Origin of the sequence: Pseudonocardia hydrocarbonoxydans (assembly GCF_006539565.1) — a bacterium.
In the GTDB taxonomy this organism is placed as follows: domain Bacteria; phylum Actinomycetota; class Actinomycetes; order Mycobacteriales; family Pseudonocardiaceae; genus Pseudonocardia; species Pseudonocardia hydrocarbonoxydans.
The window spans coordinates 1-222,363 of record NZ_BJNG01000005.1; the positions used below are offsets into that span (position 1 = coordinate 1).

Annotated in this window: 230 protein-coding genes, 1 tRNA gene, 1 other RNA gene and 7 pseudogenes; 96 read left to right on the forward strand and 143 right to left on the reverse strand. The window is 74.9% G+C overall.

The annotated features are described in order from the left end of the window. Positions 1-448, forward strand: a 448-nt coding sequence (locus PHY01_RS02695) for a class I SAM-dependent methyltransferase (protein ID WP_141276678.1), incomplete at its 5' end; no start/stop codon positions are given. 164 nt (positions 449-612) lie between these two features. On the opposite strand, the gene PHY01_RS02700 is transcribed toward PHY01_RS02695, so the two are convergent. Further along, positions 613-1,926 (reverse strand): BtrH N-terminal domain-containing protein, encoded by a 1,314-nt coding sequence (locus PHY01_RS02700; RefSeq protein WP_246085652.1) that lies wholly within the window; start codon positions 1,924-1,926, stop codon positions 613-615. Between the two features lie 240 nt (positions 1,927-2,166). On the opposite strand from PHY01_RS02700, the gene PHY01_RS02705 reads away from it, so the two are divergent. Beyond that, complete coding sequence (locus PHY01_RS02705; protein ID WP_141277083.1) at positions 2,167-2,547, forward strand: hotdog fold thioesterase; 381 nt, start codon at positions 2,167-2,169, stop codon at positions 2,545-2,547. Between the two features lie 12 nt (positions 2,548-2,559). Here the strand turns inward: PHY01_RS02705 and PHY01_RS02710 are convergent, their stop codons facing one another. From PHY01_RS02710 to PHY01_RS02735, 6 genes are all read right to left on the reverse strand, one after another. After that, positions 2,560-3,282 (reverse strand): ABC transporter ATP-binding protein, encoded by a 723-nt coding sequence (locus PHY01_RS02710; RefSeq protein ID WP_141276680.1) that lies wholly within the window; start codon positions 3,280-3,282, stop codon positions 2,560-2,562. Next, a complete protein-coding gene (locus tag PHY01_RS02715; RefSeq protein WP_246085653.1) occupies positions 3,279-4,085 on the reverse strand; it encodes an ABC transporter ATP-binding protein in 807 nt (268 codons plus the stop codon). The genes PHY01_RS02710 and PHY01_RS02715 overlap by 4 nt, the downstream gene beginning before the upstream one ends. After that, positions 4,082-5,833: a branched-chain amino acid ABC transporter permease gene (locus PHY01_RS02720; protein ID WP_141276682.1), complete on the reverse strand. Its 1,752-nt coding sequence runs from the start codon at positions 5,831-5,833 to the stop codon at positions 4,082-4,084. Before PHY01_RS02720 ends, PHY01_RS02715 begins: the two co-directional genes overlap by 4 nt. Continuing rightward, positions 5,830-6,762 carry a branched-chain amino acid ABC transporter permease gene (locus tag PHY01_RS02725; RefSeq protein WP_246085654.1) on the reverse strand — a complete coding sequence of 311 codons (933 nt, stop codon included), beginning with the start codon at positions 6,760-6,762 and terminating at the stop codon, positions 5,830-5,832. The genes PHY01_RS02720 and PHY01_RS02725 overlap by 4 nt, the downstream gene beginning before the upstream one ends. 108 nt (positions 6,763-6,870) lie before the next feature. Then, positions 6,871-8,100, reverse strand: a complete 1,230-nt coding sequence (locus PHY01_RS02730) for a branched-chain amino acid ABC transporter substrate-binding protein (RefSeq protein ID WP_141276683.1) — start codon at positions 8,098-8,100, stop codon at positions 6,871-6,873. A 192-nt stretch (positions 8,101-8,292) separates the two neighbouring features. Next, positions 8,293-8,928 carry an ANTAR domain-containing response regulator gene (locus PHY01_RS02735; RefSeq protein WP_370467377.1) on the reverse strand — a complete coding sequence of 212 codons (636 nt, stop codon included), beginning with the start codon at positions 8,926-8,928 and terminating at the stop codon, positions 8,293-8,295. A gap of 118 nt (positions 8,929-9,046) precedes the next feature. Here PHY01_RS02735 and PHY01_RS02740 point away from each other — a divergent pair. The 3 genes from PHY01_RS02740 to PHY01_RS02750 all read left to right on the forward strand — a co-directional run bounded on the left by PHY01_RS02740 (position 9,047) and on the right by PHY01_RS02750 (position 10,324). Further along, a tRNA-Leu gene (locus tag PHY01_RS02740) sits at positions 9,047-9,120 on the forward strand. A gap of 74 nt (positions 9,121-9,194) precedes the next feature. Further along, entirely contained in the window at positions 9,195-9,668 is a 474-nt protein-coding gene (locus PHY01_RS02745; RefSeq protein WP_141276685.1) for a DUF309 domain-containing protein, read from the forward strand. Between the two features lie 41 nt (positions 9,669-9,709). Beyond that, positions 9,710-10,324: a methyltransferase domain-containing protein gene (locus PHY01_RS02750; protein WP_141276687.1), complete on the forward strand. Its 615-nt coding sequence runs from the start codon at positions 9,710-9,712 to the stop codon at positions 10,322-10,324. Here PHY01_RS02750 and dprE2 read toward each other — a convergent pair. Further along, positions 10,321-11,055 carry a decaprenylphospho-beta-D-erythro-pentofuranosid-2-ulose 2-reductase gene (gene dprE2 / locus PHY01_RS02755; RefSeq protein WP_141276689.1) on the reverse strand — a complete coding sequence of 245 codons (735 nt, stop codon included), beginning with the start codon at positions 11,053-11,055 and terminating at the stop codon, positions 10,321-10,323. The genes PHY01_RS02750 and dprE2 overlap by 4 nt on opposite strands. Before the next feature lie 36 nt (positions 11,056-11,091). Here dprE2 and PHY01_RS02760 point away from each other — a divergent pair, with 36 nt between their 5' ends. Together PHY01_RS02760 and PHY01_RS02765 are read left to right on the forward strand one after the other, a co-directional pair. Further along, entirely contained in the window at positions 11,092-11,913 is an 822-nt protein-coding gene (locus tag PHY01_RS02760; protein WP_141277087.1) for a shikimate dehydrogenase, read from the forward strand. After that, positions 11,903-12,268: a DUF3253 domain-containing protein gene (locus PHY01_RS02765; protein ID WP_141276691.1), complete on the forward strand. Its 366-nt coding sequence runs from the start codon at positions 11,903-11,905 to the stop codon at positions 12,266-12,268. The genes PHY01_RS02760 and PHY01_RS02765 overlap by 11 nt, the downstream gene beginning before the upstream one ends. Here PHY01_RS02765 and PHY01_RS02770 read toward each other — a convergent pair. After that, a complete protein-coding gene (locus tag PHY01_RS02770) occupies positions 12,195-12,833 on the reverse strand; it encodes a class I SAM-dependent methyltransferase (RefSeq protein WP_246085655.1) in 639 nt (212 codons plus the stop codon). The genes PHY01_RS02765 and PHY01_RS02770 overlap by 74 nt on opposite strands. Before the next feature lie 599 nt (positions 12,834-13,432). After that, positions 13,433-14,158 (reverse strand): annotated as a pseudogene (locus PHY01_RS02775) (maleate cis-trans isomerase family protein); the annotation flags it as partial. Positions 14,159-14,262: 104 nt separating this feature from the next. Between PHY01_RS02775 and PHY01_RS02780 the strand changes: the two are divergent. After that, positions 14,263-14,958, forward strand: a complete 696-nt coding sequence (locus tag PHY01_RS02780) for a DsbA family oxidoreductase (RefSeq protein ID WP_141276694.1) — start codon at positions 14,263-14,265, stop codon at positions 14,956-14,958. 7 nt (positions 14,959-14,965) lie between these two features. Here PHY01_RS02780 and PHY01_RS02785 read toward each other — a convergent pair whose 3' ends face one another. Then, a complete protein-coding gene (locus PHY01_RS02785; protein ID WP_170183610.1) occupies positions 14,966-16,438 on the reverse strand; it encodes an ABC transporter transmembrane domain-containing protein in 1,473 nt (490 codons plus the stop codon). A gap of 37 nt (positions 16,439-16,475) precedes the next feature. Next, positions 16,476-17,594: a hypothetical protein gene (locus PHY01_RS26155; RefSeq protein ID WP_170183611.1), complete on the reverse strand. Its 1,119-nt coding sequence runs from the start codon at positions 17,592-17,594 to the stop codon at positions 16,476-16,478. A gap of 393 nt (positions 17,595-17,987) precedes the next feature. Between PHY01_RS26155 and PHY01_RS02795 the strand changes: the two genes are divergently transcribed. The 6 genes from PHY01_RS02795 (at position 17,988) to PHY01_RS02820 (ending at position 24,955) form a co-directional block, all read left to right on the forward strand. Next, entirely contained in the window at positions 17,988-19,358 is a 1,371-nt protein-coding gene (locus PHY01_RS02795) for a sensor histidine kinase (protein ID WP_141276705.1), read from the forward strand. Then, a complete protein-coding gene (locus PHY01_RS02800; RefSeq protein ID WP_141276708.1) occupies positions 19,355-19,975 on the forward strand; it encodes a response regulator in 621 nt (206 codons plus the stop codon). Before PHY01_RS02795 ends, PHY01_RS02800 begins: the two co-directional genes overlap by 4 nt. A 139-nt stretch (positions 19,976-20,114) precedes the next feature. Next, positions 20,115-21,689, forward strand: a complete 1,575-nt coding sequence (locus PHY01_RS02805; protein ID WP_141276711.1) for an ABC transporter substrate-binding protein — start codon at positions 20,115-20,117, stop codon at positions 21,687-21,689. 1 nt (position 21,690) lies between these two features. Beyond that, entirely contained in the window at positions 21,691-22,620 is a 930-nt protein-coding gene (locus PHY01_RS02810; RefSeq protein WP_218029980.1) for an ABC transporter permease, read from the forward strand. After that, positions 22,617-23,504 carry an ABC transporter permease gene (locus PHY01_RS02815; RefSeq protein WP_246085656.1) on the forward strand — a complete coding sequence of 296 codons (888 nt, stop codon included), beginning with the start codon at positions 22,617-22,619 and terminating at the stop codon, positions 23,502-23,504. Before PHY01_RS02810 ends, PHY01_RS02815 begins: the two co-directional genes overlap by 4 nt. Then, positions 23,501-24,955 (forward strand): ABC transporter ATP-binding protein, encoded by a 1,455-nt coding sequence (locus PHY01_RS02820; RefSeq protein ID WP_141276712.1) that lies wholly within the window; start codon positions 23,501-23,503, stop codon positions 24,953-24,955. Before PHY01_RS02815 ends, PHY01_RS02820 begins: the two co-directional genes overlap by 4 nt. Positions 24,956-24,995: 40 nt before the next feature. Here PHY01_RS02820 and PHY01_RS02825 read toward each other — a convergent pair whose 3' ends face one another. Then, positions 24,996-25,916: an alpha/beta hydrolase gene (locus PHY01_RS02825; protein ID WP_141276715.1), complete on the reverse strand. Its 921-nt coding sequence runs from the start codon at positions 25,914-25,916 to the stop codon at positions 24,996-24,998. 104 nt (positions 25,917-26,020) lie between these two features. Between PHY01_RS02825 and PHY01_RS02830 the strand changes: the two genes are divergently transcribed. Next, positions 26,021-26,338, forward strand: coding sequence for a putative quinol monooxygenase (locus PHY01_RS02830; RefSeq protein ID WP_141276717.1), 318 nt, complete (start codon positions 26,021-26,023; stop codon positions 26,336-26,338). Between the two features lie 19 nt (positions 26,339-26,357). Here PHY01_RS02830 and PHY01_RS02835 read toward each other — a convergent pair whose 3' ends face one another. The 5 genes and pseudogenes from PHY01_RS02835 to PHY01_RS02855 form a co-directional block, all read right to left on the reverse strand. Continuing rightward, complete coding sequence (locus PHY01_RS02835) at positions 26,358-26,876, reverse strand: hypothetical protein (RefSeq protein ID WP_141276720.1); 519 nt, start codon at positions 26,874-26,876, stop codon at positions 26,358-26,360. A gap of 54 nt (positions 26,877-26,930) precedes the next feature. Beyond that, positions 26,931-28,604 (reverse strand): dihydroxy-acid dehydratase, encoded by a 1,674-nt coding sequence (gene ilvD, locus PHY01_RS02840; RefSeq protein WP_141276723.1) that lies wholly within the window; start codon positions 28,602-28,604, stop codon positions 26,931-26,933. 333 nt (positions 28,605-28,937) lie between these two features. Continuing rightward, positions 28,938-29,864: pseudogene (locus PHY01_RS02845) on the reverse strand (MFS transporter); the annotation flags it as partial. 36 nt (positions 29,865-29,900) lie between these two features. Next, complete coding sequence (locus PHY01_RS02850; RefSeq protein WP_141276726.1) at positions 29,901-31,319, reverse strand: hypothetical protein; 1,419 nt, start codon at positions 31,317-31,319, stop codon at positions 29,901-29,903. A gap of 46 nt (positions 31,320-31,365) precedes the next feature. Further along, a complete protein-coding gene (locus tag PHY01_RS02855; protein ID WP_246085657.1) occupies positions 31,366-33,102 on the reverse strand; it encodes a DEAD/DEAH box helicase in 1,737 nt (578 codons plus the stop codon). A 242-nt stretch (positions 33,103-33,344) separates the two neighbouring features. On the opposite strand from PHY01_RS02855, the gene PHY01_RS02860 reads away from it, so the two are divergent. Both PHY01_RS02860 and PHY01_RS02865 read left to right on the forward strand, forming a co-directional pair. Continuing rightward, positions 33,345-34,064 carry a tyrosine-protein phosphatase gene (locus PHY01_RS02860; RefSeq protein ID WP_218029981.1) on the forward strand — a complete coding sequence of 240 codons (720 nt, stop codon included), beginning with the start codon at positions 33,345-33,347 and terminating at the stop codon, positions 34,062-34,064. Between the two features lie 35 nt (positions 34,065-34,099). Beyond that, positions 34,100-34,783 (forward strand): HAD family hydrolase, encoded by a 684-nt coding sequence (locus tag PHY01_RS02865; protein WP_141276731.1) that lies wholly within the window; start codon positions 34,100-34,102, stop codon positions 34,781-34,783. A 4-nt stretch (positions 34,784-34,787) separates the two neighbouring features. On the opposite strand, the gene PHY01_RS02870 is transcribed toward PHY01_RS02865, so the two are convergent. Further along, on the reverse strand, positions 34,788-37,304 hold the full coding sequence (locus PHY01_RS02870) for a Tex family protein (RefSeq protein WP_141276734.1): 2,517 nt from the start codon (positions 37,302-37,304) through the stop codon (positions 34,788-34,790). Positions 37,305-37,382: 78 nt separating this feature from the next. Then, positions 37,383-38,213, reverse strand: coding sequence for an HTD2 family dehydratase (locus PHY01_RS02875; protein ID WP_141276736.1), 831 nt, complete (start codon positions 38,211-38,213; stop codon positions 37,383-37,385). Positions 38,214-38,339: 126 nt separating this feature from the next. Here PHY01_RS02875 and PHY01_RS02880 point away from each other — a divergent pair, with 126 nt between their 5' ends. After that, positions 38,340-38,936: a hypothetical protein gene (locus tag PHY01_RS02880; RefSeq protein WP_141276739.1), complete on the forward strand. Its 597-nt coding sequence runs from the start codon at positions 38,340-38,342 to the stop codon at positions 38,934-38,936. Between the two features lie 70 nt (positions 38,937-39,006). Here PHY01_RS02880 and PHY01_RS02885 read toward each other — a convergent pair whose 3' ends face one another. Beyond that, on the reverse strand, positions 39,007-40,161 hold the full coding sequence (locus PHY01_RS02885; protein WP_141276741.1) for a class I SAM-dependent RNA methyltransferase: 1,155 nt from the start codon (positions 40,159-40,161) through the stop codon (positions 39,007-39,009). Continuing rightward, the gene (locus PHY01_RS02890; RefSeq protein WP_141276744.1) at positions 40,158-42,182 is read right to left on the reverse strand and encodes an APC family permease; all 2,025 of its coding nucleotides are present in this window, start codon (positions 42,180-42,182) and stop codon (positions 40,158-40,160) included. The genes PHY01_RS02885 and PHY01_RS02890 overlap by 4 nt, the downstream gene beginning before the upstream one ends. 60 nt (positions 42,183-42,242) lie before the next feature. Here PHY01_RS02890 and PHY01_RS02895 point away from each other — a divergent pair, with 60 nt between their 5' ends. Beyond that, on the forward strand, positions 42,243-42,905 hold the full coding sequence (locus PHY01_RS02895) for a potassium channel family protein (RefSeq protein ID WP_141276747.1): 663 nt from the start codon (positions 42,243-42,245) through the stop codon (positions 42,903-42,905). 4 nt (positions 42,906-42,909) lie between these two features. Continuing rightward, positions 42,910-43,566, forward strand: coding sequence for a potassium channel family protein (locus PHY01_RS02900; protein WP_141276750.1), 657 nt, complete (start codon positions 42,910-42,912; stop codon positions 43,564-43,566). A 21-nt stretch (positions 43,567-43,587) separates the two neighbouring features. On the opposite strand, the gene PHY01_RS02905 is transcribed toward PHY01_RS02900, so the two are convergent. After that, complete coding sequence (locus PHY01_RS02905; RefSeq protein WP_141276753.1) at positions 43,588-44,631, reverse strand: cation diffusion facilitator family transporter; 1,044 nt, start codon at positions 44,629-44,631, stop codon at positions 43,588-43,590. Positions 44,632-44,668: 37 nt separating this feature from the next. Here PHY01_RS02905 and PHY01_RS02910 point away from each other — a divergent pair, with 37 nt between their 5' ends. Further along, on the forward strand, positions 44,669-45,040 hold the full coding sequence (locus tag PHY01_RS02910) for an ArsR/SmtB family transcription factor (protein WP_141276756.1): 372 nt from the start codon (positions 44,669-44,671) through the stop codon (positions 45,038-45,040). A gap of 78 nt (positions 45,041-45,118) precedes the next feature. Here PHY01_RS02910 and PHY01_RS02915 read toward each other — a convergent pair whose 3' ends face one another. Continuing rightward, positions 45,119-45,757 carry a DUF3159 domain-containing protein gene (locus PHY01_RS02915; RefSeq protein ID WP_246085658.1) on the reverse strand — a complete coding sequence of 213 codons (639 nt, stop codon included), beginning with the start codon at positions 45,755-45,757 and terminating at the stop codon, positions 45,119-45,121. Further along, the gene (locus PHY01_RS02920; RefSeq protein ID WP_141276758.1) at positions 45,754-46,131 is read right to left on the reverse strand and encodes an OB-fold nucleic acid binding domain-containing protein; all 378 of its coding nucleotides are present in this window, start codon (positions 46,129-46,131) and stop codon (positions 45,754-45,756) included. The genes PHY01_RS02915 and PHY01_RS02920 overlap by 4 nt, the downstream gene beginning before the upstream one ends. Before the next feature lie 187 nt (positions 46,132-46,318). Between PHY01_RS02920 and PHY01_RS02925 the strand changes: the two genes are divergently transcribed. Continuing rightward, a complete protein-coding gene (locus PHY01_RS02925; protein ID WP_141276761.1) occupies positions 46,319-47,011 on the forward strand; it encodes an alpha/beta hydrolase in 693 nt (230 codons plus the stop codon). A 9-nt stretch (positions 47,012-47,020) separates the two neighbouring features. Here PHY01_RS02925 and PHY01_RS02930 read toward each other — a convergent pair whose 3' ends face one another. Both PHY01_RS02930 and dut read right to left on the reverse strand, forming a co-directional pair. Beyond that, positions 47,021-49,183, reverse strand: coding sequence for a DUF3710 domain-containing protein (locus PHY01_RS02930; protein ID WP_141276764.1), 2,163 nt, complete (start codon positions 49,181-49,183; stop codon positions 47,021-47,023). After that, positions 49,180-49,743 carry a dUTP diphosphatase gene (dut, locus tag PHY01_RS02935; RefSeq protein ID WP_141277093.1) on the reverse strand — a complete coding sequence of 188 codons (564 nt, stop codon included), beginning with the start codon at positions 49,741-49,743 and terminating at the stop codon, positions 49,180-49,182. Before dut ends, PHY01_RS02930 begins: the two co-directional genes overlap by 4 nt. Positions 49,744-49,835: 92 nt before the next feature. Between dut and PHY01_RS02940 the strand changes: the two genes are divergently transcribed. Further along, positions 49,836-50,318: a DUF3093 domain-containing protein gene (locus PHY01_RS02940; RefSeq protein WP_141276767.1), complete on the forward strand. Its 483-nt coding sequence runs from the start codon at positions 49,836-49,838 to the stop codon at positions 50,316-50,318. 113 nt (positions 50,319-50,431) lie between these two features. Here the strand turns inward: PHY01_RS02940 and PHY01_RS02945 are convergent, their stop codons facing one another. Next, a complete protein-coding gene (locus tag PHY01_RS02945) occupies positions 50,432-50,731 on the reverse strand; it encodes a DUF4193 domain-containing protein (RefSeq protein WP_141276770.1) in 300 nt (99 codons plus the stop codon). A gap of 230 nt (positions 50,732-50,961) precedes the next feature. On the opposite strand from PHY01_RS02945, the gene PHY01_RS02950 reads away from it, so the two are divergent. Then, complete coding sequence (locus PHY01_RS02950; protein WP_246085659.1) at positions 50,962-52,074, forward strand: phosphotransferase family protein; 1,113 nt, start codon at positions 50,962-50,964, stop codon at positions 52,072-52,074. Beyond that, on the forward strand, positions 52,071-52,703 hold the full coding sequence (gene cei, locus PHY01_RS02955; RefSeq protein WP_141276773.1) for an envelope integrity protein Cei: 633 nt from the start codon (positions 52,071-52,073) through the stop codon (positions 52,701-52,703). The genes PHY01_RS02950 and cei overlap by 4 nt, the downstream gene beginning before the upstream one ends. Before the next feature lie 12 nt (positions 52,704-52,715). Here cei and PHY01_RS02960 read toward each other — a convergent pair whose 3' ends face one another. After that, positions 52,716-53,582, reverse strand: coding sequence for an inositol monophosphatase family protein (locus tag PHY01_RS02960; RefSeq protein WP_141276775.1), 867 nt, complete (start codon positions 53,580-53,582; stop codon positions 52,716-52,718). A gap of 229 nt (positions 53,583-53,811) precedes the next feature. Here PHY01_RS02960 and PHY01_RS02965 point away from each other — a divergent pair, with 229 nt between their 5' ends. Beyond that, on the forward strand, positions 53,812-55,227 hold the full coding sequence (locus PHY01_RS02965; RefSeq protein ID WP_141276777.1) for an RNA polymerase sigma factor: 1,416 nt from the start codon (positions 53,812-53,814) through the stop codon (positions 55,225-55,227). An 81-nt stretch (positions 55,228-55,308) separates the two neighbouring features. Here the strand turns inward: PHY01_RS02965 and PHY01_RS02970 are convergent, their stop codons facing one another. Continuing rightward, positions 55,309-56,271, reverse strand: a complete 963-nt coding sequence (locus tag PHY01_RS02970; protein WP_141276780.1) for a cation diffusion facilitator family transporter — start codon at positions 56,269-56,271, stop codon at positions 55,309-55,311. A gap of 273 nt (positions 56,272-56,544) precedes the next feature. On the opposite strand from PHY01_RS02970, the gene PHY01_RS27875 reads away from it, so the two are divergent. Then, positions 56,545-57,546 (forward strand): sensor domain-containing diguanylate cyclase, encoded by a 1,002-nt coding sequence (locus PHY01_RS27875; RefSeq protein ID WP_141276781.1) that lies wholly within the window; start codon positions 56,545-56,547, stop codon positions 57,544-57,546. Between the two features lie 38 nt (positions 57,547-57,584). Here the strand turns inward: PHY01_RS27875 and PHY01_RS02980 are convergent, their stop codons facing one another. The 6 genes from PHY01_RS02980 to PHY01_RS03005 all read right to left on the reverse strand — a co-directional run bounded on the left by PHY01_RS02980 (position 57,585) and on the right by PHY01_RS03005 (position 63,636). Then, a complete protein-coding gene (locus PHY01_RS02980; protein ID WP_370467385.1) occupies positions 57,585-59,234 on the reverse strand; it encodes a monocarboxylic acid transporter in 1,650 nt (549 codons plus the stop codon). Further along, positions 59,231-59,572, reverse strand: coding sequence for a DUF485 domain-containing protein (locus PHY01_RS02985; RefSeq protein WP_141276784.1), 342 nt, complete (start codon positions 59,570-59,572; stop codon positions 59,231-59,233). The genes PHY01_RS02980 and PHY01_RS02985 overlap by 4 nt, the downstream gene beginning before the upstream one ends. 162 nt (positions 59,573-59,734) lie before the next feature. Beyond that, positions 59,735-61,411, reverse strand: coding sequence for a sodium/solute symporter (locus PHY01_RS02990; RefSeq protein WP_246085660.1), 1,677 nt, complete (start codon positions 61,409-61,411; stop codon positions 59,735-59,737). Between the two features lie 10 nt (positions 61,412-61,421). Then, positions 61,422-61,766 carry a hypothetical protein gene (locus tag PHY01_RS02995; protein ID WP_141277096.1) on the reverse strand — a complete coding sequence of 115 codons (345 nt, stop codon included), beginning with the start codon at positions 61,764-61,766 and terminating at the stop codon, positions 61,422-61,424. A 2-nt stretch (positions 61,767-61,768) separates the two neighbouring features. Further along, on the reverse strand, positions 61,769-62,536 hold the full coding sequence (locus PHY01_RS03000; RefSeq protein WP_141277097.1) for a LytR/AlgR family response regulator transcription factor: 768 nt from the start codon (positions 62,534-62,536) through the stop codon (positions 61,769-61,771). A gap of 11 nt (positions 62,537-62,547) precedes the next feature. Continuing rightward, positions 62,548-63,636: a sensor histidine kinase gene (locus tag PHY01_RS03005; RefSeq protein ID WP_141276787.1), complete on the reverse strand. Its 1,089-nt coding sequence runs from the start codon at positions 63,634-63,636 to the stop codon at positions 62,548-62,550. 56 nt (positions 63,637-63,692) lie between these two features. Here PHY01_RS03005 and PHY01_RS03010 point away from each other — a divergent pair, with 56 nt between their 5' ends. Beyond that, positions 63,693-64,847, forward strand: coding sequence for an acyl-CoA dehydrogenase family protein (locus PHY01_RS03010; RefSeq protein WP_141276790.1), 1,155 nt, complete (start codon positions 63,693-63,695; stop codon positions 64,845-64,847). A 7-nt stretch (positions 64,848-64,854) separates the two neighbouring features. Here PHY01_RS03010 and PHY01_RS03015 read toward each other — a convergent pair whose 3' ends face one another. The 9 genes and pseudogenes from PHY01_RS03015 to PHY01_RS03060 form a co-directional block, all read right to left on the reverse strand. Continuing rightward, a complete protein-coding gene (locus tag PHY01_RS03015) occupies positions 64,855-65,055 on the reverse strand; it encodes a hypothetical protein (protein WP_141276793.1) in 201 nt (66 codons plus the stop codon). 80 nt (positions 65,056-65,135) lie between these two features. Continuing rightward, positions 65,136-65,864 (reverse strand): alpha/beta fold hydrolase, encoded by a 729-nt coding sequence (locus PHY01_RS03020; RefSeq protein ID WP_246085661.1) that lies wholly within the window; start codon positions 65,862-65,864, stop codon positions 65,136-65,138. A gap of 51 nt (positions 65,865-65,915) precedes the next feature. Continuing rightward, positions 65,916-66,595 (reverse strand): annotated as a pseudogene (locus tag PHY01_RS03025) (response regulator). Next, the gene (locus tag PHY01_RS03030) at positions 66,592-69,093 is read right to left on the reverse strand and encodes a sensor histidine kinase (protein WP_246085662.1); all 2,502 of its coding nucleotides are present in this window, start codon (positions 69,091-69,093) and stop codon (positions 66,592-66,594) included. The pseudogene PHY01_RS03025 and the gene PHY01_RS03030 overlap by 4 nt, the downstream one beginning before the upstream one ends. Before the next feature lie 5 nt (positions 69,094-69,098). Beyond that, positions 69,099-69,734 (reverse strand): potassium-transporting ATPase subunit C, encoded by a 636-nt coding sequence (locus tag PHY01_RS03035; RefSeq protein WP_141276797.1) that lies wholly within the window; start codon positions 69,732-69,734, stop codon positions 69,099-69,101. After that, on the reverse strand, positions 69,734-71,776 hold the full coding sequence (kdpB, locus tag PHY01_RS03040; RefSeq protein WP_141276800.1) for a potassium-transporting ATPase subunit KdpB: 2,043 nt from the start codon (positions 71,774-71,776) through the stop codon (positions 69,734-69,736). The genes PHY01_RS03035 and kdpB overlap by 1 nt, the downstream gene beginning before the upstream one ends. Continuing rightward, positions 71,773-72,756 (reverse strand): annotated as a pseudogene (locus PHY01_RS03045) (potassium-transporting ATPase subunit KdpA); the annotation flags it as partial. The gene kdpB and the pseudogene PHY01_RS03045, both read right to left, overlap by 4 nt. Before the next feature lie 108 nt (positions 72,757-72,864). Then, positions 72,865-72,954 carry a K(+)-transporting ATPase subunit F gene (gene kdpF / locus PHY01_RS28060; protein WP_141276806.1) on the reverse strand — a complete coding sequence of 30 codons (90 nt, stop codon included), beginning with the start codon at positions 72,952-72,954 and terminating at the stop codon, positions 72,865-72,867. 562 nt (positions 72,955-73,516) lie between these two features. After that, positions 73,517-74,392, reverse strand: coding sequence for an ABC transporter substrate-binding protein (locus PHY01_RS03060; RefSeq protein WP_141276810.1), 876 nt, complete (start codon positions 74,390-74,392; stop codon positions 73,517-73,519). Positions 74,393-74,484: 92 nt separating this feature from the next. On the opposite strand from PHY01_RS03060, the gene PHY01_RS03065 reads away from it, so the two are divergent. Continuing rightward, a complete protein-coding gene (locus PHY01_RS03065) occupies positions 74,485-75,009 on the forward strand; it encodes a hypothetical protein (RefSeq protein ID WP_141276813.1) in 525 nt (174 codons plus the stop codon). A 4-nt stretch (positions 75,010-75,013) separates the two neighbouring features. Here PHY01_RS03065 and PHY01_RS03070 read toward each other — a convergent pair whose 3' ends face one another. After that, complete coding sequence (locus PHY01_RS03070) at positions 75,014-76,426, reverse strand: DUF2252 domain-containing protein (protein WP_246085663.1); 1,413 nt, start codon at positions 76,424-76,426, stop codon at positions 75,014-75,016. Positions 76,427-76,460: 34 nt separating this feature from the next. After that, positions 76,461-76,601: a hypothetical protein gene (locus PHY01_RS26160; RefSeq protein ID WP_170183612.1), complete on the reverse strand. Its 141-nt coding sequence runs from the start codon at positions 76,599-76,601 to the stop codon at positions 76,461-76,463. 135 nt (positions 76,602-76,736) lie between these two features. On the opposite strand from PHY01_RS26160, the gene PHY01_RS03075 reads away from it, so the two are divergent. Next, the gene (locus tag PHY01_RS03075; RefSeq protein ID WP_141276816.1) at positions 76,737-78,356 is read left to right on the forward strand and encodes a CocE/NonD family hydrolase; all 1,620 of its coding nucleotides are present in this window, start codon (positions 76,737-76,739) and stop codon (positions 78,354-78,356) included. Here PHY01_RS03075 and PHY01_RS03080 read toward each other — a convergent pair. Continuing rightward, positions 78,316-78,582 carry a hypothetical protein gene (locus PHY01_RS03080; protein WP_141276819.1) on the reverse strand — a complete coding sequence of 89 codons (267 nt, stop codon included), beginning with the start codon at positions 78,580-78,582 and terminating at the stop codon, positions 78,316-78,318. The two genes, PHY01_RS03075 and PHY01_RS03080, sit on opposite strands and share 41 nt — an antisense overlap. A 157-nt stretch (positions 78,583-78,739) precedes the next feature. On the opposite strand from PHY01_RS03080, the gene PHY01_RS03085 reads away from it, so the two are divergent. Further along, positions 78,740-79,498: a tetratricopeptide repeat protein gene (locus PHY01_RS03085; protein ID WP_141276822.1), complete on the forward strand. Its 759-nt coding sequence runs from the start codon at positions 78,740-78,742 to the stop codon at positions 79,496-79,498. Between the two features lie 3 nt (positions 79,499-79,501). On the opposite strand, the gene PHY01_RS03090 is transcribed toward PHY01_RS03085, so the two are convergent. The 3 genes from PHY01_RS03090 to PHY01_RS03100 form a co-directional block, all read right to left on the reverse strand. Next, on the reverse strand, positions 79,502-80,245 hold the full coding sequence (locus tag PHY01_RS03090; protein WP_141276825.1) for an ABC transporter ATP-binding protein: 744 nt from the start codon (positions 80,243-80,245) through the stop codon (positions 79,502-79,504). Continuing rightward, complete coding sequence (locus tag PHY01_RS03095; RefSeq protein ID WP_246085664.1) at positions 80,238-80,972, reverse strand: ABC transporter permease; 735 nt, start codon at positions 80,970-80,972, stop codon at positions 80,238-80,240. Before PHY01_RS03095 ends, PHY01_RS03090 begins: the two co-directional genes overlap by 8 nt. 140 nt (positions 80,973-81,112) lie before the next feature. Continuing rightward, on the reverse strand, positions 81,113-82,111 hold the full coding sequence (locus PHY01_RS03100; RefSeq protein WP_141276828.1) for an ABC transporter substrate-binding protein: 999 nt from the start codon (positions 82,109-82,111) through the stop codon (positions 81,113-81,115). A gap of 245 nt (positions 82,112-82,356) precedes the next feature. Between PHY01_RS03100 and PHY01_RS03105 the strand changes: the two genes are divergently transcribed. Beyond that, positions 82,357-82,668, forward strand: a complete 312-nt coding sequence (locus PHY01_RS03105) for a hypothetical protein (protein WP_141276831.1) — start codon at positions 82,357-82,359, stop codon at positions 82,666-82,668. On the opposite strand, the gene PHY01_RS03110 is transcribed toward PHY01_RS03105, so the two are convergent. The 4 genes from PHY01_RS03110 to PHY01_RS03125 all read right to left on the reverse strand — a co-directional run bounded on the left by PHY01_RS03110 (position 82,665) and on the right by PHY01_RS03125 (position 87,331). Beyond that, a complete protein-coding gene (locus PHY01_RS03110) occupies positions 82,665-83,855 on the reverse strand; it encodes an ROK family protein (RefSeq protein WP_370467384.1) in 1,191 nt (396 codons plus the stop codon). The genes PHY01_RS03105 and PHY01_RS03110 overlap by 4 nt on opposite strands. 61 nt (positions 83,856-83,916) lie before the next feature. Further along, positions 83,917-85,371: a sugar ABC transporter permease gene (locus PHY01_RS03115; RefSeq protein WP_141276834.1), complete on the reverse strand. Its 1,455-nt coding sequence runs from the start codon at positions 85,369-85,371 to the stop codon at positions 83,917-83,919. Further along, positions 85,371-86,144: an ATP-binding cassette domain-containing protein gene (locus tag PHY01_RS03120; protein ID WP_141276836.1), complete on the reverse strand. Its 774-nt coding sequence runs from the start codon at positions 86,142-86,144 to the stop codon at positions 85,371-85,373. The genes PHY01_RS03115 and PHY01_RS03120 overlap by 1 nt, the downstream gene beginning before the upstream one ends. 71 nt (positions 86,145-86,215) lie before the next feature. Beyond that, entirely contained in the window at positions 86,216-87,331 is a 1,116-nt protein-coding gene (locus tag PHY01_RS03125) for a sugar ABC transporter substrate-binding protein (protein WP_141276838.1), read from the reverse strand. A 354-nt stretch (positions 87,332-87,685) separates the two neighbouring features. Between PHY01_RS03125 and ppk2 the strand changes: the two genes are divergently transcribed. Continuing rightward, a complete protein-coding gene (gene ppk2, locus PHY01_RS03130; RefSeq protein WP_141276841.1) occupies positions 87,686-88,630 on the forward strand; it encodes a polyphosphate kinase 2 in 945 nt (314 codons plus the stop codon). 96 nt (positions 88,631-88,726) lie between these two features. Here ppk2 and PHY01_RS03135 read toward each other — a convergent pair whose 3' ends face one another. Next, the gene (locus PHY01_RS03135) at positions 88,727-89,599 is read right to left on the reverse strand and encodes an EamA family transporter (RefSeq protein ID WP_246085665.1); all 873 of its coding nucleotides are present in this window, start codon (positions 89,597-89,599) and stop codon (positions 88,727-88,729) included. A gap of 279 nt (positions 89,600-89,878) precedes the next feature. Between PHY01_RS03135 and PHY01_RS27350 the strand changes: the two genes are divergently transcribed. Next, positions 89,879-90,064: a DUF7455 domain-containing protein gene (locus tag PHY01_RS27350; protein WP_141276843.1), complete on the forward strand. Its 186-nt coding sequence runs from the start codon at positions 89,879-89,881 to the stop codon at positions 90,062-90,064. A gap of 208 nt (positions 90,065-90,272) precedes the next feature. Here PHY01_RS27350 and PHY01_RS03145 read toward each other — a convergent pair whose 3' ends face one another. Next, positions 90,273-91,937, reverse strand: a complete 1,665-nt coding sequence (locus PHY01_RS03145; RefSeq protein WP_141277103.1) for a DEAD/DEAH box helicase — start codon at positions 91,935-91,937, stop codon at positions 90,273-90,275. A 204-nt stretch (positions 91,938-92,141) separates the two neighbouring features. On the opposite strand from PHY01_RS03145, the gene PHY01_RS03150 reads away from it, so the two are divergent. From PHY01_RS03150 to phaZ, 3 genes are read left to right on the forward strand one after another with little or no spacing between them, the layout of a single operon-like run. Continuing rightward, complete coding sequence (locus tag PHY01_RS03150; protein ID WP_141276846.1) at positions 92,142-93,167, forward strand: YihY/virulence factor BrkB family protein; 1,026 nt, start codon at positions 92,142-92,144, stop codon at positions 93,165-93,167. Continuing rightward, positions 93,164-94,867, forward strand: a complete 1,704-nt coding sequence (locus tag PHY01_RS03155; RefSeq protein ID WP_141276849.1) for a PHA/PHB synthase family protein — start codon at positions 93,164-93,166, stop codon at positions 94,865-94,867. The genes PHY01_RS03150 and PHY01_RS03155 overlap by 4 nt, the downstream gene beginning before the upstream one ends. Positions 94,868-94,875: 8 nt before the next feature. Next, on the forward strand, positions 94,876-95,685 hold the full coding sequence (phaZ, locus tag PHY01_RS03160) for a poly(3-hydroxyalkanoate) depolymerase (protein ID WP_141276852.1): 810 nt from the start codon (positions 94,876-94,878) through the stop codon (positions 95,683-95,685). A 5-nt stretch (positions 95,686-95,690) separates the two neighbouring features. Here phaZ and PHY01_RS03165 read toward each other — a convergent pair whose 3' ends face one another. Next, positions 95,691-96,335, reverse strand: a complete 645-nt coding sequence (locus PHY01_RS03165) for a class I SAM-dependent methyltransferase (RefSeq protein ID WP_141276855.1) — start codon at positions 96,333-96,335, stop codon at positions 95,691-95,693. Positions 96,336-96,342: 7 nt separating this feature from the next. Beyond that, positions 96,343-96,591, reverse strand: coding sequence for a DUF3039 domain-containing protein (locus PHY01_RS03170; protein ID WP_141276858.1), 249 nt, complete (start codon positions 96,589-96,591; stop codon positions 96,343-96,345). Positions 96,592-96,619: 28 nt separating this feature from the next. Between PHY01_RS03170 and PHY01_RS03175 the strand changes: the two genes are divergently transcribed. Continuing rightward, complete coding sequence (locus PHY01_RS03175; RefSeq protein ID WP_246085684.1) at positions 96,620-97,543, forward strand: pseudouridine-5'-phosphate glycosidase; 924 nt, start codon at positions 96,620-96,622, stop codon at positions 97,541-97,543. Continuing rightward, entirely contained in the window at positions 97,540-98,379 is an 840-nt protein-coding gene (locus PHY01_RS03180; RefSeq protein ID WP_141276861.1) for a carbohydrate kinase family protein, read from the forward strand. The genes PHY01_RS03175 and PHY01_RS03180 overlap by 4 nt, the downstream gene beginning before the upstream one ends. A 6-nt stretch (positions 98,380-98,385) precedes the next feature. Here PHY01_RS03180 and PHY01_RS03185 read toward each other — a convergent pair whose 3' ends face one another. From PHY01_RS03185 to PHY01_RS03225, 9 genes are all read right to left on the reverse strand, one after another. Beyond that, positions 98,386-98,709, reverse strand: coding sequence for a hypothetical protein (locus tag PHY01_RS03185; protein ID WP_141276864.1), 324 nt, complete (start codon positions 98,707-98,709; stop codon positions 98,386-98,388). Continuing rightward, positions 98,706-99,005 (reverse strand): hypothetical protein, encoded by a 300-nt coding sequence (locus tag PHY01_RS03190; protein ID WP_141276865.1) that lies wholly within the window; start codon positions 99,003-99,005, stop codon positions 98,706-98,708. The genes PHY01_RS03185 and PHY01_RS03190 overlap by 4 nt, the downstream gene beginning before the upstream one ends. A 2-nt stretch (positions 99,006-99,007) precedes the next feature. Then, on the reverse strand, positions 99,008-99,559 hold the full coding sequence (locus tag PHY01_RS03195) for a hypothetical protein (RefSeq protein WP_141276868.1): 552 nt from the start codon (positions 99,557-99,559) through the stop codon (positions 99,008-99,010). A 58-nt stretch (positions 99,560-99,617) separates the two neighbouring features. Then, complete coding sequence (locus PHY01_RS03200; protein WP_141276870.1) at positions 99,618-101,273, reverse strand: tubulin-like doman-containing protein; 1,656 nt, start codon at positions 101,271-101,273, stop codon at positions 99,618-99,620. 76 nt (positions 101,274-101,349) lie between these two features. Next, positions 101,350-101,649, reverse strand: a complete 300-nt coding sequence (locus PHY01_RS03205) for a hypothetical protein (protein WP_141276873.1) — start codon at positions 101,647-101,649, stop codon at positions 101,350-101,352. Between the two features lies 1 nt (position 101,650). Next, positions 101,651-103,111 carry a hypothetical protein gene (locus PHY01_RS03210; RefSeq protein WP_141276876.1) on the reverse strand — a complete coding sequence of 487 codons (1,461 nt, stop codon included), beginning with the start codon at positions 103,109-103,111 and terminating at the stop codon, positions 101,651-101,653. A 45-nt stretch (positions 103,112-103,156) separates the two neighbouring features. Further along, positions 103,157-103,936 carry a nitrilase-related carbon-nitrogen hydrolase gene (locus tag PHY01_RS03215; RefSeq protein ID WP_141276879.1) on the reverse strand — a complete coding sequence of 260 codons (780 nt, stop codon included), beginning with the start codon at positions 103,934-103,936 and terminating at the stop codon, positions 103,157-103,159. Continuing rightward, positions 103,933-105,186 (reverse strand): formamidase, encoded by a 1,254-nt coding sequence (gene fmdA / locus PHY01_RS03220; RefSeq protein WP_141276882.1) that lies wholly within the window; start codon positions 105,184-105,186, stop codon positions 103,933-103,935. The genes PHY01_RS03215 and fmdA overlap by 4 nt, the downstream gene beginning before the upstream one ends. A 56-nt stretch (positions 105,187-105,242) precedes the next feature. Further along, positions 105,243-105,527, reverse strand: coding sequence for an FmdB family zinc ribbon protein (locus PHY01_RS03225; RefSeq protein ID WP_141276885.1), 285 nt, complete (start codon positions 105,525-105,527; stop codon positions 105,243-105,245). 171 nt (positions 105,528-105,698) lie between these two features. Here PHY01_RS03225 and PHY01_RS03230 point away from each other — a divergent pair, with 171 nt between their 5' ends. Next, positions 105,699-106,133, forward strand: coding sequence for a MarR family winged helix-turn-helix transcriptional regulator (locus tag PHY01_RS03230; RefSeq protein WP_246085666.1), 435 nt, complete (start codon positions 105,699-105,701; stop codon positions 106,131-106,133). A 199-nt stretch (positions 106,134-106,332) separates the two neighbouring features. On the opposite strand, the gene PHY01_RS03235 is transcribed toward PHY01_RS03230, so the two are convergent. Continuing rightward, positions 106,333-106,983 (reverse strand): hypothetical protein, encoded by a 651-nt coding sequence (locus tag PHY01_RS03235; RefSeq protein ID WP_141276887.1) that lies wholly within the window; start codon positions 106,981-106,983, stop codon positions 106,333-106,335. A gap of 108 nt (positions 106,984-107,091) precedes the next feature. On the opposite strand from PHY01_RS03235, the gene PHY01_RS03240 reads away from it, so the two are divergent. Then, positions 107,092-107,526, forward strand: coding sequence for a MarR family winged helix-turn-helix transcriptional regulator (locus tag PHY01_RS03240; protein WP_246085667.1), 435 nt, complete (start codon positions 107,092-107,094; stop codon positions 107,524-107,526). A 21-nt stretch (positions 107,527-107,547) separates the two neighbouring features. Here the strand turns inward: PHY01_RS03240 and PHY01_RS03245 are convergent, their stop codons facing one another. Further along, positions 107,548-108,612, reverse strand: coding sequence for a substrate-binding domain-containing protein (locus PHY01_RS03245; protein WP_141276889.1), 1,065 nt, complete (start codon positions 108,610-108,612; stop codon positions 107,548-107,550). Positions 108,613-108,794: 182 nt separating this feature from the next. Between PHY01_RS03245 and PHY01_RS03250 the strand changes: the two genes are divergently transcribed. Together PHY01_RS03250 and PHY01_RS03255 are read left to right on the forward strand one after the other, a co-directional pair. Then, positions 108,795-109,151, forward strand: a complete 357-nt coding sequence (locus tag PHY01_RS03250; RefSeq protein WP_246085668.1) for a hypothetical protein — start codon at positions 108,795-108,797, stop codon at positions 109,149-109,151. Positions 109,152-109,188: 37 nt separating this feature from the next. Continuing rightward, entirely contained in the window at positions 109,189-109,596 is a 408-nt protein-coding gene (locus PHY01_RS03255) for a hypothetical protein (RefSeq protein ID WP_141276893.1), read from the forward strand. A 7-nt stretch (positions 109,597-109,603) separates the two neighbouring features. Here the strand turns inward: PHY01_RS03255 and PHY01_RS03260 are convergent, their stop codons facing one another. The 8 genes from PHY01_RS03260 to PHY01_RS03295 form a co-directional block, all read right to left on the reverse strand. After that, entirely contained in the window at positions 109,604-110,377 is a 774-nt protein-coding gene (locus PHY01_RS03260; protein WP_141276895.1) for a ferric iron reductase, read from the reverse strand. 40 nt (positions 110,378-110,417) lie between these two features. Beyond that, a complete protein-coding gene (locus PHY01_RS03265) occupies positions 110,418-110,732 on the reverse strand; it encodes a DUF3099 domain-containing protein (protein ID WP_246085669.1) in 315 nt (104 codons plus the stop codon). A gap of 62 nt (positions 110,733-110,794) precedes the next feature. Continuing rightward, on the reverse strand, positions 110,795-111,691 hold the full coding sequence (locus PHY01_RS03270; RefSeq protein WP_141276898.1) for an energy-coupling factor ABC transporter ATP-binding protein: 897 nt from the start codon (positions 111,689-111,691) through the stop codon (positions 110,795-110,797). Then, complete coding sequence (cbiQ, locus tag PHY01_RS03275) at positions 111,688-112,422, reverse strand: cobalt ECF transporter T component CbiQ (protein WP_141276899.1); 735 nt, start codon at positions 112,420-112,422, stop codon at positions 111,688-111,690. The genes PHY01_RS03270 and cbiQ overlap by 4 nt, the downstream gene beginning before the upstream one ends. Further along, positions 112,422-112,736, reverse strand: coding sequence for an energy-coupling factor ABC transporter substrate-binding protein (locus PHY01_RS03280; RefSeq protein WP_141276900.1), 315 nt, complete (start codon positions 112,734-112,736; stop codon positions 112,422-112,424). Before PHY01_RS03280 ends, cbiQ begins: the two co-directional genes overlap by 1 nt. Position 112,737: 1 nt before the next feature. After that, complete coding sequence (locus tag PHY01_RS03285; RefSeq protein ID WP_141276901.1) at positions 112,738-113,430, reverse strand: energy-coupling factor ABC transporter permease; 693 nt, start codon at positions 113,428-113,430, stop codon at positions 112,738-112,740. A gap of 95 nt (positions 113,431-113,525) precedes the next feature. After that, entirely contained in the window at positions 113,526-113,927 is a 402-nt protein-coding gene (locus tag PHY01_RS03290; protein WP_141276902.1) for an ArsR/SmtB family transcription factor, read from the reverse strand. 4 nt (positions 113,928-113,931) lie between these two features. Then, the gene (locus tag PHY01_RS03295; protein WP_141276903.1) at positions 113,932-114,516 is read right to left on the reverse strand and encodes an HhH-GPD-type base excision DNA repair protein; all 585 of its coding nucleotides are present in this window, start codon (positions 114,514-114,516) and stop codon (positions 113,932-113,934) included. Between the two features lie 87 nt (positions 114,517-114,603). Here PHY01_RS03295 and PHY01_RS03300 point away from each other — a divergent pair, with 87 nt between their 5' ends. The 8 genes from PHY01_RS03300 (at position 114,604) to PHY01_RS03335 (ending at position 121,743) form a co-directional block, all read left to right on the forward strand. Further along, the gene (locus PHY01_RS03300; RefSeq protein WP_141276905.1) at positions 114,604-115,419 is read left to right on the forward strand and encodes a DUF4397 domain-containing protein; all 816 of its coding nucleotides are present in this window, start codon (positions 114,604-114,606) and stop codon (positions 115,417-115,419) included. A gap of 191 nt (positions 115,420-115,610) precedes the next feature. Further along, the gene (locus PHY01_RS03305) at positions 115,611-116,033 is read left to right on the forward strand and encodes a class F sortase (RefSeq protein ID WP_141276907.1); all 423 of its coding nucleotides are present in this window, start codon (positions 115,611-115,613) and stop codon (positions 116,031-116,033) included. After that, entirely contained in the window at positions 116,030-116,590 is a 561-nt protein-coding gene (locus PHY01_RS03310) for an RNA polymerase sigma factor (protein ID WP_141276909.1), read from the forward strand. Before PHY01_RS03305 ends, PHY01_RS03310 begins: the two co-directional genes overlap by 4 nt. Further along, positions 116,571-117,239: an anti-sigma factor gene (locus tag PHY01_RS03315; RefSeq protein WP_170183613.1), complete on the forward strand. Its 669-nt coding sequence runs from the start codon at positions 116,571-116,573 to the stop codon at positions 117,237-117,239. Before PHY01_RS03310 ends, PHY01_RS03315 begins: the two co-directional genes overlap by 20 nt. Positions 117,240-117,257: 18 nt before the next feature. Then, positions 117,258-118,736, forward strand: coding sequence for a DUF7782 domain-containing protein (locus PHY01_RS03320; RefSeq protein WP_141276913.1), 1,479 nt, complete (start codon positions 117,258-117,260; stop codon positions 118,734-118,736). Beyond that, positions 118,733-119,155 (forward strand): D-aminoacyl-tRNA deacylase, encoded by a 423-nt coding sequence (dtd, locus tag PHY01_RS03325; protein ID WP_141276915.1) that lies wholly within the window; start codon positions 118,733-118,735, stop codon positions 119,153-119,155. Before PHY01_RS03320 ends, dtd begins: the two co-directional genes overlap by 4 nt. A 435-nt stretch (positions 119,156-119,590) precedes the next feature. Continuing rightward, complete coding sequence (locus tag PHY01_RS03330) at positions 119,591-120,874, forward strand: HNH endonuclease signature motif containing protein (RefSeq protein WP_141276917.1); 1,284 nt, start codon at positions 119,591-119,593, stop codon at positions 120,872-120,874. 188 nt (positions 120,875-121,062) lie between these two features. Beyond that, positions 121,063-121,743, forward strand: coding sequence for a GIN domain-containing protein (locus PHY01_RS03335; protein ID WP_141276919.1), 681 nt, complete (start codon positions 121,063-121,065; stop codon positions 121,741-121,743). Position 121,744: 1 nt separating this feature from the next. Here PHY01_RS03335 and PHY01_RS03340 read toward each other — a convergent pair whose 3' ends face one another. Together PHY01_RS03340 and PHY01_RS03345 are read right to left on the reverse strand one after the other, a co-directional pair. Beyond that, on the reverse strand, positions 121,745-122,122 hold the full coding sequence (locus tag PHY01_RS03340; protein ID WP_141276921.1) for a helix-turn-helix domain-containing protein: 378 nt from the start codon (positions 122,120-122,122) through the stop codon (positions 121,745-121,747). Positions 122,123-122,147: 25 nt separating this feature from the next. Continuing rightward, complete coding sequence (locus tag PHY01_RS03345; RefSeq protein WP_141276923.1) at positions 122,148-123,890, reverse strand: PHA/PHB synthase family protein; 1,743 nt, start codon at positions 123,888-123,890, stop codon at positions 122,148-122,150. A 226-nt stretch (positions 123,891-124,116) separates the two neighbouring features. Here PHY01_RS03345 and PHY01_RS03350 point away from each other — a divergent pair, with 226 nt between their 5' ends. Further along, a complete protein-coding gene (locus PHY01_RS03350) occupies positions 124,117-125,370 on the forward strand; it encodes a DUF3141 domain-containing protein (protein ID WP_141276925.1) in 1,254 nt (417 codons plus the stop codon). A 312-nt stretch (positions 125,371-125,682) separates the two neighbouring features. Further along, complete coding sequence (locus tag PHY01_RS03355) at positions 125,683-126,633, forward strand: sigma-70 family RNA polymerase sigma factor (protein WP_141277107.1); 951 nt, start codon at positions 125,683-125,685, stop codon at positions 126,631-126,633. 138 nt (positions 126,634-126,771) lie between these two features. Here the strand turns inward: PHY01_RS03355 and PHY01_RS03360 are convergent, their stop codons facing one another. Next, the gene (locus PHY01_RS03360) at positions 126,772-127,311 is read right to left on the reverse strand and encodes an NAD(P)H-dependent oxidoreductase (protein ID WP_141276927.1); all 540 of its coding nucleotides are present in this window, start codon (positions 127,309-127,311) and stop codon (positions 126,772-126,774) included. After that, positions 127,308-127,808 (reverse strand): flavin reductase family protein, encoded by a 501-nt coding sequence (locus PHY01_RS03365; protein ID WP_218029983.1) that lies wholly within the window; start codon positions 127,806-127,808, stop codon positions 127,308-127,310. The genes PHY01_RS03360 and PHY01_RS03365 overlap by 4 nt, the downstream gene beginning before the upstream one ends. 90 nt (positions 127,809-127,898) lie before the next feature. Between PHY01_RS03365 and PHY01_RS03370 the strand changes: the two genes are divergently transcribed. The 5 genes from PHY01_RS03370 (at position 127,899) to PHY01_RS03390 (ending at position 133,566) form a co-directional block, all read left to right on the forward strand. Continuing rightward, complete coding sequence (locus tag PHY01_RS03370) at positions 127,899-130,478, forward strand: PEP/pyruvate-binding domain-containing protein (RefSeq protein ID WP_141276929.1); 2,580 nt, start codon at positions 127,899-127,901, stop codon at positions 130,476-130,478. A gap of 588 nt (positions 130,479-131,066) precedes the next feature. Then, entirely contained in the window at positions 131,067-131,459 is a 393-nt protein-coding gene (locus PHY01_RS03375) for a PRC-barrel domain containing protein (protein ID WP_246085670.1), read from the forward strand. Positions 131,460-131,474: 15 nt separating this feature from the next. Next, positions 131,475-132,242 carry a DUF2267 domain-containing protein gene (locus PHY01_RS03380; protein ID WP_141276931.1) on the forward strand — a complete coding sequence of 256 codons (768 nt, stop codon included), beginning with the start codon at positions 131,475-131,477 and terminating at the stop codon, positions 132,240-132,242. Between the two features lie 13 nt (positions 132,243-132,255). Next, on the forward strand, positions 132,256-132,885 hold the full coding sequence (locus PHY01_RS03385) for an MBL fold metallo-hydrolase (protein ID WP_141276932.1): 630 nt from the start codon (positions 132,256-132,258) through the stop codon (positions 132,883-132,885). A gap of 99 nt (positions 132,886-132,984) precedes the next feature. Beyond that, a complete protein-coding gene (locus tag PHY01_RS03390; RefSeq protein ID WP_141276934.1) occupies positions 132,985-133,566 on the forward strand; it encodes a DsbA family protein in 582 nt (193 codons plus the stop codon). Positions 133,567-133,573: 7 nt separating this feature from the next. Here the strand turns inward: PHY01_RS03390 and PHY01_RS03395 are convergent. From PHY01_RS03395 to PHY01_RS03415, 5 genes and pseudogenes are all read right to left on the reverse strand, one after another. Next, positions 133,574-134,051 (reverse strand): annotated as a pseudogene (locus PHY01_RS03395) (hypothetical protein). Between the two features lie 103 nt (positions 134,052-134,154). Continuing rightward, the gene (locus PHY01_RS03400) at positions 134,155-135,072 is read right to left on the reverse strand and encodes an XdhC family protein (protein WP_141276936.1); all 918 of its coding nucleotides are present in this window, start codon (positions 135,070-135,072) and stop codon (positions 134,155-134,157) included. Between the two features lie 2 nt (positions 135,073-135,074). Next, a pseudogene (locus tag PHY01_RS28065) lies at positions 135,075-137,392 on the reverse strand (aerobic carbon-monoxide dehydrogenase large subunit). A gap of 41 nt (positions 137,393-137,433) precedes the next feature. Next, on the reverse strand, positions 137,434-137,898 hold the full coding sequence (locus tag PHY01_RS03410; RefSeq protein ID WP_141276938.1) for a (2Fe-2S)-binding protein: 465 nt from the start codon (positions 137,896-137,898) through the stop codon (positions 137,434-137,436). 7 nt (positions 137,899-137,905) lie between these two features. Then, on the reverse strand, positions 137,906-138,784 hold the full coding sequence (locus PHY01_RS03415; RefSeq protein ID WP_141276940.1) for an FAD binding domain-containing protein: 879 nt from the start codon (positions 138,782-138,784) through the stop codon (positions 137,906-137,908). A 162-nt stretch (positions 138,785-138,946) separates the two neighbouring features. On the opposite strand from PHY01_RS03415, the gene PHY01_RS03420 reads away from it, so the two are divergent. The 10 genes from PHY01_RS03420 to PHY01_RS03465 are packed head-to-tail and all read left to right on the forward strand — an operon-like array spanning position 138,947 to position 144,922. Beyond that, positions 138,947-139,174 carry a hypothetical protein gene (locus PHY01_RS03420; protein WP_141276941.1) on the forward strand — a complete coding sequence of 76 codons (228 nt, stop codon included), beginning with the start codon at positions 138,947-138,949 and terminating at the stop codon, positions 139,172-139,174. Between the two features lie 9 nt (positions 139,175-139,183). After that, complete coding sequence (locus PHY01_RS03425) at positions 139,184-140,047, forward strand: FAD binding domain-containing protein (protein ID WP_141276943.1); 864 nt, start codon at positions 139,184-139,186, stop codon at positions 140,045-140,047. Further along, entirely contained in the window at positions 140,044-140,565 is a 522-nt protein-coding gene (locus PHY01_RS03430) for a (2Fe-2S)-binding protein (RefSeq protein WP_141276945.1), read from the forward strand. The genes PHY01_RS03425 and PHY01_RS03430 overlap by 4 nt, the downstream gene beginning before the upstream one ends. Further along, the gene (locus PHY01_RS03435) at positions 140,562-142,943 is read left to right on the forward strand and encodes an aerobic carbon-monoxide dehydrogenase large subunit (RefSeq protein WP_170183614.1); all 2,382 of its coding nucleotides are present in this window, start codon (positions 140,562-140,564) and stop codon (positions 142,941-142,943) included. The genes PHY01_RS03430 and PHY01_RS03435 overlap by 4 nt, the downstream gene beginning before the upstream one ends. 1 nt (position 142,944) lies before the next feature. After that, positions 142,945-143,520 (forward strand): SRPBCC family protein, encoded by a 576-nt coding sequence (locus PHY01_RS03440; RefSeq protein WP_141276948.1) that lies wholly within the window; start codon positions 142,945-142,947, stop codon positions 143,518-143,520. Between the two features lie 6 nt (positions 143,521-143,526). Beyond that, positions 143,527-143,790 carry a hypothetical protein gene (locus tag PHY01_RS03445; RefSeq protein WP_141276950.1) on the forward strand — a complete coding sequence of 88 codons (264 nt, stop codon included), beginning with the start codon at positions 143,527-143,529 and terminating at the stop codon, positions 143,788-143,790. Between the two features lies 1 nt (position 143,791). Next, positions 143,792-144,019: a hypothetical protein gene (locus tag PHY01_RS03450; RefSeq protein ID WP_141276952.1), complete on the forward strand. Its 228-nt coding sequence runs from the start codon at positions 143,792-143,794 to the stop codon at positions 144,017-144,019. Beyond that, positions 144,019-144,264 carry a hypothetical protein gene (locus tag PHY01_RS03455; protein WP_141276954.1) on the forward strand — a complete coding sequence of 82 codons (246 nt, stop codon included), beginning with the start codon at positions 144,019-144,021 and terminating at the stop codon, positions 144,262-144,264. Before PHY01_RS03450 ends, PHY01_RS03455 begins: the two co-directional genes overlap by 1 nt. A gap of 1 nt (position 144,265) precedes the next feature. Beyond that, positions 144,266-144,562: a hypothetical protein gene (locus tag PHY01_RS03460; RefSeq protein WP_141276956.1), complete on the forward strand. Its 297-nt coding sequence runs from the start codon at positions 144,266-144,268 to the stop codon at positions 144,560-144,562. A gap of 3 nt (positions 144,563-144,565) precedes the next feature. Beyond that, positions 144,566-144,922: a hypothetical protein gene (locus PHY01_RS03465; protein WP_246085671.1), complete on the forward strand. Its 357-nt coding sequence runs from the start codon at positions 144,566-144,568 to the stop codon at positions 144,920-144,922. Between the two features lie 138 nt (positions 144,923-145,060). On the opposite strand, the gene PHY01_RS03470 is transcribed toward PHY01_RS03465, so the two are convergent. The 5 genes from PHY01_RS03470 to PHY01_RS03490 are packed head-to-tail and all read right to left on the reverse strand — an operon-like array spanning position 145,061 to position 148,076. After that, positions 145,061-145,474 carry a hypothetical protein gene (locus tag PHY01_RS03470; RefSeq protein ID WP_141276958.1) on the reverse strand — a complete coding sequence of 138 codons (414 nt, stop codon included), beginning with the start codon at positions 145,472-145,474 and terminating at the stop codon, positions 145,061-145,063. Further along, positions 145,471-145,788 carry a hypothetical protein gene (locus tag PHY01_RS03475; RefSeq protein ID WP_141276960.1) on the reverse strand — a complete coding sequence of 106 codons (318 nt, stop codon included), beginning with the start codon at positions 145,786-145,788 and terminating at the stop codon, positions 145,471-145,473. The genes PHY01_RS03470 and PHY01_RS03475 overlap by 4 nt, the downstream gene beginning before the upstream one ends. 11 nt (positions 145,789-145,799) lie before the next feature. Further along, entirely contained in the window at positions 145,800-146,918 is a 1,119-nt protein-coding gene (locus tag PHY01_RS03480; RefSeq protein WP_246085672.1) for a vWA domain-containing protein, read from the reverse strand. Next, entirely contained in the window at positions 146,915-147,781 is an 867-nt protein-coding gene (locus PHY01_RS03485; RefSeq protein ID WP_141276962.1) for an AAA family ATPase, read from the reverse strand. Before PHY01_RS03485 ends, PHY01_RS03480 begins: the two co-directional genes overlap by 4 nt. A 4-nt stretch (positions 147,782-147,785) precedes the next feature. Beyond that, on the reverse strand, positions 147,786-148,076 hold the full coding sequence (locus PHY01_RS03490; protein ID WP_141276964.1) for a hypothetical protein: 291 nt from the start codon (positions 148,074-148,076) through the stop codon (positions 147,786-147,788). A 118-nt stretch (positions 148,077-148,194) separates the two neighbouring features. Here PHY01_RS03490 and PHY01_RS03495 point away from each other — a divergent pair, with 118 nt between their 5' ends. The 5 genes from PHY01_RS03495 to PHY01_RS03515 all read left to right on the forward strand — a co-directional run bounded on the left by PHY01_RS03495 (position 148,195) and on the right by PHY01_RS03515 (position 152,365). Beyond that, complete coding sequence (locus tag PHY01_RS03495) at positions 148,195-149,142, forward strand: LysR family transcriptional regulator (protein ID WP_141276965.1); 948 nt, start codon at positions 148,195-148,197, stop codon at positions 149,140-149,142. 137 nt (positions 149,143-149,279) lie between these two features. Continuing rightward, positions 149,280-151,055 (forward strand): sensor histidine kinase, encoded by a 1,776-nt coding sequence (locus tag PHY01_RS27880; protein ID WP_141276967.1) that lies wholly within the window; start codon positions 149,280-149,282, stop codon positions 151,053-151,055. After that, entirely contained in the window at positions 151,052-151,447 is a 396-nt protein-coding gene (locus tag PHY01_RS03505) for a roadblock/LC7 domain-containing protein (RefSeq protein WP_141276968.1), read from the forward strand. The genes PHY01_RS27880 and PHY01_RS03505 overlap by 4 nt, the downstream gene beginning before the upstream one ends. 38 nt (positions 151,448-151,485) lie before the next feature. Next, on the forward strand, positions 151,486-151,809 hold the full coding sequence (locus PHY01_RS03510) for a DUF742 domain-containing protein (protein ID WP_170183615.1): 324 nt from the start codon (positions 151,486-151,488) through the stop codon (positions 151,807-151,809). Beyond that, positions 151,799-152,365 carry a GTP-binding protein gene (locus tag PHY01_RS03515; protein ID WP_141276970.1) on the forward strand — a complete coding sequence of 189 codons (567 nt, stop codon included), beginning with the start codon at positions 151,799-151,801 and terminating at the stop codon, positions 152,363-152,365. The genes PHY01_RS03510 and PHY01_RS03515 overlap by 11 nt, the downstream gene beginning before the upstream one ends. 110 nt (positions 152,366-152,475) lie before the next feature. On the opposite strand, the gene PHY01_RS03520 is transcribed toward PHY01_RS03515, so the two are convergent. From PHY01_RS03520 to PHY01_RS03535, 4 genes are all read right to left on the reverse strand, one after another. Further along, positions 152,476-152,784: a hypothetical protein gene (locus PHY01_RS03520; protein ID WP_246085673.1), complete on the reverse strand. Its 309-nt coding sequence runs from the start codon at positions 152,782-152,784 to the stop codon at positions 152,476-152,478. Between the two features lie 432 nt (positions 152,785-153,216). After that, positions 153,217-154,146, reverse strand: coding sequence for a hypothetical protein (locus PHY01_RS03525; RefSeq protein WP_141276974.1), 930 nt, complete (start codon positions 154,144-154,146; stop codon positions 153,217-153,219). A gap of 301 nt (positions 154,147-154,447) precedes the next feature. Next, on the reverse strand, positions 154,448-154,990 hold the full coding sequence (idi, locus tag PHY01_RS03530; protein ID WP_141276976.1) for an isopentenyl-diphosphate Delta-isomerase: 543 nt from the start codon (positions 154,988-154,990) through the stop codon (positions 154,448-154,450). 168 nt (positions 154,991-155,158) lie between these two features. Then, on the reverse strand, positions 155,159-157,537 hold the full coding sequence (locus PHY01_RS03535; protein ID WP_141276978.1) for an FdhF/YdeP family oxidoreductase: 2,379 nt from the start codon (positions 157,535-157,537) through the stop codon (positions 155,159-155,161). A 112-nt stretch (positions 157,538-157,649) separates the two neighbouring features. Here PHY01_RS03535 and PHY01_RS03540 point away from each other — a divergent pair, with 112 nt between their 5' ends. After that, positions 157,650-158,180: a hypothetical protein gene (locus PHY01_RS03540; protein ID WP_141276979.1), complete on the forward strand. Its 531-nt coding sequence runs from the start codon at positions 157,650-157,652 to the stop codon at positions 158,178-158,180. On the opposite strand, the gene PHY01_RS03545 is transcribed toward PHY01_RS03540, so the two are convergent. Continuing rightward, on the reverse strand, positions 158,165-158,497 hold the full coding sequence (locus PHY01_RS03545; RefSeq protein WP_141276981.1) for a DUF6191 domain-containing protein: 333 nt from the start codon (positions 158,495-158,497) through the stop codon (positions 158,165-158,167). The genes PHY01_RS03540 and PHY01_RS03545 overlap by 16 nt on opposite strands. A 168-nt stretch (positions 158,498-158,665) precedes the next feature. Here PHY01_RS03545 and PHY01_RS03550 point away from each other — a divergent pair, with 168 nt between their 5' ends. Continuing rightward, positions 158,666-158,959, forward strand: a complete 294-nt coding sequence (locus tag PHY01_RS03550) for a BMC domain-containing protein (RefSeq protein WP_141276983.1) — start codon at positions 158,666-158,668, stop codon at positions 158,957-158,959. Here PHY01_RS03550 and PHY01_RS03555 read toward each other — a convergent pair. Genes PHY01_RS03555 through PHY01_RS03590 form a run of 8 tightly spaced genes read right to left on the reverse strand, consistent with a single transcriptional unit; the run spans position 158,940 to position 166,396 of the window. After that, positions 158,940-161,036: a helix-turn-helix domain-containing protein gene (locus PHY01_RS03555; protein WP_141276985.1), complete on the reverse strand. Its 2,097-nt coding sequence runs from the start codon at positions 161,034-161,036 to the stop codon at positions 158,940-158,942. The genes PHY01_RS03550 and PHY01_RS03555 overlap by 20 nt on opposite strands. Continuing rightward, positions 161,033-162,079 (reverse strand): alcohol dehydrogenase catalytic domain-containing protein, encoded by a 1,047-nt coding sequence (locus tag PHY01_RS03560; RefSeq protein ID WP_141276987.1) that lies wholly within the window; start codon positions 162,077-162,079, stop codon positions 161,033-161,035. Before PHY01_RS03560 ends, PHY01_RS03555 begins: the two co-directional genes overlap by 4 nt. After that, complete coding sequence (locus tag PHY01_RS03565; RefSeq protein ID WP_218029984.1) at positions 162,076-162,948, reverse strand: lactate/malate family dehydrogenase; 873 nt, start codon at positions 162,946-162,948, stop codon at positions 162,076-162,078. The genes PHY01_RS03560 and PHY01_RS03565 overlap by 4 nt, the downstream gene beginning before the upstream one ends. Next, positions 162,945-163,571 carry a hypothetical protein gene (locus PHY01_RS03570; RefSeq protein WP_246085674.1) on the reverse strand — a complete coding sequence of 209 codons (627 nt, stop codon included), beginning with the start codon at positions 163,569-163,571 and terminating at the stop codon, positions 162,945-162,947. The genes PHY01_RS03565 and PHY01_RS03570 overlap by 4 nt, the downstream gene beginning before the upstream one ends. Further along, the gene (eutJ, locus tag PHY01_RS03575; RefSeq protein WP_141276988.1) at positions 163,568-164,383 is read right to left on the reverse strand and encodes an ethanolamine utilization protein EutJ; all 816 of its coding nucleotides are present in this window, start codon (positions 164,381-164,383) and stop codon (positions 163,568-163,570) included. The genes PHY01_RS03570 and eutJ overlap by 4 nt, the downstream gene beginning before the upstream one ends. Beyond that, entirely contained in the window at positions 164,380-165,759 is a 1,380-nt protein-coding gene (locus PHY01_RS03580; protein WP_141276990.1) for an aldehyde dehydrogenase family protein, read from the reverse strand. Before PHY01_RS03580 ends, eutJ begins: the two co-directional genes overlap by 4 nt. 3 nt (positions 165,760-165,762) lie before the next feature. Then, the gene (locus PHY01_RS03585) at positions 165,763-166,083 is read right to left on the reverse strand and encodes a BMC domain-containing protein (RefSeq protein WP_141276992.1); all 321 of its coding nucleotides are present in this window, start codon (positions 166,081-166,083) and stop codon (positions 165,763-165,765) included. Between the two features lie 19 nt (positions 166,084-166,102). Next, positions 166,103-166,396: a EutN/CcmL family microcompartment protein gene (locus tag PHY01_RS03590; protein WP_141276994.1), complete on the reverse strand. Its 294-nt coding sequence runs from the start codon at positions 166,394-166,396 to the stop codon at positions 166,103-166,105. Between the two features lie 193 nt (positions 166,397-166,589). Here PHY01_RS03590 and PHY01_RS03595 point away from each other — a divergent pair, with 193 nt between their 5' ends. After that, positions 166,590-167,591 (forward strand): DUF7064 domain-containing protein, encoded by a 1,002-nt coding sequence (locus tag PHY01_RS03595; protein WP_141276996.1) that lies wholly within the window; start codon positions 166,590-166,592, stop codon positions 167,589-167,591. 1 nt (position 167,592) lies between these two features. After that, a complete protein-coding gene (locus PHY01_RS03600; RefSeq protein ID WP_141276998.1) occupies positions 167,593-168,573 on the forward strand; it encodes an HAD family hydrolase in 981 nt (326 codons plus the stop codon). 101 nt (positions 168,574-168,674) lie between these two features. Here the strand turns inward: PHY01_RS03600 and PHY01_RS03605 are convergent, their stop codons facing one another. From PHY01_RS03605 to PHY01_RS03630, 6 genes are all read right to left on the reverse strand, one after another. Continuing rightward, the gene (locus PHY01_RS03605) at positions 168,675-171,131 is read right to left on the reverse strand and encodes a pyruvate, phosphate dikinase (protein WP_141277000.1); all 2,457 of its coding nucleotides are present in this window, start codon (positions 171,129-171,131) and stop codon (positions 168,675-168,677) included. After that, entirely contained in the window at positions 171,128-171,742 is a 615-nt protein-coding gene (locus PHY01_RS03610) for a hypothetical protein (protein WP_141277002.1), read from the reverse strand. Before PHY01_RS03610 ends, PHY01_RS03605 begins: the two co-directional genes overlap by 4 nt. A gap of 65 nt (positions 171,743-171,807) precedes the next feature. Beyond that, entirely contained in the window at positions 171,808-173,241 is a 1,434-nt protein-coding gene (locus tag PHY01_RS03615; protein WP_141277004.1) for a hypothetical protein, read from the reverse strand. Positions 173,242-173,252: 11 nt separating this feature from the next. Continuing rightward, positions 173,253-173,672 (reverse strand): PEP-utilizing enzyme, encoded by a 420-nt coding sequence (locus PHY01_RS03620; protein WP_141277005.1) that lies wholly within the window; start codon positions 173,670-173,672, stop codon positions 173,253-173,255. Between the two features lie 194 nt (positions 173,673-173,866). Further along, the gene (locus tag PHY01_RS03625; RefSeq protein ID WP_141277007.1) at positions 173,867-174,745 is read right to left on the reverse strand and encodes a ketopantoate reductase family protein; all 879 of its coding nucleotides are present in this window, start codon (positions 174,743-174,745) and stop codon (positions 173,867-173,869) included. A gap of 41 nt (positions 174,746-174,786) precedes the next feature. Then, complete coding sequence (locus tag PHY01_RS03630; protein WP_141277009.1) at positions 174,787-176,508, reverse strand: acyclic terpene utilization AtuA family protein; 1,722 nt, start codon at positions 176,506-176,508, stop codon at positions 174,787-174,789. 310 nt (positions 176,509-176,818) lie between these two features. On the opposite strand from PHY01_RS03630, the gene PHY01_RS03635 reads away from it, so the two are divergent. Together PHY01_RS03635 and PHY01_RS03645 are read left to right on the forward strand one after the other, a co-directional pair. Beyond that, positions 176,819-177,019, forward strand: coding sequence for a hypothetical protein (locus PHY01_RS03635; protein ID WP_141277011.1), 201 nt, complete (start codon positions 176,819-176,821; stop codon positions 177,017-177,019). A gap of 588 nt (positions 177,020-177,607) precedes the next feature. Continuing rightward, positions 177,608-178,516, forward strand: a complete 909-nt coding sequence (locus PHY01_RS03645; RefSeq protein ID WP_141277013.1) for a hypothetical protein — start codon at positions 177,608-177,610, stop codon at positions 178,514-178,516. 110 nt (positions 178,517-178,626) lie between these two features. On the opposite strand, the gene rnpB is transcribed toward PHY01_RS03645, so the two are convergent. The 3 genes from rnpB to PHY01_RS03655 all read right to left on the reverse strand — a co-directional run bounded on the left by rnpB (position 178,627) and on the right by PHY01_RS03655 (position 179,862). Further along, positions 178,627-179,024: RNase P RNA component class A (rnpB, locus tag PHY01_RS03650), an RNA gene on the reverse strand. A 14-nt stretch (positions 179,025-179,038) separates the two neighbouring features. Continuing rightward, the gene (locus PHY01_RS26165) at positions 179,039-179,191 is read right to left on the reverse strand and encodes a hypothetical protein (RefSeq protein ID WP_170183616.1); all 153 of its coding nucleotides are present in this window, start codon (positions 179,189-179,191) and stop codon (positions 179,039-179,041) included. Beyond that, the gene (locus tag PHY01_RS03655; RefSeq protein ID WP_218029985.1) at positions 179,191-179,862 is read right to left on the reverse strand and encodes an HAD family hydrolase; all 672 of its coding nucleotides are present in this window, start codon (positions 179,860-179,862) and stop codon (positions 179,191-179,193) included. The genes PHY01_RS26165 and PHY01_RS03655 overlap by 1 nt, the downstream gene beginning before the upstream one ends. A gap of 27 nt (positions 179,863-179,889) precedes the next feature. On the opposite strand from PHY01_RS03655, the gene PHY01_RS03660 reads away from it, so the two are divergent. Further along, a complete protein-coding gene (locus PHY01_RS03660) occupies positions 179,890-180,651 on the forward strand; it encodes a sulfite exporter TauE/SafE family protein (RefSeq protein WP_141277015.1) in 762 nt (253 codons plus the stop codon). Here the strand turns inward: PHY01_RS03660 and PHY01_RS03665 are convergent. From PHY01_RS03665 to cobC, 6 genes are all read right to left on the reverse strand, one after another. Further along, positions 180,644-181,891, reverse strand: a complete 1,248-nt coding sequence (locus PHY01_RS03665) for an ArsB/NhaD family transporter (protein ID WP_141277017.1) — start codon at positions 181,889-181,891, stop codon at positions 180,644-180,646. The two genes, PHY01_RS03660 and PHY01_RS03665, sit on opposite strands and share 8 nt — an antisense overlap. A 6-nt stretch (positions 181,892-181,897) precedes the next feature. After that, positions 181,898-182,401, reverse strand: a complete 504-nt coding sequence (locus PHY01_RS03670; protein WP_141277019.1) for a beta-class carbonic anhydrase — start codon at positions 182,399-182,401, stop codon at positions 181,898-181,900. 85 nt (positions 182,402-182,486) lie between these two features. Further along, positions 182,487-183,149: a histidine phosphatase family protein gene (locus PHY01_RS03675; protein ID WP_170183617.1), complete on the reverse strand. Its 663-nt coding sequence runs from the start codon at positions 183,147-183,149 to the stop codon at positions 182,487-182,489. Then, positions 183,146-183,883 (reverse strand): zinc ribbon domain-containing protein, encoded by a 738-nt coding sequence (locus tag PHY01_RS03680; RefSeq protein WP_141277023.1) that lies wholly within the window; start codon positions 183,881-183,883, stop codon positions 183,146-183,148. The genes PHY01_RS03675 and PHY01_RS03680 overlap by 4 nt, the downstream gene beginning before the upstream one ends. Then, complete coding sequence (locus PHY01_RS03685) at positions 183,880-185,067, reverse strand: Nif3-like dinuclear metal center hexameric protein (RefSeq protein WP_141277025.1); 1,188 nt, start codon at positions 185,065-185,067, stop codon at positions 183,880-183,882. Before PHY01_RS03685 ends, PHY01_RS03680 begins: the two co-directional genes overlap by 4 nt. Further along, a complete protein-coding gene (gene cobC, locus PHY01_RS03690; protein WP_141277027.1) occupies positions 185,064-186,176 on the reverse strand; it encodes an Rv2231c family histidinol phosphate aminotransferase CobC in 1,113 nt (370 codons plus the stop codon). Before cobC ends, PHY01_RS03685 begins: the two co-directional genes overlap by 4 nt. 23 nt (positions 186,177-186,199) lie before the next feature. Here cobC and PHY01_RS03695 point away from each other — a divergent pair, with 23 nt between their 5' ends. Further along, positions 186,200-186,658 carry a low molecular weight protein-tyrosine-phosphatase gene (locus PHY01_RS03695; protein ID WP_141277029.1) on the forward strand — a complete coding sequence of 153 codons (459 nt, stop codon included), beginning with the start codon at positions 186,200-186,202 and terminating at the stop codon, positions 186,656-186,658. A 6-nt stretch (positions 186,659-186,664) separates the two neighbouring features. Here PHY01_RS03695 and PHY01_RS03700 read toward each other — a convergent pair whose 3' ends face one another. The 5 genes from PHY01_RS03700 to PHY01_RS03720 form a co-directional block, all read right to left on the reverse strand. After that, positions 186,665-188,050 carry a WS/DGAT/MGAT family O-acyltransferase gene (locus PHY01_RS03700; protein WP_141277031.1) on the reverse strand — a complete coding sequence of 462 codons (1,386 nt, stop codon included), beginning with the start codon at positions 188,048-188,050 and terminating at the stop codon, positions 186,665-186,667. A gap of 9 nt (positions 188,051-188,059) precedes the next feature. Then, positions 188,060-189,286, reverse strand: a complete 1,227-nt coding sequence (locus PHY01_RS03705; RefSeq protein ID WP_141277116.1) for an SAM-dependent methyltransferase — start codon at positions 189,284-189,286, stop codon at positions 188,060-188,062. After that, complete coding sequence (locus PHY01_RS03710; RefSeq protein WP_141277032.1) at positions 189,286-190,665, reverse strand: FAD-binding oxidoreductase; 1,380 nt, start codon at positions 190,663-190,665, stop codon at positions 189,286-189,288. The genes PHY01_RS03705 and PHY01_RS03710 overlap by 1 nt, the downstream gene beginning before the upstream one ends. Before the next feature lie 74 nt (positions 190,666-190,739). Next, the gene (locus PHY01_RS03715; RefSeq protein ID WP_141277034.1) at positions 190,740-191,714 is read right to left on the reverse strand and encodes an aldo/keto reductase; all 975 of its coding nucleotides are present in this window, start codon (positions 191,712-191,714) and stop codon (positions 190,740-190,742) included. Between the two features lie 86 nt (positions 191,715-191,800). After that, positions 191,801-192,856, reverse strand: coding sequence for a polyhydroxyalkanoate synthase family protein (locus PHY01_RS03720; RefSeq protein ID WP_246085675.1), 1,056 nt, complete (start codon positions 192,854-192,856; stop codon positions 191,801-191,803). Positions 192,857-193,046: 190 nt separating this feature from the next. Here PHY01_RS03720 and PHY01_RS03725 point away from each other — a divergent pair, with 190 nt between their 5' ends. Further along, positions 193,047-194,192: an acyl-CoA dehydrogenase family protein gene (locus PHY01_RS03725; protein WP_141277036.1), complete on the forward strand. Its 1,146-nt coding sequence runs from the start codon at positions 193,047-193,049 to the stop codon at positions 194,190-194,192. A gap of 6 nt (positions 194,193-194,198) precedes the next feature. Here the strand turns inward: PHY01_RS03725 and PHY01_RS26170 are convergent, their stop codons facing one another. The 6 genes from PHY01_RS26170 to PHY01_RS03760 form a co-directional block, all read right to left on the reverse strand. After that, a complete protein-coding gene (locus tag PHY01_RS26170) occupies positions 194,199-194,660 on the reverse strand; it encodes a hypothetical protein (protein ID WP_170183618.1) in 462 nt (153 codons plus the stop codon). Further along, positions 194,657-195,502 (reverse strand): PPK2 family polyphosphate kinase, encoded by an 846-nt coding sequence (locus PHY01_RS03740; RefSeq protein ID WP_141277040.1) that lies wholly within the window; start codon positions 195,500-195,502, stop codon positions 194,657-194,659. The genes PHY01_RS26170 and PHY01_RS03740 overlap by 4 nt, the downstream gene beginning before the upstream one ends. Positions 195,503-195,603: 101 nt before the next feature. Continuing rightward, entirely contained in the window at positions 195,604-196,269 is a 666-nt protein-coding gene (locus PHY01_RS03745; RefSeq protein ID WP_170183619.1) for a Uma2 family endonuclease, read from the reverse strand. A gap of 121 nt (positions 196,270-196,390) precedes the next feature. Beyond that, positions 196,391-197,212, reverse strand: a complete 822-nt coding sequence (locus PHY01_RS03750) for an ABC transporter ATP-binding protein (protein ID WP_141277044.1) — start codon at positions 197,210-197,212, stop codon at positions 196,391-196,393. Beyond that, positions 197,209-198,303 carry a FecCD family ABC transporter permease gene (locus tag PHY01_RS03755; RefSeq protein ID WP_141277046.1) on the reverse strand — a complete coding sequence of 365 codons (1,095 nt, stop codon included), beginning with the start codon at positions 198,301-198,303 and terminating at the stop codon, positions 197,209-197,211. Before PHY01_RS03755 ends, PHY01_RS03750 begins: the two co-directional genes overlap by 4 nt. Continuing rightward, complete coding sequence (locus PHY01_RS03760; RefSeq protein ID WP_141277118.1) at positions 198,303-199,352, reverse strand: FecCD family ABC transporter permease; 1,050 nt, start codon at positions 199,350-199,352, stop codon at positions 198,303-198,305. The genes PHY01_RS03755 and PHY01_RS03760 overlap by 1 nt, the downstream gene beginning before the upstream one ends. A gap of 145 nt (positions 199,353-199,497) precedes the next feature. On the opposite strand from PHY01_RS03760, the gene PHY01_RS03765 reads away from it, so the two are divergent. The 9 genes from PHY01_RS03765 (at position 199,498) to PHY01_RS03805 (ending at position 204,861) form a co-directional block, all read left to right on the forward strand. Further along, positions 199,498-200,235, forward strand: coding sequence for a pyrimidine reductase family protein (locus PHY01_RS03765; protein WP_141277048.1), 738 nt, complete (start codon positions 199,498-199,500; stop codon positions 200,233-200,235). A gap of 89 nt (positions 200,236-200,324) precedes the next feature. After that, entirely contained in the window at positions 200,325-200,795 is a 471-nt protein-coding gene (locus tag PHY01_RS03770; RefSeq protein WP_141277050.1) for an Asp23/Gls24 family envelope stress response protein, read from the forward strand. A 14-nt stretch (positions 200,796-200,809) separates the two neighbouring features. Then, the gene (locus PHY01_RS03775; protein WP_141277051.1) at positions 200,810-201,154 is read left to right on the forward strand and encodes a hypothetical protein; all 345 of its coding nucleotides are present in this window, start codon (positions 200,810-200,812) and stop codon (positions 201,152-201,154) included. A 13-nt stretch (positions 201,155-201,167) separates the two neighbouring features. Then, positions 201,168-201,443, forward strand: a complete 276-nt coding sequence (locus PHY01_RS03780) for a hypothetical protein (RefSeq protein ID WP_246085676.1) — start codon at positions 201,168-201,170, stop codon at positions 201,441-201,443. Positions 201,444-201,471: 28 nt separating this feature from the next. Next, entirely contained in the window at positions 201,472-201,651 is a 180-nt protein-coding gene (locus PHY01_RS03785; RefSeq protein WP_141277053.1) for a hypothetical protein, read from the forward strand. Beyond that, positions 201,648-202,031, forward strand: a complete 384-nt coding sequence (locus tag PHY01_RS03790) for an Asp23/Gls24 family envelope stress response protein (protein WP_141277055.1) — start codon at positions 201,648-201,650, stop codon at positions 202,029-202,031. The genes PHY01_RS03785 and PHY01_RS03790 overlap by 4 nt, the downstream gene beginning before the upstream one ends. Before the next feature lie 9 nt (positions 202,032-202,040). Beyond that, positions 202,041-202,580, forward strand: a complete 540-nt coding sequence (locus tag PHY01_RS03795; protein ID WP_141277057.1) for a DUF6286 domain-containing protein — start codon at positions 202,041-202,043, stop codon at positions 202,578-202,580. Continuing rightward, positions 202,577-203,245 (forward strand): alkaline shock response membrane anchor protein AmaP, encoded by a 669-nt coding sequence (locus tag PHY01_RS03800; RefSeq protein ID WP_246085677.1) that lies wholly within the window; start codon positions 202,577-202,579, stop codon positions 203,243-203,245. The genes PHY01_RS03795 and PHY01_RS03800 overlap by 4 nt, the downstream gene beginning before the upstream one ends. A gap of 44 nt (positions 203,246-203,289) precedes the next feature. Continuing rightward, positions 203,290-204,861 (forward strand): alpha/beta hydrolase, encoded by a 1,572-nt coding sequence (locus PHY01_RS03805; protein WP_141277059.1) that lies wholly within the window; start codon positions 203,290-203,292, stop codon positions 204,859-204,861. Positions 204,862-204,867: 6 nt separating this feature from the next. Here the strand turns inward: PHY01_RS03805 and PHY01_RS03810 are convergent, their stop codons facing one another. Both PHY01_RS03810 and ligD read right to left on the reverse strand, forming a co-directional pair. Beyond that, complete coding sequence (locus PHY01_RS03810) at positions 204,868-206,211, reverse strand: DUF732 domain-containing protein (protein ID WP_141277061.1); 1,344 nt, start codon at positions 206,209-206,211, stop codon at positions 204,868-204,870. 203 nt (positions 206,212-206,414) lie between these two features. Continuing rightward, entirely contained in the window at positions 206,415-207,440 is a 1,026-nt protein-coding gene (gene ligD, locus PHY01_RS03815) for a non-homologous end-joining DNA ligase (RefSeq protein ID WP_141277063.1), read from the reverse strand. Positions 207,441-207,472: 32 nt separating this feature from the next. Here ligD and PHY01_RS03820 point away from each other — a divergent pair, with 32 nt between their 5' ends. Together PHY01_RS03820 and msrB are read left to right on the forward strand one after the other, a co-directional pair. Continuing rightward, positions 207,473-207,766, forward strand: a complete 294-nt coding sequence (locus PHY01_RS03820) for a hypothetical protein (RefSeq protein WP_141277065.1) — start codon at positions 207,473-207,475, stop codon at positions 207,764-207,766. A gap of 59 nt (positions 207,767-207,825) precedes the next feature. Beyond that, positions 207,826-208,251, forward strand: coding sequence for a peptide-methionine (R)-S-oxide reductase MsrB (msrB, locus tag PHY01_RS03825; protein WP_141277067.1), 426 nt, complete (start codon positions 207,826-207,828; stop codon positions 208,249-208,251). Between the two features lie 47 nt (positions 208,252-208,298). On the opposite strand, the gene PHY01_RS26955 is transcribed toward msrB, so the two are convergent. The 4 genes from PHY01_RS26955 to hemE form a co-directional block, all read right to left on the reverse strand. Then, positions 208,299-208,706, reverse strand: coding sequence for a PASTA domain-containing protein (locus tag PHY01_RS26955; protein ID WP_218029987.1), 408 nt, complete (start codon positions 208,704-208,706; stop codon positions 208,299-208,301). A gap of 107 nt (positions 208,707-208,813) precedes the next feature. Continuing rightward, positions 208,814-209,509 carry a hydrogen peroxide-dependent heme synthase gene (gene hemQ, locus PHY01_RS03835; protein WP_141277069.1) on the reverse strand — a complete coding sequence of 232 codons (696 nt, stop codon included), beginning with the start codon at positions 209,507-209,509 and terminating at the stop codon, positions 208,814-208,816. A gap of 46 nt (positions 209,510-209,555) precedes the next feature. After that, the gene (gene hemG / locus PHY01_RS03840) at positions 209,556-211,001 is read right to left on the reverse strand and encodes a protoporphyrinogen oxidase (RefSeq protein ID WP_141277071.1); all 1,446 of its coding nucleotides are present in this window, start codon (positions 210,999-211,001) and stop codon (positions 209,556-209,558) included. Then, positions 210,998-212,071 carry a uroporphyrinogen decarboxylase gene (gene hemE, locus PHY01_RS03845; RefSeq protein WP_141277073.1) on the reverse strand — a complete coding sequence of 358 codons (1,074 nt, stop codon included), beginning with the start codon at positions 212,069-212,071 and terminating at the stop codon, positions 210,998-211,000. Before hemE ends, hemG begins: the two co-directional genes overlap by 4 nt. A 118-nt stretch (positions 212,072-212,189) precedes the next feature. Here hemE and PHY01_RS03850 point away from each other — a divergent pair, with 118 nt between their 5' ends. From PHY01_RS03850 to PHY01_RS03860, 3 genes are all read left to right on the forward strand, one after another. Further along, positions 212,190-212,786: a DUF3000 domain-containing protein gene (locus PHY01_RS03850; protein ID WP_246085678.1), complete on the forward strand. Its 597-nt coding sequence runs from the start codon at positions 212,190-212,192 to the stop codon at positions 212,784-212,786. A gap of 295 nt (positions 212,787-213,081) precedes the next feature. After that, a complete protein-coding gene (locus tag PHY01_RS03855; RefSeq protein WP_075949948.1) occupies positions 213,082-213,735 on the forward strand; it encodes a LuxR C-terminal-related transcriptional regulator in 654 nt (217 codons plus the stop codon). Further along, positions 213,732-214,979, forward strand: a complete 1,248-nt coding sequence (locus PHY01_RS03860; RefSeq protein WP_141277122.1) for an HRDC domain-containing protein — start codon at positions 213,732-213,734, stop codon at positions 214,977-214,979. Before PHY01_RS03855 ends, PHY01_RS03860 begins: the two co-directional genes overlap by 4 nt. A 7-nt stretch (positions 214,980-214,986) precedes the next feature. Here the strand turns inward: PHY01_RS03860 and PHY01_RS03865 are convergent, their stop codons facing one another. The 6 genes and pseudogenes from PHY01_RS03865 to PHY01_RS26175 form a co-directional block, all read right to left on the reverse strand. Further along, entirely contained in the window at positions 214,987-216,090 is a 1,104-nt protein-coding gene (locus PHY01_RS03865) for a sensor histidine kinase (protein ID WP_141277077.1), read from the reverse strand. 13 nt (positions 216,091-216,103) lie between these two features. Next, positions 216,104-216,769 carry a response regulator transcription factor gene (locus PHY01_RS03870; protein ID WP_141277078.1) on the reverse strand — a complete coding sequence of 222 codons (666 nt, stop codon included), beginning with the start codon at positions 216,767-216,769 and terminating at the stop codon, positions 216,104-216,106. Continuing rightward, positions 216,769-218,688 carry a 1-deoxy-D-xylulose-5-phosphate synthase gene (dxs, locus tag PHY01_RS03875; RefSeq protein WP_141277079.1) on the reverse strand — a complete coding sequence of 640 codons (1,920 nt, stop codon included), beginning with the start codon at positions 218,686-218,688 and terminating at the stop codon, positions 216,769-216,771. The genes PHY01_RS03870 and dxs overlap by 1 nt, the downstream gene beginning before the upstream one ends. A gap of 36 nt (positions 218,689-218,724) precedes the next feature. Beyond that, positions 218,725-220,026 carry a GGDEF domain-containing protein gene (locus PHY01_RS03880; RefSeq protein ID WP_141277080.1) on the reverse strand — a complete coding sequence of 434 codons (1,302 nt, stop codon included), beginning with the start codon at positions 220,024-220,026 and terminating at the stop codon, positions 218,725-218,727. Between the two features lie 81 nt (positions 220,027-220,107). After that, positions 220,108-221,457 carry a GGDEF domain-containing protein gene (locus tag PHY01_RS03885; RefSeq protein WP_141277081.1) on the reverse strand — a complete coding sequence of 450 codons (1,350 nt, stop codon included), beginning with the start codon at positions 221,455-221,457 and terminating at the stop codon, positions 220,108-220,110. 541 nt (positions 221,458-221,998) lie between these two features. After that, a pseudogene (locus PHY01_RS26175) lies at positions 221,999-222,363 on the reverse strand (MFS transporter); the annotation flags it as partial.

Consider the following 222,363-nt stretch of genomic DNA (forward strand, 5'->3'; position numbering starts at 1 on the left):
GGGCGCCGAGCGGCTGCCGTTCGCCGACGCCTCGTTCGACGTCGCCTGCTCGGCGTTCGGCGGCGTCCCCTTCGTCGCCGAGCCCGAGCGCGTCATGCGGGAGGTCGCCAGGGTCCTGCGGCCGGGCGGGCGCTGGGTCTTCGCCGTGAACCACCCGATGCGCTGGATGTTCTCCGACGACCCGGGCCCGGACGGCCTCACCGTCGTCCAGTCCTACTTCGACCGCACGCCCTACGTGGAGGTCGACGACGACGGCGCGGCCACCTACGTCGAGCACCACCGCACGATCGGCGACCGCGTGCGCGACGTCGTCGCCGCCGGGCTCGTGCTCGACGACGTCGTGGAACCGGAGTGGCCGGAGGGCCGCGACCGGGTGTGGGGGCAGTGGAGCCCGCTGCGCGGCGCGCTGTTCCCCGGCACCGCGATCTTCGTGTGCCACCGGCCGTGACGTCCGCCTGAGCCCCGGTCGACTCCGGGGACCCGGAGCATGATCGTCGGTTCGGCGCGTTTCCGGCGGCGATCCGCCGGAAACGCGCCCATGTGGTGATCATGCCCGGCCCGGCCGTCGAGGCGGCCCCGTACCGACAGGGCTCCCGCCGGCCGCCCGACGGATCAGCCGGCCCGCTCCAGCACCGCGGCCGTCTCCGCCACCGCCACCTGCTCGGCGGCATGGGCGGCCGAGACCGCGGCACCGAGACCGGCGAACAGCGCGGCGCGGTCGTCGGGCGGCAGCGGGGGCTCGCCGTCCATCCCCGCCCGCAGCTCCCAGAGCTCGGCCGCCGCGGCGGCGGCCGTGGCGCGCCCGGCGTCGCCCTCGCCCAGCACCGCCTGCTCGACGGCCGCGGTCAGCTCCCGCAGCCGGGCGAACTCGGGGACGTCGACGGGCAGCGCCGCCTCGCCGACCGCCACCCAGGCCGCGCCCGCGGCCCGCCACGCCCCGGCGGCGTCCGCGGTGGGGACCCCGAGGAGGGCGGTGGCGTCGTCGAGGCAGTCGGCGGTGAGGTCGCGCCGGTGCCCACCGGTCATCCCGACGGGCGACACTCCCTCCCAGACCGACGCCAGTGCCCCGGCCAGCCCGCGGCCGTCGGCGAACACCCGCGGCCAGCCCTTCGCCGCCGTCGCGTCGGTCACCAGCCGCGCCCACTTGCGCCAGGCCGGCAGGGCGAAGGAGGTGGACGTGCGGCGCAGCTGCGTCACGCCGTGGGTGAGCCCGGTGAGCAGCGCGGACCGCAGCGTCTCCGGCGCGAGGTCCCCGGTGGGCTCGGGCACGACGAGCAGGTTCTTGTACGACCCGACCCGGGCCCGGGCGGCGTCGAGCACCGTGACCGGGAGGGTCAACGGGGCGTGCGACCGGTCGTCGACGAGGTAGCGCTCCCCCGCCCGGCCGTGGACGACGACCACGTGCCCGCCCATCCCGTCGAACGTCGGGGGCAGGTGCCGGTGCCCCAGGATCTGCCGGTCCGGCCAGACCAGCGCGGGCCGCCCCGCGTCGACGGCGGCGGCGAGGGCACGGGCGGCGCCGACCGCTCCGCCGGTGCGCTGCACGGTCGCCGCGACGCCGAGCCGGTCGAGCGCGGCGAGGGGGGCGCGGTCGGCGTACTGCCAGTCGGCGGAGAACGCGAGCACGACGGGGCGGGAGTCGTCGTGGGCGAACTCCCACAGGATGTAGCCGGCCCCGGGCCCGCCCGCGATCCCGGACATCAGTGCCTCGGACACCTCCGTGCCCGCGCACCGCACCCCGTGGTGGGCCAGGACGTGCGCGAGCGCGGCCGCGACCGGGTCGCGTCCGCCCGACAGCCGGTAGCCCGCGGCGGAGACCGGGGCCGGGGCGGTGCCCGCCACGTGCCGGCGGGCGGTGGTGTAGCTCTCCCCGGTGCGCGCCATCCGGGCACGGATGCGGGCCTTGAGCTGCTTCTGACTCGTCATGACGCTCCACGGCCATGTCGGCGGCGCCCGGCCCACGCCCCGCGCACCGCCCGGCCGGGGTCGCGGCGGTCAGCCAGGATCACGGGTGGGCGATCCACCGAGGCTCACGAGGTCCCCTGCGCCTCCGCGCGGCCGGGCCGCGTGGGTGGCCCGATCAGGAGGTCCGGCGTGGTGGTCGCCGTGTCGGGAGTCTGCCATAGGGTGCCGTCCGTGCCCATCGATCCCGCGGATCTCCCCGCGATGCAGACCACCGAACAGCTCGCCGACCGTATGGGCATCGAGTTCGTGACGCTCACCCTGGACGAGGTCGTCGGCCGCATGCCGGTCGCGGGCAACCGGCAGCCCTTCGGCCTGCTGCACGGCGGCGCGAGCGCGGTGCTGGCCGAGACGCTGGGCTCCACGCTGTCGGCACTGCACGCGCTGCCGGAGCGCTTCCCCGTCGGCCTGGAGCTGGCCTGCACCCACCACCGGTCCGCGACGAGCGGCTACGTCACCGGGGTGGCCCGCCCGATCCACGTGGGCCGCACGACCTCGACGAGCGAGATCGTGATCACCGACGAGCAGGGCCGGCGCACCTGCACCGCGAAGCTGACCTGCCTGCACCGCGACACCCGGCCCTGAACGGCGGTCGTCTCAGTTCGCGACCCCTTCACCCAGGTAGGCCTCCTGCACGCGCGGGTCGGCGAGCAGCTCGTGCCCGGTGCCCGAGAGCGTCGTGCGGCCCAGGTCGATGACGTAGGCGTGGTCCGACAGCGCCAGCGCCGCCAGCGCGTTCTGCTCCACCAGCAGCACGGTGGTGCCCTCGGACCGGAGCTCGCGCACCGTCGAGAAGATCTTCTGCGTCATGATCGGCGAAAGCCCCATCGACGGCTCGTCGAGCATGAGCAGCTTGGGCCGCGACATCAGCGCCCGCCCGATGGCGAGCATCTGCTGCTCGCCACCGGAGAACAGGCCCGCCTTGTTGCGGCGGCGCTCACCGAGCACCGGGAACAGGTCGTAGACGCGGTCGAGATCGGCGAGGATGCCGGGCTCGTCGGAGCGGGTGTAGGCGCCCAGGCGCAGGTTCTCCTCCACCGTCATCCGCGCGAACAGCCGCCTGCCCTCGGGGCTGTGCGCCACACCGAGCCCGAGGATCTCGTGCGCGGGCAGGGCGTGGATCGGCTTCCCGTCGAGCAGGACGGTGCCGGCGACCGGCCGCAGCAGACCCGAGATCGTCCGCAGGGTCGTGGTCTTCCCGGCGCCGTTGCTCCCGATCAGGCTGACGATCTGGCCCCGCTCCACCGAGAACGTGACGCCCCGGACGGCCTGGATCGCGCCGTAGGCGACCGTCAGGTCGGTGACCTGGAGAAAACTCACGGTGTCTGCTCCCCCGCATGGATCTGCGCTTCGACTTCCTCCGGCGGCGCCCCGAGGTAGGCCTCCACGACGCGCGGGTCGCCCCGCACCTCGTCCGGCGTGCCCTCTACGAGCAGCTCGCCCTGCACCAGCACCAGCACCCGGTCGCACAGCGTGAAGATGAACTTGGTGTCGTGCTCGATGACCACGACCGAGACGCCCAGCTCGCGGATCGAGAGGATCAGCCGCCGGGTGGCCTCGGTCTCCTGCGCGTTCATGCCGGCCGTGGGCTCGTCGAGCAGCAGCACCGACGGGTCGGTGGCGAGCGCGCGGGCGATCTCGAGCCGGCGCTGGTCGCCGTAGGGCAGGTTGCGTGCGAGCTCGTCGGAGAACCTCGTCAGCCCGACGAACTCCAGCAGCTCGGCCGACCGGGTCAGCGCCTCGGCCTCGCTGCGCCGGAAGCCCGGCCCGTGCAGCAGCGAGGAGAACGGGCTCTGCTTCATCCGGCAGTGCCGACCGACCAGCACGTTCTCCTCGGCCGTCATCGACGGGAAGAGCCGGATGTTCTGGAACGTCCGGGCGACGCCCAGCTCGGTGACCTTCGCCGGGTCCTCCGGCAGCTGCTTGCCGCGCAGCGCGACCTCACCCGCGGTGGGCGAGTACAGGCCGGTCAGGCAGTTGAACAGCGTGGTCTTGCCCGCGCCGTTCGGCCCGATCAGGCCGATGACCTCGCCCTCGGTGAGGCTGAAGGAGACGTCGTTCAGCGCCGTGAGCCCACCGAAGCGCATGGTGACGCCGGTGGCGTTCAGGATCGCGTCGGTCACGACTTCTCCCCCTTCGCCTCGGCGGCGACCTTCTCCTCGGCCGCCACGATCGCCGGGTCCGTCTCCGGGGCCAGCTCGGCACGGCGGTGCGCGTCGGGGACGATGCCCTGCGGACGGAACCGCATGATGAGCACCAGCGCGATGCCGAACAGCAACAGCCGGTACTCGGAGAACTCGCGCAGCTTCTCCGGGAGCACGAACAGCACCGACGCCCCGAGCACCGCGCCGGGGATGGTGCCCATGCCGCCGAGGATGACCGCGGCGAGCAGCGTCACCGACTCCAGGAACCGGAAGCTCTCGTAGGACACCGTGCCGAGCTTGTGGGCGTAGAACGCCCCGGCCAGACCGGCGAGCATGGCCCCGATGAGGAACGCCAGGATCTTGATCGGGCCGGTGCGGATGCCCATGGCGCGCGCCGCGTCCTCGTCCTCGCGGATGGCGATCCACGCCCGGCCCAGCCGGGAGAACTTCAGGTTCGCGAACACCACCATGACCGCGGAGATGATCAGCACGATCAGCACGTAGTAGAGGAAGCCCGGGGGCAGTTCCAGCGCGCCGATCTCGACGCCCTCGTTGAAGTCGGTGCCGAACAGCGACACCGGCGGGATGTTCGGGATGGCGTTCGAGCCGCCGGTCAGCCCGCCGATGTTGTTCTGCGCGCTGCGGACGAAGATCTCGCCGAAGGCCAGCGTGACGATGGCCAGGTAGTCACCGCGCACGCGCAACGTCGGTGAGCCGACGATCGCCCCGAAGATCCCGGCGATGATCGCCGCGATGACCATGACCAGCGGGAACGGCAGGGTGATCCCGATCGTCGACGCCGCCGCCCCGGACAGGTTCGCCGCGACGAAGGCGCCGATGCCGAGGAACGCCACGTAGCCGAGGTCGAGCAGGCCCGCGAGCCCGACGACGATGTTCAGCCCGATCGCGGTGGCCGCGTACACGCCGATGGTGGCCGCGACCGTCATCCAGTACTCGGTGCCGGCCGAGGTCAGCGGCAGCAGCAGCGCCGCGGCCAGCAGCAGCGCGACGCTGTAGAGGCGGTGCCGCTCGGTGAGCGCGGTGACCCAGGCCAGCAGCCCGGACGCCGACAGGGCGGCGATCGCCGCGCCGACGGCGGCGAGGAAGGACAGGAAGACCCCGCCCGCGTACCCGCTGCCGCCCTGCCCGCCGCTGGTCAGCACGGCCGCGACGAGCAGCAGCAGCACCACCACGACGACGACCAGCAGGGCCCGTTCGACCCAGGGGTTGAGCCGCCAGTTCCACACCGGCTGCGGCTCGATCCCGCCGGCGTTCGCGCCGACGACGAGCAGCACGCCGCCGATCAGGGCGACGATCGCGCCGAACGCGACCCCGTCGGCGACGGTGATCGCTCCCAGCCCGCCACCCTCGCCGACGATGTAGAGCCCGTTGACGACGCTGATCGCGATGACGCCGACGCCCAGTGCCCGGATCATCCGGCCCTTGGCGGGTACCGCGGCCAGCGCGAGCACGATCGCGGCGATCCCGAACAGCAGTAGGTGCAGTCGGAACCCGGTGACCCCGTAGGGCACCGTGAAGAACTCCAGCGTGGACTGCTCGGGGTAGGGACCGTCGTTGAGGACGAACGTGGCCCACGGCAGGTAGGTGCCGACGACGGTCAGCACGCCGCCCAGCACCCGCAGCGTTCTGGCGTGCGGGGCGAGCCCGGCGAGGCGACCGGTCGGCTCGGGAACCGCGGCCGGTCTCGGCTTCTCGATGGTCGTCATGCCCGCACCCGCTCCGTCTCTCCGAAGAAGCCCTGCGGCCGGAAGACCAGCACGGCGATCAGGACCACGAAGATCCAGACGTAGTCGTAGGGGGTGCCGCCGGGCAGGTACTGCCCGCCGAGCGTCTTGACCAGGCCGATCACCAGACCACCCGCGACCGCGCCCTTGATGTTGCCGATGCCACCCAGCACCGCCGCGGTGAACGCGAACAGGCCGTTCTGCAGACCGATGTTGATGTTGATGAGGCCCAGGTCGGCGCCGTAGAGGATGCCGGCGACGCCGGCCAGCGCCGCGCCGAGGACGAAGGTCAGCACGATGACGCGGTCCGGGTTGATGCCCATCAGACGGGCGACGTCGCGGTCCTGCGAGGTGGCCCGCATGGCCCGGCCCATTCGCGAGTTGTTGACGAAGGTGTTGAGCGCGAACGCGAGCAACAGCGACACCACGATGATCAGCATCCCGGTGTAGCGGATCGGCACGATGCCGTCGCCGATCGGGATGGCCAGCGTGCCCTCGACGAACACCTTGGGGAACGGCACGGCCGCGGTCGCGTTCGGGTAGAACACCCGCACGGCCTCCTGCAGTGCCACCGAGACGCCGAGTGCGGTGATGAGCGGGGCCAGCCGGGGGGCGTTGCGCAGCGGACGGTAGGCGAAGCGCTCCATCAGCACCGCCACCACGACGGCGATGGCGGCGCCGGCGATCAGCAGCAGCGGCAGCGCGAACCACCACTGGTTCTGGATCGCGGTGGGCAGCAGGTAGGTGAACATGGCCAGGCCCCCGTAGGAGCCCACCATGAAGATCTCTCCGTGGGCGAAGTTGATCAGCTGGATGATCCCGTAGACCATCGTGTAGCCCAGGGCGATCAGACCGATCAACGATCCCAGGATCAGGCCGTTGACGACCTGGGACAGGAACGTGGACAGCAAGAGGGGTCCCTCCTACGCCGCGATGGGGGTGGGCTCTTGGCCCACCCCCATCGCCCGGCTCAGACGCATCGGCCCCGGTCGGGGCCGAGTTTCAACTCGACTGAACGATCAACCCGCCTCGTAGGTACCGGTCTCCAGCGGGACGAAGGCGTCGCCCTCGACGGTGTAGACCGTCAGGAGCTTGTTGGTCGTGTCACCGAACTCGTCGAAGGTGACCGGGCCGGCCGCCCCCTCGTAGTCGGTGGCCTGGACCGCCTCGACGACGGCCGCGCGGGTGTCCTCGGACCAGTCGCCCCCGTTGAGCGCGGTGACCAGCGAGTTGATGATGATGTTGGTGGCGTCGTAGGTGAGGGCGCCGTAGGTCTCGTAGTCCTCGACGTAGTTCGCCGCCTCGTAGTCGGAGATGAACTGCTGCGCGCTCTCCAGGTCCTCGGCCGGGGCGCCGACGCTGGTGCCCAGGTCACCGGGCCGACCACCGAGCGGGACGTACTCGGCGTTGATCAGGGCGTCGCCGCCCATGACCGGGATGTTCAGGCCGCCGGCGGCGATCTGCGCCGACAGCGGGCCCGCCGCCGGGTACTCGCCGCCGTAGTAGACCGCGTCCGGGTTGACTGCGCGGATGTTGGTGACGACTCCGGAGAAGTCGGTGTCGTTCTCGCCGACCTTCTCGCGCGCGACGATGGTGGCGCCCAGGCGCTCGGCCTCGGCCGCGAACGCGGCCGCGAGCCCCGCGCCGTAGGTCTTGCCGTCGTCGATCACCGCGATGGCCCGCTTGCCGGCGGTGTTGACGAGGTACTGGGCGCCGAACGGGCCCTGCACGGCGTCGGTGGTGGCCACGCGGAAGTAGTTGTCGAAGGGCCGCTCGGGCGCGGTCTCGTAGGCCTCGCCCTGGGTCAGCGTCGGGTTGGTGTTGGCCGGCGAGATCTGGACGATGCCGCGCTGCTGCAGGATCGGCTGGACCGTCTGGGCGGTGGAGGAGTTCAGCGTGCCGACGACGCCGACGACGTTGGCGTCCGACGCGAGGCGCGTGGCCGCGTTGGCCGCGATGGGCGGCAGGGACTGGTCGTCCTCGGCCTGCAGCCGCAGCGCGTAGCCGGGGACGGTGCAGTTCTGGTTGGCCTGGTCGATCGCCAGGTCGGCCGAGTTCTGCATGCCGAGCCCGAGGGCCGACAGGTTGCCGGACAGGGGTGCGACGAGCCCGACGACCAGGGTGCCCTTGCTGGTGTCGCAAGCGCCGGCGGCGGCCCCGCCACCCTCTTCCCGGTTGGTGCCGCACGCCGAGAGCGCGAGCGCCCCGGCGAGGATCGCGGCGGTGACGACAGCGCGCCTCCGGCTCATACTGATGTCCTTCCGTACTGCAGCGTCTTCGTGGTGCGGCGCCCGATCGCCGCGATGCTCCCACCTGTTGAGAGCCCCGGGGACGTTAGACGTGCGGCCGTCTCCACGTCACCATCCCGAAGCCGTCCTTTACCGGACCGCAACTCGGACACAGCGCACGGTGACCGCCCGTGTCGCCGTGCGTGAGCAAGATCAGGCTCGGGGCGGGTTCAGCCCGTCGACGACGGCCTCGGCGACGGCCTTCATCGTCGTGCGGCGGTCCATCGCGGTGCGCTGGATCCAGCGGAAGGCGTCGGGCTCCGACATCGACTGCCGGCTCATCAGCAGTCCCTTGGCCCGGTCGACGAGCTTGCGGGTCTCCAACCGGTCGGTCAGCGTGGCGACCTCGTCCTCCAGGGCCTTCTTCTCCGCGAACCGCGACACCGCCAGCTCGATCGCGGGCACCAGCTCGTGGCGTGCGAACGGCTTCACCAGGTACGCCATCGCACCGGCGTCGCGCGCCTGCTCGATGAGCTCGCGCTGGCTGAACGCCGTCAGCATCACGACCGGGGCGATGCGCTCCCCCACGATCTCGCCCGCGGCCGCGATCCCGTCGACCTTCGGCATCTTGACGTCCATGATCACGAGGTCGGGGGACAGCTCGCGGGCCAGCCGGACGGCCTGCTCGCCGTCACCGGCCTCGCCCGCCACGACGTAGCCCTCCTCGCGCAGCATCTCGGTGAGGTCCAGGCGGATCAGCGCCTCGTCCTCGACCACCAGCACGCGCCAGCCGTCGGCCGGTCGGGCCTCGTCCGCGGGGCCGCTCTCCTGGGAAACCGACTGGGTCACCGGGGCATCTCCTTCACCGGGGTGGGGTGGTACCGGAAAGGATTCAGAATAGCCGGACCTGCGGAGGAGCCGCGCTGTGATCTCCGGGGCAACGGCACCGGGTATCGTGACCTCCGCCGCCCCCGTAGGCCAACCGGCAGAGCCAATGGATTCAAAACCCATTCAGTGTGCGTTCGAATCGCACCGGGGGCACTCGATCTCTCCGCCGCCCGACGCGCCGGAGCGTTGCCGGGGCCGAACCCGCATCCGGATGGCACCGTGGGCCCATGGACCGCGATCGTGACGACGCCGGGCGCGCCCGCAACGCCCGGCCCCGCGACGCCTCGGGCAGGCCGCTCCCCCGCGGGGCCACCGGGGTCGACCGGGTGCCGGAGGATCTCGTGCTCCCGGCCGCCGAGGCCGTCGCGGAGGCGCAGCGGCTGCTCGACGCGGGCAACCCGTTCGGCGCCCACGAGGTGCTGGAGGGCTCGTGGAAGGCCGCGCCGGAGGCGGAGCGCGGGTTGTGGCGGGCACTGGCCCAGGTCGCCGTGGGCCTCACGCACGCCCAGCGCGGGAACGCCCGTGGCGCCGTCGCGTTGCTGGACCGCGGCGCCGACGGGCTGCGGCGCTGGGTGGGCACCCCGCCGGCCGGTGTCGACGCCGCAGGCGTCGCCGACCACGCCGACGCGCTCGCCCGCCGGATCCGGGGCGGAGCCGTCGCCGCGGACGAGGACCTGCGCCCCCCGCTCAGCCGGTCCTGACCCACGCGCGGCCGCGGGTGCGCGGCCCTACGGTCGGACACGTGACCGATGACGTGTTCCCGCCGGGCTTCTTCGACCGCGCCGACCCCTCCCCCGACGCGGACTTCTACGGCCCCCCGCGGCTGGTCACCCACATCGACGACCGGGCGATCGCCGCGGTCGGGGCGCTGTACGCGGACCTGGGCCTGGACGGCGAGGTGCTCGACCTGTGCTCGTCGTGGGTCTCGCACTTCTCCACCCCGCCGCGCCGGCTGGTCGGGCTGGGGATGAACGCCGCGGAGCTGGCGGCCAACCCGATGCTGGCCGGGCACGTGGTGCACGACCTCAACACCGACCCGGTGCTCCCCTTCCCCGACGCCTCCTTCGACGACGCCACCTGCTGCGTCTCGGTCGACTACCTCGTCGAGCCGGTCACGGTGTTCCGCGAGGTCGCGCGGGTGCTGCGGCCCGGCGGGCGGTTCGTCGTCACCTTCTCGAACCGCTGCTTCCCGACCAAGGCGATCCGTGGCTGGCTGCACACCGACGACGAGGCGCACCTGCAGATCGTCAACGCGTTCTTCGTGCTGTCGGAGGGCTTCGGGGAGGTCCGCGGGGGCCTGCGCACGCCGCCGGGGCCGGGCGACCCGCTCTACGCCGTGTGGGCCGGTCGCCGCTAACGCGGCATGCGGCGCCACAGCGCGCGCGGGGCGTGCCGCAGCACCCCGAACAGCGGCCGCAGCACCCCGGGCACCCACACCTCCCCGCGCCCCGCCCGCAGCGCGCGGACGGTGGCCTCGGCGACCTGCGCGGGCGTCGAGGAGAACGGGGCGGGTGCCATCCCCTCGGTCATCCGCCCGACCACGAACCCGGGCCGCACGAGCAGCAGCCGCACCCCGGTGCCGTGCAGGGCGTCGGCGAGGCCGGAGGCGAACCCGTCGAGGCCCGCCTTCGCCGAGCCGTAGACGTAGTTGGCGCGCCGGACCCGGGCCCCGGCGACGGAGGAGAACACCACCAGGTCGCCGCTCCCCTGCGCGCGCAGCACCTGCGCGAGGTGGGTCAGCACGGCGACGTGGGCGACGTAGTCGGTGTGCACGACGGCCAGCGCGTGCTCGACCTCGCGCTCGGCGCGGGCCTGCTCGCCGAGGATCCCGAAGGCGACGACGACGGTGTCGAGCCGGCCGTGCGCGGCCACCACCGAGTCGAGGACGGCGCGGTGGCGGGCGAGGTCGTCGGCGTCGAACTCCACCCGGTCGACGGCGGCGGCGCCCGCGTCGAGCAGGGCCTTCTCCTCGTCGTCCAGATCGGTGTGGCGCCGGGCCGCCAGCACCACGGTGGACCCGGGGGCGAGCCGCCGCGCCACCTCCAGCCCGATCTCGCTGCGTCCGCCGAGCACCAGCACCGTTCCCATGCGGCGAGCATGCCCTAGCGTGGTGGGGTGTCCGACATGCCGCTCGACGGACGACGCGCCGCGGTGCTCGGCTCGCCGGTCGCCCACTCCCTGTCCCCCGTCCTGCACACCGCGGCGTACGCGGCACTCGGCCTGCACTCCTGGCGCTACGACCGCCACGAGTGCGCCGAGGACGCCCTGGCCGGGTTCGTCGACGGGCTGGGACCCGAGTGGGCCGGGCTGTCGCTGACGATGCCGCTCAAGCGGGTGGCCCTCGACGTCGCCGACGCCGTCTCCCCGCTCGCGGCGGCCACCGGCGCGGCCAACACGCTGGTGTTCCGCGACGGCGGCCGGTTCGCCGACAACACCGACGTCGCCGGGATCGTCGCCGCACTGGGCCCCGTGACGGGCCGCGCGGTCGTCCTCGGCGCGGGCGGCACCGCCCAGGCCGCGCTGGCGGCGCTGCGGGAGGCCGGGATCGGCGAGGTCACCGTGCTCGTGCGGTCCGCCGCCCGCGCCGGGGAGCTGCGGGCGGCCGCGCGCCGCCTCGGTGTCGACCCGGTCGTCGACGAGGCACTGGCCGACCCCGCACGCGCGGCCGCGGTGCTGGAGCGGGCCGACGTGGTCGTCTCGACGCTGCCCGGGGGTGCCGCCGACGACCTGCGCGGCGCGGCCGGCACGGTGCTCGACGTCGTCTACGCGCCCTGGCCCACCGCCTTCGCCGCGGCGGCCGCGGCAGCGGGGGCGCGGGTCGTCAGCGGGCTGGAGATGCTGCTGCACCAGGCCGTCGCGCAGGTGGAGCTGATGACCGGGCGACCCGGCCCCGTCGACGCCATGCGCGCGGCCCTGGACGACGCGGTGGCCGCCCGTGCCTCCTGAGCCCCGCACCTGCGTGGCCTGCGGGCGGCGCATCGAGTGGCGCAAGAAGTGGGAGCGCGACTGGGAGAACGTGCGCTACTGCTCGGCCGGGTGCCGCCGCCGCGGGGTCCGCGACGTCGACCGCGAGCTCGAGACGGCCATCACCGACCTGCTCGCGTCCCGGGCGGGCACGATCTGCCCGTCCGAGGCCGCCCGCCGCGTCGACGCCGAGGGCTGGCGGGAGCTGATGGAGCCCGCGCGCCGCGCCGCGCGCCGGCTCGTGGAGGCGGGCGGGGTGGAGATCACCCAGGGCGGCCGGGTGGTGGACCCGTCGACGGCGAAGGGGCCGATCCGGATCCGGCGGCGGGCCCGATGAGCGTGTGCACCGCCACGAGGTAGTCGCCGCCCTCGTAGGGCAGCCGGTCCCACGTGGCGTAGCGGGCGTGCGGGCTCAGCCCCGCGTCGGCGCACCAGGCGTCGTAATCGGCGGACGTCGGCCAGCCGTCCTGGAGCGCGAAGCCCGCGACCACCCGTCCCCCGGCGACGAGGTGCCGGGCGCACGCGGCCACCAGCTCGGCCCGGCGCCCGGCGTAGGGGATCACGTTGCCGGCCAGCACGACCACGTCGAACCGCTCGGGGCGCTCCAGGTCGGCGAGGTCGAGCTGCAGCCACTCGACGTCGGGCGCCTTGGCCCGGGCCGCGGCGATCATGTCCGGGTCCGGGTCGACGCCGAGCACCGCGATGCCGTGGCGGGCCAGCTCGATCCCGACGCGGCCCGTGCCGCACCCGCCGTCGAGCACGCTGCGCGGCCCCATCGACCGCACCAGGTCGGCCTCGCCGTGCGGGTTGCCGCCCTCGGCCGCCATCCGGGCCCAGCGCGCGTCGTAGCCGTCGAGATCGACCTGGTCGCGCCACTGCGACCAGTCCGGTGGCAGCGTCACGGGGTCGCCACCAGCGCCGCGAGTGCGCGGACGAACGCCTCGGCCCGGGCCGACTCGGTGACGGTGAACGGGGCCCACGACCGGCGTGCCACCAGCCAGCCGTCGCCGGGGGCGGGCACGGCGAGGACGTGGTCGTCGTCGGCGGCCGGCTCCTCGTCGGCGACGTCCACGGCGTCGGCGTGCAGCAGCGCGCCCAGCGCCGACGCCGGGTCACCGGTCTGCACGGCCTGCGCGGCGAGGTCCAGCGCGCGGGTCTGACCGTCGACGAGGTCGTGCGGGTCGGCCTCGGTGACCAGCACCGCGCCCGCCGCCCGTCCGACGGCCGCGCGGACCGCACCGGCGAGGAGGTCGCGGTCGGTGGCGCCGCCGACCACCAGCTCGTCGACGACGGACTCCGAGTCCTGCCCGTGCACCGAGAGCCCCAGGATGTTGCCCCCGGCGGACGCGACGGCCTCGGCGAGGCGCGCGAGCGCACCGGACTCGTCGGGCAGCCGGACCCGGACGCGGTGCAGCGTGGCCGAGCCGCCGGAGCGGCGCAGCAGCGGTGCCGGGTCCGGGACGGCGCGCAGGTGCGGCCCGTCGGCCGCGGAGCGGGCGATCAGGCGCTGGCCGGGCCCGTACGCGGGCACGCCCATCGCCTGCAGCGCGGCCCACATCGTCACCTGGTTCGCCGTGAGCACCGGCTTGCCGAGCTCGCGCTCCAGGGGGGCGATGACGTCGTAGGTGGCGAGGTTGGTGCAGGAGATGAACACGGCCTCGGCGTCGGGACGGTCGGCCGCACGGGCCGCGGCGACCACCTCGTCGTAGGAGACGCGCCAGATCTGGCCGAGCAGGCCGAGCCCGACCGCCGACGTCGAGGAGATGCCGTGCGCGGCGAGGAACGCGCCGAGCAGCTCGGTGAGCGAGTCGACGTAGGGCGTCACGATCGCCACCCGGCCCGCCCCCAGCGCGCCGAGCGCGGAGACCAGCGCGCCCGCGGTGGTCAGCGCGTGCCGCGCGCCGGCCTCGTGCATGACGTCGAGCAGCGCCCGCTCCCCCGCGACGCCGTCGACGAAGCTGCCCGAGGTGCAGGCGTAGGCGACGACCCCGGTGCCCGGATGGAGCAGGTCGCGGGTGGCGCTGCGGACCGGCTCGGGATCGCTGATCGCCCGCGCCATCTCCGCCGTGACCGGCGACGGGACGAACGGCGTGCGCGTCAGGTGCAGCTCCACCGGCTCCGGCACCCAGCGCCACAGCTCCCGGTCGAGCGCGAAGTCGAAGGGGACGATCACGCCGATCCCCCCGGCCGGGTCGGGGGGCGGGAACGCGCCGGTCTCCTGCTGCATGCGCACACGGTAGAGCCCACTCCATTTCGGCTGTGTATCGGATGGGTGACACACCACCCGGCCGGGGAGGAACACGATCGCCCCGCGGATGGTTGACCTCGCACATGCAGGTGGAGATCTGGTCCGACGTCGTCTGCCCGTGGTGCGCGATCGGCAAACGCCGGTTCGAGGCCGCGCTGGAGCGGTTCGCGCACCGCGACGAGGTGACGGTCCGCTGGCGCAGCTTCGAGCTCGACCCCGGCGCACCGCAGGAACGCGGCGGCACCCTCGTCGAGCACCTCGCCGCGAAGTACGGCACCGCACCCGAGCAGGCGCTGGGCATGATCCGGCAGATGTCGGACACCGCCGCCGCCGACGGGTGGGAGTTCGACCTCGAGCACGCCCGCGGCGGCAACACCGTCGACGCGCACCGGCTCATCCACCTCGGCGCGGAGCACGGGATCCAGGACGCGGTGAAGGAGCGGCTGCTGCGCGCGTACGTCGCCGAGCGGGAGCCGATCGGCGACCACGCCGCGCTGACCCGCCTCGCCGTCGAGGCCGGGCTGGACGAAGCCGAGGTCCGCGACGTGCTCGCCGGCGACCGGTTCCTCGACGAGGTTCGCGCCGACGAGCGGCAGGCGCACGCCTACGGGATCAGCGGGGTGCCGTTCTTCGTGGTCGACGCGAAGTACGGGGTGTCCGGCGCCCAGCCCGCCGACGCCCTGCTCCAGGTGTTGGAGACGGCCTGGGCCGAGGCCCACCCGCTCCAGGTGCTCACCCCGGCCGGGGAGAGCTGCGCGGACGGGAGCTGCGCCGTCTGAGCCCGGTCTAGCCGCCCGCCGGGCGCCGCGGTCGGCACACCAGGACCGGGCAGGGCGCGGAGTGCTGCACGCGGGAGGCGGTGCTGCCCAGCAGGATGGTCGAGGTCAGGCCGCGCCCGCCGGCCGCGAGCGACACGAGCTCGGCCGAGACCTCCTCGGCGGCCCGCACGATCTCGGTGGCGGGTGAGCCGCTGCGCACCTGCCGGTGGACCGTCGGCCCCCAGCCGTCGAACACGGCGGCCACCAGCGCGACGGCGGCCTCGGCCTCGGCCTGGAAGCTGAGCTCGGTCGGGTCGGTGTGGCGCCCGGGGGTCAGCTCGTTGGCGAAGGGCACCGCCGCGTGCGGGCTGACCACGGCCACGACGGTGACCTCGGTGACCTCGCGGGAGTCGGCGATCCGCCGGAACTGCTCGTCGAGAACCGGTTCCCGGCCGTAGCTGAAGGAGACCGACCGCAGCTCGATCCGGCCCCGGACCGGGCGGACCGTGGACCCCGGCCGGTCGGTGACCTCGACCGGGGTGTCCAGGACGTCCCGGATCCGCTCGGCCGCGGCCATCCCCTTGGTCAGCACCGTGGACAGCTTCGACAGCGACCGGACCGGCTTGTACAGCGACGCGAGGTAGCTGAGGAAGACCAGCAGCACGCCGAGGGTCAGCCGGCCGTCGATGACCCGCCACGCCCCGAACCACAGGACGGTCGCGGTGGAGACGACGGCGGCGACCTCGACCATCGGGGCGAGGCCGGACTGCAGCCGCACCGCGTCCAGGCCGGCGCGCAGGCTGGTGCGCGAGAGCCCGGTGAACCGGGCGAGCCGGTCGTCCTCCATGGTGAAGGCCTGCACCAGGTGCACCGCGGCGAGGTCCTCGCTTGCCGCGGAGGCCAGCGCGCCGTCGGCCTTGCGCACCCTGCGCGCGGCGAGCCGCAGGCGTTGCCGGGACCGGTGGGTGACCAGCACCAGCAGCGGCAGGGCGAGCACCGCCAGCGCGGTGAACACCGGGTCGAGCACGACCATCACGGCGAACATGCCCACGACGAGCAGCAGGTTGGGGGCCAGCCCGGACAGCAGCTGGACCAGCATGTCCTGGGTGTAGCCGACGTCGCTGGTCACCCGGGCGGACAGGTCACCGACCCGGTGCGACCCGTGGTAGGCCAGCGACAGCCGGTGCAGGTGCGCGAGGACGGCCAGCCGGATGTCGTTGGCGACGTGCAGGCCCGCCGCCGCGAGCAGCCGGGCACCCCAGTAGGTGACCCCGGCCGACGCCACGACCAGCACGACCAGCGCGGCCACCGCCAGTGCCAGGCCACGGGCGGCCTCCGCACCCGTCCGCCCGGGCACCAGCACGCCGTCGACGACCGCCCGCAGCGGCCACGGCTGCGCGAGGCCGAGCCCGACCCCGGCGAGGGTGAGCAGCGAGCCGATGACCAGCGACCTGCGGTAGGGGCGCAGGTAGCCGCGGAACCCCGCGACGACGCCGGTCACGACCGCGCCCCGGTGGGGAGGAGCATCTCGGGAGCCCTCACGCCGGCACCGGTACCAGCGCCGTGAGGACCGTCGCGGCGCGGGCGGCCCCGTCCAGGGTGATCCCCGCCACGGCCACGGCCCCCGGGGCCAGCAGCCGGGGCCCGCGCAGCAGCCGGGCGACCTCCTCGACGGCCGCGTGCTCGTCGACGACGTCGGCGAGCCCGAGCCCGGCGAGCCGGGCCGCCCGGACCGCCTGCCCGCGGCGGGGGCCGCGGCGCGGCACGAGCACCGGGCGCAGACCGGCGGCCAGTGCCTCGGCCGTCGCGTCGTACCCGGCCGTCTGCAGCACCGACCCGGCGGCCGCGAACGTCTCCGCGCAACCCGGTGCGTTCCGGACCAGGCGCAGCCGGCCCGCGACCGACGGGTCCACGGTCGGCCCGCCCGGCCCGGTCCGGGTGGCGTACGGGCCGGCGACGAGCACCGCGCGCAGCCCGGGGGTCCGGGCGACCAGGGCGGCCCCGAGGCGGAACACCGCCCCGCCGTCCCCTCCCCCACCCGCCGCCACCGCCAGCAGCCGGGGGTCGCGGCGGCGCGGGGCCGCCACCTCGGTGACCCAGCCGCAGTACCGGGGAACGACCGGCAGGCCGTACTCCCCCTCGTGGTCGCATAGCACCCGGTCGCCGTGGACGAGCACCTCGTCGAACCGCCGCGCCACGCCGGACCAGCCCCCGCCCGCCGGCTCGGCCCGCACCGTCGCCTGCTCGTCGAGCACGTCGCGCAGGCCGAGTACCAGCGCCGCTCCACCGGCGGCCGCCGCGTCGAGGCCGGGCAGCAGCTCGCCCGCCACTCCGAAGGGGTGGCGGTCCACCACCACCACGTGCGGACGGGCGGACCGCACGGTCTCCAGGACGGTGTCCGCACGGCGCGCCAGCGTCTGCTCCAACCCCGTGTCCGGGGTGCGGTGGCCGCCCTCGGGGTCCGCGATCAGCGCCGGCACGCGCACCACCCGCAACCGGGGGTCGTCGCCCAGCCAGTTCGGGTGCAGCGGCAGCCCGGTGACGATCGTGACCTGGGCGGCCGGGTCGCGGGCGAGGACGGCCCTGGCGACCAGCGCGTTGCGGCGGGTGTGTCCCGGCCCGACACCGTCGTGCGCGCAGAACAGGTAGCGAGCCATGGCCGCCAGCGTCGTCGCGACGTGGTCGCGGCCACCACTGCTCGATCGTCGTAGCACCGGCGGGCCGCCCCCGGCCCGCGGTCTAGGACCGACGTCCGATTGAGACCTCAACCCGGCGTACGGGACGGTGGCCCGGTCCGTCCGTACCGGCCGAGGAGTCCCATGCGTGCAGTCGTCAGCGGCCACCGGGCCGGGGCGCGGGCCTGGGCCAGCACGGGCCGGCGGTACGGGGAGGTGGCGCAGCGGGCACCGGGGCCGACGACCCCACGGCCGGCCCGTCCTGACGGCTCGGCGGTTCCGCAGGTGACCCGGGACACGGCATACTCCGCTGCCGCGGGGCCGACCGGGCCGGGCCGTCCCGTCCGGTCCCCACACGATTGGTCAGGAGCGGTCGTGGCACCCACCCCCACCCTGCCTGCGGCGCACGCCCGCACCGCCTCCCGTGCGGTGCCGGGGCGCGCTCCGCACCGCCGCGAACCCCGGCACCCGCTGCTGACGTTCGTGCTGGCGGGGCTGACCACCGGGCTGCTGCTCGTCGTGGGCGGGGCGCTGGTGGGCCGGGCCGCCGCGCGCGCCGAGGCCGTCCGCGACGCCAGGGCGGTGGCCACCGCGGTGGCCCGCACCACCGTGGAGCCCCAGCTGCGCGACGAGCTGCTGACCGGTGACCCCGCCGCCCGGGAGGTGCTCCGGTCGCTGTCGCAGCACCTCACGACCGACCTGTTCACGCGGGTCAAGCTGTGGACCCCGCAGGGGCGCATCGTGTTCTCCGACGACCCGCGGCTGACCGGCCGGGCCTTCGCGCTGGGCGAGGACGCCCGGGAGGCGCTGGCCTCCGGCGAGGCCGTGGCCGAGATCAGCGACCTGTCGAAGGAGGAGAACGGACTCGAACGCGAGCTGGGTGTCCTCCTCGAGGCGTACGTGCCGGTCCGCACCCCCGGCGGTCAGGTCCTGCTCTTCGAGGCCTACACGCCGCTGAGCTCGGTGTCCGAGCGGGCCGCGGAGGTCTGGGCGACGTTCCTGCCGATCACCGTGGGCGGGCTGGTCCTGCTCCAGCTCGTCCAGCTCCCGCTGGCCGCCCGGCTGTCCCGCCAGGCCCGGTGGGCCCGCGAGGAACGCGAGCGCATGTTCGACCACGCCCTGGCCGCCTCGGACACCGAGCGCCGCCGGATCGCCGCCGACCTGCACGACGGTGTGGTCCAGGACCTCGCCGCCACCGCGGTGTCGCTGTCCGGCACGGCGGTGCTCGCCGGTCGGAAGGGGTGCGCCGACGAGGCCCGCAACCTCGCCGGTGCCGCGGACGCCGTGCGGGCCGCGATCCGCGCCCTGCGTTCGCTGGTCGTCGACATCTACCCGCCCAACCTGCGGCGGGCCGGCCTCGCGGCCGCGTTGCCCGACCTCGCGGCGGGTCTGGGCGGCCGGCGGGTCGCGGCCACGGTCGACGTCGCCACCGGCGCCACGGCGGGCGCGGCGGCGGAACGGTTCCTCTACCGGGTGGCGCAGGAGGCGCTGCGCAACGTCGTCACGCACGCCGGTGCCGCCGCGGTCGACGTGCGGCTCGAACGGTCCGGGAACCGGCTGGTGCTCACCGTCACCGACGACGGGGCCGGGTTCGACCCGGCCGGGCTGGACGCCCCGGGTGACGGCCGCCCACGCCTCGGGCTGCGCCTGCTCGGCGACCTCGCCCTCGAGGTCGACGGCGACGTCGAGGTCGAGTCCGGTCCCGGTGCGGGCACCCGGGTGCGGGCCACGGTGCCGGCGTCGTGATCCGGGTCCTGCTGGTCGACGACCACCACGCGCTGCGCCTGGGCATGGAGCAGCTGCTCACCACCGCGGACGACATCGAGATCGTCGGCGGCGCCGCGGGCGGCGAGCAGGCGCTGGAGCTCGCCGTCCCCCTCGCACCGCAGGTGGTGCTGATGGACCTGTCGATGCCCGGCATGTCCGGCATCGAGGCGACGCGCCGGATCCTGGACCTGCTCCCCGACGTCGCGGTGGTCGTCCTCACCTCGTTCGCGGACGAGGACATGGTGGTCGACGCGATCGAGGCCGGGGCGATCGGCTACCTGCTCAAGGACGCCGAACCCGACGAGCTGATCCGGGCGGTCCGGGCGGCGGCGCGGGGCGAGTCGCCCATGGACCCCCGTGCCGCCCGGACCATCCTCACCCGCCGTTCCGTGGCGGTCGAGCTGTCCGCCCGGGAGCGGGAGGTGCTGACGCTGGTGGCCCGCGGTCTGGCCAACAAGCAGATCGGGCGGGCACTGGGCATCACCGAGCACACCGTCAAGGCGCACCTGACCAGCATCTTCGCGCAGCTGGGCGTGAACGACCGGACGAGTGCGGCCATGTGGGCCCAGCGCCACGGCCTGACCGGCAGGTCCTGAGCGCGCCCGGCCGGCCGGCGCCGTCACCCGTGGCCTCCGCTCCGGGGCGACCGCCCTTACACATGAACATCTGAACAAGTATTCTGATGTTGTGGCGCACCCGGCATCACACGACACCCCTGACCCCGATGGAGTGCCCGTGCAGCTGACCCGTCTCCCGCTCCGGCGAGCCGTCCTCGCAGCTGCTCTGCCGTTGTTGCTCGCCGGCTGCGCCACCACCGGTGGTGCAGCGCCGCCCGGGGAAGCCGCACCGGCGACGCTGACGCTGGCCACCGGGTTCGCCATCGACGACCTCGACCCGCTGGAGAACGGCTACTGGGGCCCGGAGTTCGGCTACGTCGAGCTGCTCATGCGGCCCGAACGGGGCGGCGAGCCGAGCCCGTGGGTGCTGTCCGGGCTCGAGAACCCCGGGCCGCTCACCTGGGTGCTCACCCTCAACGAGGGCATCTCGTTCCAGAACGGCACGGTGCTCGACGGGGAGGCGCTCGCCGCACTGCTGACCTACCAGCTAACCGGGAGCCCCGACTTCGCCGCGGCGCTGCCCGGCGCCACCGTGGCCGCCACCGGCCCGCTCGAGGCCACGCTGACCACCACGCGGCCGGCCCCGAACGTGCCCGCACTGCTCGCCGACGAGTCGATGGTGCCGGTCTACGACGTCGCGGCGTACCAGGCGCACGTCGCGTCCGGTGCGCCCGCTGCGGACCTGGTGGGGGCGGGACTGTTCACCGCGCCGTACGTCGTCGACAGCCTCGACGGGGAGTCGATGCAGCTCTCGCCGAACCCGGCCTACTGGGACGGCGCCCCCGCGCTGGAGGACCTGACCGTCCGGTTCGTGCCCGAGGTCTCCGCGCGCATCCAGGCCGTGCAGGCCGGCGAGGCCGACATCGCGCTGTACCCGCCGACGGCCTCGGCACAGACGCTGAACGGTCGCAGCGACTCGTACTTCGTCACCGGCGAGCCGACCGGGCCGACGTTCGTGCTGGAGTTCAACCAGCGCGCGGCCCCGTTCGACGACCCGCTGGTGCGCCGCGCGGTGTACGCGGCCGTCGACTACGACCAGCTGGCCGACGAGGTGATGAACGGGCTGTACTCGCCCGCCATCGGCCTCTACGACGACGCACGACCGTGGGCGGAGAAGACCCAGGTCACCGACGCCGCGCAGGCCGGCGCCCTGCTCGACCAGGCGGGCTGGACCCGCGAGGGCGACGGCCCCCGCACCCGTGACGGCGCACCGCTGACGTTCACGATGCTCACCTACCCGCAGCAGCCCGACTCCGACACCCTCGCGCTCGCCGTGCAGAGCCAGCTCGCCACGCAGGGCGTGGCCGTCGACATCACCCAGGTCCCGGACATCACCTCGGTCGTCGAGCAGCCCACCGGCTGGCAGGCCTCGGTGCGGGGCAACGGGTTCATCTCCTTCGGCGGCGACTACGTCACGCCGCTGGTCAACTCGCTGCGCACCGGCGGGCCGAGCAACTACACCGGCGTGGCCGACCCGGAGCTCGACGCGCTGATCGATCAGCTCGGCGTCGAGCTGGACACCACCGCCCGCGACGACCTGCTGCGCCGGATCCAGCAGCGGGTGGCCGAGAACGGCTACCTGGGCTACCTCGGCATCCGGCTGCCCGCCGTGGTCGCCGGACCGGCGTGGCAGGGGTATCCGGTGCCGATCTCCAACCTCTGGGTGGACGCCACCACCGCGCCGAGCGGCTGACGTGCGGGCGGTTCTCCGGCGGTTCGGCCAGGCCCTGGTGACGCTCGGCGGGGCGAGCGTCCTGATCTTCGGGATGCTGGCGGTCACACCGGGCGACCCGGCGCGGCGGGTGCTGGAGGCCCGCGGCGTGCGCGAGCCGACCCCGCCGATGGTCGCGGCGGTCCGGGCGGAGCTGCGCCTGGACGACCCGCTCGTGGAGCGCTTCGCGCGCTGGGCGGGCGGGGCGCTCACCGGCGACCTCGGTATCTCCTGGCGCACCGGGCGGCCCGTGGTGGAGGAGTTCGCCACCCGGCTCCCGGCCACGCTGCGCCTCACCGCGGCGGCGCTGCTGATCGCCGTCGTCCTCGCGCTGCTGCTCGGGGCCGCGGCCGCGGCTGCGCCGGGGCGCTGGCCTGACCTGACCTCCCGCGGGGTGGCGCTGGGGATGCTGGTGGTGCCCGGTTTCGTGCTGGGCGTGCTGGCCCTCGACGTGCTCGTGGTGCGCGCCGGGCTCGGGCGGGTGATCGCCGACGGAACCTGGGCCACGGTGTTCCTGCCGGCCGTGACGCTCGCGCTCGCCTCGGCCGCCTACTGGTCCCGGGTGCTGCGCACCAGCCTGCTGGAGGCGCAGTCGGCGTCGCACCTGAGGGTCAGCGCGGCCCGCGGGTCGAGCCGGTGGCGACGGCTGCGGGTGCACGAGCTGCCCAACGCCGTTCCGCCGTTCCTCACCGTGATCGGTCTGGGCACGGCGGGCCTGATCGGCGGAGCGCCGGTCGTGGAGAGCGTGTTCACCTGGCCCGGCATCGGGCGGCACACCGTGGAGGCGATCAACGCCCGGGACATGCCGGTCGTCGTCGGGTTCACGCTGGTGGCGGTGCTCGCCTACGTCGTCACCAGCCTGCTCGTCGACCTGGTGTGCGCGACGATCGACCCACGGCTGCGCACACGATGACGGCGCTGGGGATACTCACCCCGGCCACGGTGCGCGAGGTGGCGCCGCAGGCCGTGCCGCGCGCGGTGTGGCGGGCGCTGCTGCGCCGCCCGGCCGCCCGGATCGGCCTCGCGCTGGCCCTGCTGCTCGCGCTCGTCACGCTGCTCGGCCCGCTGTTCACGGCCGACCCCGACCTGCCCGACTACGCCGACCAGCTCGCCCCGCCCGGCCCGGTGCACTGGCTGGGTACCGACCAGGCCGGACGCGACCTGCTCGCCCGCAGCATCGCGGCCGCCCGCACGTCGGTGGGCGCCGCACTGCTGGTGATGACGCTCTGCGCGGTGGTCGGGGTGGTCGTCGGCACGGTCAGTGGGGCGGTGGGCGGCCGGCTCGACACCGTCCTCACCCGGTTCACCGACATCCTGCTCGGGCTGCCCACGGTCGTGCTGACGCTCGCCGTGATCGGGGTGCTCGGGCCCGGGTTCTGGAACCTGGTGCTGGCGATGTCGGCGACGACCTGGGCCCCGCTCGCCCGGCTCGCCCGCAGCGTCGCGCGCGGCAGCGCGCAGCGGCCCGACGTCATCGCCGCCCGGATGGCCGGGGTCCGGCCGCTGCGGCTCGCACTCGGACACGTCCTGCCCGCGACGGCGTCGCAGGTGCTGGTCGCGGCCACGCTCGGGCTCGCCGAGATCGTCCTGCTGCTCGGCAGCCTGTCGTTCCTCGGGCTCGGGGCGCAGCCGCCCACCGCGGAGTGGGGCAACATGCTCTCCACCGGCCGCGAGACGTTCGCGTACGCGCCGTGGCAGCTGGTCGGGCCCGGGCTCGGACTGATCCTGTCGATCACCGCGGCCACCCTCGTCAGCGACGCGCTGCGCGACGTCACCGACCCGGGGCGGCGCACGTGACGGACCCGCTCGTCGTCGACGCGCTCACGGTGACCTACCCGGACGGCCACCGCGCGCTCGACGCCGTGAGCCTGACGGTCGGCGCCGGCGAGCGCTGGGCCGTCGTCGGCCGGTCCGGCAGCGGCAAGACCACGCTGGTTCGCGCGGTGCTAGGGCTGCTCCCGCCGCGGACCCGGGTCACCGGGAGCATCCGGGTCGGCGGACAGGAGGTACTGGGCGCGCCGGAGGCCGTGCTGCGGGCGGTGCGCGGACTCGTCGCCGGGTACGTGCCGCAGGACCCCTACGCCGCGTGCGACCCGCTGCGCACCGTCGGCCACCACGTCACCGAGGCGTGGGCCGTGCACCGCAGGCGCCCACCCGACGGGGCCGTCTCCGCCGCGCTGGACGGCGTCGGCATCCCGGACGGCGGTCGGCGCGCCCTGCAGCACCCGCACCAGTGGTCGGGCGGCATGCTGCAGCGGGCGACGCTGGTGGCCGCCACCGCGCACGCTCCGCTGCTCACCCTCGCCGACGAGCCCACCAGCGCGCTGGACGCCGAGCTCGCCGACGACGTCCTCGACCTCGTGCGGCGCACCTGCGGCGCGCTGCTGCTGATCAGCCACGACCTCGCGCTCGTCGCCCGGCACACCGACTCGACGCTGGTGCTCGCCGACGGCGCGGCCGTCGAGACGGGGCCGGCCGCGAGGGTGCTGCGCTCCCCCACCGCGCCCGAGACCCGCGAGCTCGTGGCCGCGGCGACGGTGGTGCCGCGGGCCGCCCCGGCCGCGGCGCCCGGTGCGCCGGTGGCGCGGGCCGACGGCGTCTCACGGCGCTACGGCGACGTCACCGCCGTCGAGGACGCGACGCTCACCGTGGCCGCGGGCGAGATCGTCGGCATCGTGGGGCGGTCCGGGTCCGGGAAGTCGACGCTCGCGCGGCTGATCGGCGGCATGGAACGACCGGACACCGGCACGGTGCGCCTCGGCGCGGGCGACGGCCGGCTGCGCCCCGGCTTCGTCATGCCGATCTTCCAGGACCCGGTTGCGAGCCTGGACCGGCGCTGGGCGCTGTGGCGCACGCTCACCGAACCTGCTCTGGCGCGCGGCGAGCGGCACTCACGCCGGGCCCGCCGCGCGCTCGCGACGGAGGCGCTGGAACGCGTCGGGCTCGGCGACATCGACGTCGACCGGCTGCCCGGATCACTGTCGGTCGGGCAGGCCCAGCGTGTCGCCGTGGCCCGCGCCCTCGCCGCCCGCCCCGCCCTGCTGATCGCCGACGAGCCCACCGCGAGCCTCGACGTGGCGAGCGCCGCCGCGATCACCGCCCTGCTGCGCGAGATCGCCGACGCCGGGGCAGCGCTGCTCGTCGTCAGCCACGACGCGCCGCGCCTGGGCGGGTACGCCGACCGCGTCGTCACCATGGACGCCGGCCACCTCACCGAGGACGGAGCCCTCCGCGATGCCCCCGTCTGAGCGCGTGCTGCTGCTCGTCGCCCGCCCGACGGTGCCCTGATCAGCCCGCTGCCGCCCCGACCCGGAGCGTGCGCTGCAGGAACGCGACCTGCGCGGCGGCGGAGCGCTCGAACATCTCCCCGGAGTAGATGTCGAAGTGCCCCGACGGGAGCTCCAGGATCTCCGAGCCCGCCCCCGCCTTCGCCGCCACCGCGCGGACGGCGGCGGGCGGGGCGATGTTGTCGTCGGCCGCCACCACCAGGAAGATCGGCGCCCGCAGCCGCGACGCCGCCGTCACCGGCCGGTTGAGCGGGATGAGCAGCGCGCCGCGGGCGCACATCTCGTTGCGGAAGGTCGGGCCCATGATCGAGCGGTAGCCGGTCTCGGCCCCCTCGGCGGTGATCGCGGCCAGCGAGCCGGGCGGGCCCACCACCGGGATGAGGTGCGGCTCGCGGCCCAGCAGCGCACCGGCGATGTCGCGCAGCGCGTGTCCGGTCAGCTTCAGCAGCTGCCCGATCCCGGCGTAGCGGCCGATCTCCAGCAGCGCCGCGAGGCCGTCCATCGCCGCGCCCTGGGAGATCACCGCGGCGACCTGCCCGTCCTTCGCCGCCACCGGCACCACGTGGCCGCCGGAGTAGGAGCTTCCCCAGAGCACGATGCGGTCGGCGTCGACGCCGTCGAGGCCGCGGGCGTGCGCGATCGCCGCGTGGTAGTCCTCGCGGTGCCGGGCGTGCCACACGTTCTGGCGCGGGGTGCCGTCGGAGGTGCCGTAGCCGCGGTAGTCGAACACCAGCACGTCGGCACCCGCCTCGGCGAACCGCTCCGCGAACGGCAGCAGCCCCGCGTCCCGCGTGGCCCCGAACCCGTGGCCCATCACCACGCACGGGCGGCCGCGGGGGCCGGTGAGCGCGTCGGACCCGGCCCGCAGGTACCAGGCCGCGCACCGCGTGCCGTGACTGTCGAACCCGGTCTCGGTGACCATCCGCGCTCCTCCGTGCTGTGCGACACATCCTGTCGCCGGGACGCTACCGGCCGCACCCGTCGCTACGGTGATCAGCGTCCTGTGCCGAACCCGAAGGAGTACCCGTGTCGATCCCCACCGACGAGAACCGCAGCCTGCTCACCGTCGTCGCCACCATGCGCGCGAAGGCGGGCCGGGAGCAGGAGCTCCAGGAGGTGCTGGAGGGCCTGATCGCCCCCACCCGCGCCGAGGCCGACTGCGTCACCTACGCCCTGCACCGCGGCACGCAGGACCCGTCGGTGTTCGTCTTCGTCGAGCACTGGACGGACCAGGCCTCGCTCGACGCCCACCTGGCCACCCCGCACCTGCAGGCCGCGCTGCCCCTGATCCCGGAGCTGCTCGACGGCGACCTGGTGATCACCCCGCTGGACCGCATCGCCTGAGACGTCCCCCGGCAGGCGGTCAGCTCCCGGTGAGGAAGCTGGCCGTCGTCGGGGTGCCCGCCTCCAGCTCGCGCAGCCAGCCGGCGTCACCGGTGCCCAGTACGGCGACCGACCCGGCCAGCAGCCACACCAGCGACGGCACGAACTCCGTCATCAGCACCTGCCGCACGCCCGGCACGTCGGCCGTCGCGGCCTCGCTCTCCAATACCCCGGCGACGTAGCGCGCCCGCGCCGCGTACCGCTTGCCCATCGCGGTGCCGATCCAGCCGAGCACCTCCTCGACCCGCTCCGGACGGTCGGGGGTCGCCTCGCGGACCAGGCTCAGCAGCCGCACCAGCGTGAGGGTGGCCATCAGCTGTGCGGGCCCGTTGTCGCTCTCGGGCACGGCGCGGGAGTCGACGTCGTAGAGCTGCGCCGCGGCTTGGCGCGCCGGCTCGGGGGCCGGCTCCTCCAGCGTGGCCTCGACCGCGCGCTGGAGCAGGTCGCCGATCGCCTCGGCGGCCTGCGCGATCTCCCGGGCCCCACGCTCGTCCGTCATGCCGCCACCCTAGGCAGCCCCCGCCCGGCGGTGCACATCCACCGGCCGCGGCTCCTACGAGCAGACCGCACCCTGCGCCGCGGACCCGACGAGCTTCGCGTACTTGCCCAGCACCCCGCGGCGCAGCTCGGGGGTGGGGGCGGGCGGCGACCAGCCCTCGCGGCGCCGGGCCAGCTCCGCGTCGTCGACGAGCAGGTCGAGCGTGCGCGAGGCCATGTCCAGCACCACCCCGTCGCCGTCGCGGACGAGCGCGATCGGCCCGCCGTCGACGGCCTCGGGAGCGACGTGCCCCACGCACAGCCCCGTGGTGGCCCCGGAGAACCGGCCGTCGGTGAGCAGCAGCACATCCTTGCCCAGGCCCGCACCCTTGATCGCGCCGGTCACGGCGAGCATCTCGCGCATCCCGGGACCGCCGCGCGGCCCCTCGTACCGGATGACGACGACGTCCCCGGGCTGCAGGTGGGGCACGGCGTCCATCGCGCCCTGCTCGCCGTCGAAGACCCGCGCGGTGCCCTCGAAGCGCGACGAGTCGAAACCCGCGCTCTTGACGACGGCGCCGTCGGGGGCGAGCGAACCGTGCAGGATCGTGATGCCCCCGGTGGGGTGGATCGGGTCCGACAGCGCGCGCAGGATCTCCCCGTCGAGGTCGGGCGGGTCGATCACGGCGAGGTTCTCGGCCACGGTGGATCCGGTGCAGGTGAGCACGTCGCCGTGCAGCAGCCCCGCGTCGAGCAACGCCTTCATGACGACGGGCACGCCGCCGACCCGGTCGACGGTGGACATCACGTGGGCCCCGAACGGCTTGACGTCGGCCAGGTGCGGCACCCGGTCGCCGATCCGGGTGAAGTCGGCCAGCTCCAGCGGCACCCCGGCCTCCGCGGCGATGGCCAGCAGGTGCAGCACCGCGTTGGTGGACCCGCCGAACGCCATGACGACGGCGATCGCGTTCTCGAACGCCGGCTTGGTGAGGATCTGCCGGGCGGTGATGCCCTTCTCGATCATCCCGACGACCGCCTCGCCGGACGCGCGGGCGATGCCGTCACGGCGCCGGTCGACCGCGGGCGGGCTGGCCGAGCCGGGCAGTGCCATCCCCAGCGCCTCGGCGGCGGAGGCCATCGTGTTGGCGGTGTACATGCCCCCGCACGCGCCCTCGCCGGGGCAGATCGCGCGCTCGATGGCGTCGACCTCCTCGCGGGTGATCAGCCCGCGCGCGCACGCCCCGACGGCCTCGAACGCGTCGGCGATCGTCACCTCCCGCTCCCCCACGTACCCGGGCATGATCGACCCGGCGTAGAGGAAGACCGCGGCGAGGTCGAGCCGCGCGGCCGCCATGAGCATCCCGGGCAGGCTCTTGTCGCAGCCTGCGAGCAGCACCGTGCCGTCGAGCCGCTCGGCCTGCACCACGGTCTCCACGGAGTCGGCGATGACCTCGCGCGACACCAGCGACCAGTGCATCCCGACGTGGCCCATCGAGATCCCGTCGGAGACCGAGATCGTGCCGAACTCCATCGGGAACCCGCCCGCCCGGTGCACGCCCTCCTTCGCGGCGAGGCCCAGGCGCTGCAACGACAGGTTGCACGGGGTGATCTCGTTCCAGCTCGACGCGATGCCGATCTGGGGCTTGCCGAAGTCCTCGTCGCGCATCCCGACCGCGCGGAGCATGCCCCGGGCGGCGGTGCGCTCGATGCCGTCGGTGACCTCGCGGGAACGGGGCTTGATGTCGGTCATGCACGGGCTCCAGACGTCGTGGGACCTACAGCTTTCCTGGCGACGACGAGCACCACCACACCGGACAGCACCATGAACCCGGCGACGACCAACATGCCCGCCCGGAAGTCGCCCGTGATCCCCTGGAGCCACCCCGTCAGGTACGGCCCGACGAACCCGGACAGGTTGCCGAAGGAGTTGATCAGCGCGATGCCCGCGGCCGCGCCGACGCCGGTCAGGAACGCCGGCGGGATCTGCCAGATCACCGGGATCGCCGCGAACACCCCGCACGGCCACCCCCGCCGCCCCGACGAACGCCGGCCCGGCGACGTGCCACGCCCGCTCCCCCGTGGCGTCGGAGTGCCGGGCGTTGAGCACCATCACCACCGACGCCACCACGTACGGCACCGCGGTGATCAGCCCGATCTGGACCAGCGAGAACCGCACGCCGAACTGCTCCTGCAGGTCCGACACCACCTGCGGCAGGAAGAACGCCAGCACGTAGAGCCCGAACACCACCCCGAAGTAGACGACCGACAGCGCCATCACCCGGCCGTCGCGCAGCGCGTCGCGCAGGCCGGTGGTCTCCGGCACCTGCGCGGTGTCCTCGGCGGCGATCACCGCCTCCAGGGCGCGGGCCTGGTCGCGGGTGAGCCAGCGGGCCCGCGTCGGGCGGTCGGGCAGCAGCACCAGCACCAGGAACCCGGCCAGTACCGCGGGGATCCCCTCGGCGAAGAACATGAACCGCCAGCCCTGCTCGAACCCGAGCACGCCGTCGCCGTTCTCGATGAGCAACGTCGAGATCGGGGCGCCGAGCACCGTCGACAGGGGTACGGCGAGGAAGAACAGCGCCACGACCCGCGCGCGCTGTGCGCGGGGGAACCAGTACGTCAGGTACAGGATGATCCCGGGGAAGAACCCGGCCTCGGCCACGCCGAGCAGGAACCGCACGGCGTAGAAGCCGATCTCGTCGGTGACGAACGCGGTGGCGGAGGCGATGATCCCCCAGGTCACCATGATCCGCGCGATCCACAGCCGGGCCCCGACCCGGTGCAGGATCACGTTGCTCGGCACCTCGAAGAAGAAGTAGCCGACGAAGAACAGCCCGGCACCCAGCCCGTAGGCCGCGGCGGAGAGCCCGAGGTCGGGGTTCATCCGCAGCGCCGCGAACCCGACGTTGACGCGGTCGAGGTAGTTCAGCAGGTAGCAGAACCCGAGGAACGGCAGCAACCGCCACATCGCGCGCCGCACCGCCGAGGACAGCAGGGCATCGTCGGCCATCCGCACTGCCTACCCCCGGCGGTGGGCGCCGACAACTCAGGACACCAGTGGCGCCAGCGTCTCCAGTACGCCGCGGTTGACCGCGCACAGGTCGGCCGTGGTCTCCCTGGCGAGGGTGACGACCCCGGCGATGCCGTTGCCGACCTGCATCGTCGACAGGCACAGCGGCGCCTGCCCCGCCGCGGGCTCGGCCCGGTGCTCCAACCCCGGCCGCCCGGCGAACTGGGTGGCGACGCCCGGCCGCGCCGCCGGGTCCGTGCTGTAGGTGCCCACGGCGGGGCCCCAGCTCAGGACGGCGGTCAGGGCGTCGGAGGAGTAGTCGCAGCCGACCCGGTAGAGCGTGCCGGTGTCGACCGGTGACGGGAACGGGCGCGGATCGATCCCCGGCGGCCGCACCCCGGCGGGGAAGGCCGACCAGCCGACCGTCGAGCACGGGTCGAACGGGGCGCCCACGTCCTCCGCCGTGGGGAAGCCCTCCAGCGAGCCCAGCGTGAGCGCGCCCGGCGCCGGGACGGCCGGACCGGGCAGCACCGCCGAGTCGACCCCGGCGCGGGCGGTGGCGCAGTCCGCGGCGGTGACGGCGAGGGTCTCGCGGAACAGGTAGGGCAGCGACGGGGCGAGCAGCGTGGTGTCGCCGGCCTGCCGGGTCACCGTGCAGCCGTCCGGGGCGTCGTCGACGACCTCGACGCGGCCGTCGGGCCGCATCGAGGCCACGCCCTCGACGTCCACCTCGACCTGGGCCAGCCCGAACGCCACCTCGACGCCCGGGACCGCGCAGGCCCGGGGGCCCTCGACGGTGGCGTCCCCGGCGTCCGGGGCGAGGGCGGCGAGCACGGCGCACGGGTCCTGCCCGCCGAGCGCGAACGCCGGGTCGGTGCCGGCCGCGGACCGCAGCGGGGGGTCCTCGATGCGGGCGGCGACGTCGGCGAGGTACCCACCGGCCAGCACGCAGGACGCGGCGGCGTCGTCGGCGACCTCACCGCGCACCACGACACCCCAGCCGAGCGCGACCTCGCGCCCGTACCCGCACTCCGGACGGCCCTGGGCCGCCGCGGCGGGGGCGACCGGCACGTACCTGCCCCCCTCGGCCTTCGGCGGGGTGCCTGGGCCGGGCACGATCTCCGTCACCTCGACGGTGACGTAGGACAGGGCACCGTCGTCGGCCGTCTCCAGCGCGATCTCGCAACCGTCGTAGCCCCGCACCGGTCGCACCGCGAAGGCGACGGCGCCGGTGCGCCGCTCGGCCGCGGCGACGTCGTGCACGGCGCACACGTCCCAGGTGCGGAAGATCGCCATCTGCTCGGCGAGCATCCGCTGCCCGTCGCCGAAGGCCAGGCCGGCCACGGGCACGTCGCGGGCCGGTGACCCGGTGCCCGGCACGACGGCCGAGCACCCGGCCGCGGTGGCCCAGGTCGTGAGCGCGGCCAGCGCCGCCACCGCCGTCCGCGCCCGCATCGGGCGAAACTAGCAGAGCGGCACTGGTCCGTTCGTCGTAGTGCGGTTAGTCCCGATGCCCCGCACCGGCGCCCGCGAAGCCGCGGTCGCGGCGCACGTTGGCCCGGCGTCCCTTGAGGGTGGTGGTGCCGCGCAGGCTGCGCAGGACGTCGTCGGCCGCGTGCTCCGGGATCTCGACGAGGGCGTGCCGCTCGTGGATCTGGATGGCCCCGATGTCGCGCCCGGTCAGGTTCGACTCGTTGGCCAGCGCGCCCACGATGTCCTGCGGGCGCACGCCGCTGGCGCGGCCCGCGTTGACGAACAGCCGGGTGGTGCCGGCCTTCGGGGCGCGCGTGCCGGCCGCCCCGCCCCGCCCGCGGGTCTCCCGCGGTCCGCGCGCGTCACGGGCGCCCGAGCGGGGGGCGCTCACGACGGGGATGTCCTCGCCGTCGTCGGGCGAGCCCGCCGCGGCGGTCATCAGCCGGATCGCCGCGGCCGCCACGTGGGCCGGGTCGAAGTCCTCGGCCAGCCCGGCGATCATCGCGTCGACGCCGTCGGTCGCGTCGGGGGTGCCGGTCTCCAGCTCCGCACGCAGCGCCTCGCGGGTGCGCTCCAGCCGGGCCGCACGCAGGTCGGCCGCGGTGGGCACCGGCGCCATCTCGATGGTCTGGCCGGTGAGCCGCTCGACGTTGCGCAGCGCGTACACCTTCGACGGCGGCGCCAGCGTGATCGCGACGCCCTCGCGCCCCGCCCGGCCCACGCGGCCGATGCGGTGCACGTAGGCCTCGGAGCTCTGCGGCACGTCGTGGTTGACGACGTGGGTGAGCAGGTCGATGTCCAGGCCGCGGGCCGCGACGTCGGTGGCGACGAGCAGCTCGGTGCGCCCGCTGCGCAGCCGCTCCACCACGCGGGTGCGGTGCTCCTGGTCCATGCCCCCGTGCAGCGCCTCGGCGCGCAGGCCGCGGCCGGTCAGGGTCTCGGTGACGGCGTCGACGTCGAGGCGGGTGCGGCAGAAGACGATGGCCGCCTTGGGCCGCTCGGCCTCCAGCACGCGCCCGAGCGCGGCGGTGGTGTGCGTGCGCGGCACCAGGTACGCGGTCTGGCGCACCTGCGGCGCCTCGCCCTCGACGGCCTCCTCGCGGGCGATCCGCACGGTGACCGGCTCGCGCAGGTACTTCTGCGCGAGGGTCTCGATGCGGCGCGGCATGGTGGCGCTGAAAAGCACCACCTGGCGGGTGTCGGGGGTGGCGTCGAGCAGCGTCTCGATCTCCTCGACGAAGCCCATGTCGAGCATCTCGTCGGCCTCGTCGAGGACGACCATCTCCAGGTCCTGGAGCTTGAGCGCGCCGCGGTTCATCAGGTCGATCGCGCGGCCCGGGGTGGCCACGACGACGTCGACGCCCTGGTGCAGGCCCTTGAGCTGGGGGCCGACGGGCGCGCCGCCGTAGACGGTGAGCACGCGGGTGTGCAGCCGTGCCCCGTAGCGGGTGACGGCCTCGGACACCTGCAGCGCGAGCTCGCGGGTGGGGGCCAGGATCAGGCCGAACGGGGCCGCGCCGCGCTCACGCGCCGGGCGCAGGTCGGTGAGGCGCTCCAGCATCGGCAGCGCGAACGCCGCGGTCTTGCCGGTGCCGGTGGCGGCCTGGCCGAGCAGGTCGCGGCCCTCCACCAGCGGGGTGATGGCCTCGGCCTGGATCGGGCTCGGCCGGGTGTAGCCGAGCTCGTCGACGACGGCCAGCAGTTCCGCGCGCAGCGGGAGGTCGGAGAACAGGGGCAGGTCGAGCGCGTGCTCGTTCAGAGACAAGGATCAGCTTTCGTCGCAGTCGGCGGGCACACGTCGGAGCACCCGCGGGCGAGCCCGCGGGCCCTCTGCACATGATCTGCCTGGCCGTTGCGGTCTCTGATGGCTCTCAACGCACCATCGACCACGAATACTCCCAGGTGACGCCGCTCACGGCGCGACCGGGGTCGGGTGCCGCGGAGATCACATGCGCCACCGCTCACGAAGTCACCCGGCGTTCACCTCGCGCCGGGACCCTCGGTCACGTGACGACCTCCCCCGCCCCCGCCAACCTCCGCGACCTGCGCGGCCTGCGCACCGACGACGGCCGGATCGTCCGCCGGGGGGCCCTCTACCGCAGCGAGGTGCCGCTGTCGGGCACCGCCGCGTCCGCCGCGGTGGCGATCTGGCCGCCCACCGACGTCATCGACCTGCGCGTCCCCGGCGAGGACCCCGCCCCGCACCGGCTCGACCGCCCCGGCACCACCGTGCACTCCGTGCCGATGGGCGCCGACCTCGCCCCGGCGCTGGCCGCGGAGCGGTCCACCGGCCACGACCTGGCCGAGGCCTACCGGCTCCTCGCCCGCGACGCCGCGGGCTCCATCGCCCACATCGCCCGGCTCGTCGCCTCCTCCCCCGGCCCGGTGCTCGTGCACTGCACCGCGGGCAAGGACCGCACCGGGGTCGTCGTCGCGGTGCTGCTCCGCGCGGTCGGGGTGCGCCGGGCCGACGTCCTGGAGGACTACCTGCGCACCGAGGCCAACCTCCCGCAGCTGTGGGCCACGCTGCGGGCCGCGGGGATCCACGAGCCGCGCAACCGGGCACTGATGGGCGTGCAGGCCGCGGCGCTGGAGGCGGTGCTCGACGACGTCGACGCCCACGAGGGCGGCGTGGCGGGCTGGCTCGCCGCGCACGGCGTCGAGGACGCCGTGCTGGCCCGCCTGTCGGACCGGCTGCTCGGGGCGGTGCAGGGCGCAGCCGCCTGATCGCGCAGGGCCGCCTGATCACGCAGGATCGGCGCATGAGGCTGATCCAGTGGGACGTCGACCGCACGCTGCTCGTCGGGGGCGGGGTGGGCGTCGAGGCGTACGCGGCGGCGTTCACCGCCGTCACCGGCATCCCGTGGCGCGGCGCGCTGGTGGCCGCGGGCCGGACCGACCTGTCGATCACCCCCGAGCTGTTCGCCCAGCACGGCATCGACGACGCCGGCCCGCACCTGGCCCCGTTCTTCGCCCGCTACGCCGAGGAGTTCGCCGGCCGCGCCGCCCGGATGACCACCGAGGGCCGGCTGCTGCCCGGGGCCGCCCAGGTGCTGGCCGCGCTCGCCGGCCGGCCGGACGTCGTGCAGACGCTGGTGACCGGCAACATCGCTCCCGTCGGGATCGGGAAGGTCGCGGCGTTCGGCCTCGACCCGCACCTCGACACCGCGGTCGGCGGCTACGGCGACGACCATCCCGTGCGCGCCGAGCTGGTGCGTCGCAGCCGCGACCGCGCGGAGGCGGCCCACGGCCGGTTCGCCGACGCCGACGTGCTCGTCGTCGGCGACACGGTGCACGACGTGGGCGCCGCGCTGGCCGCCGGTGTCGTGGCCGTCGGCGTCGCCACCGGCCCGGCCTCGGCCGCGGAGCTGACCGACGCGGGTGCCCACCACGTGCTCGACGACCTCTCCGACGTCGCGCACGTGGTGGCGGTGCTGGCGGGCTGAGCCGCTACTTCTTCCCGCCGTCGGCGAGGCCGGCGCGGCGCAGGGCGTCGGCCATGGCGCTGTTGCCGAGGCCCCCGCCACCGGAGCCGCCGCGGGACCCACCGCGTCCGCCACCGCCCTGGCCGCCGCGCCCGGCGTCGGCGCGCGTGCCCTCGCCGCGCCGTCCGCCGCCGTCCTTGCCGCCGCCCGACCCGCGGGGCCCCCCGCGGGGACCGCCGCCGCGGCGGTCCCCGTCGGGCCGCCCGCCTCCGGGACGGTCGCCGCCGGAGCGCCGCTCGCGCTGCGACACCGGCTTCCCGTCGGCGCCGACCTCGTCGTCGAGGCGCAGGCTCAGCGAGATGCGCTTGCGCGCCTCGTCGACCTCCATCACCTTGACGCGCACGACGTCCCCGTTCCTGACGACCTCGCGCGGGTCGGACACGAAGTCCTTCGACATCGCCGAGACGTGCACCAGGCCGTCCTGGTGCACCCCCACGTCGACGAACGCCCCGAACGCCGCGACGTTGGTGACCTGGCCCTCCAGCAGCATCCCCGGGCGCAGGTCGGAGATCCTGTGGACGCCGTCGGCGAACGTGGCCGTGCGGAACGCCGGCCGCGGGTCGCGGCCGGGCTTCTCCAGCTCACCGAGGATGTCGGAGACCGTCGGCAGCCCGAACGTCTCGTCGACGAAGTCCTTGGCCCGCAACGTCCTGATCTTCGACGCGTTGCCGATCAGCGCGGCGGCGTCGACCTTCGCGGCGGCCACGATGCGGCGCACCACGGGGTAGGCCTCGGGGTGCACGCCGGACACGTCGAGCGGGTCGTCGCCGCCGCGGATGCGCAGGAAGCCCGCGCACTGCTCGAAGGCCTTCGGGCCCAGCCGCGGGACGTCCGCCAGCGCCGTGCGGGTGCGGAAGGGGCCGTTCGCGTCGCGGTGCGCGACGATCTGCACGGCGAGGCCCTCGGTGATCCCCGAGACGCGGCGCAGCAGCGGCACCGAGGCGGTGTTGACGTCGACGCCGACGGCGTTCACGCAGTCCTCGACCACCGCGTCGAGCGAGCGCGACAGCGCCGACTCGGCGAGGTCGTGCTGGTACTGGCCCACCCCGATGGACTTCGGGTCGATCTTGACGAGCTCGGCCAGCGGGTCCTGCAGGCGGCGCGCGATGGACACCGCGCCGCGCAGCGAGACGTCGAGGTCGGGCAGCTCGGCCGAGGCGAACGCCGACGCCGAGTACACCGACGCCCCGGCCTCGCTCACCATCACCGGCGTCAGCTTCAGGGCGGGGTTGGTGGCGGCGAGCTCGCGCGCGAGCTGGTCGGTCTCCCGCGACGCGGTGCCGTTGCCGACCGCCACCAGCTCGACGTCGTGCGCGGCCGCCAGCCGGGTGAGCGTGGCGAGCGAGCCCTTCCAGTCCTTGCGGGGCTCGTGCGGGTAGACCGTGTCGGTGGCGACGACCTTGCCCGTCGCGTCGACGACGGCGACCTTCACCCCGGTGCGCAGCCCCGGGTCCAGGCCCATCGTCGCCCGGCTGCCGGCGGGCGCGGCGAGCAGCAGGTCGCGCAGGTTCGTCGCGAAGACGCCGATCGCCCCCTCCTCCGCGACGGTGCGCAGCCGCACGCGGATGTCGATGCCCAGGTGCAGCAGGATCCGGGTGCGCCAGGCCCACCGCACGACCTCGCCCAGCCACTTGTCGGCGGGGCGGCCCTCGTCGGTGATGCCGAACGCCGCCGCGATCGTGGCCTCGTAGTCCGTGCGCACGCCGGGCTCGGCGGGCTCCGCCGACGGTTCGAGGGAGAGCTCGAGGATCTCCTCCTTCTCCCCGCGCAGCGCGGCGAGGATCCGGTGGGAGGGGAGCTTGGTGAACGGCTCGGAGAAGTCGAAGTAGTCGGAGAACTTGGCGCCCTCCGCCTCCTTGCCCGGCCGGACCTTCGCGACGAGCACCCCGCGCGTCCACATCCGCTCGCGCAGCCCGCCGATGAGGTCGGCGTCCTCGGAGAAGCGCTCGACGAGGATCGCGCGCGCACCCTCCAGGGCCGCCGCGGCGTCGGCGACCGTGTCGTTCACGTACCCGGCCGCGGTCTCCTGCGGGTCGAGCGACGGGTCGCCGAGCAGGGCGTCGGCCAGCGGCTCCAGGCCCGCCTCCCGGGCGGCCATCGCCTTGGTGCGGCGCTTCGGCTTGAACGGGAGGTAGATGTCCTCCAGCCGCGCCTTCGACTCCGCGGCGCGGATCCGGCCCTCCAGCTCGGGTTCGAGCCTGCCCTGCCTGCGGATCTCCTCCAGCACGGCGGTGCGCCGGTCCTCCAGCTCCCGCAGGTAGCCCAGGCGCTCCTCGAGGGTGCGCAGCTGCGCGTCGTCGAGGGTGCCGGTGGCCTCCTTGCGGTACCGGGCGATGAACGGGACCGTGGCGCCGCCGTCGAGGAGCTCGACGGCCGCGGCCACCTGGTTCCGCCGGACGCCGAGCTCGTCGGCGATGCGCTGCTCGACGGTGTGCGGGCCGTGCGGGACGGTGTTGCGCGGGACGGGGGCGGTACTGGTCACCCGTCCATCGTCCCGGGTGCCGGTCCGCGCGCGTCGGGCAGGGGCACCGTGCCGGGCCACGTCCGCGCGGGGCGGCGGTCAGCTCAGCGTGACCCGGCCGGTCACCGCCGGGGCCGCTCCCGGCACCCCGGCCCACAGCGCGTCGGGGCCGCCGCGGGCCAGCACCGGGCTCCCGGCCGTCACCGGCTGCCGCAGCCGGTAGGAGAACCCGGTGACGCGGCGGTCCGGGGCGAACCGGCGGGGCAGCTCGAGCAGCAGCAGGGCCAGCAGCGGCCCGTGCACGACCAGCCCCGGATAGCCCTCGACGCCGGTGACGTACGGGTGGTCGTAGTGGATCCGGTGGGTGTTGTAGGTCAGAGCGCTGAACCGGAACAGCATCGCCGCGTCCGGCTCCACCGCCAGCCGCCACTCCCCCGGCGGCTCCTGCGCCGCCCCGGCCGCCGCGAGCCCGCGGGCCGTCCCGGCGGGCTGGCTGCGGTAGGCGAAGTCCTGCTCCTCGACGACGGCGACCGCCCCGTCGACGGCGAGCTCGTGGCGCACCGTCACCAGCACCATCGCCCCGCTGCGCCCGGACTTCACCTCGGCCGACACCAGCGAGGAGCGCCGGGTGACCGCGTCGCCGACGCGCAGCGGGGTGCGCACCTCCAACCGGCCCCCGGCGAACATCCGCCGCCGGTCGGGCAGCGGCGGCAGGAACCGCCCGTGCGCCGGGTGCCCGTCGTCGCCGAGCTCGGCCTGCGCGGGATGGTCGAGCAGGTGGAACCCGTGCCACATCGGGGGCAGCTCCGGCCCGGGCGCGGGCTGGTCGAGCAGCGCCGCGAACGCCTCGACGGGCCAGGGGTCGAGGCGGCCGGTGGTCGTCGACGGGCCGGGCGCCCAGCCGTGCAGGAAGCGGGCGAGATCGTCCATACCGCGATCCTGCCCTCTCACCACGGAATCGGTAAGAACCGGGTAATCGTCGGGTAAGGAAATGTCGGCGTCGACGCCCATACGGTTACCGGGTCGATCTGATTCACCCGTTCGAGGAGACCCGAGATGCGCACCATCCGCCGTATCGCCACCATCGCCGCCACTGCCGCAGCACTCGCCATCGGGCCGGTGGCCACCGCCCAGGCCGCGAGCCCGGAGATCGTCGACCCGGCCGGCGACGCCCGCAACTCGTTCAACGTCAACATCGACGAGGTCGACATCCGCGCGGTCGACGTCGCCTCGAACGGCACGACCCTCACCTACACGATCCAGGTCGGCGACTTCCCGGCCCTGCAGAACCGCACCTACGTCTACGACGTGGCGCTGACCCTGCCCGGCGGGGTGGTGCTGCACGCGGCCGCGACCAACGCGAACCCGCCGCTGTCCCGCCTGGAGTTCCGCGACGCCCTGCTCAGCGTGGGTGGGTTCGGGGAGGACGACTTCCAGTACGCGGTGCCCGGCACGTCGAGCGTGGACCGCACCACGGACACCGTGACGCTGAGCTTCCCGGTGGCCGCCGTGGAGGCCGAGTCGGCCGCGCGGGGCATCGAGGTGATCGGTGCCGCCGTCAGCGCCTCGCGGGCCGACAGCAGCAGTTCCACGAACTTCCGGGTCGTGGCCACCGACACGGCGTCCGGCGGGGCCTTCACCCTCGGCGGCTGATCGGTGCGGGAAAGCGCCCCGGAACGGTTCCGGGGCGCTTTCCGATGCCGCGCTGTTCCCGGACCAGCAGCTATTCCCGGACCAGCAGGGCGACGCACTCGAAATGGTGCGTCATCGGGAAGGCGTCGAATGCGCGCAGCCGCTCCAGTCGGTATCCCCCGGCGGCGAACAGGGCGACGTCGCGGGCCAGCGCGGCCGGGTCGCACGCCACGTGCACGATCCGCCGCGGCGCCCGGGCGCACAGCGTCTCGACCAGCGCGCGCCCGAGCCCCTTGCGCGGCGGGTCGGCGACGACGACGTCGGGCCGCCCGTCCAGGGTCTGCGCGAGCTTCTCCACCCGACCCACCCGCCACCCGATCTGCGGGAGGTCGGCGAGCGCGGCGCGGCCGTCGGCCACGGCGTCGCGGGAGGACTCGACGACGGTGACGCCGCCCGTGGGCCCGACCTGCCCGGCCAGCACGGCCGCGAACAGCCCGACGCCGCCGTAGAGGTCCCAGGCCACGCCGCCCTCGGGCGCGTCGGCCCACTCCGCGACGACGGCGGCGAGGGTGTCGGGCAGGGCCGGGTGCACCTGCCAGAACACCCCGGGCGAGAGCCGCCACTCGCGGCCGACCGCCCGCTGGACGACCGGCCCGGCACCGCCGACGTGGACGAGCCCGTCGGCATCGGAGGCCACCTCGACCTCCCCGCCCGGCTCGAACCCGTGGTCGAGCACCGGGGGCAGGGTGCCGGCGGGCGCGAGCGGGCAGTCGGCGATGGGCAGGACGTCGTGGCTGCGGTGCGCCCGCAGCCCGGCCCGCCCCGCCCCGTCGACGGCCAGCCGCACCCGGTGCCGCCAGCCCAGCGGCCCGCCGGGGAGCTCCTCGACCTCCACGCGCATCGTCAGACCGGCGAGGCGCTGCAGCTGCTCGGCCAGCACGTCGGCCTTGAGCGCGCGCTGGGCGGCGGGGTCGGCGTGCTGCAGGTCGCAGCCGCCGCAGCCCCCGGCGCGGGCCCAGTCGCACGGCGCGGGCACCCGCGCGGGCGAGGCCTGCAGGACGCGCACGGCGTCGGCCCGGCAGAACGACCCGCCGCCGTCCTCGGTGACGACGGCGCGCACCCGCTCGCCCGGCAGCGCGTGGCGCACGAACACCACGCGGCCCTCGGAGCGCGCGACGCAGTGCCCGCCGTGGGCGACGGCACCGACGTCGAGGTCGAGGATGCGGTCGGTCCAGTCGGCCGTCACCGGCGCACCTTCGCCGGGGGCGTCTCCGCACGCGGCGGGGTCTCGTAGCCGCGCCGGGCCGAGCCGGGCGGGGTCTCCGGACGGCGGGTGACGACCCGCTCGGACGACACGAGCTGCCACGGCACCGAGGTGACCATCACCCCGGGCTGGAACAGCAGCCTGCCCTTGAGGCGCAGCGCGCTCTGGTTGTGCAGGACCTGCTCCCACCAGTGCCCCACGACGTACTCGGGGATGAACACGGTGACGACGTCGCGCGGGTTGTCCGACCGGATCCGCTTGACGTAGTCGAGCACCGGCTTGGTGATCTCCCGGTAGGGCGACTCCACGACCTTGAGCGCCACCGGGATCTTGCGCTTGTCCCAGTCGCGCATGAGCCGCTTGGTGTCCGCCTCGTCGACGTTGACGGTGACCGCCTCCAGGACGTCGGGTCGCGTCGCGCGGGCGTAGGCGACCGCGCGCAGGGTGGGTTTGTGCAGGGTGGAGACCAGCACGATCGCGTGGTTGCGCGAGGGCAGCACGCCGTCGCCGTCGCCCGCGACCAGCTCGGCCGACACCCGGTCGTAGTGCTTCTGGATCGCGAGCATCAGGCCGTAGAACACCGCCATCGCCGCGATCGCGATCCACGCGCCGCGGGTGAACTTGGTGATCAGCACGATCACCAGCACGAGCCCGGTCATCCCCGCCCCGAACCCGTTGACGACCCGCGCGCGTCGCATCCGGGCGCGCTCGGCCGGGTCGGTCTCGGTGGCCAGGTGCCGGTTCCAGTGCCGCAGCATGCCGAACTGGCTCAGGGTGAAGGAGGTGAACACCCCGACGGTGTAGAGCGCGATCAGCCGCGTGACCTCGGCCTGGAAGCCCACGACCAGCAGGATCGCGACGCCGGCGAGGACCACGATGCCGTTGGAGAACGCCAGGCGGTCGCCGCGGGTGTGCAGCTGCCGCGGCAGGTAGCGGTCCTGGCTCAGGATCGAGCCGAGCACCGGGAAGCCGTTGTAGGCGGTGTTGGCGGCCAGCACGAGGATCAGCGCGGTGACCACCACGACGAAGAAGAACCCGGGCCGGAAGTCGGCGAACACGGCGTCGGCGAGCTGGGCCACGAGCGTCTGCTGGACGTAGCCCTCCGGGGCGGAGGGGAACTGCAGCTCCGGGTCCTCCGCGATCCGGGCCCCGGTGAGCTGGGCCAGCCAGATCAGGCCCATGAACATCGTCACCGAGATCCCGCCCAGCAGCAGCAGCGTGGTGGCGGCGTTGCGCGACTTGGGCTTGCGGAACGCGGGCACGCCGTTGCTGATCGCCTCCACCCCGGTGAGCGCCGCGCAGCCCTGGGTGAACGAGCGCAGCACCAGCAGCGCCAGCGCGAGCCCGGTGAGCGCGTCGCCCTCGGCCACGAGCTCCAGGTCGGCGCTGGGCGCACGGACGTCGTCGCCGAGCAGCAGGATCCGGGTCAGGCCCCAGACGATCAGGGTGCCGATGCCGAGCATGAACGCGTAGGTGGGGATCGCGAACGCGACGCCGGACTCCCGCACCCCCCGCAGGTTCACCGCCGTCAGCACGACGATCGCCGCCACCGCGAACTGCACCTTGTGCTCGGCGACGTAGGGCACCAGCGCCCCGACGTTCGCCGCCGCGGCGGAGATGGAGACCGCCACGGTCAGCGTGTAGTCGACGAGCAGCGCACTGGCGACCGTCAGGCCGGCCTTCTTGCCCAGGTTGACCGTGGCGACCTCGTAGTCGCCGCCGCCCGAGGGGTACGCCCGCACGTTCTGCCGGTAGCTGGTGACCACCGTGAGCAGCACCACCACCACCGCGAGCCCGATCCACGGCGAGAACGCGTACGACGCGACGCCGGCGATCGACAGCGTCAGGAAGATCTCCTCGGGCGCGTAGGCGACCGAGGACATGGCATCGGAGGCGAAGACCGGCAGCGCGATCCGTTTGGGCAGGAGCTGGTGGCTGAGCCGATCGCTCCGCTGCGGCCGCCCGACCAGGATGCGCTTCACCGCGGTGGCGAGCGTGGACACGCGCGCAGCCTATGCCCGGACACTGACGCCGCGGCAGCGGGCGCGCTAACGTTCCGTCCCGTGTACGTGGTGATCATGGGGTGCGGGCGGGTCGGGTCGGCGCTGGTCGCCGGGCTGGAGCGGCTCGGCCACGAGGTGGCGGTCGTGGACCGCAACCCGCAGGCCTTCCGCAGGCTCGGCCCGGAGTTCCGCGGCCGGCAGGTGATCGGCGAGGGCTTCCACCGCGAGGTGCTGGTCGAGGCGGGGGTGGAGCGCGCGAGCGCGTTCGCCGCGGTCTCCAGCGGCGACAACTCCAACATCATCGCCGCGCGGGTCGCCAGGGAGAGCTTCGGCGTCGAGCGGGTCGTCGCCCGCATCTACGACGAGAAGCGCGCCGCGGTCTACGAGCGGCTCGGCATCCCGACCGTCGCCACCGTGCCCTGGAGCACCGACCGGCTGATGCGGATGATCCTGCCCGACGGGGTGGCGTCGGCCTGGCGGGAGCCCTCGGGCACCGTCGCGATCCTGCCGCTGCCCGTCCACGAGGACTGGGTCGGGCACCCGGTGGCCGAGCTGGAACGCGCCACCGGCTCCCGGGTGGCCTTCGTCGTCCGGTTCGGCACCGGCGTGCTGCCCAAGCCGGACACCGTCGTGCAGGCCGAGGACACGGTCTACGTCGCCGCCGTCTCCGGCACCGTCAGCGACGTCACCGCCGCGGCCGCCGCTCCCCCGCAGGAAGGCTGAGCCCATGCGCGTCGCGATCGCCGGAGCGGGTGCCGTCGGGCGCTCGATCGCCCTCGAGCTGCTCGACAACGACCACCAGGTCATGTTGATCGAGCGCGAGCTGGCCAACATCGCGCCCGAGACCGTCGAGGCGGCGGAGTGGGTGCACGCCGACGCCTGCGAGCTGTCCACGCTGGAGGACGCCGACATCGAGAGCTGCGACGTCGTCATCGCGGCGACCGGTGACGACAAGGTCAACCTCGTGGTGTCGCTGCTGGCCAAGACCGAGTTCGCCGTCCGCCGCGTCGTCGCCCGGGTCAACGACCCCCGCAACGAGTGGCTCTTCGGCGACAACTGGGGCGTCGACGTCGCGGTGTCCACCCCGCGCCTGCTCGCCGCGCTCGTCGAGGAGGCGGTGGCGGTCGGCGACCTGGTCCGGCTGCTGACCTTCCGCCAGGGCCAGGCCAACCTCGTCGAGGTCACCCTGCCCGCCGACACCCCCCTGGCCGGGCGCCCGGTCCGCTCGGTGAAGCTGCCCGTCGACTCCGCGCTGGTGGTGATCCTGCGCGGCGGCCGGGTGATCGTCCCCCAGGGCGACGACGCGCTGGAGCCCGGCGACGAGCTGCTGTTCGTCGCCACCACCGCGGTCGAGGAGGACATCCGCGCCGCGCTGCTGCACTGACCGCCCCCCGGCGGCGCCGGTTCACCCCCGGTGGTGCGCCAGCTCGGCGTGGTGCGCGGCCCCCAGCTCCCCGGCCGGGCTGACGTGCACCGACGCCGCCGTCAGGCGCGGCACGTCGTGCAGCAGCCGGTGCTGGGCGCGCACGGCCAGCGCGTGGGCGTCGACGACCGACAGACCGGGGTCGACGGCCACCGACGTCTCCGCCCGCAGCCGGTGCCCGATCCAGCGCAGCCGCAGCGACTCGACGTCGAGCACACCGGGGACCTCGCGCAGCGCCGCCTCGGCCGCGTCGACCAGCTCGGGCTCGACGGCGTCCATCAGGCGCCGGTAGATGTCGCGGGCGGCGCCGCGCAGGACCACCAGGATCGCCACGGTGATCAGCAGCCCGACGATCGGGTCGGCCAGCGGGAACCCGGCCAGCACGCCCAGCGCCCCGGCCACCACCGCGAGCGAGGTGAAGCCGTCGGTGCGGGCGTGCAGGCCGTCGGCGACGAGGGCGGCCGAGCCGATCCGACGCCCGACCCGGATGCGGTAGACGGCGACGAGCTCGTTGCCCGCGAACCCGATGACGCCCGCCGCCAGCACCACGCCCACGTTCTGCAGCGGCTGCGGGTCGAGCAGCCTGCGCACCGACTCGTACCCGGCCACCACGGCGGACAGCGCGATCATGGCGACGATGAACACCCCCGCCAGGTCCTCCGCGCGACCGAAGCCGTAGGTGTAGCGGCGGGTCGCGGCGCGGCGTCCCAGCACGAACGCGATCCACAGCGGCACCGCGGTGAGCGCGTCGGAGAAATTGTGGATCGTGTCGGCCAGCAGGGCGACGGACCCCGACACCGCCACCACCACGGCCTGCGCCAGCGCGGTGACCAGCAGCACGACCAGGCTGATCCACAGCGCGCGGATACCGTCGGCGCTGGCCTCCAGCTCGGCGTCGACGGAGTCGGCCGCGTCGTGGCTGTGCGGCCGGAACACCGACGCGACGGCGGCCCGCACGCCGGTGCGGTGTCCGTGGCCGTGTCCGTGTCCGTGGCCGTGGCCGTGGCCGCTGCGGGAGTCGTTCACGGTTGCAGGATGCCCTGCTCAGGGCCATCATGCAATCATGCGCGCGCACGATGGAGTGGCTGCTGCCAGCACCCTGCACGACGCCGGGGAGAGCGAGCTCGCCGCCGAGGTGCTCGGACACCTGGCCGACCCGACCCGCCTGCACCTGCTGCGGCTGCTGCGCGGCGGCGAGCAGGACGTCTCGACGCTGACCGCCCAGGTCTCGGCGTCGCGGTCGTCGGTCTCGCAGCACCTGGGTCGGCTGCGGCTGGCCGGGCTCGTGCAGGTGCGCCGCGACGGGCGACGAATGCTCTACCGGGTCGGCAGCGACCACCTGCACGCCCTCGTGGCGGAGGCCTACGAGTTCGCCTCCCACGTGGTGCGGTCGATCCCGCACCACGTCGCGGACGAGCGGGGGCCGGGCGGGTGAGCGGTCCGGGTGCCACCTCGCCGCCGCCCTGGTGCGGCACCCGTGGCGATCACCCCGACCGCCGCCGAGCGGCCGTGACTAGGTGGCCGGGGAGTCGGCCGTGCGTTGGGCGCGGCGCACGGCCCAGATGGTGAACAGCAGGGCCAGCCCGGTGAGCGGGTAGCCCATGGCGAGGCGGGCGACGCCGAGCCAGGTCTCCTCGTTGGCGTCGTAGAGCAGCCCCTGCAGGACCACGCGGGAGGCGAACACCAGCGTCCACAGCAGCGTGGCCCAGGTGTAGGCGCGCAGCAGGGCGGGGTTGCGCCGCCAGCCGTGGCCGTCGCCGTTGATGCCGTGCCACACCACCCCGGCCAGCGGCCAGCGCACCAGCACCGACACCAGGAAGGCCAGCCCGAAGGCCGCACTGGCGATCAGCCCGGGCAGGTAGAAGCCGCGCGCCTCCCCGGTGCGGGAGGCGATGAACGCGGCCAGGCCGACGCCGAGCAGCCCGGAGACCGCCGGCTGCAGCGGCTGCTTGCGCACGACGCGCCAGACCGCCACGGCCACCCCGGCGACGAGCGCGGCGATGATCGCCGGCTGCAGGTCGAACAGGATGTTGCTGATGACGAACACGCCGACCGGGATCGTCGAGGCGACGATGCCGGACACCCCGCCCATCTGCTCCAGGAGCGTCGGGAACTGCCGTTCGGGACGCTCCGGCTGCGGGCCTGCGGTCACTGGGCCTGGCAGATCTCGTAGTACGGGTTGTAGAGCACCTTGCGACCGTCGCGGACGGCCAGGCGCCCGCGGACGCGCATCGTGCGCCCGGGCTCGATGCCCGGGATGCGCCGCCTGCCCAGCCAGATCAACGTGACTCCCTCGCTGCCGTCGAACAGCTCCGCCTCCAGGGACGCGGCGGCGTCCTGTGGGCAGAACTCCACGCTGCGCAGCCTACCGAGCACCTCGACCTCGTCGCCGCAGGCACAGTCGGACGCCCGCTGGGCACCGGACCGCTCGGCGTCGGAGGACAGGTCGGCCGCGTCGAGGGTGTCGACGTCACTGGTCAGCCGTTTCAGCATCCGGCGGAACGCCCCACCGTCGGTGGTGCCCATCTGTCCCCCATCACCGTCACTGCCGTGCTCGGCGGTTCCCGTGATCGGGCCCGCCGGCGTTACCGTTACCAGCGTAACTCCCCGGAAACCTGCCTCGATGCCCCCGGACGGGGTCGATCGCGCGCGTCGAGCCGCACGCACCGCACCCAGCGCCGAACGGCCGTCCCGCCCGCCGGACGGTCGCCCGGTGGCGGCGGTCGTGCTGCCCGGTTCCGGCTCCGACGAGGTGTTCGTCCGCGCCGCGTTCGCGGCGCCGCTGCGGGCCGCGGGGATCGCGCTGGTGGCGCCGGTCCCGCGACGCGGCGCGGGCGTCGTCGCCGGGTACCGCGCGGCCCTGGACGCCGCGGCCGACGGGGCGGACGGCCCGCTGCTGGTGGGTGGCGTGTCGCTCGGGGCGCAGGTGGCTCTCCGCTGGGCGGCCGGGCCGGGGGCCGGGCGGGTGGCGGGCCTGCTGCTGGCCCTGCCCGCGTGGAGCGGCGACCCGGCGGGGGCGCCCGCCGCACTGGCCGCGCGGCTCACCGCCGCCCAGGTGCGCGAGGGCGGGCTCGGTCGCGCGGTGGCGGCCGCCAGGGCCGGGGCCCCGGCGTGGCTGGCCGACGAGCTCGCCCGCGCCTGGGCCGGGCACGGTCCCGGTCTCGCCGACGCCCTCGACGCGGCGGCCACCGAGCCCGGCCCTTCCGACGGGGAGCTGGCCGGGCTCGACGTCCCGGCCGGCGTGGTCGGGCTCGTCGACGATCCGGTGCACCCGCTCGCGCAGGCCCGGCGGTGGGCGCGGCTGCTCCCGCGGGCCGTGCTGGTCACCTCGACCCTCGACGCCGTCGGCGCCGACCCCCGGGTGCTGGGTGCGGCCGCGGTGCGCGGCTGGGACCGGGCCCGCTGACGGGTGGGGTCAGGACGGGCGGTGGTGTCGCCCGTGCCGCGGGCCGGGGCCGGCGTCGGGTTCGGGTTCGGCGAGGAACGCCAGCGCCGGGGCCGAGCCGTCGCGCGAGCTCCGCGTCCTGGCCGGGGCCCAGTCCGGGTCGGGCGGCACGTCGACGCTGCGGCGGCGGCGCGGCGGCGACCCGACCGCCGGGAGCGGGTCGGTGACGGGGTCGCCCGCGAGAGACCCGTCACCGGTCCACGCCCCGGGGACGACCGGCCCGTGGACGTCGGCGGGATCGGGGGCCCGCCTGCGGCCCGCCCGCTCCGGCGACATGTCCGGCGCGGTGGTGCGGGCCGCGCGCCCGGCGGCCCCGGCGGCGGCGGCCGACCAGCCGGCCCCGGGCCAACCGGTCGCCGACCAGCCCGGCGGGTCGGCGGGGAGGGCCTCGGCCGGGGGCGCCGCGGCGGGTACGGACGCGGACCGGTCCTCGGCCCGACGGCGCCCCGAGCGCCGCGGGCGGTCCTCGTCCTCGTGCCGGGAGTGGCGGCGGCCCGGCCGGTCCCGGACCAGCGCGGCGAGGTCGAGGGTGGGCTCCCCGGTCGGCCCGGGCCCGTCGGCGCGCCGACGGCGCCCGGCCCGCGGTGCGGGGTCCGGGGGCGTGTGCCGGGGGTCGGGCCCGTCGGGCCCGTCGGGAGCGCCGTGCCGGCCGCGGCGGGGCACGGGTTCGCCGGCCGGCACCGCGGGCCACCACTGCGTGGCGTCGGCGTCGGCGGGGCGGTGCGGGTCCTCGACGCGGGACAGGCCGTGGTTCGGGGCCCCGTACCCGTCGTCGGGCGGCGCGTCGGCGCGGCGGACCTGCGCGTCGAGCTCGTCGTGCAACGGGGTGGCGGCGGAGCCCGCCACCCGCTCGGCGTCGCCCGGCCGGGGTGCGGGCTCCGTGGGCGCAGGCCACCACTCGGTCGGGGCCCCGTCGGTGTGGGGATCGGTGGCCGGGTCGGGGCCGAGCTCGGTGGCGTCGAACTCGCCCGGCGGTGTGGCCCACAGCGGCGTGTGCGTCTCGGCGGGGCGGTCGCGGTGGGCGACCGGCCGGGCCTGTGGGGGGTCGACGGGAGCGGGCGGGTCGGGCACCGGCGGCGGGGTGACCGGCGGCCGCGGCACGGCGTGCGGGGCGGACGCGGTGGCGGCCGGGCGGGCGACCAGCGGCCGGATCACCGTCGGCGCGTCGATCCGGCGGGGTACCACCGGGTCGGGGGTGTGGACCGGGACTGGGCCCTGGCCGGGCCGTCCGGCCGCCCGCACCGGCGGCTGCGCGGCCGGCGGGGCCGCGGGCGCGCGGCCCGGCGCCGGCCACCCCGTCGGCGGCTGCCCCGTCGGCGGCTGCCCGGTCGGCGGCTGCCCGGTCGGGGGCTGCCCGGTCGGCGGCTGCCCGGTCGGGGGACGGCCCGTCGAGGGCCCGAACGGCGACCGGTCCGACCGGGACCGGTCCGACTGCGACCGGGCCGCCTGCGGCGGGATCGCGGGCGCCGGGGGGCGGAGCGGGGCGGGCGCGCCGTCCGCCGCCGGGTCGTCGACGGCGTCGGCCCCGGCGAGCTCGTCGGGCACCGTGAGCGGCAGCACGGTCCGGACCGGGAACGGCGACCGGCCGCGGTCGACGACGGTGCCCTTGAGCATCCGTCGCAGCGCGGCGTCGAGGTCGACGGCGTGCCGCTCGGGACCGGTCGCGACGCCGTAGAGCATCCAGCGGGCCCCGTCGACCCCGACGAACACCGACAGCGCGGCCCCGGTGCGGGCGTGCAGCTCCCGGCCCCAGTCGCCCTGTAACGACCGGACGCGCGCACCGCCCTCGCGCAGCGAGCTGTCGATCTCGGCGACCAGCTCCGCCCACAGTCCCGAGGATTTCGGCGCCGCGAGCGCGCTCACCGACAGCCGCCCGCCGGGCAGCGTCACGTGCACGGCCTGCAGCCGGCCGTTGGCCGTCGGCTCGACGGTGACGGTGCCCTCGGGCGGGACGGGGATCCGGATCGAGCCGAAGTCGAGCAGGCCGGCCGGGGTGGAGTCGGCGTCGAGGTCCTCGGCGTCGAAGGGGCCGAAGTCGCGCTGCGCGGCGAACCGGCGCCGGATGGCGGCGGTGCCGAAGGTCCCGGTCGACGTGGCGCGGCGCCCGACCCGGCCGGGGGCGTCGGCGGTCACCGGGACACCCCGCCGTCCGGCACCGCCCCGTCCGGCACCGCCCCGTCCGGCACCGCACCGTCCGGCACCGCACCGTCCAGCACCGCGTGGCCGCCCGTCGACCCGTGCCCACCCGCACCGCGCTCGGAGACCGGCAGTACGTCGACCTCGACGAACCTCACCTGCTCCACCCGCTGCACGACGAGCTGGGCGATCCGGTCGCCGCGGGCCAACCGCAGCTCCTCCTGTCCGAGGTTGACCAGGCACACCCGGATCTCCCCGCGGTACCCGGAGTCGACGGTGCCGGGGGCGTTGACGATCGACAGCCCGGTCCGCGCGGCGAGGCCGGACCGGGGGTGCACGAACCCGGCGTACCCGGGCGGCAGCGCCACCGCGACGCCGGTGCCCACCAGCTCGCGCCGTCCCGGGGCGAGCACGACGTCGGCGGTGCAGCTCAGGTCGACCCCCGCGTCGTCGGGACGGGCGCGGGCGGGCAGCGGGAGGGCGGGGTCGAGCCGCACGATCCGGACGTCGAGCGGGCCGCCGGGGGACGCACCGGGGCCGCGCTCGTCGACCGGCAAGCCACCCGGGACGGCGGGTGGTGCGGTGGACGGCGCGTGCTGGGGAGCATCGACGGGGCCGGACACGACGGGCGACGCTACCCTCAGGAATCGTGGACGAGCACCCGACGACGACCGAACCTGCGACGTCCGGCCCCTCCGGGTTCGACGAGCGGTTGTCCGTGCCGTGGTGGTGGTACCTGCCGGCCGTCGGCGTGGCGGTGCTGCTCGGCGCGGAGGTCCACATGGGCTATCCGGGCATCCGGGCCTGGATCGGCTACGCGGTGCTGGTCCCCGTCGCGGTGGCCGTGCTGGTCTGGCTGGGCCGCGTGCGGGTGCAGGTCCGTGACGGCGCGCTGCGCGCCGGGGACGCCGCGCTCCCGCTCGCCCACGTGGGCCGCGTCGAGGTCATCCGCGACCGCGACGCCAAGCAGGTGGCGCTGGGGCCCGACCTGGACCCGACCGCGCACCTGGTGCACCGGGCGTGGGTACGGCCGGTGGTGCGGGTGGAGGTCACCGACCCCGACGCCGCCGAGCCGTACTGGGTGGTCAGCGTCCGCGACGCCGAGGCGCTGGTGGCCGCGCTGGGGCGCTGACCCCCGGACGCGCGGACGCCCCGGAACCTCGCCGGGTCCGGGGCGTCGAACGGTCGGGTCGTCAGGCGGCCCTGGGCGTCAGGCGGCCCTGGGCGTCAAGCGGCCCTGGGGCGTCAGGCGGCGCAGTCCCGGCAGACGAACTGCGGGCTGCTCTCGGCCAGCCGGCTGCGGTGGTGCACCAGGAAGCAGCTCGAGCAGGTGAACTCGTCGGCCTGCTTGGGCAGCACCTTGACGGTGAGCTCCTCGCCGGACAGGTCGGCGCCCGGGAGCTCGAAGCTCTCGGCCGTGTCGGTCTCGTCGACGTCGACCACGGACGACTGCGCCTCGTTGCGACGGGCCTTGAGCTCGTCGAGCGAGTCCTCGGCCATGTCGTCGGTCTCGTTGCGCCGTGGAGCGTCGTAGTCGGTTGCCATGGTCCCACCCTCTGTGAACAGCAGTTCTTCGTCGTCGTGCCGCTGGACAACGTCACAGCGGCGGCGTTTGTGCCCGGCCCCGGGAGTGACGCGCGTCTCACTCGCTCGGGGACGATCCGTCTGCCCCGGGGCGCGAAGGGTAGCCCATGCGTCAACCCCCTGCGTCCGCCGGTGACCAGAGCCTCGGCGCGACCGGCCGGGGCCGGGCCCGCGGGCTAGGGTCCCTGTTCGTGACCGAGCCTGCCGCCTCCGGACCCGACCCCCACGGCCCCGTCCCCGGCGCCGATCCCGGCACCGTCGGGCCCTGGCTCGCCGAGCGGCTCGGCGACCCGCGCTGGAAGGACTGCGCGCTGTCCCCGATCGGCGCCGGGCGCTCGAACCTCACCTACCGGGTCACGAGCCCGGCGGGTGCGGTGGTGCTGCGCAGGCCCCCGGTCGGTGAGGTGGCGGCCACCGCGCACGACATGGGACGCGAGCGGCGCGTCATCTCCGGGCTGGCGGGCACGCCGGTGCCGGTGCCGCGGGTGCTCGCGTGGTCGGAGTCCGGTCCGCCGGTCGACGCCCCCTGCTTCGTCATGGAGCTCGTCGACGGCGTGGTGCCGCTGGGCGAGCTGCCCGCGGGCTGGGCGGAGAGCGAGGCCGACCGGGGCCGGGCCGGGCAGGCGCTGGTCGACGTACTGGTGGCGCTGCACGCCGTCGACCCCGACGCGGTGGGACTGGGCGACTTCGGGCGCCCCGAGGGGTTCATGGCCCGCCAGGTCCGGCGCTGGGGCACGCAGTGGGACGCCGCGCGCGAGTCGGGTGGCGCGGTCGAGCAGAGCACCGCCGACGCGCTGACCGGGCTGGCCGAGCGCCTCGCCGCCTCGGTGCCCACCACCCAGCGGCACACGATCGTCCACGGCGACTACCGCATCGACAACTGCCTGTTCGACGCCACCGACCCCGGCCGCATCCGCGCGGTGCTCGACTGGGAGCTCTCCACCCTCGGCGACCCGCTCGCCGATCTGGGCCTGTTGCTCGTCTACTGGCACGAGGCGGACGACGGCGCGCTGTGGCGGGGCGCGCAGCACCTGTCCAGCCCGACCCGGCTGCCCGGCTTCCCGACGCGGGCACAGGTCGCCGCCGCCTACGCCGCGGGCTCGGGCCTCGACCTGGAGCCGCTGCCCTGGTACGTCGCGTTCGGCACGTTCAAGCTCGCCGTCGTCCTGGCCGGGATCCTGGCCAGGGTGCACGCCGGGATGGTGCCCGCGTCGATGGCCGACGGGCTCGACGGTGCGGTCGACCCGCTCGTCGCGCTGGGCGAGCACGTCCTCGCCCACGGGCTCGGGGCCGGCGACCGGTGACCGCGGTCCCCTACCGCCGCAGGCGGCGCACCCCGATCGTCGCGGTGGTGTCGGTGCTCGCCGTGATCGCCGCCGTCACCTGGACCGTGGTGCTCGTCGGCGCGTCCGGGCCGGGCGGCCCGCAGTCCTGCCCCACGCCCGCCGCGGGCCCCGCCCCCGGCGCCACCCTGGAGCCGGGGGCGCTCGACGGCGTGGTCCCGGCCCCGCCCGCCGCCGTCCCGGTGCGCGTGCTCAACGCCGGAGGGCAGCGCGGGCAGGCCAACCTGGTGGCCGCCCAGCTCGGCGACCTGGGCTTCGGCTCCGCGGGCGCGCCGGACAACGATCCGTTCTACCCCGACGGCGACATGGAGTGCGTCGGGCAGATCCGCTTCGGCGCGGCCGGCGAGGCCGCCGCGAGCACGCTGACGCTGGTCCTGCCGTGCGCGGAGCTGGTGCGCGACGACCGGCCCGACGCCGGCGTCGACGTCTCGGTGGGCACGGGCTTCGGCGACGTCGACCCGCCCCGGCCGGTCCGCGACGTCCTCGAGACCCTCGGCGCCCCCTCCCCCGCCGACGACGGCGAGGACGCCGCCCCGGAGCCGCCGGATCCCGCGGCGCTCGCGCAGGCGCGCGACGCGATCCCCTGCTGACCCGGGCCCGGCTCAGACCTGCGTGGCGCCGGCCCGCCGGATCCGCTCGGCCAGCTCCGCGGCGATGCCCGGGGTGACGGCGAGCAGCGCGTCGGCGCCCAGCCCGTCCTCGGCGGGGGCGAGGCCCGCGACCCCGGGCGTGCGCACCACCGCCCCGGCCTCGCGGGCGACGAGCGCGGCCGCCGCCCAGTCCCACCAGCTGCAGCCGTGCTCGAGGTAGGCGTCGGTCCACCCGGCCGCGACCGCGCAGAGGTCGAGCGCGGCCGATCCGGTGCGGCGGACGTCGCGGACCTGCGGGAGCAGCTCGGCGACCAGCGCGGCCTGCCGGGCGCGGCGCCGCACGTCGTAGGCGAAGCCGGTGCCCAGCAGCGACAACGACAGCTCGGACGCGCCCGAGACCCTGAGCGGACGCCCGTCGCAGGTGGCGCCGTGCCCCAGCGCGGCACTCCACACCCGACCGGACCCGGGTTCCACCACCGCGCCGGCCAGCGACTCCCCACCGCGGGTCGCGGCCACCGAGATGGCGTACCAGGGCAGGCCGTAGAGGAAGTTGACGGTGCCGTCGATCGGGTCGACGACCCACACCACGCGGTCGGGGTCGACGCCCGCGCTGCCGCCGTGCTCCTCCCCCACCACCGGGTCCCCGGCGCGCAGCTGGGCGAGGCGCCCCCGGACCAGCGTCTCCACGGCCGTGTCCGAGGCCGTCACGACGTCGGTCGGGGTGCTCTTGGTGGCCACCGACCCGTCGGCCGCCCCGCTGTCCCACGGCCGCGGAAGGCCCCGCAGGTGCTCGGCCGCCTCGGTGGCGACCTGCACCGCGACCTGGCGCAACACCTCCGGATCGACGGCGGGCGGGGGGCTGTCGGACCGGGTGCTCACCCCCACATCCGATCACACCCGGAGCCCCCGGACACGCCTACGGGACGCGAGGCGACGGCGCCCGGGGCGCACGCAGTTACAATGGCTCCGCACCCCATCGCACGCCGACCGCCTCGCCCCTCGCCGGGCGGCCTCCGCCGCAGGGATGCGACCACACAGATCTCGTCAGGCAGCCGGTACGTCTCCAACTCCGGCTCACCACAGAGCGCACCGCAGTGAGAGGGCCTAGGTGGCAGCCGCAGATTCCGCAACCCGTACCGAGCCGACGGCCGACCAGGCCACGGCTCCCGCCCCGGCACGCCGGGCGTCCCGGGCGAAGACCGCACCCGCGGCGAAGGCCGCGCCCAAGCCGCGGGCCCGTGCCGGCGCCAAGGCGGCCTCCGCCAAGAAGAACGACGAGGCCGTCGATCTCGACGGCCCCGACACCGGCTCCCCCGAGCTCGACGGGTCCCCCGAGGGCGCCGACCTCGAGGAGGTCGAGGTCGACCTCGACGACGCCGACCTCGCGCCCGAGGCGCCCGCCAAGGGCGTCCAGGTGCCCGGCAAGGCCACCGACGAGGACGACGACGAGGAGGACGACGACGAGGACGAGCCGGCCAACACCGGCGCCAACCGTCGCGGTCCCCGCGAGCGCTCCTCCACCCCCACCAAGTCCTCGGACTTCGTGTGGGACGAGGAGGAGTCCGAGGCCCTGCGCCAGGCGCGCAAGGACGCCGAGCTCACCGCATCGGCCGACTCGGTCCGCGCGTACCTCAAGCAGATCGGCAAGGTCGCGCTGCTCAACGCGGAGGAGGAGGTCGAGCTCGCCAAGCGCATCGAGGCCGGCCTCTACGCCGCCGAGCGGCTGCGCCGCGCGATCGACGCCGGCGAGAAGGTCTCCCCGCAGCTGCGGCGTGACCTGCGCTGGATCGTCCGCGACGGCGAGCGTGCCAAGAACCACCTGCTGGAGGCCAACCTCCGCCTCGTGGTCTCCCTCGCCAAGCGCTACACCGGCCGCGGCATGGCCTTCCTGGACCTCATCCAGGAGGGCAACCTGGGCCTGATCCGCGCGGTCGAGAAGTTCGACTACACCAAGGGCTACAAGTTCTCGACCTACGCGACGTGGTGGATCCGCCAGGCCATCACCCGCGCCATGGCCGACCAGGCCCGCACTATCCGTATCCCGGTGCACATGGTCGAGGTCATCAACAAGCTCGGCCGCATACAGCGCGAACTCCTCCAGGACCTGGGCCGCGAGCCCACGCCCGAGGAGCTCGCCAAGGAAATGGACATCACCCCGGAGAAGGTGCTGGAGATCCAGCAGTACGCCCGGGAGCCCATCTCGCTCGACCAGACCATCGGCGACGAGGGCGACAGCCAGCTCGGTGACTTCATCGAGGACTCCGAGGCGGTCGTCGCGGTCGACGCGGTGTCCTTCACGCTGCTGCAGGACCAGCTCCAGTCGGTGCTGGCCACCCTGAGCGAGCGCGAGGCGGGCGTGGTGCGGCTGCGGTTCGGCCTCACCGACGGCCAGCCCCGCACCCTCGACGAGATCGGCCAGGTCTACGGGGTCACGCGCGAGCGGATCCGGCAGATCGAGTCGAAGACGATGTCGAAGCTGCGCCACCCGAGCCGGTCCCAGGTACTGCGCGACTACCTGGACTGAGCCCCGGCCCGTCCCGACGGCCCCCGAGCCCACCGGCCCGGGGGCCGTCGCGCGTCGGCACCACCCGGGCGGACGCCACCGTCAGCGGCAGTGGTCCTCGTGGTCGGTGTGGTCGTCCTGCTCGATCTGCAGGGTGCTGTGGGCGAGGCCGAAACGCTCGCGCAAGGCCGCACCCGCGGCGTCGAGCACCGACGCCTCGCCGCAGCCCACGTGCGTGGCCTCGTCGACGACCAGGTGCGCCGACACCGTCGGGCGCCGGTCGTTGATCGACCACAGGTGCAGGTCGTGCACGTCGAGCACCCCCGGGACGGCGAGCAGCGCGTCGCGGACGTCGGCGGTGTCGATCCCCCGCGGCGCCCCCTCCAGCAGGACGTGGCCCACCTCCCGCAGCAGCGCGACCGTGCGCGGCAGGATCAGCGCCACGATGAACAGCGAGGCCACGGTGTCGGCGTAGGGCCAGCCCGTGAACAGCAGCACCAGCGCCGCCGCGAGCACACCGACCGAGCCCAGCGCGTCGCCCAGCACGTGCAGCATCGCTCCGCGCATGTTCATGTTCCGGCGGTCGCCCCCGGCCAGCACGGCCAGCGAGACGAGGTTCCCGACGAGCCCGAGCAGGCCCACCACCAGCAGCGGCAGCCCGGGCACCTCGGCGGGCTCGATCAACCGCCCGACGCCCTCCACCGCCACCCAGACCACGACGGCCACCAGCGTGATCGCGTTGACGCCGGCCACGAGCACCTCGACGCGCCCCAGCCCGAAGGTGCGGCGGGCGTCGGCGGGCCGCTGGGCCAGCACCGACGCGACGAACGCCGCCGCGAGCGCGGCGGCGTCGGTGAGCAGGTGGCCGAGGTCGGCGAGCAGGGCGAGGGAGCCGGTGAGCACGGCCCCGACCGCCCCGACCACGGCGGTGCCCAGCGTGACGGCCAGCGCGATCGCCAGCCGGCGGCGGTCGGTGTCGGCGGAATGGCCGTGACCGTGACCGTGACCGGGGCCAGGGCCGTGATCACGGCCGGGACCGGGGCGCGCGCCGGCGTCGAGAACCATGCGCCGTACCCTACTCATGCGCATTCGTGCATGTCGACATGGGACGGGACCTCCACCCGGACGGGGTTGCGCCGTAGATCAGGGTAGGCTAACTTCAGCTCGTTGCTTCGTGGTGGGAGCAGCGCGTCAGTTCGGGACACGCGGGGCCCGGCCGTTTGCGGCCGGGCCCCGCGGTCCGTCCGGACCACGCCGGTACCGCCGGTCCGCCGCACCCTCGACCGCCACCCGGCCGCCCACCGTTTATCGTGGAGAGGCACCCCGCCGGGAGGCACGATGGAGTCGGAGCCGGAGCTCGTCGCCCCGTACCTGCGGCCCGCCCGCACCTTCGACGCGGCCTGCGCCACGGTCGTCGAGTACCTGTCCCGGGCCGTGCCGATGGGCATGTGGGCCGTCACGCGCATCGTCGACGGCCGGCAGATCCTGCTCGCCGTCGACGCGCCCGCCTACGGACTGCCGGCGGGCACCGAGCTGCCCTACGCGACCTCGATGTGCCGGACCATGGTGTCCGGCGGGACGCCGCGGATCGCCCCCGACGTGCAGCGGGTTCCCGAGTACGCCGCCGCGGCCGCCGCGGCCGCGCCGTTCGTCGTCAACGCCTACCTGGGGACGCCGATCGTCCGGCCCGACGGGGCCCTGTTCGGCACCGTCTGCGGCTTCGACCCGCAGCGCGGGCCGGACTCGCTGCACGCGCACCGGCCGCTGCTCGACCTGCTCTCCAGCATGCTGTCGGCCGTCCTGGAGGCCGACACGCAGGCCACCGCGGCGGCCAGGGAGCTGGAGCTGGCGCGCCGCGAGGCCGACACCGACGCGCTGACCGGGCTGCTCAACCGGCGGGGGTGGGACCGCTTCCTGCGCGTGGAGGAGCAGCGCTTCCGCCGTTTCGGCGACCCGGCCTGCGTGGTGGTGATGGACCTCGACCACCTCAAGACCGTCAACGACACCCGCGGCCACGACGCGGGCGACGACTACATCCGCCGGGCCGCCACCGCCCTGTCGGGGTGCCTGCGCGGTGGCGACGTGCTGGCCCGGCTCGGCGGCGACGAGTTCGGGATGCTCGCCGTCGGCGCCACCCCGGAGCAGACGGCCCGGCTGGTGGGCCGGATGGAGCGCGCGCTCGCCGCCGCGGGGGTGTCGGGCTCGTTCGGGCACGCGCCCTACAGCGTCGTCGCGGGCTTCCCCGGGGCCTGGCAGGCCGCCGACGAGGCGATGTACGAGCAGAAGCGCCGCCGGCGCGCCCGCCTGACGACGGCGAACGGCCCTCCCGCCCACTCGTGATGGGCAGGGAGGGCCGTTCGTCCCCCCGATCGGGGTGCCTAGTGCGCCACCGACTTCTCGACGCCCACCCCGGTGAGGGAGCGGACCGACATCTCGGCGACCTTGTCGGCGTTCGGGACGTCCTTGCTCAGGACCGTGCCGATGTAGCCGAGCAGGAACGACAGCGGGATCGAGACGATGCCCGGGTTGTCGAGCGGGAACCAGCTGAAGTCGACGCCCTGCAGCATCGACGCGCTCTTGCCGGTGGCCGGGTTGACCGGCTTGCCCGACACGACCGGCGAGAAGACGATCAGCAGCACCGTCGTGCCGAGGCCGCCGTAGATGCTCCACAGCGCGCCGGTGGTGTTGAACCGCTTCCAGAACAGCGAGTACAGGATCGTCGGCAGGTTCGCCGAGGCGGCGACGGCGAAGGCCAGCGCCACCAGGAAGGCGATGTTCTGGCCGTTGGCCAGGATGCCGCCGGCGATCGCGACGACGCCGATGACGATCGCGGTGATGCGGGCGATCTTCACCTCCTCGTCCGGGTCGGTCAGCTCGCCCTTCTTGATCACGTTGGCGTAGATGTCGTGGGCGAACGACGCCGACGCGGTGATCGTCAGGCCGGCCACGACCGCCAGGATCGTGGCGAACGCGACCGCGGCGATGATGCCCAGCAGCACCGTGCCGCCCAGCTCGTAGGCCAGCAGCGGGGCCGCCGAGTTGGCGCCACCCGGCGCCGCCCGGATCTCGTCGGGCCCGACCATCGCGCCCGCCCCGTAGCCCAGGACCAGCGTGAACACGTAGAACAGGCCGATCAGCCAGATCGCCCAGACCACCGAGCGGCGGGCCTCCTTGGCCGTGGGCACGGTGTAGAAGCGCATCAGGATGTGCGGCAGGCCCGCGGTACCGAGCACGAGCGCGAGACCCAGGGACAGGAAGTCGAGCTGGGTGATCGCGGTGGCGCCGTACTGCTTGCCCGGGTTGAGCAGCGCCTCACCGGTCTCGCCGCCCGCGCGGACGGCGTCGGCCAGCACCGCGGAGAAGTTGAAGCCGTAGAGGGCGAGGACCCAGATCGTCATGACGCCGGCGCCGGCGATCAGCAGGACGGCCTTGATGATCTGCACCCAGGTCGTGCCGCGCATGCCGCCGATGAGCACGTAGGCGATCATGACCGCACCGACGATGGCGATGACGACCGACTGGCCGAACCCGTCGGTGATGTTGAGCAGCAGCGCGACGAGGCCACCGGCACCCGCCATCTGGGCGAGCAGGTAGAAGAAGGACACCGCGAGCGTCGAGGTGGCCGCGGCGGCGCGGACGGGCCGATGCCGCATCCGGAACGCCAGGACGTCGCCCATCGTGTACTTGCCGGTGTTGCGCAGCAGCTCGGCCACCAGCAGCAGCGCGACGAGCCAGGCCACCAGGAAGCCGATGGAGTACAGGAAGCCGTCGTAGCCGTTGAGCGCGATGGCGCCGGCGATGCCGAGGAACGAGGCGGCGGAGAGGTAGTCGCCGGAGATCGCGACGCCGTTCTGCGGGCCGGAGAAGCCGCCGCCCGCGGTGTAGAAGTCCGAGGCGCTCGACGTGGCGCGGCGGCTCACGTAGATGACGATCCCGAGCGTGATGACGACGAACAGCCCGAAGATCGTGATGTTGAGGATCGGGTCGCTGCCCTCGACCCCGCCCTGGGCCAGCACGGTGGTGATCACTTGTCGACCCCCTGGATCTCCTGACGGATCTTGCTCGACAGCGGGTCGAGCCTGCGATCGGCGAACTTCACGTACCAGGCGGTGATCGCGAAGGTGGACACGAACTGCAGCAGGCCCAGCAGCAGCCCGAGGTTGATGTTGCCCAGCACCTTGATCGACATGAAGGGTGCGGCGTACGTCGCGAGCAGCACGTACAGCACGTACCAGCCCAGGAACAGGCCGGTCACCGGGAAGACGAAACTGCGCAGCCTGCGGCGGAGCTCCTGGAAGTCCGGCTCGACCTCGATGGCCTGCCAGTCCCTGGTCCCCGCCGCCGGAGACGGATCGGTGGTACTCACGGTGCCTCCTCGCACTCGTCCGACCGGATCGGATACACAGCACAACGATCGGGACCCGTGCTCGGAAGTGGCCCTCGACACACAGCCCGCTCACGCGACGAACGGTCGACGAACGGCAACGAGGGCCGTCCAGTGGTCACGCAGTGTCAACCGGGGTATCGATCAGGTGGTCCGATGTGTCTCGTCCAGGTGTAGCCGCAGCATCGCGGCGGCGGCCCAGGCGGGCGGACGGCCCCGCAGCGACACCAGCACCATCGTCGCGAACGCCAGCGGCACCGACCACAGCGCGGGCTGGCCGAGCAGGATCGAGGCCAGGCCGTCGGGGGAACCGAGCGTCAGGTCGACACCGATCACGCCCGCGGAGGCCAGCAACCCCACGATCATCCCGACGGCGGCGCCACGCGCGGTGAGCCCCGCCCACCAGATGCCGAGCACCAGCAGGGGGCAGAACGTCGAGGCCGCGACGGCGAACGCCGAGGTCACGAGCACGCCGACGTCGAGGTGCACGGCCGGCAGGGCGAGGGCGACGACGAGCGCGGCCGCGCCGAGCGACGTCAGCCGCAGCCGGCGCAGGGTGGTGCCCGGCAGCAGGTCGTGCGAGACCGCCCCGGACAGCGCGAGCAGCAGGCCCAGCGAGGTCGCGAGGAACGCGGCGAAGGCACCCGCGGTGAGCAGGGCGGTGAACAGCGTGCCGGTGATCCCCCCGTCGACCCGGGCGGGCAGCGACACGACCACGGTGTCGGTGCCGCCGGACAGGTACAGCTCGGGGAGCAGGACCGCCCCGAGCACCCCGTAGACGGCGGGGAACAGGTAGAACGCGCTGAGCAGGGCGACGGTGATGGCCGCGGTGCGGCGGGCGCCGCGCCCGTCGGGACTGGTGTGGAAGCGCACGAGGATGTGCGGCAGGCCCATCGTGCCCAGCACCGTGGCGACCAGGATCGACAGCGTGGCCAGCACCGGGTACCCGGCCCCGCCGGGGTCGAGCAGCGGCCGCGACCAGCCCTCGCCGCCGGGCGGGACGGCGCCCTCGACGTCGGGCACGTCCGAGCCCGGTGCGAAGACCCACCGGCTGCCGCCCTCGACGACGTAGCGGCCGGGTTCGAGCACCTCGGGCGCCCGGTCGTCGACGGCGACGCTGGTGGGCTCGGTGAGGGTGAGCTCGGTGCCGAGCCGGAAGTCGACGGGCGTGCTGCGCTCGAACGTCGTGAACTCCACCGGGGACAGCGCCGCGGCGCGCGTCTCCCCGCTCACGCTGAGCACCAGCCAGATCGCCGGGACGACGAACAGCAGCAGCTTGAGCCCGAACTGGAAGGCCTGCACGTAGGTGGCCGCGCGCATCCCGCCCAGCGCCAGGGTGATCGACACCGCGGCACCGGCGACGACGACCCCGACCCAGTACGGCGTGCCCGCCACGACGGCGAGCACCTGCCCGGCCGCCTTGAACTGGGGCACCAGGTACAGCGTGGCGATCACCAGCACCACGACGGCCGACAGGCGCCGCAGGCCCGCCGAGCCGAGGCGGGCCTCCGCGAAGTCGGGGACGGTCAGCGCGCCGGTGCGCCGCATCGGCGCCGCCACCAGCGCGAGCATCGCGAGGTAGCCCGCGGTGAACCCGACCGGGTACCACAGCGCCCCGATCCCGTCCTTGACGACGAGCCCCGCGACCCCGAGGAACGACGCCGCCGACAGGTACTCCCCCGACACCGCGGCCGCGTTGAGCGCGGGCGAGATCCGGCGCGAGGCGACCAGGAAGTCCGACGTGCTGCGCATCGCGGCGACCCCGCGCGCGCCGATGAGCAGCGTGGCGAGGACGACCAGGACGATCCCGGCGACGATCACGGTCGGGCCGTCACTCCTCGGCCTCCTCCGCCCGCCGCAGCTGCCAGCCGGCCAGCAGGACGAGCACCGCGTAGGGCAGGACCGCGACCGCGAGCCACGAGACGGGCACCCCGAGCAGCCGCACGGCGTCGAGGGCGGGGAAGGCGAACAGCGCCAGCGGCAGCCCGATGATCAGGCCGGCCAGGCCCGCGACGGCGCCCAGCGCGCGGCGCAGCTGCTCGCGGTGCACCCGGCGGGCGCGGTCCATGTCGGCCGGGGCGAGGTGCGGCGGGTCCACCCGCACGCCCGCCCGGCGGCGCGCGATCACCAGGCTGGTCTGCGGGCTGGTGACGGCGACCCGGCGCTGCTTGGTCATCGTCACCGCCCTCCCCGGGGGTCGAAGACGCCGCGGGTGGCCGCCTCGAGCAGCCGCTCGCGCAGCTGCCGGGCGTGCCGGCGGCTGACCGGGACGTCACCGGCGTCGGTGTGGGCGAGCAGCCCCCCGCTGACGTCGCTGCGCAGCTCGCGCACGGCGGGCACGGCGAGCAGGTAGCTGCGGTGCACCCGCACGAACCCGGCGTGCTGCCAGTGCTCCTCCAGCCGTGAGATCGGGATGCGCACGAGGTGCCCGCCGCCGGGGGTGTGCAGCCGCACGTAGTCGCCCTGCGCCTCGACGAACCGCACGTCGTCGCGCCGGACGAACCGCGTGCGCCCGCCCAGCTCGACCGGCACGGCCGCGAGCGCGTCGACCGGTTCGGCGGGCGGGGCCGGCTCGGTGCCGTCGGTGGTGGCGAAGCGGCGCACCCGGTCGAGCGCGGCCGCGAGGCGCTCCGGGCCGACCGGTTTGAGCAGGTAGTCGACCGCGCCGATCCCGTAGGCCGACGCGGCGTGCTCCTCGAAGGCGGTGACGAACACGACCACCGGCGGGTCGGTCATCCGCGCCAGCAGCGACGCCAGCTCCATGCCGTCCATCGCGGGCATCGACACGTCGAGGAACACGACGTCGAACGGGGCCGCCTGGATCTGCCGCAGCGCCTCGACCGGGCCGGGCGCCGTGGACACCGTGCCGACGCCGGGCGACTCCAGCAGCATCCGGCGCAGCTCCTCCAGCGCGGGCGCGACGTCGTCGACGACCAGCACCCGCATCCCCGGCGCAGTCACGTCGCCGCCACGCCCGGCTGGAACCGCGGCACCCGCAGCACCACTCGGGTGCCCGCGCCGTCGGCGGTCTCCACCACCAGGCCGTAACCGGGGCCGAACACGCTGCGCAGCCTGCGGTCGACGTTGACCAGCCCGAGGCTGCCCGGGTTGCCGCGCCCGGCCAGGACGTCGGCGGCATAGGCCGGGTTCATGCCCGCGCCGTCGTCCTCCACGCTGATCACGCACTCGCCCCCCTGCGCCTCCCCGGTGACCTGGACCAGGCCGCCGGGCCCCAGCTCCACCCCGTGCCGCACGGCGTTCTCCACCAGCGGCTGCAGCGCGAGGTAGGGCAGCGCGACCGGCAGGATCTCCGGAGCGATCCGCACCTGCACCCGCAGCCGCTCCCCCAGCACCGCCCGGGCCAGCGCCAGGTAGGCCTCGATCGCGGCGAACTCCCCGGCCACGGTCGTGTAGTCGCCGCTGCGGGCCAGGCTGTGGCGGGTGTAGGCGGCGAAGTCGAGCATGAGCTCGCGGGCGCGCTCCGGGTCGGTCCGGACGAACGAGGCGATCACCGTCAGCGAGTTGTAGACGAAGTGCGGTGAGATCTCCGCGCGCAGCGCCCGCAGCTCCGCGGCCTCGGCGACCCCGGCCGAGGCCTCCAGCCGGCCCCGCTCCAGCGCCTCCCCCACCCACCTCGCCGTCTCGCGCACCTGACCCGCCGACAGCCCGCCCTGGACGACGAGCACCCCGGCCAGCTCGTCGCGGGCGTGCACCGGCTGCGCGACGAGGTCGCCGCGCACCGCCCGCGAGTCGGTGCGCAGCACCCGCTCCACCAGCGCCGCGGCCATCACCGGGTTGTCGGGCCGCCCACCCCACTGCGGCTCGCCGGACAGCCCCGCGAGCCCCACCGAGGCGACGCCGAGCAGCCGGCGCAGGTCGGCCGCCGCACCGGCGGCCCGCGGGCCGCCGAGCCCGTCGCGCAGCTCCACGGCGATCCGCCGGCCCGCCGACAGCGTGGCGACGGCCTCCGGGCCCGGCCGGGTGCGCCGCAGCCAGGACGGCGTCAGCCACGACGGAGGGACCCGCAAGCGGGGGACAGCGAGCATGTCCGCCTCTCCGTCGGGGCCCCAGGACGTGACCGTGTGACTCTACGCTCGGCCGTGTGGAACTGAGCACCGAGGAACAGACCGTGATCTCCACCGTGCGTGAGTTCGTCGAACGCGAGGTCCGGCCGGTCGTCCGCGAGCTCGAGCACACCGACACCTACCCCGAGAAGCTGATCGAGCAGATGAAGCGGCTCGGCGTCTTCGGGCTGGCGGTACCCGAGCCGTGGGGCGAGGCCCCGGTGTCGATGCCCTGCTACGCGCTGGTCACCGCGGAGCTCGCCCGCGGCTGGATGAGCCTCGCGGGCGCGATGGGCGGGCACACGGTCGTCGCGAAGCTGCTGGTGGCCTTCGGCACGCCCGAGCAGCAGGACCGCTGGCTGCCCCGCATGGCCACCGGCGAGGTGCGGGCCACGATGGCGCTCACCGAGCCCGGCGGCGGCTCGGACCTGCAGGCGATGACCACCCGGGCCCGCCGACGCGCCGGCGGCGGGTACGTCGTCGACGGGGCGAAGACCTGGATCACCAACTCGCGGCGCTCACAGCTGATCGCGCTGCTGTGCAAGACCGACCCGGACGCGTCGCCGCCGCACCGCGGCATCTCGATCCTGCTCGTCGAGCACGGCCCCGGCCTGACGGTGTCGCGCGACCTGCCCAAGCTGGGGTACAAGGGCGTCGAGAGCTGCGAGCTGACGTTCACCGGCCACGAGGTCGCCGACGACGCCCTGCTCGGCGGCGTCGAGGGGCGCGGGTTCGCGCAGATGATGAAGGGCCTGGAGACCGGGCGCATCCAGGTGGCCGCCCGCGCGCTCGGCGTCGGGCGGGCCGCCTTCGACGACGCGCTGCGCTACGCCCAGGAGCGGGAGAGCTTCGGCAAGCCGATCTGGCGGCACCAGTCGGTCGGCAACCACCTCGCGGACATGGCCACCAAGCTCACCGCCGCCCGGCAGCTGATCCTGCACGCCGCGCAGCGGTACGAGACCGGTGAGCGCTGCGACCTGGAGGCGGGCATGGCGAAGCTGTTCGCCTCCGAGGCCGCGATGGAGGTCGCGCTCGACGCCGTCCGCATCCACGGCGGCTACGGCTACTCCACCGAGTTCGACGTGGAGCGCTACTTCCGCGACGCCCCGCTGATGATCGTGGGCGAGGGCACGAACGAGATCCAGCGCAACGTCATCGCCGCGCAGCTGGTGGCACGCGGCGGGCTGGACTGACCGGGGCTCAGTCGGCGGCCACGCGGTCCGCGGCGTCGAGGCCCAGCATCGCGAGCATCTCGGCGCAGTCGTCGACGTCGATGGCCCGGCCGGCGACGACGCGTGCGGCGCGGCGGTTCTGCAGGTCGTTGCTCGTCTCGTGGGCGACCTGGGCGGCGGCGAACCGGCCGCCCTCCTCGTTGGTGGTGGGGCTTCCGGTCCAGCTCACGTGTCCGTGCTCCCTCTCGTCGCGCGCCGCGGGCCCCGAAGGGGCCTGCCTGCACGTCGTGGGGGAACCCTACCCCGGGTTCAGGCCGGTCGGCCGACCCATGCGGCGAGGCGTGGGGCCAGTGCGGCGAACAGCTCCGGGTCCTGCACCATCGCCGTGTGCCCGCAGGTCACCTCGACGTGCTCGGCGCCGGGGGCGAGGCAGGACCGCCAGCCGACGACGCCGTCGGTGCGGGAGTAGACGGACACGACCGGCATCGCCAGCGGCGCGGAGAGCCCGGCCTCGGTGGCCGCGCGGCAGGTGCCGTCGAGGCAGTCGCGCTCCAGCAGCCCGCGCAGGCCGAGGTCGGAGAGCCGGACCAGGGCCCGGCAGGCGACGGTGACCGCGGCGCGGGTGTCGAGCGGGTCCAGCACCGGCGTGCCGAGCATGACCAGCGCGCGCACCAGCTCGGGGCGGCGCACCGCGACCAGCCGCCCGATCCAGCCGCCGCGGCTGTGCCCGAGGAGCACGACCGGTCCCCCGGTGGCCTCGGCGTGCCGGACGACGCGCCGCTCGAGCCGGTCGACCAGGTCGGCGCTGCACCCCACGTTGATCCCGAGCCCGGCGCCGGTGGTCCGGTAGCCGCGCGCGTCGAGCCAGGTCCGCAGCGTCGCCATCGACGCGTCGGCGCCGCCGAAACCGGGCACGACGACGACACCGAGCCCGCCGCCCTCGCCCGCTCCGGGTTCGGTCCACACCGGATGGCGGCGCAGCGTCCGCCGGCCGACGCCGACGACGGGGGCGAGCTCACGGACCACGTCGGAGAACACGACCGGTCCAACGCGCGGGCGCGCCGGTCCGGTGCCCGGTCGCGAGGGGGCTCACACCTCGAACCGGTATCCCATGCCCGCCTCGGTGATCAGGTGCCGCGGCCGCGACGGCTCGGTCACGAGCTTGCGCCGCAGCTGGGCGAGGTAGACCCGCAGGTAGTTCGTCTCCGTGCCGTAGCCGGGCCCCAGACGGCGCGCAGCAGCTCGCGCTGCCCCACCAGCTTGCCGCGGTGGCGCACCAGCAGCTCCAGGATCCCCCACTCGGTGGGCGTCAGGTGCACCTGGGCACCGTCGCGCACGACCTTCTTCGCGGCGAGGTCGACCCGGACGTCCCCGGCGTCGACGACCGGTTCCCCGTCGACGGTCGCCGCCGCCGCGCGCCGCACCGCCGCGCGCAGCCGGGCGAGCAGCTCGGCCATCCCGAACGGCTTGGTGACGTAGTCGTCGGCGCCCGCGTCCAGCGCGCCCACCTTGTCGGTGGACCCGTCCCGCGCGGACAGCACGATGATCGGCACCGGCGTCCAGCCGCGGAGCCCCGCGATGACCTCGGTGCCGTCGAGGTCGGGCAACCCGAGGTCGAGCACGACGACGTCGGGCGGGTGGTCGGCGGCCGCGCGCAGGGCGCCGCCGCCGTCGGGGGCGACGGTGACGTCGTAGCCGTGCGCGGTGAGGTTGATCCGCAGGGCGCGCAGGATCTGCGGGTCGTCGTCGACGACGAGCACGCGCGTCACGGGTGCACCGGGGCGGGACGCCGGGCCGCGGGCAGGGCGACGACCAGGGTCAGGCCGCCGCCGGGGGTGTCCTCGGCGACCAGCGTGCCGCCCATCGCCTCGGTGAACCCGCGCGCGACGCTGAGCCCGAGCCCGACCCCGCCGGTCGCGTGCCGGTCACCGCGGGGACCGAACGCCGCGAACAGGTCCTCGCGGGCCCGCCCCGGACCGCGGTCGACGACCCGCAGCTCGACGCGGTCGGAGTGGGCGCTGGCCCGGACCGCGACCGGGGCGCCGCGGCCGTGGCGCAGCGCGTTGTCGACCAGGTTGGCCACGACCCGCTCCAGCAGCCCGGCGTCGGCCACGACGTCGGGCAGCGTCTCCTCGACCGCGACCTCGACGCGGGCCGAGCCCTCCACCCCGGCGAGCGCGGGGACGACCACCTCGTCGTAGCCGACCGGTGCGAGCAGCGGCACGACCGCACCCGCGGCCAGGCGCGAGGAGTCGAGCAGGTTGTCGACCAGCGCGGTGAGCCGGTCGGCCGACTCCTCCACGGTCGCGGCGAGGTCGGCCCGGTCGGCGGCCGAGAGCCGCAGCTGCTCGTCGCGCAGGCTCCCGGCCGCGGCCTTGATCGAGGTCAGGGGCGTGCGCAGGTCGTGGCCGACGGCCGAGAGCAGCGCACCGCGCAGCTCGGTGGCCTCGGCGCGGCGGCGGGCGGCCGCGGCGTCGGCGGCGTCGCGCTGGCTGCGCAGGGCGAGCAGGGCCTGCCCGCCGACGGTCTCCAGCAGCCTGCGGTCCGCCGCGGCCAGCGCGCGGCCGCGCCCGACCAGGTGCAGGCCCGGCTCGACCGCCACGTCGACGTCGCAGTCCTCGGGTCGCTCGCACACCGGCGGCCCGACCTCCGCGACGCGCCGCCACCGCCCGTCGACCCGTTCCAGGACGGCCACCGACGCGAGCCCGAACGCGTCGCCGACCTTCTCCAGCAGCCGCGGCAGCGGGTCGGTGCGGGTGAGCACGGTCCGGGAGAACGACGCGAGCAGCGCGGCCTCGGTGCGCAGCCGCGCGGCCTGGGCGGTGCGCCGCGCCGCGCGGTCGACGACCAGCGCCACCAGCACCGCCACCAGCACCATCGCGACGATCGTGACCGCGTTCTCCGGCCGGGCGATGGTGAGGCTGCCGGTGGGCGGGGTGAGGAAGTAGTTGAGCAGCAGCCCGCCCAGCAGCGCGGCCAGTACCGCGGGCCCCAGCCCACCCACCAGCGCGACGACGACGGTGGCCAGGAAGAACAGCACGACGTCGGTGGAGAGGTCGCCGACCTCCAGCAGCAGCACCCCGGCGCCGGTGGCCAGGCCCGGCAGCAGCACGGCCAGCACCCAGCCCCACGCCCCGCGCACGGCGGGCACCCCGGGCCGCGGCACCGGCAGGCGCAGGCGCCCGCCCGCCTCGGCGTGGGTGACCATGTGCACGTCGATGGGGCCGGAGTCCTGCACCACCCGCGATCCGATGCCCTCGTCGAACGCCCGGGCCAGCCGGGAGCGGCGCGAGGTGCCCAGCACCAGCTGGGTGGCGTTGACGCCGCGGGCGAACTCCAGCAGCGAGTCCGGCACGTCGTCGCCCACGACGGTGTGGAACGACGCCCCGACGTCGTCGGCGAGCGTGCGCAGCGTCGCCAGCGCGCCGATCGGGGCGCCGGCGAGGCCGTCGCCGCGCAGCACGTGCACGCACATCAGCTCGGCCGACCCGGCCCGCTTCGCGATGCGTGCGGCGCGGCGCAGCACCGTCTCGCTCTCGGTGCCCCCGGTGAGCGCGACGACCACGCGCTCGCGGGTCTCCCAGGTGTCGGTGACGCCGCGGTCGGCGCGGTGGCGCTGCAGCGCGACGTCGACCTGGTCGGCCACCCACAGCAGGGCCAGCTCGCGCAGCGCGATGAGGTTGCCGGGCCGGAAGAAGTTGCTCAGCGCCGCGTCGACCTTCTCCGCCGCGTAGACGTTGCCGTGGGCCATCCGCCGGCGCAGCGCCTCCGGGGTGATGTCGACGAGCTCGATCTGCTCGGCGCGGCGCACCACCTCGTCGGGCACCGTCTCGCGCTGGGTGACCCCGGTGATCCGCTCCACCACGTCGTTGAGCGACTCCAGGTGCTGCACGTTCACCGTGGTGAGGACGTCGATGCCGGCGTCGAGCAGCTCGGCGACGTCCTGGTGGCGCTTGGCGTTGCGGGAGCCGGGGGCGTTGGTGTGCGCCAGCTCGTCGACGACGGCGACCTGCGGGGCCCGCGCCAGCAGCGCGTCGACGTCCATCTCCTCCTGCACGGTGCCCCGGTGCAGGTGACGGCGGCGGGGCACGGTCTCGAGTCCCGCCGCCAGCTCGGCGGTGCGCGCCCGGCCGTGGGTCTCCACCAGCCCGACGACGACGTCGGTGCCCCGTTCCCGGCGGCGGTGCGCCTCGCCGAGCATGGCGAAGGTCTTCCCGACCCCCGGCGCGGCGCCGAGGTAGATCCGCAGCTCCCCGCGCTCACCCACGCCGCTCATCCTCCCGGCAGGCCGACCGCCGCCGCCACCGCCGGGTTCAGCTCGGTCGTGTTCACCGTCGGCTCGCCCAGGAGGCCCAGGACACGGCCGCTCGTGTGCTCCGCGACCAGCGCCCGGACCGCGTCCACCGGCAGGCCGGTCACCCGCGCGACCCGCGGCACCTGCAGCTCGGCGTAGGCGGGGCTGATGCCGGGGTCGACGCCCGACGCCGAGCTGGACACCGCGTCGACCGGCACGCGGGAGACGTCGACGCCCTCCCGGGCCGCGATCCGCTCGCGCCGCGCGGCGACCGTCGCCACCAGCCCCTCGTCGAACCCGCCGAGGTTGGCCCCGGCCGAGGTGGACGGGTCGCCGGGGCCCAGGCCCAGCGCGTCGTCCGCGGTGGCCGAGGGCCGCGTGTGGAACCACGGGTCGGCCGCCGGGTCGGCCGCGACCGGGTCGATCCCGATCAGCGACGACCCGACGGCGGTGCCGTCCGCGGAGTACCGGATCGAGCCCTCCGCGGGCCCGGACAGCCCCGGGAGCCGGGAGACGAGCCAGATCCCGAGCGGGTAGGCGATCCCGAGGAGCAGGGTCATGACCAGCAGCACGCGCACGGCGGTGCCGGACTGGCGGGCGATGGAGGTGAGCATCAGATCCCCGGGACGAGACGGACGAGCAGGTCGATGAGGAAGATCCCGGCGAACGGCGTGACGACGCCGCCCAGCCCGTAGACCAGCAGGTTGCGGCGCAACAGGTGCGCGGCGCCGACGGGCCGGTACCGCACGCCCCGCAGGGCCAGCGGCACGAGCGCCACGATGACCAGCGCGTTGAAGACGACGGCCGAGAGGATCGCGGAGTTCGGCGACGCCAGCGCCATCACGTCGAGCCGGTCGAGCTGCGGGTACAGCGCCGCGAACATGGCCGGCAGGATCGCGAAGTACTTCGCCAGGTCGTTGGCCACCGAGAACGTGGTGAGCGCACCGCGGGTGATGAGCAGCTGCTTGCCGATCTCGACGACCTCGATGATCTTGGTGGGGTCGGAGTCGAGGTCGACCATGTTGCCGGCCTCCTTGGCCGCGGCCGTCCCCGTGTTCATCGCGACGCCCACGTCGGCCTGCGCGAGCGCGGGCGCGTCGTTGGTGCCGTCGCCGGTCATCGCGACCAGCCGCCCGCCCTCCTGCTCGCGCCGGATGAGCGCCAGCTTGTCCTCGGGGGTGGCCTCGGCCAGAAAGTCGTCGACGCCGGCCTCGCGGGCGATGGCCGCGGCGGTGAGCGCGTTGTCCCCGGTCACCATGACGGTGCGGATACCCATGGCGCGCATCTGCGCGAAGCGCTCCCGCATCCCGGGCTTGACCACGTCGGAGAGCCGCACGACGCCCAGCACCCGCCCCCCGTCCGCGACGACGAGCGGCGTGCCGCCCTCCTGCGCGATCGTGTCCACCACCTCCCGCACGGCGGTCGCACCCGGGTCGGCGCCGACCCGCTCCAGGACCGCGCTCGCGGCCCCCTTGCGGATCTCCCGGCCGCCGACGTCGACGCCGGACATCCGCGTCTGCGCCGTGAACGGCACGAACTCCGCGACCGCCTCCTCGCGGGTGGCCTCCTCCGGCAGCCCGAACCGCTGCGCGCACAGGGCGACGATCGAGCGGCCCTCCGGCGTCCGGTCGGCGAGGCTGGACAGCCGCGCCGCCGCCGCGAGGTCCTCGGGCGACACCCCCTCGACCGGGACCAGGTCGGTGGCCTGCCGGTTGCCGAAGGTGATCGTGCCGGTCTTGTCCAGCAGCAGGACGTCGACGTCGCCCGCGGCCTCCACCGCCCGGCCGGAGGTGGCGAGCACGTTGCGCTGCACCAGCCGGTCCATCCCGGCGATGCCGATCGCGGACAGCAGCGCCCCGATCGTGGTGGGGATGAGGCAGACGAGCAGCGCGGTGAGCACGACCAGCGACTGCTGCGCACCGGAGTAGGCCGACATCGGCTGCAGCGCCACGACCGCGAGCAGGAAGACGATGGTCAGTGCGGAGAGCAGGATCGTCAGCGCGATCTCGTTGGGCGTCTTCTGCCGCTGCGCGCCCTCGACGAGCGCGATCATCCGGTCGACGAACGACTCCCCCGGCCGCGTCGTGATCTCCACGACGATCCGGTCGGACAGCACGGTGGTGCCGCCGGTGACCGCGCTGCGGTCGCCGCCGGACTCCCGGATCACCGGCGCGGACTCGCCGGTGATCGCCGACTCGTCGACGGTGGCGATGCCCTCGACGACGTCGCCGTCGCCGGGGATCACCTCGCCGGCCCCGACGACCACGCGGTCGCCGACGCGCAGGGCGGTGGCGGGCACCTCCGTCCCGTCGACCCGGCGGGCGACCGTCTCGGTGCGGGTGCGCCGCAGCGACTCCGCCTGCGCCTTCCCCCGTCCCTCCGCGACGGCCTCGGCGAGGTTCGCGAACAGCACGGTGGCCCACAGCGACCCGGCGACCAGCACCGAGAACACGCTCGGCTCGACGATCGTCAGCCCCGTGACCAGCACCGACCCGACCCACACCACGAACATGACGGGGTTGCGGAGCTGGGCGCGCGGGTCGAGCTTGCGCACCGCATCGGGCAGGGCCGCGACGAGCTGGGACGGGGCGAACGCGCCCGCCCGCACCGCCGGGGCGGGCCGGTCCAGGACAGCGGTCGCGCTCCGGGTCGTCACAGCAGTGCCTCCGCGAACGGTCCCAGCGCGAGCGCCGGGAAGAAGGTGAGGGCGGCGACCAGGACGACGGTGCCGCCGAGCAGGACGCCGAACAGCGGTCCGGACGTGGGCAGGCTCCCGGCGCCGGGTTCGACGCGCCGCTGCGCGGCGAGCGACCCGGCCATGGCCAGCACCGCGAGGATCGGCACGAACCGGCCGACCAGCATCGCGACGCCGAGGCTCGCCTGGAAGAACGGGTCGGTGACCGTGATGCCCGCGAACGCGCTGCCGTTGTTGTTGGCCGCGCTGGCGTAGGCGTAGAGCACCTCGGTCAGGCCGTGCGGGCCGGAGTCGTTCAGCACGCCCTCGAGCGGCTGCGTGAGGGCGGCGCCGGTGCCGAGCAGCACCATCGTCGGCATCGCCAGCACCGCGACGACGGCGGCCGTGACCTGCACCCGCCCGAGCTTCTTGCCCAGGTACTCCGGGGTGCGCCCGACCATCAGCCCGGCCAGGAACACGGCGATGACCGCGAGCACCAGCATGCCGTAGAGGCCCGCCCCGACCCCGCCGGGAGCGACCTCGCCGAACAGCATGTTCAGCAGCGTCATGCCACCGCCGAGGCCGGTGTAGCCGTCGTGCCAGCTGTTCACCGCGCCCGTCGACGTGCCGGTGGTGGAGATCGCGAACAGCACCGAGGACCCGATCCCGAACCGGGTCTCCTTGCCCTCCATGGCGCCGCCCGCGAGCAGGTGCGCCGGGCCGTTCGGGTGGCTCTCGGCCCACCAGGCGACGGTGAGCAGGGTCGCCCACAGCGTGCCCATGACCGCGACGAGCAGGTGGCCCTGGCGCCGGTCGCCCACCAGCACGCCGAACGTGCGGGTGAGACACACCGGGATCACCAGCAGCAGGAAGACCTGTAGGAGGTTGGTGACCGCGTTCGGGTTCTCGAAGGGGTGCGCGGAGTTGGCGTTGAACACGCCCCCGCTCCACCCGCCAGTGCCGCTCGCTCCCGTACACCCGGGCCATGTAGCCGCCGAAGGGCGCGTACACGGCCGCGAGCAGCACGAGGAGCACCCCGACCTGGAGCAGGCCGGCGAGGGTGGACGACATCAGAACCTCTCCGGCCGGACCAGCGCGAGGAACAGGTAGCCGAGCAGGGCCAGTGCGACGACCGCCCCGACGACGTTCTCCGTCACCACCGCTCCAGCCCCCGCAGCGTCAGCGCGAGCATCAGGAACCCGCCGATCAGCAGCAGCACGTACGCGATGTCGGCCATCGCCGGACCTCCCCCTCCCCCCGGCGGTTCCGGCGGGGACGGTGGGAGCGTGCGCCCACCCCGGCCGCCCGCGGGGGCTCCGCTACGGGTGCTTGACGGGCGGCGGGTCGGCGTTGACGCGATCTTGACGCGGGGGTGACGGGCGCCACCGCCCGCCCCGCACGCCCGGGCCCGCATGCCCGAGGGCCGCACGCCCGCGGTCCGCACGCCGGGGGTCCGCACGCCGGGGGTCCGCAGGCACACCATCCGGGCCCGTGGCTCGGCTCGCACGCGCACCGTCCCGGCCCGTACGCGCACCTTCGACCCTCACGCGCACGGTCGAGCACCCACGCGCACCGTCGAAGGTGCGCGCGGGGCCGGAACGTGCGCGCCCGCAGCGTGCGCGCGGCCCGGCACGTGCGCGCCCGCAAACGTGCACGCGGCTGGCACGTGCGCGCGGGGCCGAGAGGTGCGCGCGGGGTAGGGAGGAGCGCGTGGGGGGCCGGTCAGACCCGGGCGATGCGGCCCGGTGGGGGCGCGGCGACCGCGTCGGGGTGCAGCGCCCCGGCCAGCGCCTCGATCCCGTCGACGAGCCGGGGCCCGGCCCGCACGACGTAGGCCGCGGAGTCCATCGCCAGCACCGGCACGTCGGGGAGCAGGTGGCGCACCGCGGCGGTCTGGGCGAGCGCGTCGTCGAGTCCGTACCCGCAGGGGGCGACGACGACCACGTCGGCGGCGGGCAGGTCCGGCCAGCCGACCGACGTGCTGCGCCCGGCGTCGACCCCGCCGACCGGCTCCCCGCCCGCGCGGCGCACCAGCTCGGGCACCCAGTGCCCGGCCAGGAACGGCGGGTCGGTCCACTCCAGCACCAGCACCCGCGGCCGGGCCCGACCCGCCACCGCGGCCGCCACGGCCGCGAGCCGCGCCCGCAGGCCCGCGACCAGCGCGTCCGCCTGTCCGGGGGCCCCGCCGCGGTGGCCGATCTCCGCGATCGCGGCCAGCACCTCGTCGACGGAGTGCGGGTCGACCGAGAGGACGTCCGCGTCGGAGCCGAGCAGCGCCAGCGCGTCGGTGACGGCGCCCGCGGGCAGTGCGCAGACCCGGCACAGGTCCTGGGTGAGGATCAGCTCGGGGCGCAGCGCGCCCAGCGCGGGGGCGTCGACCTGGTACATCGGCAGGCCCCGGGCGGCCCGGTCGCGCACCACGGCGTCGATCTCGCCGGGCGTCAGCCCCTCCGGCAGGGCGGTGTCGACGACGACCGGCACGCGGTCCCGGATCCCGGCCGGGTGGTCGCACTCGAAGGTGACGGCCACCAGGTCGTCGACGAGCCCGACCGCGGCGGCGATCTCGGTGGCGGCGGGGAGCAGCGACGCGATCCGCATCCGGCGAGCGTAGGCGCCGCGACCGCAACCGGATGTATCCGGCGGTCGGGATTCGGCTCGACAGAGCGGGTACCCGAGGGGCCGGAGGTCGGATGGACGAGCAGTACCAGCAGGTGACCGTGCTCGGCGAGGTGTACCGCGTGACCCGCGGGCCCGGGGCCGTGTCGGTGGAGGCGCTGCGGCGCGACGACGTCGTGGAGCGCCTGAGTGCCGCCGCGGTGGCGGGCGGCCGACGGGTCGTCGCGGTCGACCGGTCGGGCCTCGCCGCGACCTACACCGGCCGCGTGCGCACCGACCCCGAGCGGGGGCGCCTCGTCGTCACCGACGTGGAGTCCGGCGGCCGGACCTACCACGCCGTCGCGGCGCCGGAGGAGCACCACGACCGCCTCACCGACGCGCTGCACGGGGCCGAGCTGCCCCGGCTGCTGCGGATCCCGCGCCTCGCGAGGGCCGTGCACGAGGGCGGGGCGGGGTTGTCGTCCCCCGCCGCGGCCCCACCGGATCCCGGCGACGACGGGGCCCTCGCCTGCGCGCTGGCGCGCCGGAAGGCGACGCTGCCGGTCAGCCGGTTCGCCGCGGTGTACTGCGCCGCGTGCGTCCTGCACGCCGCGACGTGACCGGTCAGTACCCGGGCTCGCAGGCCAGCTTCCCGCGCCGCACGGCGTCCACGAGCGCGGCGTGGTCGGCCTCGGTCTGGTCGGCGTACCGGCGGGCGAAGGCGCTCAACGCGCGGTCGACGTTGTCCCCGCGCCCGACGTACCCGGAGATCATCGACGCCCCGCTGGTGCGGGCGTGGCCCTTGGCCAGCAGGTGCCCCACCACCCCCGAGTAGTCGACCAGGGCGGCCGGGTGGATCCCCTCCAGCTCGATGGAGCCCTTCATGTCGCGGAACTGGCGGACGTAGAACTGCATGTCACCGACGCTGGTCCAGCCCAGCAGCGGGTCGCTGACGGTCTGCAGCGCCTGCTGGTACTCCACGACCCGCTGTCCCTGGTGCGCGTGCAGCGCCGAGTCGCCGTGGACGTGGCGGGCCAGCACCGAGCGGCGGGCCTGCTTGAGCTGCAGGAACACGACGTCGTCGGGCGCGGAGCCCTCCAGCAGCGCGACGTAGGCCCGCAGGCCCACGCTGCCGACGCCGACGACCTTGTGCCCGACGTCGAGCAGCGTGTAGCCGCCCAGGACGCGGCGCCAGTGCGGCGCCAGTGTCTGCAGGTAGTCGTCGAGCGCGGCGCCGACCAGGTCGGCCTCGGCGTCGGGCAGCCGGGTCATCAGCGGCGGCTCCTCGACCAGGCGACGGGTGCCGGCGACCTCCTCGGTGAACCGCGGCAGCGCGCGGTCCCCGGTGCGCCGCCGCGCCCGCCGGGCCGCCCGGACGATCTCGGCGCGCAGCGCGCGCGGGCTCTCCTCGGCGAGCCGGTCGACGTCGAGGCGCTCGTAGGAGCGCGAGAGCAACGGCTTGCGGGCGAGGAAGCGCACCTCGTCCCGGTAGGCCGCCACGCAGGTGCGCACCGCGTCGGCGCACTGGTCCTCCGACGCCGACCCGTGCCGCCCGGCCACCCAGATGCTCGCGACGAGCCGGCGCAGGTCCCACTCCCAGGCGCCGGGGTGCGCCTCGTCGAAGTCGTTGAGGTCGATGACCAGGTCGCGTTCGGGCGAGGCGTAGAAGCCGAAGTTGCCCAGGTGGGCGTCGCCGCAGACGACCGGGGTGATCCCGGTGCGCGGCAGCCCGGCCACGTCGTCGGCCATCACCACGGCCGAGCCGCGCAGGAACCCGTAGGGCGAGGCGGTCATCCGGCCCACCCGGATCGGCACCAGCGACTCGACGCGGCCGACGTGCGACTCGATGATCTGCGCGACCGGGTCCGGCCGGTCGGGGCCGGGGTCCCAGACGGCCAGTGACGACCGCGGCACCCGCTTGCGCAGCGCCTTGCCCATCGCCATGCGCTCCGCGCGGGCCACGGGCCGTTGCCGCAGCGAGGCGTAGGCGGTGCCGTCGGCGTCGGCGAGGACGGTGTGGCCGGAGGCGCGAGTCACCCGCGCAGGCTATCCCCGCGGGCGACCCGGGGGCTCAGAGCAGGACGAGGCCGAGCAGGAACAACGCGACGGTCAGCCCGAACAGGACGGCGACGACGCGGTCGGCGGCCGGGGCGGCCGTCAGCGGCGGGCCCGGGACGGCGGCCCGGGTGGCGGTGGTGGTGATCACGGTCATGCCTGCTCATCGCCGTCGGGTGCCGATCGGTTAGCCGTGGGCGGGCGCGTCATCCCTTCCGGTGGCGTCGTCCTCCGGGCCGTAACGGACCCGCGGGCCCGACGGCGGCACGGCATCCGGGGCAGGATCGCCCCCATGAGCGCCCCCGGCCCCGTCGCCCGCACCGTCGACCGCCTCGCCACCCGCGTGCTGGGCCTGCCCGGCGCCCGGACCGGCTACACCGTGCGCACCGAGCGGGTCCCGGTCCGCGACGGCGTCGTGCTGCTCGCCACCCACCTCGCCCCCGACACCGCGCACCCGCTGGGCACGGTGCTGGTGCGCACGCCCTACGGCAGACGCTCCCCGCTCGACGTCGTGTCGGCCCGCACGCTGGCCGCGCGCGGCTACCACGTGCTCGTGCAGAGCTGCCGCGGCACCTTCGGTTCCGGCGGGGTGTTCGAGCCGATGGTCCACGAGGTCGACGACGGGCTCGACACCGTCGCCTGGCTGCGGGGGCAGGACTGGTTCGACGGCCGGCTCGCCACCGCGGGGCTGTCCTACCTGGGCTGGACGCAGTGGGCGCTGATGACCGACCCGCCGCCGGAGCTGAAGGCCTCGGTCGTGGTGGTCGGGCCGCACGACTTCGCCGAGGTGACCCACGGCCGCGGCGCGTTCACCCTCGACGACTTCCTGGGCTGGAGCGCGATGATGGCCGTCCAGGAGGTCGGCGGTCCGCTGCGCCGCGCCGCCCGCAGCCTGACCGGGCGCCCGGCGCTGCGCCGGGCCCATGCGGGCCTGCCGCTCGTCGACGCCGGGGAGGCGCTGCTGGACGGCGGCGCGCCCTGGTACCGCGACTGGGCCTCGCACCCCGACCGCAACGACCCGTTCTGGGAGCCGCGCCGGGTCACCGCCGCGCTGGAACGGACCACGGCGCCGGTGCTGCTGGTCGGCGGCTGGCAGGACCTGTTCCTGGACCAGACGCTGCACCAGTACGCCGTGCTGCGCGGGCGCGGCGCGCCGGTGGCGCTCACCGTCGGCCCGTGGACGCACCTGCAGGTCGCCGTGGCCGCGGACGTGGCGCGGGAGACCCTGCAGTTCGTCGACCAGCACCTGGCCGGGGTCGGGGCCCGGCCGTCCCCGGTGCGCATCCACGTCACCGGGGCGGGGCAGTGGCGCGACCTGCCGGAGTGGCCGCCGCCGACCGCGGCCCGGACCTGGCACGCGGCCGCGGGCGGCGCGCTGCTCCCCGACGGGGTGGCGGTCCCCGCACCGGCCACCCGGTTCCGCTTCGACCCGACCGACCCGACGCCGACCGTCGGCGGCCGGCTCCTCGCCGCGGGCGCCGGGGTGCGCGACAACGCGGCGCTGGAGGCCCGGCCCGACGTCGTCGCGTTCACCGGGGAGCCGCTGGCCGCCGACCTGGAGGTCGTCGGCGAGCCGACCGTGGAGCTCGACCACTCCACCGACAACCCGCACGCCGACGTGTTCGTCCGCCTCTGCGACGTCGACGCCGGGGGCCGCTCCCGCAACGTCACCGACGTCCTGCTGCGGCTGGACCCCGACCGCGGGCCGGGTCCCGTGCGCCTGACCCTCGACGCGTGCGCGCACCGGTTCGCCGCGGGGCACCGGCTGCGGCTGCTGGTGGCGGGCGGGTCGCACCCTCGCTTCGCCCGCAACCTGGGCACCGGGGAGCCGGCCGCCGGGTCGTCGCGGACGGCGCCGAGCGTGCACACCGTCACGGGGGCCCGGCTGACGCTCCCGGCCGTCGGCCCGTGAGGTGGTGGTAGTTCGCCGGGCGCAGACGCATCGCGTGCAGCACCACCGGCGGGTCGCCGGGGGCCACGACGACCTCGACGAGATCGCGGTCGGCGGTGAGCCCGATGTGCAGCACCACCCCGCCCTCCGGCGAGGACTGGTCGACCGAGCGGAGCGGGGCCTCGAGCACGCGGCGCACGGCGTCGGCGGTGAGGCCGTGCTTGCGGGCGCTGCGCGTCAGTCGCACGCCGTGATCCTAACGATCCAGCCCTACTGGTGAGGCACGTCTCACCGGCGGTGAGAACTGCACCGAATGTCTCACATCACGGTCACTCGACTGGACGATCAACGGATCTGCCGGATACTTTCCGTGACAGCAACCGTCGAGACCCGGGGGACGCGCGATGGCCTGGTGGAACCGCAGGGACAAGCCCGCCGCACCGCGGCACGGCACCCGTGCCGAGCGCGTGGAGGCGCTGGCCGCCCGCAACGCCGAGGCGGCGGCACGGCTCGCCGACGGCGATGCCGAGGAGGCGGTGCGCCTGCTCACCTCTGCGGTCGCGGGCTGCCGCGCCCTGCTCGGCGACGACCACCCCGACACCCTCGTCGTGGAGGGCAACCTCGCCGTGGCCACCGCCCGGGCCGACCGGCCGCGCGAGGCCGTCGACCTGCTGCGCTCCGCCGTCGACGTCCGGGCCCGCCTGCTCGGCCCGGACGACCCCCGCACGCTCGACGCGCGCGACGCGCTGGCCACCGGGTACCGGCTCGCCGGGCGGCACGCCGAGGCCGTCGACCTGGCGGCGGTGGTCGCGGACGTGCGCCGCCGCGACCTCGGGCCGGCCGACGTCGCCACGCTGGCCGCACGCACCGGGCTGGCGCTGGCGCAGGCCGCGGGCGGCCACCTCACCGCCGCCGTCACCGTCCTGGATTCGGCCCTGCGCGACGCCGAGTTCGCCCTGGGCCCGCGCAGCGTCCACACGATCACCGTGCGCGCCGCCCTGGCGAGCTGCCTCGCCGAGCTGGGGCGCACCGGGGAGGCCGTCGCCGGGCTGGAGCGCGCCCTCACCGACTGCACCGAGCTCCTCGGCCCGGACCACCCCGACACCCGCGCCCTGGCCGCCGACCTGATCGACGTGCGCCGCCCCCAGCGCCTCGGCGTGTAGGTCTCAGCCCGGCCGCAGCGCGGCCAGCACCTCGGCCTCCACCGCGCCGGCCGCCGCCGTGGCCTCCTGCGGCCGGGGCCGCGGCAGGTCCACCGGGATCTCGCACCGCACCCGGGTCGGGCGGGGCCCGAGCACCACCACCCGGTCGGACAGGCGCACGGCCTCGCGGATGTCGTGGGTGATCAGCAGGACGGTCCAGCCGAACCCGGCGCGGACGTCGTCGAGCCAGGTCTGCAGGTCGGCGCGGGTCAGCGAGTCCAGCGCGCCGAACGGCTCGTCGAGCAGCAGCACGGCCCGGTCCTGGACGACGGTGCGCAGCAGGGCCGCGCGCTGGCGCATCCCGCCGGACAGCTCCGCGGGGCGGGCCCCCTCGAAACCGGCCAGCCCGAACGCCCCGAACAGCTCCCCCGCCCGGCGGCGGGCCGTGCGGCGCGGCACGCCGGCGACCTCCAGCCCGAGCGCGGTGTTGTCGAGCACCGTGCGCCAGGGGAACAACAGGTCCTGCTGGGGCATGTAGGCGAAGGGGTCGACGCGTCCGGTCGCGTCCCGCCCGTCGACGACGACGCGCCCGGCGTCGGGCCGGTGCAGGCCCGCGACCACGTCGAACAACGTCGACTTGCCGCACCCGCTGGGCCCGATCAGCGACACGAACTCCCCGGGCGCCACGTCGAAGCTGACGCCGTCGAGCACGGGCAGGCCGGGGAAGGCCAGGTGCACGTCCTGCACCCGCAGCTTCGGCTCACCCATCCCGGCTCCACGGGGCCACCAGCCGCTGCACCAGGAACGTCAGCGCGAACAGGGTGACGCTCAGCAGCGCCGTCACGACGACGGCGGCGAGCACCAGGTCGGTGCGGAAGGAGTTCTTCTGCACGCTCATGAAGATGCCGAGCCCGGCCGTGGCGCCGACGTACTCGGCGAAGATCGCCCCCGTCACGGCGTAGGTGATGCCGATGCGCAGCGAGGTGAAGAACGACGGCATCGCCCCGGGCAGGCGCACGTAGCGGAACTGCGCCCAGCGCGAGGCCCCCATGCTGCGCAGCAGGCGGGTGGCCTGGCGCGGCGTCGAGTCGAACCCCTCGATCAGCCCGACCGTCATCGGGAAGAAGGTGACCAGGGCGATGACGACGACCTTCGGCGCCAGCCCGAACCCGAACCAGATGATCAGCAGCGGCGCGATCGCGATGATCGGCAGCGTCTGCGAGGCCACCAGCAGCGGGGTCAGCGCGCGGCGCAGCCACGGCGAGAAGTCGACGGCCACCGCGAGCCCCCAGGCCAGCGCCAGCGACACCGTGAACCCGACGGCGGTGGCCTGCAGCGTCGGGACGGTGTTGGCCCAGAGCTGCTCGCGGTAGGCCCAGCCCTGCTCCAGCACCCGCAGCGGCGACGGCAGGATCTGCGGCGCCACCCCGGACACCTCGACCCCGACCTGCCACACCACGAGCAGCCCGGCGACGACGGCCAGCGCCGGCCCCACCCGCCCCGCGAGTCCCCGTTTCCCCGCCCGCGAGTCCCCCGTTCCCCGCCCGCGAGTCCCCCGGATCCCGCCCGCGAGTCCCCCTCCAGCGGTCGCGGGCACGTCCCCGGGTCGCGCCGTCACCGCGACCGGCCGTGCGGTCACGGCGCCAGGTAGTCGTTGGTGAACCAGGTCGCGAAGTCCGGGCGCCCGGTCAGCGGGGCGCCGTCCGGCCCGGTCAGCACCCCGGAGTCCGCGACGAACCCGGAGTAGCCGCTCCAGCGCTCCAGCGTCTGCGGGCCCACGTCACCGGCCTCGTCGCGCAGGTACTCCGCCGCCAGCAGGTCCTGGCTGCGGGTCACCAGCTCGGGCTCGGTGAAGAAGCCCGGGTTGGCCTCCATCAGCAGCTGCGCGCCGCGGGCGGGGTCGTCGGCGGCGAGCCGGTACCCGCGCTGGGCGGCCTGGACGAACGCGCGCGCGTCGTCGGGGTTGGCGGTCAGCCACGGCGAGTTGCCGATCAGCACGACGCTGTAGGCGTCGGGGAACCCGAAGTCGGTGTAGGCGAAGGTCTTCAGCGCCTCCCCGCGCAGCTCGGCCTCGATCCCCTCCCACGCGACGAACGGCTCGGTGAAGTCGACGTCGCCGGAGTAGAGAGCCTCGTAGGCCGAGGTGCCGAGCACGACGGTCTCGAAGTCGCCCGCACCGCCCGCACCGCGGATGACCGCCTGCATCTTCGGCACCTCCCCCGGCCCGCCGAACCCGCCGTAGACGGCGCCGTCGAGATCGGCGGGGCTGACGATGTCGGCCCGGTCGGCGCGCACCGCGATCTCGGTGCCCCAGTGCTGCAGCACCGCCATCACCGAGGTGATGTCGGCGCCCGCGGCCTTGGAGAAGGTGAAGGAGTCCTGGAAGGAGATGCCGAACTCGGCGGCTCCCGAGGACACCAGCGTGTCGGGCGAGGTCGAGTTGTAGGGCAGGAACTCCACGTCCAGGCCCGCCTCGGCGAACCAGCCCTCCACCTGGGCGACGTAGAGGCCCGTGTGATTGGTGTTGGGCGTCCAGTCCAGGGCGACCCGGATCGTCCGGTCCCCCGATCCGCCGGAGCACCCGGCGAGGACGAGCGCGAACGTCGTGAGCAGGACAGCGAGAAGACGGGCCATGACGGTCCTCCCTACGCCGGTGCTAACCGGGTCAGGTTCGAACGGTCGACGGCCGGCCTGCCGCCCTCTCAGCCTCGGATCGTGGGCTCCCGCGGGTCGGGTCGACTGTACGCGACCGGGACCCCTCCCGCGCCCCCCGCGGACGCTGGCCCCCGCACCAGGAGTGGTGCCACCACCCGTCCGGCGGCCCGCTCCGCGCCCGACACTGACCTCACCGACACCGACACCGACCCCCGGAGCCCCCCGTGCGTGCCCACGTCCCCGCCCTCGTCCTCCTCGCCGTGCTGACCGCCTCGGCCTGCACCACCCGCACCAGCACCTGCGTCGACGAGGTGTGCACCATCTCGCTGAGCGGGGAGCAGACCGTCGAGGTCGAGATCGGCAGCCTGGAGCGCGACCTCCGCGTCTCGGGCATCACCACCGACGCGGTCACCGTGTCCGCCCGCGGCGAGGCCGCCGACCTCGGCGTCGGCGAGAGCGCCCGGGTGGGCGGGCTGCTGGTGCGCGTCGACTCGATCTCCGGCGGCGACGTCGGGCTGAACGTGCAGCGCGGCTAGAACGCCCCGAGCACCGGTTCGAAGGCCAGCTCCGCGGCCCCGACGAGCGTCGCGTCGCGACCCAGCGGGCTGGTCTCGATCCGCGTCCCGCCGACGGCCCGGCTGACCAGGCTGCGCTCGTGCACCAGCCCGCGGACGTGGTCGACGACGCCGGGCGGCAGCGCGGTGAACAGGTCGCCGAGCACCACCAGGTCCGGCGCCATCATGTTGACGACGGTGACGAGCCCGGTCGCGAGCCACTCGGCGAACTCGTCGAGCGGCCCGGGCACCGGGGCGGTCTCCAGCGACCGCAGCTCGGCCACGACCACACCGCGCGGGGTGTCCTCGGGCATGCCGAGCGCCCGGCACAGCGCACGCTCCCCGACCTCGGTCTCCCAGCACCCGCGCGACCCGCAGTAGCAGGACCGGCCGCCCGGGCGCACCACCAGGTGCCCGAGCTCGCCGACGTAGCCGCGGGTGCCGCGCAGCGGGCGTCCCCCGGAGATGACGCCGCCCCCGACCCCCTTGTCCGCGGAGATGTACACCAGGTCGGCGACGTCGCGGGCGGCGCCGCGCACGTGCTCGGCCAGCGCCCCCATCTCGGCGTCGTTGGCCACCTGCACGGGCAGCCGCAGCACCGCGGCGAGCCGGGCGCCGAGCGCGATGTCGCGCCACTCCAGGTTGGGCGCCTCGTGCACCCACCCGTCGTCGCGGCGCACGACGCCGGGTACGGAGATGCCTGCCCCGGCGGGCGTGACCGCCAGCTCCTCGGCCAGCAGCTGGGCCGACTCGGCGACGTGGGTGATCACCTCACCGGGTGTACGGGTGGCGCGGCGCAGGTTCCAGCTGTGCCGCCCGATCACCTGCCCGCCCAGCCCGACCATCGACATCGCGACCTGCTCCACCCGCACGTCGACGGCGAGCACGACGGCCGACTCCGCCTGCGGCAGCACCATCAGCGACGGCCGCCCCGCGCCGGTCCGGCGGGCCGGGACGGCCTCGCTGACGACGCCGGACTCCGCGAGCCCGTCGACGACGGCCTTGATCGTGCTGCGGTTGAGCCCCAGCTCCGCGGCCAGCGTGGCCCGGGTGCACGGCCCGTCGACGTGCAGGCGGCGCAGCAGCGCGGACCGGTTGTGCCGGCGCGCCTCGTCGGGACGGGCGCCCGACGAGGCGCTGCCGGGGTCCCCCACCCATGCGCGGTTCACGGTGCCTCCGCGGGCGGGATCGGGACGTCGCTCCCCCGAAGGAAAGCACACGCACGTCGGCTCACCTGCCGGCGACCGCCGACCGGCGCCGGGAGAGCACGTCGACCGACGCCGCCAGCAGCAGCACCAGCCCCGTCACGACGAACACCACGGCCGCCGGCTGGCGCAGCAGGCCCAGCCCGTTCTCGACGGTCGCGAGCACCGCCCCGCCGATCACGGCGTTGCTGATGCGCCCGCGCCCCCCGAACAGCGAGGTGCCGCCGATGACGGCCGCGCCGACGGCGAACAGCAGGGTGTTGCCGCCGCCCGCGCCCGGGCTGACCGACCCGACCTTCGACGAGTACACGATCGCGCCGATCGCCGCGAACACCGAGGCGATGACGAACACCGACGCCCGGATCCGCACGACGTCGATACCGGCGCGGCGCGCGGCCTCCCGGTTGCCCCCGACGGCGTAGACGTGGCGGCCGAAGCGGGTGCGGTCGAGCACGAACGTGCCGGCGACCAGCAGCGTCAGCACGATCGGCACGACGAACGGAACGCCGGTGATCGGCAGGTCCCCCGGCGAGCGGTCGAGCGTGAGCAGGAAGGTGGCCACCGCGCCGAGCACGACCACGGCGCCGACCTTGATCAGCACCAGCCCGGTCGGCTGGGCGACCAGGCCCAGCCTGCGGCGCGAGACCTGCCGGTTGAGCAGCACCGCCGCGTAGCCGCCCGCGGCGACGACGAACAGCACCCAGCTGCCCAGCGTCGACAGGTTGCCGTTGGCGACGGCGTTGAGCACCGGGTCGCGCAGGCCGAGCGTGCCGCCGTCCCCGATCAGCGCCAGGATGATGCCCTGCCAGGAGATGAACAGCGCCAGCGTCACCACGAACGACGGCATCCCGACCTTGGCCACCAGGAAGCCGGTGATGCAGCCGATGACGACGCCGACGCAGACCGCGAGCAGCATCTGCAGCCACGGGTTCGGCGGGAAGCCGATGACCATGAGCCCGAGTGCGAGCGCGCTGAGCGCGGCCCCGGCCCAGATCCGCAGCAGCAGCGCCAGCACGATCGCCAGCACGATGACCAGCAGGAACAGCACGAACACCGTGGTGCCCATGCCGCCGAGCAGGTTGCCGCCGCTGACCAGGTGCAGCGCCATCACCGCCGCCGCCAGCCCCGACGCCGTGCCCGCCGCCAGGTCGATCTCGCCGGTGAGCAGCACGAACACCAGGCCCATCGCGATGATCGTGCGGCCGGCGCCCTGCTGGAGCAGGTTGGCGATGTTGAGCAGGCTGGGGAAGGTGCCGGTCGAGTCCAGCGTGCTGAACAGGATCAGCAGGGCCAGCAGGCCGAGCAGTGCGGGCAGCGCGCCCAGCTCCCCGGTGCGCAGGCCGCGCAGGTAGGCCGCGACGGCCTGGCCGGTCGTGCGCGCGGTGGTGTCGATGCCGAAGTCGGCCGCCCGGCTCGCCGCCGGGGCGGCCCGCTGCGCCGCGGACTTCTTCTCCAGGTCGGGCTTCTCCGGGGCGCTCATCAGACGGTCACCGCCTCGGGGCGCTGCAGGCCCAGGTCGCCGGAGCGGCCCGCGGTGATGAGCTCCACGACCTGGCCGTGGGTCACGTCCTTCGTCGGCACCTGGGCCACCATCCGTCCGAGGTAGAGGCAGGCGATCCGGTCGGAGACCTCGAACACGTCGGCCATGTTGTGGCTGATCAGCACCACGCCGAGGCCCTGCTCGGCGAGGCGGCGGACCAGGTCGAGCACCTGGCGGGTCTGGGCGACGCCGAGTGCGGCGGTCGGCTCGTCGAGGAGCACGACCTTGGAGTCCCAGAGCACGGCCTTGGCGATCGCGACGGTCTGCCGCTGCCCGCCGGACAGCGCCGCCACGGGCATCCGCACCGAGGTCACGGTGCGGACCGACAGGGACGCGAGGGTGTCGCGGGCCGCCTGCTCCATGTCGGCCTCGTCGAGCAGCCACGGCTTGCCGCGCTCGCGGCCCAGGAACATGTTCTGGACGATGTCGAGGTTGTCGGCCAGCGCGAGGTCCTGGTAGACGACCTCGATGCCGAGCTTGGCGGCGTCGGCCGGGGCCGTGACGCTGACCGGCGCCCCGTCGAAGATCACCTCGCCGCTGTCGGTCGGGTGGATCCCGGCCACGCACTTGACCAGCGTGGACTTGCCGGCGCCGTTGTCGCCGACGAGCGCGGTGACCTCTCCGGCCCGCACCGTGAAGTCGACGTCGTGCAGCACCTGCACCGCGCCGAAGCTCTTGTTCACCCCGCGTAGCTGCAGGATCGGTTCACTCACTCGGCACCTCCGGTGCCCGTGCGCGGGAACCGTGGCCGGGGCCACGGTTCCCGCGCACGAGGGGTCGTGGGTCAGCTGATGCCGAGCTCGGCGCAGGCCGCGGCCACGTCGGCGACGCAGACCTCGGACGCCGGGACCGCACCGTCGTCGATGACGGTCTTCACGTTGTCACGGGTGATCAGCTGCGGGGTCAGCAGGACCGACTTGACCTGGCGGTTGCCCTCCGGGTCGTCGACGGAGCCGGTCGCGATGGCGTCGGCGGCGGCGGTGTCGTCGGCGGCCAGTGCGGCGGCGAGCTCCGCGGTGGCCTGCGCCTCCTCCTGGATCGGCTTGTAGACCGTCATGTACTGGTCACCGCGCAGGATGGCCTGCAGGCCGTCGGGGGTGGCGTCCTGGCCGGTGACCGGGACCGTGCCGTTGAGGCCGTACTTCTGGAGCACGGTGATGATCGCGCCGGCGAGGCCGTCGTTGGCCGCGAGGACGCCGCCGACCTGGCCGCCGTTGCCGGTGAGCAGCTGCTCGAAGGTGGTGCCGCCGATCTGGTTGTCCCAGTCCTCGATGGCCTGGCTGGCGGTCTGGGTGAGGGCGCCGGAGTCGTAGAGCGGCTGGAGCACCGACAGCGCGCCGTTGTAGAACAGCGTCGCGTTGTTGTCCGTCGGCGCGCCGCGGATCTCGATGACCTGTGCGCCCTGCTGGCCCGACAGCGCGTCGGCCAGGCCCTGGCCCTGCAGCGCGCCGACCCCCTCGTTGTCGAAGGAGACGTAGTAGTCGCTGGAGCCCCCGAGGCTCAGGCGGTCGTAGTCGATCGTCGGGATGCCCTGGGCCTTGGCCTTCGCGGCCACCGCGGCACCGGACTCGCTGGTGATCGCGGCGATCACGAGCACGTCGACGCCGCTGGCGATGAAGCCGTCGGCCAGCGTGGTGAAGGTCTGCTCGTCACCCTGGGCGTTCTGGATGTCGGCGTCGAGACCGGCCTCGGCCATCGCCTGCTCGAGCAGCGGGCGGTCGAAGCCCTCCCAGCGGGCCGAGCTCTCGGTCTCCGGGAGGATCACGCCGACGCGCGGCGCATCGGCCGCGACCTCGGCTCCGGGCGCCGCGGACGGGGCGGCGGCGTTCTGACCGCAGGCGGCCAGAGTGAGGGCGACTCCCAGCCCGAGTGCGAGCTGGGCGGTTCTCCTGGTGCGCATGCTGGTCCTTCCACATCGTCGGGGGGAGGTAAATGTTGTGACCGGCAACGTATGCCTCTCATCGGAGTGGTGCCAAGCACACTGCATCGTTCAAGTCATCCCGGTTCGGTCACGTTTCGGTGACGCCAGGTCCGATTTGTTGCGACTCCCACCGTCCGGCGGCGTCGATTGGCCCGTTCGCCGCACCGCCCGCCCCACCCCACCCGCGAGTCCCCCGTTCTCCGTCCGCGAGTCCCCCGTCCTCCGTTCGCTGGCCGCGGCAGCCCGGCCCCGTCCGCGGCCCCGACACGGGCCGCCCGCTCGCGTCCCACCGCCGTTCACCTCGCGGCAACCGACACCGGCCAGAGTGCGCACGTGAACCTCCCCGCCCTGCTCGCGGACCACTCGGCGCTGAGCGTCGACGACACCGACGACGACGACCCGGTCCTGCTCGGACCCGACGGCGCACACGTCGACACCTGGCGCGAGGGCTATCCCTACGACGAGCGACTGTCCCGCGAGGCCTACGAGCGGAACAAGCGGCTGCTGCCGATCGAGCTGCTGAAGCTGCAGAACTGGGTGAAGGAGACCGGGCAGCGGGTCGTCATCCTCTTCGAGGGGCGCGACGCAGCGGGCAAGGGCGGCACCATCAAGCGCTTCATGGAGCACCTCAACCCGCGCGGCGCCCGGGTCGTGGCACTGGAGAAGCCCACCGAGCGCGAGTCGACGCAGTGGTACTTCCAGCGCTATGTCGCCCACCTGCCCGCGGCCGGGGAGATCGTGCTGCTCGACCGCAGCTGGTACAACCGCGCGGGCGTCGAGCGCGTCATGGGGTTCGCCGAGCCGCGCGACTACATGGAGTTCCTCCGGGAGGCCCCCGAGCTGGAGCGGATGTTCGTCCGCAGCGGGATCCACCTGGTCAAGCTGTGGTTCTCGGTGTCGCGGGACGAGCAGCGGACGCGCTTCACCATCCGCCAGGTCGACCCCGTCCGACAGTGGAAGCTCAGCCCGATGGACCTCGCCTCGCTCGACAAGTGGGACGAGTACACCGAGGCGAAGGAGGCGATGTTCTTCTACACCGACACCGACACCGCCGACGCGCCGTGGACGGTCATCAAGAGCAACGACAAGAAGCGCGCCAGGCTGGAGGCGATGCGGCACGTTCTGCGCCTGTTCGACTACCCGGGCAAGGACCTCGACATCGCCACCGATCCGGACCCGCTGATCGTCGGCCCGGCAGCCGAGGTGTTCGAGTCCGGCGAGCGGCCCGGCCACTTCCCGGCGCTGTCCGGCCGGCCCCGCCGACCCCCGGCGACCTGACGCGCCCTCCCGCATGCTGGGAAACGCCGGTCCTCCCAACGGGTCGAACTTCATCACTGTGAGTCACATCAGAGTGGACTACAGTCCGTGAACGGGTTACCGCGGGTCCGCATTCGCCGCAACGTCGCCGTCGCGGGACCGCAGCGCCACCGCGGCGACGACCGCCGCGATACCCAGCCCTTCGAGCAGGCCCGGCACCTGCGCGAGCGCGACGAGGCCGACCACGGTGGCGGTCGCCGGCAGCAGCGCCAGGAGGACGGCGAAGCGGGCCTGGCCCACGCGGCGGAGCACCAGCTGGTCCAGGACGTAGGGCACCAGGCTGGACAGCACCCCCACCCCGACCGCCAGCAGCAGCACCGTCGGATCGGCCAGCGCACCGTCGGCCCGGGGGCCCACGAGCAGCAGCGGCGAGAGGACGACCGCGGCCACCGCGAACCCGACGGCCATGTCGTCCAGGCCGTTGCCCGCGGTGGCGACGCGCTTGCCGAGCAGGATGTAGGCGGCCCACATCCCGGCCGCCGCGAGCGCCCAGAGGACCCCCTCCGGGCTACCTGACCAGCGCACATCCGCGATCAGTGCCACGCCGAGCGCCGCGAGCGCGACGGCGGCGAGATCGCGGGGGCGGCGGGACGCGGCCGCCGCGACCGCCACCGGGCCGACGAACTCGATCGCCACGGCCGTGCCCAGCGGCAGCCGGGCGATCGCCTCGTAGAACGCCAGGTTCATCAGACCGGTCGCCATCCCGAAGGCGACCGCCCGCGCCAGGCGCGGCCCGCGCCACGCCGCCCGGCCCGGCCGGCGCCAGGCCAGCAGTACCGCCGCGGCACCCAGCAGCCGCAGCACCGCGACCGCGCTGGGCGGCAGCCGGTCGAACAGGCCGACCGCCAGCGCGGCACCGACGTACATCGACAACCCGCCGACGACGAAGAGCGCGGGCGCGGGTATCCACGCGCGGGTGGCCGTCGTCATGACTTCAGAACGTAACAAGCGAGCGGGGACTGTTCGGCGACGGCACCTTGCGGTGTCACAGCACGGCACGCATCATTCACTCGTAGTCAACGAAGGTCCCGCATTCGTCACCGGAGCGCCATCTCGCCGGTCACTCACGGTCAAACGTGACGGTCGTCGCGACGCGCCTCGGGAACACGTGCGGGGGTGTGCAACGTCTGGGAGAGTGGACACACCGCGCGAGCGGTCGTCCAGGAACGCGGCTCCGGGCCTCCGGAGCCGAGACGGAGGGAGACCGCCATGCAGCCAGGAACCCTGACCCGGCCCGAGTTGACCCTTGCCGACCGCTGCGACCGTTGCGGCGCGGCTGCGAAGGTCCGTGCCGTACTGCCGTCCGGCGGAGAGCTGTTGTTCTGCGGGCACCACGGCCGGGCTCACGCGGACAAGCTCCGCGAACTCGACGCGAGCGTCCAGGCCGGCAGCTGAGCGGAGCCGGCCCGGACGCCGGCAGACCACACAGACCACACACGCAATCGACACGACGGGGCGGGGACCACACGGTCCCCGCCCCGTCGCCGTGGGCGGTCGACGACGCGCGCGCCTCGGGCCCCGGCGTACGGGCGCAGGACGCGGGACTCGCGGGCGCGGGAACGGGGACTCGCGGGCGGGGAAAGGGGGACTCGCGGGGCGGGGGTCAGCGCCAGGAGCGGAGGGTGGCGATGCGCTCCTCGAGCTGCTCCATGTTGGCCATCGCCGTGGGCGGGCCGCCGCACCGCGTGCGGAGCTCGTTGTGGATCTTCCCGTGTGGCGTGTTCGTACGGTGGTGGTGCAGCGCGACCAGGGTGTTGAGCTCCTTGCGCAGTGCCGCGATCCGCTCCCGCACCGACTGGGCGGGCCGCTCGGCGGGGGGCGGGGGCGTCACGGCCGGGGCGGTGCGGGCCGAGCGCGAGAGCCACTCGCTCTGCCGCTTGCCCAGCAGCGTGCGCACCTGGTCGGGCTCCAGCAGGCCGGGCAGGCCCAGGTAGTCCTCCTCGTCGGCGGAGAACGAGGTGCCCTCGTAGATGAGCTGGTCGAGCTCGGCGTTGGCACCGAGCGCGGTGAACGAGGGCTCGTCCTCCCCCGGCTCGTCGGCCTGCCGGTTGGCCGCGGCGAGCTCGTCGTCGTCCCAGCCCTCCTTGGGACGGTGCGGCTCGCCCAGCACGTGGTCGCGCTGCGCCTCCAGCTCGCTGGCCAGCCCGAGCAGGACGGGCACGCTGGGCACGAACACCGACGCCGTCTCCCCCGGCCGCCGCGAGCGCACGAACCGGCCGATCGCCTGGGCGAAGAACAGCGGCGTCGACGCGCTGGTGGCGTAGACGCCCACGGCGAGCCGCGGCACGTCGACACCCTCGGAGACCATGCGGACCGCGACCATCCACCGGTCGGTCGATGCGCTGAACCGCGCGATCCGCTCCGAGGAGCCCGCCTCGTCGGACAGGACCAGCACCGGCGGCGTGCCGGTGACCTCGGTGAGGATCGCCGCGTAGGCCCGGGCGGTGGTCTGGTCGGAGGCGATGACGAGCCCGCCCGCGTCGGGCATGCCGCCCGCACGGTGCCCGGACAGCCGCTTGTCGGCCGCGGCGAGGACGGCCGTGACCCACTCGCCGCCCGGGTCGAGGGCCGTGCGCCAGGCCCGCGCCGTCTGCTCGGCGGTGAGCGGCTCGCCGAGGCGGGCCGTCATCTCCTCGCCCGCGCTCGTGCGCCAGCTGGAGACCCCCGAGTAGGCGAGGAACACCACGGGCCGGACGACGCCGTCGGCGAGGGCCTCGGCGTAGCCGTAGGAGTGGTCCGAGCGGCTGCGCAGGGCACCGGCGGAGTCGGGCAGGTAGTCGACGAACGGGATCGGGTTGTCGTCGCTGCGGAACGGGGTCCCGGTGAGCGCGAGGCGCCGCACGGCCGGCTCGAACGCCTCCTTGACCGCGTCGCCCCACGAACGGGCGTCACCCGCGTGGTGGATCTCGTCGAGGACGACGAGCGTGCGCCGGTTCTCGGTGCGCAACCGGTGCAGCGCCGGGTGGGCCGCGACGCCGGCATAGGTGACGGCGATGCCGGTGTAGTCCGACGACGTGCCGCCCGCGGAGTTGCGGAACTCCGGGTCCAGCGCGATCCCGACGGCCGCGGCGGCCTGGCTCCACTGGTACTTCAGGTGCTCGGTGGGTGCCACGACCGTCAGGTGGGTGATCGTCCTGTCGGCGAGCAGCTCGGCGGCCACCCGCAGCGCGAAGGCGGTCTTCCCGGCGCCCGGGGTGGCGACCGCCAGGAAGTCCTGCGGGCCGGCGGCGAGGTAGCGGCTCAGCGCCTTGCGCTGCCAGGCGCGCATCGGGCGGGACGACGGCGCGATCGGCTCGGCCGCGGTCCGGTGGGCCTGGGACACACGACTCCCTGACGTCGACGGCTACTGGGGGGACCGCGCTGCGCTGTCGCGGTCGAGACGCGGACCAGGGTAACGGGGCGGTGTCACCCGACGCGCCGAGACCCGGCGTGCCCGGCGGGCGGGGCACCGGTGGTCCATCCTGTGCCGACCATGACCGATGCGCCGACCGGCAACGACCCCGCCCCGAGCCTGCGCCGGGTGATCGGCCGCACCCTGGGCAACGCCTGGGACCAGGACATCTTCTCCCACTCCGCACAGGCCGCCTTCTGGCAGGCGCTCTCGTTGCCGCCGCTGCTGCTGGCCCTGCTGGGCTCGCTCGGCTACGTCGGGGAGTGGTTCGGGCCCGACACCGTGGAGGTCGTCGAGGAGGCCATCGTCGCCTTCGCGCGGCAGGTCTTCACCCCCGAGGTCGTCGACGAGATCATCGCGCCGACCGCGTCGAGCATCCTGACGATCGGGCGGGCCGACGTGGTGTCGGTCGGGTTCGTGATCGCGCTGTGGGCCGGGTCGTCGGCCATCGCGTCGCTGGTGGACTCGATCACCGAGGCGCACGGGCAGAAGCTGGTGCGCCACCCCGTCTGGCAGCGGATCTTCTCGCTGCTGGTCTACCTGCTCGCGCTGGTGGTGGCCGTGTTCGGCCTGCCGGTCATCGTGCTGGGGCCCGAGCTGCTCCCCCAGGTGCTCCCGGTCGCCTGGCAGGGTCCGGCGACGTCGCTGGTCGGCGCGTTCTACTACCCGGGCGCCGCGCTGCTCACCGTGCTCGTGCTGACCGCCGTCTACCGCCTCGCGCTGCCGCACACCCTGCCGTGGCGGCGCCTGCTGCCGGGCGCGCTGCTCGCGATGGTCGTGTTCATCGCCAGCGCCACCGGCCTGCGCGTCTACATCGCGGTCCTGACGAGCACCGGCTACACCTACGGGGCGCTGGCCACCCCGATCGCGTTCCTGCTCTTCGGGTTCCTGCTCGGCCTGTCGATCGTGCTCGGCGCCCACCTCAACAACGCCGTCGAGCAGGCCTGGCCCGCCCGGCCGGAGCCCGCCCCGCGCCGGATGGACCGGCTGCGGGCGATGGCGACCGCTCCGGACCTGCCCGCGGCCCGGCCCGACTTGCCCGCGACCGGTCCCCCCGCCCATGCTGCGCAGACCCCCGCCACCGACGCCGCGAAGGAGCCCCGATGACGGCCGAGCAGGACCCCACCGACGCCGACGTCGCGACCGGTCTGGACATGCTGCTCTCCGACGGCGCGCTGGGCCCGCTGCGCCGGATGCTCCCGGCCGCGGCCGGGCTGCGGATGGCCGCGGCGCTGGCCGCGCGGCCGGTCACCGTCACCCGCCGCGGGGCGGGGCTCGCCGCGGAGCTGGCGAAGATCGGGGTCGGCGCCTCGCAGGTGGCGCCGAGCCCCAAGGACAAGCGCTACGCCGACCCGGCGTGGACGGAGAACCCGCTGCTGCGTCGCCTCGTCCAGGCCCACATCGCGGCCGGGGGCACCGCCACCGACCTCGTCGAGGACGCCGACCTGGACTGGGCCGACCACGAACGCGTCCAGTTCGCCGTCGGCAACGTCGTCGACGCGCTCGCGCCCAGCAACAGCCTGCTCAACCCCGCGCTGTGGAAGGCGGCGCGCGAGACGCGCGGCGCCAGCCTCGTCGACGGGGCGAAGCGGCTGGTCGACGACCTGTCGACGGCCCCGCGGGTGCCGTCGATGGTGGAGCCCGACGCGTTCACCGTCGGGGAGGACGTCGCCGCGACCCCCGGGGCGGTGGTGCTGCGCACGCCGGTGTTCGAGCTGATCCAGTACCTGCCGCAGACCGGGTCGGTCCGCGAGATCCCGCTGCTGATCGTCCCGCCGACGATCAACAAGTTCTACGTCGCCGACCTCGCACCGGGCCGCAGCATCGTCGAGAACCTGGTGCGCAACGGCCAGCAGGTGTTCCTCATGTCCTGGCGCAACCCCGGCCCCGAGCAGGCCGCGTGGGACCTGGACACCTACGGCGCGGCGATCCTGGAGGCCATGACGGCCTGCGAGCGGATCAGCAGGCAGGACGCCACCGCGCTGATGGCGTTCTGCTCCGGCGGGATGATCACCTCGATGGTGCTGGGCCACCTCGCGGCCACCGGCGCCCAGGACCGGGTCGCCTCGGTGAGCTTCGCCGTCACCGTGCTCGACCAGGCCAAGGCCGGCACCACCGGCGCCCTGCTCGACCCGGAGACCGCCCGCCAGGCCGTGGCGGCGTCGCAGAAGAAGGGCTACCTCGACGGACGCACGCTGGCCGAGGTGTTCGCCTGGCTGCGGCCCAACGACCTGATCTGGAACTACTGGGTCAACAACTACCTGCGCGGCAAGGCGCCCAAGCCGTTCGACATCCTGTTCTGGAACGCCGACACCACCCGCATGACGGCCGGGCTGCACCGCGACTTCATCGACATCGCGGTGGCCAACGCCCTGGTCCACCCCGGCGGCACCACCATGCTGGGCACGCCGGTGGACCTGTCGAAGGTCGACCGCGACATGTACATCATCGCCGGGATCGCCGACCATCTCTGCGCCTGGCAGTCCTGCTTCCGCACCACGCAGCTCCTCGGCGGGGAGAGCCGGTTCGTGCTGTCCACCAGCGGGCACATCGCCTCGATGGTCAACCCGCCGGGCAACCCGAAGGCGAGCTTCCGGGTGGCCCCGCCGGCGTCCCGGACCCCCACGCCGATCAACGCGGACGCCTGGCTGGCGGTGGCGGAGACCGTCACGGGTTCCTGGTGGCCCGACCACGTCGAGTGGCTCGCGGCGCGCAGCGGGGACGAGGTCGACGCGCCCGCCGAACTGGGCGGCCGGGGGCTGCACGCGATCGTGCCCGCCCCCGGCGACTACGTTCGGGTGCGATGAACAACGTGATGACGGACGAACTGCTCGAGGTCGACGTACGCGGCCGCCGCCTGCGGGTGGCCGTGCGCCGCGCCACCGGCGACGCCTCCCGCACCCCGCTGCTGCTGATGAACGGCATCGGCGCCAGCCTCGAGCTGCTCCAGCCCTTCGTCGAGGAGCTGCCGCCCGAGCTGGAGGTCGTCCGCTTCGACGTGCCCGGCATCGGCGGCTCGCCGATGCCGCTGCTGCCCTACCACATGTCGACCTTCGCCCCGCTGGTCGGCTCGCTGACCAAGCGCCTGGGCTACTCCCAGGTCGACGTCATGGGCTTCTCCTGGGGCGGCGGGCTGGCCCAGCAGTTCGCGGCGGTCAACCGGCGGCGCTGCCGCAAGCTCGTGCTGGCGGCCACCGGCACCGGCTCGCTGATGGTGCCGGCCCGGCCGAACGTGCTGGCCAAGATGCTCACCCCCCGCCGCCACCGCGACCCCGAGTACGCGCGCACCATCGCCGGGGAGATCTACGGCGGCACGATGCGCACCCACCCCGAGCGCGCCTCGGAGGTGCTGCACACCTACACCCGCCGGGGCCCCAAGCGCGGCTACTACTACCAGCTGCTCGCCGGGGCCGGGTGGAGCAGCCTGCCGGGCCTGCCGCTGATCCGGCAGCCCACGCTCATCGTCGCCGGTGACGACGACCCGATCATCCCGCTGGTCAACGCCCGGATCATGCACAAGGGCATCCCGAACTCGCGGCTGCACGTCTACTCCGGGGGGCACCTGGCGCTGCTCACCGAGGCGGCGGAGCTCGCCCCGGTGATCGACGGGTTCCTGGCCGGGTAGGGCCCTCAGGCCGCCGCTCTGCGGCCGTCGCCGTCGGGGACGGCCACGGCGAGGCGGTAGGACGACGCGCGCGTGGTGCCGAGCGTGACCAGCTCCACGACCTCCAGGCCGGCCGCGGCCAGCACGCGCCGGAAGTCGTCCTCGTAGGTGACGGTGCCGAAGTCGATCGTGGTGACGTGCCGGATCAGCGGCTTCACCTTCTCCCTCAGCGGCGAGCGCCGGTGGTGGAAGGTCTGGGTGAAGAACAGCTGCCCACCGGGGGCGAGCAGCCCGGACACGTGGCGCAACGCGGCCACCGGGTCGGGCAGCAGCATCAGGCTGGCGCTGAAGTAGGCGGCGTCGTACGGGCCGCCGCGGTGGTCGTAGACCGACTCCAGCAGCGGCGTCACCTGCCCGGACAGCCCGGCCCGGCGCATCTCCTCGACGCAGCGGTGCAGGTAGTCGCGGTCGATGTCCAGACCCGTGACCCGCAGGTCCTTCTCGCGGATCCGGTCGGCGCCGCGGGCCAGGGCGTGACCGGTGCCGATGCCCACGTCCAGGATGCGGGCGCCGTGGGGCAGGCGGTCGAACACCGCCCGGTACCAGCCGGCCGTGAGGCCGGTGATCACGCGGTCGTAGAGCCAGCCGCGTACGGCACCTCGTGTGGGCATGGCCGGTTCAGTCGTCCCCACCGGGGCGCAGCCCGTCGTAGATCTTCTTGCAGTCGGGGCAGACCGGCGAGCCGGGCTTGGGCGACCGCGTGACGGGGAAGGTCTCCCCGCACAGGGCCTGCACCATGTTGCCCAGCACCGCGCTCTCCGCGATCCGGTTCTTCTTGACGTAGTGGAACATCTTGGGCTCGTCGGTGCCCGTGCTGTCGGTGCCCTCCGGGCGGGTCTCGACGTCGGGCAGAACCTGGGTGGCCATGAAATCGAGTATGACAGGGCCGTCCATGATGGCCCACGTGTCCCGTTCCGCCCTCCGTCCCGTCCCCTCCCCCGAGGTCCGCGACGCCCTCGCGACGGGCGGCGCCGTCGTCGCGCTGGAGAGCACGATCCTCGCCCACGGCCTGCCCGCCCCGCGCAACCGCTCCGCCGCGAGCGAGCTGGAGGAGCGCGTACGGGCGCACGGCGCCGTCCCGGCCACCGTCGCGGTGCTCGACGGCGTGCCGCGCGTCGGGCTGTCCGCGGCCGAGCTCGACCGGGTCTGCGGCGGCGGGCTGGACAAGCTCTCGGTCCGCGACCTGGGCGTGGCCGTCGGGCTGGGCCGCGACGGCGCCACGACGGTGGCCGCGACGGCCGCGCTGGCCGCCGCGGCCGGGGTGGCCCTGTTCGCCACCGGCGGCCTGGGCGGGGTGCACCGCGGCGCGCGGGAGTCCTGGGACGTCTCGGCCGACCTGGCCGCGCTGGCCCGCACCGGCGTGTTCGTCGTCTGCTCGGGGGTGAAGTCGATCCTCGACGTCGCCGCCACGCTGGAGGTGCTGGAGACCCAGTCGGTGCCGGTGCTGGGCTACCGCACCGACGCCTTCCCCGGCTTCTACCGCCGCGACTCCGGCCAGCCGGTGCCCTGGCGCGTCGACTCGCCCGCGCAGGCCGCCGACGTGTGGCGCGCGCACCGCGACCTGTCCCCCGGCGTCGGCGCCGTGCTCGCGCAGCCCGTCGCCGTCGACGACGAGCTGGACGCGGGCCTGCACGACCGCCTGCTCACCGGCGGCCTGGCGCTGCTCGCCGAACGCGGGATCACCGGCAAGGACGTCACCCCGGCCCTGCTGGAGCACTTCCACGCCGGCAGCGACGGCGCGAGCCTGCGCACCAACCTGGCACTGGTGCTCGCCAACGCCGGTCTCGCCGCGGAGGTCGCCCGGGCGCTGGTCGCGTGAGCCGGGTGGTGGTCGTCGGCGACCTCGCCGTCGACGTCCTGGTGACCCCGTCGGCCCCCGCGGCACCGGGCGCCGACGTCCCGGCCCGCATCCGCACGGTCGCGGGCGGTGCCGGGGCCAACACGGCGGCCTGGCTCGCGCACCTCGGGTCCGCGGTCACGCTGGTCGCGCGCGTCGGGGACGACGCGGCCGGGCGGTCGGCCGCCGCCGACCTGCCCGGCGTCGACCTGGCCCTGACCGTCGACCCGGACGAGCCGACCGCCACCGTGGTGGTGCTGCTCGACGGCGACCGCACGATGCTCTCGGACCGCGGCGCGGCCGCGCGGCTGTGCCCCGCCGACCTGCCCCCGCTCGACGGGCGCGGGCACCTGCACCTGTCCGGCTACGTGCTGCTCGACCCGTCGTCGCGCCCGGCCGGGCTCGCGGCGCTGGCCGCGGCCCGCGACGCCGGCTGGAGCACCTCGGTGGACCCGCAGGCCGCCCCCGCGCTGACCCCGGAGTTCCCGGGCTGGGTGGCGGGCGTCGACCTGCTGCTGCCCAACGCCGACGAGCTGGCGGCGCTGGGCGACGGGGTGCACGGCGCGGTCGGCGCGGTGGCCGCCACCGCCGGGGCGGAGGGCGCGACCTGGACCGACGCGCGCGGCACGTGGAGCGTGCCCGCCCCCGTCGTCGAGGTGCGCGACCCCACGGGCGCGGGCGACGCCTTCGACGCGGGCCTGTTGCGGGCCTGGCTCGCCGGGGCGGGCCCGCGGGACGCGCTGCGGGCCGGGTGCGAGGCAGGCGCGGCGGCCGTGCAGCACCCCGGTGCCCGCCCGCCGCGGCCGTTCGCGCGCTGATCCGGCTCAGCGGAGCAGGCCCAGGTCCGCCATCACCACCGCGCTCAGGTTGGGCGTGCGCGAGCAGGTGGGCCGGACCTGCGGCCCGCCCGAGTAGTACCGGCGCAGCTCCTCGGAGAACGCGACGGCGCCGGTTTCCGGCGACCGGTCCCCCAGCAGCGCCACGGCCACCTCCAGCTCGCGGCGCGACAGCTCCGCCCGCCAGAGCCGCTGGGTGACGACGAGCGCGTCGCCAACCGCCTCCACCCGCATCGTCGACGACCCGGCCAGCGGCGCCACCGCCCGGCCGCCGCGGTAGCGCTGCTGGACCGCGGACCAGTCCAGGGTCATTCCAGGAACCCCAGGTCCTTGAGCACGTGTGCTGCCGAGGTCGCCCGCACGTCCGCCACCAGCGCCCGGTACTCCTCGACGAACAGCCCGGCGTGGCGACTGATCGCGTCGGACTCGATGAGGCCGGCGGCCTTCTCCAGGTGCTCGCGGGCCAGCGTGTCGCGCCACAGCGAGTGCCGGATGTGCACCCCGGCGTCGTCGACGCCGGTGATCTCGAGCATCTTCCCGCCCGCCACGGTCGGGATCCGCTTCCCGCCGCCGTAGCGGTCCACGACGCGCTGCCAGTCCAGTGGCATCCTCAGCCCCTCTCCACACGGGCCGGCGCCAGGCCGGGCCGCACCAGTTCCCCCAGGTCCGCGAGCATCGCCTCGTGCCGGTACTCCGCGGCGGCCCCGTCGCAGGACAGCACCGCTGCCAGTTCCTCGACGTCGCCGCCGCGCAGGCACGTCACGACGAACGCCGCGCGGTGCTCCGCTGGCAGGCCCCCGACCCGGTCGCGCAGCTCGGGCCAGCCGCACACCGACACCAGCTCACCCGCGTCGGCCACGGCGATCAGCCCCTCGGCCAGCTTCGCGATGCGGCCGGAGAACGGCAGCCCGAAGTACCGGAAGACCGCGGGCCGCGCCACCATCCCCGCGACGACCTGCACACCCACCTGCTCGGCCAGGGACGGGTCGACGAGGCGGTGGGTGCAGGTGAACCGCACGGCCTCGAACAGCGCGCCCAACCGGTCGAGCCACTCGTCGAACTCCGGTGCGAACTCGGCCCCCTCCGGCGCGGGGTCCGGGTCGACGGGGGCGGGGCCCTCCGCGGAGGCGGTCGGGCCGTGACCACCGGCGGTGCTGGTCATCGCGGGTCTCCAGACGGGGGTGGAGCCGGCCGGCGGGTGCGCCGGCCGGCTCCGGCGGTCAGGGGGTCGGGACGACCGTCTTGACCATCATCGAGATGTGGTCGGCCTGCACCACGGTGACGTCCTTGGAGACCGGTGCGTCGCCGCGGATGGCCTCGTGCGGGATGACCACCCAGCACGCGCAGCCCCAGATGCACTCGCCCGCCATGCCGTCGAACCGGATGGACTGCTCGGACAGCATCACGCCGAGGTCGAGCAGCCAGGAGTGCATCATCAGCTTCTCGTCCCACGACTCGATCGCGTCGTAGGCGTCACGGGCGGCGTAGAAGGCCGTGAAGTCCGTCTTCGCCACCCCCGGGATGATGATGTTCGAGTACGCCGTGAGCTCGTCGAAGAACTCCCCGACCGAGGTGTTGACCGTGCCGTCGTCCCCGTCGAGCACGAACGTCTGGAGGGTCTCCCTGAGCTTGGTCTCCAGACCCTCGTTCCACAGCTCGCGCGGGGCCACCGTGTGCGCCTCGACGTAGTCGGTCTTGAAGCCCTCCTTCAGGCCCGACCACTGCGGGATGTAGCCGATCCACTTGCTGACGACCTCGCGCCACTTGCTGCGCGGCTCGCCGGGCAGCACCTCCACGCCGGGGTGGGTGTACTTGGCGACGTCGAAGACCGTCCAGGTGCGGTCGCCGGAGATGTTGCGCTCGTGCGGGGCCCCGGTGAAGCCCATCGGGCGCAGCATCTTGAACAGCAGGCGGCCGTAGTCCTGCACCACGAAACGCATGAACGAGTCGTTGACGAACTTCCGGGTGACGCCCTTGCGGAGCGCGTCGCGGATCGCCGGCTTCCCGGTCTTGGTGTACGACCCCAGCCGCTGCCAGGAGTGTTCCTGGGGCAGGGCGAAGAAGCCCCCGGTGAACGGGTTCTTGTACAGGTCGCCCCACACCGCCATGACGCCCTGGTTCTTGGCGTCGTCGAGCATGCAGTCGATCTCGTTCATCGTGGGGTAGAGCGCGGCGGCACCGCCGGCGTGGGGCTCGTCGCCGGAGAACGGCATCGCCGCCACCCCGACGACCGGCAGCCGCCGCCCGAGCTTGACGTTGGACAGGTGCCGCGCCAGGTCCACGACCATGCCCGAGCCGGTACCGCCGGACATCGAGAAGAACACCAGCACCAGCGAGGGCAGCTTGGTCCGGTTGATGCTCGCGACGAAGTCGTCGAGCTCCTTCTCCAGCGACTTGTCCTCGCCGTAGTAGTAGTGCCCGTAGATGGCCTTGGAGATGGCCCGCGGGACGGAGTCCCCGGCCTTGGGCAGCTCGGTGTCACTGGGCAGCCACGGCTCGTAGTTCGGGTTCCAGTAGTACCGGGGGTACTCCATCTTCAGGTACTCGCGCCAGCGGTTGAGGCTGGTCATGAGGTCCTTCTTCTCCGGCACGTCCAGCGAGACCGTGCGGACCTGGGCCCGGTCGGTCGGGATGCCGCGCTCGGTGAGCCGCTGGTCGAAGCCGTTCACGTACTCCTTGAGCTCGTGCTGGTCCTGGTCGCCGATGTCGATCGACAGGCCCGTGAACCGCGCGCGCGGGTCCTCCAGCATGTCCTCGATCTCGCCGGTGCGCAGCAGCGCCTCCACCATGTAGGCACCGGTCTTGCCGATACCGATCGCGTGGATGCAGTGCGGCGACTGGGCGCCGGTCGCGCTGTGGTACATGGACAGTGCCATTGCGTTCCTCCTGCTTCGGAAATGCGGCTGGATTCGGGCGTGCGGCAGCGCGGTAGGGCCGGGGACGGCGGCCGGGTCAGTCGAGGTAGCCGAGGTCCTTGAGGATCGTGGCGGCGGTCGTCGGTCGTTCGTCGGCGATGTAGGTGCGGTAGTGGTCGATCACGTCGCCGTAGTTGCGGGTCATGCGGCCCTCGTCGAGCAGCGCCATCGCCTTCTCGAGGTGGGCCCGGGTGATCCTGTCCTGCCAGAGGCGGTGCGAGACGTAGATGTAGCCGTCGTCGGCGCCGGTGACCTTGAGCGTGCGCGCCCCCGGCATCGACGGGAGCTCGGCACCGTCCCGGTAGCGCGCGACGACGTCGGCCCATTCGGTGGCCACGTCAGGCGCCCGCGACGATGACTGCCTCCGGGACGGCCACCGGTGTCTCGACCACCTCGCCGCGGATCGCGGCGTGCGGCACGACCACCCAGCAGGCGCAGCCCCAGATGCACTCCCCGCCCATCCCGTCGAACCGGATGGAGGGCTCGCACAGCATCACCCCGAGGTCGAGGATCCACGAGTGCAGGAGCAGCTTGTCGTCCCACTCCAGCGGGTCGTAGAGGTCGCGGGACGGGACGAAGGCCGCCAGGTCCAGCTTGGTGGCGCGCGGGATCACCACGCTGACGAAGCCGGCGCCCGGCGCGGTCTTGACGACCGGTGGGACCCGGGTGGCCGCGACCTCGGAGATCGCCGGGCCGACGGCCTTCGCCGCGGCCGTGGCCTCCTTGCCGGAGCCGAACACGCGCGCCTCGGCGTACTCGGTGGAGAATCCCCTGGTCAGGCCCAGGTCGCCCAGCGATCCGGCGTCGTCGAGGTCGGTGACGGTCAGGATGTTGAGCCACTTGTCGCTCTGCTCCCCGCGGATCGCCGGGTGCCACTGGTCGCCGGGGACGGCGAGCCAGTTCAGTGCCTTGAGCGACTCGTAGAGGTCCTTCCCGCCGCCTGCGGCGAGGAACTTCGCGACGCCCGGGGCGACGTCGCGCCCCTCGGGCTGGGGGACCGAGAAGAAGCCGCCGGTGAACGGGTTCTTGTAGAGGTCGCCCCACACGGCCATGACGCCCTGGTTCTTCGGGGTGTCGATCATGCAGTCCAGCTCGTTGATCACCGGGAAGAACTCGGCGGAGGGCTCGGTCGGGGTGATGCCGACGCCCACCACCCACGGCCGGCGGCCCAGCTTGATCGACGACAGGTGCCGGGCGAGGTCCACGACGATCCCGCTGGCGGTGCTGTCACCGAGCGAGAACGGGATCACCACGACCGGGGTCTTGTCGCTGGCGAGCACACCTGCGGCGAAGTCCTCCATCGCCCGGGTGATCTCCCCGTTCTGGTAGTACTCGCAGTTGTAGATCGCCTTGGCGATGGCGCGGGGCACCGGCTCGCCGGGGCCGGGCAGGGCCAGGTCGCCGGGCAGCCAGGGCTCGTAGTTCGGGTTCCAGTAGTAGCGCGGGTACTCCATCTTGAGGAACTCGCGGTAGCGGTTCAGCGAGGCCGACAGCCCGGCCCGGCTCGGGATGGGCAGGTCCACCGTGGTGACGGCGGCCGAGCCGCCCGCCGCGGCCCGGACGGCGGCCAGCGGCTCGTCGCCGATGTTCACCGCCAGCGCGGTGAAGCCGTCCGGGGCGTCGGCGAGGATCTCGGCGACGACCGCCGCACCGGCCGCGCCCAGGCCCAGCACGTGCAGCGAGAACGGTCCCTCGTGGTCGCCCGCGTGGTGGACGTTCTCCTTGCTCAGCGCCTCGATGCGGGCGAGCGTGGTGTCGTGGTCGTCGTGTCCGTGCCCGTGGCCGTGGTCGTCTGACATCTGGGATTGCACCTCTCTGGTTGATCACTCGGACTGGGGTGCGGGTCAGCAGGCGCGGGCCGGCACGGGCGTCGGCCCCGGCCGGCGGCGCCCGGCCCGGGCCCGGCGCAGCGCGTCGACCGACAGTTCTGCGTAGGAGAACTCGTGTTCCTCGTCGCCGCAGGCGGCCAGGGTCGCGCCGTCGAAACCGACGATCGTCGAATGCCCCGACCAGCGGTGCGGACCCGACCGCCCCGCCGCGTTCGGGGCCACGACGTAACAGGTGCCCAGCCAGGCCGCCGCGCGCGCCGCCCGCACCTGCGCGGCGGCCGGCAGACCCGGCTCGGCCTGGTAGCGGACCAGCAGCTCCGCGCCGTTGTACCGGCAGCGCGGGCCGGCGAGCGGGTCGTCCCGGCTGATGCTCAGGCCGGTGCGCAGCCCACCCGGACCGTCGACGACGTCGGGCGGGTCGCCACCGCGGCCTCCCGGGCCGCGCCGGTGCCGCGCCACCACCTCGCCACGGTCGTCGATGAGCACCACGGCGTGCCCGGGTTCGGGGCGGCAGCACCCGCCGCTGGTCGAGAACACCCCCCACACCCCGGCCGTCCGGCAGGCCCGGGCGAAGATCGCGACGTCCTCTCCGGGCTCGACCAGCGGGCCGGCCTCCGGTGCCGTGCGGAAGCCGTGGGTGCCGTACTCGGGGAACACGATCAGGTCGAGGCCGGGCTCACCGTGCGCCATGCCGACCACCAGGTCGGCGATGCGCAGGTAGTTGAGCCGCACGTCACCGCGGGTGCGCGGCGCCGGCACGGTGTGGCTCAGCACCGCGACCCCGACCGTCCTCACGACGAGACCGCGCAGGCCCCGCGGTCGGCCATGATCGGGCCGGCGGCCGAGGGCGTGATGTCGAAGTCGAAGATCGCCGTGGGCAGGTAGAGCGAGCAGCAGGCGTTCGGGATGTCCACCACGCCGCTGACCCGGCCCTCGATCGGCGCCGACCCGAGCAGCAGGTACGCCTGCGGGCCCGAGTAGCCGAACTTCTTCAGGTACTCGATCGCGTTGAGGCAGGCGTTGCGGTACGCGACCGTCGCGTCGTTGTAGAAGTTGGTGTTCGTGTCGTGCTCCACCGAGATGCCGATGAACGTGACGAACTCCGAGTACCGCGGCTCCACGTTGCCCGGGATGAGGATCGGGTTGGTGGTGACCCCGTAGGTCTGCATGCCGCCCTTGATCAGGTCGACGTGGAAGTCGATGAACCCGCCCATCTCGATGGCGCCGCAGAAGGTGATCTCGCCGTCGCCCTGGGAGAAGTGCAGGTCGCCGCCGGAGAACAGCGCGCCGGGATGGTGCACGGGGTAGAAGACCCGCGACCCGCGGGTGAAGTTCTTGATGTCGTGGTTGCCGCCGTTCTCCCGCGGCGGCACGGTACGGGCGCCGTCGCGGCCGATGCCGGCCAGCTCCTCACCGGTGGCGGTGCCCCCCAGCACGGCGGCCTCCAGCGGGGGCAGCGCCAGCGGCGGCACCCGGTCGGGATCGGTGGCGATCAGTGCGCGCTCCCGCTCGTTCCACTTCGCCAGCAGTCCCGGGGAGGGCGCCGTGCCGAAGAGGCCGGGGTGGGTGATGCCGGTGTAGCTGACGCCGGGGATGTGCCTCGAGGTGGCCTTCTGCCCGCTGAAGTCCCAGATGGCCTTGTAGGCGTCGGGGTACTGGTCGGTGAGGAAGCCGCCGCCGTTGAGCTTGGAGAAGATGCCGGTGTAGCCCCATCCCTGGCCGGGCGCGTCGCCGTACTCCTGCGGCGCCTGCACCGGGCCGAGGTCGAGGATGTCGACGACGAGCAGGTCGCCCGGCTCGGCCCCCTCGATCGCGATCGGGCCCGACAACATGTGGCAGCCGTCGAGGTAGACGTCGCGCACGTCGTTGGCCGAGTCGTTGTTGCCGATCTGGGAGTCGGTCCACTCGCGGCACTCGATCCGGATCGACGAACCCGGCTTGACGGTGGCCGCCGCCGGGATGTCGGGGTGCCACCGGTTGTGACCGGGCACGACCTGGTCGCGCATCGACTTGGCCTGGTCCACGCTGAACACGACATCAGGCACGGCGAACCTCCAACGATTCTTCTCGGACGGACAGGGGACGGAGCGCAGGGACGGGCTCAGGGGCGGGGCAGCCGCAGCTGGCGGGGGTCGGTCACCCGCCGCTGGACGCGCCCGGTCCGGGGCGGAGGCGAGGTGACGACGTCGGGTAGGTCGGCGCTGCGGTGCTGCGCGTCGAGAGCGGAACGGAGCCCGGTGGGCAGCGACCGCAGCGCCGGGGCAGCGAGGACCCGCCGCGCCGGCCGGGCGCACGACGGGCATTCGGCGGGCGCTCCCGACTCGCTCATCGGACGGATCAGGTCGAAGGCCCCGCAGACCGTGCAGGAGAACAGGTAGGTGGGCATCGCGACCTCCTCACGTCCAATTACTGTCATTTCAAACTATGTTGATCGGAAGTAACTGTCAACCCTCCCGACCAGGGGAACCGGCAGGGTGAGTGCGTGATCGGGCCCGGCCTGGCGGCCGACGACCCCAGGAGCGATCATGTGTCCGGACCCGGGGGAAGGGGGCGGCACGTGTCCGTGGTGCGCAGCGACGACGTGCGCCGCCCCGTACCGCTGGGCGACCTCGTGGGCCGCGTCGCGTACCGGATGACCCGTGAGGTCGAGCAGGAGCTCGCCGCCGCCGGGCTCAACATCGACCAGTGGCGCGTGCTGAACCTGCTCGCCGACGGGGCGGGGCACCCGATGAGCGAGATCGCCGAGCACGCGATGGTGCCCGCGCCGACGCTGACGAAGATCGTCGACCGGCTCGCCGACTCCGCGATGGTGTACCGGCGGGCCGACGCGGCCGACCGCAGGCGGGTCCTGGTCCTGCTCTCCGAGCGCGGCCGCGCCGTGTACGACGGGCTCGCGCCGGGCGTGGCCGCCGCGGAGGGCCGGATGTCCGGCGACCTCGACGCGGCCGAACGGAGGGCGCTGCGCCACCTGCTCGAGCGCCTGGCCGAGTAGCGCCGCAGCGGGCGGCCCGGCCCGGTCCCGGCCGCGAGCACCGCGCCGCTCCCGGCGATACCGCCCACGACCGGTGCCGCGGGCGCGGGGAGCGGCACGACGGACCCGGCGGGGTCGGGTTCGCGCTCCGTCCGGGCCGGCACGCGACGCTCGCGTGCGGTCGGCGTGACGCGGTCGCGTCCGGGACGGAACGACGGGGTCACCTCGCGCCCCCCGGGTCCCCGGGCGCTCCCCGGCCCCCCGGGAACGCCGTCCCCCGGCCGGCGGCGCACCAGTCGGCGGTGCGCCGGTGCGTGCCGAGCCCGGCGACGACGAACTCGTCGCGCCGCCCGGCCGCGACCACCCCGAGGGTCCGCAGGGCGATCGAGATCGGCGCACGGGCCGACACGAACTCCTCCCGTGGACCCAGCAGCAAGGGGCCGCACACGAGCATCCCGGAGCTCCACACCGCCGCCGCCTGGCGGCCGTCCTGGCCGAGGTATTCGGCCTCGATCCAGGCGAGCGGTGCGCGCACCGAACCGGCCTCCAGCAGGGCGGCCAGCCCGGGGGTGAGCACGTCGAACCCCGACTCCGGTCCGGTCAGCCACGTCCGCCTGTGGTGCGCGGCGTCGGGAGTGCCGCCCGGGAGCGGGCCCGTCCCCAGCACGCACAGCGAGGCGGGCGTGATCCCGGCGGCCAGCGTGGCGGTGACCGGCAGCAGCCCGAGACCGGGCACGGCCAGCGGTACGACGCGCGCGTCCGGGTGCGCCGAGGCCAGGGTCTCCAGCACCGGGAGGGACCCGACCACGGCGGACAACTCGTAGCGCAGGCCCTCGTCCGTGGCCATCGGCACCTCCGGTGTGTCGCGCATTACAGTCTATGTGAATAGTGTCAAACGAAAGTACATCGACACGATGACTGATTTACGATGGCGACGTGCGTTCGGCGGACCCGGCCGAGCCGGAACAGGGGGCGCCAGGTGACGACCAGCAGGCCCGAACATGTGGTGCGTGCCCCGCTGGACCGCCTGCTCGCGCAGGCGGAGCGGCTGGTCTCCCGCCGGATCGAGCCCACGCTCGCCGACGCGGGGCTCACCGTCGACCAGTGGCGCGTGCTGCACCTGCTGGCCGACGGGTCCGGGCGCACGATGTCCGCGATCGCCGCGGCCGTCGCCGTCCCCGGCCCCACCCTGACCAAGGTCGTCGACCGGCTGGTCGACGCGGCCGCGGTCTATCGGCTCCCCGACGTGCAGGACCGCAGGCGCGTGCTGGTGCTCCTCTCCGAGGACGGACGCGCCACGCACGACCGGCTCGCACCGCTCGTGCGCGCCCTCGAGGCGGAGGTGCTCAGCACCCTCGGACCCGACGCCGCGTTGCTGCTCGACCTGCTCGACCGGCTCGCGGCCCGAACGTGATCGACCGGCTCCACCCGCGGGTCACACGCCGCCGCTGATCTCCGCCAGCACGTCGAACTCCAGGCCGTCGGCCCGGGCCAGGTAGATGCGCTGGAGCAGGTGCCGGTTCCGTACCTGCACCGCGCCGCGCGGACCCTCGTAGGCGACCGAGTCGGACACGCAGCTCATCGCCGGGACATCCGTGCTGCCCGCGGCGGCCGCGAGGTGCGACAGCAGCGTGATGCCCTCGAAGCAGGACTCACCGGGGGAGGTGATCGCGGGAGCGGTCGGGCCCATCCGGGCGAGGTAGCGGCGCTCGAAGTCCAGCCCGTGCGCGGTGCCCAGCGCCTCGAAGAAGCCGGCCGCCGAGTACAGCTCCTCGGTGTTCGCGGCGCCCGTCGCGAGCAGCATGTTCTCGTCCATCAGCGGGCTCAGCCGCACGCACCGGTCGTTCAGGCGCATCTCGGTGAAGGCCCGGTTGAACTGGACCGCGTCCGAACCCAGCAGGAACATCAGCACACCCTGGGCGTGCGAGCGCTCCACCCGGCGCAGGGCCGGACCGAACTCCTGGGTGCCCAGGTCCACGTAGACCTCGTCGCGGATCTCCGCCCCGACCGAGCCCGCGTACGCCCGGGCCGCCCGCGCGGAGGCCCGCGGCCACACGTAGTCGCTTCCGACGAGGCACCAGGACCGCACGCCGAGCTCGCGGGCCATCCACGCCATCGCGGGACGCACCTGACCCGCCGGGGTCTCCCCGGTGAGGAACACCCCGGGGGTGCGCTCACCCCCCTCGTAGAGTGCGGTGTAGATGTAGGGCACGCGACCGCGCAGCCGCGACGCCACCGCCTGGCGGACCGCCGAGGTGTGCCACCCGCTCACCGCGGACACCGATCCCGACGCGACCATCGAGTCGACCTCGGTGGCCACCTCCAGCGGCGACCGGCCCCCGTCCACGGCTCGCAGCCGGACCTCCCGGCCGAGGATGCCGCCGACCTCGTTGATCTCCGAGACCGCCAGCCGGCCGCTCGCCCAGCACGACGGGCCGTAGATCCCGGACGGCCCGCTACCGGGCACGACGAAGGCGACATCGAGCACGTCCGTGGCCATCCGGCCTCCCCAGCTCTTCGGGTGCGACCTCTCCCGATGCGGTGAGCGCCCAGTCTGCGACCGGCGTGTTGCGGTGAGATAGACAACGGCTGCGCCGATCGAGTGGTCACTGCGCAGCTACGTGTGTTAAGTAGGCCACCATGTCCCCCCGCCGCGCCAGACCGGTCACCGACGGCTGCACCGTGACCGTCTGTCGCGGGTGCTGCTGCGGCACCGAACGCAAGCACCCCGGCGTCGACCACACCGGCCAGGTGGCCGCCCTCGTCGCCGGAGTCGGTGACGCCGGGCGGGTCCGGGTGACCGACTGCCTCGACGCCTGCGAGCGGTCCAACGTCGTGGTGGTCGGCCCCTCCCCCGCAGGCAGACGCGCCGGGGCGCGGCCGACGTGGCTGGCCAACGTCCTGCACCCGGAGACCGTGGCCGAGGTCGTCGACTGGGTGCGCGGCGGCGGGCCCGGCGTCGGCGACCCGCCCGGCCTGCTCGACCTCTGCGTGTTCACGCCCTCGCGCCGGGCCCGCATGGAAGCCGGCGAGATCTGAGCAAGAAACTTCCGTTCGGAAGTATTAAGCTGGCAGCATGGACCCCGACGTGGACGAGCTCGCCGCGCAGGCCCGCACCGACCCGGCCGGGTCGGACCTCGCCCGGCTCTGGCGGGCCGTCTACGGGCTGGGCCGCTGGTGGCTGCTCCCCACCGGTGACCTCACCGATCCCCGGCCGATGCTCGGCGTGGCCGGCGGGCGGCGCTACCTGCTGGCGTTCACCAGCGAGCGGCACGTGACGAGGTTCGCCGACGCCCGCGACGGGACCGGGAGCGGGCGCGACACCGCCGCCCTGACGATCACGCCCGCGGAGCTCACCGGGATGGCCGAGACCCTCGGCCGGTCCGGGATCGCCGGGGTCCTGTTCGACCAGGGGGTGCACGACCTGGTCGCCCCGGTCGCCGCGCTGCCGGCGATGTGGGCACGGTTCGGCTCCGCGGAGTGACCGGGTCTCAGCGGCGGGGGTGGGCCGCCGCGTAGGCGGCGGTGGCCCGCTCGAACAGCGCGGCGGTCGTCGACGGCGCCAGTACGGGGCAGCTGCTGCAGTACGGCTGCTCCCTGGCCCGGTTGACCGCGGTGCGGAAAGCCAGGCAGCAGCTCCGCCGTCGCACGTACATCCACGGCTCGCCCCCGACGCGCCGGGCGCGCACCTCCACCAGGTCGGCCCAGCCGGGCACCCGGTCCAGCCAGGCGAGGGCGTCGTCCACGTGGGCCGCCCGGTCCGCCCTCGGCCAGGACATGTGCAGCAACGCGCTCGCCACCGCGTTGGCCACCGCCCCGCGCAGCACCCGGCGCCCGGCCCGAGCCCTGCGGTGCAGCGTGTCGGCGACCGGGTCGAGGTTGCCGGCCAACAGCCGGTGCAGCACGGCGTCCTCGCCCGCCGGCCCGGACAGGGGTTCCGGCGCGCCGGCGAAGGCCAGCCTGCGCAGCACACCCCCCTCGAGGAGAACCCGGACGCGGGCCGGCCGGGGGTCGAGCAGCGCGTGGTCGCGGTGCAGGGCGGCCAGCACCGGCGCGACCAGCCGCTGGGCGTACCGCTCGAACTGCACGCCGGCGGCCACCGCGGGACTCGTGGTGCCGAGCGCCGACGCCGCGGCGGCCAGTGCGGCCGGCCCGAAGAGTTCCGGCACCTCCAGCCAGCCGGGCCCGGTGGGGACACCCAGCCGCGCGACGAACCGGTCACCGAGGGCGGCCACGCCGGTGAGCACCTCCGGCTCCCCCGTCATCGCCGACCTCCCGGCCCCGAGTCCCTCGGCCCGGAGCTCCTCAGCCCTCGATGACGCGGTGCTCGCGCTGCTCGAGCTCGGGGCGGTCGGGCCGGAACCGGCTGACGTCCTCACGCTTCTTGGGCAGCCGGTCGTTGGCGATCAGCACCGCCATCCAGGGCAGCGGGATCGACAGGACGAGCAGGGTGACCGCGAGCCAGGGAATCGTGTAGAACACCGCGGCCAGGATCATCAACGGGATGCGCAGACCCATCATGATCTTGTATCGGTGTTTGCGTGCGGCGAGCTCCTGTTCGTAGGACATCGCCGCGTCCGTGATCAGGACCGGGTTCGCCGCATGCTGCGGGTCGGCCACGGTGCCTCCTTCGCGTGCCTCGCCGGCGGCGCCGGACACCGGCGGTGACCACGGGAACCGGGTCACTCGACCGCCGCTGACCATGGTGCCACCCGCCCCGTCGCGGCGCCTGTCGACCCGGCCGGGGCGCCGGTGGCGTGCACCACCGCGTCGGTCACCGCGTGCAGCTCGGCGGCGGTGCGGGGGCGCGCGTCGGACCCGGCCGCCGCGAGCAGGCGGTGCACCGCGGGCGCCCAGGCCGGGCCCAGCCGGGCCGCGCGGAGCAGGTCGGCGTCGCCGAGGACGGCCGAGGTCTCCCCCGTCACCACCCGCCCGCCGACGACGACCGCCACCTCGTCGGCGAAGCGGTGCGCGAGGTCGACGTCGTGGGTGGACAGCACCGGGGTCGTGCCGGTGGCGTGCAGCGCGTCGAGGGTGACGAGCAGCTCCTCGACCCCCGCCGGGTCGAGCCCGGCGGTGGGCTCGTCGAGCACCAGCAGCCGGGGCGCCATCGCGACGGCCCCGGCGATCGCCACCCGCTTCTTCTGGCCGAACGACAGCAGGTGCGTGGGCCGGTCGACGAGCTCGGTGATCCCCAGTGCCGCCAGCGCCCCGTCGACGCGGGCCCGCACCTCGTCGGGGGCGAGTCCGAGGTTGACCGGCCCGAACGAGACGTCCTGCCCGACGTCGGCGGAGAACAGCTGGTCGTCGGGGTCCTGCAGGACCAGCTGCACCTGGCTGCGCAGCGCGGTGAGCCCCCGCCGGGTGCGGACGACGGGCGCGCCGTCGAGCAGCACCTGGCCCGCCGAGGGCGCGAGCGCGCCCGCGAGGAGCCGGAACAGGGTGGTCTTGCCGCCGCCGTTGGGCCCCAGTACGGCGACGCGGCGGCCGGCGTGCAGGGCGAGGTCGGCGCCGTCGAGCACCGGGCGCCCGGGCTCGTAGGCGAAGCCGACGCCGCGGGCGGCGAGCACCGGCGTCACGCGAGCACCAGCGCGGCGGCGACGACGGCGGTGACCAGGGCCGCCGAGGCCACCAGGAACGGCACCGAGAGCGGCCGGTCGTCGACCTGGACGCGCAGCGAGCCGGTGTAGCCACGCAGCGCGAGGCCCTGCTCCAGGCGGCGGGCCCGGTCGAAGGACCCGAGGAAGATCGCGGCGGCCTGGCCCGCGACGCAGCGGTAGGTGGTGCGCCAGGTGCGGAACCCGAGCCGGCCCGCCTGCGCCTCGCGCACGGTGCCCGCGGTGGCCAGCAGCAGGAACAGCAGCCGGTAGACCAGCGCCGCCACCTCGGTGACGGCCGGGGGCACGCCGAGGCGCTCCAGCCGCGGCAGGGCGTCGGCCAGCGGGGTGCTGGCGGCGAACAGGACCAGGCACAGCAGCGCGGCCGTGGCCCGCCCGGCGAGCGCGAGCGCCGCGCCGAGCCCCTCGGGCGCCCAGCGGACCAGCGGGTCGCCCCCGACCGCGACCAGCAGCGGCACCGACCCGACGACGACGAACGCCATCGGCGCCCGTACCGCCCGAACTACCTGGCGGGGCCGCAGCCGCAACGGGCCGAGCAGGATCGCCGACGCGGCCAGCCCGACGAGCAGCGCCCCGGGCCACGGCGGCAGGGCGACCGCCGCCCCCACCAGCCCCAGCGCCAGCAGCGCCTTCTCCCCCGGGTGGCGCCGCCGCCACGGGTTGGTGTGGGCCAGGGTGTCCAGGCCCGGCATCAGGTGGGGTCGTCGGGGGCCGGCACGCGCGAGGCCAGGCGACGGCGGGTCGTGAGCGAGCCGAACAGGTAGCCGAGGAAGCCGGCGCCGATCGCGGCCTGCAGCGCGAACAGCGTGGACGCCGTCTCGGACTCCGGCTCGAACAGCGGCGTGAACCACGGCTCGAAGCCGGGGTTGTCGGCCTCGATCTGCTCGACGGCCAGCCCGTCGGCCCCGCCGAACTCGGTCTCGCTGCCGATGAACACCAGCGGGACCACCGCGATGACGAGCACCGCGAGCACGAGCAGCCAGTTGACCAGCGTGGAGCGCGACATCTCAGACCTCCTGCGGGGCGGACGTGGTGGCGGGCCGGCGCAGCACGCCGAGGCGGCGCAGCTCGTCGGGGCTGACCTTCACCAGCAGCCGCACGATGAGCACGGTGAGCAGCCCCTCGCAGACCGCGAGCGGGATCTGGGTGACCGAGAAGATGGTGCCGAACTTGACGACCGAGCCGAGCACGCCCGACGTGGCGTCGGGGTAGGCCAGCGCGAGCTGCACCGAGGTCGTGGAGTAGGTGGCGAGGTCGGCCAGCGAGGCCGCGAGGAAGACCCCGACCGACAACCCGCCGCCCAGCCTGCGGACCAGCACGAACACCGCGTAGGCGACCCACGGCCCGACGATCGCCATCGAGAACGCGTTGGCACCCAGCGTCGTGATGCCGCCGTGGGCGATCAGCAGGGCCTGGAACACCAGCACGATCGTGCCCAGCAGGGCCATCACCGGGGGCCGGAACAGGATCGCCCCCAGCCCGGTGCCGGTGGGGTGCGAGCTCGACCCGGTGACCGAGGGGATCTTCAGCGCGGACAGCACGAACGCGAACGCGCCGGCCGCGCCGAGCAGCAGCTTGGTGTCGGGGTCCTCGCGGACCTGCTTCACGACCGCCCGGGCCCCGTGGACGACGAACGGGGCGGCCACGACCGTCCAGGCGGCCGCGTGCAGCGGCGGGAGGTACCCCTCGGCGATGTGCATGACGGCTCCCGGGGGTCGCGGCGTGGACGGTCGGTCGACCCTAGGTCCGCGGTGCCGCGACCTGCAAGCCTGAACAGGTCTTCATTTGTTGACGTTCATGTGACGGAGGCGTCTCCGTGGGCGTGCAGGGCCACCTCGCCCACCACCCCGTCCGACACCACGTCGAGCAGCCGCTCGGTGAGCGCGCCGGTGACGCGGTAGCGCACCAGGCGGCCCTCGCGGTGCGCCAGCACCATGCCGTGCGCGCGGAGTAGGCGCAGGGCGTGCGAGACGGCGCTGTCGCTCATGCCGACGGCGAAGGCCAGGTCGGAGACGCACAGGTCACCCGCGTGGTGCAGCGCGAGCAGGATCGAGAGCCGGTTGACGTCACCCAGCGCGTCGAGGACGGTGGCGGCCTGCTCGACCTGGGCGGTGTCGGCGAGCACCGCGGTGGCGTCACAGACCTGGTCGGGGTCGATGACCCGGACGTCGCGGCGCCTCTCGGGGACCCTGTGCACGGCCCTAGGCCTTCGCGGCCTTCGCGGCGGCCTTGGCCGCCTGCTTGAACTCGCGCACCTTCAGCAGCGACTCCGGGTCGACGACGTCGGCGACCGACCGGTGCGCCCCCTCGTCGCCGTAGGACCCGGCGGCCTCGCGCCAGCCCTCGGGGGTGATCCCGCGCTGCTTACCCAGCAGCGCCACGAAGATCTGCGCCTTCTGCTTCCCGAAACCGGGCAGCGCCACCAGCCGCGAGAGCAGCTCCGCGCCGTCGCCGACGCCGTCCCAGACCAGCGTGACGTCGCCGTCGTAGGTCTCGACCAGCGCCGCGCACAGCGCCTGCACCCGCCCGGCCATCGACTTCGGGTAGCGGTGCAGCGCGCGGGGCGTCGCGAAGATCCCGACCAGCGCGTCGGGGTCGTGGGCGGCGAGCTCGCGGGCGTCGAGCCGGTCGCGGCCCAGGCGGCGGGCGAGCTCGGCGGGCGCCCAGAACGCGTGCTCCATGGGGATCTGCTGGTCGAGCAGCATCCCGATCAGCAGGGCGAGCGGGTCGCGGTCGAGCAGCGCGTCGGATTCGGAGTCCTGGCTCAGCTGCAGCGGCACGCCCACGAGAGTAGCGGCGGGTGCATCCGAAACGGGCACGGGCGCAGTAGTCCCTCACGCAAGCTCCCCCATCCACCCCTCGAGAGGTACCTCGTGCGACGCATCACCCTCGCTGCCGCCGGCCTGCTGGCCGCCGCCGCGACGACCCTCGCCGTCACGCCCGTCGCGTTCGCCCAGGAGACCGGGTCCGTCCGGGTCGTCCACGGCATCCCGGACACCCCGGTCGACGTCTACGTCGACGGCGAGCGCGCCCTGGACGACTTCGCGCCCGGCACCAGCGCCGGCCCGGTCGACCTGCCCGCGGGCAGCCGCGAGGTGACGGTCTTCCCGGCCGACTCCGACGGCTCCGGCGAGCCGCTGCTCTCCGCCACCGCCGACCTCCCGGCCGGGGCCGACGTCACCCTGGCCGCGCACCTGACCGAGGCCGGCGAGCCGACCATCACCCCGTTCGTGAACGACGTCTCCTCGGTGCCCGCCGGGCAGGCACGGCTGGTGGTGCGGCACACCGCCGCCGCCCCGGCCGTCGACGTGCTGGCCGGCGGCGCGCCCGTCGTCAGCGGGCTGACCAACCCCGACCAGGAGGCGCTGGAGGTGCCGGCCGGCACCGTGTCGGCCGCCGTGGCCGCCGCCGGGACCACCGACCCGGTCATCGGCCCGGCCGACCTGGACCTCGCCGAGGGCACCGCGACCTTCGTGCACGCCATCGGCTCCCTGGAGGCGGGCAACCTCGACCTGGTCGTCTTCACCGTCGACGGCCTGCACAGCGCCCCGTCCGGCGTGCCGTCGGGCGCCCCCTCGGGTGCGCCGTCGGAGAGCGGGACCGGCGCGCTCGCGCTGACCGGCGTCGTGCTGGTCGCGGGGGCCGTCGCGGTGGCGGTCCGCCGCCGCGCGACCACCGCGGGCCGCTGACCGCCCCGCACCGCGCCCGGCCGGGGCGGCCGTGGGGACCCGTCCTCGCGGCCGCCCTGGCCGTCGTCGCGGGGTGCGCCGCGCCGGCTCCCGCACCGGCCGCTCCCCCGTCGCCGGTACCCGCCGCTCCCCCGGCCGCGGCCCCGGCCGCTGATCGTCTCGCGGACCCGGTCCGGGTGCGGTTGGCTGCGGTGGGGGCCGAGGCGGAGGTCGTCGACGTCGGCGTCGACGCGCTGGGCGAGATGGAGGTGCCGCTGGACGTGTCCACCGTGGGCTGGTACCGGTTCGGGCCCGCGCCCGGCGCGGACACCGGGTCGAGCGTGCTGTCCGGTCACGTCGACGACCGCGAGCAGGGCCGCGGGGCGTTCTACCGCCTCTCCGACCTGGAGCCGGGCGACCCGGTGGAGGTCGACCTGGCCGACGGCTCGGTCGCGGCCTACCGCGTCACCGACGTCGAGCGCATCGCGAAGGAGGAGCTGCCGGTCGAGGTCCTGTTCGCCAGGGACGGCGCGCCGCGGCTCACCCTCGTCACCTGCGGCGGCGACTTCGACCGCGCCGCGCGCAGCTACCGCGAGAACATCGTGGTCACGGCCGTCCCGGTGTCGGTGGAGTGACCGGGCCCGGGGGCGGGGAGCCGGTCGGGAGGTTCCTGGCCGGCGACCCGTCCGCGCTGCGCGAGCTCTACGACCTGCACGGCCGGGCGGTGTTCGGGTTCGCGCTGCGCTGCCTGCGCAGCCACCACGACGCCGAGGACGTCACCCAGCAGGTGTTCGTGCGGGCCTGGCGCGGCCGGGCCGGTTTCGACCCCGCGCGGGGCCGGATCGGGGCGTGGCTGATGGGGATCGCCCGGCACCAGATCGCCGACCGGCTCAGCGCCCGCGCCCGCGACACCGACATCGCCGCCCGCGCGGCCCGCAGCCCGATGCAGCTCCCGCCCCGCGGCGTGCCCGACCGGGTGGTCGAGGCGGTGGTGGTGGCCGACGAGCTGAACCGGTTGCCCGCGCAGCAACGAACCGTCGTACGGCTGGCATTCTTCGACGACCTGACCCACCAGCAGATCGCCTCGCTGACGGGGCTCCCGCTCGGCACGGTGAAGAGTCATCTCCGGCGCGGGCTGGAGAGGTTGCGACGACGGTGGGAGGAGGCCGACGGTGTGGCACCCCGATCCTGACCAGCTCGCCCTGGCAGCGCTGCCCGCGGAGCAGCGCGACCCGGGCGTCGAGGAGCACCTGCGCGGGTGCCCGCTGTGCCGCGGGCACGTCGAGTCGCTGCGCCGGACCGTCGACCTCGCGGTGGCCGGCGGCGCGGGCGCCGACGACGAGTTCCCGCCCGAGCGCATCTGGACCGCCATCACCGGGGAGCTGGGCGTGGTCGACCCGCCGCGCCGGCGCCGGTGGCTCGTGCCCGCGCTGGTCGCGGTCGTCGCCCTGCTGGCCGGGCTCACCGCCGGCTGGCTGCTCGGCGCCGCCCCGCCCGCCGAGCGGCCGCTGGCCGTGCTCGCCGCCGTCGACGGCACCGGCGCGACGGGGACCGCGGCACTGGTCGAGCGCGACGGGACCCGCGAGATCGTCGTCCGCGTCGAGGGCGTGATCGCCGCCCCGGACGTCGACTACCTGGAGGCGTGGCTGATGGACGCCTCCGGCACCGGGATGCTGTCGCTCGGGGCGCTGGCCCGGGACGGCGGCGGCTACGCCGGGGAGTTCACGGTGCCCGCGGACCTGCCGACGGACCGCTTCCCCACCCTCGACGTGTCCGCCGAGCGCTTCGACGGCGTGCCCGCGCACTCCCGGGAGAGCCTGGTGCGCGGCACCGTCGGCTGACGCTGCTTGGATCGCGGGGTGGACACCACGACCGCCGAACACCTCCGGACCGCGCTCACCCGCCACCGCTACACCACCGACGCCGTGCGCGAGCTGCTCGGGACCGGCGCGCACGCCGCGCTCGGGCGGGGCGAGGTCGAACCGGCGTACCGCGCCGCGCGCGACGGCGGGGAGCTGGGGGTGCTGGTGCGGCTGCTGCTGCTCGGCTCCGTCGAGCCGGACGCCGCCGTCGCCGCCGCGCTCGCGCCGCTGTCCCCCGCCGACGCCGAGGCCGCGGGCCTGCTGAGACACGTCTCCGGGGGCACCGTCGACGGTGGGTGGGCCGCGGCACTGGACCTGCGCCCCTACGGCGTGGACGACCCGGACGACCCCGCCGAGTGGTGGGTGCTCTCGGACCTGGACTCGCGGCGCCAGGAGCGCGACCACGTCACCGGCGTCGGCGGGGCGTCGCTGACGCTGGCCTCGGCCACCGACCGCCGCCCCGTCGGCACCCTGCTCGACCTCGGCACCGGCTGCGGGGTGCAGGCGCTGCACGCCACCCGGCACGCGGGGGCGGTGACCGCCACCGACGTCGCCCCGCGCGCGCTGGCGCTGGCCCGGGCCACCTTCGCGCTCAACGGTCTCGACGTCGAGCTGCTCGACGGGCCGTGGCTGGAGCCGGTGGCCGGGCGCCGGTTCGACCGGATCGTGTCCAACCCGCCGTTCGTGCCGGGGCCCGCCCGCGTCGACTACGTCTACCGCGACTCCGGCGCCGCCGGGGACGACGCGCTCGCCGCGCTGGTCCGCGACCTGCCCGCGCACCTGGAGCCGGGCGGGGTGGCGCAGCTGCTCGGGTCGTGGCTGCACGTGCGCGGCGAGGACTGGCCCGACCGGGTGCGCTCCTGGCTCCCGCCGGGCGTCGACGCCTGGATCGTGCAGCGCGAGGTGGCCGACCCGGCGCTGCACGTCGGCACCTGGCAGCGCGACGCCGGGCTCGACCTCACCTCGACCGACGCCCGCGCCCAGGCCGGGGCGTGGCTGGACTGGATGGACTCCGCGGCCGTCGAGGCGATCGGGTTCGGGTACCTGGTGCTGCGCCGCACCGACGGCACCCCCGAGGTCGTGGTGGAGGACCTGCTCACCGAGGTGGCCGACCCGCTCGGGCCGGAGGTCGCCGGTTGGCTCGACCGCGTCGACTGGCTGCGTGCCCACCCCGACCTGCTCGACACCCGGCTCGCCGTCGCCCCGCAGGTGGTGCTGGAGACCTTCTCCACGCCCGGCGACGAGGGCTGGACCGACGCCGGCTCGGCCGTCGCGCGGCTGGACGGGCCGCGCTGGCGCCACGAGGTCGACGGCCCCGCCGCCGCCCTGCTCGCGGGCTGCCGCGGCGCCCTGCCGCTGCGCGAGCTGCTGGAGCTGCTGTCCTTCGCCCACGACCGCCCCGTCGACGAGCTGGTGGCCGCGACCCTTCCGGCGGTGCGCGAGCTGGTGCGCCACGGCCTGCTGGTCCCGGCGTGAGGGCCGTCGCGTCCCGGGTGTCCCGCGCGTCCGTGACGGTCGACGGGGCGACGGTCGGGTCGATCGGGCCGGGACTGCTCGTCCTGCTCGGGGTGCACCGCGACGACACCCCCGACGCCGCCGGCGCCATGGCCCGCAAGCTCGCGGAGCTGCGGATACTGGCCGGGGAGCGGTCCTGCGCCGAGGCCGGCGCCCCGCTGCTGGTGGTCAGCCAGTTCACCCTCTACGGCGACACCCGCAAGGGCCGCCGCCCGTCCTGGTCCGCCGCGGCCGCCCCCGCGATCGCCGAACCCCTGGTGGAGGCCGTGGTGGCGGCCCTGCGGGACCGCGGCACCGAGGTGGCGACGGGGGTGTTCGGGGCGGACATGGCGGTGGAGTCGGTCAACGACGGCCCGTTCACGGTGATCGTCGACACGTGAGTGGGGTGGGCGCGGCTCCTACCCGGCGACCGCGGTTCTACGCCGGGCCCGACCTCACGTTCCGGGTGGGCGGGGGACGCGGCGGGACCGGTCACGCTCCGCGAGGCGCCGGGCTGGTGGGCCCGGCGTCGACGCGGTGGCAGGCGGGCGCGTGCGCGCGTCGGCAGGGCGGCGGGGTCGGCAGAGCGCCGCAGGCCGCAATGGGGAGCGGGGCGGGGACGCCATGGGGCGGGGGCGACGGCCCGGCCGAGCCGACGAACGCGTCCCGGACGGCATCGGTGACCGCGTCCCCGACAGCGGCGCCGCCGACCGTCGTCCACAGCCCGGGATCGCTGCGCCGAGCAGCGGGTCGGACCACCTCGCCGATGCGCTGAACGGTCCCTGAACTGCGACAACATGCACAGTTTCGAACATCTGTTCGAGTATACTTAGGGCATGACCGGCGACGCCCTCCACCACGCGCACGAGAATCTCGCTGCCGCCCTGGACGACCTCGCCGCCACCGCCCGGAACGCCACCGACACCGAGCTGCTGTCGGTGCTCACGATGTGCGAGGGCCTCACCCGTCGCATCGACCTCCTCGCCACCACCGCCGTCGCGGCGCTCGACGCCCAGGGTGCGTTCCTCACCCGCGGCTACCGGTCCACCACCCGAGCCCTGTCCGACCTGCTGGGCTGGGACCACCGCCACGCCCACCGCCACACCGTCGTCGCCGACGCCGTGCACACCCGCACGACCCTCGACGGCACCCCGCTCCCCGCCCGGCTGCCCGCCACCGCCGCCTCGTTCACCGCGGGCGACATCGCGCTGCGCCACGTCGAGGTGATCGCCCGGGTCCTGGCCACCCCCGCGGCCTCCCGCCTGGCCCCGCCCGCGTGGTCCGCCGCCGAGCAGCAGCTCGCCGCCGACGCCTCACGGCTCGACCCCACCGCGCTGCAGACCCTGGGCACCGCGCTGATCGCCCTGCTCGACCAGGACGGCGCCGAACCCGACGACGACTCCCCGCCGCCGGTCAACGAGCTGCGCCTGACCCGCCACCGCGGCGGCGCGGGAGGATCGCTGACCGGCCGGTTCGAGGACCCGGCCCTCTACGACGCCATCGCCGCCGTCATCGACGCGAAGGCGAAGCCGCTGACCGCCGACGACCACCGAACGGCGCCCCAGCGCCAGGCCGAGGCGTTGGCCGACGTCTGCGGGTACGTCCTCGACCACGACGACGACCTCCCCGACACCGGTGGTCGCCGCCCCCATATCTCGGTGATCATCCGGCTCGACGACCTGGAACGCCGGGCCCGGGCGGCGATGCTCGACTTCGGCGGCACGATCACCCCTGCCGCCCTCCGCGCCCTGGCCTGTGACGCCGGAGTCGTCCCGGTCGTGATGAACGGCGCCGGGCAGCCCCTCGACGTCGGCCGGGAGAAGCGCACCGTCCCCGACGGGCTCCGCCGGGCCGTCACCGCCCGCGACGGCGGCTGCGCCCACCCCGGCTGCGACCGCCCGCCCTCCTGGTGCGAGGTCCACCACATCCAGCACTGGAGCCGCCAGGGTGCGACCGAGATCGACAATCTCGTCATGCTCTGCAAGGCCCACCACCGCCAGATCCATCACACCGGCTGGACGGTCCGCATCCGCGACGGACTGCCCGAGTTCCTCCCACCCCGGTGGATCGACCCGCAGCAGACACCACGCCGCCTGCCGCCGGCCCTCCTGATCGCCTGACCCGAGCCGACCGCCCGACTCCGGCTGCCGGCGGACGTCGGCGAACCGGCACCCGCGCTCCGCGGGACGGCCACCTCACCGGACGGACGACGCGGACCGCGTCGCCGCCGGAACCGCACCCGATCGGAGCGTGGCGTCGCCGCCGAACGCACGTCGTGGGAGGAGCGGGAGTCGTCCTAGGGTGCGGCATGCCCCGTTGTCGTACGGCTCTGCTCGCGTCCCTGGCTGCCGCTCTCACCGCCTGCGCCACCGCACCGGCCCCGGTGCTGAGCCCGGCCGACGGCACCACGGCACCCACGGCACCCACGGCCGGCGAGAGCAGGGACGTCGCCGGGTTCACCGGGGTGGAGCTGAGCACCGTCGGCGACCTGGTCATCGAGCAGACCGGCACCGAGTCGCTGACGATCGAGGCCGCCCCCGAGGTCGTGCCGCTGCTGACCAGCGAGGTGTCCGGCGGCGTCCTGCGGCTGGGGGTCGCGCCGGGCGCCGAGATCACCACCCGCGAGCCGATCGTCTACCGCCTCACCGTCGCCGCGCTCGACGCGCTGTCGGTCTCGGGCGCCGGCGACGTCACCGCGACGGGACTGCGGACCGAGCGGCTCACCGTCGAGATCGACGGTGCGGGGGACGTGACGCCGGCCGGCGAGGCCGGCACCCAGGTCGTCACCGTCACCGGAGCCGGGGACTACGACGCCGAGGGGCTGTCGAGCCGCACCGCGGAGATCACCGTCGAGGGCACGGGCGACGCCGTCGTGGCGGTGAGCGAGCGGCTCGACGTCCGGATCGACGGCGTCGGGTCCGTCGAGTACATCGGCGATCCGGTGGTGACCCGCGACATCGACGGGGTCGGGTCTGTGCAACCGCGCTGAGTCACGCCGGGTCGTCGACGAAGCTCCGGTAGACCGACAGCAGGGCCGCCCGCTGGGCCGGGGTCAGCCGGGGGTCGCGGGCGATCACGTCCTCGGTGCTCTCCGCCTCGGGGGCGGGGGCCGCGTCGCGCCAGCCGGCCTGGATCAGCAGCTGCTCGGTGGACAGGTGCAGCGCGTCGGCGATGGAGTGCAGCACCTTGAGCGAGGGCTGGTGCAGGCCGCGCTCGACCTGGCTGAGGTAGGCGTTCGACACGCTGGTCATCGCGGCCATCTCGCGCAGCGACAGCTTCGCCAGCTGACGCTGCGCGCGGATGAACCCGCCCAGCGCGTTCATCGACCACGAGCCGGACGGGTCGTCGGGCTGCTCTGCCGCACTCATGCCCGCATCATGTCCTGTCGGGGCCTCAGGTGCCCAACACGTAGCTCCCCGGCGCGGCCATCAGGACCGGGTGCGCGTCGCTGCCCAGCCGCGGCGGGTCGGTCATCTCGCCCGCCCGCTCGCCGATCCACGGCGTCCAGTCCTCCCACCAGCTCGCCTTGTGCTCACCGGCGTCGTCGCGCCAGTCGTCGGCGCTCGCCGGGAGCTCGGCGGCCTCGCCGAACCAGTGCTTGGACTTGGGCGAGGGCGGGTTGACGACGCCCGCGATGTGCCCGGAGTTCGACAGCACGAACCGGGTGGTGCCGCCGAGGTGGCGCAGGCCCTTGTAGACCGAGCGCCACGGCGCGATGTGGTCGGCCTCCGCGCTGACGACGTAGGCGTCCTGGGTGACCGCGCCCAGGTCCAGCCGCTCCCCCGCGAGCTCCATCTTGCCCTCGACGAGCTGGTTGTCGAGGTAGAGGTTGCGCAGGTACTCGGTCTGCATCGCGGCGGGCATGCGGGTGGAGTCGGCGTTCCAGGCCAGCATGTCGAACGCGGCGGGCTCCTCGCCGAGCAGCCAGTCGTTGATCACGTAGTTCCACACCAGGTCGGTGGCGCGCAGCAGGTCGAACGTCGACTTCATGCTGGTGGCGGGCAGGTAGCCGGTGCGGCGCATGGTGCGCTCCAGGCGGTCGACCGTCTTCTCGTCGGTGAAGACGCCGAGCTGGCCGGGCTCGCTGAAGTCGAGCAGCGTGTTCATCAGCGTGATCGAGTTGATCCGCTGGTCACCGCGCGCGGCGAGCCAGGCGGCGGTGGCGGCGGCCAGCGTGCCGCCCAGGCACAGCGCGGCGACGTTGACCTTCTCGGCGCCGGTGACGTCGCGGATCACGTCGAGCGCGGCGAGCGGGCCGTCCTGCATGTAGTCGGCCATCACGACGTCGCGCATGCTCTCGTCGGGGTTGCGGTAGGAGATCACGAACACCGTGTGCCCGTGCTGCACCGCCCACTCGACGAGGCTCTTCCGGGGCGCGAGATCCATGATGTAGTACTTGTTGATCCACGGCGGCGAGAGCAGCAGCGGCACCTCGTGCACCTGCTCGGTCTGCGGCTTGTACTGGATCAGCTCCATCAGCCGGTTGCGGTGCACGACGACACCGGGCGTGGCCGCGAGGTCCTTGCCCACCTCGAACTCGCCCGGGGTGATCTGCCGGGGCATCCCGCCACCGGAGACGGAGTCCCGCAGCATGTTGCGGGTGCCGCGGAACAGGCTCTGCCCGCCGGTCTCGAACGCCTTCTTCACCATCGTCGGGTTCGACCACGGCCAGTTCACCGGCGAGGTCGCGTCGACCGTCTGACGGACCAGGAAATCGATCTTGCGACGGGCCACGGGGCTGAGCTCGACCCCGCTCGCCACGGCCTCCAGGTACTCGGCGAACAGCGCGTGCTGCTGACGGAGGAGGTAGTAGTAGGCGTTGCCCTCCCAGGCCGGGTCGGCGTAGCGGCGGTCCTTCTCCGGCAACGCGGCGGGGCCCGCGCCGTGGCCACCGAGGCTGCGCGCGAGCGCCGTGAGCGTGGCCCGGCCGGACCCGGCCGCGAGACCGGCGGTACGGCGGGCGACCGGCAACGGCCGCGTCAACAGGCCCTTGGCCACCTCACCGAGCGCACCGCCGAAGGCCACGGGATCGATCCGGGCGGCCAGCGCGCCGGGGTCGAGCAGATCCTTCACGCCGTTGACCACCCCCGCTGCGGTCCGCTGGATCGTGGTGGTCGGGTCGCTCGGTGGGGTCACGGCAACTCCTTCGTCGTCGGTTTCCTCGTGGGTACCCCATCGTGACGGCTTACCCACGGGTAGCCATAAGCGCTGGTCACAGGTCACGTGCGAGCGTCGTCACCTCTGATGCTTGAAATCCCAAGCGATACCTCCGAGTAGGCCACGTGTTGCTGCACATGCCTATCGCCACCTACCGTCTGGTAACGACGGCGACGCGGCCGTCCGAGCCCCCCAGGAGCCCACGATGACCGCACCCACCACCTCGATGGGTGGCGCGCTGCGCCACCTCGCGGCCTACAACGCCACCGCGGCGACCCGCACCACCGCCGAGCTGACGCGTTCGGCGGCGCACCTGTGGCTCGACGCCGTGACCCGTCCGCGCACGCCGTGGGCCAACGCCGCCCGCGGCGCGCTGTGGTGGAGCACCATGCTCGACCGGCGCGAGCCGACCTGGCACCGCGCCAACACCGTCGCGCTCACGACGCCGTTCGCGTACCTGCGCGACTTCACCGACCCCGCCGACGCGGGCGACGACGTCGTCCCCACGCTGGTGCTGCCGCCCCAGGCCGGGCACTCCAGCCACGTCATCGACTTCTCCCCGCGGCAGAGCCAGCTCGCCGTGCTCGCCGGGGCCGGCCTCACGAAGCTGTACGCGCTGGAGTGGCGCCCGGCGACCACCGCGACCCGCGACGTCGGCATCACCGACTACCTCGAGGTCATCGACCGGTCGATCCGCCGCATGGGCGGGCGCGCCAACCTCGTCGGCGACTGCCAGGGCGGCTGGCTGGCCGCGATCTACGCGGCGCTGCACCCCGAGCGGGTGCACACCCTCACCCTCGCCGGGGCACCGATCGACTTCCACGCGGGCGAGTCCGTCATCGCCTCCTCCACCCGGGCCATGACCGGGGCGCTCGGCCTGGCCCCGTACAAGGCGCTGGTCCGGATGGGCGGAGGCAACATGCCCGGGCGTGCCGTGCTGGCCAACTTCATCGGGATCCAGCCGCAGTCCGAGGTCTCGCGCCAGCTGCAGCTGCTGCAGAACATCGACGACGAGGCCCACGTCGAGCGCTACCGGGTCTTCGAGGACTGGTTCAAGCACACCCAGGACATCCCCGGCGCGTTCTACCTGTGGCTCGTCGAGCACCTGTTCCACGGCAACGAGCTGATCTCCGGCGACCTGGTGATCGACGGCCGTCGCGCCGACCTCGCGAACATCACCTGCCCGCTGTTCCTGCTCGCCGGGTCGACCGACCACATCACGCCGCCCGCGCAGCTGTTCGCCGCGGCCGACGCCGTCGGCACGCCGCCGGAGCAGATCACCCGGCGCACCGCGCAGGGCGGGCACCTCGGGCTGTTCATGGGCCGCGACGCGCTGCGCGACGACTGGCGGCCGCTGATGGAGGCCGTGTACGCGCTGTCGACCTCGGCCGGTCCGCGTCCGGAGCACGCGGACGCCGTGGCCGACCCGCGGGACACCCCGCGGCTCCCGGCGCCCTGACGGGCCGCTGAGGGTGCGCTGAGACCGCGCTCGCTCCCGGGAACGATTCCCGGGACGGGCGCGTTCAACCCCGTGAGAGCCCCGGCGACGACGGACCACAGCATCCGCTCACCGCCCGGGCCGCGCAGGGGAGGAAGACACATGACAGCGCCCACGAAGTCCGCGCCCACGCCCACCCGACCCACGAAGGCCCGATCGGCCGCCGTGAAGACCGTCCCGAGCCAGCGTACCGGCTCCGGAGCCCGACCCGACTCCGCCGAGCCGGTGGCGTCGTCGGTCTTCGCGAACGCCGCTCCCGGCGAGCGTCCCGAGATGTCCGCCGAGGACCTCGACGCCCAGAGCCCCGCGGCCGACCTCGTCCGCGTGTACCTCAACGGCATCGGCAAGACCGCACTGCTCACCGCGGCCCAGGAGGTGGAGCTCGCGCGGCGCATCGAGGCCGGCGTGTTCGCCCAGCACGTGCTCGACAGCGCGGCCGCCGAGGGCACCGAGCTCGAGCGCCAGTACGCCGCCGACCTGCGGTGGATCGTGCGCGACGGCCGCCGGGCCCGCAACCACCTGCTCGAGGCCAACCTCCGGCTCGTGGTCTCGCTGGCCAAGCGCTACACCGGCCGCGGAATGCCGCTGCTGGACCTCATCCAGGAGGGCAACCTGGGCCTGATCCGCGCGGTCGAGAAGTTCGACTACGCCAAGGGCTTCAAGTTCTCCACCTACGCCACGTGGTGGATCCGCCAGGCCATCACGCGCGGCATGGCCGACCAGGCCCGCACGATCCGGCTGCCGGTGCACCTCGTCGAGCAGGTCAACAAGCTCGCGCGGATCAAGCGCGACCTGCACCAGAAGCTGGGCCGCGACGCCACCCACGAGGAGCTGGCCGAGGAGTCCGGCATCCCCGAGGCCAAGATCGCCGACCTGCTCGACCACGCCCGCGACCCGGTGAGCCTCGACATGCCGGTGGGGTCCGAGGAGGAGGCGCCGCTGGGCGACTTCATCGAGGACGGCGAGGCCGCCGACGCCGAGACCACGGTGATCTCGCACCTGCTCCACGACGACCTGCGGCGCGTGCTCGCCACCCTGGAGGACCGCGAGCGCAACGTCATCACGATGCGGTTCGGTCTCGAGGACGGCCAGCCGCGCACGCTCGACCAGATCGGCAAGCGCTTCGGGCTCTCCCGCGAGCGGGTCCGCCAGATCGAGCGCGAAGTCATGGCCAAGCTGCGGATCGGCGAGCGGGCCGACCGGCTGCGGGCCTACGCCAGCTGAGACCGACCCTCTGACCGGCACCACCCGCTGGGCTCCCCTGAGCGCGGGTGGCGCCGGTCGGGTACCTGTCTACTCCCCCGGCGGCACCGCGGCGAGCCACCGCGCCGGGTCGAACTGGAGTTCACTCCAACGGGGCGCTCAGACCTGTGGGACGAGCGCCGACAGGGCCGCGGAGCCGCGCACCGCGGCGGCGAGGTCGACCAGCGCGGCGCCGTGCGCCGCGGCGAGCGCGGCCCCGTCGTCGGCGAGGGTGGAGCGGTCGACGTAGGCCGAGTGGTCGAAGTACAGGCCCGGCGCGAGGACCTGCACCGCGAAGAAGCCGGCCAGCACGTTGCGCAGGTCGTTGGCGGCGAGGAAGTGGTGGCCGCTCGCGCCGGTGAGGACGGTGGCCGCGGCCGTGCCCTGCAACGGCTGCGTCGTCTCCCCCCAGCGCCCGCGCTCGGTGGCCTCCAGCAGCGTCTTGAGCAGCGCGCTGTAGGTGGCGCGGTAGACCGGGCTGCCGAACACGACGGCGTCGGCGGCGTCGATCGCGGCCACGACGTCGGCGACGTCGGCTCCGCCGAGCTCGATCAGGCGGGTCGTCGCCCCGGCCGACCCGGCCCCGGCCAGCACGGCCGCGACCGCGGTGGAGGTGCGTCCCCCGGCGTCCGGGCCGCCGGAGATCCCCACGACGTTCATCCGCCCTCCCCCGCGGTCACCGCGTAGCGCCCGCGGTAGTACAGCAGCGGCAGCCGCTCCGGGTCGGCCCCGAGGTCGCGCACCTGGGCGACGACGATCGTGTGGTCGCCGCCGTCGAACTCGTCGCGCAGCTCGCAGTCGATCCAGGCGCTCACGCCGTCGAGCACCGGGGCCCCCGACGGGCCGGGTCGCCACGCCACCCCGGCGAACTTGTCGACGCCCGAGCGCGCGAACCCGGTGGAGAGCTCCCGGTGGTCGGCGGCCAGCACGTTGACGCAGAACGCGCCGACCGCCCGGATCCGCGGCCAGGTCGACGACGTGCGGGCGGGCGCGAAGCTCACCAGCGGCGGCTCCAGCGACAGCGACGAGAACGACTGGCAGGTGAAACCCAGCGGGCCGTCCGGCCCGGCGGCGGTGATCACGACGATCCCGGACACGAAGTGACCGAGCACGTCGCGCATCACCGCGGGCGAGACCGGTCCCGGTGGCGCGCTCATGACCCGAGCCTAACCACGGCTACGCGGTTCGGCCCAGCCGACAATTCATCGGCTGTTGAACTAGGGCCGGGGACGGCGCTACCGTGCTCCATGCCCACCGTGCTCGGTCTCGCCCACGCCGCGGACGCCGCCCGTACCGGTGGCAAGGCCGCCCACCTGGCGGCGCTGCTGGCGGCCGGGTTCCCGGTGCCGGACGGCTTCTGCGTCACCACCGGGGCCTACGCGCGGGTGGCCACCGGGGTCCCCACCGGCGGACCGGACCTCGCCGCGCGCGCCCGCGCCGCACTGCTCGCTGCGACCGTCCCGGCCGACGTCGCGACGCAGGTACGCGCGGCCTACGCCGCGCTCGGCGCCGACGTGCCCGTGGCCGTCCGCTCGTCGGCGACCGCGGAGGACCTGCCCGACGCCAGCTCCGCCGGCCAGCAGGACACGTTCCTGCACGTCGTCGGCGCCGACGCGGTGCTCGACGCCGTGCGCCGCTGCTGGGCCTCGCTGTGGACCGACCGCGCCGTGAGCTACCGCACCGAGGCCGGGATCGACCACGGCACCGTCGCGCTGGCCGTCGTCGTCCAGCGCATGGTCGACGCGGAGGTGGCAGGCGTGCTGTTCACCGCCGACCCGGTCAGCGGACGGCGCACCCGCACCGTCATCGACGCCGCGCCCGGCCTCGGCGAGGCCGTGGTGTCGGGTGCGGTGAACCCCGACCACGTCGTGGTGGACGGCGGAGGGGTCGACGCGGACGGGGTGATCACCGAGCACCGGATCGGGGACAAGGCCGTCGCCGTCCGCGGGGTCGCGGGCGGCGGCACCGAGCGCGTCGCCGCGACCGCCCCGGAGCGGGCCTGCCTGTCCGACGACCAGGTGCACGCCCTGGTCGCGGTGGGCCGCCGGGTGGAGGCGCACCTGGGCACGCCGCAGGACGTCGAGTGGGCGATCGACGGGGAGGGCACGGTGTGGCTCACGCAGTCCCGGCCGATCACGACGCTCTACCCGCAGCCGCCGGACCGCGGGCCCGGGCTGCGCGTGTACTTCTGCGTCAGCCTGGCCCAGGGACTGACGGCGCCGATCACGCCGATGGGCATGTCCGGGTTCCGGGTGATCGCCGCAGCCGTCGCCGGAGGTGCGTTCGGGGCCCCGGTCGCCGACCCGACCGGCGGGCCGCCCGCGCTCGTCCAGCTGGGCGGGCGGGCGTTCGTCGAGGTCACCGAGGTGCTGCGGAGCCGGGTGGGCCGCGCGCTCGTGCCGCGGGTGCTCGACGTGATGGAGGCCCGTTCGGCGGTGGTGCTGCGCGGGCTGTCCGCCGAGCCGGACCTGGCCGTGCGGCCGGGCACGGTGCTGCCGGTCGTACGCGGGCTGGCGCGGGTCCTGGCCCGGTTCCGGGTGCCGCCGGTGGTCGCGCTGTCCCTGGCCTGCCCGGCGGCCGGGCGGCGCCGGGTCGACCGGCTCGGCGCCCGCCTGCGCGCGAGGACGGCCGTGCCCGCCGGGCTTCCCGCGCCTGCGCGGCTCGACCACGTCGAGCGGGTGCTGTCCGGGATCTTCCCCGTGCTGCCCTCGACGATGCCGGTCGCGGCCGCGGGGTTCCTCGGGCTGGCACTGGCCCGCCGGGCCGCGGCGGGCGAGCTCGACGACGACGCCACCCACGAGGTGCTGCGCTCGCTCCCGCACAACGTCACCACGGAGATGGACCTGGAGCTGTGGGCCGCGGCCACCCGGATCCGCGCCGACGCCCGTTCCGCGGCCGCCCTGCGCGGCCCCCTCCCCGACGTGCTCCCGCCCGTGCTGGCCCGCGAGCTCGCCTCCTTCCTGTCCCGGCACGGGCACCGCGCCGTCGGGGAGATCGACCTCGGCGTGCCGCGCTGGTCCGACGACCCCGCCCACGTGCTCGGCGTGCTGGCCAACTACCTCCGCCTCGACGACCCCGACCGCGCCCCAGACGTCCGGTTCGCCCGGGGCGCGCGGGCCGCGGAGACGGCCGTGGCCCGGGTCGTCGACCGGGTGCGGCGGCGGTCGCGGGTACGGGGCGCGCTGGTGGCGTTCGGGCTGAGCCGGACCCGTCAGCTCGCCGGGATGCGGGAGACGCACAAGGACCTCCTGGTCCGGGCCCTCGCCCACGTCCGCGCCCAGCTCGCCGTGATCGGTGCGGAGCTGGTCGCGCGCGGGCTGCTCGACGCCGTCGACGACGTGTACTTCCTGGAGCTGCCCGAGGCCCGCACCGCGATCGGCGGCGCCGACCACCGCGCGCTGGTCGCGGACCGTCGCGCCGCCCACGCCCGCGAGCTGCGCCGCCGGCACGTGCCGCGCGTGCTGCTCTCCGACGGCACCGAGCCCGAGGCGCTCGCCGCACCCCCGCCCGACGGCGCGCTCGTCGGCACCCCGGCGTCGGCGGGCGTGGTCACCGCACCCGCCCGGGTGGTGCTCGACCCGGTCGGGGCGCACCTGGAACCCGGCGAGATCCTCGTCGCCCCGTCCACCGACCCCGGCTGGACCCCGCTGTTCCTCACCGCAGGCGGGCTCGTCATGGAGATGGGCGGGTCGAACTCGCACGGTGCGGTGGTGGCGCGGGAGTACGGCATCCCGGCCGTCGTCGGGGTGGCGGACGCGACGCGGCGGCTGCGCACCGGCGAGCTCGTCACCGTCGACGGGGCGGCGGGCGCGATCACGACGGACTGAACAGCGCGACTCGCGGGCACAGAACACGCGACTCGCGGCACCCGCGGGCGCCGACGCCATGTCCCGCGCACCGGCCGCCGGCGCCCCGGTGCCGATCACGCCGACGTCGATCGGGAGCACGCTCAGCGCGCCGCACGTCTCACCGCCGGCCCTCGACGGTGGCGCTGGCCGAGGCGGCGAAGGGGTGTGCCGAGCCCGCGGCCGGCTGCCTGGTGGCGGCGGCGGGCCAGGTCCTGGAGCGGGTGGGCCGGGCACCCACCTGGGCCTGGTGATCTGCGGCGGCAACGTCACGGCCGCGGACGTGGCGACGTGGACGGCCCGCTTCACCTCCCCTGAACCACCCTGCCCGCCGGTGTTCCAGCGCACCGGCAACTGGTTCATGCCGCGCCGCAACCGGCCCTTCCCCGCGCTACGCGAAGGCCACGGAGACGCTGGACCCGTCGGAGCACGTGTTCCTCTCCTGAGCGGGTCACGCCGCCCGGAGTAGCCGGGCCGGGCCCCACCCGGCCTGGCGGACCGACCGGACGCGCCGGGGTTGGCCGTCCCGTGCCGGTGTGCCCGGACCCGGGGCGCTCCCAGGATGGTCGCGTGGAACGCAACGCGGCATCCGGTGTGCAGCAGGACGTCGTGGACCTCGGGCGTCCGATCGCCTACCTCGCGCTCGCCGAGGGCACCCCCGTCCTGGACCGCGCACGCCGGCGGATCGGGGTGGTCGACCAGGTGATCGCCGACATCGACCTCGACCTGTTCCACGGCGTCGTCGTGCACACCCACCCGCTGCCCGGACGCGACCTCTACGCCGACCGCGACCAGATCGCGGAGCTTTACGAGCACGCGGTGCTGCTGGCGGTCACCGTCGAGGACCTGCACGAGCCCAGGGACCCCGGCCCTCCGCGCCGGGACGGCCATCCGCGTGGTCCCGAGACCCGGCTCGAGGCCGGGCTGCGCCGGGCCTGGGACCGAATCACCGGCCGGCGCTGACGCACGAGGAGCCCCATGACCTACCAGCAGTTCCTGGCCATGGTCGCCCGGATCGCGGACACCGACCGGGACACCGCCGAGCGCGCCTCCCAGGCCGTCCTCACGGTGCTGGGCCGGCACCTGAGCCGCGGCGAGGCCGCTGACGTGCTGGAGAGCCTCCCGCCGGAGCTGCAGGCCTACGTCTGGTCGGCGGGCAGCCCGGAGCGCTTCCCTCCCGAGGAGTTCCTGCGCCGCGTCGCCGAGCGGGAGGGCACCGACACGCTCACCGCGGAGCGGCACGCCCGGGCCGTGTTCACCGCGCTGCGCCAGGCGACCGGGCCCGACGAGTACGAGGACGTCCGCGCCCAGCTCGGGAGGCACTACGCCGCGCTGCTCGACGCCGACGCCCTCGTGCCCGATCTCGACACCGTCGTCGGCACGGTCGCCGCGAAGGCGGGGATCGACGACGACGCCGCACGCACGCTCGTCGAGGCGGTGCTCGAGACGCTCGCCGAGCGCATCGCCCCCGGCGACTCCGACGACCTCGCCGTGCGCCTGCCCGTGGCCCTGCACCCCCCGCTGCACCGCGGCCGCGACGCCGGCGAGCAGTCCCGCCGGATGGGGCCGGAGGAGTTCGTCGTCCGGGTCGCGCGGCGGGCCGGGCTGCAGCCGGACGAGGCCGCACGACGCATCCCCACGGTGTTCGCCACGCTGCGCCCGGTCGTCGGCGACGAGTTCTTCGACATCATCGTCCAGCTGCCGGACGGGTACCGCCCCCTGTTGGGCGCCGCCCGGACCGGCTGACCGAGGAGGCACCGTGCTCCCGCGCATCGACCGAGTCATCACCTCCGTCACCGAGACGACCGACGACGGGCCGCGCACCGTCGAGACCAGCACCTGGCTGCTCGGTGACGACGAACAGGTCCTCGTCGTCGACGCCGCGCACGATCCCGCGCAGATCCGGGCCGCGATCGGGGACCGGCGGGTGGTCGGGGTCGCGTGCACGCACGCGCACCGCCACCACACGGACCAGGCCGTCGCGCTCGCGGACGCGGTCGGGGCGCCGACCATGCTGAACGAGGCCGACCATCCCCTCTGGGACGAGGTGCACGCCGACCACGGGCCCGACGAAGACCTCCCGCACGACGAGGAGATCGCCGTCGCGCACGTCACGGTTCGGGTGCTGCACACCCCGGGCCACACGCCCGGCTCGGTGTGCCTGTACGTGCCCGCGCTCGACGTCGTGTTCACCGGCGACACGCTGCTCAAGGGCGGCCCGCTGCGCACCGACCGGACGCTGAGCAAGTACCCGCAGATCACCCGGTCGCTGCGCGAGCGTGTGCTGGGGCTCCCGCCGGAGACGCGCGTGCTGCCCGGGCACGGCGACGAGACGACGGTCGGTGCCGAGCGCGACCTCCCGGAGCTCGTGCCGCCGCTCGAGCCCTGATCCCCCTGATCGCACTGTTCCCGGGGGGCGAACGGCGGAGCGCCACCTCGCCTCGGCGGAGCGAAGACGGGTGGTGCCGCCCCGGGCAGCATCCACGTCATGACCGTGAACCCGGCTGCCGCACCACCCGTCGTCCCGCGCGGTACCAACCCTGTGGGGGACGGCATCGTCGTCGGCCTCGGACCGGTGGAGGTCGAGGCCTACATCGACTTCGCCTGTCCCTTCTGCCGGCAGTTCGAGCTGATGGCCGGGCCGACCCTCGACCGGCTGCTCGAGGACCAGCTCATCACCTTCGTCCGGCACCCGATGGACTTCCTCGACGCCGTCTCCACCACGGGGTACTCGACGCGCGCCGCGGCGGCCGCCGCGGCCGCGTCGGACGCCGGCATGTTCCACGAGTACGCCCGGACCCTGTTCGCGAACCAGCCGCCCGAGGGCGGCCCCGGCCTCACCGACGGTCAGCTCGTCCAGCTCGGGCAGGAGATCGGTATCACCGGCGAGCAGTTCCCCGAGACGGTCCGCCGGGGCACCTACCTGCCCTGGCCGCCGTTCGTCACCCAGCGGGCGATCGGGCGCGGGATCGGGGGGACGCCCAGCGTCTTCGTGGACGGCGTGGCGATACCGGCCCGGCCGGGCCCGATCCTGACCGCGGTCCAGGCCGCGATCGACGGTGCCGTCTAGCCAGCTCCTAGCCGTCGGTGCGGACCTCCGTGCCGTCCTGGCCCCAGCGGGTGTGGAACGACCCGTCGGCGTCCGCGCGCACCTGCGCGAAGCCCTGCGCGTAGGCCACGACCTTGCTCGCGTAGAGGGCCTGGCGGATGTCGTCCACGAGGCTGTCGGCGCGGCGCCCGTCCCCCGGCGTGGGGCCGGCCGGCGTGGTCGACGCGGCCTTGCGCTCGTCGCGCAGCGCCGAGAGCCCGCGCGCGAACACGGCCTCGGTGATGCCGGTGAGCGGAAGTCCCAGGCCCAGCGCGTCGAGGGCGGTCCAGGTGGCCGCCGGTCTTCTCGTCGGTCTTGGCCAGCACCTTCGCCGTGATCTCGATGAGGAACGACTCCAGGTCGCCGCTGTTCCACTCCTCGAAGATCGTCGCGATGGCCGGGCGTCCAGCCCGGCGACGGGGGTGAGCAGGTCGTAGGCCTCGGCGATGAGCTGGATGTCGGCGCACCCACCAGACCCCGCGAGTCGCGCTTTTCCCGCCCGCGAGTCGCGACGTGCCCGCCCACGGGTCGCGCCCCTCCCGTCCGCGGGTCGGGGGATCCGGGCGACCGTCAGCGGAAGCGGGTGGGGTCGTCCAGGAAGGCCTGGCGGCAGCCGGTGCCGCAGAACCAGGTGGTGGTGCCGGCGTGCTGGGCGGAGATGCCGGCCGGGGTGACCGCCACCGACATCCCGCACACCGGGTCGACGGCCACCTCCGGCGCCCCCGCGGGCACGTTCGGCGCGCCTGGCAGGTGCACCCGCGGACGCCGGGCCACGATGTCGGCGAAGACCGACAGCGCGATCTCCGGGGCGCTGCGGGCGCCGATGTCGAGACCGGCCGGGGCGTGGACGCGCGCCCGGTCCGCAGGCGCGACGCCCAGCGCGGCCAGCTCGTCGAGCACCCCGGCGGCCCGGCGGGGGCTGGCCACCAGCGCCACGTAGCCGACGCCCGCGGCGAGCGCGTCGCGCAGCACCGTGGCCTCGTCCCGGCCGTCGACGTCGCGGCCGTGCGCGGCCACCACCACCGCCGAGGTGTCCGGCGCGATCTCCGTGCCGCCGGGGCGCACGTCGTACTCCAGCGCCCCGCCCACCCGCAGCAGCGCCCGGGCCACCGGTGCGTCGCCGTACACGGTGACGAGGGTGGCGGGCACCATCGCCTCCAGGAAGATCTCCAGGGTGCCGCCGGACAGGCACGGGTTGCCGACGGTGCGCACCCCCTCCTCGGCAGGCTCCGGGGAGCCGGCGTGCGGGGTGATCCGCAGCAGGCCCGACTCGCCGGCCTGCAGCAGCCGCAGGCTCTCCAGCCGCACCGTCGACTCCGCGCACACCCCGCCGACGAAGCCGTCGACGGTGCCGTCGGCGAGCACGAGCGCGCAGTCGCCGGGCTTGGCGCTGGTCGGGCGCTCGGCACGGACCACCGTGGCCAGCACGAACGGGGTGCGCCCGGACCGCAGCCCGTCGACCCGCGAGAGCAGCTCCGCCGTCCTCATCGTCACTCCACCGCCAGATCGTTGCGCAGGGGCCTGCCCTGCATCGCCCGCCACACCTGCGCCGGGGTGAGCGGCATGTCGGCGTGCCGCACCCCGATCGCGTCGAGCACCGCGTTCACCACCGCCGCCGGCGACCCGACGGTGGCGCACTCCCCGATCCCCTTCGCGCCGACCGGGTGGTGCGGGGACGGCGTCACCGTCTCCCCCAGCTCCCACGACGGGCACTCCTTCGCCGTGGGCAGCAGGTAGTCCATGAACGAGGCGCCCAGGTGGTTGCCGGCCCCGTCGAAGGCCATCAGCTGCATCAGCGCCATCCCGACGCCGTCGGCGAGGCCGCCGTGGATCTGCCCCTCGACGATCGTCGGGTTGATCCGGACCCCGCAGTCGTCGACGGCGACGAACCGGCGCACGCGCACCTGCCCGGTCCCGGTGTCGACGTCGACCACGCACACGTAGGCGCCGCAGGGGAAGGTCAGGTTCGGCGGGTTGTAGACGCACGCGGCGTCCAGCTGGCCCTCGACGCCCGCGGGCAGCTCGAGGTCGGAGTGGGCGGCGAGCGCGATCTCGGCGAGCGTCGCGCCCGCGCCCGGCACGCCGCGGACGCCGAACCGGCCGTGGTCCCACTCCAGGTCCTCCGGCGCCACCTCCAGCAGCGCGGCGGCGACGGTGCGGGCCCGGTCGCGCACCCGCCGCGCGGCGATCACGGTGGCCGCCCCGGCGACCGGGGTGGAGCGCGAGCCGTAGGTCCCGAGCCCGAACGGGGTGCGGTCGGTGTCGCCCTGCACCACGTCGACCTCGTGCGGGGAGATGCCCAGCTCCTGGGCGACGAGCTGCGCGAACGTGGTCTCGTGGCCCTGCCCCTGCGACATGCAGGACACCTTCAGCACCGCCGAGCCGCTCGGGTGGATGCGCAGCTCGGCGGCGTCGGCCATGCCGAACCCGGCGACGTCCATCGTCGCGCGCGGGCCGGCGCCGACGGCCTCGGTGAAGAAGCTCAGGCCGATGCCCATGCGGGTGCTCCCGCCGGTGCCGCGCGCCTGCTCGCGGCGCAGCTCGTCGTAGCCCGCGAGCTCCAGGGCGAGCGCGAGGGTGCGCGGGTAGTCGCCGGAGTCGTACTCCCAGCCGGTGGCGCAGACGTAGGGAAGTCCGCGGGGCGCAGCAGGTTCTGCATGCGCAGCTGCGCCGGGTCGCGGCGCAGGTCGTGGGCCAGCACGTCGACGAGCCGCTCCACCAGGTAGGACGCCTCGGTCACCCGGAACGAGCACGCGTAGGCGACGCCACCGGGTGCCTTGTTGGTGTGGACGCCGGTCACGTGGCAGTGCGCGGCCGGCACGGCGTAGGAGCCGGTGAAGACGTGGAAGAACCCGGCGGGGAACTTCGAGGGCTGCGCGGTGCCGTTGAACGCGCCGTGGTCGGCCAGCACCCGGACCCGCAGGCCCAGGATCCGGCCGTCCGCGGTGGCCGCGATCTCCCCGCGCATGTGGTAGTCGCGGGCGAAGGCGGTGCTCATCAGGTTCTCGGAACGGTCCTCGGTCCACTTCACCGGCGCCCCGGTGATCGTCGAGGCGACGACCGCGCACAGGTAGCCCGGGTACATGCCGACCTTGTTGCCGAACCCGCCGCCGATGTCGGGCGCGACGATCCGGATGCGATGCTCGGGGATGCTGGCGATCCGCGAGTACAGCGCGCGGTGCGCGTGCGGGGCCTGGGTGGTGGCGAACACCGTGAGCCCGCCACCGACCGGGTCGGCGCTCGCCACGACGCCGCAGGTCTCCAGCGGCGAGGGGTGCACCCGGGGGTAGAGCAGGTCGCAGGTGCTGACGTGGTCGGCCGCGGCGAACGCGGCGGCCGTGGCGTCGGCGTCACCGGACTCCCAGTCGAAGATCCGGTTGTCGGCCTGCTTCTCGTCGCGGACCAGCGGTGCGTCGGGGTCCAGGGCGCGGCGGGCGTCGACGACCGGCTCCAGCGGCGCGTACTCGACGTCGATCAGGGCGAGCGCGTCGCGGGCGGCGTAGCGGTTCTCCGCGACGACGAAGGCGACCTCCTGCCCCTGGTAGCGCACCTTGTCGGTGGCCAGCACAGCGGCGACGTCGTGCGAGAGCGTCGGCATCCACGCCATCCCGCGCGCGGCCAGCGTCTCACCGGTCACCACGGCGCGCACCAGCGGGTGCGACTCGGCCGCGCTGACGTCGACGGAGACGATCCGGGCGTGCGCGTGCGGGCTGCGCAGGACCGCGCCGTGCAGCATCCCCGGCAGCGTGACGTCGTCGACGAACCGGCCCCGCCCCCGCACGAACCGCGCGTCCTCCTTGCGGAGCATGCGCCCGTGACCGGTCGGGGTCGGGTGGTCGGCGAGGGAGGTCACGGCGACCCGCCTGCGGCCGCGTGCCGGATCGCCCGCACGATGTTCTCGTAGCCGGTGCAGCGGCACGTCACGCCGGAGACGGCCTCGCGGATGTCGTCCTCGGAGGGGTCGGGGTCGTGGTCGAGCAGCCAGCGGGCCGTCATGAGCATGGCGGGCGTGCAGAACCCGCACTGCAGGCCGTGGCAGGCGATGAAGGAGGTCTGCACCGGGTCGAGCCCCGAGGGCCCCTCCAGCCCCTCGACCGTGCGCACCCGCCGCCCGCCGGCCATCGCGGCGAGCACCGTGCAGGACTTGACGGGCAGCTCGTCCATCCACACCACGCACGCGCCGCAGTTGGAGGTGTCGCAGCCCCAGTGGGTGCCGGTGAGCCCGAGGTCGTCGCGCAGCAGGTGGACCAGCAGCAGCCGCGGCTCGATCTCGCGGGTGTGCTCCCGCCCGTTGACGGTCAGCGTCACCTCCACCGGACGGTCACCTCCACGGCACGCCGGTCCGGTCGGCCGCCCGCGCCAGCGCGCGGACGGTGAGCTCGCCGGCGAGGTGGCGCTTGTAGTCGACGGGGCCGCGCTGGTCGGCCACCGGCGCGCAGTGCGCGGCGGCGAGCCGGCCGGCCCGCGCGAACGCGTCGACGCCCGCGGCCCGGCCGCGCAGGTCGTCCTCGGCCTCGGCGGCGACGAAACCGCGCGCCCCCACCGCGGTGAGCCCGATCCCGACGTCGGCCACGGTGCCGTCGGGCTCCAGGCGCAGTGCCGCCGCCGCGGCAGCGACGGCCCAGTCGCCCGACCGGCGGTCGACCTTGACGTACGCGCTGCCGGTGCTCCACAGCGACACCCGCAGCTCGACGAGCAGCTCCGCGGGACCGACCGCCGTCTCGTAGGGCCCGCGGAAGAACGCACGCATCGGCACCTCGCGCTCGTGCCCGTCCGTGCCGCGGACGACGGCGACCGCCCGCAGCGCGCAGAATGCGGCCGAGAGGTCCTCCGACGGGTCGGCCTGGCACACCGAGCCGCCGACCGTGCCGCGGTTGCGCACCGCCGGGTCGGCGATGACGCGCTCGGCGTCGTGCAGCACCGGGACCCGCTCGCCCGCCTCGGCGCAGGCGAGCAGCTCGGCGTGGCGCAGCAGCGCGCCCAGCCGCAGCTCGCCGTCGACCACCCGGACGCCGCCGAGCTCGGCGAGGTCGTTGATGTCGACCAGCAGCTCGGGCTGGGCCAGGCGCAGCTTCATCATCGGGATCAGGCTGTGCCCGCCCGCGACGACCCGGGACTCCGAGCCGTACCGCGCGAGCAGGGCCACGGCGTCCTGCACGCTCGTGGCGCGCCGGTACTCGAACTGGGCGGGAACCTGCATCTCACCTCCCGGGGCCACTCCATCGTGGTCGCGGTCACACACGGCGACAAGACCTCTTAACCCATCACTTAGGAGGGGCGGGTGCCGCACCCCGTCCGGGTGCAGCATGTGGCCCGCGACACACCCGACACGCCACTCCGACCGGAAGCGAGCGCGAGGCCGATGCCGATCGAGTCCGACGGGTACAGCGCGGGCAACCCGCGCATGTACCCCCTCGTCGAGGGCGCCCCCCGCGGTGGGCGGAGCTCCATCCACGCGTGGCCGCAGATCACCGAGTTCCTCAAGGTGGCCGCGCGGCCGGTGGCCGGCCCGTGGCCGCCGCACCAGGCGCCCCGCCCCGAGCCCGGCGACGACACCGGTCCGATCGCGATCGTCGAGCCGCGGCGCTAGGGGGACACCGTGTACCCGTCCCGCTTCCGCTACGAGGCGCCGCACTCGCTGGACGAGGCCCGCTCGCTGCTCGCGCAGTACGGCGACGAGGCGAAGGTCCTGGCCGGCGGGCAGAGCCTGGTGCCGCTGCTCAAGCTGCGCTTCGCCGCGCCGGAGCTGCTCGTCGACATCAACGGCGTCCCCGGCCTCGGGCACCACCGCGTGGAGGCGGGCGTGCTGCGGGTGGGCGCGCTGTGCCGCCACGTCGACCTGGAGCGTTCCTCCGTACTGGCCCGGCACCCGCTGGTCGCCTCGGCCGCGCCGCTGATCGCCGACCCGATCGTGCGCAACCGCGGCACCCTGGTCGGGTCGCTGTGCCACGCCGACCCGCAGGGCGACTGGGCGTCGGTGCTGCTCGCGCTCGGCGGCCACGTCGTCGCCGAGGGCCCGCACGGGCGCCGCCCGATCCCGATGGCGGAGTTCACCCTCGGCCCGTTCCAGAACGCGCTGCGACCGGGCGAGATCGCCGTCGAGGCCGTCGCCCCGGCGCCACGGGGGCAGGTCAGCGGCCGCTACCTGAAGCTGGAACGCCGCGTCGGCGACTTCGCCACGGTCGGCGTCGCCGTCGCGCTGGAGACCGACGGCGACCGGGTCGTGCGCGCGGGCATCGCGCTCACCGGCGTCGGCCCGCACACCATCGCGGCCACGGCGGCCGAGCAGGCGCTGGTCGGCAGGCCGCTCACCGCGGCGACGGTGGAGGAGGCGGCCCAGCTCGCCGCCGAGGCGTCCCGTCCGAAGGGCGACCACCGCGGCAGCGTCGCCTACAAGCGCCACGTGGTGGCGACGTTCGTCCGGCGCGGGCTGGCCCGCACCGACCTGGAGGCGGTCGCATGAGCTACGGCAGGGCGGGCACGAGCGAGGTGCGGGAGACCCGCACCGGGGAGCGACGGGTGACGCTCACCGTCAACGGCGAGCGCCGGGTGGTGGAGGTGGAGCCCCGGCTGCTGCTGGCGCACCTGCTGCGCGAGGGACTGTCCCTGCGCGGCACCCACCTGGGCTGCGACACCACCAACTGCGGGGCGTGCACCGTGCTGCTCGACGGCGAGCCGGTGAAGTCCTGCACGATGCTCGCCGTCCAGGCCGACGGGCACGAGGTCACCACCGTGGAGGGGCTGGGCACGCCCGGCGAGCTCGACCCGGTGCAGGAGGGCTTCTCCCGCGAGCACGGGCTGCAGTGCGGGTTCTGCACCGCCGGGATGATGCTCACCGCCCGGGCGCTGCTCGACCGCGTGCCCGACCCGTCCGAGGAGGACGTGCGCTGGGCCCTGTCGGGCAATCTCTGCCGCTGCACCGGCTACCAAAACATCGTCAAGGCGGTCCTGTGGGCAGCCGACCAGGAGCGGACGTCGTGACGGCGCTGGACGAGATCAAGATCGGCGGGCTGGGCGCGAGCCGCCGGCGCGTCGAGGACGCCCGGTTCGTGCGCGGGCGCGGCAACTACACCGACGACATCGTGCTGCCGGGCATGCTGCACATGGAGATCCTGCGCAGCCCGCTCGCGCACGCCCGCATCACCTCGATCGACACCTCGCGGGCCTGGGAGATCCCGGGGGTCCGGCTGGTGCTCACCGGCGAGATGATGGCCCAGCGCAACCTCGCCTGGATGCCGACGCTGTCCTACGACACCCAGGCCGTGCTGGCCACCGACAAGGTCCGCTTCCAGGGCCAGGAGGTGTGCGTCGTCGTCGCCGACGACCCCTACATCGCCAAGGACGGCTGCGACGCGATCGTCGTCGAGTACGAGCCGCTGACGCCCGTCGTCAACCCGCTGCAGTCCAGGGCCGCCGACGCGCCGCTCATCCGCGACGACAAGGAAGGGCAGGTCGACAACACCTGCTACCGCTGGGAGGTCGGGGACCGCGCGGCCACCGAACGCGCCTTCGCCCAGGCCGACGTGGTGTCGCGGATGCAGCTGCACTACCCGCGCAGCCACCCGTCGCCCATCGAGTGCTGCGGTTCCATCGCCGACTTCGACCCGGCCACGCAGAAGCTCACCGTGTACATGACCACCCAGGCGCCGCACATCATCCGTGCCGCCGTGGCGCTGGTGGCCGAGCTGCCCGAGCACATGATCCGGATCGTGTCCCCGGACATCGGCGGCGGCTTCGGCAACAAGGTGCCCGTCTACCCGGGCTACGTCGCGTCGATCCTCGCCTCGATCCTGCTCGGGCGGCCGGTGAAGTGGATCGAGGACCGGACCGGCAACCTCGCCTCCACCGGGTTCGGCCGCGACATGTACCTGGCCGCGGAGATGGCGCTGCGCTCCGACGGGCGGATCCTGGCGGTCCGGATGCACGCCGACACCGACCAGGGCGCGTTCTTCGCCGACGCCCAGCCCACCAAGTTCAAGATCGGGCTGCTGCACTCGGCGTTCGCCTGCTACGACATCGGCACCGGCCACATCACCGCACAGGGCCACTACACGAACAAGGCCCCCGGCGGCGTCGCCTACCGGTGCTCGTTCCGCGTCACCGAGGCGATGTTCTTCCAGGAGCGGATGATGCAGGCCGCCGCGGTCGACCTGGGCATGGACCAGGCCGAGTTCCGCCGGATCAACCTGCTGCGCGACGACGCGTTCCCCGCGCGCACGCCGTTCGGGTTCCTCGTCGACTCCGGGCAGTACGGGAAGTGCCTGCGACTCGGGCTGGACGCGATCGGGTACGAGCAGTTCCTCGTCGACCAGGCCGAGGCGCGCACACGGGGCAGGCGCCTGGGCATCGGGATCTCGACGATGACCGAGCCGCTCGGGGCGGGCAACAGCCGCGAGTACGACATCCTCGGCATCAAGATGTTCGACTCCGCCGAGCTGCGGGTGCACATGACCGGCAAGGCGATCCTGCGGGTCGGGGCGAAGAGCCAGGGCCAGGGCCACGAGACGACGTGGGGCCAGATCGTCGCCCACGAGCTCGGCATCCCGGCCGCGGACGTGATCGTCGAGGAGGGCGACACCGACACCGCCCCGTTCGGGATGGGCACCTACGCGTCGCGGTCGACACCGGTGGCGGGCGCGGCGATCTCGATGGTGGCGCGCAAGGTGCGGGCCAAGGCGCGCAAGCTCGCGGCGCACCTGCTGGAGTGCTCCGAGGAGGACGTCGAGTGGGAGCTCGGCCGCCTCTACGTCCGCGGCGCGCCGCACCGCGGGGCCACCATCCAGGAGTGCGCCATGGCCGCCTACTCCAACATGCCCGACGGCATGGAGCCCGGCCTGGAGAACGTCGCCTACTACGACCCGCCCAACCTGACCTGGCCGTTCGCCTGCTACATCGCGACCGTCGAGGTCGACCCGGAGACCGGGGTGTGGGACGTGCTGCGCTTCGTCGCCGTCGACGACTGCGGGGTGCGGATCAACCCGATGGTCGTCGAGGGCCAGATCATGGGCGGGCTGACCGAGGCGTACGCGATGAGCAGCATGCAGTTCCAGACCTACGACGCCGAGGGCAACATGGTCGGTTCCAACTACATGGACTACCTGCTGCCCACCGCGTGGGAGACCCCCGGGTTCGAGCTGCACGAGGTCGTCACGCCCTGCCCGCACCACCCGATCGGCGCCAAGGGCGTGGGCGAGTGCGCGGCCGTCGGCGGGCCCGCGGCGTTCGTCAACGCCGTCCACGACGCGCTGTCGGACACCGGCGTCCGCAACATCGACATGCCGCTGCTGCCCGACCGCGTCTGGCAGGCCCTGCAGGACGGCCGGGACGTGTCCGGGATGCCGCCGGTGAGGAGCGACTGAGGTGTTGCTGCGCAACGAGTTCTCCGTGGACGCCCCGATCGACCGGGTCTGGGCCCACTTCCTCGACGTCCCGCGGCTGGCGCCCTGCCTGCCCGGCGCCACGCTCGTCGGCGACGACGGCGACGGGACCTACCAGGGCAGGGTCGTGGCCGCGCTGGGCCCGGTGCGGCTCCACTTCAGCGGCACCGCGCGGATCGTGTCCGCCGACGAGGCGGCCCACCGGATGGTGCTGCACGCCGCCGGTTCGGAGGACCGGGGCCGCGGCGAGGCGGCCATGACCATCACCGCGACGCTGGCACCCGCGGGCGGCGGCACGACCGTCACCGTCGACCAGGACCTCACGGTCTCCGGCGCGGCGGCGCAGTTCGGCCGGGGCCTGATCTCCGACGTCACGGGCGTGCTGCTGACGAGCTTCGCGGACTGCGTCCAGTACGACCTCACGCGCGGGGGCGGCACCGCCACCGCCGTGCGCGCGGCCGCCCCGGCGAGCGGTCTCACCATCGCCCTGCGCGCCGCGCGGCGGGCGCTGGCCCGCGTGTTCGCCCGGTTCTTCCTGCCCTACGACCGGAACAGGTGAGGTGAGATGGTGCTCTGGTGGATCGGCAACGCCGTCCTGCTGTTCGTGGTGCTGCCGGTGGTGATCGCCCTGCTCAACCGGGTGCTCGCCGCCGTCGAGCGGATCCGCGCGGCCTGCGACGACATCCTCGTCCACGGCGAGCGGCTCACCGACGAGGTCGAGGACGTGCCGGAGCTGCTGGCCCGCACCGACGCCGTCGTCGGGCAGATCGCCGCCGGCGCCACGCGCTACGCCGGCAGCGTCGCCCTGCTGCTCCCCGAGAAGGTCTGACATGCCACTCGTCGCCTGGACCACGGTCGTCGTCGCCGGGTTGATCGTCGCGGTCACCGCGGTCGGCCTGCTGCGGGTGCTGCTGCACCTGTGGCACGTGCACGACACCCTCGGATCGGTGCTGGTGGCGGTGCGCGCCGTCGCGGACCGGACCCGAACCGTGCCGGTGGTCGTGCCGTCGGTCAACGCGCACCTCGCGCCCGTGCGGGCCTGGACGGAGACGGTCTGATGGTGCCCTTCGGATGGACGCTCGGCCTCGTCATCGGCCTGGTGGTCGTGGTGGTGGTCGTCGCGCTGGTGGCCCCGATCCTGGTGCTGGCCCACCGCATCGGCACCCGCGCCCACGAGATCGACGAGGCGCTGGGCCGCGCCCGCACGCACACCGCGGGCCTGGCCGGGCTGAACGAGACCATCGACCACGCCGGCACGATCATCGCCGGCCTGCAGCGCGGCCGCGCGCGGCTGGGGGGCTGACATGGAGCCGACCGACCCCGAGATCGCGTTCTGGACGGTGATCCTGGTGCTCGGCGCCGTCGTCATCGTCGCCGTGGTGGCGCTGCTGTCACTGCTGGTCGCGTTCGTCCGGCGGATCGACGCCGCGGTGACGTCGATCGGCGGGACGCTCGCCGACATCACCGCCCACACCGCCGACACCCAGCTGATCACCACCACCGGCGCCGGGCTCGACCTGGTGCTCGCCGAGGGGCTGCAGCACCACCTGTTCCTCGGCCGGGTGGCCGGCTCGATCCCCACCCCCGCCGGGAAGGGCTGACCCGTGACCGTGCTGATCGTGCTCACCGTCGTCGAGATCGTCGTGTTGATCGCCGGGCTGGCGTTCTTCCTGTGGTGGATCGGCTCGCTGCTCGGCCGCGTCGCCACCACCCTGGAGGCGGGCGACGAGCTGGTGCGACGGATCGTCGACGACGCGCGGGCGATCCGGCCCGGCCTGCGTCACGTCACCGGCACCGGCGGCCGGATCGCCGGTGCGCTCCCGCTGCTCTACAGCTTCGCGGAGCTGATCCTCCGGAAGGTCTCCCCCACCCCGCAGCGGCCGCGGGTCGCCACCCCGGCGTCGGGCAGGCGGCGCTCGCGCATCCACGAGACGGTCGGCTACCTGCCCTCCCGCCGGTGATCCGGCCGAGATCGTCTCGACTCTGAGACACCGCCGGGGCGCGGGGTCCCCGAGACTGTGCCGGTGTCCCGCCCGAAGCGGACACGAGGAACTCCCCCGCCGCTCGCCTCCTGGGCGGGCGGCGGAGGAGTTCCCGGGCTACTCGGCGGCGCGCTCCGGTGGCGCGGCCCCGGGGGGCCCGCCGATCCACTCGTCGCGCCAGGTGTGGTCGAACTGCTGCTCGTTGCAGAACGGGCGGTAGACGGCCACCAGCTCGTGGGTGATCTGCTCCCGGTGCGGGCGGTTGCCGCCCGGCACCTCCAGGTGGGCCACGTGCACCTGCCACCGCGATCCCGCCCGCCGCGCCCAGCACGGGGACCGGCGGTGCCGGAACGGCAGGCCCTCGGCCGACAGGTCGTCGGCGTGCCCCACGTAGATCACCGCGTACTGCTCGGACCCGGGCCGCGGCCGGTAGAGGATCGCGTAGACGCCGGGCCGGGCCGGGGGCGTCCAGCCACCCAGCAGGCGCGGGCCGGAGAACGCGTAGCCACCGAGCGACCCGAGGCGGATCACCCCGGCCCGTCCCCGTCGGGGACCGGCTCCCCCTCGGGGGCGGCGTCCTCGGCCTCGCTCACCGCCTCGGCCCGCACCACCGGCCACTCCGGCAGGCCGGCGCGGGCCACGGCGGCGGCGAAGTCGGCGCGGCCCTGCTCGAGCGCGGCCTCCCGGCTCGCCGCCTCCACCACGATCTGCGCGCCGTAGCGGGTGTCGCCGACGCCGGACGCGATGCCCTGCATCGGCGCGACGGCGTCGGCCAGCCCGATGATCTCCTCGACCTCCAGCACGCGGTCGCCCGCGGCCTCGATCCCGACGCTCCACCTGGTCACACGCACTCCGCTCATCCCAGTTCCGGGAGCAGCACGGCGAGCTCGGCCAGGCTGCTCAGGTCGTGCCCGGACAGCAGGAGGTCGACGTGCGGCTGCGCCACCATCATGCCCGTCGTCAGCGGCCGGTACCCCGGGTCGTCGCCGCGGTGCGGGTTCATCCACACCACGCGGTGGCACTGCCGGGTCAGGCGCTCCATCGCCGTGGCGAGCGTGTCCGGGTCGCCGCGGTCCAGGCCGTCGGAGCAGATCACCACCACCGCGCCGCGGCACCCGCCCCGGCGGCCCCGGCCCCGGACGAACTCCTCGATCGACGCCCCGATCCGCGTGCCCCCCTCCCAGTCGACGACCAGCGCCGCGGCCCGGGCCAGCGCCTCGTCGGGGCTGCGCCTCTGCAGGGCCACGGTGATCCGGGTGAGCCGGGTGCCGAAGCAGAACACCTCCACGCGCCGCGCCGAGTGCCGCGCCGAGTGCGCGAACTGCAGCAGCGCCCGGGAGTAGTCGGCCATCGAGCCGGACACGTCGAGGATCAGCACCAGCGGCCGGGGCTTCACGCGGCGGCGCTTGCGGCGCAGGGGCACCGGCTCGCCGTGCAGGCGCAGCGAGTCGCGGACGGTGCGGCGCAGGTCGGGGACGCGCCCGCGGGTGGCCCGCTGCGTGCGGCGGGTGCGCCGCCGCGGGGGCGTCAACCGCATCTGCGCCATGATCCGGCGCAGGGCGCGCAGCTCGTCGGGGGTGCAGGCGGCGAAGGACCGGTGCCGCAGCGCCTCGGCGTCCGAGGCGACCAGGCCCAGCCGCGTCTCGTCGCCGGGGTCCGCGGCGGAGGGCGGCGGGTCCACCGCGGGCACCTCCAGCACCCCGGCCGCGACGGCCGTCCGGGGTCGGGGCCGGGGCGGCCCGGCGGTGTCCTCGCCGAGGAAGTACGCCCGGAACACCTCGTCGTAGACCGCGAGGTCGTCGCGGCGGGTGACCAGGGTGGTGCGCCCGGCCCAGTAGAGGTCGTCGAGGTCGGTGGGGTCCAGCGGCACCATGGCCGCGCAGAACGTCTCGACGTCACCGGCCCCGACGGCGATCCCGCGCGCCCGCAGCGCCCGCCCGAACCCGACGAGCACCCGGACCGGCCCGCCGCTCACGCGCCCGAGGTGATCTCGTCGAGGTTCTCCCGCGCCAGCTCCAGGTCCTCGCGCTCCTTGAGCACCGAGCCCAGGGTGAGGTCGGCGGCGTCGACGGTGAGCGCGGGCTCGCCGAGGAAGCTCAGCGTGCGGGCCCAGTCGACGGTCTCGGCGACGCCGGGCGGCTTGGCCAGGTCCAGCTCGCGCAGCCGGTGCACCGCGCCGACGACCGTGCGCGCCAGCGCCGCGTCCACCCCGGGCTGGCGGAGCAGCACGATCTCGACCTCCCGCTCCACGTCCGGGTAGTCGATCCAGTGGTACAGGCAGCGGCGCTTGAGCGCGTCGTGCAGCTCGCGGGTGCGGTTGGAGGTGAGCACCACCAACGGGGGGCTCGCCGCGGCGATCGTGCCGACCTCGGGCACGGTGATCTGGAAGTCCGACAGCAGCTCCAGCAGGAACGCCTCGAACTCGTCGTCGGCGCGGTCGATCTCGTCGACGAGCAGCACGGCCCGCCCGCCCGCCCGCACCGCGGCGAGCAGCGGGCGCTCCAGCAGGAACTCGGGCCCGAACAGCGCCTTCACCGACGTCTCGCCGCCCTCGGCCAGCGCACGGACCTGCAGCAGCTGGCGGGCGTGGTCCCACTCGTAGAGCGCCTGGGCGGTGTCGATCCCCTCGTAGCACTGCAGGCGGATCAGCCGGCGGCCCAGCACCGCGGCCAGCACCTTCGCGATCTCGGTCTTGCCGACGCCCGGCTCGCCCTCCAGCAGCAGCGGCCGGTCGAGCGAGAGCGCCACGAACACCGCGGTGGCCAGGCCCCGGTCGGCGAGGTAGCCACCCCCGCGCAGCGTCGCGACGAGGTCGGCGACGCCGCTGGGCCGGTCCACGCGACTAGCGCTCCGTGCCGAGGACCAGGTCGCGCACGCTGGTGGCGCCCGGCACGAGCTTGCCCTCGCGGGCCAGCAGCGCGCGCCACGCGCGGCGCTGGTCGTCGTCGACGGGGCGCGCGGTGGAGCCGCCCTCGGGGGTCTCGCCCGCCATCCCGCCGAACCCGATGTCGGTCATGTTCCGGCAGGTGCGGGTGGTGCCGGGGCCGGGGCCCGCGCCGTGCGCGCGCCGCGCGTCCCAGATCCCGCGGAACACCGCGAGTCCCTCGTCGGCCCGCGGGTCGTCCTCCGCCATGGCACACCTCTCCTCGTGACGCGGTCCCAGCGTGGCCGCGCCGGCCGCCCGCGGCAACGGGCGGATAAGCCTTTGCTTAGGCCGAAAGGCGGGTCGACAGCGGGTGGACACTCCGGTCATGACGTTGACGCAGCTGAGCGCGTTCGTCCTCGTCGCCCGTCTCGGGTCGGTGAAGGCGGCGGCGAGCGCGCTGGGCGTCAGCGAGCCTGCGGTCTCGCAGGCGCTGGCGGCCCTGCGCCGCTACCTCGACGACCCGCTGCTCACCCGCAGCGGCAACGGCATGACGATGACGCCCGGTGGCAGCCGGCTGCTGACGATCGCGGCGCAGATGGTGTCGCTCGGCGCCGAGGCCGAGTCGGCGGTGCGCTCCGCGCAGGGCGCGGCCGAGCAGCTGCGCCTGGCCGCGCCCAGCACGATCGTCGAGTTCGTGGCGGGCCCGCTCGCCGACGCGTTCACCTCCCGCTCGGCCGGGACGATCGAGGTGTCCGCGGGGGTGTCGGCCACCGCGGAGATGGCAGTGCTGGTCTCGCAGCGCCTCGCCGACCTCGCGCTCGGCCCGTACCTCGGGGCCGACCGGAGCCTGGGGCTGGTCAGCGAACCGGTGTTCCGGTGCCGGCTCGTCGTGCTCGCCTCCCCCGAGGCCCGGTTCCGCGGCTCGCCCGCGCAGTGGCCGTGGCTGGTGGAGCCGGCGGCGACCGACCCCGGCAGCGACGTCAGCAGGCTGCTGCGCGCGGTCGGGGTGCCGGAGTCGCGGCTGAGCGTGTTCCCCAACCAGACCGCGGCCTGGGAGGCCGCCGGGCGCGGTGCCGGCGTGGCCCCCGGGATCGCCCACCTCGCGGTGCACCAGCTGCGCCGCCGCGAGCTGCACGTCCTCGACGTGCCGGGCACGCCCGTCGACCTGTGCTGGCACGCCACCACGCTGGCCGCCGACCGGCGCTCCCCCGCCACGGCGTCGCTGCGGCACTTCCTGGGCACCCCCGAGGCCATGAAGCTGCTCCGCTCGCCGGGCGCCGGGGTGCCGCCGTCGCGGTTCCGACCGCCGGTGTACGTGACGATCTGGAGCTGAGGACTGGTCCGTACAGCCCATTGCCCGGCGCATTCATGAAGTGGTCCTGGACAACCGGAGTATCGGCAGTACTCTCGTCACCTCCGCTCCCCGACATGCCCCGGCATATGCACGGGGAGAATGGTTGCGAACGCCCGATGTGGAGATCGCTCCTCGACACGCTGCCGCGCGGCTACACACTCGACGAGAAGGACTTCCAGCGCCGCCACCGGCTCCTGCTCGTCCTGCTCGCCGTGCACGTCCCCGGCATCGCCCTGTTCGCCCTGCTGCTCGGCAGCCCCCCGTCGACGATCGCGTATGCGCTGGTCGTGCCGGTCCTGTCCACCCTGCTCGGCTACCTGCTGCGCCGGCGGCGGCGCGCCGCGGCCGTCACCGTCACCCTCGGTCTGGTGTGGTGCTCGGGGGCGCTGGTGGGCTTCAGCGGCGGGGCGATCGAGGCCCATTTCCATTTCTTCATCATCATCGGATTCATCGCGCTCTACCAGGACTGGGCCCCGTTCCTGTGCAACATCGCGTTCGTCGTGATCAGTCACGGCGTCGGTTCGGTGTGGCAGCAGTCGCTGATCTTCAGTCACCCGGCGGGCCAGGGGAATCCCTGGCTGTGGTCGTTGATCCACGGGGTCGCGGTGTTGTTCGCGTGCGTCGGGATGATGCTGTTCTGGCGGTTCACCGAGGAGTCGCAGCAGGAGAAGGACGCGCTGTCGCGCCGCCTCGCCGACGCCGAGATCGGGCGCCGCCAGTTCACCTCCGACCTGCTGGTGAACCTGGCCCGCCGCAACCAGAGCCTGCTCTACCGCCAGCTCGACATCATCAACCAGCTCGAGGAGAGCGAGCGCGATCCCGACGCCCTCGCAGGCCTCTTCACCCTCGACCATCTCGCCACCCGGGTGCGGCGCAACGCCGAGAGCCTGCTCGTCCTGTCCGGGGAGCAGCCGCCGCGCACGTGGAGCGGGCCGGTGGCGCTGCGCGACGTGCTGCGCGCCTCGATCGCCGAGACCGAGGACCTCGACCGGGTCGTGTTCGTCGTCGACGAGCGGGTCGCGGTCGTCGGGCACTCCGTCACCGACCTCACCCACCTGCTGGCCGAGCTCACCGAGAACGCGGTGCGCTTCTCGCCGCCCGACACCGTGGTCACCATCCGCGGCCGCGCCGACCGGACCTCCCCCGGCGGGATCGTGCTCACCGTCGAGGACTGGGGGGTGGGGATGCCGGCCGACGAGCTGGCCGCCGCCAACGCCCTGCTCGCCGAGCCGCCCGAGGTGGACCTGTCGGTCTCCCAGCGGCTCGGGCTGCACGTCGTCGCCCGCCTGGCCGCCCGGCACGGCGTCCGCGTGTCGCTGACCCCGACCCCCGGCTCCGGGATCACCGCGGTCCTCGCGCTCCCGCCCGACCTGTTCGCCGATCCCGAGGAGCTCCGCGCCGCACCCGAACCCGCGTCCCGCCGCCCGGTGGACGCCGGCGTCCGGACGTCGGACCGTCCGGCCGACCGGGTCGGCGGGAGGGCGCCCGACCCGGTGCCCGCGCCGCGGCTGCCGCCGGAGCCGGAGGCGTTCGCGCCGTCCCCCGGCCGGTCGCCGTTCGGCTCGGACGGGCCGTGGTCGGGCTGGTGGCAGCCCGACGCCCCCGGCGCCGCGGTGCACCACTCGCGCCCGTCGCCCACTCCCCCGCCGCCCGCCCCCTCCCCGGTGGCGGCCTTCCCGCCGCCCGCCCGGCAGGCCCCGGCCGCGCCGCCGGCCGCCGCGGGCGGCCTCCGCCGCCGGGTGCCCCAGTCGCACCTGGCCCCCGAGCTGCGCGAACCCGCCGCCGGCCCGACCGGTCCCGGTGCGGCCCACCCGGCCGACGCCGCGTCCGCGTTGTCGCGCTACCAGGCGAGCAGGCGGGCCGCCGTCGCCGACAGCGAGGGCGCGCCGTGACCGGGCGCCTGGGCTGGCTGCTCGACGAGTTCACCCGGGACACCCCCGGGGTACGGCACGCCGTCGTCGTCTCGGTCGACGGGCTGCGCCTGGCCGAGTCCCCCGAGCTGACCGACGGCCTCGGCAACGCGCTGGCCGCCGCGGCGTCCGGGCTCGCGAGCCTGGCCCGCGGCACCGCGCAGCTGCTGGCGGCGGGCGCGGTGAACCAGACGATCCTGGAGATGACCGAGGGCTACCTGTTCGTCACGGCGATCAGCCACGGCTCCGGCCTCGCCGTGTACGCCGACCGACGCTGCGACATGGGCCTGGTCGGCTACGAGATGACGATGCTGGCCACCCGCGTCAGCCACGCCCTCACCCCGGGCATCCGCACCGGGGGCCCCGTCCGGTGACGCCGGTCGAGCCCGTCGGGGGCCGTGACGGCCGAGTGGTGCCGGTCTTCGCCGTCACCGGGGGCCGCACGCGCTCGACCGGCCGGGACCTCCCCGTCGAGTCGCTGGTGACGGCGACCGACCAGCGGCCCGACGACCTGCAGAAGGAGTACCGCATGATCCTCGACGCAGCGGTGGCACCGGTGTCGCTGGTGGAGATCGGGGCCGCGCTGCGGGTGCCGGTCGGGGTGGCCCGGGTGCTGGTGGGCGACCTCGCCGACGCCGGGTACCTCGTCGTCCACGCCCCCGCCCCGCGCGACGCGGCGGGCAACCCGACGCCCGCCGTGCTCACCCGGCTGCTGGCGGGTCTCCGTGCACGGTGACCGGGCGGTCCCGCTCAAGATCGTGGTGGCCGGCGGGTTCGGGGCGGGCAAGACCACGCTGGTGCGGGCCCTGTCGGAGATCCCGCCGCTGCTCACCGAGGAGCCGATGACGTCGGCCTCGGTGGGCGTCGACGACATCCGGGCGGTGCCGGACAAGCACACCACCACCGTGGCGATGGACTTCGGCCGGATCACCGTCGACGACTCGCTGATCCTGTACCTGTTCGGCACGCCGGGGCAGGACCGGTTCTGGTTCATGTGGGACGAGCTGGCGCGCGGCTCGGTGGGGGCCGTCGTGCTCGTCGACCTGCGGCGGGTCGACGACTGCTTCCCCGCGGTCGACTACTTCGAGAGCAGGCGGCTGCCGTTCGTGGTGGCGGTGAACGGGTTCCCCGGTACCGACGCGTTCAGCCGCGAGGCCGTCGCCGACGCGCTGGCGCTGGCCCCGGACACCCCGGTCGTGCGGATGGACGCCCGCAGCTCCGACTCCTGCCTGTCCACGCTCGTGGCGCTGGTCGAGCACGCGCTCGACCGCACCCACGCCGTCCATCACTGACCCCGGAAACGCCGACCCCGGAAACGACACCACGCCGGGCCGCGGATGCGGCCCGGCGCGGATTCCCCGGTCGGACTACGGGGACGTCAGTCGTCCCCGGCGCGACCTGCTCAGTCGTCGAGGAGGTTGGCCTGGTTCACGCTGTCGTCGTTGACGCAGGAGGCCGCGCCGTCGGCGTCGGCGCTCCCGGCGGCGGGGCCGCCCAGGATGCCCAGCAGGTTGCCCACGCCGGCGGCGACGGGGATCGCCGGGCAGACGTTGACGTCGTTGAGGGCGTTGACGTCGCCGACGTTGACCAGGCCGAGCTGGTTGCTCTCACGGTCGTTGTCGACGCGGTTGACCTGACGGTCGTCGCCGCCACGGCCGTCGCGGCCGCCGTCGCCGTCCCACTTGACCCCGGCGAAGGCGAGCGGGCTCACCGCGAGCAGACCAGCGGCGGTTGCGGCAACGAGGATGCCAGCCTTCTTCAGCACAGTACTTCTCCTGTCGAGTGATCCGAATGCCAGCCTGTGAGGGGGAGCCTCGCTGACAGGAATAAAGCTATCCGGATTCACCCAGCGAACCGCTATCAACTACCACCATCGTGTGAATGCAAATACTCGACGTGAGGATACTCGTCTATTCCGGGAGGCTCCCGCGGCCGGAATACCCTCAGGTCACCGCGTTACCGTCACTCTCCGCGTTGACGCATCACCCGATCGTCCGAACATCGCTTTCCCGAACTACGCACCGTGATCCACCCCCTGAACGGGCATCACCCGTCACCCGGACCAGATGGGCCCGAAAAGGGAGTTGACCGGGCCGGATCACCGTGTGTCGACGCGTTCACCGGCCCGATCGGGCCCGACGGGTCAGGACAGCGGCGGGATACTGGGGAACTTCGGCAGCTTCGGCACCAGATCCGTGACCGGGTCGAGCACCTCCAGGCGCTCCACCTCGCCGCACGCCACGAGCGTGTAGCTCACAGGGTTGACGGGCAGCGCCGTGGCGGTGGAGAAGTCGTGCTGGACCTCGCGGATCGACATCGTCCCGGCCTGCAGCGCGTAGCGGGCGCCCAGCGGGTTGGCGGCCGAGAGCGTGCCGTTGCCGTCCTCGTCGACCTCCCACTCCCCGACCGTCTGCTCCGCGGGCAGCGGGTTGGTCCCGTCGAGGATGCAGGGGTTGTTGTTGGTGGCACTGCTCGTCGCCCCGTAGAAGAAGCTGACGTAGCGCGAGTCCGGGTTCAGCCCCGTGGCCGTGGCCACGACGCGCTCGGCGTCGATCGTGGCGGAGCCGGTGACGCCCGAGTCGTTCTTCTCCAGCAGCGTCACGTCGGTGGAGCCGGCCTCCGCGGCGGGCAGCGCCGCCGCCGACTCCTCCCCGGCCGGTGCCGCACCGTCCTCCTGCCCGGCGTCCTCCTCATCCGGGACCTCGTCTGCGGCGGCATCGTCGGTGGCGTCCTCCGCCGGGGCGTCCTGCGCGGCCGCGCTGTCCCGGACCACGTCGGCACCGGTGACCGGGCCGGTGTCCGCGGAGTCGGAGTCCGCATCGGAGTCCGCATCGGCGTCCGCGTCGGCGTCGGAGGCGTCCGGGCCGGTACCCAGCGCCGAGCCGAGCAGCGTCCCCGCCCCGTCGACGGGGGCGGGCGGGGGCGGGTCGTCGTCGGCGAGGGCCACGGCGGGACCGGCGACGAGCAGCGCCGCGGCGAGCGGGCCCGCGGCGGCGAACCGGACGGGGCCGCGGGGGGCGGCGTGGCGCGGGCGGCCGGGGCGGGAGGCGGGACGGAGCCGGTGACGGCCCATGGCTGGTCTCCTTCCGCCCTCGGGGGAAGGTTCGTCGCGGGGAGCGTCCGAGGGCGTGGGGACCGACGGTACGAAGGCGACCGCAGCCGTGGCCGAATCTGAGAACGCAGGTTGCGCCCGCACGGCCGAATGCCGTCCGGACGCGACGATCGGCGGTACGGCTAGCCCGATCGGCGCAACGCCGTGCGCCGATGACCAAGGGCGTTCTCAGGAAAGCCGTTCGTCGCGGACGGCGGCCGTCCACGGCTCTCGGTGGTCCAACGAGCGAACCCCGCCCCGGTGACGCGCGAACGTGGCCCGCTCAGCCGGTGCGGCGGGTCCGCGGGTCGCCCAGCTCGGCCAGGAGCGGGGCCTGCAGCGCGGCCCACGGCGACAGCTCCCCGGAGGCGGCGGCGTCGAGGAAGCGCTCCCAGCCCCACCACTGCCAGGCCTCGACCTCGCCGGGCCGGGGGCGCGGGTCGGCGTCGAGGGTGCAGACGAACACCGGGCAGAACTCGTTCTCCTCGATCCCGGCGGCGTCGGAGGCGCGGTAGGCGAAGTCGGGCAGCACCAGGCGCAGGTCGTGGGCCCGCACGCCGAGCTCGTGGTCCAGGCGCCGGTGCACGGCGTCGGCGAGGTCCTCCCCCGGTGCCGGGTGGCCGCAGCAGGTGCCCGTCCACACCAGCGGGAACGCCCGCTTCACGCCCGCCCGCTGCGTCACCAGCACCCGGCCGGCGGCGTCGAACCCGTAGCAGGAGAACGCCAGGTGGCGCGGGGTGCTGGTGCCGTGGACGGTGGCCTTGTCGGCGACGCCCGTCGGGCGCCCGCCGTCGTCGACGAGGACGACCTGCTCGGGGGAGGACATACCGCCCAGCCTGCCATCGCCCCGTCGGGGCCGCCGCCCGGACCGCCCGATCGGCGATGCGCGCGCGTACCCACCGCCCCGGCGCGCACCGTCGACGGTGCGCGCCGGAGCGCGGGATGCGCGCGGGCCCGAGGCCGGGTGCGTGCGACAGGTGCCGAGGACAGGCGCCTAGGACAGGTGCTTCGGACGCGGGTGGTCCTTGCTGCCCTCGTCGGCGTCGACGCCGTTCTGCCGCCCGGAGCCCGACCCCCGGGCACGGCCCGTCCGCGTCAGCGTCAGCGACACGATCACCGACTTCGACGCAGGCTGGTGGCTGCCCTCGGCGACGTGGTCCAGGGGCACCAGCGGGTTGGTCTCCGGGTAGTACGCCGCCGCCGTCCCGCGCGGGGTGTCGTAGGCGACGATGCGGAAGTCCCGTGCGCAGCGCTCGACGTCGTCGTCGTCCCAGCGGGTCGTCAGGTCGACGTGGTCGCCGTCGTCGAAGCCCAGCGCGGCGATGTCGTCGCGGTGCAGGAACACCACGCGCCGGCCGTCCTCGATGCCCCGGTAGCGGTCCGAGAGCCCGTAGATCGTGGTGTTGAACTGGTCGTGGCTGCGCAGGGTCTGCAGCAGCAGGTGCCCGTCGGGGACGTGCAGCACCTCCACCGGCGACACCGCGAACTCCGCCGACCCGGACTCCGTCGGGAAGGTCCGGGAGTCGCGCGGCGGGTGCGGCAGGATGAACCCGCCCGGGCGCCGGGCGTTGACCTCGTAGCTCTCGCAGCCCGGCACGACGCGGGCGATGTGCTCGCGGATCCGGCGGTAGTCGTGGCGCATCGCGGCCCAGTCGATGCCGTGCCGGTCGCCGATGGTGGCCTCGGCGATGCCGGTGACGATCGCGACCTCCGAGCGCAGCATCGGGCTCGCGGGCGGCAGCGGGCCGCGCGAGGAGTGCACCGAGCAGGTCGAGTCCTCCACCGAGATCCACTGCGGGCCGGTGGCCTGCACGTCCTTCTCGGTGCGGCCCAGCGTCGGCAGGATCAGCGCGGTCTCCCCGCAGACCAGGTGGCTACGGTTGATCTTCGTGGAGATCTGCACGGTCAGCCGCGTCGAGCGCAGGGCGCGCGCGGTGACGTCGGTGTCCGGCGTGGCCTGGGCGAAGTTGCCACCGAGGCCGACGAAGACCTTCACCTTCCCGTCGCGCATCGCCCGCACCGAGTCGACGGTGTCGAGGCCGTGCTCGCGGGGCGGGTCGAACCCGAACTCCTCCTGAACCGCGTCGAGGAAGCTGTCGGGCACCCGCTCCCAGATGCCCATCGTGCGGTCGCCCTGCACGTTGGAGTGCCCGCGGACCGGGAACAGCCCCGCTCCCGCACGCCCGATGCCGCCCTGGGCCAGCGCCAGGTTCGTGATCTCCTTGATCGTCGCGACGCCGTTGCGGTGCTGGGTGATGCCCATGGCCCAGCAGAAGACCGTGCCCCGGGAGTCGCGCAGCATCTCCGCGGCGCGGGTGATCTCGTCGCGGGTGAGCCCGGTGGAGGCGAGCACGGCGTCCCAGTCCAGCGTGCCGAGGTGCTTGCGCCACAGCTCGAAGCCGGTGGTGTGGCGCTCGATGAACTCGTGGTCCAGCGCGTCCCACTCCACCAGCAGCGAGCCGATCGCCTGGAACAGCGCGAGGTCGCCGTTGACCCGGATCGGCAGGTGCAGGTCCGACAGCGCCGTGCCGGGCCCGACCACGCCCTTGGGCCGCTGCGGGTTCTTGAACCGGGTGAGCCCGGCCTCGCGCAGCGGGTTGATCGTGAGGATCTTCGCGCCGCGCTCCTTGGCCGTCTCCAGGTGCGTGAGCATGCGCGGGTGGTTGGTGCCCGGGTTCTGCCCGGCGATGACGATCAGGTCGGCGTTCTCCAGGTCGCTCATGACGACGCTGGCCTTGCCGATGCCGATCGACTCCTGCAGCGCGATCGACGTCGACTCGTGGCACATGTTCGAGCAGTCGGGCAGGTTGTTGGTGCCGAAGGCCCGGGCGAAGAGCTGGTAGGCGAACGCGACCTCGTTCGACGCCCGGCCCGAGGTGTAGAAGGTGGCCTCGCCGGGGCTGTCCAGCGCGTTGAGCTCGCGCCCGATCAGCGCGAACGCGTCCTCCCAGTCGATGGGTCGGTAGTGGGTGTCCCCTGGCCGCTTGACCATCGGGTGGGTGATGCGGCCCTGCTGGCCCAGCCAGTACTCCGAGTGCCCGTCGAGGTCGGCGATGCTGTGCCGGGCGAAGAACTCCGGCGTCGCCCGGTCGGTCGTCGCCTCCTCGGCGACGGCCTTGGCCCCGTTCTCGCAGAACTCGGCCACCGAGCGGTGCCCGGGGTCGGGGTCGGGCCACGCGCAGCTCATGCAGTCGAAGCCCTCGGCCTGGTTGAGCTTCGTCAGCGTGCGGGCGGTGCGCGCGACGCCCATCCGTTCCAGGGACCGCTTCATCGACACCGCGACGCCGGGTACGCCGACCGCCCAGTCCTCGGGATGGGTGACGCGCAGGTCCGCCTCGTCGTAGTCCGTGTTCCGCCGTTTTTCGTGCCGCATGCGGCCGGATACCCGATCCGGACGGTGTTCAGCCCTCCGGTGTAACCCCCGGGGCCCCGCGCGCGTCCTCCTTCACGACACCCGCCGCCGAGACCCCCCGAAGGTGATCCTCATGTCCGAGTCCTACGTCCCCGAGCCCTACGTCGTCGAGGCCGTCGACGCCGACGGCGACGGCTACCAGGAGACCACCGTCCTCGACTCCGACGGCGACGGTCTCGCCGACACCGCGCTCGTCGACGTCGACGGGGACGGCTACGCCGACGTCGCCGCGTTCGACAACGTCGCCGACGGCGAGTTCGTGGCCGACGTCGTGGCCCTCGACGTCGACGGCGACGGGTACGCCGACGTCGTCGCCGACGACACCGATCTCGACGGCGTGTTCGACTCCGTCACCCACCCCGTCGACACCCCGCTCACCGACGCCAACCCCTACGGCGCCACCGGCCACCACCCGGGCACCGACGAGGGCACCACCTACAGCGGCCCGTTCGAGGGCGGCGCCGAGGCCGCGCCGGGCGGCACCGGCGAGGGCCGGGTCATCGCCGGCGAGGGCGGCGACGCGATCTACGTCGACCCCGACGGCGGGGTCTCGTTCTCCGGGTCGGACCTCGCAGGGAACTCGTACTCCTACGACGGCGGCTGACCGGGTGGCACGAGGAGCGTCACCACGCCGGCGTCGAGATCGACGACCGTGCGGGGTGGCGCTCCGTCGTCCTGCCCGGCGGGCAGCAGCGACCGGGAGTGGCGTTCCTCCTGCTCCCGGCGCTTCGCCCCCGTGAAGAAGGCGTCGATCTCCTCGAAGCCCGTTCCCGACAGCCGGTGCGGCCCGGCGCCCCGCCCGCGCCAGGGCAGCAGGCTGCGCCCCCGCGCCCACAGCCCGAGGCGTTCCAGTGCCACGAGCAGGACCAGCAGGCACACCAGCCCCGGCAGCGTCAGCGCGAACAGCGCACCCGGGCCCATCCCCCGAGCCTGCCGACACCCGGGTGCCCGGGCAAGGCCCGGTGCGGGACGCCGTCGGTGAGGGACAGCGCCGGGGCGCGCCGTTGTCCGGTCGGGACAACGGCACCGGCGCGTCCCCGGCCTACCGTGGACCCGCGGGCCCGTGCCCGGCGAGGGAGCGTGATGGCGATGGCGAGCGGTGCACTGGGCATGGTCGAGACCCGGGGGCTGGTCGGCGCCCTGGAGGCGGCCGACGCGATGGTGAAGTCGGCGAACGTCGAGGTGGAGGGCTACCGCACGCTGCGCAACGGCCAGGTCTCGATCCTGGTCCGGGGCGACGTCGGCGCCGTCCGGGCCGCCGTCGACGCCGGGTCCGCCGCCGCGGCCGCCGTCGGCGAGCTCTACGTCGCCCGCGTCCTGCCCCGCCCGGACCCGGGCACCGAGACGGTGATCGGCGAGGCCGTCACGGCGACGCGGACCTGACCACGGGGCCGGCCGCGTCCCCCTCGGCCTCGGGCTCCCCGGTGACCTGCAGCAGCCGCAGCGCGAAGTCGGCGCGCATCCGGTCCTCGTGCCGGCTCAGGTCGAGACCGGTGAGCTGTTTGATGCGTTCCAGGCGGTAGCGCAGCGTCTTGTGGTGGACGAACAGCCGCTCGGCGGCCACCCGCTGCGAGCAGTCGGCGTCGAAGAAGGCGCGCAGCGTCCGGATCAGGGACCCGTCGTTGTCGCGGTCGTAGGTCAGCAGCGGGCCGGTGACCTCCTCGACGAAGGTCATCAGGTCCGGGTCGTCGCCGGAACCCAGCAGCAGCCGCACGATGCCCAGCTCCTCGTAGAGGAACGCGTTCCCCCCGCCGAGCCGGTGCGCGGCCGACAGCGCGGTGCGCGCCTCGTTCAGCGCGCTGGGCAGCTCCACGACGTCGTCGTGCGGGCGGCTGATCCCCCAGGTCAGGCGCAGCCCGTCGCTGCCGTCGCGGACGGCCGCGCCCATCCGCACGGCCAGGTCCCGCACCTGCACCCGGTCGACGTCGGACACCACCACGACGACGAAGTCGCCCCGCAGGCTGGCCAGCGACGTCGCGCGCCCCCCGTCGACGGCGCGGAGGGCGCGCACCGCGTCGCGGCGGACGCGGTCGGTCTGCGAGGTGTCCCAGCCGAGGTCCGCGGCGAGCTCCTCCACGTTCTCCAGGCGGCCGTAGAGCACGCGCAGGGCGCCGCCGAGCGGGACGTTGAGCTGCTGGGCGCGGGTGCGCGCGGCGATCCGGTGCTCGACCGGGCCCTGCAGCAGGTCCCACAGCACCTGCTCCAGCGCCTCGGACCGCGCGCGGCTCGCGGCACGCTCGCGCAGCAGGGCCAGCGAGCACGCCATGGCCACCTGGCCCGCGACCACGTCCATCATCTCCGCGGAGATGCCGTCCGGGCGCAGCAGGACCCAGCCGATGCGGTCGCCGTCGGCGTGCACCGGCTGGGTCCACACCGGGTGACCGCCCAGCGTGGTGCGCCCGGCGCGGGTGCCGGCGGGCACGCTCCCCGGCAGCTCGACGGTGAGGTCACGGCCGCCGTGGGAGGCCACCAGCGCGCCGCGGGTGTCGTAGATGCCGACCTGGCAGTGCAGCTCCCCGCCGACCGTCCGCGCGATCGCCGGCAGCCCGCCCCCGTCGCGGACGGTCAGCAGCAGCGTCTGCTGCAGGCGCGACGAGCGGTCCAACACCGCGACCTGGCTGCGCAGCGCCTCCCCCGCCAGCTCCATCTCGCGGACGGCCGCGGCCTGCTCGTCGTGCAGCCGGGCGTTGTCGATCGCGACCGACGCGACGTCGGCGAAGGTGACCATCCGCCGGACGTCGCGCTCGGTGAACAGCGACGGGCGCCGCCGCCACACCTCCAGCACCCCGACCAGGCGGCCGTGCAGGCGCAGCGGCACCGCCAGCGCGGACTGGGTCTGCTCCTGCACGGCCAGCGACACGAAGTCCTGGGTGATGGTGCGGTCGTCGAGGTAGTTGTCGACCTTCGCCGGCCGCCCGGTGAGGAACACCAGCCCGGCGACGCCCTGACCGCGGCGCATCCGCAGGCGCGCGGTCTCGACCACCCGGTTGCCGACGCACGAGCGCATCCGCACCTCGTCGTCCTCGCGCAGGAACACCCCGCAGATGTCGGCGTCGAGCAGCTTGGAGGTGCGGTCGGCGATGGAGAGCAGCACCTGGTCCAGGTCGCGCACCGACAGCAGCCGCTCGACGACGTCGCGCACCACCGCGGTCTCCGCGGCCTCGGCGACGGCGCCGTCGCGCGCGGCGTCGCGGGCGGCGGCGAGGGTGAGCCAGACCGTCGCCCGGCGCAGCAGGGCCCGGGTGGCGGCCGGCACCGGGACGGCCCACTGCAGCTCCCGCTCGTCGCCGGTGGCGCGCACGGTGACCGCCGCCCCGACCACGCGGGCCGCCAGCGCGACGAGCTCCACCTCGGCGGCGGCGGCGTCGGCCGGCACCCGGGCGAGGAGGTCCTCCAGCTCCGCGGCGGGGTCGTCGACGAGCCGCAGCGCCGCCCGACCCGCGCGTTCGGACGGCGTCATCGCCCCTCCTGGACCGCGATCAGCGCCTTGAGGGTACGTCGCCCGGCCATGCGTGCATATGCCTGCGGGACGCCGTCGAGCGGCACGGTCTCCGAGGCCACGACCGCCGGATCGAGCGCCCCCGAGCGCACCAGCGCCAGCAGCGGCCCGGCGTCGCGGGCGAGGTCGCCGATCGCGAAGGCCAGCGTCAGCTCGTCGGCGAAGGCCCGGGCCACCGGCAGCTCCCAGCCCGGGTCGGTGTGCACCCCGACCGAGACGACGGTGCCGCGGCGGCGCACCAGCGCGCACGCGGCGTCCAGGCCGCGGCGGCCGCCGACCGCGTCGACGACGGCGTCGGCGCCGCGGCCGTCGGTGAGCCGGTCGACGAGCGCGCGGGCGTCGTCCGGGGCGGCCACGACCGCGCCCTGGGCCGCGGCGAGCTCCCGGCGGTCCCCGACCGGTTCGACGAGCACGACGATCCCGGCGCCGCACGCCTGCGCGGCGAGCGCGGTGAGCTGCCCGACCGGGCCCCCGCCGACCACCGCGACGGTGTCGCCCGGCGCGATCCCGGCCCGGCGCACCGCGGCGTACCCGGTGGCCAGGGTGTCGCCCAGGAAGACCGCGGCGTCGACGTCCACCCCGGCGGGCACCGGCTGCAGGACGGTGTCGGCGTGCGGCACCCGGACAAGCTCGGCCTGCGCGCCCGCCAGCGGCGGCCCGAACGCCGACCCGGTGCCGAAGAACCGCCGCTGAGCGCACTCCCAGTGGTCGCCGCGGCGACACCACCAGCACCGGCCGCACGAGGTGAAGTCGGCCCCGACCACCAGGTCGCCGCGCCGGTGGCCGTGCACCCCCGCACCCGGCTCGACGACCTCCCCGACGAACTCGTGCCCGAGCACGAACCCCTCCGGCAGCCCGTCCGGGTGCGCGACGACGTGCAGGTCCGTGCCGCACACCGCCGCGCGGCGCACCCGGACGACGGCGTCGGTGGGCTCCTCGATCCGGGGGTCGGGCACGGTGTCGACCTCCACCCGGCCCTGCCCCGCGTACACCACGGCCCTCACGGCGGCGGGCGCCCGACGGTCTCCCGCACCCCGTCGCGGCCCAGCCGGACCTGCACGGCCCGGCCGTCCTGCGGGGCGGTGGCGGGCAGCACCTCCCCGGTGTCGCGGACCATCGCGAGCACCATCGCCGCGGCGGCGCTGCCCGGCGCCACGCGCAGGCCGCGGGCCCCGGCCGTCCCGACGACCCGCCGGGCGGCGAACCCCGACGCCCGCCAGGTCGCCCCGAGGACCGCCGGGTCCCCGGTGACGACGACGAGCGCCGCGTCCGGCGAGGTCGCCGCGATCCGCGCGGCCACCTCCGGTCCGGCGCTCTCCGGGGCGGCGATCACGACGTGGTCCGCGGGGCCGGCGTCCTCGACCGTCGCGCACCCGCGCACGGCCGTCGCCGCCCCGGCCTGCGCGAGGTCCAGAGCGACCGCGCGCGCCCGGCCCTCGTCCGCGTCGACCAGGACGATCTCGCCGAACACCGCGGCGTCGGCGAGGCGCAGCGCGGCGACCATGCCGACCCCACCGGCCCCGACGACCACGGCCCGCCGGACCGCGCCGGGGCGGACCGCCCGGGGCAGCGGGGCGCCCCGGCGGTACAGCGCGCCCGAGGGCGGGCGGACCGGGCGCGGGGCGGCGTCCGGGGCGCGGGCCGGTGGACGCGCGGGGCCGGGCGCGGGAGCGGGACGGGCGGGGGCGGGGGCGGGGCGCCGGTCCCCCACGACGGCCGCGGCCGCGCCCGGGGTGGCGACGACGATCTCCACGCCCCGCTCCCGCGCCCGCTCCCGCGCCAGCGGGGTGAGGAGGTCGCGCGGCCCGACGGCGAGGATCCCGGCCGCCGCGGCACCGTCGACGTCCTCGGCCCCGATCACGCGCGGGCTCACCGGCGGTCCTCCCGCCCGTGCATCGCCTCCAGTGCCGCCACCGCCGCGTCCCGGGCCGTGACGACGTCGCTCTCGGTGCCGGAGAGGAACATGCGGCCGAACCGCCCGACGGCCCGCAGCTCGACCACGGTGATCTCCGCGGCCTTCTCCGCCTCGTTGGCCGCCACGGCGATGTAGGCCGCGGGGGCCACCTCCATGACCAGCAGGCTCTGGCCGGGCATCATCATCGAGCCCTTGCGCCACTTGTTGAGCAGCTGCGCCTGGTAGGGGTGCACGTTGGTGATGAACTGGACCGATGCGATCGTCGGCCGGATCCGGTCGGCCTCGGTGAGGCCGAGCTCGTCGAGCACGGCCTGCCCGGACGCCAGCACCTCCGCCTGCTGCTCGGAGTGGATCTCCAGCAGGCCGAACTCGCGCTCGATGATCTGCAGGGCCGGGCGGACGCCAGAGGCCTTGAGCGCGATGTCCGCGGCCCGGAACACCTCGTTGCCCGGCGCCATCTCGATGTAGAGCTCGGCCATCCCGGCGAGCGGCACGTCACCGGGGCTGGTGGCCGCGATGTGCGCGGCGCACTGCGGCTGCATGCGGTCGACGAAGGCGTAGGTGCGCAGGGTGGGGGTCACGGGGCGCTCCGGGCGATCCCCAGCGGGGTGATCAGCAGGGCGTGCGGGTAGGTCACGACGGGGCGCTCCAGCCACGAGGCCAGCACGGAGTCCGCGCCGGGGATCATCAGGGCGCCCCCGGCGAGGTGCACCGGGAGCCGTGGCACCTCGCGGGTCATCGCGCGTACCGACTCGGCGATCCGCTGCAGGCCCGGCACCAGGATCGGCAGGGCGTCGGCGGGGTGCTCCCGCTTGTGGGCCTCCGCCCCCTCCACGGTCAGGCCGAGCGCGCCGGCCAGCACCAGGTCGAGATGGTGGCCGCCGCCGGGACGGTCGTCGAGGGCGACGAGCACGCCGTCGCGGAAGACGCCGACACCGGTCGAGCCGCCCCCGACGTCGACGACCACCCCGTCGCGCACCTCCAGCGTGCGCTGCGCGGCGCTCACCTCGTCGACGAGGACGACGTCGGCGAACCCGGCGGTCTCGCACACGTGGACGCAGGCCCGGGCGTCCTGCACCGGGATGCACGGCGGGTACGCCGTCGCGGCGCGGGTCAGCGCGACCCCCAACGCCTCCTCGGCGCGGTCCCGCAGGTGCCGCACCGCGGCGGTGGCGCCCGCGAAGTCGACGACCACGCCGTCGCGCAGCGCACCGCAGGGGTGGGAGTCCACCCACACCGGGGCGCCCGCGGCGTCGAGGACGACCAGCACGCAGGTGGCCGTGCCGAGGTCGACGCCGACACGCAGCGGCCCGACGGGCGGCGGCGGGACGGTCCCGGCACACGCCGCCGCGGCGGCGAGCCGGGCGCGGGGGTCGGTGGTGGTCACGGTCATGCGATCTCCACCGGGTCGTACACGGTGCGCCACGGCCGCACCTCGTGCGCGATCCGCTTGATGTTGATCAGGTGCAGCGGGGTGACGTTGTCCGAGCAGATCGAGCCGCTCCAGGTTCCCGTGCCGAGCTGGAAGGACGGGTCGACCTCGCAGGAGAAGCCCATGCCGCCGAACAGCGCGGGGGTGTTGACCACGATCCGGCCCGCGGGCAGCGTGCCGAACGGGGCGATCTCCTCGGGGTCCGCGGCGTGCACCGCGCAGGTGTGGCCCTCGCCGTCGAGCGCGAGGACCTCGCGGCAGCGGGCCCAGCCCGCGGCGGCGTCGGGCACCCGGTACACCGACAGCACCGGCCCGAGGATCTCCCGCGACAGCGGCGCGTCGAGCCCGACGCGGTCGAGCCGCGCGGCCAGCACCCGGGTGCGGGTGGGCACGGTGAACCCGGACAGCTCCGCCAGCCGCACCGCGCTCTGCCCGACCGCGGCCGGGCGCAGCGCCCCCCGCTCGTCGAACAGGGTGCGGACCAGCGCGGCCTGCTGCGGCTCGTTCATCCAGTGCGCGCCGCGCTGCTCGAACGCGGCGAGGAACGCGTCGGCGACGGCCTCGACGACCACCACGGACTGCTCGGCGACGCAGGCGGTGCCGTTGTCGAACGACTTCGAGGTGAGGATCATCTCGGCGGCCTCGGCCGGGTCGGCCACCGACGCCCCGACGTAGGCGGGCACGTTCCCGGCGCCGACGGCGATCGTCGGCTTGCCGCTGGAGTACGCGGCCCGCACCATCCCCGGCCCGCCGGTGGCGAGCACGAGTGCGATCTCCTCGCGGCGCATCAGCTCGTGGGTGGAGGCCAGGGTGGGGTCGGTGAGGCAGGAGATCAGCCCCTCCGGGGCGCCCGCGGCGACCGCGGCCGACGCCATGATCTCCGCGGCCCGCAGCGTGCACCGCGCGGCCCGCGGGTGCGGGGCGAGCACGATCGCGTTGCCCGACTTCACCGCGGCCAGGCACTTGAACAACGCCGTCGACGTCGGGTTGGTCACCGGGATGATCCCGGCGATGACGCCCATCGGCGCGCCGACGGCGGTGACCCGCGCCTCCTCGTCCACCCACAGCACGCCCACCGCGCGGCGCTCCAGCATCCAGCGGGCCACGAAACCGGTGTTGTAGCGGTTCTTGTGGATCTTGTGCTCGTAGACGCCGTAGCCGGTCTCGTCGACGGCGAGCCGGGCCAGCTCCTCGGCCGCCCTCGTGCCGGCCACGGCCATGGCCCGCACGAAGCGGTCGAGGGTGTCCTGGTCGGCGCCCTCCAGCGCGAGGAACGCGCGCCGGGCCGCGCGGGCCTTCTCCCGGACGTCCGCGAGGCCCGCCAGGTCGGCGTCCACGGATCAGCCCTTCGGGCGCGTGAGGATCGCGAGGATGCTCTCGGTCTCGTCGTGCGGGCGCGGGATGACGTGCACCGAGACGACCTCGCCCGCCTTGCCCGCGGCGACCGCGCCGGCGTCGGTGGCGGCCTTCACCGCGCCGACGTCGCCGCGCACCATCACGGTGACCAGGCCGCCGCCGATCTCGCGGTGCCCGACGATCTGCACGTTGGCCGCCTTGACCATCGCGTCGGCGGCCTCGATCGCCCCCACCAGACCCTTGGTCTCGATGAGGCCGAGCGCGCCGCGCGGGCCGCTGGGCACGGCGGTCGGAGTGGTTGCCATGGGGGTCCTCCGGTTCGGTTCAGGTCTTGCGGTAGCTGACGGCGCCGCCCCGGACGACCGAGTCGGCGATGGCGACGACCGCACGGTCGGTGGGGGCGTCGGCCCCCGCCGCCACCCGGGCGGCTCCCCCCGCGGCCACCAGGACGATCTCGCCGACGCCCGCGCCGACCAGGTCGACGGCGACGTAGTGCGCCCCGGTGGAGCGCTCCGGGTCGGCGCCGGTGGCGTCCTGCAGCAGGAGCAGCGTGAACCGCTCCAGCCCCGGCTCCTTGACCGTCGAGACCACCTGGCCCAGCACCTTGGCGAGCAGCACGAGATCACCTCCGGCCGGGCGGGCCCGGCTGTGCGCCGCACCACGCTATGGACGGCACAGTAGGTCGGCGGCGCGCCGGCCTGCGCTATCCCGGCCGGACAACGTCCACCGCCCTCGTTGTCCCGGGACGCTCTGGCCCGCGGGCGACCCCGGAGGCAGGGTGTCCGGTGACGCAGGACCCAGGAGGTGCGCGGTGATCCGTCCCGAGGACGCCCAGTTCCACCCGCCGACCAGCGACGACCCGCTGTGGGCCGAGACCAACTACTTCGGCCTCTACGCCGCGCAGGACACCGACGCGCCGATCAACATCGGGGTCTACGGCTTGTTCCGCGAGCCGCTGGGCGTGGTCGGGTCGACGGTGTCGGTGAACCGCAGGCGCGTCACGATGCCGTGGGCCGCGGACTACTGGGACGCCTGGGAGCACCTGGTCGTGCCGCAGCCGTCGAACCTGCTCGACTACGAGCTGGCCAACGGCCTGAAGGTCACGTGCTCCGAGCCGAACGCGGTGTGGGACGTCTCCTACACCGACGCCGCCGCCGGCCTGGACCTGCGCTTCCGCTACACCGCGCTGATGGAGGCCTACGACATCAACGACCCCGCACAGGACCCGATGGCCGCCGACCGGGACATGGCGAAGACCTGGGGCCACGCCTACGCCGGGCACTTCGACCAGACCGGGCACTTCGAGGGCGAGCTGAGGCTGCGCGGCGAGACGGTCCCGATCGACTGCGTGTCGACCATGGACCACAGCTGGGGCGTGCGCGCCGAGCGTCAGACCTCCCGGCTGTCCTGGCTGCACGCCCATTTCGACCGCGACCTGGCGATCCACGTCATCTCCGACTTCTCCACCGACGCCGGCCCCGACGCGCCCTCCCCGCTGACCATGACCCACGGCTACGTCCTCGACGGCGGCAAGGTCTACGGGCTCAAGGCGGGCGGCGGCACGTCGGAGCGCACCGGGTTCTACGGCGAGCGGGTGACGCTGTCGGTCACCGACTCGGCGGACCGCACCTGGGAGCTGGAGGGCACCGGGCTGACGACGTTCCCGTGGCAGGCCTGGCCGGGCACCGTCGGGCACAACGTGCTGCACCGCTGGACCCTCACCTCGGAGTCCGGGGCCGGGCGCACCGGCTACGGGGAGTGCATGGACTTCATCGGGCTCGGCGAGCTCTCCGCCGTCTACAACAGGGCCTGACGTGGGAACGGCGCCGGTCCGGGCCGTCGTCTTCGACCTCGACGGCACGCTGGTGCAGACGCGCGTCGCCTCCTGGGAGGTGTTCTCGCAGATCAACGACCGGTTCGCGCTCGGCGTCGACAGCCCGGAACGCTACTTCGAGCTGTTCCGCACCAACGTGTTCGCCTCGATCCGGTCGCTGTGCCGCGACGAGGCCCACGCCGACGAGGTGAAGGCCGCGTTCCTGGCACTGCTGCGCACCGACTACACCCCGGCGATGATCCCCGGGATGACCGACGTCGTGCGACGCCTCGCGGGCGACTGCACCCTCGCGGTCATGTCGTCCAACGCGATGCAGGTGCTGCGCCGGGTGCTGGTGACCAACGACCTGGCGTTCTGTTTCGCCCACGTGTTCGGCGGCGACGTGGCGCCGGACAAGCGCGCCGCCATCCGGGCGTTCCTGGCCGACTCCGGCAGCGGGTTCGGCCGCCGCTGCGCCGCCGACTACGACGAGGCCGGGCAGCACCCCGCGCCCGACCCGGCCGGGACGGTGCTGGTCACCGACACCGCGGGCGACGTCCGCGACGCCCGGGAGACCGGGATCCGCGTCGTCGGGGTGGCGTGGGGGATGCACTCGGTGGAGGAGCTGACCGAGGCGGGCGCGGAGTTCGTGGCCCTGTGGCCGCAGGAGATCACCGCGTACCTGCTGGGCGACGCGGCCGCGCAGCCCCCCGGCGGGGCCTGCGCCGTGCCGCCCCGCCCGGCCGGGGACGCCTGCGGGTGCGGGTGCTCGTCCGCGCCGGGGCAGGACCCCGTCCGGGAGGCCGCCGCGGCCCGGCGCCGCCGCCGCACCGCCGCCCGTGCCCACGTCCTCGCCGCCCTGACCCCGGCATCCCCGCCCCCGCCCCCGAATGGCAGCAACGTGGCTGTACTGCCATTCGACACCCGCCGGCCGGCGGCACCGCCCGAGCTGCTCGCCGCCGTACGGGCCGTGTGCCGCTGACCGGTGACCGCACCGGCGTCGTGAGCACGGCACCGGCGTCCCGGCAGCGGTGCGGTGGCGGCAGCGACGGTGCGGTGACGACGACGGTGCGGCGGCCCGGACTACCCGAGCGCCGCCTTGCCCAGGGACAGCAGCAGCGGGCGGGTCTCGTGGGCGTCGACGGCGAACCGGCGCACCCCGAGCCCGTGCAGCAGCGCGGCGGCCTCCTCGGACACCGCACCCGACAGGCGCAGCCCGACGCGACACCCCGGCACCTCGGCGGCCGTCGCGGCCACCCGGGCCAGCAGCCCCCGCACCGAGTCGTCGACGGTCGTGCGGGGGTCGGTGCCCAGCAGGCCGTCGCGGACGTAGGTGTCGAGCGGTTCGGCGGTGAGCAGGTGCCGGGCGGGGATGCCGAACACCGCGGCCTGCAGCGCCCGCACCTCCAGCCACAGGACCTCGGTGGTGGCCGCGAGCGCCGCGGCGTGGAAGACCCCGCGCGGGCTGGTGAGGTAGCAGCCGGTCGGCGGCCGGCCGTCGACGCCGGCGAGCTCCCGCAGCGCGTGCGCCTCCGCCGGGTCGCTGACGTGGCGCACCGCGAGGTGGACGCGCGCGGCGGCTCCGCTGTCGCGCACGGCGCGGCCGAGCCCGTCGAGCTGGGCCTCGACGAGCGCGGGCAGCCCGAGCGGCACCGACAGCTCGGGGTAGCGGCCGGTCAGCGCGGTCTGCTGCAGCAGCTCGCGGGACTCGTCGGCGAGGAAGTCGATCGCGCGGACGCCGACCTCCACCTCCCCCGCCGCGGCCAGCAACGGGGTGAACTCGGCGGCCACGAGGTCGGCGACGCGGGCGAACCGGGCGGTGCGCCGGTCCGCGAGCAGCGCCTCGACCAGCCCGTCGAGGTGCCCGGTCGCGGCCAGCACGTCGTCGACGGCGGTGACCAGCCCGGTGGCGCCCGCGGCCAGCGCCGGGGCGACGTCGCCGGGCAGCGTCACGCGGCTGAGCACCTCGCAGCCCGCGGCCGCCGCGGCGACGCCGAGCAGGCCCGACAGCGCGCCGGTCGCCGCGGCCGGGGTGGCCGTGACGAAGGTGCCGGCGAACAGCTCGCCGGTGGCGCCGTCGAGCGCCACGGGGTCGCCCTCGACCAGCGCCCGCCCGTCGACGGTCACCGTGCGCGCGGCCAGGTCCACCGTCATCGCCGACGCGCCCACGACGCACGCGGTGCCCAGCGCCCGCGCGACGACCGCGGCGTGGCTGGTGGACCCGCCGGTGACGGTGACGATCCCGCGCGCGGCGATCATGCCGTGCAGGTCGGCCGGGCTGGTGACGGGCCGGGCCAGCACCACTGGCGTCCCGGCGTCGGCGAGGGCCTTCGCGCGGTCGGGGTCGAGCACCAGCGCGCCGCTGACCTGGCCGGGACAGGCCCCGATGCCCGTGGTCAGCAGCCGCCCGCCCGCGCGGGCCGCGTCGACGTCGGCCGCGTCGAAGCCGGGGCGCTGCACCTGGCGCACCTGTTCGGCGGACACGCGGCGCACCGCCGCGGCGGGCGGCACCGCGCCCTCGGCGAGCAGGTCCGCGGCGATCCGCACCGCGGCCTCCGGGGTCCGTTTGGCGCTGCGCACCTGCAGCAGCCACAGCACCGAGCGCTCGACGGTGAACTCGATGTCGAGCACGTCGCCGTGGCGGCGTTCCAGGTCGGCACAGGTCGCGTGCAGCTCGGCGAGCACGTCGGGGGCCAGCGCGGTGGTGACGGGGTCGGGGGTGCGGGTCCCGGACACGACGTCCTCGCCCTGGCTGTGCGCGAGGTACTCGCCGAACAGGCCGGGCTCCCCGGTCACCGGGTTGCGGGTGAACACCACCCCGGAGCCGGAGTCGGCGGACAGGTTGCCGAACACCATCGCCTGCACCACCACGGCGGTGCCGAGGTCGTGCGGGATGGCGTGGTGCTCGCGGTAGGTGCGGGCGCGGCGGGTGTTCCAGGACCGCAGCACGGCCTCCACCGCGCCGACGAGCTGGGCGTGCGGGTCGTCCGGGACGCTCTCGCCGCAGTCGTCGTCGAGCGCCTTCTCGCACGCCGCCCAGACCCGGTCGTAGGCCTCGCCGGGATCCGCGGGCAGCGGGTCGACGGCCTCGGCGGACGGGTCGAGCGCCCCCAGCACCGTCTCGGCGTACATCGTGTGGAAGCGGGCCACGAGATCGGCCATGAAGGCGACGTCGCCGGTGGCGGTGGCCAGCGCGACCGCCGCGTCGCGGCCCAGCCCCAGGTCCAGGACGGTGTCCATCATCCCGGGCATCGAGACCGGCGCGCCGGAGCGCACCGACACCAGCAGCGGCTCCGGGCCCGCCCCGAACGTCCGCCCGGTCCGCTGCTCCAGCTCGGCGAGCCGGGCGAGCACCTCCTCCACCAGGCCGTCGGGCATCGCGCCCGCGGCGAGGTAGCGGCGGCAGGCGTCGGTGGAGACGACGAAACCCGGCGGCACCCGCAACCCGTCCTGCGTCATCCGGGCCAGGCCCGCGCCCTTGCCGCCGAGCCGGTCGACGTCGGCGGGGTCGGCGTCGGCGAAGGTCGACGTGAAGCTCATTCGACGCGGGCCCGGCCGAGGGTGCGCAGCAGGTCCTCGTGGAACTCGAACCAGACGTTGTGCACCGAGTCCAGCGTGGGCGCGGAGACCAGCTCGTGGCGCCCGGCGTCGATGCCGTCCAGGGCGGCGGCGAAGCGGCGCGGGTAGGCGCCGAAGCGCGGGTCGTGCCCGGCCAGCGCGTCGAGCAGGGGGCCCAGGCGCTGCACCAGCTTGTCGAGGCGGGCGATGACCTTGCCGTCGTACTCGGCGTCGGAGTGGTCGTTGGTGACCCGGCGCCCGCCCACGTCGATCTGCTGCCAGGACGACATCGTGGTGAGGAACTGCGCGTTGACGGTCTCGAAGCGGTCGACGAGCGGCGCGAGCCCGGCGTCCTCGCGCACCGCCGCGTAGTGGTGGGCCGCGGCGGCCGCGAGCGCGGGCTCGGCGTCGTCGGTCGGGAAGGCGGCACCGGCGGCCACGACTATCAGGCCCCGTTCCTCGAGCCGGGCCAGCACCGACTCCACGTCGGCCGTGCCCGTGTCGGCGGCGACCACCTCGGCGGCCACCATCTTCTTCAGTGCGACGACGTTGAGGACGTCGTAGTCGGTCTTGTCCAGGACCGGCGCGGTCATGGTTCCTCCCGGGACAGGCCACCGGGCGGCACGCCGCGTGGCGTGCCGCCCGGGGCGAGGGGTCCTTACAGCCAGCGGCCCTTGGAGTTGCGCCGGTCGGCGTCCTCGGAGAAGGGCAGGTACCCCGCCCCCGAGAAGATCTTGCTGGGCACGGTCTCCTGGGCGAAGCCGCGCTTGGTGATGTCGTAGTAGTAGTTCGCGACCCGCTGGTCGATCTCCCACAGGTCGTAGTCGCGGCAGGCCTTCTCGTAGGTGCCGGCCAACCGCATGTGCGGGAGGATCATGTCCACGTAGTAGACGTACTGGCCGTTCCAGATCAGGTCGCGCCGGTTCATCCGGGCGGTCTTGGAGTAGAGCTTGAGCGTGGCGTTCTGCACCCGGCCCAGGTGGTCGCCCAGGTCGTCCACCTTGATCGGGTACACCTCGCCCATCGGGGTGTTCCACTTCTCCCGGGCGAACACCGCGCCACCGGTGATGGCCTCGATGTAGTTCTTGGGCCGGGTGAAGGTGGTGGAGATGTCGTTGACCCGGATCTCGTTGAGCCCCATCTTCTCCGGGTCGATCGTCAGCGCGAGGGTGTAGCAGTGGGGCAGGTTCTCGTCGTCGCAGACGTCGCTCCAGTGGAACACCTCCTCGTTGACGAACAGGTCGCGCAGGATCAGCAGCTGCCCGTCCGGGAGCTCGTAGGGGCCGGTGTCGCCCAGGCCGAGCCGGCAGTCGTAGTGGTCGAGGAAGCTCAGCAGCTCCGCGGCCACTTTGAACTGGGTGAACGCGGCGTGCTTCGGGCTGCCCGCCTCCAGCGGCTCGATCTGCGCGGTGATCTGGGACAGGAAGTCGGGTTCGTGGATCCGGCAGCGGTAGCGGTCCTGGGAGTTGAGGATGTAGCCGTCCTGGCGCTTGCCCCACAGGATGCGCTGCATGAACTTGAGGATCTCGTTGCTCTCGCCGATGTAGTCGTCGGGCCCGATGACCTCCAGTGCGAGCAGGCCGCAGCGCCCCATCCCGAACCCGACGGCGCCGATGCACCAGTCGTGCACCGCGTTGACCTTGGTGCCGATCCCGCGCCGCGCGCTGGCCCCGATGTCCATGATCGCCTGCGCGCCGCCGGCCTCCTTGGTGGTCATGCGCAGGATCTCCGGCCACCGGTAGAACTCGTGCATGAAGGCCAGGATCTCGTACTCCTGGCGCGGGATCATGCCGCTCACGCCCTCGGTGGCGCGCATGACGAGCACGTCCCAGATGTTCCAGGCCAGGTAGTTGTTGAGGTCGTTCAGCTCGGGGATGGTGAACTCGTCGCGGAGGACGTCCTCCTTCGACACCTTCTCCAGCACGCCGCTCTTGGCGCGTGCCTTCATCATCTTGTCGCCCTTGATCCCGTCGGTGACGGGCTCCATGCCGTGGAAGTTGCCGACGTAGGTCAGGTCCTGGAAGCGGAGGCCGTCGTCGCCCTCCTCGTACCGCTGCTTGTAGGTGGCGCGCTTGCCCTCGGTGGTCGTCACAGTCGTCTCCTTCAGTCGTCCGCGACCACGCGGCCGACCTCGTGGTCGGTGCAGTCGAGCCGGACCTTGCGGCCGTCGAGGGCCTTCGCGATCTCCTCGAAGTGCTCGTCGCCGGTCTGGCCGACGACGTAGCGCGAGTCGCTGTCGGTGAGGTACGCCGTCATCACGCAGGGCGTCTGGAACTCCCGCGACAGGATGCCGAGGTGCGACTCGGGCGCGCCGGACATCGTGATGACGCCGATCGCCCCCATGCTCAGTGCGGGCGCGAGGAAGGTGGTCGTGCCGCCGCGGACCAGCAGGATGTGTTCCTGGAGCTTGCCGGACTTGATCAGGTTGATCACGTCCGCGGGCGCGGACAGGTACTTGATCGTGCCGCTCGGTGATTTGGCGGTGTCGAAGACGTTGTAGCCCTCGGCCAGTACCTCGGCCATCCGTTCCTCCTTGAACTGCTCCGGTAGCTGCTTGGCTGCGCCTCACTGTGCCGCGCGTCACTGCGTGCACCGATGGGCCGAACGGATAGAAGTCGCCGGACGCCTTGTCTCGCCCGGACAACGTCACGCCAGGACGCCGTCACGCCAGGACGCCGCCCGCCCGCCCGGCCGGGGCGGGGCGGGGAGCCGGTGGCTCAGCGGGTGGAGGCCGCCGCGATCTCGGCGACGGTCCGCCGGGTCACCGGCGCGCCGTCGGGCGCGGCCCGCAGGATCGGGCCGGCGATCGCGTCGAGCTCGAGCACCGCCCCGGCCTCGGCGTCCTTGAGCATCGAGGAGCGCATCGTCGCCGGCATGCCGCTTAGCCGGGCCCGGACGGCCGCCCCGTCGAGGCCCGTGGCACCGGAGGCCGTCGCGGCGGCCACGGCCTCGTCGACGAGGTCGGCCAGCAGGTCGGGACGGGCCTCGCGGGCCGGGCCGATCGGCTCCGTCGTCCGCGTCGTGAGCAGGGCGAACGGCGCCAGGAAGCACAGCTTGCGCCACAGCAGGGTGGCCTCGTCGGGCGCGGAGGTGTCGACGTCGAGACCCGCCCCGCGCAGCAACGCCCCCGGGCCGCCCGCGTGGGCCGCGGTGACGGCGTAGTCGGCGAACGGGGACAGGTGCTCGACGACCCCGGGGGCCACCCGTGTGGCCTCCACGGCGACGGTCATCGGCACCACCTCGGCCCGCGGGAACACCGCGCGCAGCAGCGGGACGTGGTCCACGCCGTTGAGCAGCGGCACCACCGCGGCCCCCTCGACCAGCGCCGCGGGCACGCGGCCGAGCGCGGCGAGCAGGTCCGGCGCCTTGACCGCGACGAACAGCACGTCGACGGGCGCGGCCGGCCACGGCCGCGCCGGCACCCGCACGGCGGTCCGGCCGAACCGGGCGCTGCGCAGCGTCAGCCCGTCGACGTTGATCGCGGTGCTCGTGCGGTCGGAGGCCAGCATCGTGACGAGGTGACCGGCCGCGGCCAGCAGCGCACCGAGCATGCCGCCCACGGCCCCGGCTCCCAGTACCGCGATCCGCTGCGCCATGGGGGTCCTCCCGAGGGTCGAACCGCCATCCTGGCGCACCGCTACCGGAGCAGCTCCGCCGGGACGTCGACGACCCGGCTGCGCAGGTACTCCCCCAGCCCCTTGGCCTGCGGGTCGGGGCGGGTCGAGGACGCGACCCCGTCGCCGAGCAGGCCGTGCACCACGACGTTGACCGCGCGCAGGTTCGGTAGGGCGAACCGCTCGATCCCCAGGTCCGCCGCCTCGGGCCCGAGGAGCTCGCGCAGCCGCGCCGCGGTGAGGTACGCGCTCAGCCAGGCGTACCCGGCGTCGTCGCGGGCCCAGAGACCGACGTTGGCGTCGCCGCCCTTGTCGCCCGACCGGGCCCCGCACACGCGCCCCAGCGGGGCCCGCACGGTCCCCCCGCTGCTCTGCGCACCCGGGCGCACCGGCCCGGCGGGTGCCGCGGCGACGGGCGCGGAGCACAGCGGCGGGTCCGGCACCGGGTGCCGGGTGCCGTCGGGGAGCACGACGACGTGCTCGACCGCCCCGCGCGGCACGGCGGCGGGCCGGTACACCCCGTAGGCCGACTCCGCGGTGGGTGGTGTCGTGGTGTGGAACCCGGCGTAGCCGGCCAGGGCCAGCTCCACCGCCGCACCCGAGAACGCCCGCCCCACCGTCGCGGGGTCGGGGGACTTCACCGTGATCCGCAGGTGGGCCGTGGCCCGGTCGTTCGACGGCGCGTCGGGCGTGTCGAACCGCAGCAGCCGGACGTCGACCTCCGCGAAGCGGTCCCGGCCGCCGAGCGCGTCGAACAGCTGCGCCTCCGCGCGCGCCGCCTTCGCCTCGACGTCCAGGCCGGTCAGCACGAACGTCATCGTGTTGCGGAAGCCGCCGACGTCGTTGAGCGCCACCTTCAGCGTCTCCGGCGGTGCGCTGCCCCGGGTCCCGGAGATCGCGACCCGGTGCTCGCCGGCCTGCTCCAGCACCAGGGTGTCGAAGTGCGCGGTGACATCGGGCCCGGGGTAGGCGGGCCCGGCGATCTCGTAGAGCAGCTGGGCGGTGACCGTGCCGACCGACACCAGCCCGCCCGTCCCCGGGTGCTTGGTGATCACCGAGGAGCCGTCGGCCGCCACCTCCGCGATCGGGAAGCCGGGCAGGCGCAGGTCGGTGATCTCGTCGAGGAACGGGTAGTTGCCGCCGGTCGCCTGGGGGCCGCACTCGATCACGTGCCCGGCCGCCACCGCACCGGCCAGCGCGTCGAGGTCGTCGCGGGCCCAGCCGTGCCACCACGCGGCGGGACCGACCACGAGCGACGCGTCGGTGACCCGCCCGGTCACCACCACGTCGGCCCCGGCGCCGAGGGCCGCGGCGATGCCCCACCCGCCCAGGTAGGCGTTGGCCGACACCGGTGTCCCCTCCACCGGGGGCGTGATCGCCGCCAGCGATCCGCGCAGGTCGTCACCCTCGACGTGGGCGACGCGCACCGGGAGCCCGAGCCGGTCGGCCAGCGCCCGGACCGCGTCCGCCAGCCCCGCCGGGTTCAGCCCGCCGGCGTTGGCCACCACCCGGGTCCCCCGGTCGAGACAGGTGCCGAGCACCTGCTCCAGCTGGGTGAGGAACGTCCTCGCGTACCCGCCGCCCGGGTCCTTGGCCTGCGCCTTGGCCAGGATCAGCATCGTCAGCTCGGCGAGGTAGTCGCCGCACACGACGTCGAGCGGCCCGCCCTCGACCATCTCCCGCATCGCCGCGAGGCGGTCGCCGTAGAAGCCGGAGCAGTTCCCGATCAGTACCGGCCTGGTCATGCCGTCCCCCTCCGCCGACGCCCCACGCCGATCCTGCTCCCCGCCGCCGCACAGGCTCCCACGGCGGCGCCCTCGGCGGCCTCGCCGACCCGCCCCGCGGACCCGACCAGCTCGTGACGCCTCGCGCGATTCGCCCCCGAAGCGTTGGCACCGTGCCCCGCTTCCAACCCGCGCCACCGCCGACGCCGCACCCAGCTCGTCGGCCGGAGGCACGGTCCGGAGCCGGGCCGCTGAGGGCCGGCATTCAGAGGAACAGCGCCTCGCCTGCGGAACGCGTGACACGATACGGGGCAGGAACGGAGGCAGCCCTATGACGAGCACCCCGCAGCAGCCCGACGGGTGGCCGGTCGACGACTTCGTCTCGACCGAGGAACTCGTCCGACGCCACGGGGTCCGGCCCCTCACGTCCGTGACCGACCTGGCGGCCGACATCGATCCGTTCGAGTCCGACGAGGAGTACGGCGAGTTCCTCAGCGACCTCTACTCCTCCCGGCGCGCCGACAGCGCGTGAGCCTCGTCGTCCTCGACACCGACGTCGCCTCCGCACTCCTGCGCCGCCGGGCCCCGGACGACCTGGCCCGCCGGCTCACCGGGGAGATACCGGCCATCACCTTCGTCACCCTGGGCGAGCTGACGAAGTGGACCCTCGTCCGACGCTGGGGTCCGCGCAGCCTGGCCACGATGCAGACCTTCCTGGCCGGTCTCGTGGTCCTCCCCTACGACCGGCGTGTTGCCATCCGCTGGGGGGCGAGCTCCAGGCCTTCGCTCAGCTGCGCGGGCGACCACGACCTGCCAACGACACGTGGATCGCCGCCTGCTGCCTCGTCCGCGAACTCCCACTCGCCACGTTCAACATCAAGGACTTCGCCGACTACGAGCATCACGAAGGGCTCGAACTCATCCGCGGATAGGGCGTCGTCCAGAGGCCCGCGCCCGTGCCCTCTCCGGTGTCGACACCGACCACGCGCGGATCGCCCCGGCCCGAAACTGAGGTGTAACGGGGGCTGGTCACCACCCGACCGTCCCACTGAGGACAAGGGCAGGGGGACATCGTGGCCAGGCGGGTACGGACCGGTCGCGACGACACGACCGTGCGGCGGTGACGGACGTGGCCACGAAGGTCGACGCCCGACCGGTGCGGGAGCGCGTCGCGGAGTACGTCCGAGGCGATGTGACCCGGCGGACGTTCCGGCCGCCCGCACCGCGAGCCGGCGGCGAGATCGCGCTCTGGGCGCGCAACGGTTGGGCCGGCCAGGAGGTCGTCGGCGAACGCGCCCATCTCGCCGCACTGCGAGCGGTGGTCGGGTCGGCGCACCGAGCCGACGGGAGCGCGCATCGCTTCACGGCGACGCTGCTGCCCGAACCCACCAACCGGTTCGACCCCGACGCCGTCGCCGTCCACATAGGCGGTCAGCGCATCGGGTACCTCCCCCGCGAGGACGCCGCCCGCTACCGACCCCGGCTCGACGAGATCCACGCCGCCGGACGCATGCCGACGGTCGCTGCCCGCATCTGGGCCGCCGACTACCCGGAGTGGGACGACCACGCAGGGACCACGACAACCCGCTTCGGCGCAGGAGTGCACCTCGCCCTCGACGAGCCGCACCTGCTGCTCCCCGTCAACTCCGAGCCTGCCGAACCCCATGTGCTGCTGCCCCACGGATCGTCCGTCCAGGTCCACGACACTGCGGACCACCTGGACCGGCTCGTCGCCATCCCGGCAGGCCACGGCGAACGCTGGGTGTACGCCACGCTGCACCACGTCCACGAACAGCTGACCCGCTCGAACCGGGACATCGTCGAGGTGCGGGTGGACGGCGCGCGCATCGGCAAGCTGAGCCCGAAGATGAGCGGCGACCTCCTCCCTGCCGTCCGCTACCTCGCCGACCGGCAACGGATCACTGCCGCGCGGCTGCTCGTGGCCGGCAACCGGGCCGCGGTCACCACGACGCTGTACGTGCTCCGCGCCCATCAGCTCGCCGATGGTTGGTTCGACGAGGTGCAGTAAACGCTCCGATCCACCTGATTCCTGCCGCCCCGAGCGAACCGCTCACGAGGTCGGAGGGCACAAGGTGGACACGACATCGAGCGCCGATGACGCCTGCCGATCGGTGAAGTGGGACGAGCTGGCCTGTAAGCCGGATCCTGTGAGCGACGCGCCTCGCGGCCCGCCGCCCGGCGACCATCCATCTAGGCCCGCCGTCACCGACGGGCTCGTGCGACCTACCCGCAGGCTCGGACGGGCCGCCCTCGAACGCCTGCGCAGGCCCCGGAGGGCCCTCTTGGTCTTGCTCCGGGTGGGGTTTACCGAGCCACCCCGGTCACCCGGGGTGCTGGTGGTCTCTTACACCACCGTTTCACCCTTACCGCCGACTCGCGTCGGAGGCGGTCTGTTCTCTGTGGCACTGTCCCGCGGGTCACCCCGGGTTGCCGTTGACAACCACCCTGCCCTGCGGAGTCCGGACTTTCCTCGGCGACGATCCGGGGATCGTCGACGCGGCCGCCCGGCCAGCTCGTCCGCGCGACCAGTCTAGGCCTCCGGGGCGGGCGGGGGCGGCGGGGCACCGCACCGCCAGCACGGGCCGCCCTCCTCACCCTCCACCGGCATCGCGCCGCACTCCTCGCACAGCCGGTGCAGCCAGCAGACGGGGTCACCGGGCGGGTCGTCGTGCGGGCCGGTCATCAGAAGTGTTCCGGCAGCTCGCGCAGCGAGCCGACGGTGAGCACGGCGGGGTCGTCGACCTCGGCGTGTTCGTGCGCCCAGGTGTAGGGATGCGGCACGAACACCGCGTTGAGGCCGGCCGCGCGGGCGGGGAGGATGTCCGACCGCGGCGAGTTGCCGATCATCCACGTCGTCGACGGGTCGAGCGCCAGCTCGGCGGCCAGCCCGCGGTAGGTGACCACGTCCTTGCGGGCCACCACGTGCACGCTGCGGAAGTGCCGTGCCAGGCCCGAGATCTCCACCTTGCGCTCCTGCTCGACCGGGTCGCCCTTCGTCATCAGCCGCAGGTCGTGGCGCGAGCCCAGCTCGTCCAGCACGTCCTCGACGCCGGGCAGCAGTTCGAGCTGCTGCTGGACCAGCGCCGCCGCCAGCTCCGCGATCTCTGACCGCTCGGCGTCGGTGACGGGGCGGCCGCGCAGGTGCGTGACGCAGTCGTGCAGCGAGCGCAGGAACACGGCGCTGCCGTAGCCGTGCTGCGCGATGTTGACGTCCTCGATGTCGGCGCGCACCGCGCGGGCGTGCGCCTCGTCGGGGTGGGCGAGCCAGGCGAAGAAGTCCTCGCTCACCCGCTCGAACAGGACGTTGTTCTCCCACAGGGTGTCGTCGGCGTCGAAGATCAGCGTGAGCCCCACGGTCGACGACGTTATAGCGTCGCCGCCATGATCGACGCGTCGCCGGCTGCGCTGGTGTTCCTGCTCGTGGCCGGGCTGCTGGCCGGCGGGGTCAACGCCGTCGCGGGCGGCGGGTCGCTGCTGGTGTTCCCCGCACTGCTGGCCGTCGGGTTCCCGCCGCTGGCCGCCAACGTCACCAACTCGGTGGCCCAGTGGCCGGGCTACCTCGGGATCGTCGCCGGTGCCCGCCGGGATCTGCGCGGGCAGGGCGGGCGGATCCTGCGCACCTCGGCCGTGGCCGCCGTCGGGTCGGCGATCGGGTGCGTGCTGCTGCTGGTGCTGCCCGGCGAGGTGTTCGACGCCGTCGTGCCCGTCCTGGTGCTGCTGGCCAGCGTCGTGATGGCGCTGGGGCCCTGGCTCAAGCGGTGGATCGGCACCCCCCACGCCGGCGCCCCGGACCGCAACCTCGGCCTGCTCCCGTCGGTGTTTCTGGCCGCGGTCTACGGCGGCTACTTCGGCGGGGCGCTCGGCGTCATCCTGGTGGCGACGCTGTCGCTGTGCGTCGGCGACGAGCTGCGCCGCGTCAACGCCCTGAAGGGTCTGCTGTCGCTGGTGATCGCGACCGTCACGGTGGCGGTGTTCGCCTTCGGCGCGCCCGTCGACTGGCTCGCCGTCGCCCTGCTCGCCCCCACCACGCTCGTCGGCGGGTACCTCGGCGCGAAGCTGGCGCGCCGGCTGCCCGAGAACGTGCTGCGCTGGGCCGTGGTGCTGCTCGGGCTCGGCGTGGCGGGCTACCTGTTCCTCACCTGACCTGCAGCCCCGCCCACAGCGCCAGCACCGCGAGCACGAGCCCCGCGGGCACCGTCAGCAGGCCCAGTGCGGTGAACTCCCGCACCGTCGGCGCCGCCTCGGTGCGGGCGAGCACCCGCCGCCACAGCAGGGTGGCCAGCGAGCCGACGTAGGTCAGGTTCGGGCCCACGTTGACGCCGATCAGCACCGCGAGCACCAGGCCGGGCGGCGGGGCGTCACCGAGCACGGCGAGCAGCACCAGCGTGGCCGGGATGTTGTTGACGACGTTCGCGAGCACCGCGGCCAGCGCGGCGAGCCCCAGCAGGCCGGGCAGGGTCGGCGCCGACGGGACGACGGCGGCCAGCGCCGCGCCGAGGCCGTTCTCCGTCACGGCCAGCACGACCACCCCCAGCGCCAGCACGAACACGCAGAACAGCGGGTCGGCCGCGCGCAGCAGCGCCACCGGACCGGCCCGCCGCGCCGCCAGGACCCGGCCGCCCAGCACCGCCGCGCCCGCCGCGGCCACCCAGACCGGCTCCACCCCGAACAGCGACGACACCCCGAACCCGACGAGGGTCGCGGCGAGGACGGCCAGCGCGAACCCCGGCGTCGCGACGTCCGGGGCGGGTGCCGGGGCGGCCCGGACCACCCGCAGGTCGGCGCGGAACCACCACCGGAACACCGCGTACTCGACGGCGATCACCACCAGCCACGGCAGCGCCATCAGCGCGGCGAAGCCGAGGAACGTCAGCCCGGACGCGGCGAACGCGAGCAGGTTGGTCAGGTTCGACACCGGCAGCACCAGCGACGCCGAGTTGGCCAGGTGCGTGCAGGCGTACACGTGGGGCCGGGCGCGGACGGCGAGCAGGCGGGCGGTGGCCAGCACGACCGGCGTCAGCAGGACGACGGTGGCGTCGAGGCTCAGCACCGCGGTCGTCGCCGAGGCGGCGACGAAGGTCAGGCCCAGCAGCCGCTGCGGGCTCCCCCGCCCCGCCGCGGCCATCCGCGCCCCGAGCCAGGCGAACACGCCCTCGACCTCGGCCAGGTACCCCAGCAGCAGGATCGCGGCGAGGAACGCGACCGTCGGGCCGAGCTCGGCGACCTCGCCCAGCGCCGCGGCCGGCGTCGTCAGCCCGAGCAGCAGCACCAGGCAGGCGGCCGGGACGGCGACGAGCGCCTCGGGCAGCCCCCGCGGCACGGCGACGGCGAAGGCCAGCACCACCGTGAGCAGGAACAGTGCGGTGGCGACGGCGACGGTCACCGGCGGTCAGGCACCGGCGTCGACCTCCTGCAGGTGGCCGTCCTGCAGGTCGAGGACGAATCCGCGGATCGAGGTGTCCGGCCGCAGGAACGGGTCGCGGCGCAGCAGCGCCATGTCGCGGCGCACGCCGACCACCGGGTCGCCGAACGCGTAGGTGCGCCAGGGCGGCTGCATGCCGGTGTCGTCAGCGAGCTCCTCGGCGAACTCCTCCTCGGTGAACGAGGTGAGGCCGCACCCGGCGTGCCGGACGAGCAGCACCTCGCGGGTCTGCAGCTTGCGCTGGCTGATCGTCATCGAGCGGACGACGTCGTCGGTGACGACCCCGCCGGCGTTGCGCAGCACGTGCACCTCACCCGGCGCCAGCCCGAACGCGGAGTAGGCGTCGATGCGGCAGTCCATGCAGGTGAGCAGGACGGTGTGCAGCGCGGGCACGGCCGACAGCCCCTCGCCGCGCGCCACCGCCGCGCGGCCCCCCGCCTCGTGACGGGCCAGCAGCTCGTCGATCGCCATGGTCGGCACCCCTCTCCCCGGTCGGGGCGACGATAGGCGCCCGACCCGGCCGCGGTCCCCCGACCGTGCCGCGCGCCACCCGGCGTCAGCCCGCCGGGTGATGGCTGGTGTCGTTGACCAGGCGGACGCTGGTGCCGCCGTCGGGGTAGTACGCCACCTCGGACAGGCCCGCGAGGTCCAGGTGCATCCGGTAGAGGATCTCCGGCCCGGCCCCCAGCGCGTCGCGCAGCAGCATCTTGATCGGCGTGACGTGGCTGACGACGACGACCGTCGACCCGGCGTACGCGGCGAGGATCGCGTCGCGCTCGGCGACGATGCGTGCCGAGACCTCCGCGAAGCTCTCCCCACCGGGCGGGGAGACGTCCTGGCTGCCCAGCCACAGCGCGTGCAGCTCGGGATCGCGCCGGCGCGCCTCGTCGAACGTCAGGCCCTCCCAGGCGCCGAAGTCGGTCTCGATCAGCCCCTCACGCACCTCCAGCGGCGCGTTGGTCGACTCCGCGACGGTGGCCGCGGTCTGGCGGGCCCGGCGCAGCGGCGAGCTCACGATCGCGGCGATCTCGTCGGCGATCCGGCCCAGCCGCACCGCGGCCCCCGCCGCCTGCGCGTGGCCCAGCGCGGTGAGCTCGGGGTCGCCGTGGCCGGAGTAGCGGCGGCCGACCGACAGCTCGGTCTGGCCGTGGCGCAGCAGCAGCAGGCGGGTGGGCTCCCCGGTCTGGCCTGTCCAGGAACTCGACGCCGGGACGGTCACAGACCGGACTCCGCGGTGCGGACCAGGATCACGCCGCACTCCTCGCAGTGCACGACGGCGTCGGGCGCGGCGGCCTTCAGCGCGGAGATCGCGGTGCGGTCGACGTCGAGGCGGCAGGCCTGGCAGCGGCGGGCCAGCAGCAGCGCCGCCCCGGTCCCGTTGCGGGAGCGCAGCCGCTCGTAGAGGGCGAGCAGGTCGTCCGGCAGCGTGGCCACCACCTCGTCGCGGGCCCGGCGGCGGCCGGTCTCGCCCGCGTCGATGTCGAGCAACGCGGTGTCGCGGCGCTCGAGGATCACCGCGACCTCCTTCTCCGCGGCGTCGAGGGTGGCGCGGGCGTGCCCGAGGTGGGCCTCCAGCGCCTCGCGCTGCTCCATGATCTCCAGCTGCTCGTCCTCCAGCACCGACTGGCGGCGCGCGAGCGTCTCCAGCTCGTGCTGCAGCTCGGTGGCCTGCCGGGCCCCGATGCCCGACCCGGCGAGCAGCTGGTTGTCGCGCGCCGTGCGGGTGCGGACCCCCTCGACGTCGCGCTCGATGCGGCGGATGTCGCGGTCGAGGTCGCCCGCGTTGGTCTCGGCCTCCACGACCGCGTCCTTCGCGGTGCGGACCGCCGCCTCGGCCGCGGTCAGCTCGGCGTGCTCGGGCAGCGAGGTGCGGCGGTGCGCCAGGCGCGTCAGCTCGGTGTCGACGTCGGCGAGGTCGAGCAGCCGGCGCTGGACGGCAGGTTCGGCTTTCATGCCCGGTCCTTCATCGTTGCCCGGTCGTTCATGGTGAGGGTCCTTCCGGTGGCGACGGACCACGGATCGGTACGGCGTTCCGAGACGCGGACGTCGACGTTACCGTCCGTGGCCGCGCGCACGACGTCGGCCGCCTGTGCGCACCACGGCCACTCCGACGCCCAGTGCGCCACGTCGACCAGTGCGGGTGTCGGACGGCCCGGGCCGGTGCCGGCCAGCAGGTGCTCGGAGGCCGGGTGGTGGCGCAGGTCGGCGGTGACGTAGGCGTCGACGCCGGACGCGACCGCCGCGCCGAGCGCGGAGTCCCCCGCCCCGCCGCACACCGCGACCCGCTCGATCGGGCGGTCCGGGTCGCCCGCGGCCCGCACCCCCCACGCCGTCGGCGGCAGCGCGGCCGCGACCCGCTCGGTGAAGGCGTGCAGCGGTTCCGGCCCGGCGAGCCGCCCGACCCGGCCCAGCCCCAGCGCCGACGGGATCTCGGCGAGCTCCAGCAGGTCGAACGCGGGCTCCTCGTAGGGGTGCGCCGCACGCAGCGCCGCGACGACCTCCGCCCGCCGGGCCCGGGGCAGCACCATCTCCAGCCGCGTCTCGGCCACCCGCTCCAGGCGTCCGACGCTGCCGATCGCCGGCCGCGCACCGTCGAGCGGCTTGAACTGGCCGGTGCCGGCCGAGGCGAACGAGCAGTGGCTGTAGTCGCCGATGTTGCCCGCACCCGCGGCGGACAGCGCGTCGTGCACCGCGGTGATCGACGGGCCGACCGGGATGAAGGTGACGATCTTGTCCAGCGCGGGCAGCGGCGCCGCCACCAGCGGGCCCTCGACGGCCAGGCCGAGCGCGGCGGCGAGGGCGTCGGACACGCCGGGGTCGGCGGAGTCGGCGTTGGTGTGGGCGGTGAACAGCGCGGTGCCACCGCGGACCAGCCGGTGCACCAGCGCCCCCTTGGGCGTGTCGGCCCCGACGCCGTGCACCCCGCGCAGCAGCAGCGGATGGTGGGTGACCAGCAGCTGCGCCCCGATCTCGGCGGCCTCCTCGACCGTCTCGGGCACCGGGTCGACGGCGACCAGCACCGTGCGGACGGGCTCGGCCGGGTCGCCGCAGACCAGGCCCACGGCGTCCCAGTCGGCGGCCAGCCGGGGCGGGTAGGCGGCCTCCAGCGCGGCGATGACGTCGGCGACGGTGCTCACGCGCCCCCTCCCGATTGCAGCAAGGCCACCTTCACGCCACCTGGTTGCGGCAAGGTGGCCTTGCTGCAATTCGACGGGGGGTGGCTCAGCGCCTCGCCCAGGGCCGCGGTCAGGCGGGCCACCGCCTCGGCGGGGCGGACGGCCACCCGGACGTGGTCGGGGCCCAGGCCGGGGAAGGTGTCGCCCCGGCGCACCGCGATGCCCGCGTCGCGCAGCCGTGCCCTGACCCGCTCACCGTGGCCGTCGGGCAGGCGCAGCAGCAGGTAGGGGGCCCGGCCGGGCAGCACCGTGACGCCGTCGACGGCGGCGAGCGCGGCGGCCTGCTCCGCGCGGCGCACGGCCAGCGCGGACGCGGCCTCCTGCGCCTGCGCGACCGCGGCGGGCTCGCAGCAGGCGATGACGGCCTCCAGCGCGGGGGTCGACACCGGCCACGGCGGCCGCCCGTGCGCCAGCCGGGCCAGCAGCTCGGGCGAGCCGAGCGCGTACCCGGCGCGCAGGCCGGCCAGGGCCCAGGTCTTGGTGAGGCTGCGGAACACCAGCGGCCCCGGCTCCCCGGCGAGGCTCTCCGGCTCGCCGGGCACCGCGTCGGCGAACGCCTCGTCCACGAGCACGACGCGGCCGGGCGCGGCGAGCGCGCGCACGTCGTCGGCCGGGTGCAGGACGCCGGTGGGGTTGGTCGGGTTGCCGACGACGACCAGGTCGGCCTCGGCGGGCACGGCCGAGGGGCGCAGCCGGTGGCCGTCGGCGGCGTCGGTGAGCACGCGCGCGACCGGCACCCCGGCGTCGCGCAGGGCGGCCTCGGGCTCGGTGAAGCCGGGGTGCAGCACGGCGGCCAGGCGCGGGCGCAGTCCCGGGAGCAGCGCGAACCCCTCGGCGCTGCCCGCGAGGACCAGCACCTCGTCGGGCCGGCGGCCGTGCCGGGCGGCCACGGCCTCGCGGGCGGCCCGGTCGTGCGCGGCGGAGGGGTAGCGGCCCAGGTCGTCGAGGACGGCGGCGATGCGGTCGCGCAGCCAGCGCGGCGGCCCGGTGCCCTGCACGTTCACCGCGAAGTCCAGCAGCCCCGGTGTGGCGTCGACGTCGCCGTGGTGGCGCAGCGGGGCGTGATCCATGCTCCGCACCCTACGGTGGGGCCGTGCACGTTGTTTTCGTCTGTACCGGCAACATCTGCCGGTCCCCCATCGCCGAGAAGGTCGTCGCCCACGAGCTGGAGCGGGCGGGCCTGTCCGAGGGCGTACGCGTCTCCAGCGCGGGCACCGGAGGCTGGCACGTCGGCTCCCCCGCCGACGACCGGGCCGCCGCCCTGCTGCGCGCCGAGGGCTACCCCGACGACCACGCCGCCCGCCAGATCGACGCCGAGCAGCTGGGCGCCGAGCTGATCGTCGCGCTGGACCGCTCGCACCTGCGCACGGTGCAGGCGATGGTGCCCGAGCCGGGCCGGGTGCGGCTGCTGCGCTCGTTCGACCCGGACTCGCCGGAGGGCGCCGAGGTCCCCGACCCCTACTACGGCGAGGCCGACGGGTTCGCCGCGGTGCTGGCGATGATCCGCGCCGCGGTCCCCGGCCTGCTCGACTGGGTGCGCGAGAACCGCTGAGCCGCCTCAGCCGGCGGTGTCGACCAGCTCGGCGAGCGCGCCCCCCAGCGCGTCGGCGAGCACCGCGACGTCGGGCATGGCGTCGCGGTCGGCGGTGAGGCCGTAGTGCATCGCCCCGTCGTAGGAGGTGACGCCGATGGCGACGGCCTGGCCCCCGGCCAGCGGTACCACCGGGAACATGTCGAGCATCCGGGCGCCCAGCGCGTAGAGCGGGCGGGGCGGGCCGGGCACGTTGGTGATCAGGACGTTGTACAGCCGGCTGGAGTACTGGCTGGTCAACCGCGCGGCGAGGCTGTGCACCACCGGCGGTGCGAGGCCGACGAGGCCGATCAGGCGGGCGGCGCCGACGGCCCGGCCGCCGCGCTTGTGCGCCTCCATCGCCCCGCGCACGGCCGAGAGCCGGGCCACCGGGTCCTCCTCGGCCACCGGCAGGTCGACGAAGTACGCGGAGATGCTGTTGCCCGACCCCGCTCCGGACCGCGCCCGCACGCTGACCGGCACCAGCGCGCGCACGGTCGTGTCGTGCGTCAGCGGCTCCCCCCGGCTGATCATCCAGGTGCGCAGCGCCCCCGCCACGACCGCGAGCACCACGTCGTTGACGGTGCCGCCGTGCGCCCTGCGGACGGCCCGGTGGTCGGCGAGCGGGGTGCGCGCGGTGCCGTAGCGGCGCTGCGACCCGGTGACGGCGTTGAGCGGGTGCACCGGGCGGGTGCGGGCGGCGGTGCGCCCGGTGTCCAGTGCGGCCTCGACCGTGCGGCCGACCGCCGTCGCGGCGTGGCGGACGTCGCCGAGGATGCGTCCGGTCACGTCCAGGGCGAGCTGGGGGCGGCGCAGCGTGTCGAGCACCGCCGACGCCGCCAGCTCCAGGCCCCAGGGCTCCCGGTCGGGCCGCCAGTCGTCGTCGGGGGTCTCGCGGGGCTCGGGGCCCAGGTCGAGCAGCACCGACCCGATGTCGACGGTCGCGAGCCCGTCGACCATCGCGTGGTGGGTCTTGGTGACCACCGCGAGCCGGCCGTCGGCCAGGCCCTCGACCAGGTAGATCTCCCACAGCGGGCGCGAGCGGTCGAGCCGGCGCGACAGCAGCCGCCCCACCAGCTCGTGCAGCACCTCCTCGGTCCCCGGCGCGGCCAGCGCCGAGCGCCGCACGTGGTAGGCCAGGTCGAAGTCGGGATCGTCGACCCAGACCGGCAGCCCGAGCCGGCCCGGCACCTCGCGCACCTTCTGCCGGTAGCGCGGTACCAGGCCCAGCCGGTGTCCGATCAGCGCGACGAGGGCGTCGACGTCGAAACCCTCCCGCGGCTCGAACGTCATCACCCCGCCGACGTGCATCGCCGCCGTGTCGTGCTCGGCGAACAGGAACGACGCGTCGATGGGCGACAGACGGTCGGGCATGCCCGGTGTCTACCAGCCCCGCAGCGGGAACCCGGACCGGCCGTCGCCGTGCACCCGCTCGCCGAGCACCTGGTGCAGCTGGATGTTGTCGCGCTCGAACCCGAGCCGGCACGCGGCCATGTAGAGCCGCCACACCTTCGCCTTGCCGACGCCCACCTCGGCGACGGCGTCGTCCCAGTGCGCCTCCAGGTTGTCGCCCCACGCGTGCAGGGTCCGCGCGTAGTGCTCGCGCAGGTTCTCCTCGTGGCGGATCTCGAACCCGGCGTCGTTCATCGTCGCGATCACGTGCCCGACGGTGTGCAGCTCGCCGTCGGGGAAGATGTAGCGGCCGATGAACGGGTCGAGCGTGCGCGGGGGCGTGCGCGACTCGGTGATGCAGTGGTTGAGCAGCCGCCCGCCGGGCCGCAGCCGGGCCTGGAGCGAGGCGAAGTAGCTCGGCAGCTGCGCGCGCCCGATGTGCTCGGTGAGCCCGATCGAGCTGATCGCGTCGAACTCGGTCTCCGGGGCGTCGCGGTAGTCGACGTGGCGCACCTCGGCGAGCCCGTCGAGGCCGCGGCGGGTGATCTCGGCCTGCGCCCACGCCGCCTGGTTGGCCGAGAGCGTCACCCCCAGTGCCCGGACGCCGTGCTCGGCGGCGGCGTGCATGACCATGCCGCCCCAGCCACACCCGACGTCGAGCAGGCGCATCCCCGGGGCCAGCGCCAGCTTGCGCGCCACCAGCTCGTGCTTCTCGGCCTGCGCCTGCTCGAGCGTGGCGGAGTCGGTGGGGTACACCGCGCAGGTGTAGGCCATCGACGGGCCGAGCACCCACTCGTAGAAGGCGTTGGAGACGTCGTAGTGGTGCGAGATCGCCTTGCGGTCGCGCGCCTTCGAGTGCAGCCGGCCCGGCGGGCGGTACTCGAACTCCGGCGGCGGCATCCGGTGCCGCAGCCACACCGGCACCAGCTGGCGCGCCAGCCGCAGCCGCTGCGCCCGCGGGATGTCGTGCAGGATGACGTCGGGCATCGCGGCGAGGACGCCGTACAGGTCGCCCTCCACCTCGATCTCCCCGGTGACGTACCCCCGCGCCAGCCCGAGCGTGCCCGGCGCCGTCACCAGCCGCGCCATCGCCCGCGGCGAGACGATCCGGATGGCCCCCTCGGCGCTGTCCGGACCCGCCTTGCTCCCGTCGTAGCCGATGACGCGCACCGGCGCCTCGGGGCCGAGGACACTCGAGATGATCTCCGCTACCTGCATCATGGCCTCCCCGTGACCTTGCTGTAGAGATCGGGCAGCCTGCCGTCCGGGTCGTAGCGCGCCTTGAGCGCCCGGTAGGCGGGGCCGTTGTAGTGCTCCCAGAACTCGCGCTCGTCGTAGTGCACCGTGGAGTACAGCGACTTGTGCCCGCCCAGCTCGGCGACCAGCCGCTCCACGCGCCGGTTGTGCCCCTCGGGGTCGCCCGGCACCTCGGGCACCGTCGACCAGAACCCCACGTTGACGTAGAGCTCGTGCGGCTCCATCGGGTACAGCGGCCAGGTGCGCTCGCCCCGCAGGGTCAGCGGGCACAGCCAGACCGGCTCGATGCCGACGTCGCGCTGGAAGGCGTCGAGGAACTCCGGCAGGCGTCCCACCGGGATCTCGACGTCCTGGATCACCGGCTCCTCCTGGGGCTGCCGCAGCAGCCGGCGCACCCGGGAGGAGAAGCGGGTGCGGCGGTCGAGCGCGACGATCCGCCGGTAGACGTCGCTGCGCCGGTAACGGCGCGGCCACACGCGGCGCACCAGCGGGTGCTGCGCGCCGAGCGCGGCGGAGCACCAGAACCAGTCGGTGTCCCAGCGCCACAGGTAGTCGTGGATCGTCAGGTGGTCGGTCACCCGCTCCCGCACCGACCGGTAGAACACCTGCTGACCGGTGTAGTCGCTGACGCCGGGGCCGGGGTCGTCGGTGAAGTAGGCCAGCGTCAGGTACTGCTCGTCGCGGGTGAACACGACGCCGTCGACGAAGTCGGCCGGGCCCGCGCACGCCTCCTCGATCGCTTCGACGAGCGTGCCGGTCGGCACCCGCTGGTGCTCCAGCCGCACGTAGGGCGCCACCGGCTGGAGGTCGATCTCCAGCCGCAGGGCGTAGCCGAGGGTGGCGTAGGAGTTGGCGAAGCCGGCGAACAGGTCGGCGTGCTCGCCCTCGGGCCGGACGGTGACCAGCTCCCCGCCCGGCAGCAGCACGTCCATCTCGCGCACCGACTCGTGCGGCAGGCCGTGGCGGAACGACGTCGACTCGATGCCCAGGCCGGTCACGGCCCCGCCCAGGGTGATCGTCCGCAGCTGCGGCACGACCAGCGGCATCAGGCCGTGCGCGAGGGTCACCTCGACGAGGTGCTCGTAGGTGGCCATGCCCTGCACCTGCGCGGTGCGGGCGACGGTGTCGACCTCGATCACCCCGGTGAACGCCGAGGTGTCCAGCCTGCGGTCGTCGGCGCCGCCGGTGCCGAACCGGAACAGGTTCGACGTCCGCTTGCCCAGCCGCACCCGCTCCCCCGGCGGCACCGCCCGGTACTGCCGCACCAGTTCGGCGACGGCGGCGTCGTGCACGGCGCGGGGGACGGTGTGCGGGGAGGTGATCTGCAGCCCGGCGCTCATGTCGGGGGACGCTAGTACTCCGTCGCCGGGCTGCCCAGCCTGTCGGGCAGGGTGGATTCGTCACACATCCCGGCTCAGCGGCGGGCCCGCACCAGGCCGGGCAGCGCCGAGAGCCCGGTCGTCGGGTGGAACGCCTCGGCGGCCGCGGTGAGGGCCCCGTGCTCGGAGCCGGTGAGCACGATGTCGGCCGCCGCCGCGTTGCGCTCCACCTGCGCCACGCTCGACGCCCCCGGGATCGCCACCACGTTCGGGAAGTGCACCAGCCAGGCCAGCGCGATCTGCGCGGGCGTGGCGTCGTGCGCCGACCCGATGTCGCGCAGCAGGTCCAGCAGCGGCGCGGCGGCCGCCATGTTCTCGGGCAGGAACATCGCGTTGGTCGCCCGCACGCCCCCGCTCGGGCGGTGGTCGGCGCCGTAGCGGCCCGAGAGCAGGCCCTGCGCCAGCGGGCTGTAGGCCATCACGACGTGCCCGGTGCGCTGTGCCCACGGCAGCATCTCGGCCATCGGGCCGCGGGAGACCAGGCTGAACTGCACCTGGTTGGACAGGATCCGCTGCCCGCCCCGCGCCCCCTCGGCCCGCTGCCAGCGCTTGAGCGGGTAGTTCGAGACGCCCACCTCGTCGATCACCCCGACGTCGTGCAGCGCCTGCATGCCGCGCATCGTCGTGGCGTCACCGACGACCGGGTTGGGCTGGTGCACCTGGTAGAGGTCGATCGTGCGGACGCCGAGCCGCTGCGCGCTCGCGACGCCGCGCTGCTGCACGATCGCCGCCGTCGGCATGACCGGGAAGACCTTGGTCGCGACGACGACGTCGTCGGTGCCCCCGGAGTCGCGCAGCGCCGCCCCGAGGATGCGCTCGCTGCGCCCGAAGCCGTAGACCTCGGCGGTGTCGAACACCGTGACGCCCAGCTCCCGGGCCCGGGCGACGATCCGCGCGGCCTCCCCGTCGGCGTAGTCGGAGCCGTAGCCCCACTCGCGGGACCCGAACTGCCAGGTCCCCAGGCCGATCACGGAGTAGGGCTTGGCGGTGGCGATGTCGAGACGGCGCATGCCCCCGTTGTACTCCCCCCGCGAGTCGGGACTTTCGTGCGACCGAGATGCGCGCACTCGATCGCACGGATGTCCCGACTCGCGGGTCAGGTGTGGGCGGTGAGGAACTCGTCGACGTGGACCCAGGTGGTGGCGCGGGCGCGGCGGCCGGTCAGCACGCCCAGGTGGCCGCCGGGGGCCGACTCGAACCGGACCTCCGGCGCGCCCGTCAGCAGCTCCGCCACCCGGCGCACCGCGGCCAGCGGGGCGATCACGTCGCCCTCCCCGCCGACGACGAGCACCGGCACGTCGATCTCCTTGAGCGCGATGGTGCGCCCGCCGAGGTCGATGGTGCCGTCGGCGAGGTCGTTGCTGCGCAGCAGCAGGTGGTAGATCTGGCCGAACACCCGGCCGGGGTAGCCGTGCATGTTCGTCATCATGTGGTCGACGGCCTCGATCTGGGCGAGGCAGTCGCGGTCGTCGAGGCGGGAGAGCACCGTCAGCGGCTTGGTGACCAGCTTGTCGACCGCCGTCAGCTGGAACGCCCAGCTCACCAGCGGCGCCGGGAAGCTGCCGATGGCCTGGTAGACCGCGGAGAGCCCGAGCCCGCCGGTGACGGCCGCGAGCGGGCGCAGCGGGGCCACCAGCGGCACCGCGGCGATGTCGACCGGGCTGCCGATCACCGAGAGCGTGTGCACCGGCAGCGTCACGTCGGCGGCCGTGGCGAGCAGGCAGAAGATCCCGCCCAGCGACCACCCCAGCAGGTCGACGCCCTCGGCCCCGGTCTCCGCGCAGGTGTCGCGGACCGCGCGGGGGACCACGTCGTCGACCCAGTGCTCCATGCCCAGTGCGCGGTCGGCGAACCGGATCGGGCCGTAGTCGACGAGGAACACCGTGCGCCCGGTGGCCAGCAGGTGCTGCACCAGCGAGCAGCCGCGGCGCAGGTCGTAGGCGAAGTCGGGGGCACCGAGCGGGGGGACCAGCAGCACCGGCGGGGCGTCGAGCACGCGGACGCCGGCGAGGGGCCGGTAGCGGTACAGCGTGGCGGCCGGGGAGCCGGTGACCGCGTCGCGGGGCATCCGCCGCAGGTCGGCCACGCCGCCCCGCACCGCCTTGTCGACGACGTTGAGCGCGATGGCGGGGATCCGGTCGACCAGGCTCACCCGCCGACCCTATCCCCCGCGCACCCGCGGCCCCTGCGCCCACAACCCGTGCGCGCGCACACGGGTCGCCGTCCACGCCCGCGGGGCCCCGCGAGCGGGAGGTGCGGGACGCGCGCGGGGGCCCGATCGGGCCGCCGTCGGCCCGGGCGAACCGTTCCCGGTTACCGGCGAGTATGTGAGACTGGCGTCCATGCAGCGCGACATCTTCGACTCCGACCACGACGCGTTCCGCGACACCGTCCGGACCTTCCTCGCCAAGGAGGTCCTCCCCCACCACGACGGGTGGGAGGCCGACGGCCACGTCGACCGGGCGGTGTGGAAGGCCGCGGGCGCCGCGGGCCTGCTGGGCACCGACGTGCCCGAGGAGTTCGGCGGCGGCGGCGTCGAGGACTTCCGCTACAACTGCGTCGTCACCGAGGAGATCTCCCGCGCGGGGACCTCGGGCCTGGGGTTCCCGCTGCAGAACGACGTCATCGCGCCCTACCTGCTGCGCCTGGCCACCCCCGAGCAGAAGAAGCGCTGGCTCCCCGGGTTCTGCTCCGGTGAGATCATCACCGCCATCGCGATGACCGAGCCGGGCACCGGCAGCGACCTGCAGGGCATCGCCACGACCGCGAAGAAGCAGGACGACGGCAGCTGGCTGCTCAACGGCGCCAAGACCTTCATCACCAACGGCATCCTGTCCGACCTGGTGATCGTCGTCGCCAAGACCGACCCCGAGGCCGGGGCGCGCGGGTTCAGCCTGCTCGTCGTCGAGCGCGGGCTGGCGGGCTTCGAGCGCGGCCGCAACCTGAACAAGGTCGGCATGAAGGCCCAGGACACCGCCGAGCTGTCGTTCACCGACGTCCGCGTGCCGGCGGAGAACCTGCTCGGCGAGGAGGGGCAGGGGTTCATCTACCTCATGCAGAACCTCGCCCAGGAGCGGCTCTCCATCGCCGTCGGCTCGGTCGCCGGGGCGGCCAGGGCGCTGGAGCTGACGCTGGACTACGTCAAGGAGCGCAAGGCCTTCGGCAAGCCCGTGTCGGCGTTCCAGAACACCCGCTTCGAGCTGGCCGAGATGGACACCGAGGTCACGGTCACCCAGGTGTTCGTCGACCGCTGCATCCGCCAGCACGTCGAGGGCGAGCTGTCGATCTCCGACGCCGCGAAGGCCAAGTGGTGGGCCTCCGACGTCCTCAAGCGCGTGGTCGACCGCTGCGTGCAGCTGCACGGCGGCTACGGCTACATGCTGGAGTACCCGATCGCGAAGGCGTTCGTCGACTCCCGCGTGCAGTCGATCTACGGCGGCACGAACGAGATCATGAAGGAGATCATCGGCCGGTCCCTGATCGGCTAGACCGGCTCAGCGGGCGCCGCAGACCCGCTCGATCTCGGTGACCGCCGCCAGGATCCGCTCCGCGTCGAGCTGCACCGCGTCCCGGGCGGCGTTGCCGTCCGGGCCGAGCAGCGCGCGGCCCTGGGCGTCGAGGTCGTCGATGGCGGCGACCAGCTCGACCTGCGCGGCGCGCAGCTCCGGGTCGGTGACGCCGCCGGTGGTGGCCACCTGGCGCGAGCCCAGCAGCAGCACCGCGACCCCGGCCGGCAGGACCGGCATCCGGGTCATCGCGTCGGCCGCCTGCCGCACGACCGACTCCGAGTCGGTGTAGTCCTGGCAGACGACGTCCTCGGGCGTCGCCGGGGCCGGGGCGGCCGACGGCGCGGGGGCGGCCGACGGGGCCGGTGCGGGCGCGGGCGCGGGCGCACCGCAGCCGGCGAGCACCCCCAGCACGGCGACGGTGGCCAGCAGGGTCGCGGGGCGCCTCATGCCGGCACGCTCGCCCGGATCCGGGCCCGCTCGGCCTCGACGTCGACGGTGGCCGGCGGGAAGCGGGGGTCCAGCTCGGTGAGGGTCTCGGCGAGCAACGACGCGATCGCCCAGTTCCGGTACCACTTGCGGTCGGCGGGTATCACGAACCACGGCGCGGTGTCGGAGTCGGTGGCGGTCAGCGCGTCGGTGTAGGCCTGCTGGTAGGCGGGCCACTTCGCCCGGGAGTCGAGGTCGGCGGTGTTGTACTTCCACACCTTCGCCGGGTCGTCGAGCCGGGCGATCAGGCGCTCGGCCTGCTCGGCGGGCGACAGGTGCAGCATGCACTTGACGATCGTGACGCCCCGGGCCGCGAGCTCGGACTCGAAGGCGACGATCTCGGCGTAGCGGCCGCGCCAGACCTCCTCGGGGACCAGCGCGTCGACCCGGGCGATCAGGACGTCCTCGTAGTGCGACCGGTCGAACACCCCGATCTGCCCCGGTGCAGGCACCTTCGGGTGCACCCGCCACAGGAAGTGGTGGGCCCGCTCCTCCGCGGTGGGCTTCTTGAACGAGGAGATCATGAGCCCCTGCGGGTTGACCAGCCCCGCGACGTGCCGGATCACCCCGCCCTTGCCCGAGGTGTCCATGCCCTGCAGCACGAGCAGCACCGCGCGGGTGCCGCCGCCGACGGCCTCGGCGTAGAGCGCCTCCTGGTGACCGTCGAGCACGTCACCCAGCTCGGACATCCGCTCGGCGGCCTCGGCCTTGTCCTGCGGCCCGATCGGACGGCCCCGCGGGTCGATCGCCGCCAGGTCGAGCTCGGCGGGCACCCGGAACGTGGAACGCGCGCTGCTGCCCATGATCCCCAGCCTAGAGGCAGCCCCCCGCCGCCGTGCCCGGACGGGGCGGGGCCCGCCGCACACACCTCCCGCCGCCCGCAGCCGTGCGACGCCGGGGCCGGTCAGGCGTGCAGGCGGTGGTCGCCCTCGTCCTCCGGTGCGTCCCCGTCCTCCGGTGCGTCCCCGGCCGCCGCCGCCCCGGGGTCCTCCGCCGCCTGCTCCGGGGCGGGGGCGGGGAGGGTGGACAGGTCCAGGTGCAGGGGGAAGGGCTCCTCCAGCACCAGCGTCTCGCCGTCCGCGGCCCGGGCGAACTCGTGGAAGCGCCCGCCGATCAGCATCGTGCCGACGGCGGAGGGTGCGTCGTGGTCGACGAGCAGCGCGTAGGGGATGCGGCTGCCCGCGTAGAGCTGCGGCTTGAACCAGCGGTCGGCCACCCCGTTGCCCGAGCCCACGACGTCGATGACGACGAGCGCGGCCGACCCGTCGCGGACCTCGGGGGCCGGGTCGTCCGCGGTGACGGCGGAGACGATCAGGTCGGGCACCAGGATGCGGCCCGGGCACAGCCGCAGGGCGACGGGGCCGATGACCTCCAGCCCCTCGGGCAGGGCCGCCTGCACCGCGGCCCGGACCACGGCGACGGCCGCGGCGTGCTGCTCGCCGGTGGAGGGCGCGACCAGCAGGCTGCCGTCGACGAGCTCGATCCGCTGCTCGCGCGGCAGGGCGAGGTAGGCCTGCTCGGTCCACGGACCGTCGTGGGCCGGAGGGATGCCGGCCGGTGGATCGACCATGGCTGGGGCTCCCCTCCTCCGTCGTGACGGTCCGGGCTCGTCCCGGCGCGGCGTCATCGTTCCACAGGCGCCCGGACCGCGGGCGGCGCCCGGACGGGGGCGCGACCGGCGGGCCGCGGCGTCAGCCGACCGGTCGGGCGCCGACCGGCACGACCAGCGGGGTCCCGGCCACCGGATCGGGGATCACCCGCGCGTCGAGCCCGAACACCTCGAGCAGCAGCTCCTCGGTGATCACCTCGTGCGGCGGGCCCGCGGCGACGATCCGCCCGTCGCGCATGGCGACCAGGCGGTCGGCGTAGCGGGCGGCCAGGTTGAGGTCGTGCAGCACCATGACGACGGTGCGCCCGGCCTCGGAGTGCAGGCGCCGCACGAGCTCCAGGACGTCGACCTGGTGGGCGAGGTCGAGGAAGGTGGTGGGCTCGTCGAGCAGCAGCAGGTCGGTGCCCTGGGCCAGGGCCATGGAGATCCAGGCCCGCTGGCGCTGCCCACCGGACAGCTCGTCGACCGGGCGCTCGGCGAGGTCGAGGATGCCGGTCCATTCCAGGGCCTGGTGCACGGCGTCCTCGTCGTCGGAGGACCACTGCCGGTACCAGGCCTGGTGCGGGTGCCGGCCGCGGGCGACGAGGTCGGCGACCGTCAACCCCTCGGGTGCGCTCGGGGCCTGCGGCAGCACCCCGAGGATCGTGGCGACCTCGCGGGTGGCCATCCGGTCGATCCGCCTGCCGTCGAGCAGCACCTGCCCCGAGTCCGGCCGCAGCAGCCTGCCCAGCGCGCGCAGCAGCGTCGACTTCCCGCAGCCGTTGGGCCCGATCACCGCCGTGACGGTGCCCGCGACGACGTCGAGGTCCAGCCCGTCGACGACGACGCGGTCGCCGTAGCCGAGCCGGACCTGCTCCGCGCGCAGTCGCACGGCCGCGTCCACGGGCGTCAACACCTCGGTCATGTGCGGGCCTCCCGGCCGTGTCGGGCGAGCAGGTACAGCAGGTAGGGGGCGCCGATGACGGCGGTGACGATGCCGACCGGCAGCGGGGCCGGCAGCGCGGTGCGCGCGACGACGTCGGCGAGCACCGTGAGCGCGGCCCCCACCAGCAGCGACGCCGCGATCGGCGGGCGCGCCGCCCCCACGAGGCGCTGCGCGATCTGCGGGGCGACCAGCGCGACGAACGCGATCGGCCCGGCCGACGCGGTGGCGACCGCGGCCAGCCCGACCGCGACGACGAGCAGCCAGGTGCGGGCCCGGTCGACGCGCATGCCCAGGCCGCGGGCGGTGTCGTCACCGAACTGGAGCGCGCCCAGCGCGTGGGCCAGCACCAGCGCGGCGGGCACCAGCACCACCAGCGCGAGCGCCACCGGGACGACGTGCTCCCAGCCGCGGGCGTTGAGGCTGCCGGTGAGCCAGACGGTGGCGCGCGCGGCCTCGTAGAGCTCCGCGACGACGAGCAGCCACTGCACGACCGCGAGCAGCATCGCGTTGATCCCGATGCCGACGAGCACGAGGCGGAAACCCTGGATGCCCTTGCGCCAGGACAGCCCGTAGATCACCGCGGCGGTGAGCAGGCCGCCGACCAGCGCCGCGATCGGCAGCCCGGCCGAGGACAGCAGGCCGCCGACGGCGCCGAACCCGCCCCCGACCACGATGACGAACACCGCGGTGGCACTGGCGCCCATCGTGATCCCGATGATGTCCGGGCTGGCCAGCGGGTTGCGGGCGACGGCCTGGGTGATCGCCCCCGACACGGCGAGCGCCCCGCCGACCAGCGCGCCGGTGAGCGACTGCGGCAGACGCAGGTCGAGCACGATGAACCGCTGCCCGCGGTCGCCGCCGCCGAGCAGCACGGCCACGACCTCACCGATGCTGATCGGGAAGTCGCCGCGGCCGATGTTGACGACCAGCCCGGCGAACAGCGCGAGCGCCGCCAGTGCCAGCACCAGCACGGTACGGGGGCGCCAGACCACGGAGAACCGGCCGCGGCGCAGGGCCGGGCGGCCCGGGACCCGCGACCCCGCCGGCCCCGCCTTCGTGAGCACCGCCATCAGATGTGCACCATCTTCCGCCGCCGCACGAGGTAGATGAAGAACGGCGCCCCGACGAGCGCGAGCACGATCCCGACCTGCAGCTCGCCCGGTCGCACCAGCACCCGGCCCAGCACGTCGCCGACGAGCAGCAGCACCGCCCCCGACAGCGCCGACGCCGGGAGCAGCCAGCGGTAGTCGGGCCCGGTGAACGTCCGCACGATGTGCGGCACGACCAGCCCCACGAAGGCGATCGGCCCGCACGCCGCGGTGGCCCCGCCCGCGAGCAGCGTGATCGCGACGATCCCGAGGACGCGGGTGCGCCGCACCGAGTGCCCCAGCGACCGCGCGACGTCGTCACCGAGGGACAGGGCGTTGAGCGCCGGGGCCGAGGCCAGGGCGATCAGCGCGCCCGCGACCAGGAACCAGACGACGTTCGTCAGTACCGCGCCGTCGCGCCCGGCCAGCGAGCCGACGGCCCAGAACCGGTAGGCGTCCAGCGTCGCGACGTCGATCAGGACCACCGCGGAGGTGAGCGCCGCGAGCAGGGCGCTGACCGCGGAGCCGGCCAGCGCCAGCGTCACCGGGGTGGCCCCGGCGCGGCCGACCGAACCGAGCACGAACACCGCGACGCTCGCCGCGGCGGCACCGGCGAAGGCGAGCCAGACGTAGCCCAGCGGGTCGGTGACGCCGAAGACGTAGATGCCGACCACCACCAGGAAGGCGGCGCCCGCGTTGACGCCGAGCAGCCCCGGGTCGGCCAGCGGGTTGCGGGTGTGGCCCTGGATCAGCGCCCCGGCCAGCCCCAGAGCGGCACCGGCCACGAGCCCGAGGACCGTGCGCGGGATGCGCAGGGCACCCACCACGATGTGGTCCTCCAGCGCCGGGTCGGGCCGGACGAGCGCGTCCCAGACGACGTCGAGCGGGATCGGCTTCGCGCCGACGGCCACGCTGAGCAGGGCCGCCCCCACCAGCGCGGCGAGCAGCAGCACCAGGCCGGCCAGCCGGCGCGACCGCAGCGAGCGCCGCGGCGCCGGCGGCCGTCCGGTGGCCGTGACGGGCACGGGCATGACCGTGCTCACAGGGACTCCTTCGCTGCCGCGAACGTGTGCTGCGCTCACCATAGGTGAGGCTGGCCTTGTGTCCTACCCCGACGGCCACCGGATCGGGCGGGCCCGGGTCGTCCGATCGGCCCCGGCGTGCTGGGATCCGGTCATGGACCGCATCTGGCCGCCCGGCGACGGGCCGCACGCCGTGCCCGACGACGCGCTCGCCGAGCACTACGCCTACCCCGACGTCGACGCGCCCTACGTCCGCGTCAACTTCGTCTCCAGCCTGGACGGGGCGGTCGCCGTCGAGGGCCTCTCCGGTGGGCTGGGCACCGACGGGGACAAGCGGGTGTTCGGCCTGCTGCGCGAGCTGGCCCAGGTGGTGCTGGTCGGCGCCGGCACCGCGCGGGCGGAGGGCTACCGCGGGGCGCGCCGCCCCGTCCGCGGCACGGCGGTCCCGCCACCGATCGCCGTCGTCACCGGCTCGGCCGATCTCGACCCCGGCAGCGCGCTGTTCACCGACACCGCCGTGCCCCCGATCGTCCTGACCACCGCCGACGCTCCCCGCGCGCGCCGGGACCGGCTCACCGCGGCCGGGGCCGACGTCGCCGTGCTCGACTCGCTCGCCCCCGCGGCACTGCTCGCCGAGCTGGGACGCCGCGGCCTACACCGCGTGCTGTGCGAGGGCGGGCCGTCGCTGCACGGGGCGCTGGTGGAGGCCGACGCCGTCGACGAGCTGTGCCTGACCGTGTCCCCGCTGCTTGCCGCGGGCGACGCCGGGCGGATCGCGACGGGCCGGGCGGGCGCCGCGCCGCGGGCGATGACGCTGGTCGGCGCCCTGCACGAGGACGGCGCGCTGCTCCTGCGCTACCGCCGGACCGGCGACGTAGGACCCCCCGACTAGTCCGATCGGGTGAGTTTGCGGGAGGATGGCCCGGGTACCTGCGTCCTACGTCCGTACGCAACGGACGCGATCGACATCGAGGAGTGCACATGACCACCCCCACCCCCAGCCCCACCACCGGCACCACCCCCGCCCGCCTCGCCGACGACACCACGCAGGGCAAGACCACCATCGCCGCGTCGGTCGTCCAGAAGATCGCCGGCATCGCCGCGCGCGAGATCTCCGGCGTGCACTCGATGGGCGGCGGCGTGTCCCGCGCCTTCGGCGCCCTGCGCGAGCGCATCCCCGGCGGCGGCACCGGCGCGTCGAACATCGCGGGCGTGCAGGTGGAGGTCGGCGAGAAGCAGGCCGCCGTCGACCTCGACCTCGTCGTCGAGTACGGCGCCTCGATCGTCGACCTGGCGCGCGCCGTGCGCCGCAACGTGATCACCGCCGTCGAGCGGATGACCGGCCTCGAGGTCATCGAGGTCAACATCGCCGTCAACGACATCCACCTGCCGTCCGAGGACGACGGGGCGGCCGAGGACGTCGTCGTCGCGCAGCCGTCGCGGGTCGAGTGACGGGGCCCGACGCCATGGCCCGACCCACCGGTGGCCCGGTCGCCGTCGACTCCGACGCGCTCGCCGAGCTCGTCGCCGCCGCGGTGACCGCGCACCCCGCGGTGGCCGGGCTCGACGGCGGGGTCTTCGGCTCGGTCGCGACCTACCTGCCGGGCCGTCGGCTCGTCGGCGTCCGGATCGGGCGCGACGGCGAGCCCGTCGAGCTGGGCGTCGTCCTGCACCTGGACGCCCGCATCCCGGACGTCGTGCGCGCGCTGCGGCGCGAGGTCTCGGCACTGTGCGGAGGCGCCGCCGTGGACATCACGGTCGCCGACCTCGCGATCCCCGCCGCCCTGGTCGGCCCCCCGGCCTCGGCCTGATCGGCCCGGCGAGATGAGCGCGGACGACCCGACCGGACCGATGAGCCCGGAGCAGCGCGCGGCCTACCGCGCGTTCGTCCGCGACCACCATCCCGACCGGGGCGGCGACCCCGAGCTGTTCGTCGCCGGCCTGGCCCGCCTGCGGGCCGGCCGGCCCGCGGTGCCGCCGCCCGACGACCGGCGTTTCGACGCGCCCATCGAGATCGTCACCCCGCTGCCGCTGCCCGTCCGGGCGGTGGTGGCCCTCATCCGCACCGTGCGATGGCACCGCCGGCGTCGCGTCGACTAGACGCCGCCCCACATTCAGGAGAATCCAGATGAACGCCACCCACACCGGCCTGCTGGCCGGCCTCGTCCTCGGCGCCACCGGCGCGATCGGCGGGTTCGGCGCCTTCCTCGTCGCGCTCGTCCTCGGCCTCGTGGGCCTCGTCGTCGGCCGCGTGCTCGACGGCGACCTCGACCTGAACGCGCTGCTGGGCCGGGGTCGGGACCGGTGACCGCGTCGGTGACCGCCTCCGTCGAGGAGCGCGGCCGGCTCGACATCCACCCGACGGTGCTGCGCAAGATCGTGGAGCACGCCGCCGACGGCACCCCGGGCACGCTGCGTCACGAGCGTCGCCTCGCGGGCGTCGGCGTCGGCCAGGCCGGGTCCAGTGCGAAGGTCAGCGACGGACCCGACGGCGCCGTCGACGTCGCCCTGGAGCTCACGTTGCAGTACCCCGCGCCCGTCCGCCGCACCGTCGATGCCGTCCGCGACCGGGTCGGCGAGGAGCTGTCCCGGATCGCGGGGCGGCGCATCCGCAACCTCGCCGTCACCGTGTCCGGGCTGCGCGGGCCCGACACCGGCGCCGCCGGACCCGGCGCCCGAGTCCAGTAGGAGATGACCATGCGCGTCCTGCTCAGGGTCCTCGCCCCGCTGCTCGGCCTCGCGCTGGCCGCCGTCGGCGTCCTGCTCGTCATCGAGGTCGTCGCCGCGTGGGTGCGGACCCCCGCCACCACCGGCCTGCTCGTGCCCTGGCCCGACTGGCGGGCCTCGCTCGAGGCACTGACCTGGGCGAACACTCCGGTGCCCGCCATCGCGATCGGCGTGGCGGTCCTCGGTCTGCTGCTGTTGCTGGTGGGCCTGCTCGCCCGCCGCCACGACATCGCGCTGTCCTCCCCCGCGCCGGAGGTCACCGTGACCACCTCCCCGCGGGTGCTCGCCCGCCTGGTCGGGCGCCGCGTCCGCGCCGCCGACGGGGTGGCCGCCGCGTCGGTCACCGCCACCGGCCGCAAGGTCTCCGTGGGCGCGCAGGCGTGGAACGACGCCGGTCCCGAGCTCCGCGGCAGCGTCACCTCCACCGTCGACGAACTGCTCGACGAGCTGCCGCTGGCCCGCCGCCCGCGCGTCGCCGTCACCGTGCAGGAGAGGAAGGGTCCGCGATGACCGTATCGATGGACAAGTCGGCGTCGCCGGAGCAGCCGGTCGAGCCGCCACCCGCGTCGGGGGCGCTGCGGCGCCGCTCGCGCTCGGCCGTCGCCCGCTCCTCCGGCGGTGACCGGTCGTTGCTGGTGCTGCTCGGCCTGGTCCTGCTCGCCGCCGGGGTGCTGGTGGCCCTGCTCGCCTACGGGGTGTTCGGCACCGCGCGGGCCGGACGCCCGCTGCTCGACCCGGTAGTCGTCGACCTGCTGCGGGCCCAGCCCCTGGTCGCCCGGCTCGTCGCGATCGCGGCCGGTCTGCTGCTGCTCGTGCTCGGGCTGACCCGGGCCGCCCGGTCACTGCGCCCGGAGCGCAAGCCCGACCTGGTGATCGACCGCGGACCGACCACGGCCATCACCGTCAGCTCCTCCGCGGCCGCCGACGCGCTCGCCGCCCAGGCGGCCGAGCTGCCCGGCGTCGGCCGCGCGCGGGCCCGGATGGTCGGCACCGAGGACGCCCCCGCGCTGCGCGTCTGGGTGTGGCTCGCCGACGACGCCGACGTCCGTGACGTGCTGGAGAAGCTGCACGGGCAGGTGCTGACCTCGGCCCGCACCTCGCTCGGTCTGGTCGCCCTCCCGGTGGCCGTCCGCCTGGAGCTGGACCAGTCCACGGCCGGCCCGCGGGTCGCCTGACCTTCACCGCTGCCACACCCGCCCTGCGGCACGCTGCCCCGGTCATGATCGGGAACCCGCGCAGCGTCGTCGCAGGGCTGCTGTGTCTGTGCGCCGTGCTCACCGGCTGCACGGTCGGCCCCTCGCAGCGCCCCCCGGTCGCCGTGCGCGGGCCGGACGTCGCCGCCGCTCCCCCCGCCGCCACCCCGGAGCCCTCCGCCCCCGCGGTGCCGCCCCTGCAGCCGCAGAACACCTCGATCCCGTTCGTCGACTGCACCGCGGGCGCGTTCGCCGCCTACGGCGTCACCGTCCCCGCCGACCGCACGCTGCGCGTCGAGTGCGGAGAGCTGCCCGTCCCCGCCGACCCGGCACGGCCGGAGCAGGGCAGCGTGCTGCTCGGCGTGCTGCGCGTCGGCCCCGCCGGCTCCCCGCTCGACGGGCCCCCGCTGCTCGCACTGGGCGACAGCGCGACGCTGCCCAGCGCCGGCCACGCCCTCGACGTCGCCGCACGCGCCTCCCCCGCCGTGCTCGACACCTTCACCGTCCTCGGACTGGACCGCCGCGGTTCCGGCATCGACCGCATCGACTGCGCCGAACCCGCGGCCCGCGCCGCGCTCGTCGACGCCGACCCGGCCGCCACCGCCGAGACCGACCTGGCCCCGCTGCTCGAACGGGCCCGCTCGGTCGTGCAGGACTGCAACCTGGCCCTGCCCTCCGCGCTGGGCGGGTTCCGCAGCGCCGCCACGGCCGCCGACGTGGAGCAGCTCCGGATCCGGCTCGGGGTCGCGCAGCTCTCCGCCGTCGGCGCGGGTGACGGCGCGGGCGCGCTCGACGTGTGGGCGCGCACCGCTCCCGGCGGCGTCGGCAGGCTGGTGCTCGACGGGCCGCCCGACCCGGCCGTCACCGAGCCCGAGCGCACCCGGGCGCGCGCCGCGACGGCCGAGGCGGCGTTCGACGCGTTCGCCCTGGACTGCACCGGCCGCGGCGCGTGCCCGCTCGGTCCCGACCCGCGCGCGGCCGTCACCGCGCTGGCGGACGCGCTGCGCGAGCGCCCGCTGCTCGCCGCCGACGGCCGCCGGCTCACCGCGGGCGCGGCGCTGCTGACCGTGCTCACGGTGCTGAACCGGCCCGAGGACCGGCCCGCCCTCGCCGCCGGGCTCGCCGCCGCGGCCGCGGGCGACCCCGCGCCCCTGCTCGGCCTGCTCGATCCCGTCGCGGGCCCGGCCGGGGGTTTCGACGCGATGCTCGCGACCGCCTGCAACGACAACCCGGCGCGGCTGTCCCCGCCCGAGGTCAGCACGCTCGCCACGGAGCTGCGGGCCGACCATCCGCTGATCGGCGGCACGCTCGCCCTCGGCCTGCTGGCCTGCGCACCGTGGCCCGCGGGGGGTGCGACGGAGGTGTCGCCGCCCGCCGGCGCGCTGCCGCCGGTCCTCGTCGTCGGCACCGTCGCCGATCCGCGTCACCCCGCCGAGGGAGCCCGCCGGGTCGCCGAGCGGCTCCCGGCCGGCGCGTTCGTCACCTGGCAGGGGGCGGGCACGGGGGCCTATCCCCGCACGCCGTGCGTCCGCTCCGCGGTGGAGGCCCTGCTGGTCGACGGGCTGCTGCCGGCGTCGGGCACGCTCTGCCCCCCGTGAGACCGGTCAGGTCGTGCAGTAGGTCTCCTGCGCGATGTCGACGAGGTCGGCGGCCTCGGCCCGGGTGACCGACGGCAGCGACGCCGGCAGCGCACGGGCGATCCGGGCCTCGTCGACGCCGTCCGCGAGCTCCCCGCACACCAGCTCGGCGGCCTCGGTCTCGGCCGCACCGCCCTGGCTGGTGGGCACCCCGGCCTCGCGCAGCGCCGCCAGGAACTCGGTGCCGCGCTCGGAGAGCGGGTCGCCCTGGCTCAGGGCGGGGGCGTCGGCCCCCGCGTCCGTCGCGGCGGCGGCCGGCAGCTGCGGCACCGCGGGCGCGGCGGCCTCCACCACGGCCGCCGGCTCCATCGTGTCGGCGCCGCTGTTGAGCCACACGACACCGGACAGCGCGAGCGCGCCGACCGCGGCACCCGCGGCCAGCCTCGGGGCGCGGCGGCGGAACAGGCCCCTGCGGGCCCGGCGGGCGGCCCGGCGCCCGCCCGTCGCGGACGCGCCGGTCGTGGGCGCGTCGTCGTCGTTCTCGTACCGGTCGTCGTCGGGGTCGGCCGCGGCCCGGCGACGGCGGCCGGCGGCGACGAGGGGCTGCTCGTCCTCCGCCTGCTCCTCGGCCGGGTCCTGCGCCACCGCGGTGGCGTCGACGAGCTCGGTCACCGGCTCGTCGACGACGAGCGGCTCGGAGAACACCGTCGTCTCGGCGGCCGACCGGCGGCGCTCCGCCCGCCCGCCCGGGGCGACCGGCGCGTCGTCGGGGTGTGCGGCGTCGGGGTACGCGGCGTCGGCCGGCGCGGCGTGACGGGCCGGCTCAGGACGCGGCGCGGGCACGACGTGGTGCAGCACGTCGGTGTCCGGCGCGGGGTCGGCCAACGGCGGCCCGGGGTGGAACGGGTCCTCGGGCGCACCGTGGCGGGGTCCCGCGGCCCACGGCGGCGCGGGGTGGGTCCCGACTCCCACGGCGAGCGGGTCCCCGAGGTCGGGACGCCCGGTGACGCCGAGTTCGGCGTCGGCCTGCACGGCGGCGCGGGCGGCGGCACCGGCCTCCACCGCGGCCCGGGCGGCGGCGTCCGCGGCGGCGGCGGCGCGGGCCGCCAGCTCGATGGCGGCCTTCGCGTCCGCGGCCGCGGACGCGGCCCGGGCCTCGGCGGCACGGGCGTTGGCCTCGGCGGCCTGCCGGCGCACGGCCGGGTCCGGCCGGGCGGGGGACAGGACGTCCTCGCCGGAGAACAGGACGTCGTGGCCGGAGGACAGGACGTCCTGGCCGTAGGACGGGACGTCGTGGCCCGGCGACGTGTGGTGGCCGGGGTCGGCCCCGTACCCGCCGCCGTACCCGCGGCCGCCGCCGATCTCCGTCATCGGAGTACTCGACATCGTGCACCCCCCGTCGGACCCGGGCCCCTGCGGCCCGTCGTCACAGGGTTCAACGACCGTGTGTGGTGGAGGAAGCGCAAATACGTCCATACGAGTGGACGCCGTCCGGCGTGTCGTCACCGGGGACCGTTGCTGCGTCCACCAGAGGGTGATCTGGTGCGCATGTGGGGTGCCCGGGGCACCTCACGTCACCGGGGTGGAGCATCCCCCGACGGCTCCTTGGCCCGACTGGGCTGCACCCGCATCGGCTCGCCCGGCATCTTCGGGTACTCCGGGGGATACGGCAGCTCCCCGCGCGGATCGGCGGCGTACCACTCCAGCGCGGTGCCCAGGTCGCCCACCGCCGCGTCCATCCCCTCGTGCGGGTCGCCCCGCTCGGCCAGCAGTCCCGGCACGGTGCGCACGTCGAAGTCCTCCGGCTCGACGTCGGGCAGCTGCTCCCAGGTCAACGGCATCGACACCGTGGCCCGCGGCCGGCCCCGCACCGACCAGGCCGAGGCGACGGTGCGGTCGCGGGCGGCCTGGTTGAAGTCGAGGAACACCCGCTCGCCGCGCTCCTCCTTCCACCACGCCACGGTCGCCCGGTCCGGCAGCCGGTCCGAGACCCGCCGCGCGATCGCGATGACCGCGTGCCGGACGTCGACGAAGTCCCACTCGGGGCGGATCCGGGCGAAGACGTGGATGCCGCGCCCGCCCGAGGTCTTCGGCCAGCCGACGAGCCCGGCCTCGTCGAGCACCTCGCGCAGCACGGCCGCCACGGCGCGGGCGTCGGCGAAACCGGTGCCGGGCTGGGGGTCGAGGTCGATGCGCAGCTCGTCGGGCCGGTCGGGGTCGGCGCGGCGCACCGGCCAGGGGTGGAAGTCGAAGGTGCCCATGTTGGCCGCCCACAACAGCACCGCGGGCTCGGTGGGGCACAGCGACTCCGCGGTGCGGCCGCTGGGGAAGGTGACGCGGGCGGTCTGCGCGTAGTCCGGCGCGCCCTTGGGCAGGCGCTTGCCGTAGAACGGCTCGCCCTCGACGCCGTCGGGGTAGCGCTTGAGGTTGGTGGGCCGCTCGTACAGGGCGCGCAGCAGCGGGTCCGCGACGGCGAGGTAGTAGTGCACGACCTCCCGCTTGGTGATCCCCGGGCCGGGGAAGTACACCTTGTCCCCGCTGGTCAGGCGCACCTCCCGACCGCCGACGGAGAGCAGCTCGACCGGTGCCTTGGACGCCACGGACCGGCACGCTACTCCGCTACCCTGACCGCGTGCCCGAACTCCAGCCGGATCGCTCCCCCCGGTTCGACGACGAACTGCTCGGGCTCGACCCCGCCGACCCCGAGGCCCAGGCGTTCGCCGCCCACCTCGACCGGATGCAGCGGCAGCGTCCCGCCTACACCGTGGAGGGCTACCTCGACGGCGTGCGCGACTTCGCCGAGTCCGCCAACCGCGCCGAGGGCGGCCGCCGCCTCGGGGCCGTGCTGGTCGCCGGGCTGCTGCTCGCGGTGGCCGCGTTCCTGGTGTGGGAGGCCCTGATGTTCGTGGTGGCGACGTGGCTGTGAGGGACGTCCTCGCCCGCGTGCGCGGCGCGCTGTCGGGGTCCGGACGTAGCCTGGGACGCATGGATCCCGTCACCGAGCCCGAGGCGCAGGTCGTCAAGTCCGACGCGGAGTGGCGCGAGCTGCTCACCCCCGCCGAGTACCAGGTGCTGCGGCAGGCCGGCACCGAGCGACCCTTCGTCGGGGAGTACACGGACACCAAGACCGAGGGCGTCTACGCCTGCCGCGCCTGCGGGGCCGAGCTGTTCCGCAGCGACACCAAGTTCGAGTCGCACTGCGGGTGGCCGTCGTTCTACACGCCGCTGGCGGGCGACGCGGTCATCGAGCGCACCGACGTCTCGATGGGCATGAAGCGCGTCGAGGTCGTCTGCGCGGCCTGCCACAGCCACCTCGGGCACGTGTTCGAGGGCGAGGGTTACGGCACCCCCACCGACCTGCGCTACTGCATCAACTCGATCTCGATGCGGCTGATCGAGAAGGACGGGTAGTCGCCCCCGACACGTCTGGGCACCGAGCTGCGCAGCCAGGGCCCGGGTCAGCAGTCCTCGTCCAGCTTCACCGCGCCGAACTCGATGCCCGACGTCGGGGTGATCTCCTCGCCGGGTGCGACGTTCTGGTCGCAGACCCGCCAGTTGGCGTCGAGGACCTGGTTACGGCCCTGGCCGGTGGCGTCGCGGGACGTGGTGATGGCGATGCCGAAGTCGGTGAGCGCCTGGATGGCGTTCTGGGCGTCCTGGAGGTTCTCGCCGACCAGGTCGGGCATCACCCAGCTGGTCGGTGCGACCGGCTCCGCGGGCAGGGCGGCGGACCCGGGCGTCGGGTCCGGTGCGACGGTCGTCGGCGGGACGGGCGCGGGCGCGGCAGCGGGCGCGGGTGCCTGGCCGCAGCCGGCGACGGTGACGAGCAGGAGGGCGAGCAGGGCGGTGCGCCCGAGTCGGATCATGTCCCGACTTCGCTCTCCGCGTCCGAGGGGTTACACACAGCTCATCGCGCTGCCGGCCCCGGTCTGCTCCACACCGACCGCGCCGGCCCGACGACGGCCGGGACGTGTCACGGCAGCGCGGACACCAGTGCCTGCACCGCCACCCGGGGCCCGGTGAAGAACGGCACCTCCTCGCGCACGTGCCGGCGGGCCTCGGTGGCACGCAGGTCGCGCATCAGGTCGACGATGCGGTCGAGCGCGTCGCACTCGAAGGCCAGGATCCACTCGTAGTCGCCCAGGGCGAACGCGGGCACGGTGTTGGCGCGCACGTCGGCGTACCCGCGGGCGGCCTTGCCGTGGTCGGCGAGCATGGTGCGGCGCTCGTCGTCGGGGAGCAGGTACCAATCCAGCGACCGGACGAAGGGGTACACGCAGACGTAGCGCTTCGGGTCCTCGCCCGCCACGAACGCCGGGACGTGGCTCTTGTTGAACTCCGCGGGCCGGTGCAGCGCCACCTGGCTCCACACCGGCACGCTCGCGCGGCCCAGCGCGGTGTCGCGGCGCAGGTCGGCATAGGCGCCCTGCAGGGCCTCGACGTTGTCGGCGTGCCACCAGACCAGGTAGTCGGCGTCGGCGCGCATGCCCGCGAGGTCGTAGACGCCGCGGACGACGACGCCCTTGGCCGCGAGCCCGTCGAGGTACTCGGCGGCCTCCGCGGCGGGGGTGGACCGGTCGTCACCGAGGCGGCCGGGTTCGGCGCGGAACACCGACCACATCGTGTAGCGGATGGTGCTGTTGAGCTCGGCGTAGTCGAGGCGGGCCATGGTCCCATCGTGCCATCCGCGGCGATCGGCACGCCGACGCGGCCGGTCAGGCCGGGACGAGTCCGGCGGCCACCCGCTCGGCCGCCGCCCGGCCCGTCGCCACGCAGGCCGGCACGCCGACGCCGTGCAGCGCCGCCCCGGCCACGGCGACCCCGGCCGGCAGCCCGCCCTCGATCCCGGCGACGCGGTCGAGGTGCCCGACGCCGTACTGCGGCAGGCCACCGCCCCAGCGCTGGACGTGCACCGCGACCGGCTCCGCGGTGACGCCGGTGAGCGCGGCGAGATCGGCCCGGACGCGGGCGACGAGCGTGGCGTCGTCGACCTGGAGGGTGGCAGCCTCGCCGAACCGGCCCAGCGAGGCCCGCAGCCGGACCAGCCCGTCGCCGCCCAGATGGGACCACTTCGTCGACGAGTGCGTGACCCCCTTGACGTGCAGCGGCTCCCCCGCGGCGACGAGCACCCCCGAGGTGGGCGGCAGCGCGACCGCGGCCGGGTAGGCCAGCGCGACCACCACCGACGACGCCAGCTCGATCTCCCCCGCCGCCCGCCCCGCGGGGCCGCCGAGCAGCTTCGCGAGCACGGGGGCGGGCACCGCGAGCACCACGGCGTCGACGTCGAGCGCCTCCGGCGCCGTGGTCGGCCCCAGCACCAGCCGCCAGCCGCCGGTGCGCCGCTCCAGTGCCCGCACGGTGACGCCGAGCCGCAGCTCCGGGCGTGCGGCGGCGACGAGCGCGTCCAGCAGCACCCGGTAGCCGCCCGGCACGGCCCCGAACACCGGCCCGCCCGTCGCACCCGCGGCCGGACCCGGTCGCCCGGATCCCCCGACTCGCGCGTCGGCCCCCGCGAGTCGGGACTTCTGTGCGACCGAGTCCGGCGCGGAGTGCGCCGTGACGGTGTCGGCCGCGGCGGTGAGGGACGGCGCGCCCACGTCGAGGGCGGCGGCCAGGGCAGGGACCGTGGCGCGCAGGCCGAGCGCGTCGACGCGGCCCGCGTAGACCCCGCCCAGCAGCGGGTCGGCCAGCCGGTCGGCGATCTCGTCGCCGAAGCGGTCGCGCAGCAGGTGTCCCAGTGCCACGTCGGTGCCGGGATCCCAGGCCAGCGGCCGGGCGGGCTCGGCCGCCACCGCGGCGACCCCGGCCGGGGACAGCAGCGCGTCGAGGCGGGCGGCGCTGGTGGGCACCCCCAGCAGCGTGCCGCCGGGCAGCGGGGCGGTGCGCCCGCCCGCGCGAATCGTGGCCGACGCCGCCGTGGGGTGCACCGCCGGGCCCTGGCCCAGCTCGGCCAGCAGTGCCGGCACCTCGGGGCGCCGCGCCAGGAACGCCTCCGCGCCGACGTCGACGGGCATTCCCCCCAGGTCGACGGTGTGCAGCACGCCGCCGACCCGGTCGCGCTGCTCCAGGACCGTGATGGTGACGGCGTCGCCGAGCAGGGTGCGCAGCCGGTGCGCGGCGGCGAGACCGGAGACGCCGGCCCCGACGACTCCTACCCTCACACCGGCTGGTGGTGCACCAGGTCGACCAGGCGCGTCAGGACGTCGGGATCGGTGTCGGGCAGCACGCCGTGGCCGAGGTTGAACACGTGCCCGGGCGTGCGGCGACCCTCCGCCGCGATCCGGGTGACCTCCGCGGAGATCGACTCCCGGTCGGCGAACAGCACCGCCGGGTCCAGGTTGCCCTGCACCGGGTGCGTGCCACCGGCCCGGCGGGCGGCGTCGTCGAGCGGGATGCGCCAGTCGACGCCGACGACGTCGGCCCCGGCCTGCGCCATCGCGCCGAGCAGCTCACCGGTGCCGACCCCGAAGTGGATGCGGGGCACCCCGGCGTCGGCCACCCCGGCGAGCACGCGGGCGGAGTGCGGCAGGACGTACTCGCGGTAGTCGCGCTCGGACAGGGCGCCGGCCCAGGAGTCGAACAGCTGCACGGCGTCGACCCCCGCGGCGATCTGCGCCCGCAGGAACGTCGAGGTCAGGTCGGCGAGGCGGCCGAGCAGCGCGTGCCAGACGTCGGGCGCGCTGCGCATCATGGCCTTGGTGCGCTCGTGGTTGCGGCTGGGCCCGCCCTCGATGAGGTAGGAGGCCAGCGTGAACGGCGCCCCGGCGAAGCCGATCAGCGGCGTGTCGCCCAGCTCGCCGAGCAGCAGGCCGATGGCCTCGGTCACCGGCGTGACCTGCTCGGGGTGCAGCACCGGCAGGGCCTCGACGTCGGCCGCGGTCCGCACCGGGTGCCCGACCACCGGGCCGGTGCCGGCCACGATGTCGACGTCGACGCCCGCCACGTGCAGCGGCACCACGATGTCGCTGAACAGGATCGCGGCGTCGACGCCGTGCCTGCGCACGGGCTGGAGCGTGATCTCGCAGGTGAGCTCCGGCGTCAGGCAGGCCTGGAGCATCCCGCTGTCGCGGCGCAGCGCCCGGTACTCCGGCAGCGAGCGGCCCGCCTGGCGCATGAACCACACGGGCAGGTGCGCGGGGCGCCCGCCGCGGGCGGCGACGAGGAACGGGGCCGACGCGAGGTCGCGGCGGGCTGCGGCGGGGACGGGGGCGGGAGCTGTGTGCACGACCATGGCCCGACCATCTTCCCACGGGCGTCCGGAGCGCTGCCCGGTGAGCCCGGGACCGGACCGGACGGGGTCCGGCGCGCCTCGCCGCCCGGGCGTGTCGGGCGACCTAGAGTTCCCGCTCGTGCCTGCCGCGACCGTCTCCCCGCCGCCCGAGTTCCGCCGCGCGGTCGCCTCGCTCGGCACGCTGCGGGCCCGACCGGAGCTCATCGTCACCGCGCTCGACGCGCCGCCGCGGCTGGCGCCGTGGACGTGGGCGCTGTCGGTGGAGGTGGCCGACTCCACGCTGGGCCGCGCGGCCGCCGACGACGGTGTGGACGAGTCCGACACCTCGGGCCGGCTGATCCTGCTGCACGACCCCGCCGGGCAGGACGCCTGGGAGGGCACGTTCCGGCTCGTCTGCTTCGTCCAGGCCCGCCTGGAGCCCGAGCAGCTGGGCGACGAGATGCTGCCGGTCGTCGGGTGGTCGTGGCTGACCGAGGCGCTGGAGGACCACGGGGCCGAGCACGTGGCACTGGGTGGGACCGTCACGCAGACCTCGTCGGTCCGCTTCGGCGACATCGCCGGGCCCCGCCGCGACGACGACGTCGAGCTCCGCGCGTCGTGGACGCCGACCGGTACCGACCTGTCCCGGCACGGCGCCGCGTTCTGCGCCTTCGTCGCCTCGGCCGCGGGGCTCCCCCCGGTGGGTGCGGTTTCTCTCGCTCATCGAACGGTCTGATCCCGGTGCCCACCTGCGACGACGCCGTCCGGAGTGATCGCACCCGTCACCCGATCAGGTGGACGGGGGCCCACAAGGCTGTAACTTTCACCCCGCCAAGTTCGATCCGATACACGACGTTAGACCGCTTGGGGGGCTACGATTCCTCCACGACACCTCCTCGAGCGGTCTCTTCGCCGGCCGAGGTCTGGTGCCGGTCGGGGGCAACGACCGACTCCAGGGAGGTAACACCGTGGCCGTAGTTGGCCAGGGCGCACCAGTTCGCACCGCACCCGGTGCCGTTCTGTCGCCCGCAATGGTCCCGCACCCGCGGGAAGAGCTCTTCTCGGTGCTGGTGGTCGACGACCATCCGCTGCTGCGCGAGGCCATCGCCGCGCGCCTGCGGTCGATGGGCGCCGGCACGGTGTACGAGGCCGCCTCGGTGGCCGAGGCACGGGCCCGGGCGCACGCCAACGGGCCGTGCGACCTGGCGATACTCGATCTCGGCCTGCCCGACGGCAGCGGGCTCGACCTGGTCACGGAGCTGCGCTCGCTGGGCTGGAACCGGCTCGTCGTGCTGGCGTCCTCGGACGACCCGTACGCGGTGCGCTCGGCCTTCCAGGCCGGGGCGCAGGCCTACCTGCTCAAGTCGGCCTCGGCGGCCATCGTCACCGACGGCGTGAAGCGGGTGCTCGACGGCGGCGTCTACGCCGACCCGACGGTCGCGCCGCTGCTCGCCACCGGCACCCGCGTGCCCGGCACCGACAACACCCCGCGCGAGCTCTCGGCGCGCGAGGTCGAGGTGCTGCAGCTCGTCGCCGACGGGCAGTCGAACAAGGAGATCGGCGAGGCGCTGAGCCTGTCCGCCCTGACCGTCAAGAGCCACCTGTCGCGCATCGGGCGCAAGCTCGGCACGGGCGACCGCGCCCAGATGGTCGCCCTCGCGATGCGGGCCGGGGTCATCCGCTGAACCCAGAGGACCCGGACGGTCCACCGGCGCCGGAGGGGACGCCGGAGGGACCGGCACCCACACCCCTGCTCGCACCGGCCGACGGGCTCCCGCCCGTGGTCGCCGACCGCGACGCCCTGCGGGCCACCGCGGAGGCGTTCGCCGCCGGCACGGGGCCGGTCGCCGTCGACGCCGAACGGGCGTCGGGGTTCAAGTACTCGCAACGGGCCTACCTGGTGCAGCTGCGCCGGGCGGGCGCGGGCACCGCGCTGGTCGACCCGATCCCGATGAGCAGCGACCTGTCCGAGCTCGCCCCGGCGCTGACCGGGCCGGAGTGGGTGCTGCACGCCGCCTCGCAGGACCTGGCCTGCCTCGCCGAGACCGGGCTCGTGCCCAGCAGGCTCTTCGACACCGAGCTGGCCGGGCGCCTCGCGGGGCTCCCCCGCGTCGGGCTCGGGCCGATGGTGGAGAACCTGCTGGGGCTCGCACTGGAGAAGGGGCACGGGGCCGCCGACTGGTCACGACGCCCGCTCCCCCAGGACTGGCTGGTCTACGCCGCGCTCGACGTCGAGGTGCTGGTGGAGCTGCGCGACGTCCTCACCCGGATGCTCGACGAGCAGGGCAAGCTCGACTGGGCCCACCAGGAGTTCGAGGCCGTCCGCACCGCGGGGCCGCCCACGCCGCGCGCCGAGCCGTGGCGTCGCACCTCGGGCATCCACAAGCTGCGCAAACCCCGCCAGCTCGCCGCCGTGCGCGGTCTGTGGGAGGCCCGCGACAAGCTCGCCGCCGACCGCGACATCGCCCCCGGCCGGGTGCTGCCCGACGCCGCGATCGTCGACGCCGCCGTCACCGCCCCCGACTCGGCCGCCGCGCTCGGCTCCATGCCGGTGTTCCGGGGCCGTTCGCAGCGCAGGCTCACGGCGTACTGGTGGTCGGCGCTCGCCGCGGCCGAACGCCTCGACGCCGCCGAGCTGCCCCGGCCGACCGCGCCCGTGGACGGCCCGCCGCCGGTGGCCCGCTGGGCCGACCGCGATCCCGACGCCGCCGCCCGCCTCGCCGCCGCCCGCGCGGCCGTCGCCGCGGTCGGGGCGCAGTGGACGGTGCCGGTGGAGAACCTGCTCCAGCCCGACCTGCTGCGCCGCCTGTGCTGGACCCCGCCCGAGGACGGCGACGTGGCCGGGTTCCTGCGCAAGGGCGGGGCGCGGGAGTGGCAGATCGCCCTGCTGGCCCCCGTCCTGGAGCCGGCACTCGCCACCCGCGCCTGACCCCCGGTCAGCCCGGCAGGCGGACCCGCACCGTCAGGCCCCCGCCGGGCACCGGATCGGCCGACACCGTGCCGCCGTGCGCCCGCACCACCGCCCGCACGATCGACAGCCCCAGGCCGGAGCCGGGGGTGTCGCCGGTGCGCTCGACGGGGCCGCGGCGGAACGGCTCGAACAGCTCCTCCACCCGCTCCACCGGCCGTCCCGAGGACGCCACGCACAGCTCCGCGACGCCCTCGACCGCGCCGGTGGAGACCTCGATCCACCCCCCGGCGACGTTGTGCCGCACCGCGTTCTCCAGCAGGTTGCCCGCCACGCGCTCCAGCAGCACCGCGTCACCGGCGACGGGCGCGGGCGCGGTGCGCACCCGGACGCGCAGCCCGCGGTGCCCGGCCTCGACGCGCACGGCAGCGAGCGCGGGCACGACCACGGCGGCGAGGTCGACCGGCCGGATCTCGGCGAGGTCGGCCCCCTCGGTGCGGGCGAGCAGCAACAGCCCGGCGACGAGGTCGTCGGCGCGCCGGGTGGCGTCGCGGACGACCGCGCCCATCCGCCGCAGCTCGGCCTCGTCGGCGGTGGGGTCGGCCAGCGTCACGTCGACCTCGGTGCGCAGGACCGCCAGCGGGGTGCGCAGCTCGTGGCTGGCGTTGGCGACGAAGCGGCGCTGGGCGTCGAACGCGGCCTGCAGGCGGTCGAGCATGGCGTCGAAGCCCGCGGCCAGCTCGGCGACCTCGCCGCGGGCGCCGGTGAGGCCGAGTCGGGCGTCCAGCGACTCCGCGGTGAGGCGCCGCGCGGCCGCGGTGACGGCGTGCAGCGGGCCGAGCACCCGCCCGACCAGCACCCACGACACGAGCGCCGCGGCCGCCACCACCAGCGGGAACGCGACGAGCCCCGCGCGCAGCACCTCGTCCTGCGCGGCGCGGCCGACGGCGTCGCCGAGGCCGTCGGCGGGCACCGTGACGCCGTCGACGCGCACCGTGCTGCCCGGCGGGAGCGCGGGCACCGCCTGCGCCACCCCGCCGACGAGCAGCCAGCCCAGCCACAGCAGCAACCCGCTGGCCAGCGCGACCAGCGCCGTCGCCAGCAGCGTCAGCCGGGGCCGCAACCCGCTCATCGCCGGGGCCCGATCAGCCCGCGGCCGGCACCCGGTACCCCGCGCCCACCACGGTCTCGATGACGCCGGGCTCGCCCAGCTTCTTGCGCAGCGTCATCACCGTGACCCGGACGGTGGTGGTGAACGGGTCGGCGTTCTCGTCCCAGACCCGCTCCAGCAGCTCCTCGCTGCTGACCACGCCGCCGCCCGCGGCGATCAGGACCTCCAGCACGCCGAACTCCTTGCGGGTCAGCTCCACCGGCTCCCCGGCACGGAGCACGGTGCGCCGGGCCGGGTCGAGCGCGACGTCACCCGCGACGAGCATCGGCGGCGCGGCCGGGGTGGCCCGGCGGCCCAGGGCGCGCAGGCGGGCCACGAGCTCGGGGAAGTCGAAGGGCTTGGCGAGGTAGTCGTCGGCGCCGCGGGACAGGCCGTCGACCTTGTCGGCCAGCGCACCGCTCGCGGTGAGCATCAGCACCCGGGTGGTGGCGCCGGAGGCCACGATCTCGCCGCACAGCACGTCGCCGGGCATGCCGGGCAGGTCGCGGTCGAGCACCACGACGTCGTAGCGGGTGACGGCGGACTTCTCGTGGCCGGTGTCACCGTCGTAGGCGACGTCGACGGCCATGCCCTCACGCCGCAGCCCGCGGGCGATGGCGTCGGCGAGCGGGTGCTCGTCCTCGACGACCAGCACGCGCATCAGGAGTCCACCGTGAGGTCGGCGGAGTCCGCGGCGGGCAACGCGGCGGCGGCCCACTCGGTGACCCGCCGTGCCACGTCCTGGGCGGTGAGCCCGACGGCGGCGAGCACGTCCGAGCGGCTGCCGTGGTCCAGGAACCGCTGCGGGATCGCCACGTCGCGCAGCGGCACGTCGCACTCGGCGTCGCGCAGCGCGGCGGAGACCACCGAGCCGAACCCGCCGTGCTGGCCGCTGTCGCTGACGGTGACGACGAGCCGGTGCTCCCGGGCGAGGTCGACCACGGCGCCGGGCACCGGGAGCACCCAGCGCGGGTCGACGACGGTGACCGCGACGCCCTGCGCGGTGAGCCGCTGCGCCGCGGCCACCCCCAGCTCGCCGAACGCGCCGGCGCAGACCAGCAGCACGGCCGCGTCGACGCCCGCCCCGTCGGTCTCGTGCAGGACGTCGACGCCGTCGACGCGGCGCAGCGCGGGCACCGACTCGATCACCGGTCCCTTGGGGAAGCGCAGCGCGGTGGGCCCGTCGTCGACGGCGACGGCCTCGGCGAGCTCCTCGCGCAGGGTGGCGGCGTCGCGCGGGGCGGCCACCCGCATGCCGGGCACGACGCCCAGCAGCGAGAGGTCCCACATGCCGTTGTGCGACGGGCCGTCGCTGCCGGTGACACCCGCGCGGTCGAGGACCAGGGTGATCGCCTGCCCGTGCAGCGCGACGTCCATGAGCAGCTGGTCGAAGCCGCGGTTGAGGAAGGTGGAGTACAGCGCGACGACGGGGTGCAGCCCGCCCGCGCTGAGCCCGGCCGCCGAGGTGAGCGCGTGCTGCTCGGCGATGCCGACGTCGATCCAGCGGTCGGGGTAGGCCGCGGCGAACGGGGCGAGCCCGGTGGGGCCGAGCATCGCCGCCGTCATCGCGACGACGTCGGGACGCCGCCGGCCCAGCTCGACCATCTCCTCGGCGAACACGCTGGTCCAGCCGGTGGACGGCGCGCCGGTGGGCAACCCCGTCTCGGGGTCGAACGCGGCCGGGCTGTGCATCTGCTCGGCCTCGTCGTTCTCCGCGGGCGGGTACCCGTTGCCCTTGCGGGTGACGGCGTGCACGATCACCGGCCCGCCGAACCGCTTCGCCCGGTGCAGCGCCGACTCCATCGCGGCGACGTCGTGCCCGTCGACCGGGCCGAAGTACTTGATCCCGAGGTCGGAGAACAGCTCCTGCGGGCTCAGGGCGTCCTTGAGCCCCGCCTTCACCGCGTGCAGCCCCGCGTAGAGCGTGCCGCCGACGACCGGCGTGCGGGCCAGCGCGGCCTTACCGGCATCGAGCACGCGCTCGTAGCCGGGCTGCAGGCGCAGCGACGCGAGGCGGTCGGCCAGGCCGCCGATGGTGGGCGAGTAGGAGCGCCCGTTGTCGTTGACGACGATGACGACGTTGCGGTCGGCGCTCGCGGCGATGTTGTTCAGCGCCTCCCAGGCCATCCCGCCGGTGAGCGCGCCGTCCCCGATCACCGCGACGACGTGGCGCCGCTGCCCGGTGAGCGCGTAGGCCCGGGCGATTCCGTCGGCCCAGGACAGCGACGACGACGCGTGGCTGGACTCCACGACGTCGTGCTCGCTCTCCGCGCGGCTCGGGTAGCCCGAGAGCCCGCCGGTCTTCTTGAGCCGGTCCCAGCCGTCGTGGCGGCCGGTGAGCAGCTTGTGCACGTAGGCCTGGTGCCCGGTGTCCCAGATCAGGGTGTCGCGCGGGGAGTCGAAGACGCGGTGCAGCGCGATCGTCAGCTCGACGACGCCGAGGTTGGGGCCCAGGTGCCCGCCGGTGCGCGAGACGCACTCCACGAGGAATCGGCGGATCTCGGCGGCGAGTTCGGGCAGCCGGTCGGGCCCGAGACGTCGGAGGTCGGCGGGACCACTGATCGATCGGAGCACGGTCACACGGGCCAGTCTACGGACGGTCCCGGTCCCCCGCCGTCACGCCGTGGGGCGGCGCGGGGCCGGGACGTGGCCGTCGGTGGCGATCCGCACGAGGTTGCGGCCCGCGCCCTTGGCGGCGTAGAGCGAGTCGTCGGCGGCCCGGAGCACCTGGTCGAGCGTGGTGCCGTCGGTGGGCACGGTGGCGCCGCCGACCGAGACCGACAGCCCCGTGACGGTCTGCACGCCGCCCGCTGTGGCCACCCCCACGTCGAGCCGGGCGACGCGGTGGCGCAGCCGCTCGGCCACCCGCCACAGCTCGACGTGCCCGGCGCCACCGCGGGGCAGGTCGGGCAGCAGGACCACGAACTCCTCGCCGCCGAACCGCCCGACGAGGTCGTGCTCGCGCACCCCCGCACGCAGCTCCGCGGCCACGGCGGACAGCACGTCGTCACCGGCGAGGTGGCCGTGGGTGTCGTTGACGACCTTGAAGTGGTCGAGGTCGAGGATCAGCACGCCCGCCCCGCACCCGGCCCGGTGGGCCCGGCGCACCGCCCGCAGCGCCTCGGCCCGCCAGGCCGTGACGTTGAGCAGGCCGGTCTTGGCGTCGGTGCTCGCGTCCTGCTCCAGCTGGCGCACCAGCACGGCCCGGTGCAGCACGAGGATCGGCGGGAGCACGAGCACGACCAGGCCGGGGGTCGAGGCCAGGGCCACCGCGGCCAGCGCGCCCATGCACAGCGTGGCCACCTCGAGGGCGTTGTCGTCCCAGCGCCCGAGCAGGTCGCGCGGGGCGACCCGCGGTCCGGTCAGCGCGATCGCCGCCCCGATCAGCACGGTGTTGACCACCACGTAGGACGAGACGGCCAGACCCACCGCCACCACCACGTCGGGCCGGGCCGGATCGGCCGGCAGGCCCCCCGCCCAGGAGACGACGTCGTGCGCCGCGCGCGCGGCCAGCAGCACCGTGGCCGTGGTGTAGAGGTGGCGGTAGAGCGGGATGCCCGCCGGCGCCCAGACCCGGTGCCACAGGTGCGCGTAGACCACCACGACGACGGCCGCCGCGAGCCCCGGCGGCAGCAGCAGGGCCGCGGCGAACGTCCAGACCGAGCTGAGGTCGAAGTAGGAGTTGGCCGACCCCCGCCGACGGATCCGCTCGATGCCGGTGGCCAGCTCGGTGTGCACGACGCCCATCGCCGCCAGCCCGAGCGCGAGGAGCACCGGACCCCCACCGGGCGGCAGCGCGAGGACCCCGGCGGCGACGACGACGACCGCGACCAGCTCCACCGACAGCGCGACGACCACCAGCCCGGGACCCAGCGCCCACAGGCTGCGGATTCCCGGAGCGGGTGACGGATCGTCCACGGGTCGAAGGCTAGTGAGCGCGACCCCCCGTGTCAGGGTGGCTGGAGTCGCACGACGGGGTGGAACGCGACCCCGCGTGCCTCACTGTCCGTAACGTCGTGCGGACGTGGAGTCCTCCGCGACCCGTGGCTGCGGGGCGGGCTGGGTGCCCATCCGCACGACGTTGCGCCCGGCGCGCTTGGCCGCGTAGAGCGCGGTGTCGGCCACCTGCAGCAGGTCGCGCAGGTCGCGGCCGTCTCCGGGGTAGAGCGCGCAGCCGACCGACGCGCTGAGCCCCGCGACCGTCAGCGGGCCGTCGGCGGTGGGCATCTCGACGCGCAGCGCCGAGATCCGCTCCCGGATCCGCTCCGCGACCACCCGCAGCTCGCCGCCCTCCGGGTCGCCGAGGGTGCCGAGCAGGACGACGAACTCCTCGCCGCCGAAGCGGCCGACGAGATCGCGCTCGCGCACCTCGCCGCGCAGCGTGTCGGCCACCGCGGCGAGCACCCGGTCGCCCGCCAGGTGGCCGTGGGTGTCGTTGACGTCCTTGAAGTGGTCGAGGTCGATGACCAGCACCGCGCGCGGGGCGGACCGGCGCTCGGCCCGCCGCAGCTCCCGCTCGGCCTGGGTGTGCCAGGCGGCGGCGTTGAGCAGGCCGGTCTTGCCGTCGGTGTTCGCCGCCACCTCCAGGTGCCGCACGAGCACGGCCCGGTGCAGCACCAGCAGGGGCGGGAACACGAACACCACGAGCCAGGCGTTGACGACGACCGCCGCGGCCGTGAGCGCGCCGAGGCACAGTGTGGCCACCTCGAGCAGGTTCTCGTCCCACTCCCCCACGATCGAGGCCACGTCGGCCTGCGGGGAGTTGACCGCGATCACCCCGGCCACGAGCGCGGTGTTGACGGTGAGGAACACCAGCACGCCGAGCCCGAGCACGTGCAGGTCGAACCGGTCCCCGGTGCCGCCCGCCGTGGCCGCCGCCATGACCCCCGAGGCGGCCAGGCTCGTCAGCACCATGGTGGCCGAGCTGAACAGGTGTTTGTAGACGGGGTTGCGCGGGCGGGCCGACCGCAGCCACAGGTGCAGGTGGATCACGAACGTGCAGAGCACCGCGTAGATCGGGGGCAACAGCACGATCGCGGCGAAGAACCACACCGAGCCGAGGTTGACGTGCACCTCTCCGTTGACCCGGCGCCGCATCTGTTCGACGCCCCGCGCGATCTCGGTGTGCGCGATGCCGAGGCCGACGATCAGCAGCATGTCGCGCAGACCGCGACCGTCGGGCATCGCGCTGCCGATCGCGAGGACGACGACCACGGCGACCGCGGTGAACTCGACCGTCAGAATCGCGGCCGTCAATCGGACGGGCAGATTCCACAACGGCCACCGCGCGACGAACGCCGGCAGCCCACGGCCGGACGCGGGGCGCCCGGTGCTGCGGCTGCCGGTCATCGGACTCCTAGATCGTTCGGGCGTGCGGCACCGACGCTAGCCGAGTGCGGCAGTGGCGTCATCCCCGGCGGCCGCACCGGACCACCGGGTTCCGTTCACCCCAATCCGCCCATTCCGTCACTGGGCCATTCGGCCTAACAATGCCGTCCACATGCCGTAGTTGCGGCCGTACGGAGTCGCGGGCGCCGTCCGGTCGGCGACCCTGGCTGCGTCCGCCGGACCGGTGACCCGGTCACCACGACCCGCACGAGGAGATCGCTGTGAGCGGCGGGCCCGTACGGCGGGTGCGGCCGACCGCACGGCCCGAGCAGGAGGGAGACGCCCGTGACCGGCAAGGACTGGAACTGAAGCCACCATTCCGACGATTCGTGCACGACCCGGGAAAGGAGTGCCGAAATGGGCAAGGACTGGAACTGAACCGACCGCACCGCGTCCCTCAACCCGAAAGGACCAGCCATGGGCAAGGACTGGAACTGACCCCACCACCCCCCACCCCACAACCCGAAAGGACCAGCCATGGGCAAGGACTGGAACTGACCCGTCACGCCCCGACGGTCTGGGGCCGCTCGGCGTGGCCGCCCACCTGGGCGGACCGCCACGCGAGCGCCCCGCCCAGGGCGATGACGACACCGGCGGCCCCGCACACGGCGATGGCCGTGGACGGGGTCCACAGGTCGGCGAGCAGGCCGCCGGCCAGTACGGCGACCCCCTGTCCCGCGACGATCCCGGAGGCGGCGACGCCGATGGCGCGTCCGCGGATCGCGGCGGGGGTGGCCCGGACGAACGACGCCTGCGCCTGCATGACGTACGCCGTCGAGGCCATCCCGGACACGCCGAAGAGCAGCAGCGCGACCGGGACGCCGGGCACGAGTGCGGTGAACAGGAGCGGGACACCCGCGGCGACGG

Coding starts and splice junctions, on each gene's coding strand:
- PHY01_RS02700 (WP_246085652.1), bottom strand. CDS start 1,926: ATGACGAGTCAGAAGCAGCTCAAGGCCCGCATCCGTGCCCGGATGGCG.
- PHY01_RS02705 (WP_141277083.1), top strand. CDS start 2,167: ATGCAGACCACCGAACAGCTCGCCGACCGTATGGGCATCGAGTTCGTG.
- PHY01_RS02720 (WP_141276682.1), bottom strand. CDS start 5,833: ATGACGACCATCGAGAAGCCGAGACCGGCCGCGGTTCCCGAGCCGACC.
- PHY01_RS02730 (WP_141276683.1), bottom strand. CDS start 8,100: ATGAGCCGGAGGCGCGCTGTCGTCACCGCCGCGATCCTCGCCGGGGCG.
- PHY01_RS02745 (WP_141276685.1), top strand. CDS start 9,195: ATGGACCGCGATCGTGACGACGCCGGGCGCGCCCGCAACGCCCGGCCC.
- dprE2 (WP_141276689.1), bottom strand. CDS start 11,055: ATGGGAACGGTGCTGGTGCTCGGCGGACGCAGCGAGATCGGGCTGGAG.
- PHY01_RS02760 (WP_141277087.1), top strand. CDS start 11,092: ATGCCGCTCGACGGACGACGCGCCGCGGTGCTCGGCTCGCCGGTCGCC.
- PHY01_RS02780 (WP_141276694.1), top strand. CDS start 14,263: ATGCAGGTGGAGATCTGGTCCGACGTCGTCTGCCCGTGGTGCGCGATC.
- PHY01_RS26155 (WP_170183611.1), bottom strand. CDS start 17,594: ATGGCTCGCTACCTGTTCTGCGCGCACGACGGTGTCGGGCCGGGACAC.
- PHY01_RS02815 (WP_246085656.1), top strand. CDS start 22,617: ATGACGGCGCTGGGGATACTCACCCCGGCCACGGTGCGCGAGGTGGCG.
- PHY01_RS02825 (WP_141276715.1), bottom strand. CDS start 25,916: ATGGTCACCGAGACCGGGTTCGACAGTCACGGCACGCGGTGCGCGGCC.
- PHY01_RS02835 (WP_141276720.1), bottom strand. CDS start 26,876: ATGACGGACGAGCGTGGGGCCCGGGAGATCGCGCAGGCCGCCGAGGCG.
- ilvD (WP_141276723.1), bottom strand. CDS start 28,604: ATGACCGACATCAAGCCCCGTTCCCGCGAGGTCACCGACGGCATCGAG.
- PHY01_RS02850 (WP_141276726.1), bottom strand. CDS start 31,319: ATGCGGGCGCGGACGGCGGTGGCGGCGCTGGCCGCGCTCACGACCTGG.
- PHY01_RS02865 (WP_141276731.1), top strand. CDS start 34,100: ATGAGGCTGATCCAGTGGGACGTCGACCGCACGCTGCTCGTCGGGGGC.
- PHY01_RS02875 (WP_141276736.1), bottom strand. CDS start 38,213: ATGGACGATCTCGCCCGCTTCCTGCACGGCTGGGCGCCCGGCCCGTCG.
- PHY01_RS02880 (WP_141276739.1), top strand. CDS start 38,340: ATGCGCACCATCCGCCGTATCGCCACCATCGCCGCCACTGCCGCAGCA.
- PHY01_RS02900 (WP_141276750.1), top strand. CDS start 42,910: ATGCGCGTCGCGATCGCCGGAGCGGGTGCCGTCGGGCGCTCGATCGCC.
- PHY01_RS02910 (WP_141276756.1), top strand. CDS start 44,669: ATGCGCGCGCACGATGGAGTGGCTGCTGCCAGCACCCTGCACGACGCC.
- PHY01_RS02920 (WP_141276758.1), bottom strand. CDS start 46,131: ATGGGCACCACCGACGGTGGGGCGTTCCGCCGGATGCTGAAACGGCTG.
- PHY01_RS02945 (WP_141276770.1), bottom strand. CDS start 50,731: ATGGCAACCGACTACGACGCTCCACGGCGCAACGAGACCGACGACATG.
- PHY01_RS02970 (WP_141276780.1), bottom strand. CDS start 56,271: ATGGTTCTCGACGCCGGCGCGCGCCCCGGTCCCGGCCGTGATCACGGC.
- PHY01_RS27875 (WP_141276781.1), top strand. CDS start 56,545: ATGGAGTCGGAGCCGGAGCTCGTCGCCCCGTACCTGCGGCCCGCCCGC.
- PHY01_RS02995 (WP_141277096.1), bottom strand. CDS start 61,766: ATGACCAAGCAGCGCCGGGTCGCCGTCACCAGCCCGCAGACCAGCCTG.
- PHY01_RS03000 (WP_141277097.1), bottom strand. CDS start 62,536: ATGCGGGTGCTGGTCGTCGACGACGTCGCGCCCGCGCTGGAGGAGCTG.
- PHY01_RS03005 (WP_141276787.1), bottom strand. CDS start 63,636: ATGCTCGCTGTCCCCCGCTTGCGGGTCCCTCCGTCGTGGCTGACGCCG.
- PHY01_RS03035 (WP_141276797.1), bottom strand. CDS start 69,734: ATGCTCACCTCCATCGCCCGCCAGTCCGGCACCGCCGTGCGCGTGCTG.
- PHY01_RS03060 (WP_141276810.1), bottom strand. CDS start 74,392: ATGCGGATCGCGTCGCTGCTCCCCGCCGCCACCGAGATCGCCGCCGCG.
- PHY01_RS03065 (WP_141276813.1), top strand. CDS start 74,485: ATGGACGAGCAGTACCAGCAGGTGACCGTGCTCGGCGAGGTGTACCGC.
- PHY01_RS26160 (WP_170183612.1), bottom strand. CDS start 76,601: ATGACCGTGATCACCACCACCGCCACCCGGGCCGCCGTCCCGGGCCCG.
- PHY01_RS03075 (WP_141276816.1), top strand. CDS start 76,737: ATGAGCGCCCCCGGCCCCGTCGCCCGCACCGTCGACCGCCTCGCCACC.
- PHY01_RS03085 (WP_141276822.1), top strand. CDS start 78,740: ATGGCCTGGTGGAACCGCAGGGACAAGCCCGCCGCACCGCGGCACGGC.
- PHY01_RS03090 (WP_141276825.1), bottom strand. CDS start 80,245: ATGGGTGAGCCGAAGCTGCGGGTGCAGGACGTGCACCTGGCCTTCCCC.
- PHY01_RS03100 (WP_141276828.1), bottom strand. CDS start 82,111: ATGGCCCGTCTTCTCGCTGTCCTGCTCACGACGTTCGCGCTCGTCCTC.
- PHY01_RS03115 (WP_141276834.1), bottom strand. CDS start 85,371: ATGAGCGCCCCGGAGAAGCCCGACCTGGAGAAGAAGTCCGCGGCGCAG.
- PHY01_RS03125 (WP_141276838.1), bottom strand. CDS start 87,331: ATGCGCACCAGGAGAACCGCCCAGCTCGCACTCGGGCTGGGAGTCGCC.
- PHY01_RS03135 (WP_246085665.1), bottom strand. CDS start 89,599: ATGACGACGGCCACCCGCGCGTGGATACCCGCGCCCGCGCTCTTCGTC.
- PHY01_RS27350 (WP_141276843.1), top strand. CDS start 89,879: ATGCAGCCAGGAACCCTGACCCGGCCCGAGTTGACCCTTGCCGACCGC.
- PHY01_RS03145 (WP_141277103.1), bottom strand. CDS start 91,937: ATGCGCGCCTGGCAGCGCAAGGCGCTGAGCCGCTACCTCGCCGCCGGC.
- PHY01_RS03150 (WP_141276846.1), top strand. CDS start 92,142: ATGACCGATGCGCCGACCGGCAACGACCCCGCCCCGAGCCTGCGCCGG.
- PHY01_RS03155 (WP_141276849.1), top strand. CDS start 93,164: ATGACGGCCGAGCAGGACCCCACCGACGCCGACGTCGCGACCGGTCTG.
- phaZ (WP_141276852.1), top strand. CDS start 94,876: ATGACGGACGAACTGCTCGAGGTCGACGTACGCGGCCGCCGCCTGCGG.
- PHY01_RS03165 (WP_141276855.1), bottom strand. CDS start 96,335: ATGCCCACACGAGGTGCCGTACGCGGCTGGCTCTACGACCGCGTGATC.
- PHY01_RS03170 (WP_141276858.1), bottom strand. CDS start 96,591: ATGGCCACCCAGGTTCTGCCCGACGTCGAGACCCGCCCGGAGGGCACC.
- PHY01_RS03175 (WP_246085684.1), top strand. CDS start 96,620: ATGGCCCACGTGTCCCGTTCCGCCCTCCGTCCCGTCCCCTCCCCCGAG.
- PHY01_RS03185 (WP_141276864.1), bottom strand. CDS start 98,709: ATGACCCTGGACTGGTCCGCGGTCCAGCAGCGCTACCGCGGCGGCCGG.
- PHY01_RS03190 (WP_141276865.1), bottom strand. CDS start 99,005: ATGCCACTGGACTGGCAGCGCGTCGTGGACCGCTACGGCGGCGGGAAG.
- PHY01_RS03195 (WP_141276868.1), bottom strand. CDS start 99,559: ATGACCAGCACCGCCGGTGGTCACGGCCCGACCGCCTCCGCGGAGGGC.
- PHY01_RS03200 (WP_141276870.1), bottom strand. CDS start 101,273: ATGGCACTGTCCATGTACCACAGCGCGACCGGCGCCCAGTCGCCGCAC.
- PHY01_RS03210 (WP_141276876.1), bottom strand. CDS start 103,111: ATGTCAGACGACCACGGCCACGGGCACGGACACGACGACCACGACACC.
- PHY01_RS03225 (WP_141276885.1), bottom strand. CDS start 105,527: ATGCCCACCTACCTGTTCTCCTGCACGGTCTGCGGGGCCTTCGACCTG.
- PHY01_RS03235 (WP_141276887.1), bottom strand. CDS start 106,983: ATGCGCGACACACCGGAGGTGCCGATGGCCACGGACGAGGGCCTGCGC.
- PHY01_RS03245 (WP_141276889.1), bottom strand. CDS start 108,612: ATGGCCACGGACGTGCTCGATGTCGCCTTCGTCGTGCCCGGTAGCGGG.
- PHY01_RS03255 (WP_141276893.1), top strand. CDS start 109,189: ATGGACCCCGACGTGGACGAGCTCGCCGCGCAGGCCCGCACCGACCCG.
- PHY01_RS03260 (WP_141276895.1), bottom strand. CDS start 110,377: ATGACGGGGGAGCCGGAGGTGCTCACCGGCGTGGCCGCCCTCGGTGAC.
- cbiQ (WP_141276899.1), bottom strand. CDS start 112,422: ATGCCGGGCCTGGACACCCTGGCCCACACCAACCCGTGGCGGCGGCGC.
- PHY01_RS03280 (WP_141276900.1), bottom strand. CDS start 112,736: ATGTCGCGCTCCACGCTGGTCAACTGGCTGCTCGTGCTCGCGGTGCTC.
- PHY01_RS03285 (WP_141276901.1), bottom strand. CDS start 113,430: ATGCACATCGCCGAGGGGTACCTCCCGCCGCTGCACGCGGCCGCCTGG.
- PHY01_RS03330 (WP_141276917.1), top strand. CDS start 119,591: ATGACCGGCGACGCCCTCCACCACGCGCACGAGAATCTCGCTGCCGCC.
- PHY01_RS03335 (WP_141276919.1), top strand. CDS start 121,063: ATGCCCCGTTGTCGTACGGCTCTGCTCGCGTCCCTGGCTGCCGCTCTC.
- PHY01_RS03340 (WP_141276921.1), bottom strand. CDS start 122,122: ATGAGTGCGGCAGAGCAGCCCGACGACCCGTCCGGCTCGTGGTCGATG.
- PHY01_RS03350 (WP_141276925.1), top strand. CDS start 124,117: ATGACCGCACCCACCACCTCGATGGGTGGCGCGCTGCGCCACCTCGCG.
- PHY01_RS03355 (WP_141277107.1), top strand. CDS start 125,683: ATGTCCGCCGAGGACCTCGACGCCCAGAGCCCCGCGGCCGACCTCGTC.
- PHY01_RS03360 (WP_141276927.1), bottom strand. CDS start 127,311: ATGAACGTCGTGGGGATCTCCGGCGGCCCGGACGCCGGGGGACGCACC.
- PHY01_RS03365 (WP_218029983.1), bottom strand. CDS start 127,808: ATGAGCGCGCCACCGGGACCGGTCTCGCCCGCGGTGATGCGCGACGTG.
- PHY01_RS03370 (WP_141276929.1), top strand. CDS start 127,899: ATGCCCACCGTGCTCGGTCTCGCCCACGCCGCGGACGCCGCCCGTACC.
- PHY01_RS03380 (WP_141276931.1), top strand. CDS start 131,475: ATGACCTACCAGCAGTTCCTGGCCATGGTCGCCCGGATCGCGGACACC.
- PHY01_RS03390 (WP_141276934.1), top strand. CDS start 132,985: ATGACCGTGAACCCGGCTGCCGCACCACCCGTCGTCCCGCGCGGTACC.
- PHY01_RS03400 (WP_141276936.1), bottom strand. CDS start 135,072: ATGAGGACGGCGGAGCTGCTCTCGCGGGTCGACGGGCTGCGGTCCGGG.
- PHY01_RS03415 (WP_141276940.1), bottom strand. CDS start 138,784: ATGCAGGTTCCCGCCCAGTTCGAGTACCGGCGCGCCACGAGCGTGCAG.
- PHY01_RS03420 (WP_141276941.1), top strand. CDS start 138,947: ATGCCGATCGAGTCCGACGGGTACAGCGCGGGCAACCCGCGCATGTAC.
- PHY01_RS03430 (WP_141276945.1), top strand. CDS start 140,044: ATGAGCTACGGCAGGGCGGGCACGAGCGAGGTGCGGGAGACCCGCACC.
- PHY01_RS03445 (WP_141276950.1), top strand. CDS start 143,527: ATGGTGCTCTGGTGGATCGGCAACGCCGTCCTGCTGTTCGTGGTGCTG.
- PHY01_RS03450 (WP_141276952.1), top strand. CDS start 143,792: ATGCCACTCGTCGCCTGGACCACGGTCGTCGTCGCCGGGTTGATCGTC.
- PHY01_RS03455 (WP_141276954.1), top strand. CDS start 144,019: ATGGTGCCCTTCGGATGGACGCTCGGCCTCGTCATCGGCCTGGTGGTC.
- PHY01_RS03460 (WP_141276956.1), top strand. CDS start 144,266: ATGGAGCCGACCGACCCCGAGATCGCGTTCTGGACGGTGATCCTGGTG.
- PHY01_RS03490 (WP_141276964.1), bottom strand. CDS start 148,076: ATGGCGGAGGACGACCCGCGGGCCGACGAGGGACTCGCGGTGTTCCGC.
- PHY01_RS03495 (WP_141276965.1), top strand. CDS start 148,195: ATGACGTTGACGCAGCTGAGCGCGTTCGTCCTCGTCGCCCGTCTCGGG.
- PHY01_RS27880 (WP_141276967.1), top strand. CDS start 149,280: ATGTGGAGATCGCTCCTCGACACGCTGCCGCGCGGCTACACACTCGAC.
- PHY01_RS03525 (WP_141276974.1), bottom strand. CDS start 154,146: ATGGGCCGTCACCGGCTCCGTCCCGCCTCCCGCCCCGGCCGCCCGCGC.
- idi (WP_141276976.1), bottom strand. CDS start 154,990: ATGTCCTCCCCCGAGCAGGTCGTCCTCGTCGACGACGGCGGGCGCCCG.
- PHY01_RS03535 (WP_141276978.1), bottom strand. CDS start 157,537: ATGCGGCACGAAAAACGGCGGAACACGGACTACGACGAGGCGGACCTG.
- PHY01_RS03540 (WP_141276979.1), top strand. CDS start 157,650: ATGTCCGAGTCCTACGTCCCCGAGCCCTACGTCGTCGAGGCCGTCGAC.
- PHY01_RS03545 (WP_141276981.1), bottom strand. CDS start 158,497: ATGGGCCCGGGTGCGCTGTTCGCGCTGACGCTGCCGGGGCTGGTGTGC.
- PHY01_RS03550 (WP_141276983.1), top strand. CDS start 158,666: ATGGCGAGCGGTGCACTGGGCATGGTCGAGACCCGGGGGCTGGTCGGC.
- PHY01_RS03555 (WP_141276985.1), bottom strand. CDS start 161,036: ATGACGCCGTCCGAACGCGCGGGTCGGGCGGCGCTGCGGCTCGTCGAC.
- eutJ (WP_141276988.1), bottom strand. CDS start 164,383: ATGACCGTGACCACCACCGACCCCCGCGCCCGGCTCGCCGCCGCGGCG.
- PHY01_RS03585 (WP_141276992.1), bottom strand. CDS start 166,083: ATGGCAACCACTCCGACCGCCGTGCCCAGCGGCCCGCGCGGCGCGCTC.
- PHY01_RS03605 (WP_141277000.1), bottom strand. CDS start 171,131: ATGAGCTTCACGTCGACCTTCGCCGACGCCGACCCCGCCGACGTCGAC.
- PHY01_RS03610 (WP_141277002.1), bottom strand. CDS start 171,742: ATGACCGCGCCGGTCCTGGACAAGACCGACTACGACGTCCTCAACGTC.
- PHY01_RS03620 (WP_141277005.1), bottom strand. CDS start 173,672: ATGGCCGAGGTACTGGCCGAGGGCTACAACGTCTTCGACACCGCCAAA.
- PHY01_RS03625 (WP_141277007.1), bottom strand. CDS start 174,745: ATGGCGCAGCGGATCGCGGTACTGGGAGCCGGGGCCGTGGGCGGCATG.
- PHY01_RS03630 (WP_141277009.1), bottom strand. CDS start 176,508: ATGACCAGGCCGGTACTGATCGGGAACTGCTCCGGCTTCTACGGCGAC.
- PHY01_RS03635 (WP_141277011.1), top strand. CDS start 176,819: ATGACGAGCACCCCGCAGCAGCCCGACGGGTGGCCGGTCGACGACTTC.
- PHY01_RS26165 (WP_170183616.1), bottom strand. CDS start 179,191: ATGACCGGCCCGCACGACGACCCGCCCGGTGACCCCGTCTGCTGGCTG.
- PHY01_RS03660 (WP_141277015.1), top strand. CDS start 179,890: ATGATCGACGCGTCGCCGGCTGCGCTGGTGTTCCTGCTCGTGGCCGGG.
- PHY01_RS03670 (WP_141277019.1), bottom strand. CDS start 182,401: ATGGCGATCGACGAGCTGCTGGCCCGTCACGAGGCGGGGGGCCGCGCG.
- PHY01_RS03680 (WP_141277023.1), bottom strand. CDS start 183,883: ATGAAAGCCGAACCTGCCGTCCAGCGCCGGCTGCTCGACCTCGCCGAC.
- cobC (WP_141277027.1), bottom strand. CDS start 186,176: ATGGATCACGCCCCGCTGCGCCACCACGGCGACGTCGACGCCACACCG.
- PHY01_RS03700 (WP_141277031.1), bottom strand. CDS start 188,050: ATGCCCGACCGTCTGTCGCCCATCGACGCGTCGTTCCTGTTCGCCGAG.
- PHY01_RS03705 (WP_141277116.1), bottom strand. CDS start 189,286: ATGCAGGTAGCGGAGATCATCTCGAGTGTCCTCGGCCCCGAGGCGCCG.
- PHY01_RS03710 (WP_141277032.1), bottom strand. CDS start 190,665: ATGAGCGCCGGGCTGCAGATCACCTCCCCGCACACCGTCCCCCGCGCC.
- PHY01_RS03715 (WP_141277034.1), bottom strand. CDS start 191,714: ATGCGCCGTCTCGACATCGCCACCGCCAAGCCCTACTCCGTGATCGGC.
- PHY01_RS03725 (WP_141277036.1), top strand. CDS start 193,047: ATGCAGCGCGACATCTTCGACTCCGACCACGACGCGTTCCGCGACACC.
- PHY01_RS26170 (WP_170183618.1), bottom strand. CDS start 194,660: ATGAGGCGCCCCGCGACCCTGCTGGCCACCGTCGCCGTGCTGGGGGTG.
- PHY01_RS03740 (WP_141277040.1), bottom strand. CDS start 195,502: ATGGGCAGCAGCGCGCGTTCCACGTTCCGGGTGCCCGCCGAGCTCGAC.
- PHY01_RS03745 (WP_170183619.1), bottom strand. CDS start 196,269: ATGGTCGATCCACCGGCCGGCATCCCTCCGGCCCACGACGGTCCGTGG.
- PHY01_RS03750 (WP_141277044.1), bottom strand. CDS start 197,212: ATGACCGAGGTGTTGACGCCCGTGGACGCGGCCGTGCGACTGCGCGCG.
- PHY01_RS03755 (WP_141277046.1), bottom strand. CDS start 198,303: ATGGCGGTGCTCACGAAGGCGGGGCCGGCGGGGTCGCGGGTCCCGGGC.
- PHY01_RS03760 (WP_141277118.1), bottom strand. CDS start 199,352: ATGCCCGTGCCCGTCACGGCCACCGGACGGCCGCCGGCGCCGCGGCGC.
- PHY01_RS03765 (WP_141277048.1), top strand. CDS start 199,498: ATGGACCGCATCTGGCCGCCCGGCGACGGGCCGCACGCCGTGCCCGAC.
- PHY01_RS03770 (WP_141277050.1), top strand. CDS start 200,325: ATGACCACCCCCACCCCCAGCCCCACCACCGGCACCACCCCCGCCCGC.
- PHY01_RS03775 (WP_141277051.1), top strand. CDS start 200,810: ATGGCCCGACCCACCGGTGGCCCGGTCGCCGTCGACTCCGACGCGCTC.
- PHY01_RS03780 (WP_246085676.1), top strand. CDS start 201,168: ATGAGCGCGGACGACCCGACCGGACCGATGAGCCCGGAGCAGCGCGCG.
- PHY01_RS03785 (WP_141277053.1), top strand. CDS start 201,472: ATGAACGCCACCCACACCGGCCTGCTGGCCGGCCTCGTCCTCGGCGCC.
- PHY01_RS03795 (WP_141277057.1), top strand. CDS start 202,041: ATGCGCGTCCTGCTCAGGGTCCTCGCCCCGCTGCTCGGCCTCGCGCTG.
- PHY01_RS03800 (WP_246085677.1), top strand. CDS start 202,577: ATGACCGTATCGATGGACAAGTCGGCGTCGCCGGAGCAGCCGGTCGAG.
- PHY01_RS03805 (WP_141277059.1), top strand. CDS start 203,290: ATGATCGGGAACCCGCGCAGCGTCGTCGCAGGGCTGCTGTGTCTGTGC.
- PHY01_RS03810 (WP_141277061.1), bottom strand. CDS start 206,211: ATGACGGAGATCGGCGGCGGCCGCGGGTACGGCGGCGGGTACGGGGCC.
- msrB (WP_141277067.1), top strand. CDS start 207,826: ATGGATCCCGTCACCGAGCCCGAGGCGCAGGTCGTCAAGTCCGACGCG.
- PHY01_RS26955 (WP_218029987.1), bottom strand. CDS start 208,706: ATGATCCGACTCGGGCGCACCGCCCTGCTCGCCCTCCTGCTCGTCACC.
- hemQ (WP_141277069.1), bottom strand. CDS start 209,509: ATGGCCCGCCTCGACTACGCCGAGCTCAACAGCACCATCCGCTACACG.
- hemE (WP_141277073.1), bottom strand. CDS start 212,071: ATGGTCGTGCACACAGCTCCCGCCCCCGTCCCCGCCGCAGCCCGCCGC.
- PHY01_RS03855 (WP_075949948.1), top strand. CDS start 213,082: ATGGTCCCGCACCCGCGGGAAGAGCTCTTCTCGGTGCTGGTGGTCGAC.
- PHY01_RS03865 (WP_141277077.1), bottom strand. CDS start 216,090: ATGAGCGGGTTGCGGCCCCGGCTGACGCTGCTGGCGACGGCGCTGGTC.
- PHY01_RS03870 (WP_141277078.1), bottom strand. CDS start 216,769: ATGCGCGTGCTGGTCGTCGAGGACGAGCACCCGCTCGCCGACGCCATC.
- PHY01_RS03885 (WP_141277081.1), bottom strand. CDS start 221,457: ATGACCGGCAGCCGCAGCACCGGGCGCCCCGCGTCCGGCCGTGGGCTG.